This window comes from Pseudomonas sp. NA-150 (assembly GCF_044336365.1).
GTDB lineage: Bacteria > Pseudomonadota > Gammaproteobacteria > Pseudomonadales > Pseudomonadaceae > Aquipseudomonas.
The window spans coordinates 4508923-4739608 of record NZ_CP172305.1 but is presented as its reverse complement, the minus strand read 5'-3'; the positions used below and the strand labels follow the sequence as shown (position 1 = coordinate 4739608).

Below are 230686 nucleotides of genomic sequence, written 5' to 3'. Positions count from 1 at the left end.
TCGACCAGCAACTCACTGGCATCGGCATTAATGATGCCGCCACCGGCGACCAGCAGCGGACGTTCAGCTTGATCGAGCAACGCCAGCGCTTTTTCGATCTGAATACGGTTGGCAGCAGGTTTGTTGACCGCTAAAGGTTGGTAGGCCTCGATGTCGAATTCGATTTCCGCCATCTGTACGTCGAACGGCAGGTCGATCAGCACCGGACCTGGACGGCCGGAGCGCATTTCATAGAAAGCTTTCTGGAACGCGTAAGGCACCTGACCGGGTTCGAGCACAGTGGTCGCCCATTTGGTCACCGGCTTGACGATGCTGGTGATGTCCACCGCCTGGAAGTCTTCCTTGTGCATCCGTGCCCGAGGTGCCTGGCCGGTGATGCACAGGATCGGGATCGAGTCGGCCGAGGCGCTGTACAGGCCGGTGACCATGTCGGTGCCAGCTGGGCCCGAGGTGCCGATGCACACGCCGATGTTGCCCGGGTTGGTGCGGGTGTAGCCCTCGGCCATGTGCGAGGCGCCTTCAACGTGACGGGCGAGGACGTGGTCGATGCCGCCGACTTTGTTCAGGGCAGCGTAGAGCGGGTTGATCGCCGCCCCCGGAATGCCGAATGCGGTTTCCACACCTTCGCGGCGCATCACCAGAACGGCGGCTTCGATTGCTCTCATTTTGCTCATGGTTTTGTGCCTCTTTGTTTTTGTAATTGTATACAAGTTGCTTTTTGCCGAGTGTATTCACGACGGTGGGGGTCGGTCAATGCCTTTCTTTTGCAGGATTTATTCGGCTGAAAGCGCCAAATGATAGGAGGGTAATGGCAATTTGATCGAAAATGACAATTTTATTGTATACAAAAATATTTTGTATTGTGTTCTATTGTTGTCATTCTTCATCACCTCAGGACGTCACACATGAACGCTTTGACCTTGAAAGTCGCCGTCAATCTAGTGAACCGCGCCATTGCCGCAGGGCGCGAAATAGCGGCCGCACCGCTGACCATCGCAGTGCTTGATAGCGGCGGGCACTTGATCACCTTGCAGCGCGAAGATGGCGCCAGCTTGCTGCGGCCACAGATTGCCATCGGCAAAGCCTGGGGCGCGGTGGCGCTGGGCAAGGGCTCACGCTTGCTGGCGCTGGATGCGCAAAACCGGCCGAGCTTTATTGCGTCGTTGAATGAACTGGGGCAGGGCGCGTTAGTGCCGGTGCCGGGCGGGGTGTTGATTCGTGATCAGAAAGGCGCGGTGATTGGCGCGATGGGGATCAGTGGCGATACGTCGGATGTCGACGAACAGTGCGCGATCAGTGCGATTGAAGCATTGGGGTTGGCGGCGGATGCGGGGGTGAGTGCTTAAAAGCCTGCGCAAATCAATTGTAGGAGCGAACTTGTTCGCGAGGCGGTGTGTCAGAAAAACCGCGTTAAGCTGCTCGCCAACAAGTTGGCTCCTACAGGGCGGGCGGCATCACACGGTGTTATTGATCCAGCTCACAGCCCTTGAGCACCAACCGAATAATCGTCTGCGCCGCCGCTTCGTAATCGCTGTCTTCCAGCTTGGCCTTACCGGTGACGGTTGAGATCTGCCAATCAAAATCGGCATAAGTCTGGGTCGCCGCCCAGATGGTGAACATCAGGTGGTGCGGGTCCAGCGGGGCGATTTTGCCGTCGTCGATCCAGCCCTGGACGCACTCGATGTTGTGCTTGGCCTGCACATTGAGCTGTTGCACTTGTTCTGCGGTCAGGTGCGGTGCGCCGTGCATGATTTCGCTGGCGAACACTTTCGACGCAAATGGCAGCTCCTGGGAAATGCGGATTTTCGAGCGAATGTAGCCGCTCAGCACTTCACTGGGCACGCCTTCGCGGTTGAAGGGCGTCGACGCCTGCAGGATCGGCTCGATGATGCTTTCGAGCACCTCGCGGTAGAGGTTTTCCTTGGACTTGAAGTAGTAGTAGACGTTGGGTTTCGGCAGCCCGGCCTTGGCCGCGATGTCGCTGGTCTTGCTGGCGGCGAAACCCTTGTCGGCGAACTCTTCACTGGCTGCGCGCAGGATCAATTCTTTATTGCGCTCGCGGATGCTGCTCATAGACCCAGGAATTCCTTGCCGATACTGGCGGTCGCGCATGGTAGCACCGGCCCTGCGACAGGCTCAAGAATGCCCGCAGACCGTGGGATGCCGGGTGAGCTGTCTCGTCCCTGAACAAAATCCTCCATTCATCCTTATCGGTGGTCGGCACTGCTAAAGTCTCAGACAGCATTCAGGCCATTGGCCATTCCTTTGTTCGCGCAGTTTGGATGGGCACGCATTAATGGAAAACAGGCGCAGAAAATCCGGGCTGGTGGTCGGTGTTGTAGTGGCGCTGTTGTTGGTGTGTGGCCTCGGTTATTACCTGTTCAGCGCCAAGCCCAAACCCAGGCCGCCGGTGACGGGTGAGCCGGTGGCCGTGGTGGCGGTGGCGTTACAGGACGTGCCGGTGTACATCGATGCCCTCGGCACCGTGACCCCGACCCGCAGCGTGACGGTGATTTCCCAGGTCAATGGCATCCTCAGCTCGGTGGAATTCAAGGAGGGCCAGCACCTCACCAAGGGGCAGGTCATTGCCCGCATCGACGACCGCACGCTCAAGGCGCAGTTGGCACAGGCGAGGGGTGTGTTGCTCCACGACCAGGCGCTATTGAGCAACGCCCAGCGCGACCTGGCGCGTTTCCGTGAGTTGATCAAAATCGGCTCCACCAGCCAGCAAACCCTCGACACTCAGGCCTCATTGGTCCAGCAGCAACAGGGCACCGTCGACGCCGATCAGGGCGCGGTGCAAAACCTGGAGGTGCAGGTCGGCTATTGCACCATCACTTCACCGATCAACGGCGTGGTCGGATTGCGCCTGGTGGACCCCGGCAACTACGTCACCAGCGGCAGCACTACTGGCATCGCGGTGATCACCCAGATGGTCCCGGCCACCGTGGTGTTCTCGGTGCCGGAAGACGACCTCGGCATTATCAACCAGTCGCTGACCCGTGGCGCGGTGCCGGTGCTGGTTTACGACCGCAACAAAAGCCAACTGCTCGCCACCGGCGCGTTGCTGGCGCTGGACAATCAGGTGGACGTCAGCACCGGCACGATCAAGATCAAGGCGCAGTTCGACGACGCCGGCGACAAGTTGTTCCCCAATCAATTCGTCAACGCGCGGCTTAAATCCGACACCCTGAACCAGACCCCGGTGGTGCCGACCCTGGCGATCCAACACGGTAGCAAGGGCGACTTCGTGTTTGTGGTCAACGGCGGCAAGGCCAGCCTGCGCATGGTCAAGGTCGGCCCGACCCATGGCGACGTCACGGCGATTGTCGATAACAGCCTCAAGGCCGGCGAGCAGGTGATCACCGAGGGCGCCGACAAGCTGGACGATGGTTCGCCGGTTAAGGTAGCGGCTCAGTGAGGCGTAGCCGATGAACATTTCCCGGCCCTTTATCCAACGCCCCGTCGCAACCAGCCTGATCATGATTGCGATCTTGCTGATGGGCTTGCTCGGCTATCACTTTCTCTCGGTATCGGCCTTGCCCGAGGTCGATTACCCGACGATTCAGGTGTTCACCCAATACCCCGGTGCCAGCCCGGAGGTGATCAGCTCCTCGATCACCGCGCCGCTGGAGCGTCAGCTCGGTGAGATGCCAGGCCTCAAATCGATGAACTCCACCAGCTCCGACGGCGCCTCGGTGGTGACCCTGCAATTCGATCTGTCGCTGTCACTGGACATCGCCGAGCAAGAAGTACAGGCCGCGATCAACGCCGCCGGGACTTTCCTTCCGGCCAACTTGCCGTACCCGCCGGTGTACAGCAAGGTCAACCCGGCCGATGCGCCGGTGCTGACCCTGTCGCTGACCTCCGACGTACTGCCACTGACCAAAATCGAAGACCTGGCCGACACCCGGCTGGCGCAGAAAATCTCGCAAATCACCGGGGTCGGGCTGGTGACCATCAGCGGCGGCCAGCGCCCGGCGGTGCGGATCGAAGCCAACACCTCGGCGCTGAACAACCTCGGCCTGTCGCTGGACGACCTGCGCACCTCGCTGGGCAATGCCAACGTCAATCAGGCCAAGGGCAACATTGATGGCAAGTATCAGGCGTACTCGATTGGCGCCAACGACCAGTTGCAGTCGGCCGAGGCTTACCGTGATCTGGTGATCGGCTACAAGAACGGCGCGCCGATCCGCCTGACGCAGATCGCCAGTTCGATTCAGGGGCCGGAGAACCCGAGGCAGGCGGCATGGACCAACAAAACCCCGTCGATCCTGTTGAACATCCAGCGCCAACCCGGTGCCAACGTGATCGAAGTGGTGGACCGGGTGCAGCAGTTGCTGCCGAAACTGCGCGCCAGCTTGCCGGGCACGCTGAAAGTGGCGGTGCTCACCGACCGCACCCAGACCATCCGCGCCTCGGTCACCGACGTGCAGTACGAGCTGGGCGTGGCGGTGTTGCTGGTGGTGATCGTGATTTTCCTGTTCCTGCGCAACGTTGCCGCGACCATCATTCCGGCGGTCACCGTGCCGCTGACTCTGGTCGGCACCTTGGCCGTGGCCTATGTGCTGGGCTTTTCCCTGAACAACCTGACGTTGATGGCGCTGACCATCGCCATCGGCTTTGTGGTCGATGACGCCATCGTCATGATCGAAAACATCACCCGCTATATCGAGGCCGGCGACACGCCGCTTGAGGCTGCGCTCAAGGGTTCCGAGCAGATCGGTTTCACCATCATCTCGCTGTCCATTGCCCTGATCGCGGTGATGATTCCGCTGTTGTTCATGGGCGATGTGGTGGGGCGCTTGTTCCGCGAATTCGCGATGACCGTGGCGGTTACCATCGTCATTTCGGCACTGATTTCCCTGACGCTGACGCCGATGATGTGCGCGCGGATGCTCAAGTCCAAACATGAAGAGCGCCGCGTCGACTTCTTCGACCGGATCAACGGCTACTACGTGCGCGGCCTGGACTGGGTGCTGGCGCATCGCACCCTGACCCTGATCTCGGTGGTGCTCACCGCCTTGCTGACCCTGCTGACCATCACGCTGATGCCCAAGGGCTTCTTCCCCGAGCAGGACACTGGGTTGATCCAGGGTATTTCCCAGACCTCACCGAGCATTTCCTTTCAACAGATGGTGGTCCAACAACAACGGCTGGCCGAGCGGATCTTGAAGGACCCGGCGGTGGCCAGCCTGTCGTCGTTCGTCGGTATCGACCAGACCAACCCGACCATTAATCAGGGCAACCTGCTGATCAACCTCAAGGAGCACGGGCAGCGTGACAGCAGCGCGGCGGTGATCCGGCGCCTTTCCGACGCCAATGCCGACGACTCCGGCATTCGTCTGTACCTGCACGCGGTGCAGGATTTGACGCTCGACGCCACCGTCTCTACCACCAGCTACCGTCTCGGCTTGCAGGCCACCGACCCCGAACTGTTGGAGCTGTGGACCGGCAAGTTGCTGGCAGCGATCAAGCAAGACCCGATGTTCACCGACGCTCAAAGCCAGGCCTTGCAGTTCGGCAATCAGATCCAGCTGACCTTCGACCGCGCCACTGCGTCGCGGCTCGGGGTCACGCCGCAGGCCATCGACGATGTGCTGTACGACGCCTTTGGCCAGCGTCAGGTTTCAACCATTTACACCCAACTCAACCAGTATCACGTGGTGATGGCCACCGACCATCCGCCGCGCAATTTGGCCGACTTACTCACCGGGTTGTATGTCACCACCGGCAACGGCGGCGTGGCGCCGTTGTCGAGCATGGCCACGCAGCAGGTGGTGCGCACGCCGATTACCATCAATCGCCTGGGTCAGTTTCCCTACGCCGACGTGTCATTCAACCTGGCGCCGGGGCAGACATTGGGCGCGGCGCTGACTCGACTCAAAGACATCGAAACCCAGGTCGGCCTGCCGATCAGTGTGCAAGCGTCGCTGGAAGGCGCGGCGGCGACCTTTGAATCGTCGCTGTCGAATCAGGTGTTTCTGGTGGCAGCGGCGATTATCGTGGTGTACCTGATGCTCGGCATTCTTTACGAAAGCTTCGTGCACCCGGTGACGATTCTGTCGACCCTGCTCTCAGCCGCCCTCGGCGCCTTGCTGGCGCTGCTGATCACCGGCACCCAGTTCGACATCATCGGCTTGATCGGCATCGTGCTGCTGATTGGTATCGTGATGAAAAACGGCATCATGATGGTCGACTTCGCCCTGGAACTGGAGCGCGAGGGCGGTGTGGGGCCGATGGAGGCGATCAAGCAGGCGGCCAAGCTGCGTTTCCGGCCGATCCTGATGACCAGCATGGCTTCGCTGTTCGGCGCCGTGCCACTGGCGCTGGGTACCGGCATCGGCTCCGAGCTGCGTCATCCGCTGGGTATCGCGATCATCGGTGGTTTGCTGTTGAGCCAGTTGCTGACGCTGTTTTCCACCCCGGTGATTTTCCTCGCGATGCATGATCTGGAACGGCGCTTCAGCGGGCGCAACACCGATCCAGCGGCCAGCGTAAAATGAACCTCAGCGCGCCGTTCATCCACCGCCCGATCGCCACGATTTTACTGGCGATTGGGTTGGCGTTGTTCGGCATTCTGGCGTTCCGCTTACTGCCGGTGGCGCCGTTGCCCGAGGTGGATTTCCCCTCGATCAGCGTCCGCGCCTCATTGCCCGGCGCCGACCCCAGCACCGTGGCGTCCTCGGTAGCCACGCCCTTGGAACGGCAGTTCGGGCAGATCGCCGGTGTCACCCAGATGACCTCGGTCAGCACCCTGGGCTCGACCCGCATCACCCTGCAATTCGACCTCAATCGCGACATCGATGGTGCGGCGCGAGACGTCCAGGCGGCGATCAACGCCGCGCGGGTCAACCTGCCCAGTGACCTCTCGGGCAACCCGACCTACCGCAAGGTCAACCCGGCCGACGCGCCGATCATGATCATCAGCCTGACCTCGGACACCGCCACGCCGGGGCAGATGTACGACGTGGCCTCGACCCTGCTCGAACAAAAACTCCTGCAAACCACCGGCATCGGCGACGTTACGGTGGGTGGCGGTGCGCTGCCGGCGGTGCGCATCGAACTGAACCCGGATCGGCTCAATCACTATGGCGTCAGCCTGGAGCAGGTGCGCGGGGTAATCGCGGCCTCCAACGCCAACGCCCCCAAAGGTGCAGTGGCGGTGGGCACGCAGTCGTTCGGCATCAATGCCAATGACATGCTCTACAACATGCAGGATTACGCGCCGCTGGTGGTCAAGCAGAGCAACGGCGATCTGGTGCATATTTCCGACCTCGGCTACGTGCGCGAAGACGTCGAAGACTTGCGCAACTTCGGTCTGGCCAACGGCAAGCCAGCGGTGTTGCTGGTGGTGTTCAAACAGCCCGGCGCCAACGTGCTGGATGCGGTCGACGCGGTAAAAGCCGAGCTGCCGTTCTTGCAGCAGTCGATCCCGGCGACCATCAAGCTCAACCTGCTGCTGGACCGCACCACCACCATTCGCTCCTCGCTGCACGACGTCGAAGTGTCGCTGCTGGTGTCGATCCTGCTGGTGACGCTGGTGACCTTCCTGTTCTTCCGTGACTGGCGCAGCACGCTGATTCCGGCGGTGGTGGTGCCGCTATCGTTGCTCGGCACCTTTGGCGCGATGTACTTCCTCGGTTATAGCCTGAACAACCTGTCGTTGATGGCGCTGACCATCTCCACCGGCTTTGTGGTCGACGATGCGATCGTGGTGGTCGAAAACATCATGCGTCACCTGGAACGCGGCGAGTCGCGGATTCAGGCGGCGTTGCTGGGCTCGAAAGAAGTCGGCTTTACCGTGTTGACCATCAGTGTGTCGCTGGTGGCGGTGTTCATTCCCCTGCTGCTGATGGGCGGGATCGTCGGCCGGTTGTTTCGTGAGTTTTCGATTTCATTGTCCGTGGCGATCATGATTTCGATGCTGGTCTCGCTAACGGTCACGCCGATGCTCGCCAGCCTGTTGCTGCGCAGACCGGACCAGGCCAAAGAGGGCGATGAGCACCCGGATTCACGCTTCCACCGTTTCTACGATCACACCCTGGGCTGGGTGATCGACCACTCGTTGCTGATGGGCTTGCTCACGGTGTTGGTGATCGTCCTTGCCGGGGTGCTCTACGTGTTGGTGCCCAAGGGCTTTTTTCCGCAGGAAGACACCGGGCGTTTACAGGGCAGCATCATTGCGCCGCAGAGCATTTCCTATGGCGCGATGCAGGACGCTTTTCGCCACATCAACGAGAAGGTCACCGGCAATCCCAACGTCGATACGGTGGGTGGGTTTGTCGGCGGTGGTGGCGGTGGCGGTGGCGCGATCAACAGCGCGCAGATGTTCGTCACCTTGAAACCGCTGGCGCAACGCAAGGACGGCGCCGATCAGGTCATTGCACAGATTCGCAAGGTGCTGGGGACGATGCCCGGTACTCGGCTGTACTTGCAATCCGCTCAGGATATTCAGGTCGGCGGTCGACAAAGCGGTGCGCAATACCAGTACACCCTGACTGCGGACGATCAAACCGAGCTGGATGAGTGGGTGCCAAAAGTGGTGGCCGCCCTGCACACCCTGCCGCAACTGACCGACCTCAACACCGACCAGCAGGACAACAGCCTGCTGGCGAATATCAAGGTCAATCGCGACACCGCTTCGCAGCTGGGCGTCAGTCTGTCAGCGATTGATCAGACCCTGTACGACGCCTTTGGTCAGCGTCAGGTGTCGACCATCTACCGCGCCGCCAACCAGTACCACGTGGTAATGGAAGTCGCGCCGCCGTACTGGACCGACCCGGAAGCCTTGAAGTTGATTTATGTGCCGGTTGGCACCCAAGCCACCACCAAGGGCAAAGGTACGAGCCCGACGCCAAGCCTCTCAGCAAACGCCAATCCGCAACTGGTGCAGCTGTCGGCGCTGGCCAGTTACGGTGTCGAACGCACAGCGATTTCCATCAGTCATCAGGGTACCTTTCCCGCAGTGACGGCCTCATTCAACCTCGCCCCTGGCACTTCCATCGGTCAGGCCACGGCGTTGGTGGACAACGCCGTGGCGCAACTGCGGATGCCGGCCAGCATCGTCGGCCAGTTCGCCGGCACGGCTCAGGTGTTCCAGAGTTCGGTGGCCAGCGAGCCGTTGCTGATCGTCGCCGCGTTGCTGTCGGTGTACATCGTGCTGGGCATGCTCTACGAGAATTTGATGCACCCGCTGACTATCCTCTCGGCCTTGCCCTCGGCCGGTGTCGGCGCGTTGATTGCGCTGTTGTTGACCGGTACCGAGCTGTCGATCATTGCCTTGGTCGGGGTGATTCTGTTGATTGGCATCGTGAAAAAGAACGCGATCATGATGATTGACTTCGCCATCACCGAGCGCCACGAACGCGGCATCAGTGCCAAGGAGGCGATTCGTCGCGCCTGCCTGATTCGCTTCCGGCCGATCATGATGACCACCCTGGCGGCGATTCTCGGTGCGTTGCCGTTGGTGCTGGGCAGCGGCTACGGTTCGGAGTTGCGCCGCCCACTGGGTATTTCGATCATTGGCGGGTTGCTGTTCAGCCAGGTGCTGACGCTGTACACCACGCCGGTGATTTACCTCTGGCTCGACCGCGCGTCCCAGCGCCTGGGTCGCCGCCGCCAGGAGACTTGAATGGCTGATTTCAAACGTTGTAGCGCGTTGGTCGTGGCCATCAGCCTGGTGTTGAGTGGCTGCATGGTTGGCCCCGATTACCAGAAACCGGCCATTGAATTGCCGACCTCGTTTAAGGAAGGCGCGCAATGGCAGCGCGCTGAGGCCAATCCACAGGGCGCGCTGGACAGCCAATGGTGGCTGCATTATCAAGACCCGATCCTGACTGATTTGATCCAGCGCTCGGCCAAGGCCAACCAATCGATCATTGCCGCCGAGGCCGCTTATCGCTTGGCGCAAGCACAGGTAGCGTCCAGTCGCGCCGGACTGTGGCCGACCTTAAGCGCCGGGTTGTCGGCATCGCGTGGCGTCAACGGCAGCAATGGCAGCGCTACCTCGTCCAGTACCACTTCGGGCCTGGTCAGTTCGTCAGGCAGTGTCGAGCAGAATGTCAGCGCGACCCTGACCGCGACTTGGGAACCGGACCTGTGGGGCGCCGTAAGACGCGGCATCGCAGCGAGCAGGGCGACGGCGCAATCCTCCGACGCGCTGTTGGCCGGGGTGCACCTGTCGATCAGCTCCAGCGTCGCCAGCAACTACTTCGGCCTGCGCCAACTGGACATCGACATTGGCTTGCTGCAACAGCAACAGCGGATCAATCAACAGTTGCTGGACATGATTCAGGCTGACTACACGCAGGGCACGGCGTCCAATGACCAACTGCTGGTGGCGCAGGATCAGTTGACCACCAGCGTTGCCGCGTTGCAGACCTCACAGCGGTCCCGGGAGCAGTTCGAACATGCGCTGGCGGTGTTGGTCGGCGTGGCGCCTGAGGATTTCGCGATTGCGCCGGTGGCCAATTTCAACTTTGCCCTGCCGCAGACGCCGCTGATTGTGCCGTCGGTGTTGCTGTTACGGCGCCCCGACGTGGTGTCTGCCGAACGGGTGGCAGCCTCGGCCAACGAGCGGATTGGTGTGGCCAAGGCGGCGTTCTTTCCCATTGTCGATCTGACGGCCGACGTCGGTTATCGCGGCAGCGCGTTTGGCAGCCTGTTCTCGGTGCCCAACCGTATCTGGACCCTCGGCCCGTCGCTGGCTGAAACCATTTTTGACGCCGGCGCGCGGGAGGCGGCGGTGAGTGAAGCGCAGGCAAGCTACGACCAGGACGTGGCCAACTATCGCGGCACCGTATTGAGCGCCTTGCAGAACGTCGAAGACAACCTGTCGGCGATCAACCACCTGCAACAACAGGCCAGCGCCTACCAGCAGATCTTTCAGCGCAACCAACAACTGTACGGCAGTACCCAGGCGCAACAAAAAGCCGGCACCGTCAGCCAACAGAGCGTGCTGACCCAGCAGTTGTTATTGCTGCAAGCCGAACAACTGCTGCGCGATACCCAGGCGCAATTGAGCCAGGGCAGCGTGGCGTTGGTGCAAAGCCTTGGCGGGGGCTGGCAGGAAAAAAATCTGTGATTCGACCGAAGCCTTGTAGGAGCTGCCGAAGGTTTGGGCCGCACTCGGACGATAAGGCCGGAACGGTCTTCGCGATGTTGATTGATCGCAGCCTTCGGCAGCTCCTACAGTGGATTTTGGCCAATCACAGGCTCCTATAACATTCATAAAATCAATTACAAAAAATTAATAAATAACGATTTGTTATATTAGTTTATAACCAATCGGAATTTCATTTTATCTTTTGATTCCTTTAAGTTTGTCTGCGACAGCCTACCCCCACGCCAGGATGGTACTAATCATGATGATGCTTCTACGTCGCATGTTGGAGAAGACCACCGGTTGAACGCCACCGTCTTCCCACATGTCCGGGTCGGAACCCAGATGTGGAAGAGCTGGACGGGAGTTCGATGGTCATGCAACAAACCCTCGCTAAACGTTTCAAACTCAGCCACCCCTTGACGCAAATGGCCCTGGCCTTGAATTGCGTGTTGTTGGCCTCCACGGTGCAGGCACAAGACACTGACTCGGCACTTTCCACCGTAGTTGTCACTGGTAATCGCGGCGCCGAGCAACGCACGGTGACCAGCAGCCCGGTGCCGATTGACGTGGTCAGCGCCAAACAACTGCAGCGCACCGGTAAGCCGGGTTTGATGGAAGCCCTGAGTGCAGTTATTCCTTCATTGACCCTTCCCGAGAAAACCGGTTGGGACGCCAGCGGCATCGCCCGTGCCCCTAACCTGCGCGGCCTGAATGCGGCAGAGGTGTTGGTGCTGGTCAATGGTAAACGCCGCCATACCAGTGCGACGTTAAACATCAGCGGCATCAACACCGGCGCGGCGCCGGCCGACCTCGATCTGATTCCCATCAGCGCCATTGATCACGTGGAAGTGCTGCGCGACGGTGCTGCTGCACAGTATGGTTCCGATGCGATTGCGGGGGTCATCAACGTGATCCTCAAGGCCGATGACAGCGGTACGTCGGTGACCAACGCCGGGCAGGGTTACGACGGCAAAAAGCAGACGGTGCAGCAAAGTCTGGACAAGGGTTTTGAAATCGGCAATGGCGGCATTGTTCACCTGTCGCTGGATGCCCGGAGCCAGAACGACGACAACAAGGCCAGCGCCAATGGCTACACCTACGCCCAGGCCTACAACCTGGCAGGCACTTCGACCTACGGTGGTTACGGCACGCCCAAGACCAATCTGCTGACCCTGGCCTATAACGCCGAGTTGCCGGTCAACGACGACTTCAGCCTTTATTCGTTTACCACCGTGTCCCATCGCAAGGGCGAGCAGGGCCAGAATTTCCGCCTGCCGACCATCACCAATACCATTACCACCGGACCCAACGGCTACCCCAGTGGCTACACGCCTACCTGGTACATAGCCGAAGACGATTTTCAGGCAGCGCTGGGGGGCAAGGGGCAGGTCGCTGGCTGGGACTGGGACTTATCCACCACCTACGGGCGCAACGATGCGGAGCAGGGCACGTACCACAACCAGAACCCGTCGCTGGGTGAGGCGACGCCCAATACCTTCAAGTCAGGGACCTGGATTTCCACAGAGCTGACCACCAACCTCGACTTCAAGCGCGGCTTCGACATCGGCCTGCAAAAACCTATGGACCTGTCCTACGGGTTCGAGCATCGGCGTGACGGTTACGAAGTGGAAGCCGGCGACTATGCGTCTTATGCCAACGGTGGCTACTGCGTGGCGCCGGGCAATTGCGCGTCGTCGGGGGCGCAGGTCACCAATGGTATTTCTCCGGATGAAGCCACCAGTGCCACGCGCAACAGCATGGCCACTTACGTCGACGTCGGCATCAACCCGGTGCCGCAGTGGTACCTGGGCACAGCATTGCGTTATGAGCACTACAACGAAGGCGTCGGCGCGACCCGCAGCGGCAAACTCACCACCCGCTACGATTTCAACCCGGTGTTCGCGGTGCGCGCCACGGTCAGCAATGGTTTCCGTGCGCCGTCACTCGCCAACAGCCTGTTCAGTGCGCGCTCCACCACCTATGGGGTGGTCGATGGCGTGTACCAATCGATCAACTACGGTGTACTGCCGGTCGACTCGGCGGCCGCCAAGGCATTGGGTGCCGAGGCACTCAAGCCGGAGCGTTCGACCAACTACAGCCTGGGGTTCACCTTTACCCCGACCGATCGCCTGAGCCTGACCACCGATGCCTATGTGGTCAACATTCGTGACCGCATCACCCTCACCGGGACGCTGCTGGGCGATCAAGTCACCCAAGTGCTGCAAAGCAACGGCATCACCTCGACCCTCGGCGGGCAGTACTTCATCAACGGCGCGGACACCCGAACCAAGGGTGTGGACGTGGTCGGCAACTACAGTCAGGACCTGGGTGGCTATGGTTCGCTGAAATGGACGGCGGCCTTTAATTGGAATGAGACCGAAATCCTTGGCTCCAAGGAATTCACCACCATTCTTGGCACGCCCTACGCGCTGATGGATCGTCAGGCGCGCAATTTGATCACCAGTATTCAGCCCAAGACCAAGTTGATTCTGGGGGGCGACTGGAGCATCGATCAGTTCAACGTCAACCTGGCACTGACCCGCTATGGCTCTTACAAAGAAGTTAACTCGCCCACCGATCGCTCATTGGATCGAATCTATAACGCACAATGGATCACCGACCTGGATGTTGGTTACAACCTGACGAAAAATTTGAATGTGGCCGTAGGTGCGAAAAACCTGTTTGACGAATATCCGAAGAAACAAGGTATCCCCAGCAGCACCATGGTCAGCAGCTACGGCGTGTATTCGCCCTATGGGTTTACCGGTGGTTATTACTACACCCGACTGACATATGCGTTTTGACCTGAGATGAGCCTGGAGCGCTGATCTCAGGCCCGGTTTCAGCGGTTTTTACGGTGCTTCAAACGTCTGATTTTCCCCGAATAAGGAGAAGGCATAAGTATGCGTATAAATAATCAAATGACTAATGACTATGTTTATTTTTAATTATAGATCTATTCCAAAATCGACTTTTTAAATCGGTATTTAACCGTATAGGGTGAGCTTCGTTAAGCAACTTCTTCACCTCGACTGCCCTGCAAATCATTCACGGACCCACCACGGATAGTGTGTAAAAGGAGTACTTCATGGCGATTGTTTCAGAAGCCTTTTCGGTCAGTCCACCTGTGCCGGATTATCGAGCACCGGTGGCCGGAGTCATACCCCACGTTCGCCCGTCCAATCATTTGCGCATTGTTGCCGCGCGTCATCCCGGACGTTGGCTGGGCTCGGCGTTCGCGCTGGTGGTGTTGCTGGGCATTGCCCATTCACTGGCGACCAATCCGCGTTGGGAGTGGGGGGTGTTTGCCCAATGGTTCTTCGCCCCATCGGTGCTCAGAGGCCTGGGGCAAACCCTGTTGCTGACTCTGTTTGGCACAGTGCTCAGTGTGGTATTGGGCACGGCCCTGGCGTTGGCGCGGCTGTCCCGATCACCGTTGCTGTCATCACTGGCCTGGGGCTATATCTGGTTTTTTCGCTCGATTCCGGCGTTGCTGGTGTTGATCATCCTCTACAACTTCGCCTACCTGTACGACCAGATTTCGCTGGGCATTCCCTTTACCGACGTGGTGTTCGGCCAATGGTCGACCGTGGATGTATTGAGCCAGTTCACCGTGGCGGTATTGGGCCTGAGCCTGATGCAGGCCGCGTACACCGCAGAGATCATTCGCGGCGGAATCATCGGCGTCGACCCTGGACAGCACGAGGCGGCCGCTGCGCTGGGATTGCCTGCCCGCCGCCGCATTTTTCGGATCATTCTGCCGCAGGCCTTGCGCTCGATTTTGCCCACCGGATTTAACGAAGTCATTGGTCTGGTCAAAGGCACCTCCATCGTTTACGTGTTGGCATTACCCGAGCTGTTCTACACGGTACAGGTGATCTACAACCGCACCCAGGCGGTGATCCCACTGCTGGTGGTGGCCACCGTCTGGTACTTGATCATCACTACGGTGCTGACCACGGTGCAGTACTACATCGAGCGCCATTTCGCCCGCGGCGCTCAGCGCTCGTTGCCGCCGACGCCCTTGCAACGTCTGCGCGGCTGGGTGAAGGAGAGGGCCCATGGCTGAAGCCGCTGTCGCACCCCGCGCCGGACGCATTCATATCGAAGGCGTGAGCAAACACTTCGGCAATCAGCAGGTGCTCAAGGACATTGACCTGACCATCGAGCCCGGCCAGGTGACGGTGATTCTCGGGCCCTCGGGTTCCGGTAAGTCGACCCTGCTCAGGACCATCAATCATCTGGAAAAAATCGACAGCGGCCACATCACCATCGATGGCGAATACGTCGGTTATCGGCGCAAGGGCGATCTGCTCTACGAGCTGAAAGAGAGCGAGGTGCTGAAGCGGCGGATCGAGGTCGGCTTCGTGTTCCAGAACTTCAACCTGTTCCCGCACCTCACCGCGCTGGAAAACATTGCCGAAGCACCGTTGGCCCACAAGCTCTGGAGCAAAACCGATACGCGGAGCAAGGCGTTGGGGTTGTTGGAGCGAGTAGGGCTGGCCGACAAGGCTGACGCCTACCCACGGCAATTGTCCGGTGGTCAGCAGCAGCGGGTGGCGATTGCCCGGGCCTTGGCCCTCAATCCCAAAGTGCTGTTGTTCGATGAGCCGACTTCGGCCCTGGACCCGGAGTTGGTCGGCGAAGTGCTGGAGGTGATCAAGCACCTGGCGCGCTCCGGCGTGACGCTGGTGGTGGTCACCCACGAGATCGGATTTGCACGTGAGTTGGCCGACCACGTGGTGTTTCTCTGCGAAGGACAACTCATCGAACAAGGCCCGCCGGCGCAAGTCTTCGGCCAGCCACGTCACCCCCGCACCATCGCCTTCCTCGGCAAGGTGCTGTGAATTCATTCATCGACAACGGAGTGCCCCTGCATGATTACACGTCAAGTTCACCTGTTCCGCACCGGCCTGGCCACGGCGTTGCTGACGGCCGTGAGCGCCGCCAGCTTTTCGGTATTTGCCACCGAGAGTGCCACGCCAACGGTTCACCCGTTCAACCTGAGCCCCGATCAACAGCGAGTCCACACCCCGCGCAACGAAGCAGCGATCGCGCAGATCCCGGCGGGCTTCAAATTTGCCCAGGCGGGCAAATTCACCGTGGCGGTTTCGGGGACGGCCAGCCCGCCGCTGGCGCTGTTGGCCACGGATGACAAGACCACCATCGGCAGCGAGGCCGACACCGCGCAGTTGATCGCCGACAGCCTGGGCTTGCAACTCAATGTGGTGCAGACCAGTTGGGAAGACTGGCCACTGGGCGTCAGCTCCGGCAAATACGACGCGGTGATCAGCAACGTGACGGTCACCGAGTCGAGGAAAAAACGCTTCGATTTTGCTACTTATCGGCAGGACGTGCTGGGTTTCTACGTCAAGTCCACCAGCACGATCAGCTCGATCAAAAGCGCGGATGACATTCCGGGGCTGCGGATCATCGTCGGTTCGGGCACCAATCAGGAAAAAGTCCTGCTGGCCTGGAACGCGTCCAACGAAGCCGCCGGGCGCAAGCCGGCAACCTTGCTCTACTACGACGATAACGCCGCCGCGCAGTTGGCGGTGAAGTCCGGACGTGTCGATGCCTACTTTGGTCCCAACTCGGTGTCGGCCTACACCGCGGCATTGAGCGGTGGCATTAAATTGGTGGGTATCGTCAATGGTGGCTGGCCACGACGGGCGGATATCGCGGTGACCACACGCAAGGACAACGGTCTGGTGACGCCGATCCATACCGCCCTCGAAGGTGCGATTGCCGGTGGCCAATATGCCGCGGTGTTGCAGCACTGGGGGCTGGACGTCGAGCGTATCGATCATTCGGAAATCAACCCGCCAGGTCTGCCGGATTGAAGCGGCCAAGGGAGGCATAAACATGGGATTGACGCTACGAGAAGCGCTGTCGAGCATTTCGGCAGTCGGCGGCGAAAAAGCCGCCAAGGCCGCCCTCGGTGCCTTGGGTTTTGGCCCTTCGGCGCACCGCCAGCCGCAGCCATTGAAGCTGGCCAAGGACTTGGGTCGGGGCGCGCGGGTGCTGGTGCTCGGCGCTGGTATTGCCGGGCTGGTGACCGCTCTGGAACTGAAGCGCGCCGGTTTTACCGTGCAAGTTCTGGAAGCACGCAATCGGGTGGGCGGGCGTAACTGGACCCTGCGCCAGGGGGATCAAGTCGACTATCTGGACGGTCGCCGGCAGACCGCCAATTTTGCCCAGGGTTTGTATTTCAACGCCGGTCCGGCACGCCTGCCGAGCCAGCATCGGACCATCCTCGACTATTGCAGCGAACTGGGGGTACCGCTTGAGGTATTGATCAACAGCAGCCATGGCGCGCAGGTGCGCCCTGATTTGCAACAACCTGCCTTCAGCGTGCGCCAGGCGCATAACGATACCCGTGGGCACCTTGCGGGGCTGCTGGCGACAGCGATCCAGCGTGACACGTTGGATGATGTGCTGAGCGCTGAAGAGCGCACCCGGTTGTTGGCGTTTCTGCAGGGTTATGGCGATCTGTCCCAAGCGCTGGTGTACGAAGGAAGTATTCGTTCCGGGCACTACGTTGCCGAGCCGCGTCCGGGCGCTTTACCCGCCAGCGTCGCGCCATTGGCCCTGGATCGCCTGCTGCATCCGGAGCTGTGGGGGGCGTTGCTGCACACCGAATACCCGGAGTTTTCCGCGACGATGTTTCAGCCGGTGGGGGGCATGGACCGGATCGTCGACGCCTTCTACAGTCGACTGACCGCGGAGGTTCAACTCGGCGCTCGGGTCCAGCGTATTCGCCAGCTCGACGATGGCGTTGCCGTGACCTATCACGATCAGCACAGTGGGCTGGAGCAGGTGGTGCGCGCCGATTACCTGGTGTCGACCTTGCCACTGCCGTTGCTGGCCAGACTCGATACTGATTTCAGCGATCCAGTGAAGGCCGCGCTGCGTACTACCCGCAACGATCAGGCGACCAAAGTGGCGTGGCAATCGGAGCGTTTCTGGGAGCGCAATGAGCGGATTTTCGGTGGGCTGTCTTGGCTCGATCATCCTGCCAAGGTTGTGTGGTACCCAAGCAACGACCTGAACCACAAGGAGGGTTTGCTGGTGGCCGGATACGTCACCGGCGAAGGCGCAGCAGCGTTTGGCGCGCGGCCCTTGGCGGAGCAATACGCTGCCTCACGCGAAGCCGTGGAATTATTGCATCCGGGACATTCCCAGGCGTTGCAGCAACCGCTCGCCGTGTCGTGGGAGCAGGTGCCGTTCAGCGAAGGCCCATGGCTGCAACGCGAACATTTCCCCGAGGATGCCCACGCACTGTTGGAGCAGCCTCAGGGTCGTGTCTACCTCGCCAGCGATGGCCTGGTGCAAAGCGGCGTCGGCATTTGGCAGGAGTCGGCAGCCAACTCGGCGCGGCATGTGGTCGCCCAGTTAGGCGAACGAGTGTTGCGCCAGCGTCAGGCCGAGGCCTCCCACGCTGTTTCCTGATTGATCAATCCCATTTTTCAAGGAGTGACACCATGAGTGAAGGCATCCAACGCACCAGCAATGGTAGTTTTCCGATTTCCCAGACCGTGACCGTTCCGGCGACCGCCAATCTGGTGTTCGTCAGCGGCGCCTTGCCCGATATCGCCGATCCGCAAGCCCCGCCGGGCACCGCGTCCGCCTATGGCAGCACCGCCGTGCAGACCGTTTCGGTGCTGCGCAAAATCCAGAAAACGCTACAGGCACAGGGACTGGACCTCGGCGATATCGTGCAGTTACGGGTGTTTTTAGTCGGCGTCCCAGAGCTGGACGGCAAGCTGGATTTTGCTGGCTTACAGGAGGGCTACACACCGTTTTTCGGCACCGATGAACAGCCCAACAAACCCGCACGAACCGCCGTGCAAGTGGCCGGGTTGCCGTTGCCGGGGGCGTTGGTGGAGATCGATGCCGTGGCGGCGTATCAGCGTTGAGTCCGTAACGACAACCCCTGTAGGAGCGGGCTTGCCCGCGATGGCGGTGTATCAGGCACACCGCGTTATGCCATTTGCCAACACGTTGGCTTATACAGAAATCGGGTTCGCCGCAGATTATGTGTCCGGCTCAACACCAGTGTGGGAGCCATCGTGTTGGCGAAGACGGCGGAACAGGCACTGCAGATTTACCTGCCCAACTGATCAAGCCCAGGCCGCGCCAGATGCAGCACCTCATACGCCACCCCGGCATGCACTGAACTCGGCTTTTCAGACGACACGCGCAGGCGAATCAAGCACCACGTCGCCAGATCAATCGCCGTCACCACTGCCACCGTGTCTTCTTGCCGGGCAATCATCTGATTACGCTCAACCTCAGCCTGCAACAACGCCTGGCGGTCAGCGTTTTCCGCAATCGGCAGTTCTTCGCGGTACAGCGTCAACGCCTGTTTTGCCTGGCCGGCGCGAGCATCCAGCGGCAGCCAACTTTCGATGGCGGGGCGGCCGAAGCTGTCGATCACCCCTTGAAACCGTTCACCCATGATCAGCTCGACGGCAGCCTGACTGTCGTGCCACAGGTAGACCGACGCATAGAGATTGCCCACTGCGCCATGCTCGCCCTTGGTTTGCACCACGAATGCCTTGAACGCCAGGCCTTGAATGTCGTCCCACAGCGGGCCGCGGGCGATGGCGCGTTGGCGAATGATGTTCATGTCGTAATCGGCCGGGAGGCGGTGTGAATACTGTTTGGCAAGCATCAGAGTTCTCCGGTTTTGCTGAAGGAGACCTGAGCCTGCGCTTGCGCTATGATTTCAACAATGTAGGGATAAATATATCTGAGATAAAAAATTGATATGACTGATGCCCGCAAACCCCTGGATATCGACGCCGTGCGTTGCTTCATCCTGATCGCCGACCTGTGCAGCTTTACCCGCGCCGCTGAAGTGCTGGATACCTCACAGGCCGCCATCAGCCTCAAGCTCAAACGACTGGAAACCCGCCTCGGTTATCGCTTGCTGGAGCGTACCCCGCGTTATGTGCAACTGACGGAAAAGGGCGCCGGGTTTATTGAGCGGGCGCGGGAGTTGTTGTTGGCGTATGAGCGGGCGGTGTCCGAGCCGACAGCCGTGCTGCCGCGACGTTTGACGCTGGGCATCAGCGATCACGTCGCCGGCGCCGATTTGCCAGTATTGCTGGGACGGCTGGGCTCCTTTGATCCACTGTTGCAAATCGAAGTGCGCATCGCCTCATCGCGAGATCTGGTGACGGCGTTTGATGCCGGCGAACTGGAGGCCGTGGTGGTGCGGCGCGAAGGGGCGCGCACCGATGGCGAGGTGTTGGTGACGGAGTACTTCGGCTGGTTCGCATCGCCGAGCTGGCAGCAACGACCGGGCGAGCCGCTGCGTCTGGCAACCCTGGCGGCGCCCTGTGGTGTGCGAGGTGTCGCCATTAAAGCGCTTGATGCCGCCGGAGTGCCATGGGTCGAGGTGTTTATTGGCGGTGGGGTGCTGGCCGTGGCGGCGGCGGTGACGGCGGGGTTGGGAGTTGCCGCGTTGGCCCAACGGGTGGCGCCACCGGGGGCGGTGGATGTCGGCGAGCGGTTGGGCCTGCCGCCGATGCCCGCGTCGGACATCGTCCTCTACTCCCGCGCCACCGAGCCGCGCACGCGGGAAATGCTGCGGGCGCTGGGTGCGGCGTTTCGTAGTCATCTGTAGAAGCTGCTGAAGGCTGCGATCGATCGCGAAGCGGTCGCCGCGTTTGACGGCCAATCACAGCCTGTGGCAGCGCCTACAGGGAATTGCTTACACTTCGCTGGCCTTGGCCAACATCGCCAACAACAACACATTGGCCCCGGCCTCGGCCCAATGCGGATGGATGTGTTCGGCTTCGTTGTGGCTCAAGCCATCGACGCACGGCACAAAAATCATCGAGGTGGGTGCCACGCGGTTGAGGTAGCAGGCGTCATGGCCGGCACCGGAGATGATCGGGCGCTGGCTGTAGCCCAGCGCACTCGCGGCCTCGCTGACGCGCTGTATGCAGTCGCTGTCGAAAGCTATCGGCGCATATTGGAAGATCTGCTCCACGCGCCAGGTCAAGCCGATCTCGTCGGCGATCATCGCCACTTGTTCGCGCAGCTCCATGTCCAGCCCAACCAGCACGGCTTCGTCCGGGTGACGGAATTCGACACTGAAGAACACCCGACCCGGCACCACATTGCGTGAGTTGGGGAAGACGTTGGCCATGCCCACCGTAGCGCGCCCTTCAGCGCCTTGCTCAAGACCCAAGGAGTGCACGGCTTCGACGACGCGGGCAAAACCGAGCAGGGCGTCGAGGCGGTGGTTCATTGGCGTGGTACCGGCGTGGGCCGTGCGCCCGGTCAGTTCCACTTCGTACCAGCGCTGCCCCTGAGCACCGCTGACCACGCCGATGGTGATGTTTTCCGCTTCGAGAATCGGGCCTTGTTCGATGTGCAGTTCGAACGCCGCATGAAGCTCGCGGCCGCCCATCGGCTCGCTGCCGGCATAGCCAATCTGCTCCAGCGCCTGACCAATGGTGATGCCCTTGGCATCGGTACGCGACAGTCCGTATTCCAGATCAAACACGCCGGCATACACGCCGGAGGCAATCATCGCCGGGGCAAAGCGCGAGCCTTCTTCGTTGGTCCAGTTGACCACTTCGAGCGGGCGTTCGGTCTGGATGTCGTGATCGTTCAATGCCCGCATCACTTCGATCCCGGCCAGCACGCCATAGATACCGTCGAACTTGCCGCCCGTGGGTTGTGAGTCACCATGGGAGCCGGTGATGACCGGCGCCAGATCGTTATTTCGTCCGGCGCGGCGGGCGAAGATATTGCCCATAGCGTCCACCCGAATGCTGCAGCCGGCGTCTGTCGCCCACTGCACGAACAGGTCGCGACCGATGCGGTCTTCTTCGCTCAAGGCCAGGCGACACACGCCACCTTTAGGGATCGCGCCGATCTGCGCCATCTCCATCAATGAATCCCACAAACGCCCGCCGTTGACCCTTGGCTGCTGGCTCATAGCGGGTGCTCCTGATCCTTGACCTTGTAGCGGAAGTCGCAATGCGAAGCGCCGCCCATGATGGTCTGGGTGCGCTGCAGTTCGACTCGAGGGTCGTAGCCGACGATGAACAATTCGTCACGGTTGCACGACAGTAAATGGCCAATCTCGCCGAGGCCCATCTCGTGGTACATCTCGGCGTAGCGACAGCGTTTGACGTCGTAGTCGTAATGGGTGGCGTCGCTGGCGATGATGTTCACCTTCAGCGCGTCGTCCTTTTCCCAGAGGACTTGCAGGGCGACGAAGCCTTCCAGGTCGGGACCGTTGGGCTCGCGGGCGGCGAAACTTTTCCCGGCTTCGATCGCAGCCTGGGACACCGCTTCGCCGATCACGGCGGCGGCTTTTTCCTGCCCATAATCGCGGACCAGGATTTGATAAATCGGTTTGATGATTTCGGCTTCGATCCGCCGTCTGGCGAGAATGCCCAGTTCACCGTCGTGAGTGCTCATGGTTAAGTCCCGCTCGATAAAACAGTAAGAAATGCACAGTAAGTATTTATTCTGTTTTTATCAAATATCGGATTGGCATAGCGTAAGAAAAAACCAGTGTCTCCGTAAATAAAGGCGTTGATGAACATAAAACAGACTATGAAAGTTGTTTTGAGCGGGTTTAAACTCAATACATGAATAATATAGAACAGTTAGATAATGATCCTCCGTTGCGCGCCGTGCGCACCTTCGAAGCTTTCGCCCGACACGGCGGGGTGAATGCGGCTGCGCGCGAGATGGATGTTTCGCCGTCGGCGGTGAGCCATCAGTTGCGCCTGCTGGAGACGTTTCTCCGGCAACCGCTGACAGCCCGGCAAGGGCGCAACCTGGTGCTTACCGATGAGGGTCGCGAGTATTACCGGGCGATTCGTTCGGCCTTCGCCGTGCTGCGCAGCGCCACCGATCATGTGCGGGAAAAGTCGGCGATGCGCCAGGTCACCGTCAGCCTGATCCCGTTGTTCGGGATCAATGTGTTCATCCCGCGCTTGCCAGGGTTTCTGGCGGAAAATCCGGGGCTGGAAATCAACGTGACCTACGCCAACCACCGCAGTTATCCCAGCGACGCGGCGGATATTTCGATTCGCTTCGGCACCGGGCATTGGCCGGGCTATCACAGCGAGCCGCTGATCTCTGGCGCCATGGGGGTGTATTGCGGTCGGGCGTTGCTTCAACAGCATGGCCTGATCAACAGCCCCGAGGCGTTGGTCGATCTGCCGTTATTGCACGACGAAGAGCGCGGCAGTTGGGCGCAATGGTTTCAGGCGGCCGGGGTCAAGCACCCGGCGGCGCTGAATGGATTGCTGTTTGAGGATGGTCAGTTGGCATTGACCGCGACCTTGACCGGATTGGGCTGCGCGTTGTTGCGCGAGCCGCTGGTATTGCCGTACCTGGCCAGTGGCGAGTTGGTGAAATTGTTTGATCAGACGGTGGACGACGGACGCCAGTATTACCTGTGCCGCCGGGCAGACAGTGAGTTGTCGCGGGAGGGAATGAGTTTGTACAGTTGGCTCAAGGACGGCCTGAGTCTGTCGTAGGAGCGGGCTGGATTAACCCTGACGGAAAATCGGTGCCCCCGACGGCGCGCCGGTGGTCCCACCGTCGACCACAATCTCCGCCGCCGTCACGCCAATCGACATGTCCGACGCGAAATACAACACGGCATTCGCCAGTTCTTCAGGTTCGGCGATCCGGCCAATTGGCACGCGCGGGCCGAACGCTGCTTCGACTGCATCAATGCTCGCACCCTGGCGCGCACCACGGGTCCAGATAGGCGTGCGGGTTGCACCCGGAATCACCGTATTGACCCGAATCCCGCGCGGCGCCAACTCGGCAGCCATGACCTTGGCCATCCCGGTAATCCCGGCCTTGGTCGCTGAATAAGCCGACGAGCCTGGCGAACCGAGTTCACGCATCACCGAACCGTTGAGGATCACCGAGCTGCCTTCTTTCAGCAGCGGCAACACACCCTGCACGGTGAAGAACACCGACGTCAGGTTGGTGCGCAGAATGGTGTCGAATGCCTGCAGGGTGGTGGTGCCCAGCGGTGTAGGCCCCGATACACCTGCGTTGGCGAACACTACGTCGAGGCTGCCGAAGGCTTCGGTCAATTGTCTAACCATCGATTCAACGTCAGCAATTTCATTCAGATCAGCCTGAATCCCCAGAACATCGCCACCCAATTCGGCCACGGCTGCGTCCAGCTTGGCCTGATCACGGCCGGTAATCGCCACGCGTGCGCCCTGAGTTTTCAGCAATGCGGCGGTGGCCAGGCCGATGCCGCTGTTGCCGCCAGTGATCAGCACGGTTTTATTGTTCATCAACATGTCGGATTCCTCGAGGATGGTTTTCGGCTTCAAAATATGATGCCAATAATGCTCGTCGTCAAGAATGCTTCAAGAAAAGAAGTTGCTGTGCGATGGCAATCGAGCGTCGACCGGCCGCTCCTACAGTTGAATGCGATATTTTGTAGGAGCGGGTCGACGCTCGATTGCCCGCGATCAGCTGGACACGGTGTGTCAGAACATCACTTTAACCAGCAAACTCGCGGTGTTCTGGTCGGTGTCGAAACCCGAGCTGCTCTCGATCCCGTATTTGTTTCTCCAGTAGTCGTACTCGACACCCACATATAGCTGCTTCTCGCCGATGTGCATCGCCTTGCCCAGGTCGTATTTGATCTGCGGGTTGAAGTGCAGGTTGGCGTGGTAGGTGCCGTGGGCGTTCTTGTCGTTGTCGACCACCCAGTCCATGAAGCCGTCGATCAGGATGTCTGAACCGGGGACGGGGATGGTGTAGGACCAGACCGGTGTGATCTGCCAGATATGGTTACCGGGGCGTGAACCGTCGGCGGTGCGCTGGTAGAAGTTCAGCTGGAAGTAGTCGAAGCCGGGGATCGCCAGGTCGAAGCCGGGGCCGATCAGGTAAGACTCGACGTCGCCTTTACCGAACTCGTAGGTGAACGCCAACAACACGTCTTTGATCGGGCCCAACTCGAACTTGCGATCGAAGATCTTGCCCGCCGACAGGCGTGGGGAGAACTCGCCGTAGACGCCGTACCTGCCGAGTTGAGGGTCACCCTTGCCGCTGTAACGGGTGTTGTCGACAAACAGGAAGTTGTCACCGTATTTCCAGCCATCGGCATGTTCGAAGGTAATGGTCTGTTGGGTTTCCGGGTTGACGGTGTAGTTCTGGCCCCACAAATAGGTAAGGCTGTTGCTTTGCCATTGTACAAGATCACCGGCAAGGGTCTGTCCGGCTGCCAGCAGGCTGCCGGCAAGTATCAGGCTGGAAAAAAGTCGGGTCATGCGGGTTGCTCCCAGGGTTGAGTTGCTCGGTTTTTATCGGGGTGACGCTCTGTCGTGGCGTCTTGTTTTTACAGGGTGAAAACGGCGCGTTTAGTGTGTTTGTTACTTACTCCAAGCCATTGAAAAAAAACGAAAAACATCCGTTACGACTGATAGGGGAACAGTCGGTTTCGGCAATCGTCAGGCATGACTCGAGCGTCGACGGTTGAACAAACTAACGGTTCAGCCGGTCAGGTGTTTTTAAACGAGTGAAGTGACCCCGGATTCGAGCGGCGGCGGAGAATACTGACTCATGCCGCGCGACTCAAGTAGCGAATGGGGTTTAATGATTAGTGGAGATGTGCAGGCTTGGTCATGGCCTCACGCTCGATACCGCCGAGCACGTTGAACATCAGGTTCAACAGCACCGCGCTGATCGTCGCCAGGGCAATCCCGCTGTGGGTAATCGGCCCCATCCACAACGGCAAGTGGGCGAAGAACTCAGGGCGCACCACCGGAATCAGGCCCATGCCGATGCTCACCGCCACCAGCAACTGGTTGCGACGGTCGGCAATGTCGGCTTCTTGCAGAATCTTGATCCCGGTGGCCGCCACCATGCCGAACATGGCGATGGCCGCGCCGCCGAGTACTGCGGGTGGAATCGACGCCACCAGAAACGCCGCTTTCGGCAGCAGGCTCAAACTAATCAGAAAACCACCGGCGACCACCGTGACATAACGGCAGCGCACGCCGGTCATCTGCACCAGGCCGATGTTCTGCGCGAAAGACGAGTGGGTAAAGGTATTGAGAAAGCCGGCGAGGAACGACGCCGCCGCATCGCACAGCAGGCCGCGACGCAACATGCCGGGAGTGACTTCACGGTCGGTGATTTTGCCCAGGGCTAGGAACATGCCGGTGGACTCGACGAAGATGATCACCACCACCAGACACATGGAAAGGATCGGTGCGAGGTGAAACTCGGGCATACCGAAGTGCAGTGGCGTGACCACCCGCAACCACGGTGCCTGGGCCAGACCGCTGAGGTCGACCATGCCGATCAGCCCGGCAATCAGGTAACCCAGGCCCATGCCGATCAACACCGAGATATTGACCCAGAAGCCGCGCATGAAGCGGTTGATCAGGAGAATGCTTGCCAGCACCAACGCTGCAACGGCGAGGTAGACCGGCTCACCGAAATTTGCCGCTTTACTGCCGCCGCCCGCCCAGTTCACCGCGACCGGGAACAACGATAATCCGATGGAGGTGATGACCGTGCCGGTGACCAGTGGCGGAAAGAAGCGCACGATTTTCGACATGAACGGCGCGATCAACATGCCGAAGAAACCGGCGGCGATGGTCGCACCGAAGATCCCGGTCAACCCCACGCCTGGCGTACCGGCCATCGCTACCATGCTGCCGACTGCCGCGAAGCTGGCGCCCATCATGATCGGCATGCGAATCCCCAACGGACCGACGCCCAGCGATTGCACCACAGTGGCGATCCCGGCGACCAGCAAGTCGGCGTTGATCAGAAAGGCGATTTCTTCACGGGACAGCCCGGCCGCCTGGCCGATGATCAACGGCACCGCGACGGCACCGCCGTACATCAACAGGACGTGTTGCAGGCCCACCAGAATCATTTGCAACAGTGGCAGGGGCTGTCGTGCTGGCGCAGCAGGGATTGACTCGGACATGCAACACCTCGAATTTTGTTTTTATTTTCGTAGAGCGGTGTGTGTATTGCCTGTAGGAGCGGGCTTGCCCGCGATCGATCGCGGAGCGGTCGGGACATCAGAAGGCCGTTCCGGCCTTATCGCGGGCAAGCCCGCTCCTACAAAGGTTATTCGTCAGTTGGTTTGGGCTCCCTTATCAATCCACGCGCCCAGCAGGTCACGTTCCTGTTGGGTCATCTGGGTGATATTGCCCAGCGGCATGACCTGCGACACCACGGCCTGAGCCTGGATACGCGGCGCCAGTTGCTGGATCTGTTGCGGGGTGTCGAACATCACGCCGGCCGGTGCCGCACTGAACAACGGGCTGGTCGGGTTGGCCGAATGGCACACGGCGCAGCGTTCCTTGATCACGCTGTGTACCTGGTTGAAGTCCACGCCGCTGGCTTGTGTCACTGCCGGTGCGGCCGGTGCAGGAGCGGGTGCTGCGACAGGATCATCAGCCCGATGACCACCCACCGCCGTTGGCGGCAGCGGCTGGTATTCGATCTTCGCCGGGCCGGCCACTTCAGGGCCTTTCGACACTTGCGCAGGGCCAGTGACATACGCCAGGCAGATCATGCCCAGCGCGGCGACCGGCAAGGTCCAGGCGAATTTATGGCTGTTGTGACGGGTGTTGAAGTAGTGACGCACCAACACCGCCATCACCGCGATCCCGGCCAGGATCAGCCAGTTGTAATGGCTGCCGTAGGTGCTCGGGAAGTGGTTGCTGATCATGATGAACAGCACCGGCAGGGTGAAGTAGTTGTTGTGCCGCGAACGCAGCAAGCCTTTGGCTGGCAGGCTCGGGTCCGGCGTGCGGTTGGCGGCGATGGCGGCGACCAGTGCGCGCTGCGCCGGCATGATGATGCGGAACACGTTGCCGACCATGATGGTGCCGATGATCGCGCCGACATGCAGGTAAGCACCACGACCGCTGAACACTTGGCTGAAGCCGAACGCGGCGGCAATCAGCAGCACAAACAGGATCAGGCCGAGCAGGGCAGGGCGTTTGCCCAGCGGCGAATCACACAGCAGGTCGTAGATGAACCAGCCAGCGACCAGCGAACCAATACCAATGGCCACGCCTTCCGCGCCAGACAGGCCGCTGCCGGGTGCCAACAGGTACAAGGTCGGGTTGGAGTAGAACACCACGCACAGCAGCGCGATGCCGGACATCCAGGTGAAATACGCTTCCCATTTGAACCAGTGCAGGTTGTCCGGCATGGTCGGTGGCGCGAGTTTGTATTTTTCCAGGTGGTAGATACCGCCACCATGGATGGCCCACAAATCGCCGGCCAGCCCGTCACGCGGGTTGACCCGATTCAGGTTGTTTTCCAGCCAGACGAAATAGAACGACGCCCCGATCCAGGCGACACCGGTAATCATGTGAACCCAGCGTACGCTCAGGTTCAGCCATTCCATCAAATGTGCTTCCACAGTCTGTACCTCTCGCCTGATATGCGCGGATGCATGGTCAGGCCCTCTCTTATTGGTGGGCGAGGATCAGCATCTGATCCTCCTCGAAAAAATGCTCGTCGCAGTTATTGCCAGTTCCACTGCGATCAACCACCAGGAAGTCATCCCGCTTTTCGATCGTCAGCACCGGGTGGTGCCACACGCCGCGATGGTAATTAACGCCCTGCTTGCCATTGGTGATGAAAGCGCGGGCCAACTCTGATTCAGGTGCATCGCCAAGTGGCGCGACCACGATCAGAAAAGGGTTGCCGAGCAGCGGAATGAAAGCCTGGCTGCCCAGCGGGTGTCGTTCCAGCATGCGCACGGTCAACGGCATCTCCAGCGCTTCGGCGCGGAAGATGCTGATGATTGCCTTGTCGTCCGGCGTGGCGGTTTGCACCTCGGCCAGACGATGAAAACGCATGGTCGAACCGTTGTTGATCATGAAGTGATCGCTGCCGTCGGTTTCGATCACGTCACCGAAGGGGGCGAAGGCTTCTTTGCTCAGGGGTTCGATCTTCAATGTGCGCATGCTGGTTTCTTCGTTCTCAAATGAATGAATAATCTGTAGGAGCGAACTTGTTCGCGAGGCTTTTGATGCATTCGATACAGCTTCGTCGACTGGACAATTGCTCTCGCGAACAAGTTCGCTCCTACAGAGTTTTGCAGTTACTTAGCGACCTTGCCCAGTACGCGCAAGCGACTCACGCCACCATCCGGGAATACGTTCAAGCGGATGTGGGTGATCGGGCCGAGGGCTTTGATTTGTTCGGCGAAGCTGTGCTCGGCGTGCATCTCCAGTTTCTGCGCCGGCAGCAGTTCGCGCCAGAACAAGCTTTGGGTTTCGATCTGGCTGTCAGTGCCGCCTTTGACGAACGCGCCCTGGATCGAGCAGCTGTCCGGGTAGTTGCCCTTGAAGTGCAGGGTGTCGACCACCACTTTTTCAACTTCACCGGCATGGCCCAGGGCGACGATCACCCAGTCATTGCCTGGCGTACGGCGACGCGCGGTTTCCCAGCCGTCGCCCATGTTCACTCCACGGCCCGGGTTGAGGATGTTACTCATGCGCCCGAAGTGCTCATCGGAGCAGGCCAGGGCACGACCGCCATTCAACGCGGCAGCCAGGTCGATCTGTTCGTTGTCGCCCACCGACGACCAATCGCGGAACGGCACACCATAAACCCGCAAACGTGCAACGCCGCCGTCCGGGTAGATGTTGAAACGCAGGTGGCTGAACGCCTGTTCGTTTTTGATTTCGTGGTAGTGGTGGCTGTTGCCTTGCAACTCGACGGCGGACAGCACTTCAGTCCACTGGGTGCCGTCGTCCGGCTCGCCTTCACTGAGGAAGCAGGCTTCCAGCGAGGCTGATGGCGGGTAGTTGCCGGTGAAGAACGAGGTGTCGATGTCCACGCCTTTGATCGAGCCTGCAACGCCCAAACGAATCACCGCCGTGTCGTAACCTTCGAAGCGTTTACGGCGCGATTCCCAACCGTCCATCCACTTGCCGTTGTCGTCGAACACGCCTTCCTTCCACACCGCCGGGGTGGGCTGGAACAGGCGGTTGGCGTCGGCGAACCAGTCGTCGGTGACGGAGATGATTTTGGTGCCCAGGCGCGCGTCGGCCAGGTTGACGAACTTCTCGAAGGGTGCGGCGTAAGCTTTCATTGTTCTGGTCTGCCTTTCAAAAATTGGCTTGGGAGTGGGCGGTTACAGGGTCTGCAAACGGAACAGGGCAATCTTGTTGATCTCGGCCAGCGCGCAGTCGAACTCGGTGTCGATCGGGTTGTGAATGCGCGTTTCGAAGGCGGCGAGAATCTGATGCCGGTTGCTGCCTTTCACCGCCATGATGAAGGGGAACGCGAACTTGGCTTTATAAGCGTCGTTCAGCTCGGTGAAGCGCTGGAACTCTTCAGCCGTGCATTGGTGGATACCGGCGCCAGCCTGTTCGTGGGTGCTGGCTTCGGTCAGTTGGCCTTGCACGGCGGCTTTGCCGGCAAGGTCCGGGTGAGCGTTGATCAACGCCAGTTGCCGGGCATGATCAGCGCTCAACAGGATATCGCTCATCCGGGCGTGCAGGGTTTCGACCTGATCCAGATCGGCGTCCTGCCCCAGGTCGTAGGCCATTTCGGCGACCCACGGCGAGTGTTCGTAGATGTCGGCGAAGGCAGCGACGAAGGCTTCGCGGCTCAGGGTCGAGGGCGTCAGCGTTTGAAAGCGGCTCATTGCGCCTCCTTGTTGTATGGGTGTTCGGCGTGCCAGTGGCGAGCGATGTCGACGCGACGGCTGAACCACACGTGATCGTGACCTTTGACATACTCGATGAAGCGCTTCAGCGCAGCGAGGCGTGCCGGACGCCCGATCAGGCGGCAGTGCAGGCCGATAGAAAGCATCTTCGGTGCCTCGGCACCTTCGGCATACAGCACATCGAAGGCGTCCTTGAGGTACTGGAAAAACTGTTCGCCGTTGTTGAAGCCCTGGACCTGGGTAAAGCGCATGTCGTTGGTGTCGAGGGTGTACGGAATCACCAGGTGCGGCTTGCCGGTCGGGTTGTTCGGTTCCCAGTAGGGCAGGTCGTCGTCGTAGGTGTCGGAGTCATACAGAAAGCCGCCTTCCTCCATCACCAGCCGGCGGGTGTTCGGCCCGGTGCGCCCGGTGTACCAGCCCAGCGGACGTTGGCCGCTGATCTCGGTGAGGATGCGGATCGCTTCGAGCATGTGCTCGCGTTCCTGGGTTTCGTCCATGTACTGGTAGTCGATCCAGCGATAGCCATGGCTGCAGATCTCATGCCCGGCCTCGACCATGGCGCGGATTACGTCCGGATGACGCTGCGCGGCCATAGCCACGGCAAAGATCGTCAGCGGGATATCGAATTCCTTGAACAGCTTGAGAATGCGCCACACGCCGGCCCGGCTGCCGTATTCATAGAGCGATTCCATGGTCATGTTGCGCTCGCCCTGCAAGGGCTGGGCAGAGACCATTTCGGAGAGGAAGGCTTCGGACTCTTTGTCACCGTGCAAGATATTACGCTCGCCGCCTTCCTCGTAGTTGAGCACGAAGGACAGCGCGATGCGGGCATTGCCCGGCCAGTGAGGGTGGGGCGGGGTGTTGCCGTAACCGATCAGGTCGCGTGGATAGTCAGCACTCACTGTGGTGTTCCTTCTGTGCTTGTCTTTGTGTGATGGCTGGCGCCACCGCGATGGATCGATTGTATACAACTTTGATAGTGATTTGTAAGCCTGTTTTTTCGCCTTTTTCACAAGCATGTGCGTGCAAGAAACTTGCCTGAGTGATCAACTTATTGCTGAAAGAGGGCTTTAAAGCCTTATTTATAGACACAATGGCTGCGTTCACGGGGCCAGCATCGGATGATCGGAAAATGCGATTTTTATTGTGTACAATTTTTTTGAAAAGTGTCTTAATTGATTATCGCCGCGCTCATGCCTTGCACTGCAAGGGTGCAGCGCGACTTCTTCACTGGATTGCGCGAGGCACTGACGAGCAATGGGACGATTGACCACGCATGTTCTGGACGCTGCCCACGGCTGCCCTGGGAGCTCCATCAAGATCGAGTTGTACCGGGTCGAGGGCGAACACCTGCAACGTATCGCCACGGCCGTGACCAATCACGATGGCCGCTGCGATGCGCCGATCTTGCAGGGTGAGGATTACCGCTCGGGTGTCTATCAACTGCAATTTCATGCCGGTGATTACTACCGCGCTCGCGGTGTGGCACTGCCCGATCAGGCATTTCTCGACGTTGTGGTGCTGCGCTTTGGCATCGATGCCGGGCAAGAGCACTACCACGTGCCACTGCTGATTTCGCCGTACAGCTATTCGACGTATCGCGGCAGCTAAGATTCGCAGGCGACACAAACCAGGGGGCGCCAACCTCTTTACTCTCGTAACCTCTTGCCCGCCCACACTGCGGGCTTTTTTATGCCGATATCTATGTAGTCATTTTCGTTGCACGGCCTTCAGCACACTCCCGGTTCTCATCAACCATGGAGTGACCGATGGACCTTTCAACTGTTTCCGCCGATGACCTGGCCTACAGCAGCCTGCGCTACTACATCGCGCAAAGTGTCACCCCGACGCAATCCCTCAACCAACTGCACGCGGCCTGCACGGGCGCAGCCGAGAGCGCTGAGCGTCTGCGTGCACTGACGGGATCTGCACCGATATCAGGACAACACCAATGGGACGCCTGGTGGCAGGGCCTGGCGCCCGGTTTTACTGGCAGCCGTCAGGTGGTAGCCGCTCAACAACGACGCCAGAACCTCGCGCACAAGGCGGTGTTGGCGCGGCTCTCGTTGATGCTTGGCGATGACGGACTGGCGCTGGTGCAGCGTGTGTATAGCGCAACGCAACCGAGGGTCTTTATGCTAAAGGCCAACGCTGCGGGACAGGCACTGGCGGGGGCTTTTGTGATTGAAAGCGCCGATCGGAATGACCTGCCACTGGTGTTGGTCATGCCGGGAAATGAGGTCGAGTTCTGCGAGTTTGAATCGCGGGAGGATTTACGAGAAGGGCTCGAACACCTGTTGCAGCACGCCGTGGAGATGGAGTATCTGCCGTTGGCGCCGGGCCAGGACGTGTTCCAGAAAAGCATTGATGACAGCCTCCGCCAACGCACTGCACCTCTGGCCCAACTGGTGGCTGCGCAATGGCTCAAAGTAATCAACGATGGCCTCGATCAGGACGCCGAGCTGTTCGCTTCGATGGTGTCGTTCGGCAGCCTGTCGCCAGCACTTCCGGCGCGACTGACGGAACGCAAGCCCACGGTTTACGAACAACGGATCGAGGCGTGGTGCGGGGCGGGCGAAGGCGAGACTGAGGCGCGTGTCGAATACCGTCGTTGCCATGATCAGCTCAAGGCCACTGAAGCTACGACCCGAACCCTGAGTGACTCATTCAGGGGCAGCGCAGAAAATCCGCTCAGCGATTTCTCGACCCGCTACCACAGTGCACTGGTCGAACAGCGTCGCCAGGGCTTGTTGGCCGAAGCCCGTTTGCAGCACTACGAAGCAACGCTGACCGCGGTTGAGCTGACGGCACTTGAACAGTTGCTCGCCCCACAGAACGCCTCACCCAGTCCATTGATCGCCCGTGAACTGGCGCTGATGGCGGGCGATGCGCAGTCGCCCATCAACGGTGCGTTGGTGTTTGTTTTCAGTGCGTCGGCGTTGCTCTACCTGCCGGGTGAAGGCGGCGGCTTGCAGAAGTTCTCCTCGTTGCAGGCGCTCAAGGACGACGTCGAGTTCAGCTTGCAATCGGGCCTTGAGACGCCCTTATGGCGTCAGGTTTCACCGCACCTGCGGGCGATGGCGATGAGGGGTTCGGCGCGGTTGATAGACCGAGCTGTCACTGCTTCGCCCATCGCTCACAGCGTGCAAACGCAACTCGACGGCGCCGCCAATGCGCTGCAGGCCGCTCGCTCGGGTCAGCGCTTGTATGACGATGAGCAGACGCTCGAAGCGACGCAGGCTCGTCTGCATCTCGAGTGGGTTGGCAACCTGCAAATGCCGGCGAATGAGGCGCGTGATCGGGCCATCGATCAGCTGGCCGAACAACGACGTACGGGCGCGTTACCGGCGCAATTGCCCCGCTGGTTGCTCGACGCCAAGGCCGAGGTGCGCCACCAGTACGCCCGGCAATTGGCGGATTTCCATGCGGCCGCAGCGGTGCTGGAGCGGCGACTGGACGGGGAGTTGCCGCCGTTCGAGGTGTTCGTTCGTCAGCGCCTGGCGGTGCAGATCCAGGCGGACCTGGGCCGCGCCCTGGATGCCGATCAGGTGATCCTCGATCTGCCGAAAACCGTGAGCCGCCAGTGGCAGATCGATCAACAGGTGGGGACGACGCTGCACAGTAAAGTGTGGCAAGCCGGCGCCGAGCGTGAGCAGATCAGTTTGTCGGACCTGGCCCGTTACAACATTGATCCGGGCGACGAAGAGCAGGTGGCCAGGTTGTCGTTTGCCCGTATCAGTTATGCGCTGCCCCACGAAAGCGGGTTCCTTGAGGGTTTGACTGACCGGTATCTGGTGCGCGTTATTCCGCAGATGGACGTCGCCCAACACTACCGCACGCTGCTCAAACGGGTGTTTAGCCTTCGCGCCGGCATAACCTCGCAAGACCGGCTCGACAATGAAGTGCTACTCACACCGTATGAGTTCGAAATTCTTCTGGAAGGCTTTGTTGCCAGGCAACGCAGTCAATTGACCGATGACGGGTATCGTGTGCTCGACGCCGCAGCCCGGGCGCGTTCACGCAACGATCTGAACGCTGCTCATCTGCAAATGAACTGGATCGTCTTCAAACCGGGCACCGCGATCAGTGGCGAGAACAACAGCCAGACCTTTAGCGGCTTGTGTGTCATTCACCAACGCATGACCGGGAAAACCCTGGTCTATCTGCCGCAAGCGCCTGGGGGCGTTTCATTGAGCGAGGCCAACAGCCTGGCTGAAGCCCGGGAGCGGCTGATCCAGCGCTTGATCAAAGAGCCCAGGATGGTGAGCTGGCTGGTGTCGCGCCTTGAAGAAAGTCGCGCCCCGGCAGCCGATGTGCGCTATATCGAGCAGGCGTTGATCCGCAAGTTCGACGGGTTTATCACCTTCGTCCCAGCGCTGGATCTGCAGATGACGCTGCAGCAATTCCACGTGCGGGAGTGGTTGCTCTATCAACAGACTCAGGTCGCTACGCGCAGTGGTCATGACATCCGTCGCGCGCGCACGGAGCGCACTCAGCAACACTACATGATGTACCTCAAGGCGCTGCTGTCGTTCGTTCCCGGCCTGGGCACCCTGATCAGTGTGAACGATGGCTGGCACGATGGGCATTTGGCCGCCGAGGCCTTTCGTCAAGGGCGCAACGAGGAGGGTGGGGCGCTGACCTTCAGCACCACAATGTGCGTGATGGACGTGCTGTTATCGGTAGTGCCGGGTGCCGTCACCGTTACCGCGCTGGCCAAGGTCGCACGCCGTGCTACCAAGCTGCGTCAGCTCGCACGTATCAGGCAAGCATTGCCGGCCGTGTCGCGCAAACGCTACGTGACCCTGTCATTTGAAGGTTACGACGCCGATATTTCGTTGCAGGCTGCGCGACCGCAAACCGGCAAGGATGTTGGCACCTGGTTGCTGGACGGACAGCTATGGATCAAACACGAGGGCAAGTCTTATCGGGTTTACCGCCGTTCAGGCGAGCAAACCCTGCGCTTGAAAAAAACCGCGACACACACCTATGAGCCGCCGGTGCGTTTTGTCGAAGGGCGTTGGCTGTACCACACCGACGTCGGCCTCAAAGGCGGGGTCGGCTCGAACATTGCTGAAGTGATGATGTGTCGGAATCATCCAGATCCGGACTTCACCCGTGTCCAGGCGCGTCAGCTGCTCGATCAGTTTGCGTTCCCGCCTGACCGGCAACGTCGACTGGAGTTGAGCCTGGCGTTCTATTACCGGACACACAAACGTGTACCTGACTGGGCGCAAGCCTATCGGCGCTCAGCTATTGCGGGGAGCTCGGGTCAATTACCTTCGGCGCCCCGGCACGTAGCGGCGACCAGTGTCCCGTCGGCAGATGTCGATGTGTGGAAGCGTTGGGGGCGGCGGGTGGATGATCCGAGCACCCTCGATCAAGTGGCGATTACCCCGCCGACCTTTCGCGTGGTTGGCACGCCTGAGCGCGAGATGGTGCTCATCGGCACCCAGTATCACGAAGTCCTGCCGCCGGGTGCGATTCGCCACACCAACATCGTATTCCTGACCAATCCTGACGCCCCTATCGTCGGTTTCGTCGGGTTGGACGACATCATTCAAAACAATCGCTATCAGCAGCCGGCGATGGCGTCTTACACGGCGGGTCGTTGGACCTTTCATCGACCGGTGTTTCGCAAGAACCTGCATCAGATGGTTGCCGAAGCGCGTCCCGGCTTCACGCCGGCATCGCAGCAGGCGCTCGCAGAAAAGTTGTTCAACCTGGCGGATAACAGTGGCTCGACCCTGACTTCAAGTCGCTTGATCGCCATGCGGGCAACGCTCAACGCCTGGAGAAGGGGCGAGAATGCACCCTTTTCCAGGCTTAACGATCCGCTGCGGATGCTTGAGGGCATACGTCCAGAAGGCGAAATTGCAAATGCGCTTCACCTAAAGGTCAGTTATGGCAGCTCGATAGAGACCTTTAGTCGTCTGGATTTTTTGATCGAAAGTCCGTTGGAGGTGGAGTTGCTGACCCGGGCTATTCATGGTGTGGGCAGCGTATCCGACCTCAGGGTATTGATGCTGCATGTGCTGAATCGCGGCGGGTATGAAGTGGTGGAGCGGGGGATTTATGCGGCAGGTCGGCCGATAATGCTGTTTCGTCGGCCGGGACAGCCGGAGTTGTATTTGCTCTACTTGCGGCACTCGCGCGGCTCGTCTTTGAAGCTTTACAAAAGCACCGAGACCCTCAATTTCCCAATGTCGAACGCCTGGATCGACTCTGTGTTGGCCGACCCGATCAACGCGTTGGCAGTGCCTGCCGTTCAGCAGGCCCGGCAGGAGGGCAAACTGATCAAGCTGTTGGGCGGCACCAATAGTGTCAGCCCTCTTGAGTCTGGCAAGCAGGTTCTTGTGTTGCGCATCGCTGACGATTTTTAATCGTCAGACTAGCGGCTCAACAGCGACACCGCACCTGCTGTGCCGAACAGACCGGCGCTAACGCGATTGAACCAGCTCTGGCCCTTGCCGCTGCGCAGATAACGCGCGGCGCCATGGGCGCTCAGGCCATAGGCGACTTTGCAGAGTAGGTCGAGCACGGTCCAGCTGGCGATCATGATTGCCAGTTGGCCGAACAGCGGTTCTCCGGCGCGGAGAAACTGCGGCAGGAAGGCAGCGAAAAACAGGATGTCTTTCGGGTTGCTGGCACCCAGCACAAAGGCGCGCCAGAACAGCGCGCTGAAACGTGGATTGCTTGCCGCCACCGGCACTTCGGTGACGGTGGCCGCTTGTCTCGATTGTTGCCAGCTCTGCCAGGCGAGGTAAAACAGGTACAGCGCGCCGATCAGTTTCAGTGCGCTGAATACCTGTTCCGAGGCCATCAACAATGCCCCCAGGCCGAGTGCCGAGGCGCTCAGCAAACACACCGACGCCAACACCCCACCGAGAAACGCCGGGTACGAACGCAGCAGCCCGTAATTCAAACTGTTGCTGATCATCAACAGGGACAATGGTCCCGGAATCAGTATCACCACCAGCGCCGCGCTGCTGAACAGCAGCCAGGTTTCCAGGGTCATGGGTGTTCTCCTTAAATAGAAAATGCCCCATTGCTGGGGCGCTGTGTTTTTTGCCTGACTCAAACCGCTGTAGGAGCCAACTTGTTGGCGAGGGGTTCAACGCGGTGTGCCTGATACACCGCCTCGCGAACAAGTTCGCTCCTACAACGATTGGGTTTCTCCATTGTGGTTTTACAGGAAGATAAATTTCGCAATGAAAATCGCGCACAGCACATACACGCTGATCGAGATTTCCTTGAACTTGCCAGTACCTGCTTTCAACACCACGTAGGTGATGAAGCCCAAGGCAATCCCGTCGGCGACCGAGAAGGTCAGCGGCATCATGATCGCGGTCACGATCGCTGGAATGCAGTCGGTGGCTTCGTCCCAGTTGATGTGAGCCATGCTGCCCATCATCAGCATCGCCACGTAAATCAGTGCACCCGCCGTTGCGTAAGCCGGAATCATCCCGGCCAGCGGTGCGAAAAACATCGCGACAATGAACAGCACGCCCACGGTGACGGCGGTCAGGCCAGTACGGCCACCCGCGGCCACGCCTGCGGCGCTTTCAACGTAGCTGGTCACTGGAGGCACACCGACCATCGCCCCGAACACGCTGGAGGCGCTGTCGGCCTTCAGTGCCTTGGACAGGTTTTCAATCTTGCCGTCGGCCTTCACCAGACCGGCGCGCTGAGCGACGCCCATCAAGGTGCCGGCGGTGTCGAACATGTGCACGAAGAGGAACGCCAGCACTACGCTGATCATGCTGACGTTGAATACGCCCTTGATGTCCATCGCCAACCAGGTCGGTGCCAGGCTTGGCGGCGCGGAGAACACGCCGTGGTATTCCACCAGGCCCAACCCCCAACCGGCGAGGGTCACGGTGATGATGCTGATCAGAATCGCGCCGAACACCCGGTGGTAGCTGAGCACCGCAATCATCAAAAAGCAGATGGCCGACAGCAGCGGGCCGGGTTCACGCAGTGAGCCGAGCTTGATCAACGTCGCCGGGCTGGCGACCACGATACCGGCAGTCTTGAGGCCGATGATCCCGAGAAACAGGCCAACCCCCGCACCCATCGCAAAACGCAAGCTCATGGGGATGCTGTTGAGCAGCCATTCACGGATGCGTGACAGGGTCAGCACCATGAAGATCACGCCGGAGATGAACACCGCACCCAGCGCGGTCTGCCAGCTGTAGCCCATGGTGCCGACCACGGTGTAGGTGAAGAACGCGTTCAAGCCCATGCCTGGCGCAAGACCTACCGGCCAGTTGGCGTACAAGCCCATCAACAGGCAGCCCAGCGCGGCAGCGATACAGGTGGCGACGAACGCCGCACCGTGATCGATACCGGCGTCGGCCATGATGTTCGGGTTGACGAAAATGATGTACGCCATGGTGATGAACGTAGTCAGACCTGCCAACACTTCGGTTCTGACGGTCGTGCCATGCAGGCTCAGCTTGAACACACGTTCAAGCAAACCGGTACGTGGCGGCGTGAGATCCAGCGTCGTAGCTTCGGATTTGCGACTTTCCACAGCGGGTACTCCTCATACTTTTATTGTTATCCAGCACCTGTGGAGCTTCCCCTGTTTGCAGCCTTACCCGGTTTGTTGACCGTTAAGTCAGGAACTCGCACGCAACGGATTATGCTTTTGTATACAAAAAATGCAAATAATGTTTTCTATTTTGTTTTGAGAATAATCAAGATTGTGTGCATAACGCGGTTGTAGAGGTTCTGGCTATTCACAACCCATGCACTGTGTACAATGTGACTGTACTTTTCCGTGACTTCCCCACGAGCGCCCATGAACGAACAGTTGCAGCCCCTCAAGAAACAGCCGCGTACCGTCAAGGCGGGCCGCGTCGGCACCCAGGACGACATCGTCTATGCGCATATTTTCGAGGCAATTCTCGAACAGCGTCTGGCGCCCGGGACCAAACTGAGTGAGGAAGCGTTGGGGGAAATTTTCGGTGTCAGCCGTACGATCATTCGTCGCGCGCTGTCCCGTCTGGCCCACGAAGGCGTGGTATTGCTGCGGCCGAACCGTGGCGCGGTGGTCGCCAGCCCGAGCGTCGAGGAAGCGCGTCAGGTATTTTTCGCACGGCGCATGGTGGAAAAGGCAATTACCCAGTTGGCGGTTGAACACGCCACGGCCGAGCAATTGGCTGAGCTGCGGCAGATGGTCAACGACGAGCGCGACAGCTTTTCCCGTGGCGATCGGGGCGCCGGGATTCGTTTGTCGGGTGAGTTTCATCTGAAGCTGGCAGTCGCGGCGAAGAACGCGCCGTTGATCAGTTTCCAGCGCAGCCTGGTGTCGCAGACCTCATTGATCATCGCCCAGTACGAAAGCGGCAACCGCTCGCACTGTTCCTATGACGAGCACACCCAACTGATCGACGCCATCGAAGCCCGCGATGCCGAGCTGGCGGTCCACCTGATGATGCACCACATGGACCACATCGACAGCAAACTCAACCTCGACGAAGACAGCGCCTCGGACGACTTGCACGCAGTGTTCTCACACTTGTTGCAGACCAAGAAAAAGCCGGGTCGTAGCCCGGCTGTTTGATCGTCACATATCCCTTGTAAGAGCGGGCTTGCCCGCGATGGCGGTATATCTGACAAACCGCTATCGCGGGCAAGCCCGCTCCTACAGGGATTGATCTTAATCGCGGCGATGCACCAACTGCCCCGCCGAATACGTCTCCAGCACCGTCCGGTCATCGCCCAGCGTGGTCAGCACAAACAACGTCTCTTCGATGTTCTGCGCCTGTTTCAGGCGGTAGGCGAGCAGCGGTGTGGCGTTGTAGTCGAGGACCAGAAAGTCCGCTTCGTTGCCTACCTGCAAACTGCCGATCTTGTCTTCCAGACGCAGCGCCCGCGCGCCGCCCAACGTCGCCAAATACAGCGACTTGAACGGGCTCAGCTTGGCTCCCTGCAACTGCATCACCTTGTACGCCTCGTTCAGCGTGTGCAGCAGTGAAAAGCTGGTGCCGGCACCGACGTCGGTGCCCAAACCGATATTCAGTTTGTGCTTCTCCGCCATCGGCAAATTGAACAAACCACTGCCGAGGAACAGGTTCGAGGTCGGGCAAAAGGCGACCGCCGAGCCGGTCTCCGCCAGGCGTGCGCATTCGTCGTCACACAGGTGCACACCGTGAGCAAATACCGAGCGCTCGCCAAGCAGTTTGTAATGGTCGTAGACGTCCAGGTAATTGCTGCGCTCCGGGAACAGCGCTTTGACCCATTCCACTTCCTTCACGTTTTCGCTGATGTGGGTTTGCATGTAGACGTCGGGGTATTCGCTGAGCAGTTGTCCGGCGAGGGTTAACTGCTCAGGGGTGCTGGTCGGGGCGAAGCGCGGGGTAACGGCGTAATGCAGACGACCCTTGCCATGCCAGCGCTCTATCAGCGCCTTGCTGTCGACGTAGCTGGATTCCGGCGTGTCGGTCAGGTAGTCCGGTGCGTGGCGGTCCATCATCACTTTGCCGGCGATCATCCGCAGGTTGAGCTTCTCGGCAGCGCTGAAGAACGCCTCCACCGATTCCTTGTGCACGCTGCCGAATACCAGCGCGGTGGTGGTGCCGTTACGCAGCAATTCCTTGAGGAAAATATCCGCGACTTCGGCGGAATGCTTAGGGTCGGCGAATTGCTTTTCGCAGGGGAAAACGTAGGTGTTCAGCCAGTCCAGCAACTGCTCGCCGTAGGAACCGACCATTCCGGTTTGCGGCAAGTGGATGTGAGTGTCGATGAAGCCGGGGGTGATCAAGGCGTCCGGATATTCGGTAACCTCGACGTCGCTGCCGAGCTTGCCAAGCAAGTCGCGGGCGTGGCCAAGGGCAACGATTTTGCCGTCTTCGACCACCATCAAACCGTCCGGGAAATACTCGTAGGACGCTTCGATGACGACTTCGGCGGGGTCGGCGATGCTGTGCAGAATCGCCGCGCGGTAGGCTCTTTTGTGGGTACTGGCAGAAGCAAACGTCATAACGATCTCATTGTGCTTGGCTGCGGCGTGAAGCCGTCAGCAGTTGAGCGATAGGTTCGGCGTTGGAGCTGTGTAAACCGAAATTGGCGTTGTAGGTGGCGATCACTTCGGCGGCGATGGACACGGCGATTTCAATCGGCAATTTGCCTTTGACCTCGCTCAAGCCCATCGGGCAGCGCATGCGTTGCAGCAGCGCCGCATCGAAGCCGCGATCACGCAGACGGTGTTCGAACTTGACCCGTTTGGTCTTCGAGCCGATCAGGCCGAAATAGGTGAAGTCATTGCGCTTGAGAATCGCCGCCGTCAGCTCCAGATCCAACTGATGATCATGGGTCATGACGATGCAGTAACTGCCTGAAGGCAAGTCATCGACTTCGTCCACCGGCTCGTCGTTGATAATGCGCAACACGCCGTCGGGGATCTGCTCCGGGAACTCTTGCTCCCGGGAATCGATCCAGCGCACGCGGCAGGGCAGGCTGGCCAGCAACGGCACCAGCGCACGACCCACATGCCCGGCACCGAACACAGCGATCTGCGCTTGCGGTTGGCCCATAGGTTCGAACAGCAACACATTTACGCCGCCGCAGCACTGGCCGAGACTGGCGCCGAGGCTAAAGCGTTCGAGGCGGGTTTCCTGTTGACCGCTGGCAAGCATCTCGCGGGCGATTTCCATGGCCTTGAACTCCAGATGGCCGCCGCCGATGGTGTCGAAAATACGCTCGGCACACACCACCATCTTCGACCCGGCATTGCGCGGGGTCGAACCGCGCTCGTCGATGATGGTTACCAGCACACAGGGTTGGCCCTGGGTTTGCAGCTCGGCGAGCGCGCTGATCCAATTGTTCATGTTTGTCTCCTGTGTAACTGACAAAACGCAATTTCCTGTAGGAGCTGCCGAAGGCTGCGAGGCGTCGGTACATCCGAGATTAATTCGGCGCTTCTCACACCGCTTCGCAGCCTGCGGCAGCTCCTACAGAATTTCATCGGATCAAGCTCCCAACACTTCGGGAATGGCTGCAGTTTCCAATTGCTCAGCCTTCAATTTGCGCATCTGTTCACAACCCCACAGCACCCGCTCCGGCGTCGCCGGCGCATCAACCTTCGGCTGATAGCGATAGTCGCCAACACTCGCCACCGCATCCTTGATCGCGCACCAGGCAGCGATACCCAGCATGAACGGCGGCTCGCCCACGGCTTTGGAGTGAAATACCGTGTCTTCCGGGTTCTTGCGGTTTTCCACCAGTTTCACTCGCAGATCCAGCGGCATGTCGGCGACGGCCGGAATCTTGTAGCTGGCCGGGCCGTTGGTCATTAGTTTGCCCTTGGCGTTCCACACCAGTTCTTCCATGGTCAACCAACCCATGCCCTGAATAAAGCCGCCTTCCACCTGGCCGATGTCGATGGCCGGGTTCAGCGAGGCGCCGACGTCGTGCAGGATGTCGGTGCGCAGCATCTTGTACTCGCCGGTCAGCGTGTCGACGATCACCTCGACACAGGCCGCGCCGTAGGCGAAGTAGTAGAACGGATGACCACGCGCCTGGCTGCGGTCGTAGTAGATCTTCGGCGTCTTGTAATACCCGGTGCTGGACAACGACACCTGGCCAAACCACGCCTGCTGCGCCAGGGATTCGAACGACAGGATCAGCTCACCAACCCGCACATGACCGTTGCGGAATTCCACCTGGTCCTCGCTGACTTCGTACTTTTTCGCAGCGAATTCCACCAGACGCTGTTTGAGAATTTCCGCTGCGTTTTGCGCCGCCTTACCGTTCAAGTCTGCGCCGCTGGAAGCTGCGGTCGGCGAGGTGTTCGGCACTTTATCGGTGTTGGTCGCGGTGATCTGAATCCGGTCGATATCGACCTGGAACACCTCGGCCACCACCTGCGCCACTTTGATGTTCAGACCCTGGCCCATCTCGGTGCCGCCGTGGTTCAGGTGAATGCTGCCATCGGTGTAGATATGGATCAGCGCGCCGGCCTGGTTGAGGAAGCTGGCGGTGAAGGAAATGCCGAACTTGACCGGAGTCAGCGCCAGGCCTTTTTTCAGCACCGGGCTGTGGGCGTTGTAGGCACGAATCGACTTGCGACGCTCGGCGTACTGGCTGCTTTCTTCCAGCTCGGCGGTCATCTCTTCGAGCATGTTGTGCTCGACCGGCTGGTAGTAATGGGTGACGTTGCGCTCGGTCTTGCCGTAGTAGTTGGCCTTGCGCACGTCCAGCGGGTCTTTGCCCAGGTGGCGGGCGATGGCGTCCATTACTTCTTCGATGGCGACCATGCCTTGCGGGCCACCGAAGCCGCGATACGCAGTGTTCGAGGCGGTGTTGGTTTTGCAACGATGGCCATTGATCGTGGCTTCGCCGAGGTAATACGAGTTGTCGGCGTGGAACATCGCGCGGTCGACAATCGAGTTCGACAAGTCCGGCGAGCAGCCGCAGTTGCCAGCCAGTTCCAGCTGAATGCCGTGCAGGCGTCCGGTGCTGTCGAAGCCGACGTCGTACTCGACGTAGAACGGGTGACGCTTGCCGGTCATCAGCATGTCTTCGACCCGTGGCAGGCGCATCTTGGTCGGCTGCCCGGTCAGCAGCGCGATCACCGCACACAGGCACGCCGGGCTGGCGGCCTGGGTTTCCTTGCCGCCGAAACCACCGCCCATGCGGCGCATGTCGACGACGATTTTATTCATCGACACGCCCAACACTTCCGCCACCAGCTTCTGCACTTCGGTGGGGTTCTGGGTCGAGCAGTACACGATCATCCCGCCGTCTTCGGTGGGCATGACCGAGGAGATTTGCGTCTCCAGGTAAAAGTGTTCCTGACCGCCGATGTGCAGGGTGCCTTGAATCCGATTCTCGGCGCTGGCCAAGGCGGTGGCTGAGTCGCCGCGCTTGTGGGTGTGGCTTTCCAGCACGAAGTGCTTGTTGCGGTACGCCTCGACCACGTCCAGCACCGGTTCCAGGTCTTCGTATTCGATGATCGCCGCCATCGCCGCTTTGCGCGCGGTTTCCAGATCCCGTGCTGCAACCGCAACCACAGGCTGACCGACGAACTCCACGGTGTCGATGGCCAGCAGTGGATCGCCGGGCATCAGCGGGCCAATGTCTTTCAGGCCGGGAATGTCTTTATGAGTGATCGCAATGCGCACGCCGTCGAAGGCGTAGCACGGGGTGGTGTCGATACTGATGACACGGGCGTGGGCACGGTCGGACAGGCGTGCGTACACGTGCAATTGATTGGGGAATTCCAGGCGGTCATCGATATACACCGCCTCGCCCGACACATGTTTGTCGGCGCTGTCGTGCTTGACGCTGCGGCCGACGCCGGTGGTCAGGTCCTGTTGAAACAGCGCGATCATCTCGGCCTGGGTTTTTTCCGGAGCATGATTAGACATAAGAAGTCACCCGCGTTTCGATGTGAGGCGTTTGCAGCTCGATGAAGTATTTGCGCAGCAGGTTTTGCGCGCTGAGCAGGCGGTACTCCTTGCTGGCGCGGAAGTCGGAGAGCGGGGTGAAGTCGTTGGCCAGTGCCGCACAGGCACGCTCCACCGTGGCGGAGCTCCAGGGCGCGCCGATCAACGATTGTTCGCACGCCGTCGCGCGTTTCGGAATCGCCGCCATGCCGCCGAACGCCACGCGGGCTTCGACGATGGAACCGTTTTCCACCTGCAGGCGAAATGCCGCGCAGACGGCAGAGATATCGTCGTCCAGCCGCTTCGAGACCTTGTATGCGCGGAACACCTGCCGAGCATTGGCCTTGGGCACGATGATCGTTTCGATGAATTCGCTTTCCTGCCGCGCGGTCACCCGGTAGTCGATGAAGTAGTCCTCCAGCGCCAGGGTGCGGCGGATCTCGCCTTTGCGCAGCACGATCTGCGCGCCGAGGGCGATCAACAGCGGCGGGGAGTCACCGATGGGCGAGGCGTTGCCAATGTTGCCGCCGAGAGTGCCCTGATTGCGGATTTGCAACGAAGCAAAGCGGTGCAGCAGTTCGCCGAAATCCGGGTACTCAGCGGTCAGCGCGTCGTAGCAGTCGGTGAGCGAGGTCGCCGCGCCGATTTCGATGCGGTCGTCAAAGTGTTCGATGCGTTTCATCTCGGCGACGTTGCCGACGTAGATCATCACCGGCAACGGGCGATGGAACTGCGTCACTTCCAGCGCCAGATCGGTGCCACCGGCCAGCAAACGCGCCTGTGGATAAGAATCGTAAAGCTGGGCCAGGTCGCTGACGGTCAACGGCACCAGGCAGCGTTTGTCGCCGCTGTTGAGCTCGCCGGTGTCTGTCGGTGCGATGGCCTTCAGGCGGGCGATGGTTTCGCTTTGGCGTTGATCGAATTGATCCGGCTGGCGTTGCGTGCCGCACGCTTGCTCGGCAGCGGCCAGGATCGGCCGGTAGCCGGTGCAGCGGCACAGGTTGCCGGCCAGTGCCTCGTGGGCTTGCTGGTGGTCTGGCGCGGTACTGTTTTTCTGCAGGGCAAACAGCGACATCACAAAACCGGGGGTGCAGAAGCCGCATTGCGAACCGTGGCACTCGACCATGGCTTTTTGCACGCTGTGCAATTGGCCTTGGTGTTTGAGGTCTTCGACGCTGATCAGTTGCTTGCCGTGCAGCGAGGCAACGAAGGTCAGGCACGAGTTGAGGCTGCGATAACGTAGCTGCTCGCGGCCTTCGCCATCGATCTCCAACTCGCCGACCACCACGGTGCAGGCACCGCAATCGCCGCTGGCGCAGCCTTCTTTGGTGCCGGGTTTGGCCACATGCTCGCGGAGGTAATTGAGCACCGTTAGATTCGGGTCCAGGGCGTGCTCGGTACGCAGCTCCTGATTGAGTAAGAATTGGATCACGGAAGGCCTCTCTGCACTTATTTTTGTAATCGACGCATGGGAGTAAATCTATCAGTTCTGACTTTCCGGTCAATTAAAATCTGACCTTAAAGTCAGGAAAATCAGATTTTCCCGGATTCGCCGATTAACGGTGTGCCCAGCCAGCAACAAAAACGCCGACCCTTACTCAAAGAATTGCTTAATTCGTGCCACATTCCACACCGACGGCGCGGCGCCATGCGATACACTGCGCCGCTTGTAAGGCAGAAACCGATTTCGAAGGAAAACCATGACGTTCAAGGCGCCGGATAGCCTCGCCGAGCAAATCGCTCAGCACCTCGCAGGACGGATCATCCGCGGCGAGCTCACGCCAGGGGAGCGCATTCAAGAGCAAAAGGTCACCACCTTACTTAACGTTAGTCGAGGTTCGGTGCGTGAAGCCTTGCTCATTCTCGAGCGCCGCCATCTGGTGGTGATCCTGCCGCGCCGGGGCGCCCAGGTGACCGAGCTCAACGCCGATAACATCGAAAGCCTGTGCTCGCTGATGAGCGAGCTGTACATCATGCTGGGCAACGCCGTGGCCACCCACTGGCAGACGCAGACCGATCTCGCGCCCTTTGTGCAGATACAGCAGCGCCTGCTCGCCAGTTATGAACGCCAGGACGTGAAGGCCTTCGTCGAAGACAGTTTCAACGTGATGCGCGCGACCTATTCGTTTGCCAACAACCTGTACCTGCAAGAAACCGTGGAAAACCTGCAGCCGTCCATGAGTCGTACCTATTACCTGGCGCTGGACCAGCGTAAAGCGGAGATGGGCGAGTACCTGAACCTGTTCACTCAATTGCTCGAGGCCGTCATCGCCCGTGATCTAGCGATTATTCGCCTGGTATTGACCCAATATTGCGAGCGCAGTTGCCAGCAGGTCCTGTCCGCGCTGGCGGCAGACTGACCCATGCGTCTGAAGTGCATCAGGCTGGCCGGGTTCAAGTCGTTCGTCGACCCGACCACCGTCAACTTCCCGAGCAACATGGCAGCGGTCGTCGGCCCGAACGGCTGCGGCAAGTCCAATATCATCGACGCCGTGCGTTGGGTGATGGGCGAAAGCTCGGCGAAGAACCTGCGCGGCGAATCGATGACCGACGTCATCTTCAACGGCTCCACCAGCCGTAAGCCGGTCAGTCAGGCGAGTATCGAACTGGTGTTCGATAACTCCGATGGCACCCTGGTCGGCGAATACGCCAGCTATGCGGAAATTTCCATTCGCCGCAAAGTGACCCGCGACAGCCAGAACAGCTACTTCCTGAACGGCACCAAATGCCGTCGTCGTGACATTACCGACATCTTCCTCGGCACTGGCCTGGGGCCGCGCAGCTATTCGATCATCGAGCAGGGGATGATCTCCAAGCTGATCGAAGCCAAGCCGGAAGACCTGCGCAACTTCATCGAAGAAGCCGCTGGCATCTCCAAATACAAAGAGCGTCGGCGCGAGACTGAAAACCGTATCCGCCGCACCCACGAAAACCTCGCCCGTCTAACGGACTTGCGCGACGAGCTGGAACGTCAACTCGATCGCCTGCACCGCCAGGCCCAGGCCGCCGAGAAGTATCAGGAATACAAGGGCGAAGAGCGCCAGCTCAAGGCGCAACTGTCGGCCCTGCGCTGGCAGGCGTTGAACGAGCAGGTCGGCCAACGCGAAGCGATCATCGGCAATCAGGAGGTCGGTTTCGAAGCGCTGGTCGCCGAACAGCGCAATGCCGATGCTGGAATCGAGCGCCTGCGTGACGGTCATCACGACCTGTCTGAACGCTTCAATCTGGTGCAGGGGCGCTTCTATTCGGTGGGCGGCGACATCGCGCGCATCGAACAAAGCATCCAGCACGGCCAGCAGCGCCTGCGCCAATTGCAGGACGACCTGCGCGAAGCCGAGCGCTCGCGGCAGGAAACCGAATCTCACTTGGGCCACGACCGCACCTTGCTCGCGACTCTCGGCGAAGAGCTGGAAATGCTCGACCCGGAACTGGAAATGACCAATGCCGCCGCCGAAGAATCGGCTGCCGCACTGGAAGACTCCGAAACCACCATGCACGGCTGGCAGGAGCAGTGGGATGCGTTCAACCTGACTTCCGCCGAGCCGCGCCGCCAGTCCGAAGTGCAGCAGTCGCGCATCCAGCAACTGGAAACCAGCATGGAGCGTCTGGGCGAACGGCAACGGCGTCTGGGCGAAGAGCTGCAACTGCTCGCCGCCGACCCGGAAGACGCAGCGATTCTGGAACTCAGCGAAGACCTCGCCACCCGCGAGATAACCCTCGAAGAACTGCACGCCAGCGAAGAACAACTGGTCGAGCGTCTGGAGCAACTGCGCGGCGAACTGCAGCAGGCCAATCAGGCGCAGCAGCAGGCCCAGGGCGAATTGCAGCGCATGAACGGTCGTCTGGCCTCGCTGGAAGCCCTGCAACAGGCCGCACTCGATCCCGACACCGGCACCGCCGAATGGCTGCGTGAGCATCAGCTCAGCCATCGCCCGCGTCTGGCGGAAGGTTTGCAAGTAGATGCTGGTTGGGAACTCGCGGTAGAAACCGTGCTCGGCGCCGACCTGCAAGCGGTGTTGGTCGACGACTTCGCCGGGCTCGATCTGGCTGGATTTGAGCAGGGCGATCTGCGCCTGGTCAATCCTTCGTCTGACGCGTTGCGCATCCCTGGCAGCTTGCTGGACAAGGTACAGTCTTCGGTGGATTTGTCGGCCTGGCTGGGGCAGGTCAAACCAGTGGAAAGCCTTGATGAGGCGCTGGCGATTCGCAGTCAGCTCGGGGCAGGGCAGAGCCTGATCAGTCGTGATGGCTATTGGGTCGGCCGGCATTTCCTGCGCGTGCGTCGCGCCAGTGAAGCACAGAGCGGTGTGCTGGCCCGTGGTCAGGAAATACAGCGCCTGGGCCTGGAGCGCGACGAGCGCGAAGCGATGTTGGCGACCCTCGAAGAGCAACTGGTCAACCTGCGTGAACAGCAACTGCAACAGGAAGATGCTCGCGAACAGTTGCGTCGCCGCTTGCAGGACGAAACGCGTCAGCAAAGCGAACTCAAGGCGCAATTGTCGGCGGCCAAGGCCAAGGTCGAACAACTGACCTTGCGCCGCAAACGCCTCGACGAAGAGCTAGGCGAACTGGGCGAACAACGCGCCATCGAACACGAACAACTCGGCGAGTCCCGTCTGCAACTGCAGGACGCGCTGGACAGCATGGCCCTCGACACCGAACAGCGCGAACTGCTGCTGGCCCAACGCGACAGCCTGCGCGAACGCCTTGATCGGGTGCGTCAGGAAGCCCGACAGCACAAAGACCACGCCCATCAATTGGCCGTGCGTCTGGGCTCGCTGCGGGCGCAGCACGATTCAACCCGGCAAGCCCTTGAGCGCCTGGAGTTGCAGTCCGAGCGCCTGACCGAAAAGCGCGAGCAACTGAACCTCAATCTGGAGGAGGGCGAAGCGCCACTCGAAGAGCTACGCCTCAAGCTCGAAGAGCTGCTGGAAAAGCGCATGGCGGTCGACGAAGAAATGCGTCAGGCAAAAAATGCCCTGGAAGACGCTGACCTTGAGTTGCGCGAGGTCGAGAAACGCCGCAGTCAGGCCGAACAGCAATCACAACTGCTGCGTGGCCAGCTCGAACAACAACGCATGGAATGGCAATCGCTGACCGTGCGCCGCACCACCTTGCAGGACCAGTTGCTGGCTGATGGCTATGACCTGCACGGGGTGCTCGCCACGCTGACCAGCGAAGCCAACGAAAAGGACGCCGAAGAGGAACTGGAACGCATTGCCGGGCGCATTCAGCGTCTCGGTGCGATCAACCTCGCGGCCATCGACGAATATCAGCAACAATCTGAGCGTAAACGTTATCTGGATGCGCAGAACGCCGATCTGGTGGAAGCGCTGGATACCCTGGAGAACGTGATTCGCAAGATCGACAAGGAAACCCGCAATCGCTTCAAGGAGACCTTCGATCAGATAAACAACGGAATTCAGGCTCTTTTCCCAAAAGTTTTCGGTGGCGGCAGCGCTTATTTGGAACTGACGGGCGAAGATCTACTCGATACTGGTGTGACCATCATGGCGCGCCCGCCGGGCAAGAAGAACAGCACTATCCATTTGCTGTCCGGCGGCGAAAAAGCCCTGACCGCACTGGCGCTGGTATTTGCCATCTTCAAACTCAACCCGGCGCCGTTTTGCATGCTCGATGAAGTAGACGCGCCACTGGACGATGCCAACGTCGGGCGTTACGCCAGACTAGTGAAGGAAATGTCGCAAACTGTGCAGTTCATCTACATCACCCACAACAAGATCGCCATGGAAATGGCCGATCAACTGATGGGCGTGACCATGCACGAGCCCGGCTGCTCGCGGCTGGTGGCGGTAGACGTGGAGGAGGCGATGGCGTTGGTAGACGCGTAGTGCACAAGCCTTGCACGACTTGGGAAATGGCTATTTGATAGCTACTGTTACGCTTTGATTCCGTTACAACGGTCAACCGAATGCAATGGACGGTGTAAAGTTATCTTTGGTCGTGCTAGCTTAATGACCACTTTTTCTTTTGCGTGGGGAAAACGCCAGTCAGAACATAGAGTTGGCGCCACGTTTTAAAGGGGTTTCGGCCCTTATTAATCAGCATTTTTATTAGAGGCACTGGATTACATGGAAATCGGTCTGCGCGAGTGGCTGATCGTCATCGGCATTATTGTCATTGCCGGTATTCTTTTCGATGGCTGGCGCCGGATGCGCGGCGGCAAGGGAAAATTGAAATTCAGGCTGGATCGAAGTTTCGCCGGTGCGGGCGATGATGAGGAAGTGAGCTCGGCCGAAGTGCTGGGCCCGCCGCGTGTGCTGGATAACCACAAAGAACCCCAATTGGACGAGCAGGACCTGCCGTCGGTGAACGTTGCACCCCGTGATACCAAGCGCAGCAAGCGCAAGGACGAGCCGAGCCAGGGTGACCTGAACTTGAACCTCGACCTGGACGGCCCGAGTCTGTTCACTGGTCGCGGCGGCGACGACGATTTCCCGGACGACAACAAGCGCCGTGCCGACGACACTGCACGCCGCGCCGAAGACCTGCCACCGGTGGAAGAAGTGCTGGTGATCAGCGTGATCTCCCGCGACGAAAGCGGCTTCAAGGGCCCGGCGTTGCTGCAGAACATTCTGGAAAGCGGTCTGCGTTTTGGTGAGATGGACATTTTCCATCGTCACGAAAGCATGGCTGGTAACGGCGAAGTACTGTTTTCCATGGCCAACGCGGTCAAGCCGGGCATCTTTGATCTGGATGACATCGACCACTTCAGCACCCGCGCGGTGAGCTTCTTCCTCGGCTTGCCAGGTCCGCGTCATCCGAAACAGGCGTTTGATGTGATGGTGGCGGCAGCGCGCAAGCTGGCGCATGAACTGAACGGCGAATTGAAAGATGACCAGCGCAGTGTCATGACCGCGCAGACCATCGAACATTATCGCCAGCGCATCGTCGAGTTCGAGCGTCGCGCACTGACTCAGCGCCGCTGATTGGGCTTGATACGGAACCTGTAGGAGCGAACTTGTTCGCGAGGCGATATGTCTGACAGACCGCGTTCAGGCACTCGCCAACAAGTTGGCTCCTACAGGGGCGTTGCCAAATTCAAAACCGCATCATGAATTGAGCAGCTTCGGCTGCTCTTTTGCTTTTCGAGAGAACACCGTATGACCGCCGAAACTCGCATCCTGGAACTGCGTGCCGAGCTGGACCAGCACAACTACCGCTACCACGTCCTCGACGAACCGAGCATTCCGGACGTCGAGTACGACCGCCTGTTCCACGAGCTCAAGGCGCTGGAAGCCGAACATCCGCACCTGATCACCCCCGACTCACCGACCCAGCGTGTCGGCAGCGCAGCGTTGTCGGCGTTCACCCAGGTGCGTCACGAAGTGCCGATGCTCAGCCTCGGTAACGCCTTCGAAGAAAACGACATGCGCGAGTTCGACCGTCGCGTGGTGGAAGGTCTCGACCTGCCCACGGGCGACCTGTTCGGCGACGGCGCCCACGTGCAGTACAGTTGCGAACCGAAGCTTGATGGCCTCGCCGTCAGCTTGCTGTATCAGGACGGCGCGTTGGTACGCGGTGCCACCCGGGGTGATGGCACTACCGGTGAAGACATCAGCGTCAACGTGCGTACTGTGCGCAACATCCCGCTCAAACTGCACGGCAGTGGCTGGCCAGCGACCCTCGAAGTGCGCGGCGAAGTGTTCATGTCCAAGGCCGGTTTCGAACGCCTCAACGCCAGCCAGCTGGAAGTCGGTGGCAAGACCTTCGCCAACCCGCGTAACGCAGCCGCCGGCAGCCTGCGTCAGCTGGATTCGAAGATCACCGCCAACCGCCCGCTGGAGTTTTGCTGCTATGGCCTGGGCCAGGTCTCCGAAGAATTTTCCGACACCCACATCGGCAATCTGCAACAGCTCAAAGCCTGGGGCATGCCGGTCAGTCGCGAACTGAAACTGGCTGACGGCATCGCCGAGTGCCTGGATTATTACCGCGACATCGGTGAGCGGCGTCTGTCGCTGCCGTACGAGATCGACGGCGTGGTGTTCAAGGTCAACAACATCGCCTCCCAGCGCGAACTGGGCTTCCGCGCCCGTGAACCGCGTTGGGCCATTGCCCATAAGTTCCCGGCGATGGAAGAGCTCACCGAGTTGCTCGACGTGGAGTTCCAGGTCGGCCGTACTGGCGCGGTGACTCCGGTCGCACGCTTGAAACCGGTCAAAGTTGCCGGCGTGACGGTGGCCAACGCCACCCTGCACAACATGGACGAAGTCGCGCGTTTGGGCCTGATGATCGGCGACACGGTGATCATCCGCCGCGCTGGCGACGTGATTCCGCAGGTGGTGCAAGTGGTGCTGGAGCGTCGCCCGGAAAACGCGAGAGCGGTGCAGATCCCCGAAACCTGCCCGGTGTGCGGCTCCCACGTCGAGCGCACGCAGTTGATCAAGCGCAGTAAAGGCAAGGAGACCGTCAGCGAAGGCGCGGTCTATCGCTGCGTCGGACGCCTGGCCTGTGGCGCGCAACTCAAGCAGGCGATCATCCACTTCGTTTCCCGCCGCGCGCTGGATATCGAAGGCCTTGGCGACAAGACCATCGAGCAGTTGGTGGATGAGAAACTGATAGGCTCGCCTGCTGATTTGTACAAGCTCAAGTACGAACAGATCATCGATCTGGAAGGCTTTGCCGAAGTCTCCAGCAACAAGCTGTTGAAGGCTATCGCCGAGAGCAAAAAGCCGGCCCTGGCGCGCTTTATCTACGCGCTGGGGATTCCCGATGTGGGCGAAGAGACGGCCAAGGTGTTGGCGCGGTCGCTGGCGTCACTGGAACGGGTAAAACAGGCGTTGCCGGAGGTGCTGACGTATTTGCCTGACGTCGGTCTGGAAGTGGCCCACGAGATCCACAGCTTTTTCGTCGATGACCACAACCAGCAGGTCATCAGCGCGCTGCTGGGCGAGTGCCAGTTTGAACTGCAGGACACCGGTGACCTCGGCGCCGAATTCGCCGCCAGCGCGACGCTGGGCGGCATGCTCGACAAACTCAACATCCCTGCGGTCGGCCCCGGCGCGGCACAGAAGCTGGCAGACAAATTCGGCACCCTTGAAGGCGTGGTCAAGGCCGATTGGCTAGACATGCGTCAGGCCCTTCCGGAGAAACAGGCCAAGGCCGTGCGCGATTTCTTCGACGTGCCCGAAAACGCTGCGCGAGCGCTGAACATCGAACAGCAACTGAAAGACTTCGGCATGCACTGGCAGAGCGAGAAAAAAGTCGTCGAAGGCTTGCCACTGGCGGGGCAGACTTGGGTGTTGACCGGTTCGCTGGAACTGATGAGCCGCGATATCGCCAAGGAAAAACTCGAAAGCCTCGGCGCCAAGGTGTCAGGGTCGGTGTCGGCAAAAACCCACACCGTGGTGGCCGGGCCGGGGGCGGGGTCGAAACTGACCAAGGCCAATGAACTGGGGCTGAAAGTGCTGGATGAAGAGGCGTTTGTGGCATTCCTGGGTAAACACGGGATAACCGCTGCCTGATCTATCGCCATCGCGGGCAAGCCCGCCCCTACATCGGTTTGCATTCCCCTGTAGGAGCGGGCTTGCCCGCGATCCGTTTCACACGGAACCCTCACCGCCCCAGATGATCTAGTGCAAGCAGGCCACAAGGAGATCGTCATGTTCCAGTTCTTCGAACAACTCACCTCGCGCATCGCCGCGCCGTTCGTGGGCGAGGGCAAGCGCAACAGCAAGGTCTGGCAGTGTCACTGCGGGCAATCGATCTTCTTCCGCAACAGCCAATGCCTGGCTTGTTCTGCGGCGCTGGGCTATCTGCCCCGGGATGGCAAAATGGTTGCCCTCGAACCCGCCCCGGAACTCAATACCTGGCGTGTGACTGACGGTCCTGAGGCTGGCCTCTACCGCCGCTGCGCCAACCTCGACACCCCGGCTGCCTGCAATTGGCTGTTTCCGGCACTCGATGTCGGAGATTTCTGTATCGCCTGTCGCCTGAACAACACCATCCCCGACCTGACAATCGCGGAAAATGGCCCTCGCTGGCGCAGGGTCGAAACCGCCAAGCGGCGTTTGATCGCGCAACTGATCTCGTTAGGGCTGGACGTGATCCCTAAAACCCAGGATGAAGCCACTGGCCTGGCCTTCGACTTCATCGGTGTCGACCAGGAAGGCAAGCGACCGACCACCGGCCACGCCAACGGCCTGATCACCCTCGACATCAAAGAAGCGGATGACGACCACCGCGAACTGATTCGGGTGCAGATGCGCGAACCGTACCGCACCTTGCTCGGCCATTTCCGACATGAAGTCGGGCATTACTATTGGGATCGGCTGGTCGCGCGCACCCACTGGGAAGAAGGATTTCGCACCCTGTTCGGCGACGAACGCGCCAGTTATTCCGAAGCGCTGGAAAACCACTACCAGAACGGTGCGCCGTTGAACTGGGAACAACGCTTCGTCAGTGCCTACGCCACCATGCACCCGTGGGAAGACTGGGCGGAAACCTGGGCCCACTACCTGCACATGATGGACGCGGTCGACACCGCCCTCGGCTTCGGCATGAGCGCTCGGGAGATGGACATTCAGTACCCGCCATTCTTGCTGGAGAGCCTCTACGACCCGCAACACCCCGGCGGCCCGGCGTTTTTGTCGTTCGTCAACGCCTGGATCGAACTGGCCGGCATGCTCAACGAATTGTCCCGCAGCATGGGCCAGCCCGACTTCTACCCGTTCGTCCTGCCACCGGCCGTGATCGGCAAACTGCACTTCATCCACCTGGTCATCCAGGGCGCCGGCGGCAAGGCCGATGAGGTTCTACAGGCCAACATATAACCCCTATAAGAGCTGCCGAAGGCTGCGAACGGTTTTCATGACCCGCCGCTATCGCAACCTTCGGCAGTTCCTACAGTTCATTCGCCTCTGTCCGCAAATCCAACACCAAGCGCCGCTCATACCCCACCCGCCCGCGATAGCCATTGCCGGTATCGACCCAGCCCAATCCCAGATACAACCCCCGCGCCGCCTCATTATCCGCATCCACCGACAGCATCAACTGCGTCACATCCGGCCAAATCCGCCGCACCACCTCTGGCAACGCGTGCAAGCACAACTTGCCCAGCCCACGGCCCTGCATCCGGAAATCAATCTGCAACGCATGCAACGTGGCGGAATCCTTATCCGCCCACGGCGGCAACAACGCCCCGCGCTTGAGCAGCAGAAACCCCGCAGGCCGTCGCTCGACCAGCAAGGCAAACCCGCGAACAGCCGGAGTAGGGCGGTCCAGCAGCGAACTCAGCGCACTCTGAATATCCCCGGAATACAGCTGCTGCTCAGGCAACACCTCGATGCGCTCCAATTGCTGGCGCTGAACATCAGTCAGGTCGTCATAACAGAACAACTCGGTCCGCATGCTTGAATCCCCTTCTGTCCGCCGTACGGTCTGCGGCGTCTATTCTCCCACAGATATCCACGATCAAAACGTGTAGGCGCGGTTGCAGTTGATCCAGTTATTGGGGGGATTTCATGCGCAAAGTCCTGAATCCAGGCGCCGCTCGACCTCAGGCCTGCCCCCACCACACAAGTGCTTGAACCCCCTCAAATTTTTAATCTGCAACCAACGGTTGTAACTTGGCGTGAGACCGGTACAATGGCGCCGTTCGCCGTCAGGTGAGCGTCGTTATGGTGACCCTATCGGTCCCCTCGCATTGATTAGCCGTGAACCTGGTCAGACCCGGAAGGGAGCAGCCACAGCGGTGACATTGAGTGCCGAGGTGTGGCTGGTGGGGTTGCCTCCATAACGCTTCTGCAATACCTAATCCCCTTATTTCACATTCAAGCGCCCGATTCAGATCAGCGTTGCGTTTTCTCGTGCCTGATATTCGAGACCTACTGCTCTGTCCCACGTCGCCAGGAGGCACCCTGAAACTCCGCCATCTGATTCCCTGCCTGTTGGCCGCCTCGACACTCGCAGCCTGCGCCACAGCTCCCCTGAGCCCCTCCGAGCGAGAAGCCCAACAAGCCGAAACCGCCAAGGCCCGCGACTACTTCGCCCGCAAAATCCAACTCACCGACGACGGTGGCGACCGGGCTGGCTACACCACAATAGAACTGAAAAACACCCCGACCGGTTACATCGTCGCTTACTACGGCGAGCGCAAATCGTCGCCTGTGTTCACGGATGAAGTGACGGAGTGCATCGGCAAACTAAGCCCGTCGCCAACGCTGGATTGCACGTTGTTCGACGGCTATCACCGCTGGGTGGGGGTGACGTTTACAGTGGTCTCCGAAGATACCGTTGTGAGCGATCCAAGGCTGATACCGCTGCAGAGCCATATCAAGATTGCCAAGGGTGGATTGTTGGTCGAGACACGACACTCGCCGCAGAGCTGGCGGTTTGCCGGAAAATTTGTGGGGGATTGAGCAAAACGGGACGAGCAAAACGGGACGGATTTATTTCAGCGAGAACGTCCCGTTCTATTACTGAACTGACAGTTCGCTACCCATGTGCAGGCAATGTCGCTGGCAAGGGCTGACCGGCCCAGTGCCATCGTGCCGATAGCGTGTAGAAGCTATGCTTAAAGTCTGAGATTCGCTGTGGAGAACAGCATGCGCCAGCCATTCGTTCTACTGATTCTGGGCGCGCTCGGAGCTTGCAGCAGTACGCCAATACCTCCAGCCGATCCGCAACACGCCTGGGTCGATATGTACACCACCTCTGGCAGGCTGATGATGGCCGACCGCCTGGATGGAAAACATCTTGCTGACGGGCGTTATTTCCAGGTGACGCCGGGGCAGCATGAGCTGGTAGTGCGCCTCGATTTCGAAGTCTTTACTGGCTTCAACAGCGGCTCCTTCGATCGCATTTGTTACCTGACCGTACCCTACAACGACTTCGCCGCTGGCCAGCGCTATCGACTGGAAGCACGCGTGGTCGTCCAACGCCCCGAAGTTCGTTTATACGATGCTGAACGCAAGATCGTGGCCACAGACCGTGAATTGCGTTGCCTGAATTGATGGAAAGCGGGACGGGTTAGCGAACGGTGGAATCGAGCGTTGCCCAACTCTGTAGGAGCTGCCGAAGGCTGCGAAGACGCCAGAACAGTCGCCGCGTTTTAATGCCAATCGTCCGAGTGCGGGACAAACCTTCGGCAGCTCCTACAGTCATCTAACCGGCTTTCTTTCTAATCCCCCAGCCCATCCAAAAAATCCGCCGAAGGCACAAAAAACAACCCGCCCGTCACCGCCGTACTGAAATCCAGCAACCGGTCATAATTGCCCGCCGGCCGTCCGACAAACATATTTTCCAGCATCTGTTCAATAGGCTGTGGCGAGCGTGCGTACCCAATAAAGTAAGTACCAAACTCCCCAACACCCGGTCGACCAAACGGCATGTTTTCACGGAGGATTTTTACTTCTTCGCCATCTTTGGTAATCGTCGTCAATGCACTGTGCGAAGAGATCGGTTTAACCGATTTATCCAGTTCTATATCGGACAACTTGGTGCGCCCGATAACCCGTTCCTGGGCTTCGACGGACAGGTCGTTCCAGGCGTTCATGTTGTGCAGGTATTTCTGCACCAGCACGTAGCTGCCGCCGGTAAACGACGGGTCTTCGTCGCCAATGATGGTGAAACCGACTTTTTCGTTATCTTCCGGGTTTTCGGTGCCGTCGACGAAGCCGATGATGCTGCGCATGTCGAAGTAACGGAAACCCTGGACTTCATCGACAACCGAGACCGCGTCGCCCAGCGCTGACATGAGTTGTGTAGCCAGTTCAAAGCACAGGTCCATTTGCTCGGCGCGGATGTGCAGCAAGATGTCTCCGGGGGTGGCGAGCGCGCGGCGCTCTGCCGGGCCGAACTCACGGAACGGGTGCAATTCGGCAGGGCGTGGGGTGCCGAACAGGGTGTCCCAGGCGTTGACGCCGAAGCCGCAGACGCAGGACAAATCACCTTCCGGCACACGTTGGCCGACCGCGCGGGTAAGGGCGGCAATGTCACCGCACCAACTGCGCACTTTCGCGGCGGCTTCGCTGCCGGGGGCGAGGGTGGCGACGATGAAAATCGCGCTGCGGGTGAGGGGGCGGCAGATGGTTTGAGGCGCGGGCGTTTTGTTGGCTATTGGCATCGTTGTCATCAGTAGTTGTGCGGGCTGCGGGACAAAATCCGAAAGGCAGGAGATTAACAGATGGCCTTCAATAGTGAACGCGATCGACAACAATCTCACCTAGACTCAACTCATCACGTCTTGGGATCATGACCATGATCACCACCCCACGTTTTTTCTGGTTAATCTGCGCCAGTGTCGCTCTGCTGGGCGGATGCGCAAGCCAAGCCCGTCAAGAATCGCAATTGGTCCGTGTCGACTTGACTGCCGTAGGGCAAAACATCGGGAACATTGGCTATGTAACGCTGATATCCCGCCAAGAAACCACCGATTTCAGCTTCTTTGTGAGTGGTACCTCCGGCTACTTGAGGCCGGTTCGTTTGTATGCCTTTGTCTACCCAGGCCCCTGCTCAAACCGCGGACCAAAACCGCTGTATGGGATGAACGATAACGTGGTCACCAGGCGTGTTGCGACAGGCTGGAGCTTCAACCGGGAAGCCAAGGTGCCGCTGAACACGTTGCGTGCTGCGCATTACTCGGTAGTCGTCGCCAACGGTGCAACAGAGGGTAATGCAGAGCAGTTCTGCGGAGATATTCCTTGAGGTAGTGAAAGATCAGGGCCGGGTTATATCCCCGGCCCGTTTGGCTTAATCCCTAAACCCCATCAACTGTTGCCCCAACGATCCCGCCTGCTCCCGTAGCTGTTTCGACTGATCCAGCAAGCTGCGAATCGCCACATCGTTCTGTTCGGAAATCCGGCTTACGCCCTGAATCGCCACCGACAGCTGTTCGCCGGTCGCTGCCTGGCTTTGCGTCTGGCGGGCCACTTCGCTGATGCGCGTCAGAATTTGCTGCGCATGTTCGCGAATCTGTTCGACGCCCTCGGCAGAGGTGGTCAGTTGCACCACGCCCTGGCGCATGGCTTGCCCGACGTGTTGCACGTTTTCCACGGTGTTGCGCACGTCGGAGCCGATGGCGTCGATCATGCCGCCGATTTCGCCGGTGGAGCGGCTGGTGCGTTCGGCCAGTTGCCGCACTTCATCGGCGACCACCGCGAAGCCTCGGCCTTGTTCGCCGGCGCGGGCGGCTTCGATGGCGGCGTTGAGGGCCAGCAGGTTGGTCTGGTCGGCGATGCTGCGGATCACCGCGAGGATGCCGGCGATTTGTTGCGAGCGTTTTTCCAGGTCGCCGACGGTGCCGGCGACGCTGTCCATGGTCTGGTCGATACGGGTAATTTCGCCCAGGGTCAGGTTCATTTCCTCGGCGATGTTCGAGGTCAGCACTTCGGTGTTGCGCGCCAGTTGCTCCACGTCCTCGGCCTGTTGCGCCATTTCGGTCACAGAGTGGGCGAGGGCAGTGACGCCGCTGGCCATTTCCTCGGTGGCGGTGTGTTGCGCGGTGGCGCGCTCGGCCACCGCGTGGGCGGTGGCGCCGAGGTGATCGGAGATGTGCATCAACGTTGCGGTGCTCTGGCGGATCGAACCCACCAGCCCGCTGAGGCGCTGGATGAATTGGTTGAAGGCCGCCGCCAGTTTGCCGGTTTCGTCACCGCTGGCGTTGTTCGAAGCGCAGTGCCAGTTCGCCCTGCCAGGCTTCGATGCCCGAGGTCAGCCCGGACAGCGGACGGATATGCCAGCCCAGCAGGTACCAGAGCACGATGGCCAGCAACAGCAAGGTCGCGAGGCCAATAGCGACGGCGGTGTAGAGGAAGTGGTTGATGTTGGCCATGGCTTCGGCCACCGGGTAGCTGACCATCAGCGACCAAGGGTTGGGGGCCTTGCCGATGTGGACCGGGTGCAGCACGAAGTTCCAGCCATCGCGCTGGAAATGATACGACTGGCCGGCCTTGATCGCGGCTTTGGCTTCGGCGGGCAGGTCGTCGGCGGTTTGAGCTAGACGTTTGGTATCGGGGTGACTGGCGTACCGGCCGTCGGTCGACAGCAGGGCGGCGTAACCCTTGTAGATGTTGATCTTCGACAGCGCGGCGGTGATGCCGTCCAGCGGGATGTCGACCCCCGCGACGCCCACAGCCTGGCCGTCTTTGATCAGCGGCAACATGATCGAGGTCAGCATCAGGCGCTGTCCGCTGCCGGTGGTGTAGGCGTAGGGTTCGGTCGCCCAGGGTTGACGACTGTGCAGCGGACGGTAGTAGTACTGGTTGTCAGCGTTTTCCGGGGCATAGCCCGAGAGTGGCTCGGAGGCGGTGCTGCCTTTGGCGCGATTCCAGTACAGCAAGTAGCGGCCACTGGCGTCGGTCTCGGGTTGCCCCGCGTACTGGGCATCCTTACCGTCAAAGGCGTTGGCCTCCCAATACTGGCCCAGGCCCAACAGTTGCGGATTGACCTCGAACAACTGGCGGGTGACCGCGTCGGAGGTCTTGCGGTCGACATGGTTCTGGCTCATGGCCAGCGCGGCGGCATTTAAGGATTCAGCAGCGGACCAGCCTTTGCCCAACTCGACTTCGACGTCTTTGGCGTTGGCCTTGACCGTGGTATCGACCAGATTGGCTGTTTCTTCGAGCGAGGAGCCGTACGAGATGTAAGCAATCGACCCAAGCAGTAGCGTCAGGACGATGAACGCGCCGATCAGCGAGGTCCAGAACAGTTTGAAATGTAGCGAGCGGTTTGACATGAAACGTTTCCAGAGGGAGTGGACACGTAGATCAGCGGGAGAGAGAGGATTCGTCCGTGAGATCTGAGAGGAAATTATGAAAAAACGCACTATTCTGTGGCGTTTTGCCACTATATAACGCGTTGATTGATGAAGCAATTGCCGAATGACCAGGAAGTCATGGCCGGGTCGAAGGCTCTGGGTCGGGCTCGGGCCGCCATTTCAAGAAGGTGGGCAAGGGTGAACAAGACCGGTCAAACGCTGTTTGCGTGCTGCAGTGTGAGTCCATGATCTAGACTTTTCGGTGAGTTGCACCCTCCCTACCTAGTGTTCTGCCGTTGGGCACGTTCGATCTCTTCCCTCTGGAGAGCTTCGTATGCCGGATGACGTCATTCCTGCCTTCGAACGCCCGCAATATATCGGCGATATTTTCTTTGCGTCGTATGCGGTCTGGTCACGAGAGTTTGCTATTCAGAATGTGAGGCTTCATTCAGCGCTGACGTGCTGTGAAACAACGCCATAGGGACTTATTTTTTCAAGGAGAAAGAACATGACAATAACTCAACAGCAATTACTGCAAATACTGCCCAATGCCAAACCGGTGGCGAGTGTGTTTGTGCCGGCGCTGAACGCGACGATGGACACGTTTCAGATCAACAACCGATTGCGCAGGGCGGCGTTTATCGCGCAAGTCGGTCATGAGAGTGGTCAGTTGTTGCACGTGAGCGAGAACCTCAACTACAGCGCTCAGGCGTTGCAGGCCACGTGGCCCAAACGGTTCGATGCGGCAACGGCGGCCAGGGTCGCCCGCCAGCCTGAGGCGATCGCCAATATTGCCTACGCCTCGCGTCTGGGCAACGGACCGACAGCGTCAGGTGACGGTTGGAAATTCCGTGGGCGCGGGCTGATTCAGGTCACCGGTCGAGACAACTATGCCGACTGTGGCAACACCCTTGAACTGGAACTGGGCAATCATCCGGAACTGCTGGAAGAGCCAGACAACGCGGCCTTGTCGGCGGGATGGTTCTGGGAAAAGCACGGCTTGAACAGCCTGGCCGATGCCGGGCGGTTTTCCGATATCACTCAAGTGATCAATGGCGGGCAGAACGGTGCCGACGAACGCCTGGCTTTTTACACCCTTGCGTTGAAAGTGTTCACCTGACCAGCGCTAGTTTAAGGCCCAAGCCGTCAGTGGTAGTCGCAATGAGTTTTCCAGTGGCTCGAATCCGACGGGCCACACGCTTCGAACTCCGATAAAACACTAGCCCCTGCCTGCAATTGTTCGCAGTGTGACTTGGTGCTCAGGTCGCCAAAGGCTTGTAGCGCCACCCCCAACAGCCCCTCATGTTCGTCGTCGCGCAACAGGTGCGAGGCGATGTACCAGCGTTGGTAAAGCTGCTCTTCCAGCGACAAGGCGCCCACCTCACTGGCATTCATCACCGCCCAGAACGCCAGGGCTTCGGTGTCCTCGGGGTCCACTTCGAACAGGGCATTGGCATCGGCGGGGCGCGGGCTGAACAGGTTCTGCGCCTTGTGCATCAGGCGAAAGTACTCGGGCGGCGCCAGCGTGTTGTCCTCCTGAGCGGAGGTGTTCTTGAGAATCGCCGCGGCGGCCCCGACCAATGTCTGCACCGCCACCGGATCGGCGCTGGCGAACAGCAGGCGGATAGCCAGGTTGAGTTGCCGGTGGGCGGCATCGAGGGTCGAAATGCGTAGCGAATCGGTCATGGCAACCAGAACTCCTCGTGGGCTAGCGGGCCGTGCTGCGGCGCTTGATCACATGAGTTTAGGTGAGCGCCGGTCAGACGCAGGTGTTTCTGTCATCCGGGCTTTTTCAGCGATGGCCGGGCAAAGGTGTTGACATATTGGATTATGAGCATCATCCTAATTTTAATTGGATTACGAATGTAATCCAATTTTATCCCTCATTCTGAAGAACGCCATCGCGGTATTCCTCTCGAACGACACTGCCAATCATCGAGGCTTAAATGAACGACTCAACCAAAGCAAATAACAAGGGTACGGCTGTGGTAACCGGCGCATCCGCCGGTCTGGGCAAGGTCTATGCGGACCGCCTGGCGCAGCGTGGTTTCGACCTGGTGCTGGTCGCACGTAGCCAGGACAAGCTGGAAAGCCTGGCGGCGGGGTTGCGCAGCGACTATGGCGTGGCGGTGCGAACCCTGGTGGCTGACCTGTCGGCCGAGACTGATCTGGAGAAGGTTGCTGCAGACATCAGCGCAGATGCGAGCATCACCCTGCTGGTCAACAACGCCGGCGCGTCGACCCTGGGTTCGGTGTTCGACCTCAGCGACGCCAAGCGTGACGAGATGAATAAGGTCAACGTCACCGCACTGGTGCGCTTGAGCCACGCCATTGTGCCGCAATTCAAGGCACGCGATCGGGGTACGCTGATCAACATCGGTTCGGTGCTGGGTTTCTTCAACTTGCCGATCAGTACTGTGTACAGCGGCACCAAGGGCTACGTGGCGAGCTTTACCCACGGCTTGCAACAGGAAGTGGCGGAAACCAAGGTGGTGGTGCAGCTGGTGTTGCCAGCAGCGACGGCGACCGATATTTGGGAGAAGTCGGGCGTGCCAATCACGGTGCTGGACCCGGCCAGTGTCATGACCCCGGAAGATTGCGTTGACGCGGCGCTTGCCGGTCTCGATCTGGGTGAGGCGGTGACCTTGCCAGCAGTTGAAAATGCTGAACTGTATGCGGCATATCAGGCGGCTGCGGCAGCCTTGTTCGGCGCTTCGCAGAATGGCAAACCTGCTTCGCGTTACGGGATCAAGCACTGATCTTCAGGCGCCTGTACTGACGCCTTCGCCAACACATTGGCTCCCACAGGGATTTGTGGTTGGACAAAAATCTACGGTTGCGCCCCATTTTGTAGGAGCTGCCGAAGGCTGCGATAAGGTCGGAACGACCTTCGCGATGGCGATTGTTCGCAGCCTGCGGCAGCTCCTACAGGGATTGTGTGTTGCCTGGGAACATAGAATCTCCCACACTAAATCCGGGGATAGCACCAATAGGTGCACATCCTCGCCAACAAGTTGGTTCCTACAGGCTTTGCGCTACTTGTTGGCGCGGCTCTTCACGCCAAAACGTTCGGCTGGGGCATTGCGCGACAGGTTCGGCATCAGCTTCTGGCGTGCGGCTTCATACGCATTCCAGTCAGCGGCTTCCGGCAGCGACGGGATGGTCACCAATTCGCCCTGGTCCAGGCCCGCCAGCGCGGCGTCGACCATGTCTTCGGCGTTCATGACGATTTCTTTCGGCAGGTATTCCTCCGGCGTACCGGCGATCTCCCAGAATTCAGTGCTGGTGGCACCCGGCAATACCACTTGCACACGGATGCCTTTAGCGCCGACTTCGTGGTGCAGCGATTGCGACAGGGCCAGCACGTAAGCCTTGCTGCCACCGTAAACACCGTTGAGGATTTCCGGGCCCACCGCGACAATCGAAGCGATGTTGATGATGGTGCCGGCGCCACGGGCGAGGAAGCCTGGGACAACAGCTTTGGTCAGGTGGGTCAGGGCGATCACGTTGAGGGTGATCATATCGTCCATCTTGTCGATGTCCGAATCCACCAGCGGTGCGGTAGCGCCGACGCCGGCGTTGTTGACCAGCAGGGTGATGCTGGAGTCGGTGCGCAGGATGTTTTCGACGTGACGCACGCCTTCTTTGCTGCCCAGATCAGCTTCAACCACTTCGAAGCTGCGACCGGTTTCGTTGGTCAGTCGGGTGGCCAGTGCGTTGAGGCGGTCGCGGTTGCGGGCAACCAGGATCACGTCATAGCCGCGTTCGGCCAGACGCTGGGCGTAGATGGCGCCAATGCCCGACGAGGCGCCAGTGACCAGGGCCGTGCCTTTGCTCGATACAGTGCTCATTGCTGTTCTCCAGTGGGGCCGGCGATGCGCCGGAATGAGCAGCAGAGTAGAGCGCCAGGGTCGCGGCCTCAATGACGTAGATGCCACCTTTTCGGCCATCGGAAGCAAGGGTTTTTAATGCATGGGATGCTCTATTTACGGTTAAACAGCTTGCGAAAGAACCCCGCCACCACCAACAAGCCCACTACCAGAAACTTCTTCGCCGCCAACAGCAGTATCCCCAGCTTGGCGAACAGCCCGACCTTGCTCGCGATGCCGCCGGCGACCAACGCCGCGAGTCCGAATTTGGCCAGTTTGTCGGTGCTGGAGTTGTAATCGGCGTAGCGGTTGCCGTCGGTAAAGTTGGCGAATTCGAGGACCTTCGGCAATTCTCGCTGAATGGTCGGCAGGTCGTTCATCGAGGCCACGGCGTTCAGCTCAAGGACGCCCTCACGGCCGAGCACGCGAATGCTGTAGTTGAGGGTGTTGTCGTTGGCGTCGTCGGCTTTCAGTTCTTTGGCCCAGAACATTTTGTGGGTTTGATCGTCATAGCGTGGCGGCTCTGCCCAGCCCAGCAGCCTCAAGCCGGCGTAGCCTTTTTTGCGGCGTTCCTTGTTGATGTCCTCGTCTTCTTCCTGCATTTGCTTGAGCAGTTCGCTGTAGTCGATCTTCGCCGCGTCTTCGTCGGAGATGTGCCCGTCGTCGTTGTAACTGATCAGCACGCCCCAGCCGCCACGGGACATCGGGTTAGTCGCCGTGGGAATGATCATGCCCAGGGTTTTATGGCCCGGCGGATTGCCCCAGCCATCGACGATCAGGCGTTCGGTGTCGTCGGGTGTCAGGTAATAGAAGTCATCGTTGAGGTTAAGCGTGGCGATGTCGCCTGGCAGGTCGACGGTGCCGTGCTGCGGTTTCAGGCTCGCCAGAAACTGTTCGATGGTCTGTTTAGGCTGGCCTGCATCGTGGGCCGCCGGGGTTGCTGCGTAGACAGGGCCAGTGGCCGCACACAGCAGCAAGGCTGCCAGCAACACGCGTAAACCTTTCATCGTAGTCCCTTACATCTTGGATTAAATAAGCGGGTAGCTTATCTGAATAGGCTGGCTAATCGCCAGCGCATGCCGGGTTCGACGAGCGGTTAGCTCATTCTCGACTATGCCCGGCCACCGATAGCCGTAACTGTTACAGCCAGCAGCCGCCGCTCCGCCGAGTGCTGCCTAAACTCAGTGGAGTGTGAAGGCGGCTGTTGTGCCGCCTTGTACCAGGCGAGGAGGTGCATCATGCGTATGGCAAGAGCAGTAAACGAGCGGTTGGTCAGATCGGGGTGTGAGTACGACATCGTCGCTCATCCGCATTCCGCGACCAGTCTGGAGTCCGCTCGGGTGGCCAGTATTCCCGCGGAGCGGTTGGCCAAATCGGTCATTCTGGATGACCAGCACGGGCACTATCTAATGGCGGTGATACCCGCCAACCGTCACCTGGACCTGAGTAAAGTGCAGGTCACCGGTGATTGGCAAATTGCCCAGGAAAGCCGCTTACCGCATTTGTTTGGCGATTGTGAGCGTGGCGCGATCCCGGCTCTGGGCGACGCCTATGGCATGGATATGTGGCTGGATCCGGCGCTGACACGCCAGAGTGAGGTTTATCTGGAGGCGGGTAATCACAACTACCTGATCCACATGAACATGGATCAGTACCTGAAGTTGGTGCCGCACGCGCAAGTGCGCGAGCTGAGCAAGTCCTGAAAAATCTCCATTCCGCCAGGTCGTGGCTGATCGCGCCCGACCTGGCGCCATCCCCGCAAGCCACCGTTCGAACTTGGGAGAATCCCGTGGAATCACCTGTGCACAGCTTGCCGTCGTTATTTGAACAATTGGGGCTCGAAGCCGATCCGGTCGGCATCGACGCCTTTATCACCAGCCATTCGCCGCTCAAGCCCAACCTGGTGTTATCCGATGCGTTTTTCTGGTCACCGGCCCAGGCCGCGTTTTTGCGGGAGGAGACGTTGGGGGACGCGGATTGGGTAGAGGTGATTGATCAGTTGAATTTGATGTTGCGCAAGAAGGGGTGAGGTTGGGTGCAGACAGGCCGCTTTCGCCTGAAGGCGCTAACTTGCGAGCGATTTGTTTGAAGCGATATTCCTGATACTCCGCCTCTCGAACAAGTTCACTCCTACAGGTCAATGCAATCCCCTGTAGGAGCGAATTTGTTCGCGAGGCGGTTTTTCAGCTAAAAAACTCCAACGCATTGGTCAAATCACCCATGGCGTTTTGGCCGCGAGTCAGCATTGCTTCATCCCGCTCCTTGATCCCGTCCAGTTTCTCCAGCCCATGAATCCGCGTAATCAGGCGCAGGATCGAGGCGGTGTCGTATACCGTGTGGTCCACCGTGCCTTTCTTGGCGAACGGCGACACCACGATGGCCGGAATCCGCGTACCTGGGCCCCAACGGTCGCCCTTGGGCGGGGCCACGTGGTCCCACCAGCCGCCGTTTTCATCGACGCAGATGACGATCACCATGTTTTCCCATTGCGGGCTGTTGCGCAGCACTTTGATCGCACGGGTGATGTGCCGATCCCCGGACGCCACGTCGGCGTAGCCAGCGTGCATGTTCAGGTTGCCCTGGGGTTTGTAGAAACTCACCGCTGGCAGCTTGCCGGCCTGGGCATCGGCGAAGAATTTGTTGGTGCTCGACTCATCGCCCAGCCCGCCGTCACGCAGACGTCTGGCGCGTTCGTCCGGGTTTTCCGGGCCTTGTTTCTTGAAGTAGTTGAACGGCTGGTGGTGGTACTGGAAGTTCGGGATCTTCGGAATACCGGCCGAATCCTTGAACTGATCGACCGTGGCCTGCCAGGCACCGGCGTACCACGCCCAGTCGATGTTCTTCTTCGACAGCTTGTCGCCGATGTGGTCGTGAACCTGCGGCACCAGCGTGTTGGCCACGTCCGGCTTGGCATACTCGGGCCGCGCCGGGTCGCGCAGCCAGGTCGGCCAGTAGGGCGGGGCCATGGTGTTGACCGCATAACCGTCCGGCGTCAGCAGGCTCGGGCCGAATTGCGGTGGGCCGGTCATGGCGCTGGCCGGGGACTTGTCCAGTGGCTTGAGGCGAATTTCGTGGGGATTGTCGCTCATCAGCGTAGCGATTTGCGGTTTAGCCGGCGAGTTGGCCACATCCGGATAAAACGGCACCGCCGCCGAGATCAGGTATTGGTGATTGAGGAACGAACCACCGAAAGCACCCTGAAAGAAGTTGTCGCAGAGCACAAACTCGGTGGCCACGTCCCACAGTCGCAGCGAGTATTCGGTTTGCGCATAGTGACCCATGGTCAGGCCGCCGGAGTCTGCCCAGGCCACGAACTGGTCATTTTTGCCGCCGTTGATTTGCATCTGGTTCTGATAAAACACGTGCCACAGGTCGCGGGTCACCAGGCTCAGCGGCAAATCTTCGCCATTCGGACCTTTGAGTGCATAGGGTTCGTTGAGCAGGCTTTCCTGGAACTGGGTTTCAATCGGATAGGTCACGCCGTCGACGGTTTGCGGCCCGATCTGCAACACGCCACCCCAGGTTGGCGGCAGGGTTTCCAGCAGGGTGCCGTCGCGATCACGCTGTTTATAGACACTCGGGTCGACCGCCGCGAGGGGTTTCTCCACGCCGGGGAAGTTGCCGAACAGGTTGTTGAAGCTACGGTTTTCGGCGTAGATCACCACCACGGTTTTCAGGTTGTCGCGCAGGGCCTGGTCCAGCGCGGCGCCGGTCAGCGGTTTGTCGCCAGGCAGGGCGGGAGCTTCGTCAGCCGACACATAAGCGCTCAGGGTGGCGCCTGCACCCAGCGCGGCAACACCGCCGAGAAATCGCCGTCGGCCGGCGTCGGGCGGGGCATCGCCGGCCGTGGTTTTGCTTGCGTCGTCTTCTTTGTTATCGCTCATAGCGGTTACCTGCCTGCTTGGCTGAAGTCGGGATTGCGGAATTCGAGGAGCGTATCGGGGCAATGTGACGCTAATGCTACAGGGACGAGCGGCAAGATTTAAGTACCTGAAACGCTCTGCATTAGCGTTCTGCGGGGCTGAACTGCTCCGCTGGCAAAGAGGGTGCATCGGCGCCATAACGTTGAATGATTTGATCGATCTCCCCGGACATTTTCATTTTCAGCAGCGTGCGCAGAATCCACTGTGCCGGCACGCCCGGATCGTTGCGCACCACACAGCCGACAGGCTGCTCTTCGATGACCGATACCGCACGCAAGCGCCGCTCGGGGGGCAGGTTGCGATTGAACCAGTTCAACGACCACTCATTGCCCACCGCGTAGTGATATCGCCCAGCCACCAGCTTTCGCAGCACCAGTTCCTGGCTGCGGGCGTCTTCGCGTTTCAGTTGGTTGTTATCGAACAGGTGTTGCAGGTGAGGGTAGGTGTAGCCCAGCACGGTGCCGATGCTGTTGCCGTGCAATTGCTCGACACGCACGGGCCGGGCATTGTCTGCGGTGCTGATCAGCACGTCGCGCTGGGTCATCAGCGGCAGGCTCCAGATGTAATCACCGGACATGTTCGGCATCCAGGACTGCGCGGCGTAACAGCGCACGTCAATTTCGCCGCGTTCCAGTGCGCTCTGCACCCGCGTGCGCGCCAACACGTGGTATTCGGCCTTGCGCCCGACCTGACGTGTCAGGCTCTGGATGATGTCGAACAGAAACCCGTCCCGTGGGCCGTTGAGATCGACCTGCACCAAGGGCATCGACCAACTGTCGGCGATAGAAAAGCGCAACGGCGCCTCGGCGGCGACGCTGGAGAAACTCAGCACTAGCAACAAAACGCTCAGCAGCAGCCGCATGCGGTCCCTCGGCGTGAGCAATACGATGCCATACAGGCTGGATTTGATTTCAATACAGATCCAAATGATGAGCGTAGACACATTAAAGAAGGCACCGGATGCAATTTTGCCCTTGCTCCGCTAGCATTAGCGGTCTTCTGCTTCCAGTCGCGACGGTTTTCGATGAGTTATCAGGTTCTTGCACGTAAATGGCGTCCGCGCTCGTTCCGCGAAATGGTCGGCCAAACCCATGTGCTCAAGGCCTTGATCAATGCGCTGGACAGCCAACGACTGCACCATGCCTATTTGTTCACGGGCACTCGTGGTGTGGGTAAAACTACCATCGCGCGCATCATTGCAAAATGCCTTAATTGCGAAACAGGCATAACTTCGACGCCGTGCGGTACGTGTTCGGTCTGCCGCGAGATCGACGAAGGTCGTTTTGTCGACCTGATCGAGATCGACGCCGCGAGCCGGACCAAGGTCGAAGACACTCGCGAATTGCTCGATAACGTGCAGTACGCACCGAGCCGTGGGCGCTTCAAGGTCTATCTGATCGACGAAGTGCACATGCTCTCCAGTCACTCATTCAACGCGCTGTTGAAGACTCTGGAAGAGCCGCCGCCCTACGTCAAATTTATTCTGGCGACCACCGACCCGCAGAAACTGCCGGCGACGATTCTGTCCCGTTGCCTGCAGTTTTCCCTGAAAAACATGACACCTGAACGTGTGGTCGAGCATTTGACCCACGTACTGGGCGCTGAAAATATTCCGTTCGAAGACGATGCGCTGTGGCTGTTGGGCCGTGCTGCCGACGGTTCGATGCGCGACGCCATGAGCCTCACCGATCAGGCGATTGCCTTCGGCGAGGGCAAAGTGCTGGCTACGGATGTGCGGGCGATGCTCGGCACGCTGGACCACGGCCAGGTGTATGACGTGCTGCACGCGTTGCTCGACGGCGATGCCCGCGGGTTGCTGGAGGCGGTACGTCATCTGGCGGAGCAAGGCCCGGACTGGAACGGGGTGCTCTCGGAAATCCTCAACGTGCTGCACCGTGTGGCGATTGCCCAGGCGTTGCCTGAAGGCGTCGACAACGGTCATGGCGACCGCGACCGCGTGTTGGCCCTGGCCCAGGCGTTGCCGGCCGAAGACGTGCAGTTCTATTACCAGATGGGCCTGATCGGTCGCCGCGATTTGCCATTGGCGCCTGATCCGCGTGGTGGCTTCGAGATGGTCCTGCTGCGGATGCTGGCGTTCCGTCCGGCAGACAGCAGCGATGCCCCGAGGCAGCCGCTAAAGACAGTGGGGATCAACCCGGCCACAGTTGATTCCCGACCGTCAGTGGCCGGCGCGGCGATTGCTGCGCCGGTGGTTGCAGCCCCTGTGGTGGCTGCCGTTGCGCCTGTTGTTCCAGCTCCAGTTCCAGCACCTGCGGCTGCGGTCGTGCCTGAGCCGGCGCCGGTTGCGGAAGTCGATTTGCCGTGGAACGAGCCCAAGGTAGTGGCGCCGGTTGCCGAGCCGGAGCCGGTGGTTGAAGCGCAGATCGAGCCTGAACCTGAGCCAGAGCCATTGCTCGATACCGTGGCCGAGCAGCCAGACCTGCCGCCGATGCCGACGCCAGCACCGGCCAGCCCGGTTCCGGATGCGCCGCAAGTCGAGTCGCCAGTGGCAGCGGAGGTCGCGATACCGGCCATGCCGGAAGCGATCCAGGACGCCGTGGGTTTTGTCCCGGCACCGATGGAGCGCGACGACGAACCGCCGCCGGACGATGATTATGTCGAAGGCGAGTTGGATATCGATCCGGCGTCTTACAGTTATATGGATGAACTGGCCCACGACAGCGTGCCGGACGTGGTCGAGGCCGAGCCGTTGCCGGCGTCGATGCCCGCGACCGGTCTGGCGCTGGAGTGGCTGAACCTGTTCCCGAAACTGCCGATCTCGGGCATGACCGGCAGCATCGCCGCCAACTGTTCGTTAATCGCAGTGGACGGCGATCACTGGCTGCTGCACCTGGACCCGGCCCATAGCGCGCTGTTCAACTCGACGCAACAACGTCGCCTGAACGATGCGCTGAACCAGTTCCACGGCCGCCCGTTGACCCTGACCATCGAGCTGATCAAGCCCGAACAGGAAACCCCGGCCCAGGCCTTGTCCCGCCGTCGTCATGAGCGCCAGGGTGAAGCAGTGGCGTCGATCCATGCCGATCCGTTCATCCAACAAATGCTGCAACAGTTTGGCGCGGTGATCCGAGAGGATACGATTGAACCTGTGGACGCTCCCGTGGCTCAGACGCTTTAACTTATTTGGGTGCTGCAGTTGATGCAGCGCCCGACAAAGCCCCATCAATGTTCGAGGTGAATTCCCATGATGAAAGGTGGCATGGCTGGCCTGATGAAGCAGGCCCAGCAAATGCAGGAAAAAATGGCCAAGGCCCAGGAAGAACTGGCCAACGCTGAAGTCACTGGCCAATCGGGCGCGGGCCTGGTCAGCGTGGTGATGACCGGTCGTCATGACGTCAAGCGCATCAGCCTGGACGACAGCCTGATGCAAGAAGACAAAGAAGTCCTCGAAGACCTGATCGCCGCAGCGGTCAACGATGCCGTGCGCAAGATCGAGCAGTCCAGCCAGGAAAAGATGTCTGGCATGACCGCTGGCATGCAACTGCCGCCGGGCATGAAACTCCCGTTCTAATCGCGGTTGCGGTATACAAGAAGCCAGGCCCAGTGCCTGGCTTTTTTGTACACATTTTTTGTCAGCACCGCATACCGTGGACTCGATTCCAACCGAACGCCCACCTTCCAGCACGGTCTGCTCTATACCTGATATTCACCGATCAAGGAGCTGTTCCCGATGTCTCAAACATTGACTCTCAACCAACGCATCGTGCTGGCCTCGCGTCCGACAGGCGCACCGACGCCGGAGAATTTTCGCCTCGAGCGCGAAGCCTTGCCGGAGCTGGAAGACGGCCAGGTGCTGCTGAAAACCCTGTACCTGTCCCTCGACCCGTATATGCGCGGGCGCATGAGCGACGCGCCTTCCTATGCTGAGCCGGTGCAGGTCAACGGCGTGATGACCGGCGGTGCGGTGAGCGTGGTCGAGCAATCGCGCAATGCCCGGTTTACGGTCGGTGACCGGGTGGTTGGCATGACCGGCTGGCAGACCCACAGCATCAGCGACGGTACGCAATTGGTCTCGCTGCCCAAGGAAGTCACCCACCCGTCCATGGCCGTCGGTGTACTCGGCATGCCGGGGATGACGGCGTACATGGGCCTGATGGACATCGGCAAGCCCAAGGCGGGCGAGACCCTGGTGGTCGCGGCGGCGTCGGGGGCGGTGGGTGCGGTCGTCGGGCAAGTGGCCAAGCTCAAAGGCTTGCGTGTCGTCGGCATCGCCGGTGGTGCGGAGAAATGTCGCTACGTGGTGGATGAGCTCGGTTTCGACGCTTGCATCGATCACAAGAGCCCGAACTTTGCTGAAGAACTGGCCAAGGCCTGTGGTAACGGCATCGACATCTACTTCGAACTGGTGGGTGGCAAGATCTTTGAGGCGGTGTTGCCCTTGATCAACCCCCGGGCACGGATTCCGCTGTGTGGTTTGATCGCGCAGTACAACGCCCCGGCGCTGCCGGAAGGCATCAACTACCTGCCGCTGCTGATGCGCACCATGCTGACCAAGCGCGCGCGGGTTCAGGGTTTTATCGTGTTTGAGGAATACGGTGATCGCCATGAAGAATTTTTGGCGGCGATGGTGCCGCTGGTCAACAGCGGCAAAATCAAGTTCCTCGAGGACGTGGTCGAGGGCCTGGAAAATGCGCCCGAGGCCTTTATCGGCCTGCTGGAAGGGCGCAACTTCGGCAAGTTGGTGGTGAAGGTCGCCGACGCTTGAATTGACGCTAACCGGAGGCGCGGGTATAAACCGCGTCTCGTTGTTTTGTCGGACCTTTCTCATGAGCTTCAGCCCCCTGATTCGCCAATTGATCGATGCCTTGCGCACGTTGCCCGGTGTTGGTCAGAAAACCGCCCAGCGCATGGCGCTGCAATTGCTGGAGCGCGATCGCAGTGGTGGCTCGCGCCTGGCGCTGGCCTTGAGTCAGGCGATGGAAGGCGTCGGCCATTGCCGGCAATGCCGCACCTTGACCGAAGACGACCTGTGCCCACAGTGCTCGGACACCCGTCGCGACGACACGTTGTTGTGTGTGGTCGAAGGTCCGATGGATGTGTACGCAGTCGAGCAGACCGGCTTCCGCGGCCGTTATTTCGTGCTCAAGGGCCACCTGTCGCCACTGGACGGTCTCGGCCCGGAAGCCATCGGCATTCCGCAGTTGTTAACGCGCATCGAAGCGCAGGGCACTTTCACCGAAATCATCCTCGCCACCAACCCGACGGTGGAGGGCGAAGCCACCGCGCACTACATCGCCCAGTTGCTCAGCGATAAAGGCCTGATCACCTCACGCATCGCCCACGGCGTGCCATTGGGTGGCGAGCTGGAACTGGTCGACGGCGGCACCCTGGCGCATTCGTTCGCCGGGCGTAAGCCGATGGTGTTGTAGTCATACAACGCTCGTCCTGTAGGAGCTGCCGCAGGCTGCGATAAGGCCGGAACGACCGTCCGGCCGTCGGTTCGCAGCCTGCGGCAGCTCCTACAAGGGATCGTGAGTCACCCCCCCCTTGCAAACCAAGCAAGCGCTCGGTAAGTTCGCTGGACCCTTCAGTGGAGCGCGCCGATGTCTGACTGTCAGGAATATTTCGACCCTCACCACCAACTGATCCGCGATGCCGTGCGGCGTTTCGTCGAGCGCGAGATTTTGCCCTTTGTCGATGAGTGGGAAGAGGCCGAAGGCTTTCCCCGCGAGTTGTACCTGAAGGCCGGCGCTGCCGGGATTCTCGGCATCGGCTACCCCGAAGCGTTCGGTGGCAGTCATGAAGGTGACGTGTTCGCCAAGGTTGCCGCGAGTGAAGAGCTGATGCGCTGCGGCTCCGGCGGGCTGGTGGCGGGGTTGGGCTCGCTCGATATCGGTTTGCCGCCGGTCGTGAAGTGGGCGCAGCCGGTGGTGCGCGAGCGGGTGGTGCCGCAAGTGCTGAGTGGCGAAAAGATCATGGCGCTGGCGATCACTGAACCTGGCGGCGGCTCCGACGTGGCCAATCTGCAGACCCGCGCGGTGCGCGACGGCGATTATTATCGGGTCAACGGCAGCAAAACCTTCATCACCAGCGGCGTCCGCGCCGATTACTACACCGTCGCCGTGCGCACCGGCGAGCCGGGGTTCGCCGGCATCAGTCTGTTACTGATGGAGAAAGGCACGCCGGGTTTCACCGTCGGTCGACAGCTGAAGAAAATGGGCTGGTGGGCGTCAGACACCGCCGAGTTGTTTTTCGAAGACTGTCGGGTGCCGGTGGGTCACTTGATCGGTGCCGAAAACATGGGGTTTGCCTGCATCATGGGCAATTTCCAGAGCGAACGCCTGGCCTTGGCGCTGATGGCCAACATGACCTCGCAACTGGCGCTGGAGCAAAGCCTGGACTGGGCGCGGCAACGTGAAGCGTTCGGCAAGCCGATCAGTAAATTCCAGGTGCTCAAGCATCGACTGGCGGAAATGGCCACGCAACTGGAAGTGTCCCGCGAATTCACCTATCGCCAGGCGGCGAAGATGGCGGCGGGGAAAAGCGTGATCAAGGAAATTTCCATGGCCAAGAACGTCGCGGCTGACACGGCGGACCGGATCACCTACGACGCGGTGCAGATCCTCGGTGGCGCGGGTTACATGCGCGAAAGCCTGGTGGAGCGCCTGTACCGGGACAATCGCATCCTCTCCATTGGTGGCGGCACCCGTGAAGTGATGAATGAGATTATTGCCAGGCAGATGGGGCTTTGAATCAGGGCTGACATGCACATCATCTGTAGGAGCTGCCGCAGGCTGCGATTGGCCTCAAAACGCGGCGACCGCTTCGCGCTCTATCGCAGCCTTCGGCAGCTCCTACAGGGAATGGCTATTACATATCAGTCAACGCAAAGTTGGTCAGGCAGAAGGTCGGAATCGACATGTCTTCCAGACGCTGCGAGCCGCCCAGTTCCGGCAGGTCGATGATCGCTGCGGCTTCGTAGACGCGGGCGCCCATGCGGCGGATCAGGTTGGCAGCGGCGATCAGCGTGCCACCGGTGGCGATCAGGTCATCGAACATGATCACCGAGTCGCCGTCGCACAGGCTGTCAGCGTGGACTTCCAGGTAGGCCTTTCCGTATTCAGTCTCGTAAGCCTCGGACAGCACGTCAGCCGGCAGCTTGCCTTGCTTGCGGAACAGGATCAGCGGCTTGTTCAGCTCATAGGCAATGATCGAACCGATCAGGAAACCCCGCGCATCCATGGCACCGATATGGGTGAATTCGGCCTCGATGTAGCGCTGCACGAAGCTGTCGATCACCAGACGCAAGGCCTTGGGCGATTGGAACAGCGGGGTGATGTCGCGAAAGATCACGCCCGGCTTGGGGAAGTCCACGACCGGACGGATAAGGGATTTGAAGCTGAATTCGTCGAAAATCATCAAGGACATCCTGAGGCTTGTTAGCGGTGGCTAGTCTACCGCGCCGCCGCGCAGTCAGCCATCCAGCGAACCACCGGCCAGCGCGCAAAGCTGGATCGGGTCGAGAATATGAATCTCTTTGCCCTCGGCGGCGATCAGTTCGCTGCTCTGGAAACGAGTGAACACCCGCGACACGGTTTCCACCGCCAGGCCGAGGAAGTTGCCGATCTCATTGCGCGACATGCTCAGGCGGAACTGATTGGCCGAGAACCCCCGCGCGCGGAACCGCGCCGACAAGTTGACCAGAAAGGTAGCGATGCGCTCGTCGGCGGTCTTTTTCGACAGCAACAACATCATTTGCTGGTCATCGCGGATTTCGCGGCTCATCACCCGCATCAACTGCCGGCGAAGTTGCGGCAATTGCGCCGAGAGATCATCCAGGCGTTCGAAGGGGATTTCGCACACGGAGGTGGTTTCCAGCACTTGCGCCGATACCGGGTAGGATTCGGTGTCCATGCCTGACAGCCCAACCAGCTCGCTCGGCAAGTGAAAGCCGGTGATCTGCTCTTCACCACCGTCACTCAGGCTAAAGGTCTTCAATGCCCCGGAGCGCACCGCGTAGACCGAACCAAATGCATCGCCCTGGCGGAACAGAAACTCGCCTTTCTTCAATGGACGGCCGCGCTTGACGATGTCATCGAGGGCGTCCATGTCTTCCAGGTTCAGGGACAGTGGCAAGCACAGCGGCGCCAAGCTGCAATCCTTGCAATGAGCCTGGTTGGGCGCGCGCACTTTGACGGGCTCGGACATCATTCAGATCCTTGTGATAAGAACACACATAAAGTGTAAGGGTAACCCGACCTATGCGTTGTCGACCAGCGCGAAAACGTTGCTTTTAGCCATCAAGTTTTGTGTATCGCCGCCGATACAAAAAACATTGCATACCCTGCCAGGAGCGCTCTGCATGCTATCGGTCAATCTCACTACAAATACCGGCGTTGGTTTTCAAGCAGCTACTGCGCAAACGAAGGCTGCTGCGGCCGCTGAAACCAACCCACTGGGTGATGCGCCGGCGGCAGGGGTGAAGGTCGACCTGTCCACTGCGGGGATTGCCAAGTCCAAGGCCGCCCAGCCAAGCGATGACGACACTGCCAACCCGGTCAAAGTTCTGGAAAAGCGCATCAAAGAAATCCAGAAACAGATGGCTGAGCTCCAGGCCCGGTTGCAAGCGATCGAAGCCAACAAGCATCTCACTGTGGACCAAAAACAAGCTGAGGCCGGTGCTGTCCAGTCTCAACTGGCTCAATTGAGTTCGGCCCTGGGCGCCGCCACCACAGCCTTGGCCAAACTGATCGAGCAACAGGCACAGAACGCCGCGAACAAAGGATCTGCAGCGGCTGTCTCGACACCGACCTAAGGGGTTCAGGTCCATTGCCCTTGGTGATCAAGGGCGCAGGGTTCAAATCACCCGCGAAAAAAGCTGGCGATTGTGTGGGTTCAAGTACACATCGAACACCATACACACCGATCGCACCAGCAGGCGTCCCGCCGGCAATACCCGAATCTCTCGCGCGTCGATTTCGATCAGGCCATCGCTGGCCATGGTCTCGAGCTGCGGCCATAGCTCATGGAAGTATCCTCTGAAGTCGATGTTGAACGCGTACTCGATGCCGGCCATGTTCAGGCTGAAATGGCAGATCAACTGCTGAATCACCGCACGGCGCAGGCGATCATCGGCGCTGCAGTGCAGGCCGCGTTTGGTCGCCAGTTGATCGCTGGCCAGTAGCGTCTGGTAGTCGTTCAGATCGTTGCTGTTCTGGCTGTACAGATCACCCACCTGACTGATCGCCGACACCCCAAGACCGATCAAATCGCAATGACCATGAGTGGTGTAGCCCTGGAAATTGCGCTGCAGCGTCGACTCTTCCTGGGCGATGGCCAGTTCATCGTCGGGCAGGGCGAAATGGTCCATGCCGATGTAGCGATAACCAGCGGCGGTCAGTTGCTCAATCGTGCGTTGCAACATTTCCAGTTTCTGCCCGGGGCCGGGCAACTCCGCACTGTTGATTCGCCGTTGCGGCATAAAGCGTTCTGGCAGGTGCGCGTAGTTGAACACCGACAGGCGATCCGGTTGCAGCGCGATCATTTCATCCACGGTGTGGGCAAACGAGGTCGGCGTCTGTTTCGGCAAGCCGTAGATCAGGTCGATGTTCAGTGAGCGGAATTGCAGGGTGCGCGCGGCCTCGATGATCGCTCGGGTTTCGTCCAGGCTTTGCAGGCGATTGACCGCCCGCTGGACCTGCGGATCAAGGTCTTGCACGCCGACACTGATCCGATTGAAACCCAACTCACGCAACAGGCCCATGGTCGACCAATCGGCTTCCCGGGGGTCGATCTCGATGCCGTAATCGCCGGAATCGTCGTCGAGCAGGTTGAACTGTTTGCGCAACTGGGCCATGAGCTGGCGCAATTCGTCGTGGCTGAGAAAGGTCGGCGTGCCACCGCCCAGGTGCAGTTGCTCGACGATCTGCCGAGGATCGAGGTGGCAGGCGATCATCTGGAATTCCTGTTCCAGGCGCTGCAAATACGGCTGAGAGCGCCCGCGATCCTTGGTGATGACTTTGTTGCAGCCGCAGTAGTAGCAAATGTTGGCGCAGAACGGCACGTGCACGTACAGCGACAGCGGGCGCAGCGCCTTGCGGCTGTCGCGCAACGCGTGCAGCAGGTCGAAAGCGCCGACCCGGGTATTGAATTGCACGGCAGTGGGATAGGAGGTGTAGCGCGGCCCCGCCAGGTCGTAGCGGCGGATCAGATCGGAATCCCAACGAATGGTGTCGAGCATGGGCAGATGTTCCCGAAGCGTCTGGCGATGCTTGCGAGTCTAAAGTGCCGTCGTTCAAAGCATCTTGACCTGCATCAACAGGTGCGCAGTCAGTGGCCCATCAACCAATGCTGATGCGGCCCCGGCATCGTCCACAGACCAAACAGTATCACCAACACGCCACCGGCCATGCGCACGCCGCGCTTGCGCAGCAGGGCAGTGGTGCGTTCGGCGGCGAGCCCGGTTGCCAGCAACACCGGCCAGGTGCCGAGACCGAAGGCGAGCATCAGCAGCGCGCTGTCGAGCGCATTGCCCTGGCTGGCCGACCAAAGCAAGGTGCTGTACACCAGCCCGCACGGCAACCAGCCCCACAACGCGCCGAGCAGCAAGGCACGCGGCACGCTGGACACCGGCAACATGCGGCTGGCCACCGGCTGGATATACCGCCACAGGCCGCGTCCGAGGCTTTCGATGCGCGTCAGGCCGCTCCACCAGCCGGCCAGGTACAAGCCCATGGCGATCAACAGCAGTGCGGCGATCACCCGCATGATCATCGCCCCAGGGCTGTTGGCCACCGCCCAGCCCGCCAGGCCGATCAGCAAACCGGCAGTGGTATAGCTGAGGATTCGCCCCAGGTTGTAAGCCAGCAGCAGACGAAAGCGGCGGCTGCGCTGCTCCTTGGGGATGGCCAGAGTCAGCGCGCCCATCAGCCCGCCGCACATGCCCAGGCAATGACCACCGCCCAACAGACCGAGAATGACTGCTGACACCAGCAGCGGTGCCAGTTCAAGCATGGGGAGGGGCCTCGTCCGGTTTTTCGTTTTTGGCGTGCTGGACTTCTTCCACGGCCGCCTTGTGCTGTGGGTCTTGATCGTCGAACAGAATGCTGTGGGCCGGGCCGTCGAGGTCGTCGTATTGGCCGCTGTCCACCGCCCAGAAGAAGATGTAAACGGCGATCGCGACGATCAGCAGCGCCGCTGGAATCATCACATACAAAGCCGGCATGGAGCCTCCAAAGCCCGGTGCCGAATCACGTCGGCAGCAGGCGGGTGTGCAGGGCGGTGGGCGCGGCTTGCAAGCCTTTCATGCGAGTCAGGCGCAGGGCATTGAGGACCACCGTCAACGAACTGATGGACATGCCGACCGCCGCCCAGATCGGAGTGATCCAGCCCAGGGCCACGAACGGCAACATGAGGCCATTGTACAGCGCCGCCCACAACAGGTTCTCGATGATCACGCGCCGCGTGCGCCGCGCCAGACTGAACGCGTGCACCAGCGCCTGCAAGCGGTTGGACAACAGCACCGCGTCGGCGCTGGTCTTGGCCAGGTCGGTGGCCGAGCCCATGGCCACACTGATGTCGGCTGCCGCCAGCACCGGTACGTCATTGACCCCGTCGCCGAGCATCAACACCTTGCGACCCTGAGCGTGCAGGGCGCGGAGCATTTCCAGTTTGTCGTCGGGACGCAGGCCGCCGTGGGCCTCGTCGATACCGAGTTCGGCGGCGACGCTGGCGACCATCGGCGAGCTGTCGCCGGACAGCAACAGCGTCCTCCAGCCACGGGCCTTGCAGGCTTGCAGCAAGTCGAAGGCATCGGCGCGCAGACGGTCGTCGAGGACGATCCACGCCAGTGCGCCCTGATGGTCGCCGAGTAACAGCCATTGACCCGCTTCGTCAGGCGTTGGCGGCAACGCGCAGGCGCTGAGTTCGCAGACGAACGCCGGCTGGCCGATGCGCAAGCGTTGCTCACCGACCACGCCTTCCAGGCCCAGCCCCGGTGTGCTGTGTACGTCTTCGGCGGCCACCGGGGCACGACCGAAGGCGCGGGCGATGGGGTGTTCGGAGCGGTTTTCCAGCGCAGCGGCGAGGCTCAGGCAGGCATCGGCGTTCAACTCGCGCAACGGCCGGATCGCACGCAAGGCCAGACGGCCTTCGGTGAGGGTGCCGGTCTTGTCGAAGATCACCGTGTCGATCTGGTTCAAACCCTCCAGCACATGCCCGCGGGTCAGCAGCAACCCGAGTTTGTGCAGGGTGCCGGTGGCCGCAGTCAGCGCCGTGGGGGTCGCCAGTGACAAGGCGCAGGGGCAGGTCGCAACCAGCATTGCCAGCACAATCCAGAACGCGCGCGCAGGATCGATCTGCCACCAGATCAGGCCGATCACGGCGGCGAAGATCAACGACAGAATCAGGAACCATTGCGCGGCACGGTCGGCGATTTCCGCCAGGCGGGGTTTTTCGGCCTGAGCGCGTTCCAGCAGGCGCACGATGGCTGACAGGCGGGTGTCATGACCCAGCGCCAGCACCTGCACGGTTAGCGCACCTTCGACATTCAGCGTGCCCGCGGTCACGTGGTCGCCGACGGTGCGCGGTTGCGGCAGGTATTCGCCGGTCAGCACTGATTCGTCGACGCTGGAATGGCCTTCGACAATCTTGCCGTCAGCCGGCAGCACCGCGCCGGGATGCACTAGCACCCGATCAGCCAGTTTCAATTCACTGAGCAGGATACGTTCGCTTTGGCCATCGGCACTGAGTCGCAGGCAGGAGGCGGGTAACAGGTTGACCAGTTGTGCGGTGGCGGCCGCCGTGCGTTCGCGGGCACGCCGTTCCAGATAACGGCCCGCCAGCAGGAACAGCGCAAACATGCCGACCGCGTCGAAATACAGTTCGCCGACTCCGGTGACGGCGGTCCAGATCCCGGCCAGATAAGCGCTGCCGATGGCCAGCGACACCGAGACGTCCATGGTCAGGTGCCGAGTGCGCAGGTCGCGCAGGGCACCGCGAAAGAATGGCGCGCAGCTGTAGAACACGATGGGTGTAGTCAGAAACATCGCCACCCAGCGCAGGATAACGTGCAGCTCGGGGCTGAGGTCAATGTTGAATTCCGGCCAGGTGGCCATAGTCGCCATCATCGCCTGGAACCACAGCAGGCCGGCCAGCCCCAGTTGGCGCAGGGCTGTGCGGTTCTCGCTGGCCAGTTGCTCGGCGGCGCGATCGGCCTGATAGGGGTGGGCGGCGTAGCCGATATGGCGCAACTCGCTGAGCACCTGGCTCAGCGCCAGATCGCTGTCGGCCCAGCGCACGTGCAGGCGATGGTTGGACAGGTTGAGGTGAGCCTCGGCCACGGCCGGCAAGCTGCGCAGGTGACGCTCGATGAGCCAGCCACAGGCGGCGCAGCTGATGCCCTCCATCATCAGGGTGGCTTCGGCCAACCCGCCATCGTGGCGCACGTAAGGCGCCTGCACGTCGGGGCGGTCATACAGTGCCAGTTCGTCGAGCAGTTGCACCGGCAGCGCTTCGGGGTTGGCCGAGGCTTCGCTGCGATGGCGGTAATAACTGTCCAATCCACCCGCGACTATCGCCTCCGCCACCGCCTGACACCCCGGGCAGCACAGCTCGCGGGTTTCCCCGAGCACGACGGCGGTGAAGCGGCTACCGGCCGGAACCGGGAGCGCGCAGTGGTAGCAGGGGATGGGTGAGGTCATGGGGATTCAGTCGAGGATTGACATTGCCTTGTAGGAGCGGGCCTTTACAGTTTAGTTTTTCGGGTCTTCCTGGCCTTGCAACGGCTCATCGCCGAGGGTCAGGTCCTGATCATGGTTGATCTGTTCTTCTTCGAACAAACGCCAGGTCTGGCCTTGTTCTTCGCCAAGGATTTCAACGAAACGCCGGCCTTCGACCTTGTCCGCCATCTGGCCGACGTAACGTCCCGGCTCACTGGCGCTGCGGGCCAGGATTATCTTGCGATCCTTCTCTGGCTGGGTCGGCGAAATCAGGTTCAGCTCCAGGGTTTGCGGCTGGCTTTCCCCGGTCAGGCGCAGGCTGGCTTCATTGGTCTGTTCGTTGAGCTGAACGGTGGCGTGCATTTTCATGCCTTGCGCCAGCAGTTCACGGTCCAGCGAGCGGTTGATGCCTTTGCCGGCCTCGTAGTAGTTGTCGTTGACCAGGTTGTCCGGGTGGCTCACCGCAATGGTGACCATCGACAGGGTCAAGGTCACCGAACAGGCCAGAATTCCGATGATGATCCATGGCCAAAGGTGCTTGTACCAAGGGCTGGTGGCGGTTGCTGCTGGCATGAATAACGTCTCTTAACGAATTTGTGGGCCGATGAAGCGGCTCTTGGCCTGAACCTGGGAGCCAGTGTTATCGGCGTCCTTGAGGCTGAAAATCACCTCGTTGGTGCTCGACGGCAGCTTGTCCGGTGCGCTGGATAACTCGATCGGCGAGCTGAAGATCTCACCGGCCGGCACCTTGAACTCGCGACGACCCTGAAGCTTCAGGTCCGGCAGGCCGGTGGCGTCGAGTACATAGGTGTGGTCGACCTGATCCTTGTTCATGATCTTCAGGCTGTATACGTTCTCGATTCGCCCTTCGGCGTTTTCCCGGTACAGCACGCGGTCCTTGCTGATGTCGAAGCCTACCAGCGAGCGCATGAAGAAGGCACCGATCAGCACGCCGATCATTACCATCAACACCAGCGCATAACCAATCAGGCGCGGACGCAGCTTGTTGGTCTTCTGCCCCGACAGGTTGTGCTCGGTGGTGTAGCTGATCAGGCCGCGCGGGTAGTTCATCTTGTCCATGATGTTATCGCAGGCATCGATACAGGCCGCGCAGCCGATGCACTCGATTTGCAGGCCGTCGCGGATGTCGATGCCGGTTGGACAGACTTGTACGCACATCGTGCAGTCGATGCAATCGCCCAGGCCCTGGGCCTTGTAGTCGACTTCCTTCTTGCGCGTGCCACGTTTCTCACCGCGCCGCGGGTCGTAGGACACGATCAAGGTGTCCTTGTCGAACATCACGCTCTGGAAGCGCGCGTACGGGCACATGTAGATACACACTTGCTCGCGCAACCAGCCGGCATTGCCGTAGGTGGCGAGGGTGAAGAAACCGACCCAGAAATAGGCCCAGCCGTCGGCCTGCCCGGTGAAGAATTCGATCGTCAGTTCGCGGATGGGTGCGAAGTAGCCGACGAAGGTCAAGCCGGTGACGAAACCGATAATCAACCACAGGCTGTGCTTGCTCAGCTTGCGCAGCAGCTTGTTGGCGGACATCGTCGCCTTGTCCAGCTTCATGCGTTGGTTGCGGTCACCCTCGGTGACTTTCTCGCACCACATGTAGATCCAGGTCCAGACGCTTTGTGGGCAGGTGTAGCCGCACCAGACTCGCCCGGCGTACACGGTGATGAAGAACAGGCCGAAGGCGCTGATGATCAGAATGCCGGACAGCAGGATGAAGTCCTGCGGCCAGAAGGTGGCGCCGAAAATGTAGAACTTGCGCTCCGGCAGGTTCCACCAGACAGCCTGGTGGCCGCCCCAATTAAGCCACACCGTGCCGAAGTACATCAGGAACAGAAAGGCGCCACCGGCCATGCGCAGGTTACGAAACAGCCCGGTGAAAGCACGGGTGTAGATTTTTTCGCGCGACGCGTAGAGATCGACCGTGTTGCTGTCGTTTTTTGGGGGCGGCGTGATGTTGTGTACCGGAATCTGGTTGCTCATTAGTGCGTCCCACGGCAGGGGGAAAATGCCTCAGTCAGTACATGCCGACTGGGGTCAAAAAGTAATGTTGCCCAGACCTCAATGATACGCCTGTCGCTCTAGCCCAAGGGTGTGACCGTTGGTCGCGTTGGGTCCGGGTTAACGTGTTTCGACAGATGAATTATGGCCGGTTTTGGCAGGCAAGCCCGTCCTTACGGAAGATTGCAGCACTCTGTAGGAGCGAACTTGTTCGCGAGGCGGCTTTCCTGATACACCGCGTACCGTTGCTCGCCAACAAGTTGGCTCCTACAGCGAATCGAATTTCATCCTTTTAGAACCAAAACGGCCCTGCCAATCGTCGCTGGCAGGGCCGTTGTTTGTTGCATCAAGTGTCGGCCTTACTCCGCAGCTTTCTCGCCATGCGACAGGCTGTAGACGTAAGCGGCCAGCAGGTGAACCTTGTCGTTGCCTTGCAGCAGTTCCTGGGCAGGCATCTGGCCCTGACGGCCGTAACGGATGGTCTGCTGCAGTTGGGCAAAGCTCGAACCGTAGATGAACGCCGCCGGGTGGGTCAGGTTAGGCGCGCCCATCGCGGGGGTGCCTTTACCTTCCGGACCGTGGCAGGCCACGCAGTTGGTGGCGAAGATCTTCTGCCCGGCAACCGGATCGGCGTTGGCGTCTTCCGGCAGCTTGCGACCATCCAGTTGCGTGGTGACGAACGCCGCGACATCACGTACGCCCTGATCGCCAATCACCGGACCCCAGGCAGGCATGACCGCGTGGCGGCCACCCATGATGGTGGTCTTGATGGTTTGTGGATCACCGCCCCAACGCCAGTCTTCGTCAGTCAGGTTAGGGAAGCCGTAAGCACCCTTGGCGTCGGAACCGTGGCAGACCGAACAGTTGGAGGCGAACAGACGGCCCCCCATTTTCAGCGCCTGTGGATCCTTGGCCACTTCTTCAATCGGCATCGACGCGAACTTGGCGAAGATCGGACCGAAGCGAGCGTCCGAACGGGCCATTTCCTTTTCCCATTCGTGCACGCCAGTCCAACCGGTCTGGCCATTGGCAAACGCGGTCTTCTTGTCGTTGTCCAGGTAACCGTAGCCCGGCAGCAGGCCTTTCCAGTTGCCCAGGCCCGGGTACAACACCAGGTAGCCCAAGGCGAAGATGATGGTGCCGACGAACAGCATGAACCACCATTTCGGCAACGGGTTGTCGTACTCCTCGATCCCGTCGAAGGAGTGGCCCACGGTTTCTTCCGTTGATTCGCTGCGCTGGCCCTTGCGGGTCGACAACAGCAGCCAGGTCAGGCAGAAGATGGTACCCAAACTGAGGACTGTGACGTACAGACTCCAGAAAGTAGTCATTCGTTGTTACTCCTAGAAGCTTGCGCTTGCTCGACGTGCTTGATGGCTTCGGGATCATCCGCGAAGGGCAGCATGGTCGCCTCGTCGAACTCAGACTTGCGTCGCCCGCTGAATACCCACAGCGCCAGACCGATAAAGGCCACCATCACAACGACGGTGCCCAGGCCTCGAATCATCCCGATATCCATCAAAATCACCGTTTGCTTTTGATGATGGTGCCCAGACCTTGCAGGTAGGCAACCAACGCGTCCATTTCAGTTTTGCCCTTCACGGCAGCGCTTGCACCGGCAATATCTTCGTCGGTGTAAGGGACGCCGAGGGTGCGCAAGACTTCCATTTTTTTCCCGGTGTCCTTGCCGTCGAGCTTGTTTTCCACCAGGAACGGGTACGCCGGCATTTTCGACTCAGGCACCACGTTGCGCGGGTTGTACAGGTGCGCGCGGTGCCAGTCATCGGAGTAACGACCGCCGACACGGGCAAGGTCCGGGCCGGTGCGTTTGGAACCCCACAGGAACGGGTGGTCCCAAACGCTCTCACCAGCGACCGAGTAGTGGCCATAGCGTTCGGTTTCAGCACGGAACGGACGAATCATCTGCGAGTGGCAGCCGACACAACCGTTGGCGATGAAGATGTCGCGGCCTTCCAGTTCCAGGGCCGGGCGTGGCTTCATGCCTTCGACCGGCTTGTTGGTCACGTCCTGGAAGAACAGGGGGACGATCTGGGTCAGGCCGCCAACGCTGACGGCGATGACCATGAAGAAGGCCAGCAGGCCAATATTCTTCTCGACGACTTCGTGTCTCATCAGTGAGCTCCCACTACAGCGATCTGAGCGGCGGCTTCAGCTTCAGCCGGGTTCGAGGCGCGGACCGTACGGAACACGTTGTACGCCATGAACAGCATGCCGCTGGCGAAGAATGCACCGCCCAGGGCACGGACGATGTAGCCAGGATGGCTGGCCTGCAAGGCTTCCACGAAGGAGTAGGTGAGGGTGCCGTCATCGTTGATCGCACGCCACATCAGGCCCTGAGTGATGCCATTGACCCACATCGACGCGATGTAGAGCACGGTACCGATGGTTGCCAGCCAGAAGTGCGCGTTGATCAGGCCGACGCTGTGCATCTGCGGACGACCGAAGACTTTCGGGATCATGTGGTACAGCGCGCCGATGGAAATCATCGCCACCCAACCCAAAGCACCGGCGTGTACGTGGCCGATGGTCCAGTCCGTGTAGTGCGACAGCGAGTTGACGGTCTTGATCGCCATCATCGGCCCTTCGAAGGTCGACATGCCGTAGAACGCCAGCGAGACCACGAGGAAGCGCAGGATCGGGTCGGTGCGCAATTTATGCCAGGCGCCCGAGAGGGTCATCATGCCGTTGATCATCCCGCCCCAGCTTGGCGCCAGCAGAATAATCGACATCGCCATGCCCAGCGACTGCGCCCAGTCCGGCAGCGCGGTGTAGTGCAGGTGGTGCGGACCGGCCCAGATGTACAGGGTGATCAGCGCCCAGAAGTGCACGATGGACAAGCGATACGAGTAGATCGGACGCTCGGCCTGCTTCGGCACGAAGTAGTACATCATCCCCAGGAAGCCGGTGGTCAGGAAGAAACCTACCGCGTTATGGCCGTACCACCACTGGATCATGGCGTCGGTCGCGCCCGAGTAGGCGGAGTAGGACTTGAAGAACGACACCGGCAGCGAGGCGTGGTTGACGATGTGCAGCATCGCCGTCACGACGATGAACGCGCCGTAGAACCAGTTACCCACATAGATGTGCTTGGTCTTGCGCTTGACGATGGTGCCGAAAAACACCGCACCGTAAGTGACCCAGACAATGGCCAGCAAAATGGCGAGAGGCCATTCCAGTTCGGCATATTCCTTGGTCGTGGTGTAGCCCAGCGGCAACGTGACGATCGCGCCGACGATCACTGCCTGCCATCCCCAGAAGTGGAAGGCTGCCATGCTGTCGGAGATCAGTCGCGTCTGGCAGGTGCGCTGCACGACATAGTAGGAAGTGGCAAAAAGTGCACAGCCACCAAAGGCGAAAATCACCAGGTTTGTGTGCAAGGGTCGCAGGCGTCCAAATGTCGTCCATGGCAGGCCAAGGTTCAGTTCTGGCCAGACAAGCTGTGACGCGATAAAGACACCGAGGCCCATGCCAAGGATCCCCCAGACCACCGTCATGATGGCGAACTGGCGGACTACCTTATAGTTATAAGCAGTCGGACTGATTGCTGTGCTCATTCTAAGGTTCCACGGTTGGAGTGTTTTTTTGGAATAAAAAGCGGTCGCAAGTATGGAGAAAGCAGGTATCCATTGCAACGCGGCCAACCCCTTGCAAATGCTTCCTAAAGCTGATTCTGCGGACCTTCCAGCGTGCTCAGGTGGCCATTTGGTACCCTGAAAAAACGCTGTAGTGGACTAAAAAGTCGCGGGTTGCAGGCAGGTGAAATGTAGCGGGCAAAACGCGAGACTACACGCAGAAACCAAAGGCGGCGGACGCAAGCCGTTGTAAATGAGCCTTTGACGCTGGTTGTCGGGCCAATTGCACAGCGCATTCGAATCACATGACCTGTGGTCCACGGTTGGCAGTCCACTCTGCGAGGAAGCTTAGTCCCGAATGTCTGTAACGGGAAGTCAGAGCGCAGAAGGGTGCGACACTTGGTCGCGAAAAAAATTGTAAGCGGCGCTTCTGTCACAGGCACCGGCGTTGAGCACCCGGCAGCCGCCCGCGACCCCTCGTGCAGCGGGGGTAAACCGCTGACCGATGCGTCCGACAAACCCGCTGCGAATACAGGCCGAGGCCAGGCGCAGGCGATAAAATCACCGCGTCCGAGCCCGACAATTTTTCGCGCCCTCGGCATAATGTGCCCTCGACGGATCGCCTGAGCGCCGGCGGCGCTGTTCGCAGTGTTCATTCAAGCGTGTTCCTGTCTCGCGAGTTCCGGGTGAGAGGCATGCAGATCAACATCGAGGTAAGCATGAGCAAAGGGCAAACAGCCGGTATTGACGAGGATCAATGTGCGCGACTGGCGCAGGAAAAAGGTTGGTTATGGAATGCCGCGCAGAAACCGGCCACGGCCAGCGCACCGACCCTGATCCTCGCACATGGCGCCGGCGCACCGATGGACAGCGATTTCATGAATGACATGGTCGAGCGCCTGAGCGTGCGGGGCATCAACCTGCTGCGATTCGAGTTTCCTTATATGGCGCAGCGCCGCAGCGGCGGCGGCAAACGCCCACCCAATCCCCAAGTGCAATTGCTCGATAGCTGGCGGCAGGTGTATGCGCAGGTGCGGCCTCTGCTCAGTGGCCGCCTGGCCATCGGTGGCAAATCCATGGGCGGGCGCATGGCCAGCCTGCTGGCAGACGAGTTGGGCGCCGACGCCCTGGTATGCCTGGGCTACCCGTTTTATGCCATCGGCAAGCCGGAGAAACCACGCACCGAGCACTTGGCCAGCCTGAAAACCCCAACCCTGATCGTGCAGGGTGAGTCGGACGCGTTGGGCAATCGGCAGACCGTGGACGGCTACACACTGTCCGAGCACATCGAAGTGCTGTGGTTGCCCTCGGGTAATCACGACCTCAAGCCGCTGAAAGTGTCTGGCTTCACCCTGGAGCAGCACCTGAATACCTGCGCCGATAACGTGGCTGCGTTTCTCTCCTGACGCACAAAAGGCATTACTCATGATGAGTAATGCCTCGATAAAACCTGAGGATGCGTTATTTCCTGATGCCCAGGCTGAAACCGCCCGCCCCTTTGTTAAAAATCGCGTTTGTTGCATTGTTCATGTTGAAGACGTAAGCATTACCAATGATGTCGTTATTACCGGGTTTGACTTCGCGGTTGCTCCAATGCGGAACGCCCCAGCCAAGCAACGAGCTGACCTCGGAACTTTCACTCGAATAGGTACGGTAGATCAGCCCCATGTCGTCCAGGCTGAGCGAGTGAAGGTTTTGCGCGTTGCAGAAATTGATGTAATTCCGGTAACTACGCAGGTGTTTGTCCAGCTGCACGAACACCCGCGCACCCGAGGTGACCAAGTGATAACTGGCCATCGCACCACGCGCATCGGTGACGCCAATCACCGTGCTGCCGTTACCCGCCATGGTCACCGTACCGTTGTCGGCATTCACCACGGCGGAGGCCGTATTGCTTGAGGTGTAACGATACGGGGGCAACCCACCCGTGGCTTCACGACTATAAATAGCAGCGGCCGGCGGCGTTTTTGGCGGCCGGCCTTCGGCGACCACATAGCCGGGAACAGACAGCGCGTGATCGACACCGAACTCCAGTGGCGGCGCCAGCGACTGCACGGTGAACTGGGTCGGCAGCGATTCAACCACCAAGCCACCTCGGGTGACCGAATAGGTGACGGTTGTCGCTGAGCCGGCACTGCCCAACGCGACGGATCTTGGGACGTTGAACGGCAGTTCGACGGGATCGATCACCACCTGCGGCGTTGTGTCGTGTGCTTGCCCGCCGCTCCATTTGACGATAATGCTGTCGCCGCCGGCCATGCCGGTGTAGCGCGGTACGGTGACCGCAACGCCAGCGTCGGGCACGGTTTCCGGGACCAGCACGTTGTCGATCACGCCCATGACGCCTGGTTTTTCCAGCTTGGACAAGCCGCTGGTGACCAGCAATTCAAGGGCTGAGGAGGCTTGGTCGGGGCCACTGGCGCGGGTCACGATGTAGGAAATGTGTACCTTGTAGCCCAGGTTGGTCGTGACCAGATGACCGGGAAAAATCAACAACAGTGGTTTGTTGGCCTGGCCACTGGTGATGGTCCGCTCCCTGGCATCACTGCTGCGCGGACCTTGCCAACTCACCAGCACCACATCGCCTTCCTTGAAATTGGCGCTGGCGGCGATCATCACCGAGGCTCCGGAAATGGTGTCGATGGGGTTCAGCGTACCGTCGGGTCGAGCTTCTTTGACCACTGGCTCGGGAAGTGGCGCAATGATCGTCGAGCCTATCCGCAGCGACAGGCGCTCAGACTGGGAAATCACCGAGCCGCGTTGCACTTCATACCAGGCCTCGACGCGGCCATGCAGGTTGGCGTCCACGTACGCCTTGGGCACGCGGAAGATCACCTCGCGGCCAATATTTCCGTTGTTCAGTGTCGTCTGCGCGCGGTAATCACCATTGGCAGCGCTGCCGTCCCAATGCAGCATCACTTTATCCAACTGTGCCATGCCGGCGTATGGCCGAATGCGCAGCGTCGCTTCCAGCACGAGGTCGGCAGGATCGAGCACGCCATCGGGGCTGGTCTTGTCGACTCGCGGCGCAGGCAACACTAAACCACCATCGGCACTCACCGGTACCATCAGCGATGGCGATTTAAAGAACGCCCGATTGTAGGTGGTGACGGTGTAATACAACTCCAGCGAACCGCCGGCCAACGGGCGGACCTTATCGTCAGGGATCAGAAACTCCAGCGTGCGCCCGACGTCGTCACTGTTGAGGTTCTTCAACTCTTCATGAATCACATTGGCGCCACCGGCGGTTTTGCCCATCCACACCAGCGTCACGTCATTACCATCGGCCATGAAGTGATACGGCGGCACCTGGGCAATCACATTGCGCGAAGCCGGATCGAGGATGCCGCCATTATCATCAATGACCGGCAACTTCGGCGGCGCCAGCACCAGGGTTTCACCGACCACCGTCACCGGCAGGCTCTTGGAACGCTGCACTTCGCCCGAGGCTTTCTTCACCACATATTTGAACCGCGTCCGGCCTTGAGATACCGGCTCGAACTGCTCGTTGGGAATGATGAAAGCGACAAAACCAACAGAACCGCCCACCGGTTTCGTGATCACGTAGGGCTCCAACACCATGCCTTCGGCGGTATTGCGCTCCACCGTAAAAGTGATTTCATCCGCACGGACCATACCAGGGTACGACAGGACCAACGCCTGAACGTCTGCACCGGCGAGCCTTTCCAGATCAAGCTCCATACTGGGCGCTTGCGGCACGACCGGGGCGGGCAGGGTGGAATTGCCGGCTTCTACTTCGACGTAGGTGGGGAGTGACCAGCGAGACCAGTTATTGACCACGTCGCGGATTTCGTAGCGAACTTCCACCATTTCGGAATCGCCGGCTTCGTCAATGACCTCTTTAGGAACGGGAATGACGACGGGTTTTCCAATTTCATCTTGTGTTTTCAATTGGTACTTAACAAATAGTCCATGCCATGAAAGGGTGATTCTGTCCCCGACTTCCATATTTTTGTAGGCCTGGACGGTAGCATTGACACCTTCCGGCGAGACGATAACTCCTGGGGGTGAGACGATGGCTTTGATCAATGCTTCGTTTTCCCACGGTGTTGCCGGGTTAATATCTACACCTCCAGGTAGAGTGACTTTCACCCTTACAATTGTGGATAGCGACTCATTTTTCACTCCGCCGATAGGTTCAGTGACGGTATACATTAACGTAATGCTGTCAGGTGTTATGAACTGCTGATATAAGTCAAGTACAACATGCGAAGGTGTTTCAGGAGTGATATCGCCTCTTTTGATGGTGTAGTTAAAAATAAGCACATCATTGCAATACAAGTCAATGACGTCGCCCACTGCCATGGTCACATAGGGGCCAACTCTAACAACCAGTGGCACATGGGGGTCTAGTGTGTCCGCATATCCAATACCGCTTGGATCATGCAGGTTTTGCATTGTGGGTGCGGGCAGTAATGCTTTTGTGAGATTGTTCATTATTGTATTCACTCATTTTTTATAGTGGGGCGAACCATCAAGGTTCGCCCGTTTGATTGCGTTAGCAACCGACTCCAGGAATTGCCATGCGAATCAGTACTGGCGCAGTTCGAGAATTAACCGGTCCGCTGGGACCTTCAACCCGGTAGTAAGCTTCCGCTCGCCCGGTACAGATGAGGCGTAATTTATTGTCGGGGATTCGGAAGCTATACCCATTAATGATTTCGCCCTCGTCCAAGGTGTGAGTTTCCTCCACGCTGGCACCGGGAACAGGTGTATTACCATTAGCTGCGTTGTAACCATGGAACACCAAGGTGACGCGAGGGTACTTCTCAATGTTTTCATAGGGGGTGATAAATATCGGTGTGCCGTCCGGACTAAGGATAGGGCTAATAGCGTTATTGTCGTTTGCTCGAGTGAAAACAGGTGCTAAAAGTCCGTCAACTCCACCCGGCAAATCTCCTTCCGAACTAACCGAAACAGACTGCGGAAACGACCTGGATGTATTGGGATTACCAGCATGAGTAACGGTGTAGTACACCTTGATATCTTCACCCGTTCCTTCGTCTGCCATCAATGTGTTTGGAATTGTCAGCGTCAGATCTCTGTTCAGATCAGTCGCTTTTATCGGGAAGTCAACAGGCGTTGCTTGAGAACCCCAGAACAAGTGGATTACATCGCTGATCACAAACTCATCTTTCCACCCAATAATAGCCTTGGCTTCAAGCAGGAAGTCGTCCTCATCAATGACATTGTCTTCATTATTTGGATTGCTGCTGGTGCCGCGGATAATCGGCCGGTCCAGGTTTTCATTCTCTGGAGTTTCAGGATTCGGGTCAGGAGGGCCCGGCAGCTCCAAGTTGACATTGACTGCCAGTTCCAGCGAACTACCGATCAGGATGCCGTTGCGTTTCACTTCATATCGCAATGCCACGATTCCGTCTCCGGATCGCGCAATAGTGGAGTACCTGACATTGATACTGAACATCGGGTCTTCAGTGTCGTCGTCGGGTAATACGTCTGCTTCTGGCAACGGGGTGGTCCCCCAATATAGCGTAACTTTGTCGCCTGCCAGCGAGTCAGGGTATTGTGGAATATCAACGGCAACGACTGCACGCGCATCCGCGTCGTCGATCATGCCATCATCCGCCTGAGCACACATGGGTGCAGGAAAGTCCTCAGGGATTGGGCGCAAGAACAGACGGAATCTGTTTTCCAAAGAGTCAATTGATTTGTTGCCAGCACGATCGGTTACGGTGTAGTAAACGGGCTCGGTGACGTCGCCGATTCCCTCCAGAAAAGCGCGGGTAAATTCGATCATTACCCGATCCTGACCAACTTCAAGTTCATCGACGTTGTGGTCTGGGCCAGGCTTCCCGCCCCAGAACGTCTGAATGTGATCGCCCCATGCAATGCCGGTGTATCCCGGCACTTCTGCAGTCAGTACATCCCCCATGGCGGTCAATTCTGCTGAGGTCAACACCCCATCATTGATCGCTGCCGGGAATTTCATGGCCGCGAGTAGGCTGCCGCCGGGGGCGGTTCTGTCGACAATGACTGGGGTGGAGTTGGAGGTATTTTCCTGACCTCCGTCTGTACTCGCCGCGCGATAAGCGACTTGATAAGTGCCGTCAAAACGCAATAAAGCTTCGGGAATGTCAAGGGTCAAAGAATCGCCAGGCCCTTCATTTTCGCCGACAGTTTTGATAAGGCCTACGGAGATACCATTCCAGACTAATTGATAGGTATCGCCGGGCAAAGCTTCATCCCAGACCGTTAACGTCACCACAATTGTTTGTTCAAGGTCTTCAAGTGTCAATAATCCATCAATAGGATCGGCCAAAGGAATCGCCGGTGCGTTTAGCTCCTTGGGCTTCCGTGATTTATAGCGGTTTACTGATGCAAGTGTATGTTTGTTACACATTGTAAATCTCCAGAAAAATAATTTATTAAATCGGTTATCAGATGCGGCAGAAAGCCTGCGGCACAGTCGATGTGTCGTGTTGAGGGTTACTGTCGCCGTGCATTAACACAGCAATTGCCAGATAGAAGTGTATGTCAGTCTCTACTCAACTAATCGCAATGGCTGTTGCATGTCAAGGGGTGTTGAATAATTATTTTATTCACTCCATTGGCTGGTAATAGCTTGTTGCATATCTTCGCGCATGATCAATCCATCTATCGGATCGGTCAAAGGGATGACGGGGGCGGCCAGCCCTGAGCCAGTGATTGGATTAAAACGTTCCATTGAATTGTTCATGATAAATCTCCTGATAAAAACTGGGCTGAAATTCGTATCCGATCATCAGCCATTTTGCCATGAGTATTGAGATATCGACTGCTCGCTGTAGGGCGAGGCGAGTTGATCCGATATACAGATTACCGATAGAGGTTTTTCTCTATCTGAAGGCGACATAATCGTGAAGTTGACTTGGTGTCAAGCGGGGTGGTGAATAAATATTGTTTTTGTGCTTTGTAATATTTGCTGACAAGTAGTGCTTGGGTGAGTCCTTCGGACGCGTCTTACAAATATTCAGATGATTCCTACAGGTAAAATGGTACTAGGGTCTGAGTTTGTCGTTCACTACCCATCAGAATAACTACTCTGGTTCATTTGAGTGGAGTCTGAGTATTGGGACAGTTAAAACGTATGCGGCGCCTGGGGTTGGGGGTGGCCGGAGTAACGCTTGGGGCCTCTTTAAATGGTGGGGCGATGGCGGAAATTATCGATATCCATGGTGGTATAACGGAGATTAACGAGTCGACAGGGAGTAATTATCTGATAGATCAGTCGGCGGTGGTTAATTTTACCGGCGCTGACGTGGGGTGGATTGGTTCAACGAACTCAACAATCAATATCAAGGGTGGTTCTGTCAGTACAAATGACGCGAGTACTCAAGCCTTAAAGGCTATTGGAAGCAGGCTTCGGGCCGACAGCGTGCTTATCACCCATGAGCTTGGGACAGCTTTATCTGTCACAGCTAACCGCAACGGCGCTGTTCTAGCAGGGTCTGTCGCAGATATCAGCAACAGCCAAGTCTATGGGTTGGGAATCGGTTCAATTGTTTCAAATTCCAGCATCTTGAATTTGAGCAATTCTGAGGTTGTGGGGGCATCCAGTAATGTAGCTCGCACGGGTACAGGGGTATCAGTATTGTCTGCCACACTTACGGCCGGTGAGGGCACCGTGATTCGCGGCGACAACATTGGTGTGTTGGTTAGCCCTTCTGAACCCGTCCCCGGCGTGGGGGAATTTCCCAATCTCCCCAGCCTGATTGTTATCGATGATTCCACGGTTTGGGGTGTTGAAGGGCCGGCAATCAAGGTTGATACACGCAGGACCACGGGCGCTATCGCAAACATCAGCGTGCAGAATGGCTCGTCCCTCTTGTCCGGCAACGGCAACCTTCTGGAAGTTGCTCGCGCCAGTATTGCCAACCTTACGGTCGACAACAGCACGCTAACCGGCAATCTGGTCGCCGACGACACCAGCACCCTCAACGTCATCCTACAAAACAACGCGCAACTCACAGGTGATGTGTTCAACGGAAACAATCTGTCGATCACCTCCGGCGCCCAATGGCAGATGGTGGGCGATAACGCGGTCAAGGCGCTGAACCTCAACGGCGGTTCGGTTGGGTTTGCCCGCGACGGGTTTCATACCCTGACATTGGGTGAGTTGTCCGGTAGCGGCACATTTGCCATGCGCATCGATATGGACCAGGGCGTGGGGGACATGCTGGCGGTCAACGGTTCGGCCAATGGCAACTTCGGCCTGAAGATTGAAAATACCGGGCTGGAAGTGGTTTCACCGGACGCGCAGCCGTTGCAGGTGGTGCATACCGAAGGCGGTGATGCGCAGTTTGGTTTGCTCGGCGGCCGGGTGGATCTGGGCGCCTATTCTTATGAGCTGGAGCAGCAGGGTAACGACTGGTTCATCGTCGGCTCTGGCAAAACCATCAGCCCCTCGACGGAAAGTGCCCTGGCGCTTTTCAACGCTGCGCCAACGATCTGGATGAGCGAGCTTTCCACCTTGCGCAGTCGCATGGGTGAAGTTCGTGGCAGCGAGCAGGGGGGCGGCTGGATTCGGGCCTATGGCAATCGCTTCAATGCCTCGACAGATGCCGGTTTGGGTTACCGACAGCGGCAGAGTGGTTTTTCGTTGGGTGCGGATGCGCCGGTTGCAGTCAGCAACGGGCAGTTACTGGTGGGGGTGCTGGCGGGTTACAGCAAGTCCGATCTGGACGTGAGCCGTGGCACCTCGGGCAAGGTCGACAGCTATTACCTCGGTGCCTACGGCACCTGGTTGCTGGACGACGGTTACTACCTGGATGGCGTGCTCAAGGTCAACCGCTTCCACAACGAGTCCAAGGTAGCGATGAGCGACCAGACGCGGGCCAAGGGCGATTACCGCAATACGGCCGTGGGTGGCTCGCTGGAGTTGGGCAAGCACATCAAGCTGGCCGATGACTACTTTGTGGAGCCGTACACGCAGTTGGCTGCGGTGGTGGTGCAGGGCGACGAATATCGCCTCGACAACGGCCTGACCGCGAAGAACGACCGGACAACATCGGTCCTGGGCAAGGTCGGTAGCTCGGTGGGTCGCAACATCGCACTCGAAGATGGCGGAGTCGTGCAACCTTACCTGCGCGCGGCCGTGACACACGAGTTTGCTCGCAACAATCAGGTGAAGGTCAACGGTACCCGCTTCGATAACGACTTGTTCGGCTCCCGTGGTGAGCTGGGGGCTGGGGTCGCGGTGTCGTTGTCGAAACGCCTGCAGGTGCATGCTGACCTGGATTACATGAAGGGTGAGCACGTCGAGCAGCCGTGGGGCGCTAATGTGGGGGTGCGTTGGGCGTTTTAATCAAGGGACGTTGATATTCCACCCTAAAAACCCCCGGTGATCACTCACCGGGGGTTTTTCCTTTTTGGGTTAACGGCCGACCTTAACGTCGGTTGTGTCTGCGCTTGATCAGGCGTTTGCGCACCAGTTGGTTTTCACCGGGGGTGTAGCTGTCATGCACGTTGACGTAGAGGATTGCCGAGGTGCCAATCCGTTGCTGGTTGCGGTAGATGTCGTAACAGACCTTGACCTTGCCTTGTTGCAGGAAGCTCGTCGGGCTGTGGATCACCAGTTGGCGACCGATCACGGGCTGGTTGAAGGTGTCTTCGTCCAGCGTCTGCGAGGGAAAACCCACGCCGCCCCACAGCAGGTTAAAGCTGTCGCCGGGTTGCAAGGGCGGCGAGCCAGGAATCAGCACCATGATGCCTTCGCTGGCCTGGTTGAGTGACACCGATTCGGGATCGAGGCCATCGAGTGACGGCGCCGGCAGGTGCTCGGAAATCATCGACAGGAGTTGATGATCCTCGACCTCTTCGCCGGCGAGGTACTCGATGTACTTGACGGTCACTTCTTCGGCTGAGCCGTGATCACTGTCCAGCGGTGGGCCCGGCAACTGAGGGCCGAGAGAGGCGCCCGGTTTGCTGAGGCTATCGCGCCGGGCAGGGCGGTGGCCGTTGCTCGTCAGGGTTTTCGGGTTGAGGGGCGGAGAGCCTGGTGGTCGTTTTTCCATTTGATTTACTCCGTGTAAGTGCCGAGGGTTGGTTGCTCTGGAGCAACAAATATATAGGCGTTAATGGTGATTGGTTCCTGATGAATTACATTACGTCGTGTGACCAATGCCGGGGGTTGATTGGAAATAGTACGGTGCTCATTAGGTGTTCAGCCTAACGATCATCGACTGGATTGTGATGCAGTGTGTGTATGGAGGTTTGATTGGGGCGGGCATAAATAATAGTTAATCGATCAAGTTGTCAAGTATGGAAATGTCGGCTGAGGGGGCGTGTGGGAAGCTGCTTACAACTTTCGGTTATTTCCTACAAGCTTTAGAGAATTCGCCTATTTGGACAATAATAAAAAACCTCGGCGAAAATTCGCCGAGGTTTATTTGTTTCTGGTGTTAGTGGCGGATTTATACTTGCAATGTCAGGGTGACAGGCTCTGAAGTACGGGAAACATTACCGGCGCGGTCGGTGACCTGGTAGCTGAGCGTGACTTCTTCACTGTCGAGGGTTTGCAGAAACCTCCGTTCGAACTGAATTGTTACAGGAGTATTCGTCAGGTGCTCGGCCTGAACGGTGAAGGTTGGGCCTTGGGTGTCGTTGCATAGGGTTTGAACAATGTCTTCAGGGGCCATGCCAGCGTAACCTGCCAGAGTTGCGGTCAGGGTTTCGCTCAGGGTGACGTCTGGCACCAGCATCGGTGCGAGCAGGGCGGCGCCGGGTGGGGTTCGATCGATCTTGATGTAGGTGGATTCAGAGTCGGCTCGCGTGTTGCCAGGATACGTAGTCATGCTGTATCCCACTGCATAAACCCCATCTTCAATGAGATGGTTGGCTACAGAGATGAACAGACTCAACTCTGTCCCCTCTGGCACTGGTGCAGGCATTTTTACCGGATCTCCTACGAGCTCACCGTTAAGCAGCACCTGAAAGCTGTCTAACTCCACCACTATTGGTCCAGCGAGAAAATTAATAACGACATCACTCTCAAGGTCGACCAGTTTGATAAGGCCGTCGGTGTCCGCAACCGGAACGGTAGGTGCGGGCATTATGTGTTTGCATGTTCTGCTCATTTTCAAATTCCTTCTGTTGTGGGTGCGTAATACAAACCCACGGTTACATTGATTGATTTTTTTAAAGGTGGAGGCCTCTAGCCACCCGGATGGTGGTAGATATATATCCCCTACCTGAAATTCAACTAATAGCCAGTCAGTCGCCATGTCAACCAAAAATATCAATAATTCACCATGCCAACTTTCACCAAAAAACCAACTTTCAGAAAAGTCCCACAACACTTAAGGAACCCCTAAAACCCCACCCAATAAAAAACCCCAACAAACAATGTCTGTTGGGGTTTTTGTACAACCAATACAACTTACCGATTAAACCGCTCCACCAACGAGTACTGACTGTTCGCCGTACTGGTCAATTCGCCGCTTAACTGCGCCGAGCGACGGGCCTCGTCGGAGGTTTTGTCGGCCAGTTGCGCGATGGTGCTGATGTTGCGGCTGATTTCCTCGGCGACGGCGCTTTGTTCTTCGGTGGCGGCGGCGATCTGGGTGGTCATGTCGGTGATGTTGGCCACCGCCTCGCTGATGCCGACCAGCGCCTGGTCCGCTTCCAGTACCCGCGCCACGCCTTCTTCGGCCTGGCGATGGCCGGCATCCATGGTTTGCACGGCGGCGGTGGCGGTTTGTTGCAGTTTGGCGATCAGGCCGTGGATCAGCCCGGTGGATTCGGTGGTGCGTTGCGCCAGTTGGCGAACTTCGTCGGCGACCACCGCGAAACCACGGCCCATTTCCCCGGCGCGCGCCGCTTCGATGGCGGCGTTGAGCGCCAGCAGGTTGGTCTGGTCGGCGATGCCTTTGATCACGTCGACCACGCTGCCGATTTCGTTGCTGTCCTTGGCCAGTTGGGTGACGGTGAGCCCGGTTTCACCCACGGAGGTGGACAGGCGCTGAATCGCCTGACGGGTTTCGTCGGCAACGTCGCGACCACGACGGGTCAGTTGGTTGGCTTGCTGTGTGGCATCTGCGGTGCGTTGCACATGGCTGGCGACTTCCTGGGTGGTGGCGGCCATTTGATTGACGGCGGTGGCCACTTGCTCGGTTTCGACCCGCTGACGCTCCAGCCCGGATGAACTGGCGTGGGCCAGGGTGTCGGACTGACGCGCCTGGTCGGTCAGTTGCTCGGCGGTGTCCTGCAGACGGGTCAGGCAGGTTTTCAGGCGCGCCTCCTGGCTGAGGATCGACATTTCCAGACGTGCCTGTGGCCCGCGACTGTCGGTGTACATCTGCGCGATCAGCGGGTCGGAGGTGGTTTGTTCGGCCAGTTGCAACAAACGCTTGATGCCGCGCTGCTGCCAGCTCAAGCCCATAAGGCCCAACGGCACCGACAGGGCCGCAGCCAGCGCGAAGCCCCAGTTGGAGTTGAGCCAGGCGCCAATCATGAAGCTCAGTTGGCTGACCAGGATGAACGGCAGCCAGTCCTGCAGCACCGGCAGCCACTTGTCACGGCTTGGCACGGCAGATTTGCCCTGGTTCAAGCGCAGGTACAGGGTTTCGGCGCGGCGGATCTGTTCGGCCGTGGGTTTGACGCGGACCGACTCGTAACCCACCACCTGCTTCTTGTCGAACATCGGCGTGACGTAGGCGTTGACCCAATAGTGATCGCCGTTTTTGCTGCGGTTCTTGACGATCCCCATCCATGGCAACCCCTGCTTGAGGGTGCTCCACATGTGCTCGAACACGGCAGCCGGCACGTCCGGGTGACGAACCGTGTTGTGCGGGGCTTTAACCAGTTCCTCGCGGGTAAAACCGCTGATTTCAACGAAGGCATCGTTGCAATAGGTGATCACGCCTTTGGCATCGGTGGTTGAAATCAACCGCTGTTGCGCGGGAAATGTCCGTTCGCGTTGAGTGATGGGCTGGTTATTACGCATGGGCTGTCGATCCGCTGGGCTTTCGCGTGTTATCGGCTAAAAGGCCGACAAATTGAGGGGCTTTTACAAATGACCGACGAGTCGCATCGGCAGGGCGCATTATTGATCAGGCATTGGGTGGGTAAACAAGCGGAAATGCATCGGTAGGTGACGTTATTTCGTGGTGGATTTACGGCCGCTTTCGCAGCGGTGCGGCGATCCTGCTCCCACAGTGATTTGTGGTTGGACAAAAATCTATGGCTGGCCCCCATTTTGTAGGCGCTGCCGAAGGCTGCGATAAGGTCGGAACGACCTTCGCGATGGCGATTGTTCGCAGCCTGCGGCAGCTCCTACTGCCTGGGAGTTTCAGCCGTTATGATGCAATCAACTGCCGTAACACATAATGCAGAATCCCCCCCGCCTTGAAGTATTCAACTTCGTTCAAGGTATCGATCCGGCACAGCACGTCGAGGTTTTCCTGTTTGCCGTCCTGGCGGGTGATGGTCAGGGTCAGGCTCATGCCGGGTTGCAACTCGGCGTGGGTCAGGCCGCTGATGTCGATGATTTCGTTGCCGGTCAGGTTCAATGTCTTACGGCTCTGGCCGCCCTTGAACTGCAATGGCAACACGCCCATGCCCACCAGGTTGGAGCGGTGAATCCGTTCGAAACTCTCGGCGATCACGGCCTTGACGCCCAATAGGTTGGTGCCCTTGGCCGCCCAGTCGCGGCTGGAGCCGGTGCCGTATTCCTGACCGGCAACCACCACCAACGGTGTGCCTTCCTGCTGGTAACGCATGGCCGCGTCGTAGATCGCCAGCTTGGCCCCACTGGGGATGTGGATGGTGTTGCCACCTTCTTCGCCGCCGAGCATTTCGTTGCGGATTCGGATGTTGGCAAAGGTGCCGCGCATCATCACTTCATGGTTACCGCGACGTGAGCCATAGGAGTTGAAGTCGCGGGATTCCACGCCTTTCTCTTTCAGGTAATGCCCTGCCGGGCTGTCAGCCTTGATGTTGCCGGCCGGAGAGATGTGGTCGGTGGTTACCGAGTCGCCGAGCAAGGCGAGGATGTGCGCGCCGACGACGTTTTCCACGACCGGAGGCGGGCCGCCGATGCCATCGAAGAACGGCGGGTGCTTGATGTAGGTCGAGTCTTCCTGCCAGACGTAAGTCGCCGCCTGTGGCACTTCGATCGCCTGCCATTGCGCGTCGCCGGCGAACACTTCGGTGTATTCCTTGTGGAACATGCTGGTGTTGACGCTCTGCACCGCCTCGGCGATTTCCTTCTGGCTTGGCCAGATATCCCGCAGGTACACCGGCTTGCCGTCGGACCCTTCGCCCAGTGGTTCGCTGCTGAGGTCGGTGCGCACGGTGCCGGCCAGCGCATAGGCCACCACCAGCGGTGGCGAGGCCAGCCAGTTGGTTTTCACCAGCGGATGCACGCGGCCTTCGAAGTTGCGGTTGCCGGACAGCACCGAGGCCACGGTCAGGTCCGACTGTTGAATGGCCTGTTCAATCGGCGCCTGCAACGGGCCGGAGTTGCCGATGCAGGTGGTGCAGCCATAGCCCACCAGGTCGAAACCCAGCGCATCGAGGTACTGGGTCAGGCCGGCGGCCTTGTAGTAGTCGGTGACCACTTTCGAGCCCGGTGCCAGCGAGGTTTTGACCCAGGGCTTGCGTTTCAGGCCTTTTTCCACGGCCTTTTTCGCCACCAGCCCGGCGGCCATCATCACGCTGGGGTTGGAGGTGTTGGTGCAAGAGGTGATGGCGGCGATCACCACCGCGCCGTTTTTCAGTCGATAGGTCTGGCCTTCGTATTCATAGTCGGCTTCGCCCGCGAGATCGGCGTTGCCCACCGCGACACCGCCACCGCCTTCGCTTTCCAGGCGGCCGACTTCCTTGCTGGTGGGCTTGAATTGCAATTTGAGGAAGTCACTGAACGCACTGGCGACATTCGGCAGCGCAACGCGGTCTTGCGGGCGTTTCGGTCCGGCGAGGCTGGCTTCGACGCTGCCCATGTCCAGTTCCAGTGAATCAGTGAACACCGGTTCCTGACCGGGCAGGCGCCATAAACCCTGGGCTTTGCAGTAGGCCTCGACCAGTTTCACCCGGTCCGCCGGGCGCCCGGACAAGCGCAGGTAGTCCAGGGTCACGTCGTCCACCGGGAAGAAACCACAGGTGGCGCCGTATTCCGGGGCCATGTTGGCGATGGTGGCGCGGTCGGCCAACGGCAGGTCAGCCAGACCATCGCCATAAAACTCGACAAACTTACCGACCACGCCTTTTTTGCGCAGCATTTGGGTGACGGTCAGCACCAGATCGGTGGCGGTAATGCCTTCCTTAAGCTTGCCGGTTAGTTTGAAGCCGATCACTTCAGGAATCAGCATCGACACCGGTTGCCCAAGCATCGCCGCTTCCGCCTCGATCCCGCCGACGCCCCAGCCCAATACGCCGAGCCCGTTGATCATAGTGGTGTGGGAATCGGTACCGACCAGTGTGTCCGGGAAGGCATAGGTGCGGCCATCCTCGTCCTTGGTCCACACCGTGCGCCCAAGGTATTCCAGGTTGACCTGATGACAAATACCGGTACCCGGCGGCACCACGCTGAAGTTATCGAAGGCGCTTTGGCCCCAGCGAAGGAAGGCATAACGCTCGCCATTGCGCTCCATTTCGATATCGACATTCTGGCTGAAGGCGTTGGCATCGCCGAATTTGTCGACCATCACCGAGTGGTCGATCACCAGGTCCACCGGCGACAACGGGTTGATCCGCTGCGGATCGCCACCGGCCTTGGCCACGGCGGCGCGCATGGCGGCCAGGTCGACTACAGCGGGCACGCCGGTGAAGTCTTGCATCAGCACCCGGGCCGGTCGGTACTGGATTTCCCGGTCGGAGCGGCGCTCGCCGAGCCAGGCGGCCAGGGCCTTGAGGTCGGCGCCGGTGACGGTCTTGTTGTCTTCCCAGCGCAGCAGGTTTTCCAGCAGGACTTTCAGCGACATCGGCAGTTTGCTCAGGTCACCGAGGGTTTTGGCGGCTTCCGGCAAGCTGAAGTAGTGGTAGGTGGTGTGGTCGATGTCTAATGTTTTGAGGCTTTTCAGGCTATCGAGCGAGGGCATGAACATAACTCCTTGTAAGGTCCGCACGGCACGGACCTTGGGGAATCGGAAGACTCTAAAACTAGCCCTGATTAGGGCGCCTTGCGAATGACAGGTGTATGACTGGACCGCCGAGCAGCCCCAGTGGTTCCTGATTCAGCTATCATGCGCCGGTTTTGCGCTATCGGGCTGACCCCTATCAGTCAGATCGAGCGCCGCGCGCTGGCTGAATATCTCGCCGCCGCCCAGGAGAATTGAATGAACACCCTGTTTATGCACTGCCGACCGGGCTTCGAAGGTGAAGTCTGCTCGGAAATTGCCGAGCACGCGGCGCGTCTGAACGTAGCCGGTTACGCCAAGGCCAAGCCGAGTGCCGCCTGTGCCGAGTTTGTCTGCACCGAAGAAGACGGTGCCGAGCGCCTGATGAAAGGCCAGCGTTTTGCCGAGCTGATTTTTCCTCGGCAATGGGCGCGAGGGGTTTTCCTCGATCTGCCGGAAACCGACCGCATCAGCGTGATCCTCGCGCAATTGGCGAATTTCCCGACGTGCGGCAGCCTGTGGCTGGAAGTGGTCGATACCAATGATGGCAAAGAACTGTCGAATTTCTGCCGCAAGTTCGAAGCCCCGCTGCGCAAGGCGCTGACCCAGGCCGGCAAGCTGGTGGAGGATGCGAGCAAGCCGCGTCTGTTGCTGACCTTTAAAAGTGGCCGCGAAGTGTTTCTCGGCATGGCCGACGCTGATAATTCGGCGATGTGGCCGATGGGTATCCCGCGTTTGAAATTTCCCCGTGAAGCGCCGAGCCGTTCGACCTTGAAGCTGGAAGAAGCCTGGCACCACTTCATCCCGCGTGATCAGTGGGAGGAGCGCTTGTCGGGCGACATGACTGGCGTCGACCTCGGTGCGGCGCCGGGCGGCTGGACCTATCAACTGGTGCGCCGCGGCATGCTGGTCACCGCCATCGACAACGGCCCGATGGCCGAAAGCCTGATGGAAACCGGCCTGGTACAGCACTTGATGGCCGACGGTTTTACCTTCAAGCCGCGTCAGCCGGTGGACTGGATGGTCTGCGACATCGTCGAAAAGCCAGCGCGCAATGCCGCCTTGCTGGAAACCTGGCTGGGCGAGGGCTTGTGCCGCGAGGCGGTGGTTAACCTGAAGCTGCCGATGAAACAGCGCTATGCTGAAGTGCGACGCCTGCTGTTGCGTATCGAAGAAGGGTTTATCGCGCGCGGGATCAAGGTCAGCATCGGCTGCAAGCAGCTGTATCACGATCGCGAAGAAGTTACGTGTCACTTGCGCCGTCTCGATGGCAAGCGCCGTTGAGCGCTTTAGACCCAAGTAGGCTTCAACCCCGTGCTGCTTTACGCGACAATGCTCGCCAGTTTTTGGAGTGCTTTATGCCTGAGTCCATCGATACCTTAGCTGTTGACGCCGTCCTCGACGCCAGCGGGCTGAACTGCCCGGAACCGGTGATGATGTTGCACCAAAAGGTTCGCGACCTGCACGCCGGCGGCCTGCTCAAAGTCATCGCCACCGACCCGTCGACCCAACGCGATATCCCCAAGTTCTGCGTGTTCCTGGGCCACGAACTGGTCGAGAAACAGGCCGATGGCGGGACGTATCTATATTGGATTCGCAAGAAGCAGGATTGAGACCGCGCACAGGTTTTGATCTTGATCTCGGATCGTTCCCACGCGTGGGAACAATCAGTCAACCAACGGCTTTTGCATTAATACGAATCCGCCGACGCGCACTGCTGGTCAACCGTGCCGAGAGCATCAGCGCTGCGCAGGTCAGGCCGACGATCAGCCCTTGCCATAACCCCGCCGGCCCACTGGCCGGGCCGAACAGGTTGGTAAGTCCCAGCACGTAGCCCACCGGCAGCCCAATCCCCCAATAGGCAAACAACGTCAGCAGCATCGTCACCCGCGTATCCTGATACCCGCGCAATGCGCCGGCCGCTGTCACTTGCAGCGCATCGGAAAACTGAAACAGCGCGGCAAACACGATCAGCGACGCCGCCAGTTGGATCACCACCGGGTCGGCGGTGTAGATCGCGGCCACGTGTTCGCGCATCAGCAGCATCAAACTCGCCGACACACAGGCATAGACCAGCGCCGTGGCCATGCCGACCCCCGCACAGAAGCGCGCGTCCCGTGGCGCATTGCGGCCCAGGGCCTGGCCGACACGGACGGTCACCGCCATGCCCAGCGACAGCGGGATCACAAACACCAGCGAGCTGAAATTCAATGCGATCTGGTGCCCGGCGACCACGTTGGAGCCGAGGCTGCCGATCAACAGCGCAATCACCGCGAAGATGCTCGATTCAGCGAAAATCGCGATGCCAATCGGCAGGCCGACGCTGAGCAGGCGCTTGATCACCGCCCACTGCGGCCAGTCGAAATGGTCGAACACCTGACTGGCTTTATAGATGTTCGCGCGCCGCACCCAGAGGCCCATGCCCAGCAAAATGCTCCACATCACGCAGGCCGTGGCCCAGCCGCAACCGACGCCGCCCATGGCCGGCACGCCGAAATGACCGTAGATAAAGATGGTGTTCAGCGGGATGTTCAAGGCCAGGCCACTCAGACCCAGCAGCATGCTCGGGCGGGTGCGGCCGAGGCCGTCGCTGAAACAGCGCAGCACATAGAACAACGCCGTGGCCGGCAGCCCGCAGGCGATCCCGCGCAGGTACTGCATGCACGGCTCGATCAGCAGCGGATCGACCTTCATCAGGTGCAGGATCGGCTCGGCGTTCAGCAGCAAGGTCGAAGCGATCAAACCCACCGCCAGCGCCAGCCACAGGGCCTGACGCACCAGAGCACCGATTTCCGTGGATTGCCCGGCGCCGAAGCGTTGCGCGACTTTGGGCGTGGTCGCCAGCAGGGTGCCGGTCATGAACAGGTAAATCGGCACCCAGATCGAGTTGCCCAACGCCACCGCCGCCAGGTCGCGCGGGCCGACACTGCCTGCCATCACCGCATCGACGAAGCCCATCGCGGTGTAAGCAAGCTGGCCGATCATCAGCGGCACTGCCAACGCCAACAACGTGCGCAGCTCCAGACGTACGCGAGCGGGGCGGGACAGGGCGGATGAGTGTGGCGACGCAGAATTCACGATAAATCCGAAGGCGGCTGCAAAGGGCCGGGTATTCTACGCGTTTGACGCCAGGGTCAGAAATCAGAGTTGTGTAACCGTCAGATCCCGCGCGTGATGGCTGGCTCGACACCGCTCCAGCGCCTACACTGGCGCCCACCTCAGGGAGCCCATCATGCTTATTGTTGCCGACGAAAATATTCCGCTGCTCGACGCGTTCTTTGCTTCATTCGGCGAAATCCGCCGCTTGCCGGGCCGCGCCATCGACCGTCAAGCCGTGGCCGAGGCGGACGTGTTGCTGGTGCGCTCCGTGACGCAGGTCAACCAGGCGCTGCTGGAAGGCAGCAAGGTGCAATTCGTCGGCACTTGCACCATTGGCACCGACCACCTGGACCTGGAGTATTTCCACCGGGCCGGCATTCAATGGTCCAGCGCCCCCGGCTGCAATGCGCGTGGCGTGGTGGATTACGTGCTGGGTAGCCTGCTGACCCTGGCGGAAATCGAAGGTGCGCAGCTGAGCCAGCGTACTTACGGCGTGGTCGGGGCCGGGCAGGTCGGTGGTCGGCTGGTCAAGGTGCTGCAAGGGCTTGGCTGGAAGGTGCTGGTGTGCGACCCGCCACGTCAGGCAACCGAAGACGAGGGCTTCGTCAGCCTAGAGCAGATCATCGAGCAGTGCGACGTGATCAGCCTGCACACGCCGCTGACCAAAACCGGTAGCGCGCCGACCTGGCACCTGTTCGCCGAGGCGCAGCTGCGCGCGCTCAAACCGGGTACCTGGCTGATCAACGCCGCCCGTGGCCCGGTGGTGGATAACGCTGCGCTGCGCAAAGTGTTACTGCAACGTGAAGACCTGCAAGCGGTGCTCGACGTCTGGGAAGAAGAACCCACGGTGGATGTCGCGCTGGCCGACCTGTGCGTAATCGGTACTCCACACATTGCCGGTTATAGCCTCGACGGCAAGCAACGTGGCACGTCGCAGATTTATGAAGCGTTCTGCGCGCACTTCGAACGCACCCCCAGCGTCAACCTGGAAGAACTGCTGCCACGGCCGTGGCTGACTCAACTGACGCTCAATGCCAGCACCGACCCGGCCTGGGCGCTGGCCATGCTCTGCCGTGGCGTGTACGACCCACGTCGCGACGACGCGGATTTCCGTCGCAGCCTGGGCGGCAGCGTCGCCGAACAACGGCTGGCGTTCGACGGCCTGCGCAAGCATTACCCGGAGCGCCGCGAAATCGAAGGGCTGGTGGTGCGTATCGAAGGTGAGTCCGAAGCCTTGCGACAGATCGCCACGGCATTGGGTGCGGTGGTGATCTGACGCGCACCGTCCAGACATCGCAGGCAGAAAAAACCCGGCTGCAAGGCCGGGCTCTAAAGGAATTCAGTGCAGCATCAATCTTGTTTTTCGGGTTTGACCCAGAGTTTGTCGCATTCCTGACACGCCGCTTGAACCATCTCTTCAGTGATCAGGATCTCGCGTCCGTCCTTGTCGAGAATGGCGCCGCCGACAGGCAGGGTGGGGGTGGTCCGAACGACCGGCACGTGATTGGTGCTGTTCTGTAAGCTCATGGCCTGTCTCCTCATCAGGTTGTGCGCTCAAGGTAACTCCGCGAGATGACCACGCTGTGACATCTCCTCGTGTGGACTCGCGGCCAATTCAGTCCAACAGAAATGCCCGCAAATCGCTACCGGCGCTTTAGATCAATCCTGTCTAAAAGCCCTTACAGCCAGGCATATCAACCGCGCGCAACGTGAGTATCCCACGGTCATTTCAGCTGCCATGGCGTTAGTCCGCGATTGCGCGACCCCACAGGTGTAGGCTCTCTTACTCATCTCTCTTCCGGCAGGCAGGTCCCATTCATGGTCTCAATGTTTTCCAGTCGCCAGCGCCACGCCGTTCGTCTGGCGATGCGTTTCGTTGCGCCGTACCGCTGGCAGGCAATGGGGGCCTTGCTAGCGCTTATCATTACCGCCGGGATTACCCTGTCCATGGGCCAAGGCATCAAATTGATGGTCGATCAGGGTTTTTTGACCCAGTCGCCAGCCTTGCTCAACCGCTCCATTGGCTTTTTTCTGTTGCTGGTGATCGGACTGGCGATCGGCACCTTTGCGCGTTTTTACCTGGTGTCGTGGATCGGTGAGCGGGTGGTGGCCGACATTCGCAAGCGGGTGTTCGATCACTTGATCAACCTGCACCCCGGCTTTTATGAGAACAACCGCAGCTCGGAAATCCAGTCGCGACTGACTACCGACACCACGCTGTTGCAGTCGGTGATCGGTTCGTCGCTGTCGTTGTTCCTGCGCAATCTGTTGATGGTGATCGGCGGCATCGTCTTGCTGTTCTTCACCAACCCCAAGCTCACCAGCATCGTGGTGGTGGCCTTGCCGTTGGTGGTGGCGCCAATTCTGATTTTTGGTCGGCGGGTACGCACGTTGTCGCGGGAAAGCCAGGACCGGATTGCCGACGTCGGCAGCTACGTCGCCGAAGCGCTGGGCCAGATCAAGACCGTGCAGGCCTACAACCACCAGCAACAGGACAAACAGCGCTTCGGCGCCACCGCGGAACAGGCGTTCGACACTGCGCGCAAACGCATTTTGCAGCGCTCGTGGCTGATTACCCTGGTGATCGTACTGGTGCTCGGCGCGGTCGGCGTGATGCTGTGGGTCGGCGGCATGGATGTGATTGCCGGACGGATCTCCGGTGGCGAACTGGCGGCGTTCGTGTTCTACAGCCTGATCGTTGGCAGCGCGTTCGGCACGCTCAGCGAAGTGATTGGCGAGTTGCAGCGCGCGGCGGGGGCGGCGGAGCGGATTGGCGAGTTGTTGCAGGCGACCAGCGAAATCACCCCGCCGAGCAGCGATCTGCTGCGCTTGCCACAGCGGGTCAGTGGGCGTTTGGCGCTGGAAGACGTGAGCTTTTCCTATCCGTCGCGACCTGAACGCAATGCCATCGAAGCCTTCAGCCTGAGCATCGAAGCGGGCGAAACCCTGGCATTAGTCGGGCCTTCCGGGGCGGGCAAGTCGACCTTGTTCGATCTGTTGCTGCGCTTTTACGATCCACAACAAGGGCGGGTGTTGGTGGAAGGGCTGCCGATCAGTCGTCTTGATCCGCTGGACCTGCGCCGTTGTTTTGCCCTGGTGTCGCAGACGCCGGCGCTGTTTTTCGGCAGCATCGAGGAGAATATTCGCTACGGCAACCCTGATGCCACGCTCGAGCAGGTTCAGGCGGCGGCGCGGATTGCGCATGCCCATGAGTTCATCCTGCAGTTGCCCCAGGGTTATCAAACTCACCTGGGTGACAGCGGCCTGGGGCTGTCGGGCGGTCAGCGCCAGCGGCTGGCGATTGCCCGGGCATTACTGGTGGACGCGCCGATCCTGCTGCTGGACGAGGCCACCAGCGCGCTGGATGCGCAGAGTGAACACCTGATTCAACAAGCCTTGCCGAGCCTGATGAAAGGCCGTACCACGCTGGTGATCGCCCACCGCCTGGCCACGGTGCAGAACGCCGACCGGATTGCGGTGATCGATCAGGGGCATTTGGTGGCGGTCGGTACCCATCAACAGCTGATCGCGACCAATCCGCTGTATGCACGGCTGGCGGCGCTGCAATTCAATGTGCATCGGGGGGAAGAGGTGGTGTAGCGCCGCATCATATTTCCTGTAGGAGCTGCCGCCGGCTGCGATAAGGCCGGAACGGCCTTCCGGCCGTTGGATCGCAGCCTGCGACAGCTCCTACAGGGTTATGTATGAATCAGATCAGCCGCGGTATTCACACAGGTAAGCGGTATCAACGGCTACTTTCAGCTGAAACTTGCTGTTGGCCGGTACTTTGAACTGGCTGCCGGCTTCGAAGGTTTCCCAATCAGTGCTGTCCGGCAGTTTGACGCTGAGGGCGCCGGAAATCACGTGCATGATTTCGCGCTGGGCGGTCCCGAATTCGTAGTCGCCAGGGGCCATGACACCAACGGTGGCTTCACCCTCCGTTTGCTTGAAAGCGATGGATTTAACGGTGCCGTCGAAATACTCATTAACTTTAAACATGGGCGATTCCTTGAGAAAAGGGTCGGAAAAGGTCGTCCAGTATGCCGAACGTATAGAAAGCCGTCATCCGCTTTGCGAAAGGCGTCACGCCGGCAGTATCAATGGCAACAATCGAGCGGTGTTGCGCGCATCCACCAGGGCCCGGTGTTGTTGCCCGTTGAATTGCATGCCGGCCAGTTGCAGTGCGCCGTTCAGGCCCAGCGGGCGTTGCAGTTGGCGGGCCTCGATGAAGCGTTGCTTGAGGTTGACGTGGGGCAGGGTGCTCAAGTCGCTGGTCAGTTGCTGTTGTTGCCATTCCTGTTCCAGTTGCCGACGATCGTATTCGCCCCAACTGGCCCAACCCACCAGGCGCGGGCGATGGTGAGCCAGCCAGCGCTCGAACTGCGGCCAGATCACCGACAGGGTCTGGGCGTTGTCGATATTGACCTGACTGATGTGGGTCAGCTCCTTGCAGAAACTGGTCAATTGCGGGCGGCGCACGGGGCGCACGAAGCGTTCGAAATGGTCCAGTTCCCGACCGTCCTGATTAACCAGGGTCACACCGATCTCAATGATCTCCATTTCCGCCAGTGGCCAGCCGCCTTCCTCTGTGGTGGCCTCCAGATCAATCACCAACCAGTGCGGCATATCAAACTCCGATCAAGCAGCAGTAAGGTGGTTTGAGCGTAGTCACTATCAGGCGGATACGTCCAATGGCGCAACCTCCAGCAACACCTGACGACTTTTCACCTGGTCGCCCTGAATCACTTGCAGGCGCTGGATGACCCCGTCGATGCCGGCCTTGAGCGGGTGTTCCATCTTCATCGCTTCCAGCACCAGCAGCAGTTGGCCCTTGCTCACGGTGGCGCCTTCGCTGACCAGCACCTCGACGATGGCCCCGTCCATTGGCGCCTTGACGGTGCCGGAGCGCAGGTCCTGCCGGGCATTGACCGGCGCGTGGGTCAGGTCCAGCAGGTGCAGGTTGCCCGAGGCTCCGCGCAACCACAGGCTGTCGCTGTGCTGACGATAGGCATAGCGACGTCGTACGCCATCGATCTCGACCAAGGCCCAGCGCCCATCGTGCTGCAACACCTGCAGGCTGACAGTGGCGTTAGCGGCGCGAATGTCGAGGCATTCACCGTGCTGACGCAGTTCCAGCGCAAAGCGTTGCTCGCCATGCCCCAACACATAACAGCAGGGCGTGGTCGGGTTGTTGCGCCAGCCCGCTCGCGGCGCCGGGTGGGCAGCGGCTGAGGCGTGGTAGAACAACGCCGCCGCCAATGCCAGTTCGGTCGGGGTGGGCGTTTGCGGGTGCAGCGACGGATCGTCGCTGAAGTGTTCGCCGATAAACCCGGTAGTGGCGTTGCCAGCGATGAATTCCGGGTGGTTGAGCAGGTTGGCCAATAACTGCTGGTTGCTGTTGAGGCCCAGCAGCACGCTGTCTTCCACCGCGCGCAACAGCTTGCGCCGCGCCTCTTCGCGGGTGCGGCCGTGGGCGATCAGCTTGCCCAGCATCGGGTCGTAGAACGGGCTGATGTGCTGGCCTTCGAGGATACCGTGATCGATGCGCACGCCGTCCGACAAGGCCGGTTGCCAGCCGACGATCTGCCCGGTTTGCGGCATGAAGCCATTGGCCGGGTCTTCGGCATACAGCCGCACTTCGATGGCGTGGCCGTTGAGCGGGATCTGATCCTGACGCAGCGGCAAGGGCTCGCCGGCGGCCACCTGTAGTTGCCAGGCCACCAAGTCCAGGCCGGTCGTCATTTCTGTCACCGGGTGTTCGACCTGCAAGCGGGTGTTCATTTCCAGAAAGTAAAACTGCCCGCGTTGATCGAGCATGAACTCCACGGTGCCCGCGCCGACATAGTTCACCGCCCGCGCCGCCTTGAGCGCGGCGGCGCCCATGGCCGCACGCAGCTCTGCGGTCATCACTGGGCAGGGCGCTTCTTCGATGACCTTCTGATGGCGCCGCTGCACCGAACAATCGCGCTCGCCGAGGTACAGCTGATGGCCGTGGTGATCACCGAATATCTGCACCTCCACATGGCGCGGACCGATCAACGCCTGCTCCAGAATCAGTTCACTGGAGCCAAAGGCATTCAGCGCCTCAGACCGCGCGGTGCGTAATTGTTCCAGCAGCTGTTCAGGGTCGTGCACCAAGCGCATGCCACGCCCACCGCCGCCGGCGCTGGCCTTGATCATCAGCGGATAGCCGATGCGTCGGGCCTCTTCACTGAGGCGCGCGTCGTCCTGCTCGGCGCCTTGATAACCGGCGATGCACGGCACACCGGCTTCGATCATTGCCAGTTTCGACAGGCGTTTGCTGCCCATCAGTTCGATGGCTTTGGCGCTGGGGCCGATGAACACTAGACCGGCCTGCGCACAGGCCAGGGCGAACGCGGCGTTCTCCGACAAGAACCCATAACCGGGATGAATCGCATCGGCGCCGGTACGGCGGGCGGCGTCCAGGATCGCCTCGATGTTCAGGTACGACTGCTGCACCTGCGCCGGGCCGATGCACACGGCTTCGTCGGCCAGTTGCACATGGCGCGCGTCGGCGTCGGCCTCACTGAACACGGCAACGCTGCGATAACCGAGGCGGTGCGCGGTGTCGATCACCCGACAGGCAATTTCGCCACGGTTGGCAATCAGGATTTTGCTGAAGGCTGGCATCGGCTGCTTCCTATTAATAAGTGCGCTTGGCCCAGGCCGGCTCGCGTTTTTGCACGAACGCCAGGGTGCCTTCCACGCCTTCATGGCCGACCACGGCCTGGCTGAAGGCCTCGGCCGCCTGATCCAGAACGGTGCCCAGCGGCCATTCACCGGTATTCAGCAATAGGGCCTTGGTCGCGGCGTTGGCGCCGGGAGCGCAGCGCAGGACCTGGTCCAACGCCTCGCTTAAACGTTCGGCCATCGCTTGCGCGTCACGCTCGACAAAATGCACCAGCCCCAGGCGCCCAGCTTCTTCGCCATCGAAACGCGCGGCGGTCAGCGCCAGACGTCGGGTTTGGGTCAGGCCGATGCGCTTGACCACGAACGGCGCGATTTGCGCGGGGATCAGGCCAAGGCTGGTTTCCGGCAGGCCGAACTGCGCCTGATAGTGGGCAATCGCGATATCGCTGACGCACGCCAAACCAAAACCACCGCCGAGCACCGCGCCGTCGAGCACGGTAATCAGCACCTGCGGCGTGCGCTCGGCCTCTTCCAGCAGCGCCCCAAAAGCCCGGTTCAGCTCGCGATAAGCCTCGGCGCCATCACTGCGCGCGTGGGCCATGTCCTTGATGTCGCCCCCGGCGCAGAAATGTCCGCCGGAACCGGACAGCACCAGCGCGCGAAGCTGTGGCTCGTCACGCACCACCGCCAGCACCGCGCGCAGTTCGCCGACCATTTCCAGGCTCATGGCATTGCGGCTTTGCGGGCGGTTGAGGCTGATGTGCAGCACGCCGCCGTGGCTGTGCAGCAGCAGGGTCTGGCAAGCGGGTAGCGGGCTCATGATTTTTTACCGGGCAGGATGCTCATCAGTTTGCAGATGATGCCGAGCATGATTTCGTCCGCGCCGCCGCCAATCGACACCAGGCGCACGTCGCGGTAGGCGCGGGACACCGGGTTGTCCCACATGAAGCCCATGCCACCCCAATATTGCAGGCAACTGTCGCTGACTTCACGGCCCAGTCGGCCGGCCTTGAGCTTGGCCATCGACGCCAATTTGGTCACGTCGCGGCCTTTGATGTACTGCTCGGTGGCCTGGTAGACCAGCGCGCGCAGGCATTCGATTTCGGTTTGCAGTTCGGCCAGGCGGAAGTGAATGACCTGGTTGTCGATCAGCGCATTGCCGAAGGTTTTGCGTTCGCGGCAGTACTCGATGGTGCTGTCGATGCAGTATTCCAGGCCCTTGATCATGTTCGCCGCGCCGAACAGCCGTTCTTCCTGGAATTGCAGCATCTGCATCATGAAGCCCGCGCCTTCGTGGCCGATGCGGTTGCGTTGCGGCACGCGCACGTTGTCGAAGAACACTTGGGCGGTTTCGGAACTGCGCATGCCGAGTTTATCGAGGTGCGGGCTGAGGCTGATGCCGGGGGTGTTCATTGGCACCATGATCAGCGATTTGTTGATGTGGGCCTTGTCGTCCGAGGTGTTGGCCAGCAGGCAGATGAAGTCGGCGCTGGGCGAGTTGGTGATCCACATTTTGCTGCCGTTGATCACGTAGTCGGCGCCATCTTTTTTTGCGTGGGTCTTGAGCCCGGCGACGTCCGAGCCGGCACCGACTTCGGAGACGCCGATGCAGCCGACCATTTCACCGCTGATGGCGGGACGCAGGAATTCTTCGCGCAGTTCGTCGGAGCCAAAGCGGGCGAGGGCGGGGGTACACATGTCGGTCTGCACGCCGAGGGACATGGGCACGCCGCCGCAGTGAATGGTGCCGAGTTCTTCGGCGGCGACGATGGAGTAGCTGTAGTCCAGACCCATGCCGCCGAATTGTTCGGGCTTGGAGATGCCCAGCAGGCCCAGGTCGCCGGCTTTGCGGAACAGTTCGTGGATCGGGAAGCGCCCGGCTTTTTCCCACTCGTCGACGTGCGGGTTGATTTCCCGGTCGACAAAATGGCGCACCGTGCGGCGTAGTTCTTCGTGTTCCTGGGTAAAGATCATTTTTTGTTGTTCTCCCTTTTTCTAAGGTTCACTGAACTCCTGTAGGAGCTGCCGAAGGCTGCGAACGACCGAAAACCGGTCGCCGCGTTTGAATGCCAATCGCAGCCTTCGGCAGCTCCTACTGGGTTGGTCAAAACCGCGCCACACCAAAACTATTGCCCTGCAACGGCCGGGCCGCAGCCTCCTGGCAAATATCCAGCAAATAGCCCAGCAAAGTCCGTGTATCGCGAGGGTCGATCAGCCCGTCGTCCCACAGGCTGGCAGTGCCGTACAGCGCAGTGGATTGGCTGTCGAGCTTCTGTGCGGTGACCTGTTCCAGCATGTCCAGCACCTTGGGGTCGGGGGTCAGGCCTGATTTGATTTGTTTGGCTTCGGTGACGATGCGCAAGACCTTGCCTGCCTGCGCGCCGCCCATCACCGCCGTGCGGCTGTTGGGCCAGGCGAAGATGAAGCGTGGGTCGAGGCCTCGGCCGCACATGGCGTAGTTGCCGGCGCCGTAGGAACCGCCGACCACGATGGTCAGTTTTGGGACTCGGGCATTGGCCACGGCCTGGATCATTTTCGCGCCGTGTTTGATCACGCCCTGTTGCTCGGATTCGCTGCCGACCATAAAGCCCGTGGTGTTGTGCAAGAACAGTAGCGGGGTCTGGCTCTGGTCGCATAACTGGATGAACTGTGCGGCCTTGCTCGCGCCTTTGGGGGTGATCGGGCCGTTGTTGCCGATCACGCCGCAGGGTTGGCCTTCGATCTGCAGATGGCCGCAAATCGTCTGTGAGTCGAACTCGCCCTTGAACTCCAGGAACTGCGAAGCGTCGGCCAGTCGGGCGATGATTTCCCGCACGTCATAGGGTTTTTTCGGGTCGCTGGGGATGAGCCCGAGCAAGTCGTCGATCGGGTACAACGGCGGCTGAAATGTCTTGTCCGGGCGTACCGGCAGTTGCGCATTCCACGGCAGCATCGCGACGATTTCACGCACGATGCGCACACCGTCGGCGTCGTTTTCCGCCAAGTATTCCGCAGTGCCGGCGACTTGTGCGTGCATCTCGGCGCCGCCCAGCTCCTCGTCGGTGGCGATTTCTCCCGTCGCAGCCTTGAGCAACGGCGGGCCTGCGAGGAACAGTTTGGCTTTGCCACGCACCACCACCACGTAGTCCGACAGCCCCGGCTGGTAAGCGCCGCCGGCGGTGGATGAGCCATGCACCACGGTGATTTGCGGCAAGCCCATGGCCGACATCCGCGCTTGATTGGCAAAGCCCCGCGCGCCTTCGACGAAGATTTCCGCCGCATAGTTGAGGTTGGCGCCGCCGCTTTCGGCCAGGGTCAGCACCGGCAGTTTGTTTTCCATGGCGATCTGTTGCAGGCGCAGGGATTTTTTCAGGCCGCTGGGGGAGATGGTGCCGCCCTTGATCGCGCTGTTATTGGCCACCACCAACACCCGCACGCCGCTGACGTAGCCGATGCCAGCGATCAGACCACCGCCGGCCTGGGTGCCGTCCTTGTCGTCATGCAGTTTATAGCCGGCCAGCGACGCCAGTTCGAGGAACGGCGCGCCAGGGTCGAGCAATAGGTTCAGGCGTTCGCGGGGCAACAACTGGCCACGCTGGGTGAATTTGTCCTTGGCCTCCTGAGCCTTGTCCAGCAGCGCGTTTTCCAATTGCCGCACTTGGTCGATGCCCGCCAGCATCGCCTCGCGATTGCGCGTGAAGTCGGCGCTGTGGCGGTCGAGCTGCGATTCGATCACCGGCATGGGTTACTCCTTGTCCTTCGACGCGGCGTCTTGCAGCACATCCGGCAAGGTAGCGCGGTGAAAGCCGTTATAGGCATGGCTGTTATGCGCCTTATGCAACGGCCAGGCGCGAGTGCCCTGGCTGGCCGCGCCGTCGATGCGCAGGGTGCTGCCACTGATAAAGGCGGCGCCGGGGCTGAGCAGGAAGACGATGGCCGCGCTGACCTCTGATTCGGTGCCGATGCGTTTCAGCGGCACGTGTTCACGGAGGGTCGGAATCACCGCCTTGAACGCGCCCTGGTAGGTGTCCATGCCGCTGGAGGCTATCCAGCCTGGCGCCACGGCGTTGACCCGCACGCCGGCATAGCCCCACTCGAAGGCGGCGGTTTTGGTGAAGTTTTCCATGCCCGATCGCGCCGCGCCGGAATGCCCCATGCCGGGCATGCCGCCCCACATGTCGGCGAGCATGTTGACGATGGCGCCGCCGTCTTTGCTCATCGACTGGTTAAACACCTCGCGCGCCATGAGGAAACCGCCGACCAGGTTGGTGCGCATCACCGTTTCGAAGCCTTTTTGATTGATCGACGCCAACGGGCCGGGGTATTGGCCGCCAGCGTTGTTGACCAGCCCGTGGATCGCGCCGCGCTGGGCGATGATCTGCGCAACCGTGGCCTGCACGCGCTCTTCTTCACGAATATCGCAGGCATGCCAACTGACGCTGCCACCGTCTTCAATGATTTCGGCGCTGACCTGTTCGAGCTTTTCCGGCTTGCGCCCGACCAGCACCACGTGCGCTCCAAGGGCTGCCAGTTCATGGGCGGTGCAACGCCCGATACCACTGCCGCCACCGGTCACCACGTGGGTCTGACCGCGAAACAGGTCGGGGCGGAAGATCGAGTCGTAGGGCATGCGGCACCTCTTATGAATGGGCGTGAGTGTGGCCGTTGACCTGATCGGCAATGCTCTGCGGCACCGGGATCTGGATTTCAAGCAACTGTTGGGCGAAGGCCTTGCCCTGCGGATCGATGCGCAGGCTGGCAACACCGCCGCCGCCGAGGGCGTTTTCCAGCAGGAAGTTCAAACTGTGGCTGCCCGGCAGGTACCAACGCTCGACGCGGCCGTGCAGCGGGTCGAGCACATGGCTCATCCAGTCCACCACCACCGCATTGGTCAGAGTCTCGGCGATCCACGGCAGGTACTCGGGGCGGCGCGCCATGACCCCGATATTGCTGTGGTTACCCTTGTCCCCGGAACGCGCCACTGCCAGTTTCACCAGCGGCACACTGGCGTCGGCCTGGGCATGCGGTTGCGGCGGTTGCAAGGGCGGGGCGAGGGCGCTGGGGTCGAAGTGATCCTGTGTCGGCAAGGCAATCGGCCGGCGCTGCCCCCCAAGCTCGACCTGCAACTGACAGGCCGATTTATCGATCAGAAACGAAAACAGGCGAATCACCGGGTACACCGTTGGGCGACCGCCGACGATGCCGGTGAGGCCCGGCGCCATGCCGGTGGCGGCCTGGGCGATCTCTCGGGAGAACAGCACTAATGCCTGTTTCTCCGGATGGCGCACCGCCAGTTTGACCACCACTTCGCGGCAATCCTGACGCTGGCCGTGGGGGCCGTAGGTTGCTTCGCTGCCGAGCAGTTCGATGTTCACTTCGCTGTAGGACGGCCAGCCACGTTGGGCGAAGAGTTCGTTGGTCTTGTTGATGATGGCTTCAGCAACCCGTCGGGCTTTTTTTACGGCATCGATGCCGGCTATCAGACAACTGGCAGTGCAGCGGAAACCGTCGGGGTAAGTGGCCGAGACTTTGTAGTGAGGGCCTGGCGCGAGGCCGCGTGCGCCTTCGACACTGACTCGGTTTTCGCCCACTTGCTTGAGCCGCACCTGGGTGAAATCGCACACCACGTCCGGCAACAAATACGCCCGTGGATCGCCGATTTCATACAGCAGTTGTTCGCCGACACTTAGCGGCGAAATCAGCCCGCCCGAACCCTCGGTCTTGCTGACGATAAATCCACCATCGGCGCTGACGTCGATGATCGGAAAGCCGATGTGTTCGTAGTCGGGCACGTCCTGCCAGTCGGTGAAATTACCGCCGGTGCATTGCGCGCCGCATTCGATGATGTGCCCGGCCAGCGCGGCCTGGGCCAGTTTGTCGTAGTCCTGCCACGACCAGCCGAATTCATGCACCAGCGCCGCACTGACCACCGCGCTGTCCACCACACGGCCGGTGATGACGATATCGGCGCCCAGACGCAGCGCCTCGACGATGCCGGGTGCGCCGAGGTAGGCGTTGACCGACACGCACAGCGGCGGCAGCGGGGCACCGGTGAACATCTCATGGAGGCCGGCATTGCGCAGGGTGTTGAAATCAGGTTGCAGGTTGTCGCCGTGCAGCACGGCGATTTTCAGCGCGACACCGGCCTGATCACAGGCGGCTTGCAGCGCCGCCGCGCAGGCCTGGGGATTGACCCCGCCGGCGTTGCTGATCACCCGGATGTTGCGGCTGGCGATCTTTTCCAGCAGCGGCGCGAGGACTTCGACGAAATCGGTGGCGTAACCGGCGCCCGGGTTTTTCATCCGCGCGCCCGCCAGCAACGACATAGTGATCTCGGCCAGGTAATCGAATACCAGATAATCCAGCTCGCCGCCGTCGACCAACTGCGCGGCGGCGGTGCAGGTATCGCCCCAGAACGCGCTGGCGCAACCGATACGCACGTGTTTCGACATGACAGACCTCGAGACCGATTGACTGTGTGTGAATGAGACTACCAAGCAAGCGCTTGGTTTTGGAAGGCCTTGGAATTAATTTATTTGGCGGCCTACCAGCCGAGCGCTTGCTTGGTAGACTTTGGAGGCATAAATTGCCCGCGCAATCCGCTTTATTTGCCAAAGGATACTTACCGTGGACGAACAAAAAGCCCTGGAAGTGATGCGTGGGCTGGTGGACGCCGGTCAGATCACCGATCCCGACAGCGCTCGCGGCAAGCTGCTGCAAGTGGCGGCGCACCTGTTTCGCAACAAAGGCTACGAGCGCACCACGGTGCGTGATCTGGCCGGGGCGGTGGGTATTCAGTCCGGCAGTATTTTTCATCACTTCAAGAGCAAGGACGAAATCCTGCGTTCGGTGATGGAAGAAACCGTGCGCTACAACACTGCGTTGATGCATGCGTCGCTGGCAGAGGCGGTCGGAGTGCGCGAGCGGGTGCTGGCGCTGATTCGTTGCGAGCTGCAATCGATCATGGGTGGCAGCGGCGAAGCCATGGCGGTGCTGGTTTACGAGTGGCGTTCGCTATCGGCGCAAGGGCAACAACAGGTACTGGCCCTGCGCGATATCTACGAACAGCTGTGGTTGCAGGTGTTGGGCGAGGCGAAAGAAGCGGGCCTTATCCGCGGTGATGTGTTCATTACCCGGCGTTTCCTGACCGGCGCCTTGTCTTGGACCACTACCTGGTTCCGTGCCCAAGGCAGCATGACCTTGAACCAGTTGGCGGATGAAGCCCTGCTGATGGTTCTGAAACAAGCTTGAAGCCGGTAAATTGTCCCATCTGCCATCGTTTTAACATTGTTTAACACTGTGAAAACGCATAGCTTAGCGTATCCATTTTCCAGAGGTGAGCAGTCTTGATGCTTTGGCCATTGCGGACGGCTTCCCAGGCTCTGCTGCTGGCGGTTTTCGCGTTATCCGCGTGGCAAACCGAGGCAGCACAAGTCATTCGGATTGGCGCTGCACATTTTCCGCCGTACACCATTCGCCCTGAAAAGGGTGAGGATACCGGCTTGTTACCTCAGTTGGCCGAAGCGCTGAATGCGGTGCAAAGCGACTTTGAATTTGTCCTGGTGCCCACCTCGATCCCGCGACGTTTCCGTGATTTCGAGCAAGGCCGCGTCGACATGGCGATCTTTGAAAACCCGGACTGGGGTTGGAAGGACATCCCCCATGTGAACGTCGACATGGGCCTTGAAGACGCGGAGATTTTCGTCGCCAAGCGCATGACCGGTCGCGATGAGACCTACTTTGCCGACCTGCAAGGCAAGCGTCTGGCGCTGTTCAGCGGCTATCACTACGAATTCGCCAGCTTTAACGCCGACCCCAAATACCTGGCCGAACACTACAGCGCCACGCTGACCTATTCCCACGACGCCAATTTGCTGATGGTGCTGCGCGACCGTGCCGATATCGCTCTGGTGACGCGTTCGTACCTGAGCGATTACTTGGCGCGTAATCGGGAGGAGGCGAGTCAGTTGCTGGTGTCGGAGAGGGTCGATCAGGTCTACCGTCATTTCGCCCTGGTCAGCCCCAAGGCCAACATCACCGGCGAGCAGTTCAGCAACCTGCTGCAAAAACTGCGGGATAACGGTGCACTGTTCAAAATCTTCCAGCCGTTCCGGATTGCCGTGACGCCATTGCAGAGTCATCGGACGGTGGTGCAGGACAGCAGAGATTGATTGAGCAAAATGCAGGCAATGCTCTGTAGGAGCTGCCGAAGGCTGCGATCGATCAAATACTGATCGCAGCGACATAGGGCCTATCGCAGCCTTCGGCAGCTCCTACAGAAACCGTTTCAACGAAACTCAACGATTCTGCGCATCCTGTGAATCCGCTTCAGCATTGCGCTCCGCGACGCGTCTGCGTTGTTCGTCAGTCAATTCAACCTTGTTCGCGGTGTCGCGCAACATCATCAGGCCGCCGACCACCGAGCCGATTGCAACCACCAGAATTAACCAGGCATACCAGGGCATAGGGCTCTCCTTGTAATGGATATTTCTTAGAACATCCGACGTGGTCAGTCGTTCCATACAGCCTCCATAGTAGGCGCCCAATGCCCTGTGACGTTAGCTATTCCCCGGTCAACATCGCATCCGCCGGCGCATCGGCACGCGATTGGCCGGTGAGCAGGAAGTAGATGAAGCCAACGGCCATGAACCCGAGGAAAATCGCACCGATCAGCGCGTTGAACCAGGCCATGGCAATCAGGCAGACAATCGCCAGCACCAAGGCAATTCCTGGCACGATCGGGTAGCCGGGGGCGCGGAAACTGCGCTCCAACAGCGGTTCGCTTTTGCGCAGTTTGAACAGGCTGAGCATGCTGATGATGTACATCACAATGGCGCCGAACACCGACATGGTGATCATCGCCGCGGTCAGGCTCATGCCCTGCAAATTGATAAGGCCGTCACTGTAGATCGCCGCGATGCCAATTACGCCGCCCAGCAGAATCGCCCGGTGCGGCGTCTGGAAGCGCGACAGTTTGGCCAGGCTTTTCGGCAGATAACCGGCGCGCGCCAGGGCGAAGAACTGCCGCGAGTAGCCAAGGATGATGCCGTGGAAGCTCGCCACCAGCCCGAACAAACCGATCCACACCAGCATGTGCATCCAGGTGGAGTTACTGCCAACCACCGCTTTCATCGCCTGGGGAAGCGGGTCGTTGATGTTCGACAACAGCTTCCAGTCACCCACGCCGCCGGCCATGATCATCACGCCGAGCGCGAGGAATACCAGGGTCAGAATGCCGCTGACGTAGGCCTTGGGAATCGTGCGTTTCGGGTCCTTGGCTTCTTCGGCGGCCATGGCCGCGCCTTCGATGGCGAGGAAGAACCAGATAGCAAACGGAATCGCCGCGAAGATCCCCGGCACTGCCGCCATGCTGAAGGTGTCGGCACCCGACCAGCCGTTCAGGGCAAAGTTACTGAAGCTGAAACCCGGCGCGACCACGCCCATGAACACCAGCAACTCGATCACCGCGAGCACGGTCACCACCAGTTCGAAGGTGGCGGCGATGCTGACCCCGACAATGTTCAAGCCCATGAACACCACATAGGCGCCAAACGCTGCGTGGCGTGGGTCGAGTTCCGGGAACTGCACGTTCAGGTAAGCACCGATGGCCATGGCAATGGCGGGCGGGGCGAACACGAACTCGATCAGTGTCGCGATGCCAGCGATCAAGCCGGCTTTCTCACCGAATGCTCGACGGCTGTAGGCAAATGGTCCTCCGGCGTGGGGAATCGCGGTGGTCAGTTCGGTAAAACTGAAGATGAAGCAGGTGTACATGGTCGCCACCAGCAAGGTGGTGATCAGGAAGCCCAGCGTTCCCGCCGTGCCCCAGCCATAACTCCAACCGAAATACTCGCCGGAGATCACCAGTCCAACAGCGATCCCCCACAAGTGCAGCGTGCCCAAGGTGGGCTTGAGTTGCGTAGTCATTTGCTTTCTCCCTGAGTTCAAAAGAACAACGGGAGAGTTAATTGCATCGCCCATGCCAGCGGCGGGTGGGGCGTCGTAATGGTCGGATAGTTGTCGTGGAGAGAATGGTTCTCGATAAATAATCAGGTTAATGGTGAAGTTTGGTGCGTTGCGCGCTCGCCACAGGGGCGGACTAGAATCAATTACCGATCACCGGGTCCCGATATCTGCCCGGTTCGGCTACAATGCGCGCCGATTTCGCCCTGCACTTTTGAGAACCCAGCCATGTCCGTCTGCCAGACTCCTATCATCGTCGCCCTGGATTTCCCTACCCGTGACGCCGCGTTGAAGCTGGCCGATCAGTTGAACCCGAAACTGTGCCGGGTCAAAGTCGGTAAAGAATTGTTCACCAGCTCCGCCTCGGGCATCGTCGAGACCCTGCAGAACAAGGGCTTCGAGGTGTTTCTCGACCTGAAATTCCACGACATCCCCAACACCACGGCGATGGCGGTCAAGGCCGCTGCGGAAATGGGTGTGTGGATGGTCAACGTGCACTGCTCCGGCGGATTGCGCATGATGGCGGCCTGCCGTGAAGTGTTGGATCAGCGCACCGGTTTTAAACCGCTGTTGATTGGCGTGACCGTGCTGACCAGCATGGAGCGTGAAGACCTGGCGGGGATTGGCCTGGACGTCGACCCACAGGTGCAGGTACTGCGTCTGGCCGCGTTGGCGGAAAAAGCCGGGATGGACGGTCTGGTGTGTTCCGCGCTGGAAGCCCAGGCGTTGAAGGCGGCGCACCCGTCGCTGCAACTGGTGACCCCCGGCATTCGCCCGGCGGGCAGTGCGGTGGACGATCAGCGCCGGATCCTGACGCCACGTCAGGCGCTGGACGCGGGTTCTGATTACCTGGTGATTGGCCGTCCGATCAGCCAGGCGGCAGACCCGGCGAAAGCCCTGGCCGCTGTCGTAGCTGAGCTGGCGTAACGCCAACGTTGATGGCGGTGTGCCAGACACGCCGCCGATCGCGGGCAAGCCCGCTCCTACAGTGGATTTATGCAGGACCGGTTATCTTCAGTCGCCAATAATCCTGTAGGAGCGGGCTTGCCCGCGATCCGTTTGACGCAGTGTGTTGGACGTTCGCTTAAACCTTCAACACCAACTTCCCAAAGTTCTCGCCCTTGAACAACTTCATCAGGGTTTCCGGGAAGGTCTCCAGTCCTTCGACCACGTGTTCCTTGCTGGTGAGTTGGCCAGAAGCCAGCCAGCCGGCCATTTCCTTGCCTGCTTCGGCGAAATGCGCGGCGTGGTCCATCACCACGAAGCCTTCCATGCGAGCGCGGTTGACCAGCAGCGACAGGTAGTTGGCCGGGCCTTTGATCGCTTCTTTGTTGTTGTACTGGCTGATCGCGCCGCAGATCACTACGCGGGCTTTCGGTGCCAGACGGGTCAGGACCGCGTCGAGGATATCGCCGCCAACGTTGTCGAAGAACACATCGACGCCTTGTGGGCATTCGCGTTTCAGCGCGGCATGGATGTCTTCGCTTTTGTAGTCGATAGCGCCGTCGAAATGCAGCTCATCGATCAGCGACTGGCATTTTTCCTTGCCACCGGCGATGCCGATTACGCGACAGCCTTTGATTTTGGCGATCTGTCCAGCAACGCTGCCCACGGCGCCCGCAGCACCGGAGATCACTACGGTTTCGCCGCTTTTCGGTGCGCCAACGCTCAGCAGCGCGAAATAAGCGCTCATGCCAGTCATGCCCAGTGCTGACAGGTAACGCGGCAGCGGCGCGAATTCGGGGTTGATCTTGTTGAAGCCGACCGGCTTGCCGATGAAGTAATCCTGGACACCGGTGGCGCCTTGCACAAAGTCGCCGACGGCGAATTTCGGGTCCTTGGACTCGAGCACTTTACCCACGCCCAACGCGCGCATGACGTCGCCGATATTCACCGGCGCGATGTAGGACTTGCCCTCATTCATCCAGCCACGCATGGCCGGGTCGAGGGACAGGTATTCGTTTTTCACCAGAATCTGACCTTCGGCCACCTCACCGACAGGGATTTCCTGGTAGGTAAAGTCTTCACGACTCGCGGCACCGACCGGGCGGCGGGCGAGCAAGAATTGGCGATTGGTCTGGGCAGTCATGGCAAGTACTCATTGTTAGAGGAAGCGTAGGTGATAGCCCTTCAACGGCGTTGCGGCAAGTTTTGTCGGTGTGGCGAATGCTGGCCGATACGCTTGGGTGATGAACACCGCCCTGGCTTAATCACTCTAATGCATAAGTCCATAACCGGAGGTTTGATAGTGCTGACCAACGCCAGTGGGCACTGGCTAGACTGCGCTCACTGGGTCACCAACACCCTCCGAATTTCATTCACCGTTATGAGGACAATGACATGAGCATGACTTTTTCCGGCCAGGTAGCCATGGTTACTGGCGCTGCCGCAGGCATCGGGCGCGCCACCGCCCTGGCGTTCGCCGCCGAAGGTTTGAAAGTGGTGGTCGCGGACCTCGACAGCGAGGGCGGTGAAGGCACCGTGGCATTGATTCATGCAGCCGGTGGCGAGGCGATTTTCGTGCGTTGCAACGTGACCAAGGATGCTGAGGTGCAGCACCTGATGGCCGAGGCGATCACTGCGTTTGGCCGGGTCGACTACGCGTTCAACAACGCCGGGATCGAGATCGAGAAAGGGCGTCTGTCCGAAGGCACCGAAGACGAGTTCGACGCGATCATGGGCGTCAACGTCAAAGGTGTGTGGTTGTGCATGAAGTACCAGTTGCCGTTGATGCTGGCCCAGGGCGGCGGTGCCATCGTCAACACCGCGTCGGTCGCAGGTTTGGGCGCGGCGCCGAAGATGAGCATCTACGCGGCATCGAAACACGCGGTGATCGGCCTGACCAAATCCGCGGCGATCGAATACGCGAAGAAGAAAATCCGCGTCAACGCCGTGTGCCCGGCGGTGATCGACACCGACATGTACCGCCGCGCCCACGAAGCCGACCCGAAAAAGGCCGAGTTCGTGGCAGTGATGCACCCGGTCGGGCGCATCGGCACCGTCAACGAAATCGCCAGCGCCGTGCTTTACCTGTGCAGCGATGGCGCCAGCTTCACCACCGGTCATGCTTTGGCCGTCGATGGCGGCGTCACCGCAATCTGATTTTTCCCTCAAGCCACCCTGGCTGAATCTCGCGTCTTCGGGCGCGAGATGTCTGTTGAATCGTCAAATCCCAAACGCTTTGTTCTGAATTCGCGAACACTGTAATCGCCGAGATTGGAATTGTTGGTGCAGGGGCACGCTTGTAGCCTCCACTCACCGAACATTAGGTCGCAAATCGCACCAATGGGGTCTCAGCCAGACCCGACAAGTCATCCCTTGCTTTCGGACTTTTCCCCCTCGGGGGTACGGCTCGCTAATAAAAATAAGGAAGCAGAGATGAACCTTCGCGCTTGGGCAGTTGCAGCAACCCTGTTCGCCCCCATTCTGGGTGCCAGCATCGTATTCCCTTCGACGGCTGCGGCCGAGGAAGACCCGTTCGGCTCATTGGCGCGCAGCGTGTTCGGCGACAGCCTGGAGCACGACTACGGGATCAAACTCTATGGCTGGGCCCAGGCGGGTCTGATCTATAACAACAACAGCTCCCACGACGTCAGCAAACAGTCTTTCTTCAACACCAAAGAAGGCTTCAACCTCAATCAATTCGCCCTGGGGATCAAGAAAGAACCGGTGAGCAACGTGCTCGGCCGTGTCGGACCTTTCCCTGGCCCGATGCCGGAAAAAGCTGACTGGGGCTTCAACGTCACCACGATCTATGGCAAAGACGCGCGTTTCTTCAAGACCTATGGCTGGGATGAAGACCTGCACGTCAACCACCGCAAGAACCCGGAAGCAGAAGATTTCACCATCGCTCAGGCGTTCCTCGATTTCTACTTTCCGGTATTGGGCGGCTCGGAGTTGATGGTGGGGTTGTTCCACTCGCCGCTGGAAAATGAAATTGGCTTTCCGCTGCCGACCCCCGCACCAGCCGACTTCTACTCGCACACCTATTCGTTCATGAGCGGCCCGGCGAAGCACGCTGGTGTGCTGTATTCGTTCAAGCTGCCCTCGGCGCCGGGGGAGAGCATGCTCGGCTTCGAGGTCGGGCTGGTACAGGGCTGGAACAACCTGCAAAGCAACAACCACGAACCGCACCTGATCGCCAACGTGCGCTGGCGCTCGCCGGACTTTGGCACTTGGGTCGATTGGGAAAACATCTACGGCAACGGCGCGGATGACAGCATCGCTGACTGTCACTGTGGTTCGCCGTTTCCTGCGGGGACCAAGGAAGACCACGACAAGCGCTATGCCTCTTACCTGACCATTTCCCACGTGCTGGACCCGAATAATCGGGTGGCGCTGGAGATGAACTACGGCAAGCAGGACAACGGCGCCTTCGCCGCTTTCGCCAACAAGACCGATGCCACCTGGTACGGCGCCGACCTCAACCTGTACCACCGTCTGACTGAAAAGCTGATGTGGAACAGCCGCGCCGAATGGTTCTACACCGACGCGCCGGCCAACGTGCTGCTGGCCAACATCGACCCGACCACCGGCGTGCCGGACCCGACCTGGGGTGCGTTCTACGCGGTGACCACCAACGTCGCCTGGTCGCCGACCCCGAACGTCCGCCTGCGGCCTGAATTGCGTTACGACATCCACAGCGGCTCGGGTCGCGATGCGTATGCCGACGGCACCAAGGACAAGCAGGTCGTCGCCTCATTCGACGTCAGTTTTTTCTTCTGACCCGTAGGAGCGGGCTTGCCCGCGATCGGCTGTGAAACAGTCGTAAAAATAAGGCATTCAACATTGCAGGAAGGTCTTGCCGACCCTATCGCGGGCAAGCCCGCTCCTACAGGGTTACAGCGCTTTTTCCGGAGCAACACCCCATGACAGATAACAAAGACAATACCCTGTTCAGTACTGCCTTTTCCCGCCGCGACTTCCTGCGCACCACCGGGGTCGCCGCCGGCGGTGCGATGCTCGCCAGCCTGCCGTTCGCCCCGGCGTTTGGTAAGGAACGCGTGATCAAAATCGGTTACGTCAGCCCGCAAACCGGGCCGTTGGCGCTGTTCGCCGCTGCCGACAACTACATCATTGAATCGCTGCAAACGGTGCTCAAGCACTCGCTGACCGTCGGCGGCACCGCGTACAAACTGGAAGTCATCGTCAAGGACAGCCAGTCCAACCCCAACCGCGCCGCCGAAGTCGCCAGCGAGTTGATCCTCTCCGACAACGTCGACCTGATGCTGGTGTCCTCGACCCCGGAAACCACCAATCCGGTCTCCGACCAGTGCGAGATCAACGAGATCCCGTGCATCTCCACCGTCGCGCCGTGGCAACCGTGGTTCTTCACCCGTGGCGGTAAACCGGATCAGGGTTTCGAGTGGACCTACCACTTCTTCTGGGGTCTGGAAGACGTGATCGGCACCTACACCTCGATGTGGGGCGCGATGCAGACCAACAAAGTGGTCGGCGGCCTGTTCCCCAACGATGGCGACGGCAATGCCTGGGGCGATCAGAAACTGGGCTTTCCGCCGGTACTGGCGCAGAAGGGTTTCAAACTGGTCGATCCCGGCCGCTTCCAAAGCCTGACCGATGACTTCTCGGCGCAAATCGCTGCCTTCAAAAAGGCTGAAGCCGAGATCGTCACCGGCGTAGTGATTCCGCCAGACCTCACGACTTTCTGGACCCAGGCACGGCAGCAAGGCTTCAAACCGAAAGCGGTGTCGGTGGGCAAGGCGTTGTTGTTCCCGACCGCCGTCGAAGCGCTGGGCAAGGCCGGTAACAACCTGTCGACCGAAATCTGGTGGAGCCCGACGCACCCGTTCAGCTCCTCCCTGACGGGTGACAGCGCCGGGCAACTGGCTAAAGGTTTTACCCAGGCCACCGGCAAGCAGTGGACTCAACCATTGGGCTTCGTGCATGCCTTGTTCGAACTGGCGGTGGACATCCTCAAGCGCACCGAAGAAATCGGCAACGCGCACTCGGTCCGCGACGCGCTGCTGAAAACCAACCTCAACACGGTGGTCGGCCCGATCAACTGGAACAACAGCCCGGTGAAGAACGTCGCCAAAACCCCGCTGGTCAGTGGTCAATGGCGCCTCGGCAACGACAGCAAATATGACCTGGTGATCACCAGCAACGCGACGGCGCCGGCGATTCCGCTGGGCGGCGAGATGCAGGCCATTACTTACTGAGCAGGTGCACCATGCAACAACCACTGCTAGTCATGAACGATGTGCACAAGAGCTACGGCTCGGTGAAGGTCACGGACGCCATGAGCCTGACCCTGCAACCGGGTGAGGCGCTGGGCATCATCGGCCCCAACGGCGCTGGCAAAAGCACGCTGTTCAACCTGATTGCCGGGGGCGTGGCGGCAGACAGCGGCAGCATCCATTTCGAAGGCCGCGACGTCACCCGCGAACCGGTGTTCAAACGCTGCCAGCAAGGCATTGGTCGCTCGCATCAGATCCCGCACCCGTTCGTCAAAATGACCGTGTTCGAGAACCTGCTGGTCGGCGCCACCTTCGGTGCGCGCCTGGGCGACAAGGCCGCTAACGAGTGGTGCGCGCAGACCCTGGAACTCACCGGCCTGATGCGCAAAGCCAACGCGCTGGCCGGTTCCCTGACCTTACTTGATCGCAAACGTCTGGAAATGGCCCGCGCTTTATCCACTCAACCACGCCTGTTACTGCTCGACGAAATCGCCGGCGGCCTGACCGAACCGGAATGCCTGGAGCTGGTGCAAACCATTCAGGGCATCCACAAGGCCGGCACCGCGATCATCTGGATCGAACACATCGTGCACGCCTTACTGGCGGTGGTCAGTCGCCTTACGGTGATCAACTTCGGCGCCAAATTGGCCGAGGGCGAACCGCGCAGCGTGATGGCCGACCCTCGGGTGCAGGACATTTATATGGGCATCGGGAGCTGAATATGTCGACCACTGAAACCCTGTTGTCGATCGACAAACTCTGCGCCGGTTACGGCGATTTTCAGGCGTTGTTCGACATCAGCCTGAGCCTGGATAAAGGCGAAACCGTAGCCATCATCGGCTCCAACGGCGCCGGCAAATCGACCTTCCTCCGTTCGCTGGCCGGACTGATCAACAACCAGCCCAACGCCATCCGCTTCAACGGCCAGGCCATCGGTGATCTGGCGGCTAACCAGGTGCTGGAACGCGGCATCGCGCTGGTGCCGGAAGGGCGGCGTTTGTTTCCGTCGCTGAGCGTCGAGGAAAACCTGCTGATCGGTGCTTATAGCAAGCGTCCCGGCCCGTGGAATTTGCAGCGGATCTACCAGCTGTTCCCCGTGCTGGAAAAACTGCGCAAGCGCCCCGGCACTGCACTGTCCGGCGGGCAGCAGCAAATGGTCGCAATTGGTCGCGGGCTGATGGCCAACCCGCAGTTGCTGCTGTGCGACGAAATCAGCCTCGGCCTGGCGCCGACCACGATCAAGGATATCTACGCTGCGCTGCCCTCGATCAAGGCGGACGGGACCACGGTGATTCTCGTCGAGCAGGACATCAATCAGGCGCTGAGTGTGTGCGACCGTTTCTACTGCTTTCAGGAAGGGCGCGTGTCCCTGACTGGCAAGCCGGGCGAAGCGGACAAAGCGCAAATCAAAGCCGCGTACTTCGGGATCTAGTTATGGAATGGGTCAATACTCTGCTGCAGGGCGTGCTGCTCGGCGGCCTTTACGCGATGTTCGCGGTGGGGCTGTCGTTGATGTTCGGCATCATGCGCCTGGTCAACATCGCCCACGGCGACTTCATCGTGCTGGCGTCGTACCTGGCGCTGATGGTGGTCAATCACTTGGGCTTCAGCCCGCTGGCCAGCCTCGCATTAGTGGTGCCGGTGATGTTCTGTTTCGGCTACCTGCTGCAACGTCATCTGCTGAACAAAACCCTGGGCAGCGACATCCTGCCGCCTTTGCTGGTGACCTTCGGCCTGTCGATCATCGTGCAGAACGTGCTGCTGGAATTCTTCAGCGCCGACAGCCAGAAACTGTCGCAAGGTGATCTGGAAGTGGCCAGCGTCGGCTTCGGCAGTTTGAGCGTGGGCATCATGCCGCTGATGGTGTTCGGCAGCGCGCTGCTGATCATCGGCGGCTTGCAGCTGCTGTTCTACAAAACCGCACTGGGCAGGGCGTTTCGCGCTACTTCGGATGATCAACAGACTGCGCGGCTGATGGGCATCAACAACGCGCACATTTTCGGTCTGGCGATGGCGTTGGCGATGGCCGTAGTGTCGATTGCCGGGGTGTTCCTGGCGATTCGTACCAGCTTCGACCCGACGGTGGGACCCGCACGGCTGTTGTACGGTTTCGAGGCGGTGATCATCGGTGGCCTGGGCAGCCTGTGGGGCACATTGGCCGGCGGGGTGATACTTGGCGTTGCCCAGGCGCTGGGCGCGAAGATCGATCCGGGCTGGCAGATTCTCGCTGGCCATTTGGTGTTTCTGTTGATTTTGGTCGTGCGCCCGCGTGGCCTGTTCCCTCGGAGTGTCGATTGATGAACTCGATGAATAATCCCGCGCCGACGTATCGGGTACAGCGCAGCACCACCAGCAGCGTGGTGGGCCTGTCGGTGCTGGGGCTGTGTGTGCTGGTGTTGGTTAGCGCGCCGTTGTGGGCCGATCGCTCCAGCCTGCGCTTGGTGGTGGAATTTGCCTATTACCTGGCGCTGGCGCAGATGTGGAATTTGCTCGCCGGTTACGCCGGCATGGTCTCGGTGGGGCAGCAGGCATTTGTCGGGCTCGGCGGGTATTTGATGTTCATGCTGGCCACCCGTTTTGGCGTGCCGCCGTTGCTCGCGGTGCTGGTTTCGGGCGTGCTGGTGGCGCTGTTGGCGATTCCCACGGCGCTGATCGTGTTCCGCCTGCGCGGCGCCTATTTCGCGATTGGCACCTGGGTGGTGGCCGAGGTGTTTCGTCTCGGCTTGGCGCAAGTCAGCAGCCTCGGGGGTGGTTCCGGGCAGAGCTTGCCGGCGACGGTGGTGCGGCAAATCGGCAGCAATCGAGAGACGCTCATCTACTACACCGCGCTGGCGATAGCCGTGGCCGCGATGGCGGTGGTGTTCTTCCTGTTGCGTTCGCGACAAGGGCTGGCACTGGCCTCGATTCGTGATTCGGAACCGGCGTCGGGCAGCCTGGGGGTCAACACCTTTCGCACTAAATTGATGGTGTATGTACTGGCGGCGGGTTGTACGGGCGTGGTCGGTGCGCTGATCTTTTTGCAGAAACTACGGATCTCGCCGGACGCCGCGTTCAACCTGCAGGACTGGACGGCAGTGGTGATTTTATCGTGATCATTGGTGGCATCGGCACGCTGGAAGGGCCGCTGATTGGCACCTTGATCTACTTCGTGCTGCGCGGCTGCCTGGCGCAATATGGCGCGGTGTACATGATCATCCTTGGTGTGGTCGCAGTAGTGATGATGCTCAAGGCGCCGCAGGGCGTGTGGGGCTTGATCAGCGAGCGGTTGGGCTGGCAGGTGTTTCCGATGCAGCGGCGGTTGTCCACAGGCGCTGCATAAACCCTGTAGGAGCGGGCTTGCCCGCGAGAACGATTTGCCTGATACACCGCATCAAGCCAATCGCGGGCAAGCCCGCTCCTACAGTGATTTGTATATGGCATGGCATCTCGGGCAAGCAACAGGCTAACCTCTGGCTATCCAGAACAATAAGAATATCCAGAGAACCTGCCCATGGATCGTTTACTCAGTGTCGAAGCCTTTGTCCGGGTCGCCGAAACCGGCAACTTCGCCAAGGCCGCGCTGCAACTGGGCGTCACCCGCTCGGTGATCACCCATCGCATTCAACAGCTGGAGCAGTTCATCAATGCGCCGCTGTTCCATCGCAGCACCCGGCATGTGCGCTTGTCGGAAGTGGGCGAGACCTACTACAAAGAATGCTCGGACATGGTGGCGAGTTTCAATTCGCTGACCGAGCACATGCGCGAGCTGCGCGCCAAACCTACTGGCAAGCTGCGCATCCAGATGCTGCCCGGTTTTGCCATCGGCCACTTCGGGCGGATCCTCGCCGAGTTCAATCGCCTTTACCCGGATATCGAGATCGATGTGGTGGTCAATGACCGGGTGGTCGACCCGATTGAGGAAGGCTTCGATGTGGCGTTCCAGATGTTCCCGCCGATGGCCGAAACCTTGATCGAGCGCAAACTGTTCAGCGTGCGCCGCTTGTTCTGCATGTCGCCGGAGTACGCTGCCGAATTCGGTGTGCCGCAACATCCCGAAGAGCTGCTGCAACACAAGATCGCGCTCTACGCGGGCTACCCGTCGCGCAATCGCTGGGTCTTTAGCCGGGGTGATGAGCACGTGGAGTTGAGCCTGCCAGGCCAGGTGCGGTCGAACTCGGTGCATTTGCTGCGTGATTACGCGGCGACGGGGGTGTGCATTGTTTGCCTGCCGACGCTGGTGGCCAGTGATGACCTGCTGGCGGGGCGGCTGGTGCCGGTGTTGCCGGAGTACCGGCTGTCGTCGTTCAATTTTTCGGCGGTGTTTCCAGCGACCCAACGCCGGGCATTGAAAGTGCGGACGTTGATCGAGTTTTTGGTGGAGAAATTTGGCGATGAGCCGTGTTGGGACAGTGAATTGTTGGCGCGCGGTTGGGTGGTTTGAGTAAAAAACCACATTCCCCTGCTGATCGTTCCCACGCTCCGCGTGGTAATGCAGACCAAGACGCTCAGCGTCTCCGCTTACAATTACAGGGTGCTAGGTGACGCAGAGCGTCTCAGGATGCGCTCCCACGCAGAGCGTGGGAGCGATCAGCACCAAGTCGTATCAGCTGTTGTTGGCCAGACGTCGTGCGACGCTTGCCACGTGCTTGCCTTGAGCTCGGGCGATTTGCAGTTCGTTTTCACTTGGCTGACGCGAGCCATCCGGGCCGGCCAGAGTCGACGCGCCGTAAGGTGAACCGCCGGAGATTTCGCTCATGTTAGTTAGGCCCGGCTCGGAGTAAGGCACGCCGACAATCACCATCCCGTGGTGCAGCAACGTGGTGTGGAAGCTGGTGATGGTGGTCTCTTGACCGCCGTGCTGCGAGGCGGTGCTGGTGAACACGCTACCGACCTTGCCGATCAGTTTGCCATTGGCCCACAGACCACCGGTCTGATCGAGGAAGTTGCGCATCTGCGAGCACATGTTGCCGAAGCGGGTCGGCGTGCCAAAAATGATCGCGTCGGCCTCGGCCAAGCCTTCTGGCGTCGCATACGGAACGCTGCCGAACGCGGCACGGTAGCCCTTGATGCCACTCTTGACCAACACGTCTTCAGGCATCAGCTCCGGAACCTGCAACAGCGTGACTTCAGTGCCCTCGACTTCGCGTGCACCGGCGGCCATGGCTTCGGCCATCTTGTAGATGTGCCCGTAAGAGCTGTAGAAAACGATCTGAATTTTAGTTGGCATGTCGGTTCTCTTGTTTGATTTGTCTGAACAACTTACGGCTTAGGTCATTAAGCGTGCTTCAGCATGTGCAGGTAGGGAAAACAAAACAACCTCGCCAAGGTTCAGGATTTGCAAACGATCCGATTGCCAAATCCAAACGGTTTAAAACGCAATCGGATAGTTCGCCATTGGCAAACTTTCACGCATTGCCTGGATAAATCCGGCTGAGTACGCTGAGTTCCAGTCGCCTGATCACTCATGGTTCATTTCCCAGTGACAGGCCTTCCCTGTAAGCGGATTTCGATAGGAAAAATAAAATGGAAACGCTAGATGGAGTAGTTGTTGTCGGTGGCGGTCCAGTGGGACTGCTCACCGCATTGAAACTCGGCAAAGCCGGTATCCGGGTGGTTGTGCTCGAAGCTGAATCAGGTGTTTCACCGTCGCCGCGAGCCGTCGCCTATATGCCACCAACCGCCGCCGCGCTGGATCGCTTCGGCCTGCTCGAAGACATTCGCAAGCGTGCCGTCATGTGCCCGGACTTCGCCTACCGTCAGGGTGACGGTTCGCTGATCGCGAAGATGGAATGGAGCGTTCTGTCCGAGGACACGCAATACCCCTACATGCTGCTGCTGGGGCAAAACCACGTGGCCAGCGTCATCGCCGAGCACCTGCGCGCGCTGCCCAACGTTGAAATTCGCTGGAACCACAAGGTCGAAGAAGTGGACCAGGACGATAACTGGGTAACCCTTCAAACCAGCTCACCGGGCGGTACCTCGCGCTTGCGCGCCAAATGGGTCGCCGCCACCGATGGGGCGCGCAGCACCGTGCGTTCAAAAGTCGGCCTGACTTTTGACGGCAACACCTGGGGTGAGCGCCTGGTCGCGACCAACGTGTTCTATGACTTCACGCTGCACGGTTATTCACGGGCCAATTTCGTCCACGACCCGGTGGACTGGGCTGTCGTCGTGCAGCTCGACAAAACCGGCCTGTGGCGCGTGTGCTACGGCGAAGACGCGTCGCTGTCGGATGCCGAAGTCCGCCAACGCCTGCCCGAGCGCTTCAAGCGTTTGCTGCCGGGCGCGCCGACGCCCGACCAGTATCGCGTCGATCACCTCAACCCGTATCGCGTTCACCAACGTTGCGCCGCAGAGTTCCGTCGTGGCCGGGTGATTTTGGGCGGCGATGCGGCTCACGCGACTAATCCCATGGGCGGCCTCGGTTTGTCCGGTGGGGTATTGGATGCAGAGCACTTGGCCGAAGCCTTGATCGCGGTGGTCAAAGAGGGCGCTTCGACCAAGGTGCTGGACGAGTACTCGATCGACCGTCGCAAAGTGTTCCTCGAATTCACCTCGCCAACGGCCACCGCCAACTTCACCTGGATGAAAGAAAGCGACCCGGCGCAGCGCGCGCGTGACAACGCCATGTTTGAACACGCGGGCACTGATCGCGAAGTGATGCGCCAGTTCCTGCTCGACTTTGAAAAGCTCAATGGTCGTCGGGTAATAACGCCCAAAAGAATGTTAGAGGCAGCGTGATACATCGATAAGTACCGGCCTGAGCGCGCGGAGGCGCTGAGGTATTAACAACCCCCTGTAGGAGCTGCCGCAGGCTGCGATCACTCGACATCGCGAAGGCCGTTCCGGCCTTATCGCAGCCTTCGGCAGCTCCTACAGGGATATATGTTTGCACTTTTATAGTTTGCTCGAATATTTGAATTTGCTGTTTGCACGTTTTTTACAAGACGTAGTACTGCCCACGACGGTTACTTAAGTAATCACGTGTCCAGGTGTCCCGAAATAATAAAAACAAATCAGGGTTCATAACATGAAAGCGAAAGCGAGCTTCAGCCTTGCCCCGGTAAAACCGTCGGTGCTTCATTTGCAGTTTGCTATGGCGGCTGCATTGTTGGGAACCCAGGGTATTCCCGACGTCGAGGCGTTTCCGATCGATACGGGTAATCCCGACTACAACATCGCCTGGGACAATACGGTCAAATACAGCGCCGCCTGGCGTGTGGAAAATCAGGACAACGCGGTTCGGCCCGCCTATAACCCCAACCTGGATGACGGCGACAACAACTTCAACCGAGGTTTGATTTCCGACCGCCTGGACATCCTGTCCGAACTCGACATGAACTATCAGCACCACTACGGGCTGCGCGTCAGTGGTGCTGGCTGGTATGACGATGTCTATAACCACAGCAATGACAACACCAGCGATACGGTCAATAGCGCCTCGGTGGCCAGCGATCACTTCACCCATGCCACGCGACGCTTGCAAGGTCGTGATGCCGAGTTTCTCGATGCTTTCGGTTACGGCAAATTCGATTTGGGCGATATGTCGCTGTCACTGAGGGGCGGCAGTTACAGCCAACTCTATGGTGAAAGCCTGTTCTTCGGCGGCAATGGCATTGCGGTCGCGCAATCACCCGTCGATATCAACAAGTTGCTCGCGGTACCGAACTCCACGTTCAAGGAAATCATCCGCCCGGTCGGCCAGGTTGGCGGCACGCTGCTGGTTAACCAACACCTGACCCTTGGCGCTTACTACCAGTACAAATGGCAAGCGGCACGGCTTCCGGCCGCGGGCAGTTACTTCAGTTTTGCCGACTTTGTGGGCGATGGCGGTCAACAGTTTTTCATTGGCCCCGGACAGGCGTTGCAGCGCGGCCGGGATGTGGACCCATCCAACTCCGGGCAGTACGGTTTTCAGGTCAAGCTGAAGTTTGGCGAGTTCGAGTACGGACTGTATGCCGCGCGCTATCACGACAAATTCCCGCAGTTCTATCTGCGGCCAACGCTGGGTGAATACGACCAGGTGTACGCCGAGGGCATCAGGACGTTTGGCGCCAGTGTCAGCACCTTGATCGGCGAAACCAACGTCGCTGCCGAAACCTCGATCCGCCGCAACACGCCGCTGGCCGCCATTGGCAACGTGGTGCTGGATCTCAGCGGCACCGGCGACGGCGACCACAATCCGCTGTACCCGGTGGGCAATACCTTCCACGCACAAGTGTCGGCGATCTCGGTGTTGGCCGGCAGTTCGCTGTGGGACGGCGCGACCTTGCTCGGTGAAGTGGCTTACAACCGCGTCACCAGTGTCGACAAGAACCGCGATCAACTGGACCCCAACGTCACCACCAACGCCAGCTCGCTGCGCATGCTGTTCACCCCGGAATACTTCCAGGTGTTCCCCGGCGTCGACATGACCGTGCCGGTGGGCATCGGTTACGGCATCAATGGCAACACGGCGGTGCTCGGCACCGGTTTCTCGCCGGAGGGCGGGGGCGATGTGAGCCTGGGTCTGCAATTCGACTACCGCAAGACCTGGCGTGGCGGCCTGAGCTTTACCCACTACTACGGCAGCGCCGGTGGCATCGTCGATGCGACCCAGGCGCTCTCGGGTGATCAGGTTTACGCCGACCGCGATTTTGTTGCCATTTCCCTGCAGCGCACTTTCTAAGCCCGGAAGGAATATAAAAATGATTAACAAAACACTCCTCGGTTTTACCTTCCTCACCGGCCTGGTCGGTGCGCTTCAAGTCTGCGCGGCGGTCAGCCCGCAGGAGGCGGCGACCTTGGGCACCAGCCTGACGCCGCTGGGTGGCGAGAAAGCCGGCAATGCCGACGGCAGCATTCCAGCCTGGGACGGTGGCACCAAACAGGCCGCCGCCACTGGCAGCAGTAACATCCCCGGCGACCTGTTTGCCGCGGACAAACCGGTGCTGAAAATCACCGCTGCCAACATGGCCAAGTACGCCGACAAACTGTCGGAAGGCACCCGCGCACTGCTGCAAAAATACCCCGACAGCTTTCGCCTCGACGTGTACCCGACGCGGCGCACCGCCTCTGCGCCGGATTACGTGTACAAGAACACCGCGCTCAACGCGGTGAACTGCAAGCTGACGCAAAACGGCCAATCAGTGGACGGCTGCTTTGGCGGCATCCCATTCCCGGTACCGAAAAGCGGGCAGGAAGTGATCTGGAATTTCCTGTTGCGGGTCGAGCCCGAGTCGGTCGAGTTCGGCTTCAAGAACGTGGTGCTGACCAGCGACGGCGGCCAGACCCTGGCGACCCGCAATGACAACAATTTCCAGTACCCGTACTACTACCAGAAGGGCTCGGCACTGAACTGGTCCAAGGAGTATTTCCTGCAGCGTTTCAGCACCACCGCGCCGCCGTTCAAAGCCGGTGAAACGCTGGTGATTCGTGACAGCGTCGACCCGCAGCAATCGCGCCAGGCCTGGCAATACCTGGTCGGCCAGCGTCGTGTGCGCCGAGCGCCGACCGTGGCTTACGACACCCCGGACTTCGTCGCATCTGGCGCCAATTACTTCGATGAGGTGCAAGGCTTCTTCGGCATGCCGGATCGTTACGACTGGAAGATCGTCGGCAAGAAGGAAACCTATGTGCCCTACAACACCAACGGTCAGGTCACCGCACCGCTGGACAAAGCCTTTGCGCCGCATCACTTGAACCCCGACACCCTGCGCTGGGAACTGCACCGCACCTGGGTGGTGGAGGCCACGGTGTCCAGCGGCAAGCGGCACGCGGTGCCCAAGCGCACCTTCTATTTCGATGAAGACACCTGGCTGCTGACCTTGCTCGACGGCTATGACGCCGAAGGCAAATTGTGGCGGACCTCGCAGGTGCTGCCGTTCGTGGTGCCGTCGGTGCCGGCGGTGCTAATCAAGCCGGTGGCGGTGTTCAACCTGCAAGCCGGCACCGTGAGTAACGTGCAGGCCTTCAACGGCGAAAACTTCCGCGTGGTACCGGCCAAGCCTGAGTCCTATTTCACCGGCGATGCCGTGGCGGCCGAAGGCGTGCGCTGAGCAACGCACTGTCGGCCCGGCAACCGGGCCGATCACTATCTGAGCGGTGGGATCTTGCGATGAGCAATCTGAATTTTCATGGCGTGCGCCAAGGGCTGCGTGTGCTTTTGCTGGGTGTCGCGCTGGCTGCGGCCGGTGTGGCGCACAGTGCATCGGTGGACCTGCTGGACACACCCGCGACAGTCGATCAACACGCCGATCGCGCGGTACTGCTGGCCGTGGTCCGCGCTGGGCAGCGTCTGGTGGCGGTGGGCGAGCGGGGCATCGTGTTGCTGTCCGATGACAGTGGCGTGAGCTGGGTGCAGTCACGCTCGGTGCCCAGCAGCGTGGCGCTGACGGCAGTGAGCTTCGTCGACGCCGATCACGGCTGGGCAGTGGGGCATGGTGGGGTAATCCTGCACAGCGAAGACGGCGGGCAAACCTGGGGCAAACAACTGGATGGCAAGCTGGCCGCACAGTTGGAGTGGCAGGGTGCGCAAGCGCAGTCGGCTGTCGATCCCCAGGGCGCGCAACGACGTTTCGGCGCCGCTCAACAGTTAGTCGCAGAGGGCGCGGACAAACCCTTCTTGGCGGTGTACTTCGCCGACTCGCAACACGGTCTGGTGGTGGGCGCGTATGGCCTGGCGATGCTGACCGACGACGCCGGCGTGCATTGGCGCTCGGTGGGCAGCGAACTGGACAACCCTGGCGGCATGCACCTGTACGCGATCCTCGGCGATGCGCAAGGCGTGGTAATCGTCGGTGAACAGGGCACGCTGCTGCGCGGAACAGCGTTGGGGCAGCCGTTCTCCCGGGTGCAAAGCCCTTACCACGGCACCTGGTTCGGCGCCGTGCGCGTGGCCCGCGGACAAGACCTGATATTCGGCCTCAAAGGCAACGCGTATCGACTGGAGGAGGGCGGTCAGTGGCAGCCGGTCGAGACCGGTGAGCGCAGTAGCCTGACCGCCGGCAAACAACTCGCCGATGGCAGCCTGGTGGTCGCCAGCGAAGGCGGACGGTTGCTGCGCAGTAACGATCACGGCCAACATTTTCAGCCGTTGGCTGCCAGCGTACTGGACGGCTCGACGATTACCGATCTGACCCAAAGCGCCGATGGCGCACTGGTGTTGACCGGCCCGCGCGGGGTCAAGCGCGTGACTATCCTGGCCGCCAATAGAGAGACCGCGCAATGAACGCTCAGCATGGATTTACCACCGACGACAGCCAATTGCTGACCCAGCGCGGGTCATGGGTAGAACGGTTGCTGTTCGGCCAACGCGCGCTGTTCGTGCTGCTGTGCCTGTTGACCACCTGCTGGTTCGGTTACAAGGCGACCGGTCTGGAACTCAATGCAGCCTTCGAAAAAATGCTCCCCAGCGGGCACCCGTATATCGTCAATTACCTGCAAAACCGTTCGCAGTTGGCCGGTGCCGGCAACACCTTACGCATCGCCGTGGAAGCGAAGCAGGGCACCATCTTTGACGCCGAATACCTCGAGGCAGTGAAAAAACTGACCGACGAGCTGTTCCTGTTGCCGGCGGTGGACCGGCCGTACATGAAGTCACTGTGGACCCCGGCCATGCGCTGGACCGCCGTGACCGAAGACGGGCTCGACGGTGGACCGGTGATCCCGGACGACTACGACGGGTCGGCGCGCAGCCTGACTCAGGTGCGGCAGAACATCGAACGTTCCGGCGAAATCGGTCAGCTGGTCGCCGATGATTTCAAATCCAGCATCATCCTCGTGCCCTTGCAGGAACAACGCGCCAGCGGCGCGGCGCCGATTGATTATCAGGCCTTGTCGAAGCGTCTTGAGGCGTTGCGCAGTACTTACAGTTCGGCGCGCATCGACATTCACATCACCGGTTTTGCCAAGCTGGTCGGCGACCTGATCGAAGGCATGCACCAGGTCATGCTGTTTTTCCTGGTGGCGGCGGCGATTTGTCTGGCGATTCTGTTCTGGTACACCCGCTGCATTCGCAGTGCGTTGGTGGTGTTGAGTTGCTCGTTGATCGCTGTGGTGTGGTTGCTCGGCGCGCTGGCCAGTCTGGGTTTTGTGCTCGATCCTTATCTGGTGCTGGTGCCGTTTCTGGTGTTCGCCGTTGGCTTGAGCCACGGCGCGCAGAAAATGAATGGCATCACCCAAGACATCGGTCGCGGGGTTGATCGGCTGATGGCGGCGCGCCTGACCTTCCGCCGGCTGTTCCTGGTTGGGCTGTCGGCGCTGGTCTGCGACGTGGTCGGGTTTGCCGTGTTGATGGTGATCGACATCCCGGTGATCAAGGACCTGGCGATTTGCGCCAGCATCGGGGTGAGCATCTTGATCCTGACCAACCTGATGCTGCTGCCGGTGCTGTTGTCGTTCATCGGCGTCAGCGAAAGTGCTGCGCGTAGAGCGGCCATGAGCGGCGCGGCGGAGATCGCCGATGCGCGTCACGTCAAGCATCCGGCCTGGGCTTTCCTCGATCACTTTACCCATCGACGCTGGGCCGGTTGCGCGCTGTTGGCGGGCATCGTGTTGGCAGTGATCGGCGTGGGTTACGGCACGCAACTGAAGATCGGTGATACCAATTCTGGTGCGCCGGAATTGCGTGCCGACTCCCGTTACAACCTCGATAACGGGTTTATGGTCGGCCACTATTCGGCGAGCAGTGATGTGTACGTGGTGATGGTCAAGACCCCACAGTTTGCCTGCGCGTTATATGACACCGTGCGCACCGTCGATCGCCTGGAATTCGAGCTGTCCCAGGTGCCCGGCGTGGAGGGCACCAAGTCCCTGGCCGGACTGGCGAAAACCGCCGCCACCGGCATGAGCGAGGGCAGTCTCAAGTGGTACGAGATTCCGCGTAATCAGGACATGCTCAACGCCATCATCACCCGCGCGCCGCGTGAAATGTTCAACCAGAACTGCGACCTGCTGAGCGTGTACGTGTACCTGCGCGACCATAAGGCCGATACCTTGACCGGCGTGGTCAATGCCGTCGAAGACTTCGCCCCGCGCAACAATTCGGCGGACTATCGCTTCCTCAACGCTGCGGGTAACGCTGGCATCGAAGCGGCCACCAACATCGTGGTCAAGGAAGCCAACCGCAAGATGCTGTTCCTGGTGTATGCGGCGGTGATTATCATCAGCCTGGTGACTTTCCGTTCCTGGCGCGCAGTGGTGTGCGCGGTGCTACCGCTGATGCTGACCTCGGTGCTGTGTGAGGCGCTGATGGTCTGGCTGAACATCGGGGTCAAAGTCGCGACGTTGCCGGTGATTGCGTTGGGGGTGGGCATCGGCGTGGACTATGCGCTGTACATCATGACCGTGATGCTGCGCTACCTGCGCGAGGGCGTGAGCTTGTCCGAGGCGTACTACCGGGCGTTGGTATTTACCGGCAAGATCGTGGTGCTGACGGGGGCGACGCTGGGTATCGCGGTGGCCACCTGGTACTTCTCACCAATCAAATTCCAGGCCGACATGGGCGTGCTGCTGGCATTCATGTTCGTGTGGAACATGCTCGGCGCGCTGATACTGCTGCCGGCGCTGGCGTATTTTTTGTTCCGGCCGGGGAAGGTGTGACGCGGTCTTTGTAGGAGCCAACGTGTTGGCGAGCGGCTTGATGCGGTGTATCTGTTCGACCGCCTCGCGAACGAGTTCGCTCCTACGGGGGATTGTGCTGATCGTTTCCACGCGTGGGAACGATCAGAGGTTGCTTCTTAGCTGACGATTATTGCAGGCGGGGCACACTCGGTTTCCTTCGCCAACCCAAGACGTACATCCCACTCCGGTTCCATGGAGAACATCGATGACAGCAAATCCAGGAACAACTTCACCTTCGCCGTGCCGCGATGTGAGGTCGGGTACACAGCGGAAAAATACGGGGTGTCGGTTTCGTAGTCAGACAGCACACGCACCAGTTTGCCCTCCAGCAGATCGTCGCAAGCAACCATGGTCGGCAAGTAAGCGACGCCCATGCCTCGGCGGGCGAATTCCTGGACCAGGTGTACGCTGTTCGAGCGCAGGGCAGGCACCAGCGTCACCTCGTTGTGCTGCGACTCATTGTTCAGCGACCAGCGGCGCCACGGGTAATAGCGGTAGCAGGAGAAATCGTGCTGGCAAAGGTCGTCGGGGTGCAGGATCGGTGGCCGGTCTTCCAGGTATCCGGGCGTGGCCACGAACACCCCGCGCATGCGGAACAGGCGGCGTTCGATCAGTGACTCGGAGGCCGGCGGAAAGATCTGCAGCACGATGTCATAGCCTTCCTGCACGGGGTCCACGACCTGGTCGTTGGCAAAAATATCCAGATCGACATGGGGGTGGCTCTTCCTGAACTTCTCGATGACTGCAGGCAGATGCTGCAAGGCAAAGCCATTCAACGCCGCCACGCGCAACACCCCGGTCACCGACGTTGAAGTGTCCCGTGAGCGTTGCGAGAGGGCTTGCATGTGATCGATCAGGTCGTGGCAATCGGAGTAATAGGAAACGCCGATTTCGGACAGTTTCACCGCCCGGCTGGAACGGTGGAAGAGCGAGACGCCCAGGTGCTCTTCAAGCTGTTGCACCCGTGTGGTAATCACCGATTTGGCGACACCGATTTGCCGTGCGGCGTTCGCAAAGTTACCTGCCTCGGCGGCACGTACGAATGCTTCTATGCTCAGATAAATATCCATCCAGCGCCTCTGTCTTTCTTGTTGTTGTAAACGGCTTGGCCTTAGGGCGTTTGCTCGTGGTCGATCCGGGCTGCGCTAACGCTAGTATCGTCTGCCCGCTCCAGCATGAGCAGGGCCTGGCAATAAAACAACATCGCTGGGTTCCAAATTCGCGAACGGTACGATTGGCAAATGCAAACCTTCCTTCATCTGAAAATTCCTCGGTCTAAAACGCAATCGGGCGGTTTGCGATTGGCAAACGGGGTGCTCATTGTCTCCACCGGTCGGGCTGGTTACGCTTGATTCCGTCGTCCTGACGCCGTGCAATTTCGTCGCGTCTGTACCTTCAACGATTGATGAGAGGCATGCATGGAAACGCTGGATGGAGTGGTGGTGGTCGGAGGTGGCGCGGTGGGGCTGCTCACGGCATTGAAGCTCGGCAAGGCCGGGATTCGGGTCGTGGTGTTCGAAGCCGAATCTGGCGTTTCGCCGTCGCCACGAGCGGTCACCTACACGCCACCGACCGTCGCCGTCCTTGATCGCCTCGGCCTGCTCGACGACATTCGCAAGCGCGCGGTGCAATGCCCGGATGTCGCCTATCGTCATGCCGACGGCAGGCTGATCGCGAAGATGGACTGGGACGTGCTGGCGCAGGACACCCCATACCCTTACATGTTGCTGCTGAGTCAACATCACGTCTCCAACATTATTGTTGAGCACTTGCGCACGCTGCCCAACGTCGAGATCCGCTGGAATCACCGGGTCGAAGAGCTGGAGCAGGACGACGCCTACGTGACCCTGCACACCCGTGGTCCCGGCGGGCCGACACAGCTGCGTGCGCGCTGGGTGGCCGCGACCGATGGCGAACACAGCAGCGTGCGCGAAAAACTCGGCCTGACATTCGATGGCAGTACCTGGCCAGAGCGTCTGGTCGCGGCCAACGTGTTTTATGACTTCTCGCTGCACGGCTACTCCCGGGCCAATTTTGTTCACGATCCCATCGATTGGGCGGTCGTGGTGCAACTCGATCACAGCGGTCTGTGGCGCCTCTGTTACGAAGAGGATCCGTGGTTGTCCGATGCCGAGGTCAGTCAGCGCCTGCATCAACGCCTTGAGCGGTTGCTCCCTGGGGCACCGACGCCTGACCAGTATCGCGTCGATTGTCTCGACCCGTATCGCGTTCAACAACGCTGCGCGGCAGCCTTGCGCCGTGGGCGTGTGATCCTCGCGGGTGATGCCGCGTACGTCAGCAACCCCATGGGTGGCCTTGGCTTGTCGGGTGGCGTGCTGGATGCGGAACATCTGGCCCAGGCCTTGATTGCGGTGATCAATGACCACGCGCCACTGACGGTGCTTAACGACTACGCAGATGACCGCAAGAACGCCTTCCTCGAATTCATTTCGCCTTCGGCAACCCGTTATTTCACCTGGATGAAAGAACGTGGCCCCGTGCAACGCGCCCGCGACCTGGCGATGTTCGAACAAGCGGGCAGCGAGCGCTCGGTAATGCGCCAGTTCCTCCTGGATTTTGAAAAGCTCAACGGTCGACGTTCCCGCTCCGTCACGGCATCGCTCGGTTTGCTCACTGGTGCGGTCAAGCGGGTACTACGCCAGGGTGCTCAAGCGGTATCGCGTTTCTGGTTTCAGCGTTCCACTTCCGTTTCGTAAACGGGAAGTGACATTCCTTGGCATCACCAGGCATACACGAAACGCCTCGGCCACCCGCTGATGGACGCGGTAGGTGGACATCCAGTGGGCTTTTCCCACGGTGACGCCCAGCATCTGCTCGGCTGATGCGCGCATGTCGTCAAAGGTCAGGCCGTGATGCTGTTCGAGTTCAGGCGCTACGATGCCCACCAGACGCCGCATGCCGCTGCGCACGGGGGCGGTCAATATCAGGTTGTGCGGGGCGGCGCGCACGTAGACGTTCGGTGGTTGCGGTCCATCGACCGTGACATCGGCGACGTAAAACAACTGGTCGTCGATGCCGGCGCTACTGAGCTTCAGGTCAGAAGCGCTGCGCACCAGGCCGCGAGCGCCTTCGCACCCGCACACATAACTCACCTCACACACCTCATGGACCCCGTTTTTCAACAGCGTGGCGGTAAGGTAATCCTGGCGCTGCTCAACGTGTTGCAGGGCCACATTCCATTCGACCTCGACCCCTAGCGCGCGAAGTTGCTCAAGCAGACAGTCATCATGGTCGTCCTGAGGAAATGACAATACAAAGGGCGAGGGCACGACGACTCTTCCGAGATTGCCCCAACGCGTCGGCTCCAGGCAGATGCCGTCCTCGATCAGTTGCTCCGCCAGCACAATCTGTTGATAAAACTCAATCGCCAGGGCTTGCGCGACCATCGTGGGCGGCGTTCGGCCCGGCTCGCGGTTGCGTTCGATGATGCGAAAGGGCACGCCTGCACGCGCCAGGCGCAGGGCCAGCATCAAGCCTGTGGTGCCAGCCCCTGCAATGAGAATGTCGAGAGTGCTCATGATGCGCCTATAGAGTCTTCGGCCAACCGCCGCCCAAGGCACGGTACAGACGCACACGATCGACCGCGGCCAGGGTCGCGCTGTCCACCAAATCACTTTGCGTGGCGAGCAACGCGCGCTGCACACCCAGCACGTTGATGAAGTCGATGGCGCCTTGGTTGTAGCGATCACGCGCGGTGCTCAGGGCAATGGTGTTTTGCCGAACGGCCTCTTCCAGCGCTGCGTGGTGCTGCTTTTCCGCCGCGTAATCGGACATCGCGTTGTCGACCTCATGCCAGGCGCTGAGGACCACTCGCTGATAATTCAGCGCCGCTTCCTGCTGCTGCCGCTCGCGCAGCTCCAGGGTGCCGGTCAGTCGACCGCCCTGGAAGATCGGCAGGTACAGGCTCGGGCCGTAGGACCACTGCCGGGAATTCCAGCCACCCAGGTCCGAGCCGTCCAGCGCCTGGAAACCCATGCTCGCGCCGAGGCTGACCCGAGGATAAAAGTCGGCCTTGGCCACACCGATGGCCGCCGTTGCGCGATGCAACGCGGCTTCGCTTTGCTGGATGTCCGGACGCCGTTGCGCCAGTTCGGAAGGCAGCCCCAGCGGTACATCCGGCGCCGGGTGTGGGATCGCTTTGGCTTGGCTCAGTTCGCCGTTCAATGCCCGTGGCGGCTCGCCCAGCAGGTAGCTGAGGGCGTTGATCAGGCTGTCTTGTTGCGCTTGCAGTACGGGCAGAATGGCTTCGATGGTTGCCACTTGCGCCGCCGAGTTGGCGGTGTCGAGGTTGGTGGTCACGCCATTGTCGAAGCGGTTCTGCGTCAGCTTGCTGCTCTGCCGGGCGATTTCCAGATTCTGCCGGGCCACGTCGAGCCGCGCCTGCACACCGCGCAGGCGAATGTAATCGGTGGCGGTTTCTGCCGCGATGCTCAACACCACACCGTCGTGCTGGGCCTGGGTCAGCTGAATATCGGCCTCGGCGGCTTCGACATTGCGCCGTACATGGCCCCACAAATCCACTTCCCAACTGGCATCGACGGTGGCGGTCCACACTTCATACGGCGCCTTGCCATTGAGGTTGGAAGGGTCGAGCAAACCGTCCGAGCTGCTGCGATCACGCTGATAGCTGGCGCCGGTGCTGATCCCCGGATACTGCTGGCTGCCGGTGACCTGACGCATCACCCGACTTTGATCCAGGCGATTGCTCGCAGTGCGCACGTCGAGGTTGGCCTTGGCCGCGCGCTCCACCAGCGAGGACAGTTGAGCATCGCCCAACTGTTGCCACCATTGAGTGTCGGCGGCGGTGCTCGCTGAGGTGCCGGGGCGCGATGACGCTTGCCAACTGTCAGGCAACTGCGCCTGGGGTTTTTCGAAGTCCGGCCCAACGGTACAGGCGCCGATGCTGGCCAGTGCCAATAACAACAGTGCGCGTTTCATCTCAGATCTCCTGGGCGGTGTCGATGCTGACCACCACCGACATGCCGACCCGCAAGCGTTCCAGGTCAGGTTGATCGGTGTCGAACACGATCTTCACTGGCAGGCGCTGGGTGACTTTGGTGAAGTTGCCGGTGGCGTTGTCCGGTGCCACTTCGGAGAACGACACGCCGGTGGCCGGCGCGACGCTGTCGATGTGACCTTTGAAGCTGTGGCCGTTGACGCCATCGACCTTGAGGTCGACGCGCTGGTTTTCGTACATGTGGGCCACTTGCGTCTCACGGAAATTGGCCACCACAAATGCCTCATGCAGCGGCACCACCGCCAGCAATGGATGCCCTTGCGACACATAGGCACCCACACGCACGGAGCGTTGGCCGACCATGCCATCCTGCTGGGCGGTGATTTTGGTGTACGACAGGTTCAAATCCGCCTGCTGCAACGCCGCTTCGGCTTTGGCCAACGACGCCTTGGCCATGTCGAGTTGGGCTCGCAGTACATCCAGGGTCTTCACCGCAGCGACGCGCGAGGCTTCGTCACGATCACGACTGGCCTGGAAACCTTGCAGGTCCGACTCGGCCTTCTGCCGCTCTTGCTGAGTGCCGGCACCGGAGGCCGACAGGTTCAGGTAGCGCTGGGCGTTGGCCTGGGCGAACTTCAACGAGGCGGCGGTAGAGCGGGTGGTGGCCGACGCCTGGTCGATCACCGCTGCCTGACGGTCGATGCCGGCGCCGAGGTTTTTCAGTTCGGCTTGCGCGGCTTGAACACTGGCCGCAGCCGATGCGCGGGCCGCGACAAAATCACGGTCATCCAGTTCGACCAACAATTGCCCGGCCTTGACCGGTTGGTTGTCTTCCACCAACACCTTGGTCACTTGACCGGACACGCGTGGTGCGACGAACACTGAATCGGCGCGGATGTAGGCATCGTCGGTACGCTGAACCGATCCGTTGCTCAACAAGCGATAACCGCCATAAGCGGCGCACAGCAGGACTGCTGCGCTGATAAGAGAAACTGCAGTTCTATGGTTCATGGCGATACCGGAGGTTGCGGTGGATAGGCTCGGATGGGGAGGGTCAGGAGAATCAGGAACAACACGGCGATGACGGCCAGCAAGGCCAGAAACGCATCGCTAAAACTCAGGACAAAAGCTTGGCCGCGCACGCGCTCGGCCAACTCGGCGACCGAGCTGTCAGCGAACCCGGCCAAGGTGTGCAACCTGGCGCCGAGGCTGTCGAGCAAGGTATTGGAGTGCAGGTGTTCACGCTGGGTGATGAAGTTTTCCACCAGCGAGCCAGCGACTACCGCGGCCATGCCGCGCAGCGCGTTGACCATCGCCGAGGCAAACGGCCCTTCCATCGGCGCAATCACCCCGGTGGCGTTCATCAGCAGCGGCACCACCACCATCGGCTGGCCAAAGGTATGCAAGGCCTGCAACCAGTAGAAATCATCACGTATCCATTCGCTGGTGATCAGCGAGCCGCCGAGGCAGGCGAGGGTCAGCAGCACCAGCCCGATGGCCAACACATAGCGCGAATCGACCCAGCGGCGGTTGATCACAAACGCCACCAGTGGCGCCAGCAGCAGTTGTGGTACGGCGATCAGCAAGGCGATGGGCATCACTTGCTGCGGTCGGTAACCCTGGATTTCCATCAGGTAAGCCGCCGGGATCGCACTGCCGGCAGAGGCCACCACCACGAACAGGCACAAGGTCATCAGGCCGTAGGCAAAGTTGCGGCGCTTGAGCAACTGCAGTTTGAACAGCGGCATCGGGTGGAACCATTCGTTGAGCAGGAACAACGGCAGGCACACTGCGGCGCCCAGCAGCAAGGCGCCGATCAGCGGCGAGTTCAGCCAATCCAGGCGCTCGCCTTGAGTCAGAGCAATCACCGACATGGAAATCCAGCCAACCCCCAAGAGTGCGCCGCGCCAATCCGCCTGCTTGAAGCGTTCCAGACGCACCGGGTCCTGTGGCAGGCCGTAGGCAATCAACGACGCACCGATCAACCCGGCCGGCACGATCTGCCAGAACACCAAGTGCCAGTCACTGTGTTCGCCCCATAGCGCGGCCAATGGCATCGCCAGATTGGGACCGAAAGTAGCGGTCAAGGCATAGGCCGAGAGCCCGTAAAGCTTGATGTTCCACGGCACAAAGCGCAGCGCCACGGTCATCAGCAAAGGCGGCAGGGCACCACCGGCCAGACCTTGCAGTACCCGCAGGGTAAGCAAGGTTTCCAGGTTCGGCGCGAAGGGAATGATGATCCCGAACAGGGTAAAAGCGGCCGTGACGACGATGGCGAAGCGGCGTATCGAAAAAGTGATTGCCAGCCACGGCGACAGCAACATGGCCGACACCTCGGCGGCCGCATAGGCGGTACTGACCCAGGTGCCTTCGTCATGGCCGAGGCCAAACACGCCCAGCGTATCGATGAGGGTAATTTCGGTAACCCGGTCGTTGATACCTGAGGTCAAGGCTGCAATCAGCACGCCCACCAAGCCGATAGCGAGGCGCCAACTGAAGGGAGCAGGACCAGGAGGGGCGGCAGGTGCTGACACGTCAAGTCTCCAAAAAAACAGGGGTGGCAAAAAAGTGAGCCAGCGTTACACTGGGTGCTGGATTTCGGTACACTGTATCGAGACACGGTACGAGAGGCAAGAAAAATGACGATCCCTTCATCAGCTCGTAGTGCCATGCAAGTCGTTTCGCGGGCTGCAGCGGTGCTGCGCTGTCTGGAAAGTGAACCCGCCGGGCTGAGCCTGGGCGCTATTGCCAAGCGCATAGACCTGCCGCGCTCGACGGTCCAGCGGCTGGTTGATGCGTTGGCGCTTGAGGAATTACTGGAATTGCATGGCGCCGGCGGTGTGTGCCTAGGGCCTGCGTTGATGCGCCTGGCGTCGCACAGTCATGTGGACATCTGTCAGCGCGCCCGGCCCTTTCTTGATGAATTGGCCCGCCAGACTGGCGAGACCGCCGTGCTGGAAACCGCCAATGGCGACAACCTGATGATCCTGCACTCGGTGGTGTCGCATCAGGCCCTGCGCGTGTCTCCGGTGGCCGGCAACATGTTCAGCATGTACGCGACATCGGGCGGCAAGATCCTGTTGGCGAGGATGAACGACGACACCGTGATCAAACTGCTGGGCACCACGCTCACACCGCTCACGCCCTTTACCCCGAGCCTGGACAAACTGCTGGTGCAGTTGCAAGACATACGCGAGGACGGATTCGCCTATGACTTCGATGAACACACCATCGGCGTGGGGGCGATAGCGGTCGGTTTGCAGACGCCACAGGGCAGCTACGCCATTGATGTGGTGGGGCCAATCTGGCGAATGCGTACTGCCATCCCCTGCATCAAGAATGCGTTGCTAACGTGCCAGGAAGGCCTGAACAAGGCGCTGCGCAGCATGGGTTAGGCCTCGCATGACTCCTACAAAAGCGTGGCCCACCGAATAAAATTCACAGAGAACCTGCCCCATGGATCGTTTACTCAGTGTCGAAGCCTTCGTCCGGGTGGCTGAAACCGGCAACTTCGCCAAGTCCGCTCTGCAACTGGGGGTCACCCGTTCGGTGATCACCCACCGCATTCAACAGCTGGAGCAGTTCATCAACGCGCCGCTGTTTCACCGCAGCACGCGGCATGTCCGGTTATCGGAGGTCGGTGAGACCTATTACAAAGAATGTTCGGAGATGGTGGCGGGTTTCAACTCGCTGACCGAACACATGCGTGAATTGCGCGCCAAACCCGCTGGCAAGCTGCGGATCCAGATGCTGCCCGGCTTCGCCATTGGCCATTTCGGGCAAATCCTCGCCGAGTTCAATCGCTTGTACCCGGACATCGAAATCGACGTGGTGGTCAACGACCGGGTGGTCGATCTGATCGAAGAGGGCTTCGATGTCGCGTTCCAGATGTTCCCGCCGATGGCCGAGACCATGATCGAACGCAAACTGTTTGCCGTGCGTCGGGTGTTCTGCCTGTCGCCAGAGTACGCCGCCGAATACGGCGTGCCGCAACACCCGACCGAACTGCTGCAGCACAAGATCGCCCTGTATGCCGGTTACCCCTCGCGCAACCGCTGGACCTTCAGCCTGGGCGACGAGCAAGTAGAGTTGAGCCTGCCGGGGCAGGTGCGCTCGAACTCGGTGCATTTACTGCGCGATTACGCGGCGACGGGGGTGTGCATTGTCTGCCTGCCGACGCTAGTGGCCAGCGATGACCTGTTGGCCGGGCGGCTGATTCCGGTGCTCTCGGACTACACCTTATCGTCGTTCAACTTCTCGGCGGTGTTTCCGGCCACTCAGCGCCGGGCCTTGAAAGTCAGGACCTTGATCGAATTTCTTATCGAGAAACTTGGCGATGAACCGAGCTGGGACAAACCGTTGCTGAAGCGTGGCTGGGTGTCCTGATAAACCGAGGCACCGGGTGCAGTGTTTGCATTTCGCAAACACTGTTGTCGGTGGTTGTGGAATTGTCCGCAGCCCACTCTCGCCGTACCGTAGCCTCACCTCAATACAACAACAATGGCGGTGAAAGTGATGAGTACTGCTGCAATTAAAACGGTCTTCGGCTCGCTGGAAAACTTCAGCAAAGGGGTCGTTGAAATCGTCAGTGGCGAAGCTCGCCACTATGCCTTTTCGAACATCTTCGAAGTGGCCAGTAAGTCCCTTCCTTATGAAAAAGTCGTGGTTGGCCTGAACCTGGGCTACGTGATCGAGACCCTGCGCGCCGAAGGTCAATCGCCTTGGTACACCGCTGCCCACGATGAGTTCGCCATCGTGATGGACGGCGAAGTACGGGTCGACTTCCTCAAGCTCGACGCGCCGTTGAAGGACGGCGAGGGCACTCAGTTGGCCGGTGAAGTGCCTGCGGGCAAGCCCATGGGCTACGTGCTGCTCAAGCGCGGCCATCAATGCCTGCTGCCAGCCGGCACTGCGTATCGCTTTGAATCCAGCCGTCCGGGTGTGCTGTTGCAGCAGACCATCAAAGGACCGCTGTCGATCGAGAAGTGGGCAGATATCTGCCTCAAGTGATGCGGGTGTCTTGCGCCCAACTTTTTCAAGAATAAGAGGAATTCTGTCATGGCCATGCTCGAAACTGCTGCCGACACCGCATCATTCGCCGACGAAGACGTCACCGCCAGCGCGCCACACCCGACCACCGGCTATCGCTCGTACACACTCGGTGCGTTCGAACTGTCGCGCGATGAATATTTCGCCCGTATCACCTGGCCTGCCAAAGGCGAAACCCGCTCGCACCTGATTCCGGCCGACATTTTTCTGCGCGCCCTGATGCGCGATGTGGCTTGGGGCTTCTTCTACGGCTGGGTCAACTTCGACCACGTCATCGGCACGCGCAACTACTACGGCAAGGTCGACCTGTACGCCGGCACCTTCAACGGCGTGTTGAAAGAAGCCGGGGTCAACTACACCGAAAACTTCGAAACGCCGCTGATCATGGCCACTTTCAAAGCCATTCTGCGCGACTGGGTCAACTGCACCTTCGACCCATTTGCTGCACCGCAAGAAACCGGCAGCGCCTTCGGTCGCAAGAACGGCGAGAACATCGAAGCCATCGAGCGTTTCCGCATTGCCACCAAGCGCATGCCTGGCCTGCTGGACGACTCACCGCTGCGCAACGATTTGCCGATCAATCGTCACTTCGCCGACGTCAGCCAGGACGAGCCGGAAGTTCACGCCGCCGAAGGTTTTGAAGGCCAGTTGCACGCCTTCAGCCTGTTCAAGTACCTGTCGCGCTCCGACGTGACCTGGAACCCGTCGGTGACTTCGGTGTGCAGGGCCAGCCTGTTCTGCCCGACCACCGAGGAATACATGCTGCCGGTATTCCACGGCAACGACCGCGTCGAGTGGTTCTTGCAAATGTCCGACGACATCGTCTGGGACGTGGGCGACAAGGACGACGGCAACCCGCGTGCGCGGATCACCATGCGTCCGGGCGACATCTGCGCCATGCCGGCCGACATCCGTCACCAGGGCTACTCAACCAAGCGCTCGATGCTGATGGTCTGGGAAAACGCCACGCCGAACCTGCCGCAGCGCTATGAAAGCGGCGAGCTGAAGCCGTATCCGATCGAGTTCTAAGCCTTTTTGCCAGGCCCGGCCATGCGCCGGGCCCGCTCTTCAGTCAGTCGTCAGACGCCGCGCCTTTCGTGCGGCGCGAGGAAAATATCATGCACAACCAGCTTTATATCGATGGCCGCTTCGTGGACGCAGTGGCCGGCGGCACCATCGATGTGGTCTCGCCCCACGACGGTTCGCTGATCACTAAAATCGCCGCCGCCGAAGCAGAAGACGTTGATCTCGCCGTCGCCGCCGCCAAGCGTGCGTTCCCGGCCTGGGCTGCGCTGGGCGCTGCCGAACGCGGGCGTTTGCTGTTGAAACTGGCAGACAAGATCGAAGAGTGCGGCGAAGAACTGGCGCAACTCGAATCGCTCAACACCGGTCACCCGATTCGCGATTCACGCGGCCTCGACGTGCCACGCACCGCCGCCTGCTTCCGTTATTTCGGTGGCATGGCGGACAAGGTCGAAGGCTCGGTGATTCCGGTCGATGCCGGCTTCCTCAACTACGTGCAACGCAAGCCGATTGGCGTGGTCGGGCAGATCGTGCCGTGGAACTTCCCGCTGATGTTCACCAGCTGGAAAATGGGCCCAGCGCTGGCAGCAGGCAACACCGTGGTGCTCAAGCCGTCGGAAATCACCCCGTTGTCGACCCTGCGCATCGTCGAGTTGATGACCGAAGTCGGCTTCCCGGCGGGCGTGGTCAACATCGTGCCGGGTTATGGGCACACTGCGGGTCAGCGTCTGGCCGAACATTTGGACGTGGGCAAGATCGCCTTCACCGGCTCTACTGCCACCGGTCGTCGAATCGTTGAAGCGTCCCAGGGCAACCTCAAGCGCATTCAACTTGAGTTGGGTGGCAAGGGCGCCAACATCGTGTTCGCCGATGCCAATATCGAAGCGGCGGTCAACGGCGCGGCGTGGGCGATTTTCCACAACCAGGGCCAGGCGTGCATCGCCGGTTCGCGGTTGATTCTGCACAAGGACATCGCCGACGAGTTCCTCGAGCGTTTCATCACCCTGGCCAAGTCGATTCGCCTTGGCGATCCGATGAATCCACAGACTGAAATGGGCCCGCTGACCTCCGCGCTGCACCGTGATCGCGTGCTGGCTTACGTCGATATTTGCCGCGAGCAGGGCGGTCGCGTACTGACCGGTGGCAAGGCGCCGACGGATCCGGCATTGGCCAACGGCTTTTATGTCGAGCCAACCGTGGTCGAAGCAGCGCCGGGTGATCGGGTCTCGCAAGAAGAAGTGTTTGGTCCGTTCGTCACCGTGCTGCGTTTCGACACCGACGAAGAAGCCTTGGCCATCGCCAACGGCACTGAGTACGGCCTGGGCAGTGGCCTGTGGACGCAGAACCTGGCCCGTGCACACAAAATGGCCGACCAGATTCACGCTGGCATGTGCTGGATCAACTGCTACAAGCGCGTCAGCCCGGGCAGCCCGTTTGGTGGTATTGGGCAGTCGGGTTATGGCCGTGAAATGGGTTTCGAAGCGATGCATGACTACACCGAAGCACGTTCGGTGTGGGTCAACGTCGACGCCAAAATCCCCCCGCATTTCAAACGTTGAGTGCAGCCATGAATCCCTTTGTGTATCAGAGCCTGCCGACCCGTGTGGTGTTCGGCTGGGGAAAATTGTCGGCCCTGGCGGACGAGATCGACCGCCTCGGCGCCAAGCGCGCCTTGATCCTGACCACCCCAGAGCAACAGGAACTGGGCGAGGAAGTGTCGCGCTTGTTGGGTAAACGCTCGGCCGGGGTGTATCCCTATGCCGTGATGCACGTTCCGCTGGAAGTGGCGCAGGCCGCGCGGGTCGAAGCCGCACGCTTGGGCGCCGATTGCTGCGTGGCGGTGGGCGGTGGTTCGACCATCGGCCTGGGCAAGGCGATTGCCATGGATTCGGGGCTGCCAATCGTGGCGGTGCCGACCACCTACGCCGGCTCGGAAATGACCCCGATTTACGGCCTGACCGAAAACCGCCTGAAGAAAACCGGGCGCGACATCAACGTTTTGCCGAAAACCGTGATCTACGATGCACAGCTGACATTGAGCCTGCCGGCGCAGATTTCCGCCTGTTCGGGGATGAACGCCATGGCGCACGCGGTCGAGGCGCTGTACGCCCAGGACGCCAATCCGATCATCGGCTTCATGGCTGAAGAGTCGATTCGAGCACTGGCGCAATCGCTGCCGCTGATCGTCAACGACCCCGAGTACCCGGAAGCCCGCAGTCAGGCGCAATATGGCGCGTGGCTGGCGGGAATCTGCCTCGGTTCGGTGGGCATGGCCTTGCACCACAAGCTGTGCCATACGCTGGGCGGCACCTTCAACCTGCCGCATGCACAGGCCCACGCCATCGTTCTGCCCCACGCCGCGCATTACAACCGCGAAGCGGCCGCAGGACCCTTGCAACGGGCTGCGCGGGCCTTGGGTGGCAGCGAAGCCAGTGAGGTCGGCGCATTGCTCTACGCGCTGAACGAAAAACTCGGCATCCCGTTGTCGCTGGCCGAGTTGGGCATGCCTGAAGGCGGCCCGGCCGAAGCCGCGCAGATCGCCTGTGCAAGCCCGTACCACAACCCTCGGCCGTTTGAACAAGGGCCGATCGAGGACTTGTTGACCCGTGCCTGGAAAGGCTTGGCGCCAGCCTGACCGTGTAACGCCGGGGTGTCCTGTACCCCGGCGTTTTACTTGATTAACTGATCGGAATAAAAACAATGACCGATAACGAAAAAACCGCAGAAGCGCTGATTTCGCAACAGGCGGTGGACAGCTTCGACGCCAGCGCCAGCCCGCGCTACAAACAGATCATGCAAAGCCTGGTGCGCCACCTGCACGCATTCGTCAGCGAAGTCGAGCTGACCGAAGCCGAATGGTTCGAGGGCATTCGCTTCCTCACCGACACCGGGCATAAGTGCGACGGCCTGGTGCGTCAGGAATTCATCTTGCTCTCCGACACCCTCGGTGTGTCGATGCTGGTGGACGCGATCAACCATCGACACAGCACCAGTGCCACGGAAACCACCGTCTTCGGCCCGTTCTACATCGACGGCATGCCGGATCGCAGTTATGGCGAGAACATGGCGCTTACCGATGGCATCCCGGCGCTGGTCCGTGGCCGGGTGCTGGACACCCAGGGCCAGCCGCTGGTCGACGCGGTGCTGGACGTCTGGCAAACCGCCGAGAACGGCATGTATTCCGGGCAGGACACTGAGCAACCGTTCGGCAACCTGCGCGGGCGTTACCGTACCGACAGTGATGGTTACTTCGCGATTCGCACCATCGTCCCGGTGTGCTACCCGATCCCCACCGATGGCCCGGTCGGGCGCATGCTGGACGCCGCCAATCGCCATGCGTGGCGCCCGGCGCACCTGCATTTCATGATCGACGTGCCGGGCTATCGCAAGCTGGTAACCCACCTGTTCAACAGCGATGACCCGTACCTGGAGTCGGACGCGGTGTTCGGCGTAAAAGGTTCGCTGCAAGTGACCTACGAAGATCGCCCGGCCCACGACAAGGACGCCGGTGGCGTGAACATGCCGCAGCCGTTCAAGAGCGCCTACTACGAATTTGTCATGGAAACCGAGTGAAGCATGGGACAGTTTTTTGCAGTGTTCGCCACCGACAATCCCGGTACCCAGGCCTTGCGCCAGCGCCTGCGTCCCTTGCACCGGGCGCATTTGCGCGCGCCGGATGCGCACCATGTGGTGGTGCGCCTCGGCGGTCCGACCCTCGATGAAGAGGGCTCGGCGATGAACGGCACGTTGCTGGTGATCGAAGCCGCCAGCCTGCCGGAAGTCGAAGCCTTCATGCAGGACGATCCTTACGTCCAGGCCGGTTTGTTCTCGCACATTGAAATCCGTCCGTGGAACTGGAGCCTGGGCAACCCGGCCCTGCGCGGTTGAGCATGAGCAGCATCAGCCTGTGCCAGCTGGACGACATCGCCGACGGCGGCGCCTTGGGGTTGCCGGAGCAACAACGGTTGCATCCCGCCGGCCTGATCGCGGTGCGCCGGGGCGACGAGGCGTGGGTCTACGTCAACCGTTGCCCACACTTCTCCGTGCCGCTGAACTTCCAGCCGCAAACATTCTGCACCTACCGCAGCAAAATCCTTATGTGCGCGCACCACAGTGCGATGTTTCGTTTTGAAGACGGGCAGTGCGTGGATGGCCCGTGCAAGGGCGCGCAGTTGGAGCAAGTGGCGGTGCGGGTGGTGGAGGGGACGGTGTTGATGGATGCATGACTGGATAAAAAATTCAGAATTGCCCCAATCCTGTAGGCGCTGCCGAAGGCTGCGATAAGGCCCGCAGGGTCTTCAAATTCAAAAGCAATCGCAGCCTTCGGCAGCTCCTACACGGGTAATGTTTTGGCGAAGTCGGCGTACCTGACACCGCGCGCCAGACCATTCTCAAAGCAACAGGCGCCGACTGGCGGCGCCCGCGAAGTCCTGGTGATTGGTGACTTAGCGACCAGCGCTCTGACCGCCGTCGATGTGCAGGATTTCCCCTGTGACGAACTGTGCCGAGTCGAGGTACAGGATGGCGTCGGTCATGTCGCTCATCTCGCCGATGCGGCCCAGCGGATGGAAGCTGCCCAGCATTTCGTGGTATTCCGGCGCGTGCATCGGCGTGTTGATGACCCCCGGTGCGACGGCATTCACGCGAATACCTTTCTTGGCGTATTCGATCGCCAGCGATTTGGTCGCGGAGTTCAGGCCACCTTTGGTCATGGCCGCCAATACCGAATAGATCCCGCTGATTGCAACATCACCGATGCTGGCCGTCACGCTGACCACGTGGCCGCTGCCGTGCTTTTCCATTTCGGCGATGGCCAGTTGGGTGATGTAAAAGAAGCCCGCCATGTTGACGTTCATCACTGCGGCGTAGTCGTCGGCGGTGTTTTCGGTAAACGGCTTGCCGATGTAAATGCCGGCGTTGTTCACCAGCGTGTCGATCCGGCCAAAGCGTGCGACACCTTCAGCGATGACACGTCGGGCGGTTTCCGGATCGCCGATATCACCCGCGACAGTCAGGATGTACGGGTCGTCCGACGGCGTGATCGTGCGCGAGGTCGCGACCACGCGGTAGTCGAGCTTGCGAAACGCCTGCACGACAGCAGCGCCTATGCCTTGCGATGCACCGGTAACGACCACAACTTTTTGCGAGGAACTCATGCTTTACTCCGAAATTCAGGTAGTTGGATTAATGAAAAACACAGAGAAAAATTAAACAACCTAGCGATCAGGACGGCAGTACGAGGCCGTTGCCAGGCTCGCCGCCAGCCACGTCAGGCTTTGGCCAGATAACGTCGAGGCGGGTGCGGCTGATCAGCCATTGACCGTCAACCCGAACGTATTCGTCGGCATACACGCCCATCAGGATCAACGGATTTTCCTCGACGGCGCGTTCGGTCAAGAGGAACTGCATGTGGCAGCGTCCCTCGGCGCGGTTCTCGTCCAGCAGTTCAACCCACGGGTTGGACACCAGGTGCACGAACGGGTAAGCGCCGCGCTGTTGCGGGTCGTATTCGGCGAAAGCATCAGACAGGCCGGCCTTGATCTCCGCACGACCTCTCCAGCAACCGCGATCTACTTGCAGAATGGCGTCTTCGGTAAACAGCTGGGTGAGCGAGTCTATGCGGCCACTGTCCAGGTGATGGCAGTAGAGCACTCGCAGGTTTCTGATCGCTTCCAGCGACAGCAGTTGGTTCAGTTCGGTGTTGGGTGTGTCGATAACTGGCATGGTCATGTACCTCTGTAGGGCTATGAGCTAGCCCGGTCTAAAGAAGTACAGTTTCATGGGTTTCCGGGGCGGCGATAAGCCAGTGAACGGCGAGATGACTTCTCGTGATTTGCGAGAAGCGTCACCCTCGCGGGTAACGACGCAGCACAGGCCAATCAGCTAAGCTCGCCTCTTGTGGCGACTGATGTGTCTGGAGTGTGTCGATGGAGTCCCCGTTGTTTGCTTTTCCGCTGGCCAGTGCCGTGCTGTTTGTGATCATCGACCTGACGCTGTGGCAGTGGGTCGATGCTCGGCATCTGCGCTGGAAGATGCTGGTGCGGCTGGTACTGTTCGCGCTGTTCAGCGCGTCGTTGATGGACGGTGGCTTGAGTCCGTTGTTTCCGGTGCCGGAGGGTTTTACCCCGGCGCGGCATACCTTGGCGACGCTGTTGGCGATTGTCTGGTGGCTGTTCGGCGCGCGGACGTTGACGGCGTTGGCGGTGGTGATCCTCGAACCACGAATCGGTGGCAAGGGCCATCTGCTGCAAGACTTGATGGGCGCGCTGTTTTTTCTGATCGCGGTGGTCGGCGCGGCGGCGTATATCCTCGACATCCCGGTCAAGGGCTTGCTGGCGACTTCCGGCGCGGTGGCGATCATCCTCGGTCTGGCGGTGCAGAGCACCTTGGGCGACGTGTTTTCCGGGATCGTGCTCAACGCCACCAAACCCTTCCGCGTGGATGACGTGATTTGCGTCGATGACATCGAAGGCAAAGTCATCGAAATCGACTGGCGCTCGACTTACCTGCTGACCTCGGCCGGGAGCATGGTGGTAATTCCCAACGCCATGGCGGCCAAGACCCGAATCGTCAACCTCACGCGTCCCGGGCACTTTTACGCAGTGACGCTGACCATCGAATTACCGGTGCGCTTGCGCCCCAGCCTGGTGCTTGATTCGCTGGAAAAAGCCTTGCAGGGCTGTCGCGAGTTGCTGGCCAAGCCCAAGGGTGGGGCAGTGGTCAAGAACTCGGGGTTGCGCAGCGTGGAGTACGAAGTCACCGGCTACGTGAAGTCCCGGGATCGGCGCGGCGCGGTGCGCAATCAACTGTATGACCTGATCTATCGGCAACTGGCGGCGTCCGAGCCGTTGCGTCAGGAGCAACTGTTGTCCAAGCCGTCGAGTCGTCAGTCGGCGGTGCTCAACAGCGTTGGCGCGTTGCGCATGCTCAACGATGAGGCGCGCGGTGGGCTGGAAAACTTCATGCACTTGAAGTCGTTTGCAGTCGGCACGGTGGTGCTGCACCAAGGTGTGGTGCCCGATGCGTTGATGATCGTCGAATCCGGCGTGATGACTGTGGCGGTCGAGCGTCCGGAAGGCTGGTGCGAGGTAGGGCGCATGGGGCCGGGCGAAGTCATGGGCGAGACCGGGTTCATCGATCACACGCCGACCCTGGCGCGTTTCACCGCGATGAGTGAATGCATGGTGTATTGCATCGCCCGCGCTGACCTCGACCCCTGGCTGGACGAGCACAGCGAGATCCGCGGCGCACTGGCCGGTCTGGCCCGCTATCGCGCCCAGGCGCGGGCGACGATGTTGCAGCAGTACAAACCGGCCGACCAAGTGCAGAGTGGTTTCCTGCACTGGTTACGCCGTCGGGTCAGCCGGGTTGAACCGCCGCAGTAAACCTCGGCGGATTGACCCCAATCCTGTAGGCGCTGCCGAAGGCTGCGATCCAGTGCGAAGCGCTGGCAGTGACACGAAAGTCGTGCCGACTTTATCGCAACCTTCGGCGGCCCCTACAGCGAATGAGTTAGCCAAGCGCCTTGTTCAGCACCTTGGCAAAGATCGCCACGATCTGTTCGATCTCGCTCTCGCTGACGATAAACGGCGGGGCAAACAGCACGTGGTCGCCGTGTTTGCCGTCGATGGTGCCGCCCAGCGGGTAGCTCATCATGCCGGCTTCCATCGCCAGTGGCCGAATTCGCGCGGCGAGGTTTTGGCTCGGCGGCAAGGGTTGTTTGCTCAGCCGATCCGCCACCAGTTCCACGCCGACGAACAGTCCACGCCCGCGCACATCGCCGACATTCGGGTGTTCGGCGAAGGTCTCGCGCAACAGGCCGCGCAGTTGTTCGCCACGCCGTTGCACGTTGGCCAGCAGGTTTTCCTCCTCGATGATGTGCTGCACCGCCAGCGCGGTGGCGCAGGCGGTGGCGTGGAAGGCGAAGGTCTGACCGTTGCGCAGCATGCCTGAGCCGGACGCGATGGCCTCGTGGATGTGCGCGCCGACCAGCATCGCCGAAATCGGTTGATAACCCGCCGCCAGGCCTTTGCCGATGGTCAGGATGTCCGGTACCACCTCATCCTCGGCGCAGGCGAACAGGTGCCCGGTACGACCCATGCCGCACATCACTTCGTCGAGGATCAGTAGCACGCCATATTGGTCGCAAACCTTGCGCATGGCCTGGAAGTAACCCTTGACCGGCGGCACCGCGCCCGAGGTCGAGCCGACCACGGTTTCAGCGACAAACGCCGCCACGTTGTCCGCGCCCAATTCAAGAATCTTTGCTTCCAGCTCGTTGGCCAGCCGCTGCACGTAATCGGCTTCGGTCTCGTTGGCGGCCTGATTGCGATAGGCGTAGCACGGCGATACGTAGTGCGGCGCCGCCAACACCGGGTCGAAGATGTCGCGCCGCTGGACATTGCCCGAGACGGTCAGCACACCGAGGGTGCTGCCATGGTAGTTCTGTCGGCGCGAGATGACCAAGCGCCGCTGCGGCTTGCCCAATTCGACGAAATACTGGAACGCCGTTTTCAGCGCTATTTCCATGATCTCCGAGCCGCTGGACAGAAAGTACGCGTGGCTCATGTTCGGCGAGCGAGCGATCAGAAAATCGGCCAGATCTTCCGCCGCCTGATTGCGAAAAACCCCGCCGTAGGCGTAGGCCAACGTCGAGGCTTGTTGTTGCAGGGCCGCAATCGCCCCGGGGTGGTTGTAGCCGAGGCTGGACACGGCGACCCCGCTGCAGGAGTCCAGATAACGCCGGCCGCTGTCGTCGATCACATAGATCCCTTCACCGCCCACCGCCAACGGCATGGTGACGTTTGGCGCACGATAGAAAACATGAGTCATGACTGTGTTCCTCTCAATTGGCGACCTTGGTTTCCACCGATTTGACTGCCCAGGATTTGTGCAGGATCAGATACGCCACCCCGCCGATCACCAGACTCCAGAACGCTGCGCCCAGCCCGAGGAAACTCAGGCCCGAAGCGGCCACCAGGAAGGTCACAACGCTGGCATCGCGATGGCCGTCGTTGGTCACCAGACCCACCAGACCGTTGGTGATCGAACCGATCAACGCCAGACCGGCCAGGGCCACGATCAATTCTTTTGGCCACGCGCCCAACAGTTGCGCCAGCGCGCCGCCGAACAGACCGACGACGATGTAGATGATCCCCGCAGCGATCCCGGCGACGTAGCGTTTGCTCGGGTCTTCGTTGGATTCACTGCCGGTGCAAATCGACGCCGCCACCACCGACGGGTTGATCGCGTGAGCACCGAACGGGGCAAAGATCAGTGAGATCAGGCCGTTCAGCGAGACGATGGGGTTGGCCGACGGGTTGAAACCGGAGGTCTTCAGTACCGCGAGGCCCGGTACGTGTTGCCCGGTCAGGGTCACCAGTGCCAGCGGGAAGCCCAGGCTCAGCACCGAGTACCAGCTCCACTCGGGCATGATGAACACCGGTTTGGCCAGGGTCAGTGACACGGTGTCCAGGTGCGAATCACCAGTGACCAACACATAGACCATGCCGACCACCATGGCGATGGCGGTGGAGTAGCGCGGGGCCAGGCGCTTGGCGACGAAGAAGGCGAGGATCATGCCCAGCACCAGTACCGGACTGCCATGGATCGAGGCGAAGGCTTCGATGCCGAAGTTGAACAGGACCCCGGCCAGCATCGCCGCGATGATGCCCTTGGGAATGCGCCCGATCAGCGAATTGAAGGCGCCGGACAGACCCAGGCCCAGCACCAGCAAGCCGGAGACCAGGTAGGCACCGACCGCTTGATGGATGCCCACCACCGGCAGCGATACCACCAGCAGCGCCGCGCCCGGCGTCGACCAGGCGGAAATGATCGGCATTTTCAGGCGGTAGCTGAGCACCAGCCCGGAAATCCCGCTGCCGAATGAAATCGCCCAAATCCACGACGAAGTCATTTCACTGGACAGCCCGGCCAGGTTGGCGGCCTGGAACACGATGGCCAACGGGCCGGCAAAGCCGACGAACACCGCGAGGAACCCGGCGATGACAGCGGAGAGGGAAAAATCCTTGGTTTTCATGGGGTATTCCTTTGCATGATTAAGCAATACGGGACGCGACTGCATGCTGCGTCCCTTGGGTGGTGCCGGTTCAGCAATCAGGCGGCCTCGGTGGTCACGGCGAAAAAGTCGTCGTAATCCACCGCGATCACTGAGCGAAACAGTCGCTCATCGTCGGTCTGTACGAAGGCGATGCCGAACAACGGCGAGGTGGTGTGGTCCAGCGCCTCGTAGTTCAGCAGCGCCGGGGCCAGAAACGCCTGGAATTTCAGGTGGTCCGGTTCGGCGCGCTGCACATCCACGGTTTGCCCGTTGTAGCCGACGATGCAGCCGTAATGATCGGTTTTGCCTTCCCATATGGCCGTCCAGTCCGGCCGCTCATTGTTGAAGTACGCGCGATACGGGTTGATCCCGCCGACGTAATGCATCAGGTCGGCCAGGCCATAACCGCCGAAGCGGTACGGGTTGATTTCAATCGGGATCAGCGCGCCGTTGTGCACCTTGAATTCTGCATGCACCGGGAACGAACGCAGGTTCATGCCCAGGGTTTGCAGGGCGTTGAAGAACGCCAACACTCGCGCGGAGAACAACTCGAAGATCTTCGCGTTGGTGTAGTACAACGTGTGGAAGTAGTTGTCATGGGTCGGGTGCGGGTGGTGGTACAGGCCGACGATCACCGGTACACCGGCATTGTCGTAAAACAGATCAACCGCCAGCTCGGCGTTGTCCAGCGACAGCGAGTTCTTGATCTCGGTGCCAATGAACGCTTCAACGATCACTTCGTGTTCCGAGAGCATGCCGCCGGTGTAGAACTTCGAGCGCGCCGCCAGTTCTGCCTTGATCTCGCGCTGCACGGCGGCCAGGTCACTGTGTGCGTCAACCGTTTTCACCGCCGTGGCGTAGTAGCCGCGCTGGGGTTTGATCACGTACTTCTTGCCGTGGGAAAAATCCAGCTGCAGGGCGCTGATCGCCTCGGTCTTGCAGGTTCTGAAGTAGAAGTCCGGGAACAATGGCGCGATCTTCTCGCGGAAGGCGAACTTGTCCTTGAACAGGTGAATCGCCTGGGCGATGTGCGGGTTGTGGGTGCGTTGGGCGACCAGGTTCAGGCCGTCCTCGGACGGCACATACAGCACGTCGTCTTCAGCAAATTCCAGGCCGCTGTCGATCACCTGTTCGATGGGCAGGTGGCTGGCGATATCGGCCACGGAGCGCAGCAGGGCGCTGGCGTAGCCGTTACTCAGAATGGCGTATTTTTTCATCATCAATGCTTCGCTGTGAGCGGGAAAAATAACGGCGGTTACCGCAGCGGGTAGATGGTGCTGGCCTTCTTTTTCTTCTTGCTGAACAGCCGTTTAACCAGCAGGACGAACAGGCTGGTCTGTTTGACGGCGGGAGGGGTGGCAGGGTGATGAGCGCTGGTGTGCTGGTTCATTGGTCGATCCCTTGTTCAATGTGGTGGTGTGGGTGTTACAGCGTCAGGCAAGTATCTTTTTGTGGATGATCCGGGCGATTTCGGCGTAGCCGACGTCGTTGCAATGCACCCGGTCGACGAACAGGTCCTGCGTCTGCAACGGTGATTCGCGCAGCAGGACGTTCATGTCCTGGAACAGCACGCCGTACTTGTCGCAGCCTTGCTTGATGGCGCGGGCGAAGGGCACGTGGACCTCTTTGTCGAGAATTTTGGCGAACAGGCGCCAGAAGTTATTCGGGCAACTGTCGATGGCGTGGAAGATTTCCTGCTCGGCTGCCGTCAACGTCGGTTTGGCCCAGTAGGACAGGGGTTGCAGGACGAAGGTCAGGCGCGCGTTGAACGGCCGCAGTAATTGCTGCCAGAGGCGCAGGGCATTGACGATTTCATCGGCCGCGCGGCCGATGCGGTCTTCGTTGCTGACGCTGTCATCGGTGATGATCTTCGCGGTCGGGTTTTCTTGCTCTTCGTCGTGGTCGGTCAGCAGTTCGCGCAGGCGGTTGAGGGTCCCGGTCTTTTTCGCCTTGGCCTCGCCGGAGCGCGCCCGCAGGTCCTCGGAATACTTGCTCATGTAGTGATCGTATTCGTAGGAGTAGTAATAGCGGCCGTGGTCGGTGGCCATGCTGTCCGGCAAGCCTTCCAGAGTCAGGGTGTTCATGCCGCTGAGCACCACCACGTTATTGATGCGGTGCAGCTTGTCCTGGTGCATCAGGAACAGCAGGGCTTCCTGCATCGAGTTGTAGCCGCGGCTGCCGAAATTCAGCCATGGCTCGCCAGTGATGCCCGACAGGTAAGAGGAGGTGGTACGCGCGTCGCTGCTGGCCCCGGTGCCCACCACGTTCGACCCGCCCACCAGCAGGTTGACCGGCGCGTCGTTGGGCAGGTCGGCGACGCTGGCGTTAACCCCGTTGCGCGGGCTTTTACGAAACCCGTACTGATCGGTGTTGACCACCTCGGAGCGGTAGTTCTTCGGGTGGAAGAACATGGTGTACGGCAACCAGCGAAGTTCAGAGATGAACTTGTCGTACTCGGCCATTTGCGGGGTCAGGCGATACACTTCCTGCAAGGCTTCATCGGCAGTGAATTGTTTCATGTTGTTCGTCCTCGTTATTGTTCTATGCGTTGGCATTGTCAGACGTATGGGTGTCACGAAGGGATCGTGACACTCCAGAAGTTGATCGCCGATTGAAATAACTGGCCGCGGTCTTATGTCGTTTAAGACAATGCGGGTCTGTCAGCTTCCTTAACACATAGCCAAACGGCAACACCACACTGAAAAACAGCACGGTAAATAGAATCCCTTCAACAAACTTGCTGATGAATTTCATGTGGTTCTCCGGTGTCGATTAAATACGGCGGTTAGGGTGGGCGCGTTTATTCAGTCGAGGGCAAACTCTGCGCGCCAGTTGTTATCCTTCAACAGGGCCGGTTGATCTGCTTTGCGCAATACATAAGTGCCCAGCACCAGGTAATCCATTTCTGTGCGCATGAAACACAAGTACGCGTTATGGGGACTTTCGACGATGGGTTCGCCACGGACGTTGAACGAGGTGTTCACCAGCACCGGGCAGCCGGTTTTTGTGTGGAAGGCCTCCAGCAACTGGCGAAAGCGCGGGTTGGCGTCGCGGCCAACGGTCTGCACCCGGGCCGAGAAGTCGACATGGGTCACCGCCGGGATCGAAGAGCGAATGCTCTTGAGCAGGTCGATGCCTTCCAGTGCGGTCTCGGTGATCGGTGTCGGTGTGCGCTTGTCGTCCTGTACGCCGACCACGAACAGCATGTAGGGGCTGGGCTTGTCGAGCTTGAACCAATCCCGCGCGTGTTCCTCCAGCACTGCCGGGGCGAAGGGCCGGAACGACTCGCGATTCTTGATCTTCAGGTTCATCACGCTCTGCATGGTTTCGTTGCGCGCGTCGCCGAGGATCGAGCGTGCACCCAGCGAGCGCGGGCCGAACTCCATGCGACCCTGGAACCAGCCAATGACATTGCCCTGTGCCAACAGGTCGGCCACCTGTTCGCTCAGCGCGGCGTCTTCAACACGGGTGAACACCGCGCCGAGGCTGTGCAGCGCGGCTTCGATCTCGTCGTCGTTATAGGAAGAGCCCAGCAGGGTCGAGCGCATGTCGTCGCGTTCGTGCAGCGGACGGCTGGCCTGCTGGCGAATGTGCCAGCCGGCCAGCGCCGCGCCCAACGCCGCACCGCTGTCGCCGGCGGCGGGCTGCACCCAGATGTTGTCGAAGATCCCGGCGTCCATCAGCTTGCCGTTGGCCACGCAGTTGAGGGCCACTCCGCCGGCCAGGCACAGGTTTTTCTGTCCGGTTTCCTGCCGAAGGCTTTTGCCCAGGCGCAACAGGGTTTCTTCCAGGACCTTCTGGATCGAGGCGGCGAGGTCGAACTCGCGCTGGGTGATCAGGCTTTCCGGCTCGCGGCGCGGGCCGCCGAACAACTGCTCGAAGCGCTCATTGATCATGCTGTCGCCGACGGCGTAATCGAAGTACGCCATGTTCAGCCAGAAGCTGCCGTCGTCCTTGATGTCGATCAGGTGGTCGACGATGGTCTGGTAGTAGACCGGCTGGCCATAGGGCGCCAGGCCCATGACTTTGTATTCGCCGGAATCGACCTTGAAGCCACAGAACCAGGTAATCGCCGAGTACAGCAGGCCCAGCGAATGCGGAAAGCGGATATCCCACACGGGCGTCAGGCAATTGCCGTCACCGACCCAGGCGGTGGTGGTGGCCCATTCGCCAACGCCGTCGAGGCACAGCACCGCGCTTTGGGCAAACGGGCTGGGGAAAAACGCCGATGCCGCGTGGGATTCGTGATGGTCAATGTATTCAATCGGCGGTAAGTGCACCTGTTTGCCGAAGTGCCGATGAAGTTCCTGATTGATGGTTCTTTTGACGTGCACTTTGTGCGTCAGCCAATCCGGCATGTCGCTGATGAATGATTTGAAACCGCGCACGCCAAAGTTAAGGTAGGTGGACGCGATACGGTGCAGTTTTTTGCGCGGGTTTTCGTAATAATAAAGCGCGTCGACTTCATCAATGGTAATACCGGCTTTATTCAGGCAGAACATTAAGGCGTGCACCGGGAAGCGTTTGTCTTGTTTGACTCGACTAAAGCGCTCTTCTTGTACGGCAGCAACAATTTCGCCATCTTTGAGCAAGGCGACAGCGCTGTCGTGATAATACGCGGATAGACCCACAATATAGGATGTCATGGACGCTCAACTAACGATAATGGGTGGAGGTTGTGGTGTTATTAATAAACGGCTCTGGGGTTAATAGGGGTACGTCAGGCGCTTGAAGCGCTCGCGCCAATATTTCGGGCGCGGCGACAAGGCACGGAAGCCGGTCCAGATACGCTGCCAACGTTCGGCAATGCGTGCGCTGTCACCGCTGTGCAGCACCTCGTCCATGTACTGTTCAATGGCATCGAGGGCGAGGGCGCTGTGCCCGGTCGAGGCGTTATCGATGGTGTTGTGCAGGTCGACGAACAGCGTGCTGAAGCCGTAATGGCGCAGCTCGTCATGGGCCGTGCGATAACCGCCACCGACGCCGGAAAGCTCCATGGCCAGATTCAAGCCCAGGGTCTCCGGCAAGAAACGCCGTGGAAACTGCGACAGGCTGAGCCAGAACGCAGGCACCTCAAAGGCTTCGTCCGTGAAGCCACTCCACTGAGCAAACTCGCGGGAGCGGAACTCAGGGAGTTCCACCTCCATTTGCGCCATCAATTGGCGATAGATATTCGGGTGATTGAGCCGCGGATCGCCATTGCCCAACTCGTCGGAGAAAATCTTGAACAGCAGCGTGCCGAGCCGGGTGTCGACCAGCCCGGCATTGCCCCATTTTTGCAGCCAGGCGCCGTCTATCAAAATCATCGGGCACAGCTGTATTGCTTCGTCGATGACGTCTTCTCGGGTTTTTTCGATCACGCCTGCAGGGCCGACATAGGTGCTGGCCTGATGGCGCGCGCGCTCCTCAAACCAACTGCGCAACTGCAGGTGCGAATAGTCGGTGAAGGCGATGGCCTGCTCGTCCCGGTGCAAACCGACGACGCTGCGGGCCAGCCAGGTGGCGGCAAATTCGCCGGCGTCGTTGCGTGCGTCGGGGTAGCGCTCGCTATTGAGCAACTTGAAATACAGGGTGCGCGCAGACACCGGCTCCCGGCGTTTACGCACGATGTGGTTGGCCGGTCTTCTACTGACCCACGGGCGTTCCGGCAGCACTGGCGCTGTCGGCGCGCGGCTCTCCGGCGTTGCGTCGGGGCGCGTGCTTTTCGCTGCATTGATGGCCGGCAGGGCGGTGATCCAGTTGCGGATGATCGTCACTTCGGAATCGGAAAAAATCCGGAACATCGGGCCGCCAAAGGCAATCAGCTTCGACAGCAACAGGCTGGCTTCCGGGTCGCCCGGGGAGATCCAGCGGGTTTTGGCCAACTCTTCGACGAAGGTCAGCGCATCGCCGACGATCGCTTCGTCGAACGGCCGTTGCGCCAGGTTGAGCCGCGGGTGGTAGCCGACCGCATACGGGCCTTTGCGCTGCACCAGGCGCACCATCTCGTTCAACGGATCGAGGTAACCCTGTTGGATCAATGCGCCGAGTTCGGCCGTCCATTGCAAATGCAGGCGGGCCGAGGTCATGAAGCCGTCGAGTATCCGCGAATAGGCGATGGAAATGTCGGCGCGATTAATGAACGGGCTGGTCATGCCGGCTTCGTGCAAATAGGTTTCGATGGCCAGGCTGGCTTGGGCAATCAGCGTTTGTTGGTGCGCCGCCTGGACCTGAAAGAAACGACTCGAGCCGCCGCAGATCGCAATCGGGGCCTGAGTGGCGCGGACGATGGCCGGCAGGCCGTTGGACACTTCAAACAACAGCGCGCCGAGAATCTCGGCATCGAACTCCTGGGCGAACAGCGACAGGCTCAGGCGATAGGCGCTCAGGTTGGATGACGAAGGCAGCAGGTCCAGGTGACGCGAGAACTGTTCGGAGCAAATCGCAGGCAACTGTACGCCAATGCTTTCGGCCATTTGCCGGAAGAGCAGGGCATGGTTCTGTTCCAGATCACCCATGCCGACCTGGGTGGCGTGGATGCCGTGGACAATCGCGGCTATCTTTTCGTGGGCGTTGCCCGGGTTGCAGAAGTTTTGCAGCAGCGAACCGAGCAGCAAGCCTTGCGGGGCGTACTGGGTCAGCACCCATTTGGCGACCGAACTATTGTCGATCGGCATAGGATTGAGGTTGCCGTAGTCATAAGTCTCGATCTGCCCCAGCAGACTGGCGACAAAACCTTCGGGGCGGAATATAAAGAAATCAAAGTCGCTGATCTGATAAAAAGAGCGCGCGCGGGTTTCGCTGTGCTGTTGCAAGGCGTGGTGTTTGGCCCGCTCCAGGCTGGCGAAAAAATCGTGTTCGATATCGAGCAGTTGTCGGCACAGGTCATGTGATGAGGTCGCCGGGTTGGCCAGGTCTGAGCCGGTTGCCGGTGACGATGAAAACGGGTTGGTTGTTGCCTGATGACTGGTCATAAAGTCCGACTGCACTAGCTATGGTTCAGGAGGTCTGCATTGCGACATTTTTCTGTCGGTCCGGTGTTCTGTGCCTGTTGTCAGCCAAGTAAGGGTGCAGTTCGACTATCTATTGGCGGACATCGAGTCACAAGGAACAGCTGTTCGATTTTGTGGTTAACTGTTTCATCGAAATCAGCGAACAGTGGGTAATGGTCGTGAGGGACTTGAGAATTGATCGTCAGGTGCCGGAGCCAGTGGCGCAGCAGATCGTCACCGGTGTTCTTGACTGGATCCGGCAAAGCCGCGTCCGACCGGGCACGCGGCTGCCATCTATCCGGCAACTCGCACGTGATAACCAGGTCAGTCATTCACGCGTCATCGAGGCCTACGACCGGCTGGTGGCGGAAGGCATCCTGGAGTCGCGGCCCGGCTCGGGATTCTTCGTCGCCGAACAGTCGTCGGATGCGTCCGCAGCGGATAAGGAATTGTCCGACGGCACGCAGCGCGGTTGGGAACAGTTCACCGATAAAAGCGCCAGTGAACTGAACCTGGGCTGTGGCTGGGTGCCCGAGAGCTGGCGCGAAGCGGAAGACATCGGCTTCGCGATTCGCCAGGTGACCCGTACCGAAATGAACAGCCTGTTCAGCTACAGTACGCCGCTGGGCCTGCCTTTATTGCGGCATCACGTGCAGAAGCGCCTGGAGTTGATCAATATCCAGGCCGATCAGGCACAGATCCTCACTACGCAGGGCGCCAGCCATGCCATTGATCTGCTGGTGCGGACCCTGCTCAAGCCCGGTGACTCGGTGGTGGTCGAGTCGCCGGGTTACTACAACCTGTTCAACCTGCTGCGCCTGCACGGGGTGAAAATGCTGCCCGTGCCGAGGACCCGTAGCGGCCCGGACATCGAGGCCTTGGAACGCCTGCTGCTCGAACACAAGCCGGTGTGCCTGTTTATCAACAGCATGTACCACAACCCCACCGGCACCAGCCTCAAGCCGACGGTTGCCCACCGTTTATTACAGTTGGCCGAGATTCACGATTTCAAGATCGTCGAAGACGACACCTACGCCGATTTGCAAAACGACCCGAGTACGCGCCTGGCCACCCTCGATTCGTGGCATCGGGTGATCTACATTGCCAGCTTTTCAAAGACCCTCAGTTGTTCGATAAGGATCGGCTATATCGTCGCCAGTGCCAAACTCATCAATCAATTGGCCGAAGTGAAGATGATCACCAGCATGGGCGCTTCGCGTTTCGGCGAAAGCGTGGTCGCGACTCTGTTGGCCAACGGGGCCTATCGCAAGTTGATTCAGCGCTTGCGCGAACGCTTGAGCAAACACATGGCCAGTACCTTGCGTTTGCTGGAACAGGTGGGCTGGGAAGTGTACGCCGAGCCGTCGGGCGGCATGTTCATCTGGGCCCGCAGTGGCCGACACACCTTCGAACAAATGCAGGAAGTGGCGGTGAAAGCCGGCGTATTGCTGTCACCTGGCCGCGGGTACAACCCTGATAAGGAAGAGAGTGACTGGCTGCGGATCAATGTCGCCTACGCGGGCGATCAACGGGCATCGGTATTTTTCAATGCGCTGGCGCTCAAACCCCAGGTAAACCATCTAGAGTCAGCCGAGGTTATCAATCTGCAACCCACGGCCGCCTCGCGCATCTGAAAGGATTCGTTGTCTCGTGTTGAGCTTAAATTGCTGCAGCGCTTGGCCCAGGTCCAACAACGCAATCTTCATGAGGTCATGATGGATTTTTTCCACTCCCAGGAACACGGCGATTTGCCAACCCTCTACCCCAAGCAGCTGCAAGTTGGCGATGCGGTGGCGCTGGTATCGCCCGCCGGCCCCGTGGCGCAACAGCGGGTGGAAGCCGCAGTCAGGGTCTTGAGCGATTGGGGCTTGCGTCCGCGCGTCTATCCCCATGCGCTGGGCAGGTATTCGTTTTATGCCGGCACCGACGAACAACGCGCCTCGGACCTGAACGACGCCTTGGCCGACCCGGAGATTCGCGCGGTGATCTGCAACCGTGGCGGCTATGGCGTGCAACGCATCATCCCGCACCTGGATTTCGCCGCAGTACGGCGTGATCCCAAACTGGTGCTGGGCTTTTCCGACATCACCGCCTTGCACGCAGCGTTGTGGCGCCATACACGTCTGGCCACGATTCACGGCCCGGTGGGTGCCCAGCTGGAGCGCGGCGGCCTGACCAACAGCAGCGTCAAGCATGTGCTGATGACCAGCAAGCCTGTGCTTATCGCGGCCAATCCCGCCGAAATCACGCTGGGCGTGCGCACCAGCGGCGTGGCGAAGGGAATTTTGTTGGGTGGCAACCTGAGCATGCTCAGCACCTGCATAGGAACGTCCTTCATGCCGGACATGGGCGGGGCGATTCTGTTGATCGAAGACGTCAACGAGTCAGCCTATCGGATCGACCGTTTACTCACGCATCTGCTCAACTGTGGCATTTTGCAGCGCGTGGCCGGGGTCGCCGTTGGCCAGTTCAGTGAACCGGCCGGGGCAGCGGGGCAGGTCAGCCTGGCGGATGTGCTCAATGAACGCTTGCGCGGTTTGGGCGTTCCGGTGCTGGGTGGGTTGTCCATCGGCCATGGCGATCCGAATATTGCGGTACCTTTGGGCACCGAGGCGATACTGGACGCCGATGCCGGGACATTAACGGTCGCGGCCGTCTGTCGCTGATTCGGCGCTGCGCGGCCGACCTTTATCATTCTAAAAACGACTTCGACCTAGCTTTTTGCCATTATTCCGGCGTCAGAGGCTTGTGCTGGGTCGGCCTCGTTGCGAATCTCCCTCCCTATAGAATGGCTTTTATCAATAGCCTGATTATCTTTGGGATTCGCACGGGGATTGAGCGCTATGATTTCGGCCATACAAGCACGCTTCGCCAACCTCGGAATGGCGAAGAAGTTGGGGGTGGGGTTTCTTCTGGTGTTGCTGTTGACCGCGTTGGTGGCGGCCATCGGGGTCTGGTCGTTGCAGACCATCAGCCTGCGCTTCAACGATCTCAAGCAGATGTCAGCGCTCAATAGCGGTTTGCTCAAGGTGCGTTTGCAGGAGCAGGATTACGCGCTGCACAGTGATCCCAAAGTGGTCGAAAGCCTGCACGCCAGCGTCGATGCCTTGCAAGCTCTGGCGGAGCAACTCAAGGGTAAGTCAGCGGCCAATCAGAACATGATGACTCAGGTGCAAACCGCGCTGACGGCCTATCGCAAGTCCTTCGATCAATTCGTCGAAATCAGCCAGAGCAAGGACCTTGCCCTGGACATGGCCAGTTGGTCGGTGTCCAGCGTGGCCAATAACCTCGACGTGCTGCAAGCCGGCCTGTCCGATGACGGCGCTTATGCGCTGAAGGACTCCCAGGGACAGCAGGGTGCGGAATTCCTTGAGCAATCGAATCAGGTAGCCCAGGTGTCGCGGCTGATGCTGCAGGCCATGGACGAGGCGCGGGTGCGTCTGGACCAGAGCCGCAAGCGCGGTTCGGGCGATGCGCCGAAGGAAGGCAAAATCGAACAGGCCGACCAGGCGGTGGGGTTGGTCAAGCAACTGCAGAGTGCGGTCAAGGATGCCGGTTATCTGACCGTCTTGGCGGAAGTCGGGACCCATATCAGTAACTTCACCGACAAACTCACTGAATACACTGGCCTGCTGGCCAGTGAAGCGCAGGTCAACCAACAACTGGCGGACAACGCCAAACAAGTGGTGCAGAAGGTCAACGAAGCGTACGACGCGCAAGATCAGGCGATGCAGGCAGAGCTGAAGGCTAACTCGCTGCAAATCATTGGTTCGTCGATTTTGGCGTTGCTGGTGGGTTTGATCGCGGCCTTGGTGATCACCCGTCTGATCGTGGCCCCGCTGCGCAGCGTGATTCTAGTGGCGCAGAAAATTGCCGCTGGCGACTTGACCGCCACCGTCGAAGTCAAACGCCGGGATGAAATTGGTCAGCTGATGCTGGCGATGCAGCAAATGGGCGCGGGACTCAGCGGCATCGTCAGTGGATTGCAGGCCGGGATCGAGCAACTGGCGACGTCGGCCCATTCGTTGTCGGCCGTCACCGAACAGACCAACATGGAAGTGAACAGCCAGCGCGAAGAAACCGAGCAGGTGGCGACCGCCATGAACCAGATGACCGCCACCGTGCACGACGTCGCGCGCAACGCCGAAGAAGCGGCACAAGCGGCGCAGACTGCCGATGACAAGGTCGAAAGCGGGCAGAAAGTGGTGCGCCAGAGCATGCAGCGGATTGAGGCGCTGGCGGCCTCGGCGACGTCTGCCAGCCACAGCATCGAAAACCTCAGTGCCGAGATCCAGAACATCGGTCAGGTGTTGGGGGTGATAAAGAGCGTTGCCGAGCAAACCAACCTGTTGGCGCTCAACGCGGCGATCGAAGCGGCCCGGGCGGGTGAACAGGGGCGTGGGTTTGCCGTGGTGGCCGATGAGGTGCGGGCGCTGGCCAAGCGTACGCAGACCTCTACCGAGGAAATCGAGCGTTTGGTGGTCAGCCTGCGCAACGGCGCCCAGGCATCTGTGTTGCAGATTCAGAGCAGTGGCGAATTGGTGAAGATGGCGGTCAGCGATGCGCTGCAGACTGAGAGTGCGCTGGGTAGTATTGCGTCGGCGGTGTCGATGATTCAGCAGATGAATCAGCAGATTGCGGCGGCGGCTGAAGAGCAGAGTTCAGTGGCGGAAGAGATTAACCGGAGTGTTACCAGCATCCGGGCCAGTGCTGATCAGTCGGCGGTGGCGATGCAGGGGAATGCGGCGTCGAGTATTGAGCTGGCGCAGTTGGGGACTGAGTTGAAAGGGATGGTGGGGCATTTTCGGTTGTGATGTTGGTTGGGTGTACATATCCGTTTTTTGCGTTTAGCTGTTAGTACGGTTCCGCTCTTACAGCGGGTCACTTTTTCAGACGCCAAAAAGTAACCAAAACGCCCTTCCCCGCCATCCGGGTCCTCGCTGTGGCTCGGACTGCCCTCACTCCGGTCCTGTTCCGGGGGCACGCCGCGACCCGCCATCCCTGGCGGGGGTCGCGGCTTGCTCGACATCCATGTCGAGCATCCCCCGGAACAGGACCTGCGTTCGGCCTGCTGGGAACGGGGCGATAGTGGGTTTCGTCAGGGATATCGCCAAGATCAAAAGCAAACGCTCATCCCTGTAGGAGCTGCCGAAGGCTGCGATCGACCGGGCACCGGTCGCCGCGATTCAATGGCATTCGCAGCCTGCGGCAGCTCCTACAACGACTGTGTTCACAAATAAACCTGAGTGTATTGAATCCCGAGGTCGGGAGAGGCCCCGTTGTCAGGAGGCTGAACGCAGGCGATGTTCCGGGGGACGCGAGGCATGGATGCCGAGCGAGCCACGACCCCCGCCAGGGATGGCGGGTCGTGGCGTGCCCCCGGAACAGCGCCGGAGTGAAGGAACGCCGAGCCTAAGCGAGGGGCCGTATGATGGGGCAAGCGTTTTGGTTCCTTTTTGGCGTTTGAAAAAGTGACACGCTGTAAGAGCGTAACCGTACTACGGGTTAAACGCGCAAACGGATATGTACTCTGAGCCCCCAGTAATCAGCCAAGAAACCCAGACCTACCCCTTACGCCCATTCAAAATCATCAAGGTCACCACCCCCGCCACAATCCCCCAAAACGCCGAACCAATCGAGAACAGGGTCAAGCCCGATGCAGTCACCATAAAGGTGATCAACGCCGCCTCACGCTCTTTGGGCTCGGTCATGGCCACGGTCAGACCGTTGACGATCGATCCGAACAACGCCAGTGCAGCGATCGACAGCACCAGTTCCTTCGGCAGCGCCGTGAACAGAGCCGCCAGCGTGGCGCCGAACACCCCGGCGATGGCGTAGAAAATCCCGCACCAGACCGCTGCCGTATAGCGCTTGTTGCGGTCCTCATGAGCATGCGGCCCGGTGCAGATCGCCGCGCTGATCGCCGCCAGGGTGATGCCGTGTGAACCGAACGGCGCCAGCAGCAACGACGCAATGCCGGTGACCGAGACCAGCGGCGAAGCGGGGACCGTGTAACCATCGGCGCGCAGGACCGCAATGCCGGGCATGTTCTGCGAGGTCATGGCCACCACAAACAGTGGAATGCCAATGCTGATGGTCGCGCCCAGGCTGAACGACGGCGTGGTCCAGACCGGTGTCGCCAGCTCCAGGGTGAAGCCGCCGAAATTCAGTAACCCGAGCAGGCCCGAGATCACCGTGCCGACGATCAACGCTGCGAGCACCGCATAACGCGGCGAGACACGTTTGATCAGCAAATAACTGAAGAACATCGCCAGCACCAGGCCGGTCCGGTGTTGCGCGGCGACGAAGATTTCGCTGCCGATCTTGAACAGGATCCCCGCCAGCAAGGCCGCCGCCAGTGACGCTGGAATTTGTTTGACCAGGCGTTCGAAACTGCCGGTCAGGCCACACACTGCCACCAGCAACGCACTGGTGATGAAGGCACCAATCGCCTCGCTGTAGCTGACACCCGGCAGGCTGGTGATCAACAGCGCCGCACCGGGGGTCGACCAGGCGATGCTGACCGGCGTGCGGTAGCGCAGGGACAGGCCGATGCTGCAAATCGCCATGCCGATGAACAGCGCCCAGATCCACGACGAAATTTGCATGTTGGTCAGGTGAGCGGCCTGGCCGGCCTGGAAAATCAGCACCAGTGAGCTGGTGCAACCGGTCATCATCGCAATGAACCCGGCGACCACGGCAGACGGTGAGCTGTCGGCGAGGGGGCGCAGGCGGGCGGGGGTGGTGGCGTCGGTCATGTGGGAGTCCTTAACAACATCCGGTCGTGGTTCAAGCCTAAACCCTGTGGTTACCGAATGTTGCGATACAGCGACTCACGTAATCAGCCGTACAGTCGTTTAATCGCCATCCGACTGCTCGGGGGCGATCAACAGGCCGGGCTGGCGCGTCTGCCCCAAGGCCTGATTGACCGCCAGCCAGCCATTCACCGCGGTTTCGCCAGCGTCGGCAAAGACTCGTTGCAGCAGTTTTACCTGTTCGCGACGCAGTGATTGTTCAAAGGCAGTGCCGTCAACGGTCAGCCCCAACAGGCGTTTACGCTTGTCCTCAGCCGGGGCGACGCTCTGCACCAGGTCCATTTCAATCAGCTGTCGCAGCGGCGTGTTCAGCGCTTGTTTGCTGACGTCGAGCACGCTCAGTAACTCTTTGACACTCAATTCCGGATAGCGCGCGATGAAAAACACAATGCGCTGATGCACGCGACTGAGGCCGCGCCGCTCTAGCATTTCGTCGGCTTTGGCGGTAAACGCCTGATAACCGAAGAAGAACGCTTCCATCGCCGCTTGCTGCGTCGCTTTGTTTTTAAGGTCAAGCATGTTGACGTATCGGCTCGTGATGTCGTAGTTTCGGTCAAGCAGTTTGACCTATTTCCAGTTATGTTCGCTACGGGTGATCAGCATGGCTTTCTCCGAACGTGTGTCGCGCCTCAAAAGCTCCCTGATTCGTGAAATCCTGGCCGCGGCCCAGCGTCCGGAGGTGATGTCCTTCGCCGGTGGCCTGCCAGCGGAAGCGATGTTGCCCGAGGTGGAGTGGGCGCAGATGCCGCGCACCCTCGGCCAGTACGGGATGAGCGAAGGCGAGCCGGCCTTGCGTGAGGCGCTGGCCGCCGAGGCCCGTACGTTGGGCATTGCCTGCGAGGCCAGTCAGGTGCTGATCGTCAGCGGCTCGCAACAGACCCTCGATTTCGCCGCCAAGCTGTACATCGATAACGGCACCGAGGTGCTGCTGGAAGCGCCGACTTACCTGGCGGCGTTACAGACTTTTCAACTGTTCGGTGCCGAGTGCATTACGGTGCCACTAGCGTCGGAGGGGCCGGACCTGATCGCCCTGCGTCAGCGATTGGAGCAGCATCAACCGGCGTTCGCCTACTTGATTCCAACCTTTCAGAACCCGTCGGGTGTGCGCTACAGCGAAGCCCGCCGCGATGCGGTTGCGGCGTTGCTCGATGAGTTCGGTGTGACCCTGATCGAAGATGAACCCTACCGTGAACTGAATTTCGATGGCGGTGCCGCTACGCCTATCGTGAGTCGTTTGAAAAAAGCCAGTTGGATCTATACTGGCACCGTCTCGAAAACCCTGATGCCGGGGTTGCGGGTGGGTTACTTGATCGCGACACCGGATCTGTTTCCACACTTGCTGCGTCTTAAGCAAGCCGCCGACCTGCACACCAATCGCATCGGCCAGTGGCAGGCGCTGCAATGGATCGGTACCGAGCGTTATCGCCAGCATTTACTGGAGCTGCGCGTGTTTTACCGCGATCGTCGCGATGCGTTCGAAGCCGGGTTGCAGCAACATTTCAGCGACCTTGCCGAGTGGAATTGCCCGCAGGGTGGTCTGTTCTTCTGGCTGACGTTGAAGCAGCCGCTGGATACCCGCACGTTGCTCAAGCAAGCGCTGGATCAGGACGTTGCGTTTATGCCCGGAGAGCCGTTTTTCGCCGATCCTGAGGCCAACCTCGGTTATCTGCGGTTGAACTTCAGTCATATCGACCCGCTGCGTCTGGGCGAGGGTTTGCAACGATTGGCGGCCGTGATTCGCCAGGCAACGATTGCCGAAGCGGCGTGATGACATCGAAGAATTCGGAGAGGGGAGAAGGGCGATGTACAAGGTTTACGGCGATTACAACTCAGGCAACTGCTACAAGGTCAAATTGATGCTCAACCTGTTGGGCGTGGAGTATCAGTGGGTGCCGGTGGACATCCTCGGCGGCGAAACCGAGACCCCTGAGTTTCTGGAGAAAAATCCCAACGGCAAGATCCCGGTGCTGGAGCTGGAAGACGGCACCTGCCTCTGGGAATCCAATGCGATTCTCAACTTCCTGGCCGACGGCAGCCGTTACCTGCCCGGCGAACCGCGCTTGCGTACGCAAGTGTTGCAGTGGCAGTTCTTCGAGCAGTACAGCCACGAGCCTTACATTGCGGTCGCGCGGTTTATCCAGTTTTACCTTGGCCTGCCGGAAGAGCGCATGGCCGAGTACCGCAAGATGCAGAAAGTCGGCTATCGCGCGCTGAAAGTCATGGAGCAGCAACTGACCCGCACCCCCTTCCTGGTGGGCGACAGTTTCTCCATTGCCGACATCGCGCTGTTCGCTTACACCCATGTCGCCCATCAGGGCGGCTTCGACCTCGAACCCTATCCGGGGATTCGTCAATGGCTGACGCGGGTCACGCAACAGCCCGGTTATGTCGGCATGCTCGACTGAGCCGTTATAGATAACAGGAGTATCTGCTGTGCGTCATTGGATGATGGTATTTGTGGCAATGGGCCTCGGCTGGGCGTCGATGCAGACGGCCAGTGCCGAGGACTGCGATGCCAATCAGGCGGCAATGAATGCCTGTGCCGGCAATCAGTTGAAGGCGCTGGATGCTGATTTGAACAAGCAGTATCAGGCGCAGATGGCCTACTTGAAGAACCCGGTACAGAAACAGGCGCTGAAAAACGCGCAACTGAAGTGGATCGCGTTCCGTGATGCCGATTGTTTGTATCAGGTAGGCAAGCCCGAGGACTCAGGCTCGATCTGGCCGTTGTTGCAGGCGCAATGCCAGGCGGCGTTGACCAAACAACGGGTGGAGCAGTTAAAAACGTATGTGGCGTGCCGGGCGGACGGTTGCCCGAACTGAGCAAGTCGTCATTGTAGGAGCTGCCGCAGGCTGCGAATTGCCGCGCTGAAGGTCGTTCCGACCTTATCCCAGCCTTCGGCAGCGCCTACAAGACGTCGGTATTTCAGGCCGCTGCAAAGCGCTGTTGCAGGTAGTCGATAATGACCTTGGATTCATACATCCATACGGTCTTGCCATCTTCTTCAATCCGCAGACAAGGTACTTTGACTCTGCCGCCTTCGCTGAGCAGGGTCTGGCGATCCTGTGCGTTGTTCTTCGCGTCGCGCAACGCCACCGGAACATTCAGACGACGCAAGGTACGGCGGGTTTTCACGCAGAACGGGCAGGCGTGGAACTGATACAGGGTCAGGCCCTGGGCGGATTGTTCAACCGCGGCCTGAGCGGCTGAGGTGCGCTTTTTCTTGCTCGGGCGGGTAATGAAATCGATAAGGAGGACGAGCTGGCCCAGGCCAACTCTTAAAGCCTTCATGAACACAGTAAAGCCTCGTAATAGGGGATAAGTCAGGCGCCGGTCATGGCGCCCGAACAGCCGATCACTTGATCAGGCTGAGGAACTCGCTGCGGGTGGCGGCGTTTTCGCGGAACTCACCCAGCATCACCGAGGTGATCATGGCCGAATTCTGCTTTTCGACACCGCGCATCATCATGCACATGTGCTTCGCTTCGATCACCACGGCCACACCCAGAGCACCGGTCACCTGCTGGATCGCTTCGGCGATCTGGCGGCTGAGGTTTTCCTGGATTTGCAGGCGGCGGGCGTACATATCGACGATCCGCGCGACTTTCGACAAGCCGAGCACTTTACCGCTTGGAATGTAGGCGACGTGAGCCTTACCGATAAATGGCAGCAAATGGTGTTCGCACAGCGAGTAAAGCTCGATGTCTTTGACCAATACCATTTCGCTGTTGTCAGAACTGAAGAGGGCACCGTTGGTGACTTCTTCCAGGGTTTGCTCATAGCCGCGGCAGAGGTATTGCATGGCCTTGGCCGCACGTTTTGGCGTGTCGATCAAACCTTCGCGAGAAACGTCCTCGCCGAGCTGACCCAATATCTCGGTGTAATTCTGTTCCAGTGTCACAGGGCTGTGTTCCGTGTGGGGGCAATAATGGGGCACATAGTAGCCTACGCGTGGAGTCAGGTGTATGGCTTAGGGCCGGGAATACGTCCGGCACCCATCCGTGCGTGACATTTTGTGCAGTGAAATCAAGTCTTTACAAAACATTTACAGTCTTCGTTCAGCTATTCATTGGTGTTCGCGGTCTGAAGTATTAGGTAACAAATACCTGCCGTGAAGAGAGTGAATGTATGAGTCGAATAGTGAAAGTGGCGATCGTGGTTGCAATTTTGTCGTCTATGTCGGGCTGTTTCTTCGGGCCTTGGCACGACGGTCGGGGACATGACCATCGTTACTATGACGGCCGGCACTACTGATCACAGGTGATTCAGGCGGGCCGTCAAGCGCCCGAATCTGACTGACTGCAACACTGGAGGCCGCGGCGAGAGTAACTACTCGTCGCGGCCTTCCATCATGGTCCTTTTGAGCATGACGTACACCGCCCCGGCGCCGCCATGCTTGGCCAGGCACGAGGTAAAGCCCAGCACATGCGTGTGCTGACGCAGCCAGGTATTGACGTGGCTTTTGATCAGCGGACGCTTGCCATCCAGGCGCACGGCCTTGCCGTGGGTCACCCGCACGCAACGGATTTCCAGTTTGGTGGCTTCGGCGAGAAATTCCCAGAGGACTTCCCGCGCCTTCTCCACGCTCATGCCGTGCAGGTCCAGACTGCCCTCGAAGCTGATTTGTCCCAGCTTGAGTTTGCGCATCTGACCTTCTTGAACCCCATCCCGCGCCCACTGCAGTTCGTCTTCCGGACCTACGTCGATGACGAATTGGTCGGACAGGCCGTCGACGGTCACTGAATCTGTGCGCACGGTGGCCGCCTGGCGCAGTTTGGCCAGGTGCTTGCGGTCGGCCTTGGGTTTGCCCACGTCGGCGTGCACTTGTTTAAGTGGCTTTACGCCGCGAATCTCGTTCTTGAACAGGGAAAAATCGTCGTCTTGCATCTAAGCCTCCGCGCAGGAGGGCTAGTTTACCCAAGTCACGCCGTACCCGGCGCGACTAAAACGTAATTGACAGGCCTGGCAGCGGCTTGAAAGAGGGTGAGGGGCGTCAATCGTGCTTTTTCATCAGGTGCGGTGCCATGTTCAGCTCATTGCGCCGACGCAGCCCGCGACGGCAGAGGCGCCACAACCAGACCCCGAGGTAGGCGATCACCACGCCGAGCACGATCACCACAGCGGCGCCGCCCGCGCTGGCATTCAAATCCCCCAGCGCGGGTGGATGGCCGATCAGGCTGGCAATGCCGGCCATTGCCAGCAAAATCCCGCCGGCCGCCAACAGGGCCGCAATCATTGCGCCAAAGCGCATCCGCCAGTTGCGTGGGCCTTTGGGGCGCAAGCGACGAGCATCGAAACCATCGGATATCTTCATTCCGATTTCCTCTAAGAGTACCGGCGCTCTGACCAGTATATGACCCTGTGGTTCCCATACCGCGGATTTCAAAAGCAAATGCGAGTGATTAATGGATGGGCGGTTACAGAGGCGTTGCTTGAGGCGGGTGGTGCTGGTGCGTTGCAGGAGCTGCCGGGGTGGTGAGGGCGTTACGCGTCTGCGTCACGCGGCCACTTACGGTGGGTCAGCTGCTGATCAAGTCCTTGGTCAGGGCCAGGGTGGCGAAGTTGTCGGCCATGATCGCCATTTCAGTCTGTTGTACCACTTCGGCGCTGATCACTCCGTGTTTGCTCGGCAGGTCGCGGGTGGCGCAGGCGTCTTCGACCAGGGTACAGCGATAGCCGTAATCCTTGGCGGCGCGCACGGTGGTGCTGATACTCGAATGGCTCATGAAGCCGCAGACGATCAGGTCCAGATGGCCGAGGGTCTGCAGCAGACTGTCGAGGCCGGTGCCGTTGAAGGCGTTGGGCAGGCGCTTTTCCAGCAGGTGTTCTTCACCCTGGGGCAGCAGTTGCGGGAGCAGTTCACCGCGCTCGCCTTGTGGGTCGAACAGACCGCCGACAGCGCCAAGGTGACGAATATGGACAATCGGCCGATTCGCCGCGCGGGCCGCTTCGACCAGTTTGCAGATATTGGCGACCGCTTCGTGAACACCGGTCAGCGCCAAGGGGCCGCTGAGGTATTCTTTTTGCGCGTCGATGATAATCAGGGTGGCATGGCTAAAAGTCGCCTTGGCATAGCCACGGCCACTGAGTTGAAACATCGTTTTTGGATCAGACATCTGGGGCTCCTTTGAGTGGGGCTTTTGCGGCATTGTCCACTGCCTGAGCGGTTCTGTGAATGGCCATGCGTGCACGCGGCGTGGTTGTTGGTCTGCAAGCCAGACGACCCGGCGCGGCGAGGTGCATTGTGCCGGAAATCGTCGCCTCGTCGGCTAAAATGTTCGGCGGTTTCAAGCATCGTTTGTTTGCGTCATGGCTGTTAGAATCGCCCGTCGTTTTTTAAGGAGCCGAACCTGTGATCACTTCCCGCCTGCGCACCCTGCGCGACCATATCCGTTGGGCCGTCAGTCGTTTCCACGGGGAGGATCTGTTTTTCGGGCATGGCACCGACAACGCCTGGGACGAAGCCCGGCAATTAGTGCTCGGCGCCGTGCACCTGCCATGGGAAATTGCCGACAGCTACCTGGACTGCCGTCTGGAAGATGACGAGCTGGCGCACTTGCAAAATCTGCTCAAGCGTCGCATCGACGAACGCGTGCCGACCGCTTACCTGTTGGGTGAGGCGTGGTTTTGTCAGCTGTCGTTTATCGTCGATGAGCGGGTGCTGATCCCGCGCTCGCCGATTGGCGAACTGATCGAAAACCGTTTTGAACCCTGGCTGGCAAATGCCCCGGCGCGGATTCTCGACCTGTGCACCGGCTCCGGTTGTATCGGTATCGCCTGTGCCTTCGAATTTCCTGAAGCCGAAGTGGTGCTGGCTGATTTGTCCTTCGAAGCACTGGAAGTGGCGAACCAGAACATCGAGCGGCATGAGTGCGAGGACCGGGTCTACACCGTGCAGGGCGATGGTTTCGACGGTCTGCCAGGGCAGCGCTTCGACCTGATCGTGTCCAATCCGCCGTATGTCGATGCCGAAGACTTCGCCGACATGCCGGACGAGTACCAGCATGAGCCTGAGCTGGCGCTGGCCTGTGGCGATGATGGTCTGAATCTGGTGCGACGCATGCTCAGCCAGGCTGCCGGGCATTTGACCGAGAAGGGTTTGTTGATCGTAGAAGTCGGCAACAGCCAGATTCACGTCCAGGCGTTGTACCCGGAAGTTGATTTTGCCTGGCTGGAATTCGCCCGTGGCGGGCATGGCGTGTTCATGTTGACCGCGGAGCAATGCCGCCAGCATCAGGCGTTGTTTGCTTCTCGGGTGTGATCAGGTGCTGACTCACACTCTGTAGGAGCGAACTTGTTCGCGAGGCGGCATGTCTGTCGCACCGCGCTGGATTGCTCGCCAACGAGTTGGCTCCTACAGGGGAATTCGACCAGCCTCGCCTAGCGGTGCGTCGCAATCCAGATCAACAACCCGGCCTGAAACACCGCAAAGGCCACCAGGCAGGAGATGGTGAAGCGCAAGCCGCTGTCTTCGCGTTTGAACTTGGTCACCACTTCCTGCTGCTGACGCGCCTTGACTTCATGTTCCAGCAGGTTCTGCTCCGCCTGTTGCAGCATGTTGGCGGTGTCGAGAACTTCGAGGATCTGCACTTTTTCGGCGTTCCAGCTGCTTTTCAGCTCGGCCACTTGCACGCCTTTGACGGTGCCCTTCATGTGCTGGGCATCGGCGTAGACCACTTCAAAGCCCTGGGTGCGCAGGAAGTGATCGCGGCGCAGGCGGGTGTCTTCGTTCAGCGCATCTTTGCTGGCCAGGGCGAATTCATCGATGAAATAGCCGGCCCACTTTTTCTGCACCCAATGCACGCCTTGGGCAATCAGGAAGCGGCCGATGCCACGGTTCCATGGCTCGATCAGCAGTCCCGCTTCGGCACCGATCTTCACCCGACGGGTTTTGTGGTCGACCCAGACATCGAGAATGTTCTGTTCCCTGCGTACCTTTTGTCCGGGCAACTGAATGTTCATGCGTAGCAGGCTTTGCTCTTTGCCGTTGCGCTCGGCGCGGCCGAACTGGACGAAGCGCAACGGACGACCGCCGGTCGCCCGGTCGGTCTGCAAGGGCGCCAGGCGCAGCATCTGGAAGTATTCCGGCTGTACATCCGCCCACGGCAGAGCAGCGGCCTCCGAAGCAGCTTTTTCGGGGGCCTCTGTGGTGGTGTCGGTGTCAACGTCGGTCAATGCGTGTGATTCGGTCATAGCGGCAGTCCTGTGGCCAGGCATTAGTCAGCAAGCGAGCAAACTCGGTGCCAGTAATGTGGTATCGGCCGTTTTGATCAGGACTGAAGGGGGCCGTCTGTAGGCCCGTTCCGGTTATGCCGCAGGCAAGGTCTCAATAAAGTGCAGGATTCGAGTGGAAAGCTCGCTGGCCAGCGGTAATTGAGGGTCCTTGTATGACGCTAACTGACGTTTTAGGTCATTCGGGACAATGCGCAGTACGTGGTTCATGCCATCGATCAGCGCCAGTTCCGCGTCCGGTTTTGCCGTGTGCAGCAATTCTGCGTCGCCGACCCCGACCTGCATGTCATGCCGACCCTGGATAATCAGCGCGGGCACCTGGAGTTTGCCGAAGGCGGCCGCCGGGTCCTGGCGAAACAGCGAAATCAGGTACGGCTGCACGCTGGGGCGGAACACCACCTGAAGCGGTGCGGGGACGTTGTCGTCGGTATGCCCGGCTTTCAAGCTATCGATCAACTGATCGCTGCGTTGCAGCAGGGCAGGTGGCAGGCGGTATTGCAGTTGTTCGCGGATGACCTGATCCACCGGGCGCCCGGTGCCGGCAATCGAGATGACCGCCGCAGCCCCGGCCTGTTCGGCGCTGAGCGAGGCGACCAGCGCACCTTCGCTGTGGCCCAGCACAATCAGCGGCCCGAAGCGTGGGTCTGCCTTGAGTTGCTGGCCCCAGGCGGCGGCGTCGGCTACGTAGCGGTCGAGCGTCAGATTGCGTTCGTCAGGGGTCGCCGCCGTGCTGGCCGCCACGCCGCGCTTGTCGTAGCGCAGGCTGGCGATGTTGTGCTTGGCGAGAATTTTCGCCAGACGTTTCATGCTGTCGTTTTGTCCGCCGTCCGGGTTGTTGCCGTCGCGGTCGGTGGGCCCGGAGCCAGCGATAATCAACACCACAGGCACCGGCGTGTCGGACTTGGGCAGCACCAGCGTGCCGAACAGCTCGCCGGTCCCGGTGTCCAGCGTGACAGGGCGTTGCAGGATGACTGTCGGTGGGACGGCGCCGGAAGGCTCAATTGAAGCCGCCTGAACGAAGCCGGTAAGCAGCGGAACGATCACGATAAACGCTCGAAGTAGGACGGTGACTCGAAACATCAGAAGGCCATTTTCAACAAGAGTGCGGGTTGGACGCATCCTTACGCATAAGGTTCGTTATACGCTTGATGGATGAACTACACGAGCAGCCTGCGTATACTGGCGCACTGTAATTTGACTGAATATTTCCAGCGTTTGTTTTGGCTGATTTTTCGCGGAGCGTCCTGATGTCCGGCAATACCTACGGCAAGCTGTTCACTGTTACCACGGCTGGCGAAAGCCACGGCCCAGCGCTGGTGGCGATCGTCGACGGCTGCCCGCCGGGCCTTGAAATTTCGGTTGAAGACCTGCAACGCGACCTCGATCGGCGCAAGCCTGGCACCAGCCGCCACACCACTCAGCGTCAGGAAGCCGACGAAGTCGAAATCCTCACCGGCGTGTTCGAGGGCAAGACCACCGGCACCCCGATTGGCCTGCTGATCCGCAACACCGATCAGAAATCCAAGGATTACTCGGCGATTCAGGACCTGTTCCGCCCGGCCCACGCCGATTACACCTACCACCACAAATACGGTGCCCGCGATTACCGCGGCGGCGGCCGTAGCTCGGCCCGTGAAACCGCCATGCGCGTGGCTGCCGGCGCCATCGCCAAGAAATACCTGGCGACCCTGGGCATTCAGATTCGTGGCTACATGAGCCAGTTGGGCCCAATCGAAATCCCGTTCAAGACCTGGGAGTCGGTGGAGCAGAACGCGTTTTTCTGCCCGGATCCGGACAAAGTGCCGGAACTGGAAGCCTATATGGACCAGTTGCGCCGTGACCAGGATTCGGTCGGCGCCAAGATCACCGTGGTCGCCGAGGGCGTCATGCCAGGCCTGGGCGAGCCGATTTTCGACCGACTGGACGCTGAACTGGCCCATGCGCTGATGAGCATCAACGCGGTCAAGGGCGTGGAAATCGGCGCCGGTTTCGCCAGCATCGCCCAGCGCGGCACCGAGCACCGCGACGAAATGACCCCGGAAGGTTTCCTCACCAACAACGCCGGCGGCATTTTGGGTGGTATCTCGTCGGGGCAACCGATCATTGCGCATCTGGCGCTGAAGCCGACCTCGAGCATCACCACGCCGGGGCGTTCCATCGACGTGCATGGCAACCCGGTAGAGGTGGTGACCAAGGGTCGTCACGACCCGTGCGTTGGCATCCGTGCGACACCGATTGCCGAAGCGATGATGGCGATCGTGCTGATGGACCATCTGTTGCGCCATCGTGGCCAGAATGCCGATGTGCGGGTGTCGACGCCTGTCCTGGGCCAGTTGTAATGCCCGATGGCGGTGACGCGGCCACGGCGCTTTAGCCATGGCACCGATTCCTTACTGGCGGCTGTCCAGCTTCTACCTGTTTTACTTCGCGCTGCTCGGCTCGACGGCGCCGTTTCTGGCGCTGTACTTCGACCATCTGGGATTTTCCAGTGCGCGTATCGGTGAGCTGGTAGCGATCCCGATGCTGATGCGCTGCATCGCGCCCAATCTCTGGGGCTGGCTCGGCGACTACACCGGCCGGCGGCTGGCGATCGTGCGCTTCGGCGCGGTCTGCGCGGTATTGACGTTTTCCCTGATCCTGTTCGACAAGAGCTACGCCTGGCTGGCGATGGTCATGGCCCTGCATGCGTTTTTCTGGCACGCGGTGCTGCCGCAGTTCGAGGTCATCACCCTGGCGCACTTGCAGGGGCAAACCTCGCGCTACAGTCAGATTCGGCTGTGGGGCTCGGTGGGTTTTATCCTGACCGTGGTAGGACTGGGGCGGCTGTTCGAGTGGTTCAGCCTCGACGTTTATCCCTATGCGCTGCTGTTTATCCTCGGCGGAATCGTGGTCAGCAGCGGGTGGGTACCCAATGCGCAACCGGCGCCGACCAGCAAACAGTCGGCCGTCGAAGGCTTTCTCAAACAACTCACCCAACCCGGCGTGCTGGCGTTTTATGCCTGCGTGGCGCTGATGCAATTGAGTCACGGGCCGTATTACACCTTCCTGACGCTGCACCTCGAGCATTTGGGCTACAGTTGCGGCACCATCGGCGTGCTCTGGGCGGTGGGGGTGGTGGCGGAAGTCGTGATGTTCATGTTGATGAGCCGGATCCTGCAGCGCTTTTCGGTGCGCCGGGTGTTGCTGGCGAGCTTCCTGCTGGCGGCGTTGCGTTGGTTGCTGTTGGGCAGTTTTGCCGAACACCTGCCGGTATTGATCTTCGCCCAACTGTTGCACGCCGCCACCTTTGGCAGCTTTCACGCGTCTGCCATCCATTTCGTGCAGCGTAGCTTCGGCCCTCGGCAACAAGGCCAGGGTCAGGCGCTGTACGCGGCCTTGTCGGGGACCGGCGGTGCGCTGGGGGCGTTGTATTCTGGTTACAGCTGGAATGTACTGGGACCAAACTGGACCTTCAGCATTGCCAGCGTGGCGGCATTGGCCGCAGCCGTGATGATTGCGACACGAATGAAAGAGGACAGGGCATGACCCGCGAACAACTCGCTCAGCAGATTATCGACGCCGGGCACTTTCTATATAGCCGTGGCTGGTCGCCGGCCACCAGCAGCAATTATTCCATGCGGTTTTCCCAGACCCGGGCGTTGTTGACCGTCTCCGGTAAACATAAAGGCCAACTGAGCCTGGATGATGTACTGGTCACTGACCTGGTCGGCAACAGCCAGGAGCCAGGCAAGAAACCCTCTGCCGAAACCCTGCTGCACACTCAGGTGTACAGCTGTCGGCCGAACATCGGCGCGGTGCTGCACACCCATTCGGTGAATGCGACGGTGCTGTCGCGCCTGACGCCGGAAGACCATCTGGTGTTCGAGGACTACGAACTGCAGAAAGCCTTCGCCGGAATCGTCACCCACGAATCCCGGGTGATGGTGCCGATTTTCGACAACGACCAGGACATCGCCCGTCTGGCGGCCAAGGTCCAGCCGTGGCTCGACGCCCATCCCGATTGCCCCGGCTACCTGATTCGCGGCCACGGCCTGTACACCTGGGGCGCGCAGATGAGCGACGCCTTACGCCAGATCGAAGCTTTTGAGTTTTTATTCGAATGCGAGCTCAAGACTCGCTCGTTACTGAACCGTTGAGGAGTTGCCCGCATGAGCAGCCTGTCCGTGTACCACGTTTCCAACCCGGGTCTGCCGAACAAGGTCTTGACCCACCTCGAAGACATCGCCTCGACCCTGGCTGAACATGGCGTCGGTTTTGACCGTTGGCAGGCCGCCGCGCCGATCAGTCCTGGTGCGGCCCAGGATGAAGTGATCGCCGCCTACCGGGTGCAGATCGACAAATTAATGACCGAGCGTGGTTATGTCACGGTCGACGTGGTCAGCCTCGACCGTGATCACCCGCAGAAAGCCGAGCTGCGCGCCAAGTTCCTCGACGAACACCAGCACGGCGAAGACGAAGTGCGTTTCTTCGTTGCCGGGCGTGGTCTGTTTACCCTGCACATCGACGATTACGTCTACGCCGTGCTCTGCGAGAAAAACGACCTGATTTCAGTGCCGGCCGGGACCCGTCACTGGTTCGACATGGGCGAGCATCCGCATTTCGTCGCAATCCGCCTGTTCAACAATCCAGAGGGCTGGGTGGCGAAGTTCACCGGTGAACAGATCGCCAGCCACTTTCCGCGTCTGGAAGATTAAGGAGTCCCAATGTCTATCAAAGCGGTTGTGACCGACATTGAAGGCACCACCAGCGCGGTCAGTTTCGTGTTCGAGGTGTTGTTTCCTTACGCCGCCAGCCACCTGCCGGATTTTGTCCGCCAGCAGGCGACCGAGCCGGCCGTGGCCATTCAGTTACAAGCGGTGCGCGACGACAGCCAGGAACCCCGCGCCGATGTCGAGCGGGTGATCGAGATTTTGTTGGGCTGGATCGCCGAGGATCGCAAGGCCACGCCACTCAAGGCGTTGCAGGGCATGGTCTGGGAGCAGGGTTATCACGCTGGTCAGTTGAAAGGCCATGTCTACCCGGACGCGGTTGAGGCGCTGAAACGCTGGCACCTGGAAGGTTACGACTTGTACGTGTACTCGTCAGGTTCGATTCAGGCGCAGCAGTTGATTTTCGGCTGTTCCGAAGCCGGTGACCTGTCGCCATTGTTCAGCGGGTATTTCGATACCACGTCCGGGCCCAAGCGCGAAGCCGAATCCTATCGCACCATCACCGCGGCGATTGGTCTGCCGGCGGAGGATATTCTGTTCCTGTCCGACATCGTCGAAGAGCTCGACGCGGCCCAGCAGGCCGGCATGGCCACCTGTGGCCTGGTGCGCAACGGCGGCGAGTTGGCCGGGCACGCGAATGTCGCCAGCTTCGCGGTCATCGATCTGTCGGCGTTCTAACGGTCAATGCCCTCCGTCCTGGAGGGCATTACTGTCGATACTGACGTAGGCAATTCTTTATTGTTTTGTAGGAAGCGTCTTGTTGCTGAGTAGGTAGCGGCTGTTAGTTATTTCCCTTGTTGGTTAACCCCTTTTCCTGTGCAACGCTCTGTTCGTCGACTCTCTGCGGGTAATGTAGTGGGGGCGACAACTGTCGGGGGTGAACAGGGGGGCAAGTATGGGGCGTATCGAAACAGCAAATAGCGAACTCGAGCAATTGGTCGAACAAATAGTCGCCAGTGTCACTGAACACAGTGGCGATAAAGCCATCGGTGACACACTGCGTTGGTTGCGCCGTCACTGTCGTTGTAAGCGCGCTTTGTTTTACCAGTTCAAGGGTCCGATACTGGTGACGTGTACGTCGTCGAATGTCGACCCGCTGTGGTGTGATTTCTATCGACAGGGGCGCATGCTGATGGATGATCCGATCATCCGCAGCTATCGCGACAAGCTGGGGTTTCTCGATTGGAACGAAGCCTTTGCGCGACATCCGCCGACCCCGACCTTTAAACACATGGTTGAAGAGTTTGATTTGTTGCCGGGCGCTTCCTATGCCTATTCCCACTATGTCGGACCACAGCAAGGGGTTATATCCGTATGTTCGCTGGGGGGCATGAACCGTCGATTAAACAGTAAGGATCGTTATTTATTAAGTCATCTGGTGCCGGTGTTACATATGGCGGGTAAAGGCCGTAAGTTTACCAATCCGACATTGACCGACAAGGAGCTGGAAATACTCAAATGGGCCTGTGCTGGCAAGACTGCCTGGGAGATCGGCATTATTCGCGAGATATCGGAGGCCACGGTGAAGTTTCACCTTAAAAGTATCTACGCCAAGTTAGGTGTCGCCAACCGTGCTCAGGCAGTTGGCGAGGCGTTGTTACAGGGGTTGATTGGCTGAGCCGTCAAGCGTGCGCCGGTGGTGCGTTGAGTTGGGTACTGCCCGGTTCGCCCAGCAGGCACGGGGTGCCACCGGGGGTGTAGGTCATGCCACTCACGGCAACGGCGCAGGGCTCACGCCGGGGATCAACAGGTCGATGTGATAACCGCATCGACCGTCACCGACCGCGACGTGCAGACCCTCGATGCCCTCATTGAGCTGAGAGTTGACGCGGTAGTCGATGCGCTCGGCGATACTGGCATTGACCCCGAAGGCACACTCGGTCAACGCCAGGCCACGGGAGCCGGTGGCTTCGTTGAGCAGGGTGCGGTAGTCGAGGTTGCCAACCCGGAACGCCCGCACCTGACTGTCCTCGATCAGCAGCGTCGCACCGTGGACCGCGACGTTGTAGGCCAGGCCTTTTAATGAGCGGATCAGGCTTGGTGCAATCGAGGGGTCGTGATAACCCCTGGCCGAGAGCATGCCCGCCACCTTGAACTCGCCGTTCAGGGTAAAAGCGCGCGGTGCGGCCGGATCCATGTGGGTGTAATGAACCTCCAGCAATTCTGCCAACGGAAAAATGAAGTACTCCTCCGCGGCCAAGACGTCCTCTTCGATCATGGCGTAGGGCGACACGTTCTGAGCGATCTCCAGCACACCGTGGCTGTCGGCGCCGCTAAGTACCAAATGATGATGATCGTCCAGCAGCGTCAGGAGCTGTTCCTGGTTGCGCATGGCCAGGCGATAGTCGGTGGCACAGATCAGGTCAAGGCAATAGATCGCGCTGTCCAGTGTGGGATCAAAGGCGTGGGCCTGGGTGTAGATGGCGCGCCCCGAGCGATTGCGCGCCGCCAGGCGCAGCAGTGATTCGGTGCCTTCGCGGGTCAGGGTGATGCAGGCGCTGTTGGTCGGCATGGCGTTCAATTCGTCAATCAACAGGGCATTGATTGCCAGGCCGCGAGCGTGTGCGGCCAGTGCTTTGGAGTCGGTCAGCAAGCTGACATCGCTGGAGCCGAAAAAGCGTTCGAGGTGTTTTAGCGCAGTCATGGTGATGTCCTCGTCGTGTAGAGAACATGCCGAAGCCTTGTGCTTCGGCATGCCTTGATCGTTACGGCTTGGCGAGGATCACCATTGGGTCAGTGGGTAAAATCCGAAGCTGTGTTGTTGGCTGGGTTTGACCCGCTTGAGGGTTGGCTTATCCATGGTTCGTTCTCCTTTTTAAGATCAGGCGAAATGCCTGACGGAGAAAACGGTATGACGATCGCGAGCCGATTAAAACTATCCGCTCGGACAGGTGCGAAGAGGGGCTGAAGGGTATTAACTAGGCGCCGGGCGGGGGGCCAGGCAGGAGATCTTCTGTGGTCCAGATTCCACACGGGGCAACGGTGTGAGGGTGTGTTCTCGACGCAAAAAAGCCGCAGACACGATGAAGTGACTGCGGCTTTGGTCTTGAAGCTGCGCGCTAGCGCGAATGATAGGTCGGCAGGTCAAACCGATGCTGGCTTTGCAGCATGGAGATCGCGGGCAACTCGCTCGGTTGCACGGCAAGGTCGCGACGAATGGCGCTGATGACCCATTCCAGTTGCACCGGCGTATGCAATTGCGCGTAAGTAATTGAGCGACGAGTCTGTTGGCCTTCGCTGTTGCGCAGACTCAGCACCACGCCACCGTCCGGGCGAAGTTGGGTAGTCACGTCAAATTCGGAAAACACGGAGGCAAATTTTTCTTGAATGAATGTCATGTCAGGCGGCTCCATTGCTCAAGGGATAACACAAGCATGGAGAGGAGGGTGCAGTGATTGTGCCAGTATCGGAGATGACTAAATATTCAATAAAATCAAACGGTTATAAATCAGGTCCGTTTTTGCATTCGTGCAAAATGCATGAATGGCAGTCGTGCATCCTGCATTTTGCGGTGTAAACGAGGAGGGCGTGCGAAGGATTTTGGCGCGTACATCCCATTTGACAACCAATCGCTCAATTTATTCCGCCGTTGGTCAGTCGCCGAATGGGGTGTTGTGAACGGGCCGCCTGAGAGATACAAAACTTTTCAAATACCTCATGTACAGCTTTCAAATGGCTGACGTACTTTCGTGGCAACGGCGGCATGGACTTGCGCCGTGACGTAGAGCCTAAAAACAAGAATCAGAACCAATGGCCACGAAGGAGCAAGCATGAGTCCTACCGATATGATCACCTGGGCCGGGATGGCCCGCAGGTTCCCTTCTATTGTCCGGGCGCTGCCTCGGGTGCTCAAAGGCCTGAAGATTTCCAACGTCACCCAGGACGATCAAGCCTGTGGCCTGGGTTGGACGTTTGAGCAAGCCGTCGCCCGCAATCCGCAGGGTCCTTCGCTGTTGTACAAGGACAGTGTGTTCAGCTACGAACAGGTTAACCACTGGGCAAACCGCATTGCTCACTACCTGGTCGGTCGCGGGATCAACAAGGGTGATGTCGTCGGCATTTTCGTCGAGAACCGTCCGGAGTTGCTGGTACATGTGCTGGCCGTGGCGAAGGTCGGTGGTGTGTGCGCCATGCTTAATACCTCGCAAACCCATGGCGTGCTGGTCCATAGCCTGAATCTGGTGAAACCGGTGGCGATCATCGTCGGTGAAGAGTTGGTGGAGGCCTTCGACGCAGTGCGCGCCGAAGTGGCGATCGACGCCGATAACACATTTTTTGTCGCCGACCAGGACACCACCCAGGATCCGGGGCAGGCGCCCGAGGGCTATATCAATCTGGCGCGGGTCAGCGCCGGGAGTTCCACGCAAAACCCTGACACCACCCAGCGTATCTACCGCGACGACGCGTGCTTCTATATCTACACCTCCGGCACCACGGGATTACCCAAGGCCGGCATTTTCAAACACGGCCGCTGGATGAAAACCTACGCCGGCTTCGGCATGATCACCCTGGACATGCAGCCGCACGACGTCATGTATTGCACCCTGCCGCTGTACCACGGCACGGGGCTCAACGTCTGCTGGGGCGCAGCCTTATGCGGCGCTTCGGGCTTTGCCATACGGCGCAAGTTCAGCGCCAGCCAGTTCTGGAGCGACACCCGCAAGTACAAGGCGACGGCCATCGGTTACGTCGGCGAACTGTGCCGCTACCTGATGGATCAACCGGTGCAGGACAACGACACCGACAACCCGGTGCGCAAAATGATCGGTAATGGTCTGCGCCCCGGGGTGTGGATGGCGTTCAAGAAACGCTTCGCGATCCGTCAGGTGTGTGAGCTGTATGCCGCCACCGACGGCAATATCGGCTTCACCAATATTCTCAATTTCGACAACACGGTCGGTTTTTCCCTGCAAGCCTGGTCGCTGGTGGAATACGCGCTCGACACGGGTGCGCCGGTGCGCAATGCCGATGGCTTCATGAACAAGGTGCAGAAGGGCGGGCAGGGGTTGCTGCTGGCGAAAATCGATGACAAGGCGCCGCTCGATGGCTACACCGAACCGGAAAAGAACCTGAAGGTGATTGTCAGCGACGTGTTCGAAAAGGGTGACCGTTATTTCAACACCGGGGATCTGTTGCGCGACATTGGCTTTGGTCATGTGCAATTCGTCGATCGGCTGGGGGATACCTATCGCTGGAAAGGCGAGAACGTCTCGACCACCGAAGTCGAGAACATCATGTTGCAGCATCCGAAAATCGCCGAGGCAGTGGCCTATGGCGTCGAGATCAAAAACACCAACGGCCGTGCCGGCATGGCGGCGATAACCCCGGCTGAATCCCTGGCCACGCTGGACTTCAAGGAGCTGCTGCAATTCGCCAAGGCGCAAATGCCGGCGTATGCAATTCCGATGTTCCTGCGGGTCAAGGTCAAGATGGAAACTACCGGCACGTTCAAATATCAGAAGTCGCGGTTGAAGGACGAAGCCTTTGATCCGGGCAAGACAGGCGATGATCCGGTGTACGCCTGGTTACCCGGTACTGACACCTATGTTCAGGTGACGGACGAGGTGTTATCGGATATTCATGCAGGAAAATTCCGTTATTGAGCGTTCGCTCATTGGCTTTTTCTATCGTCGGCATACCTTGACCCTGGGCGGGCAGCTCTGGAAACTGCCAGACATCCCGACCACTCCCACGGCGTCAAGGAGTTACACCATGGCTGAAGATTCCAAACCCACCGATCCCCAGCGCATGACGGATGATGAGGCCGCAGAGTTTGCCGAGCAGGTCTTCGAGCTGGCCCGCAAGGGCGATGCGCGGCTGCTTGGGCTTCTGCTGGAAAAAGACCTGACCCCTAACCTGCGCAACCACAAGGGCGACACCTTGTTGATGCTGGCCAGCTACTACGGGCATCTGGATGCGGTGCGGGTACTGCTGGACTACAAGGCCGATCCAGAAATCCGCAACGATAATGGCCAGAGTCCGATTGCCGGTGCGGCGTTCAAGGGCGATCTCGAAGTGGTGCAGCTGCTGGTCGAGCGGGGTGCCGATGTCGAAGGTGCGTCGGCGGATGGTCGTACGGCACTGATGATGGCGGCGATGTTCAACCGCAGCGAAATTGTCGAGTACCTGATTGCCAAAGGCGCCGACCCCCATGTCCGCGATGCCAAGGGCGTCACGCCACTGGCGGCTGCGCAAACCATGGGAGCCACTGATACGGCCGAGTTGTTGAGTCGACTCGGCGCCTGATCAGGGGCGGCCAGACCAGCGGTTTTCCATCAGAAAGTCGACAAAGCTGCGCACCCGCAACGGCACGTGGCGGGCATGCTGATACAGCAGGCTGAACGGCCGTGAGCGACCGGCGAAGGGCGAGAGGACTTCACGCAGGCGACCGTCGAACACGTCCTGCTCGACGATGAAACGGTAGGTCTGGAACAGACCGCCGCCATTGCGCGCCAGTGTGACGCAGCCCAGATAGTCATCGGAGCAGCTGTAGCTGCCCGTGGTGGCCCGTTCGGACTCTTTGCCCTGGTGGTTGAACAGCCAGGGAATCCGCCGTCCGGTGCTGTCCAGTTCGAACTGGATGCAATCGTGTTGTTCCAGATCGTCAAGGCTGTTCGGCGTACCGGCGCGCTTCAAGTAGTCCGGGCTGGCCACGACCACCAGTTCGGCGTCTTCCAGACGCCGGGAAATCAGGCTGGAGTCATGTTGCGAGCGTCCGCGAATGGCCAGGTCATAGCCGTCGGCGATGAAGTCAATGTTGCGATTACTCAAGTGAACCTCGACCTTCACGTCGGGGTAGCGCATACGAAACGCGGGCAACAGCGGCAAAATTCGATAGTGGCCGTAGGTGGTCGGCATGCTGATGCGCAGGATGCCGGACGGTGCCAGTTGCTGGCCGGTGACCTTGCGTTCGGCTTCGATCAGCTGACTTAGCGCATGCCGACACTCTTCGTAGTACTCGCGCCCCCCGGGGGTCAGTTGAATGTGTCGCGTGGTGCGCACGAACAACCGCACGCCCAGACGTTCTTCAAGGCGTGAGATCGAGCGACTGACCGCCGCAGGGGTAACCCCGGCGCTGTTGGCGGCGGCGGTGAAGCTGCTGTGTTCGGCAGCCATACAGAACAGCTCGATGCTGCCAAGCAGCACATCGTCAAATTGACGCTTCATGAAGAGTTACACCGTGTATTGATTTTGTTATTTTGCTCATCTTCTGTATTCATTACCAGCATGAATCATCGCTTGGCAATAGAGCCGGCGCGCAATTCCGGCTATCCTGCGCGCCTTATTTTTACGCCGCTATCCAGGACTGCCCATGAAAAGCCAACTCATAGAATTAATCAGCAAAATCAGTTCGGGTTGCATGGGCGAGGAAGAGATCGCGCGCGTTGCCGACGAAGCAGCGCAAGCCTACGCCGATCCGCAGGCCTTTCTGGCTGCCAACCCGGACATCAACTACGACGACAGCTTCCCGATTGCCTTGGGTGAGTGGGTGGTGATCGGCAGCTTGCCAGACACCGTGCTGTTTCAGGGCGATAGCTGGATGGATGTGTTCGCGCAGATCGTCGAGTCGTTCGGCGAGGATGTGCCGTTCAACATCAAGCCGAAACAACTGGCCAAGGTCGAAGCGCTGACCGCACTGAACCGGATTCAAATCCAGATGGGCAGCATGAACAAAGACATGGGTGGCTATGTGTTGATGAACTTCAGTCAGCCGCTGGATGACGAGTTGCAAGTGGTACTGGTCTACGGCAACGACCAGGCGCGGGTGCTGGAGTTGTGTGCGGCGGTGGGGATTGCGGCGGCGCCGTCGTTGGAGGCGCTGCGCCTCGCATTGTACGAATAAACTTTCTGTAGGAGCTGCCGAAGGCTGCGATCAACCGGGTACCGGTTGTGGCTTTAGGGGTGAAGACCCTGCGGGCCTTATCGCAGCCTTTGGCAGCTACAAAAGCCAACGGCAGCAAATTAGATACTGGCGAAATGGAACCCTGCCGCCAGCTGACTATCCTAACCAGTAGGCAACCACTCAAGGAGCATCACCATGGGTTCCAGCTTCAATGGTTTGGTCGGGCTGATTATTCTCGCCTTGGACATCTGGGCAATCATCAATGTGTTGAAAAGCGGCGCTGAGGTCGGGATGAAGATCATCTGGACCTTGCTGATCCTGCTGTTGCCCGTTCTTGGGCTGGTGATCTGGGCCATTGCCGGGCCGCGTGGCAACGTGCGTATTTAACCTCCACAGGCCCTTGTACCCAGGCGCCTGGCTGCTGATCGCAGTCAGGCGCCTTTTGTTTTTCCGATGTGGGTCATGAATAGAGGTTCGACCTGTCATGGTCGGCAACGTAGAATGCCCGCCTTCCTTTTTCAGGGGCGACGCTTTGCACAAAGCGGTTCGCTGTCCGTTGCCACCAGCATTCACCGGGGACTTACCCATGAGCGATTATCAAGAAACGTTGTACGAAGGCTATGGCCAGCGCTTTCGTATGGAAAAGCTGCTGCACGAAGTACGCACCGAGCATCAACATCTGGTGATCTTCGAAAACCCGCGCATGGGCCGCGTCATGGCTCTCGACGGCGTGATCCAGACCACCGAAGCCGATGAGTTCATCTACCACGAGATGCTGACTCACGTGCCGATTTTCGCCCATGGCAGCGCCAAGCGCGTGCTGATCATCGGTGGCGGTGACGGCGGCATGCTGCGCGAAGTGGCCAAGCACCGCAGCATCGAACACATCACCATGGTCGAAATCGACGGCACCGTGGTCGAGATGTGCAAGGAGTTTCTGCCGAACCACTCCAAGGGCGCTTTCGATGATTCGCGTCTGAACCTGGTGATCGACGATGGCATGCGTTTCGTCGCCACCACTACGGAAAAATTCGACGTTATCATTTCCGACTCCACCGACCCGATCGGTCCTGGAGAGGTGTTGTTTTCCGAGAATTTCTATCAGGCTTGCCACCGCTGCTTGAACGAAGGCGGCATTCTGGTGACGCAAAACGGTACGCCGTTCATGCAGCTGACCGAGGTGCAGACCACGGCCGGTCGTTTGCGCAGTCTGTTTCCGGATTGGCATTTTTATCAGGCGGCGATTCCGACGTATATCGGCGGTGCGATGACCTTTGCTTGGGGTGCGACCAATACGGATTACCGCAAACTGCCGCTGGATATTTTGCGTCAGCGTTTCGCGGGGAGTGGGATTATCACGCGCTATTACAATCCTGAGATTCATATTGGTGCGTTTGCGTTGCCGCAATATGTGTTGCAGGCGGTGAATAAGCCAAGCAACGACTGATTCTCCGCATCACTCTGTAGGAGCGGGCTTGTCGGATCGCCGCACCGCCGCGCTGGCGGTGTGTCTGACAGGCCGCATCAATCTGATCGCTGGCAAGCCAGCTCCTACAAAAAATTTAACGACCCTGACTGCGGCGGAACACCAGCAGTTTCGATGTGCTGAGTTGCACTACTTCGTCGCGTTGGTTGAGGGTGCGGGTTCTGCAGGTCACCAGGCCGCGATCGGGTTTTGTTCGCGACGGGCTGATGTCGATGATTTCGCTTTCTACGCGCAGTTCGTCTCCTGGGCGAGTGGGAAGCGGCCAGTTGATTTCGCTGCCGGCGCCGATCATTCCGCAGTCCAGCGGCACGCATTGCACCAGCAGGCGCATGGTGATGGCTGCCGTGTGCCAGCCGCTGGCCGCCAGGCCATGGAAGAATGTGTGTTGGGCGGTTTCTTCATCGAGGTGGAAGGGTTGAGGGTCGAATTGTTCGGCAAAGGCTTTGATCTGCTCGGCCTCCACGCGCAGGCTGGTGCTGCGGAACACCTCGCCGACGGCCAAGTCTTCAAGGAACAGGTACACCGGAGGAACGATGACGCTCATGGTTCGAGACTCCTGCTGGTAAGTATTATCAGTATAATATAACTGGCCCTATCTTAATGCTGCAACGAGCGATCGCGCGTGTCTATACCCTATGCTGTGGGTGGCTCCGACGGGGAGTGGTTCGCCCATTGGCCGCGTATGCGTACATTCGCCCTCAGCTGTGATATTCGCCGCCCGCAAGTCCGCATCCGTCAATTGATTGCGTCGGTGCAGGCGTCACTGGAAGAGAACTCAACACTTGCAAGCGATGCACCAACCGTTTTCAATGCCATCCTTTGTGCAACCGAGCTTTATGCCAAGACGTTTCGGTAGGCGAGTCTACGAAATAACGTCTTACACTTCAGCATGATCGGCCTACACAATTTTCACCTCGTGTCGCAGAATATCGCCCGCTTATTTTGCCGCAGAATCGGGCGCACACGCAGTCAACCTTCAACCTGAATCCAACGGATCCTAGAACATCATGGCCACAACGGACGCCCTGAGTCATCAGCACGCCTCGTCGCGCGCGCTGCAACCCACCGTCAAATCACATCTGGCTTACACGCTGTTGAGTGGTGTGATCCTGATGGTGATGTACAGCCTGCTGCGTGTTGCGCTGCTGGTCTACAACCGCGAAATGATCGGCAGTACAGCGGCTTCGAATTTTTTCGAAGCCATGGGCAACGGCATGCGTTTCGACTTGCGCCTGACCGTTTACTTGCTCGTTCCGCTGTTGCTGGCGCTGGTCAGTGCCCGTCTCATGGCGAGCCGCTGGCTGTTTCGCACCTGGTTGACCCTGGGGGCCAGTATCACGCTGTTCCTTGGCATCATGGAGCTGGACTTCTATCACGAGTTTCACCAACGCCTGAACGGCCTGGTGTTCCAGTACGTGAAGGAAGACCCCAAAACTGTGATGAGCATGCTCTGGTACGGTTTCCCGGTCGCGCGTTATCTGCTGGCCTGGGCCGTGGTGACCTGGCTGCTGAGCCTGCTGTTCAAGGGCGCGGACCGCTTGACCCGTACGCGTCGTGGCCTGAATGTCAGTTCCAGCAGCAATCGCGCCGTGGCGCCGTGGTACCTGCGCCTGGGTGTGCTGGTGCTGTGCGCGGGGGTGGCGGTGATCGCTTCCCGTGGCACGTTGCGCCAAGGCCCGCCGTTGCGCTGGGGTGATGCTTACACCACGGAATCGAATTTCGCCAACCAGTTGGGCCTCAATGGCACGTTGACCCTGATCGATGCGGCGAAGAGCCTGAGCTCGAATCAGCGCGCCAACATCTGGAAGTCGACCATGACCGACGCGCAGGCGCTGCAAACCACGCGTGACATGCTGTTGACCCCGAATGACAAGCTGGTCGATGCCGACCTTGCGGCCGTGCGCCGCGACTCCACGCCGCCGGTGGACAACACGTTGCCGATTCGCAACGTGGTGGTGATCCTGATGGAAAGCTTCGCCGGCCACTCAGTCGGTGCCTTGGGCAGCCCGGCCAAGATCACGCCTTACTTCGACAAGCTGGCCCAGGAAGGCCTGCTGTTTGACCGTTTCTTCTCCAACGGCACGCACACCCACCAGGGGATGTTCGCGACCATGGCCTGTTTCCCGAACCTGCCAGGGTTTGAATACCTGATGCAGACGCCGGAAGGCAGCAACAAGCTGTCGGGTCTGCCGCAATTGCTCGGCTCTCGCGGCTACGACAACGTGTATGTCTATAACGGCGATTTCGCCTGGGACAACCAGTCGGGCTTTTTCGGCAACCAGGGCATGACCAACTTCGTCGGCCGTCACGACTTCGTCAACCCGATATTCTCTGATCCGACGTGGGGCGTGTCCGACCAGGACATGTTCGACCGTGGCAACGAGGAGCTGAAAGCCCGCCAAGGCAAGAAGCCGTTCTATGCACTGTTGCAAACCCTGTCCAACCACACGCCGTATGCCTTGCCGGCCAACCTGCCGGTCGAGCGTGTTACCGATCAGGGCTCGCTGAACGATCACCTGACCGCCATGCGTTACGCCGACTGGGCGCTGGGGCAGTTCTTCGAAAAAGCTAAAAAAGAACCGTATTACAAGGAAACTTTGTTCGTGCTCGTGGGTGATCACGGTTTTGGTAATGACAAGCAAATCACCGAAATGGACCTGGGTCGCTTCAACGTGCCGATGCTGATGATCGCGCCGGGCCTGCAGGAAAAGTTCGGCAAGCGCAGCAGCATCGTGGGTACTCAGATCGATATCGTGCCAACCATCATGGGTCGTCTGGGTGGCGAATCGCGTAACCAGTGCTGGGGCCGTGACCTGCTGAACCTGCCGGAAGGCGACAAGGGCTTCGGTGTGATCAAGCCGTCCGGCGGCGAATTGACCGTGGCATTGGTGACCGGAGACCGGATCTACGTCGAGCCCAAGGAAATGGCGCCGTTGGTGTATCAATACCAGCTCGGCGCCACGCCCCACGCCGAGTTGCTGCAAAACGAGTCTGATCAGGCACAGTTGAAGCAGAAGCTGGAAGGCTTTATCCAGACAGCGACCAAAAGTCTGATGGATAACACGGCGGGTGTTTCGGCCGGGACCAAGCGGTAAGTCATGCTGTAATGAAGAAGAGGCCTTTTGAGGCCTCTTTTTTTTGCCTGCAAAACGGAGGGAGAGTCTATCTGTCCAGCAAGCGCCGCGTATTTGGCGGGCAAAATTGAATCTTTGAAACTGCGGTGGCCACAGTGGAACGATTGACCATGGTCAAAGGTCCAGATTGAGTAAGCCGCATTTCGGCTGCACTGAGGAGACATCGATGAAACTGTGGATCATTACTTATTCCGATAAAGAAGGTGTGCAGCAACAGCTTGAGCTGGGTGGCGAACAGCGTCCCACCGAGGAAGAGGTGGCTGATTATCTGCGTGAGTTATTGTTTCCGATTGCCGACGAAGTCACGGTGCCCGATCTTGACGGTCGTGTGCCCGAACCCATGGTCAAGTCCCTCAAGGAACAGCACGGCGTGCAAATCCTCTCCATCACCCCGGCCCCCTGAACACTCATTCAAAAAGGTCCCTTTTGCCAATTGGCACACGCGTTCGATAGGACTACTCTGCAAGTGAGGCCGGCGCAGCATTGCTCTGGCCTTTCCATGTCGATGCCCGGTCCGGCTGCATGGACTTGGCCTTGTCAGCTACATGCTTGACTCCCTGGCGGTAGATTAGCTGTCGCCGAGCGACCACTGTGCAGTGGGGCGCGTTGGGAGTGTTGAAACTCTATCTATCGTTGAATAGGAGGACGTTTCATGAGCACAGCCTATCAAGAGGACATCAGCAGTAATGTACTGCGCCGCATGAAAGAGGGCGGTTTTGATTTTGCGTCCATCCATCCCATTGAGTTCTATGCCGTCTTCCCCGACGAGGAACGGGCGCGGCAGGCTGCAGGGCAGTTTCGTGGAGAGTCCTTGAATGCACAGGTCAGTGCCCGCGACGACGGGGCCTGGGACTTGCTGTTGAGCAAGGTGATGTACGCAACTTACGACGGTATCGATGACTTCGAGCAAAATCTGCAGAGCGCGATCACACCGCTGGATGGTGAGGTCGAGGGCTGGGGTGTCACCCAAGAGATCAAACGCTTTCACGCCTGACTCCATGGCACCTCTGAGCGGCGCCGTTTATCGCTGACTCAATGTTTTAAACCCCGTGCCGGTTGACCTTGTGTCAGCCGGTTTTAGTTTGTGTGTTCTAACCCGTGACGCGACTATCGGCCCGCGCACGATTGTCGGGCACAACAACAGGGGCAAAAAAAGAGCCACTCCTGGGAGCAGCTCAAATGGGAAGTCGGTAAACCATTGCGGGGAAGCCATAACGACGAAAGGTCAGACGGCTTCGGATGCTGGTCATTATCCGGAAACAAATTCCCCCCGTGAAATCAACTCTGACTATGCTGGTGATAGCTATTGTTGCTGAAGGACGCTTCCGAATGAGGCGTAGGAGATTCAGTTGGGACGGTTACTGCACAGGAATGGTGCGGCAGGTGTCGCGGGATTATCCAACTGATTGATTGTTAAGCGTTTATGCCGATGGCACGGGCCTTGCGAAGGCCCTTGGTGTCCGTGGTGACAAGGAGTACGGCATGATCCGCACCTTTTATGATGAGATGTACGATGCCGGCGGAGTGGTCCGTCCGCATTATCGGGAATTCGCCCGTTGGCTGGGTGAAACGCCGCCTGAGCTTTTGGCCCAGCGTCGGCGAGAAGCGGATCTTTTGTTTCATCGCGCCGGGATCACGTTCACGTTGTACGGGGACGAGCAGGGCACTGAGCGGTTGATTCCTTTCGATACCATTCCGCGCAGCATTCCGGCCAGTGAATGGCGGGTGGTCGAGAAGGGCTGTATTCAACGGGTCAAGGCGCTGAACATGTTTCTCGCCGACCTGTATCACGACCAGCGGATTATCAAGGCCGGGATTATTCCTGCCGAGCAGGTGCTGGCCAACGAGCAATACCAGTTGGCGATGCAAGGCCTGAATCTGCACCGCGACCTGTATTCGCATATCTCCGGGGTCGACCTGGTGCGCGATGGCGACGGCACCTACTACGTGCTCGAAGACAACCTGCGCACGCCCAGCGGCGTCAGTTACATGCTCGAAGACCGCAAAATGATGATGCGGCTGTTCCCTGAACTGTTCGCCGCTCAACGGATTGCGCCCATCGATCATTACCCGAACCTGCTGCTCGACACCCTGAAAAGCTCCAGCCCCCTCGATAACCCCAGTGTGGTGGTGCTGACCCCCGGCCGATTCAACAGTGCGTTTTTCGAGCACGCCTTTCTGGCGCGTGAGATGGGCGTCGAGCTGGTGGAAGGCGCGGACCTGTTCGTGCGTGACGATCATGTGTTCATGCGCACCACCGATGGCCCGAAAGCTGTCGACGTAATTTACCGCCGGCTGGACGATGCGTTCCTCGATCCGTTGGCGTTCAATCCGGATTCGATGCTGGGTGTGCCGGGGCTGTTGGCGGCTTATCGCTCGGGCAATGTGGTGCTGGCCAACGCCGTCGGTACTGGTGTGGCCGATGACAAGTCGATTTACCCTTATGTGACGGACATGATCCGTTTCTATCTGGACGAAGAGCCGATCCTGCAGAACGTACCGACCTGGCAGTGTCGCAAGCCGGAAGAGTTGTCCCATGTGCTGGCGCATCTGCCAGAACTGGTGGTCAAGGAAACCCAGGGCTCGGGCGGTTACGGCATGTTGGTCGGGCCAGCGGCCACGGCAGCGGAAATCGAATTGTTTCGCGCACGGCTCAAGGCCAAGCCTCACGCTTATATCGCGCAACCCACTTTGTGCCTGTCGACCTGTCCGACCTTTGTCGAGAACGGCATCGCCCCGCGCCACATCGATTTGCGCCCGTTTGTTCTTTCCGGCCGTGAAACCCGGGTTGTTCCCGGTGGCCTTACCCGAGTGGCGCTGCGTGAAGGCTCCCTCGTGGTGAACTCGTCCCAGGGCGGTGGAACCAAAGACACCTGGGTGGTTGAGGATTAAGGAAGCCTGCCAATGTTAAGTAGAACTGCCTCGGATTTGTACTGGATGTCGCGTTACCTGGAGCGGGCGGAAAACCTCGCGCGGATGCTCGACGTCAGCTATTCCCTGTCATTGATGCCCCAGGATGGGCGCGGTGACGGGCTGGACGAAATGGCCTTGCCGCTGTTGATCACCGGCACTCTGGACGATTACCTGGAGCGTCACGGTGAACTGCACGCCGAGCGCTTGCTGCACTTTTTCGCCCTGGATGCGACCAACCCGGCCAGCATCTACAGCTGCCTGGGTGCCGCGCGGGCCAGTGCCCATGCGGTGCGTGGGCGCATTACGGCGGACATGTGGGAAAACATCAACGCCACCTGGCTGGAGATTCGCGGTATCGCCGAGCAAGGTTTGACTCGCTATGGCATGAGCCGTTTTTGCGAGTGGATCAAAGAGCGCTCGCACCTGTTTCGTGGCGCCACCTACGGCACCATCATGCGCCACGACGCCTTTCGGTTTATTCGCCTGGGGACCTTCATCGAGCGCGCGGACAACACCATGCGCATGGTCGATGCGCGCTACGAGATGCTTGAACTGCGCGGCAAAAATACCGACGTGGTCTCCGACAACTCGGCCCATGGTTATTATCAGTGGAGCGCGTTGCTGCGGGCATTGTCGTCGTTCGAGGCGTACACCGAGCTGTACCGCGACGCCCCGGCCGCACGTCACGTCGCCGAGCTGCTGCTGTTGCGCGCCGACGTGCCACGTTCGTTGCGCGCGTGCCTGGAGGAGCTGGATCAGATTCTGGCCAGCCTGCCCGGTGCCAACGGTCGCCCGGCACAGCGCCTGGCGGCCGAACTGGACGCGCGGCTGCGTTACACCGGCATCGACGAAATCCTCGCCGAAGGCCTGCACGAATGGTTGAACGAATTCATCCCGTTGGTAGCTCAATTGGGTGACGCTATTCACACGTCGTACCTGGAGGCTGCATGAGACTCTCAATTAGCCACGAAACCACTTATCACTACGAAGACCAGGTTCGCGCCAGCATTCAGTATCTGCGCTTGACGCCCCATGACAGCGAGCGCCAGCATGTCCTCAGCTGGCAACTGGCTCTGCCGCGCCCGGTGCGGGCGCAGGTCGATCCGTTCGGCAATATCCTGCACGTACTGACCCTTGATGAGCCGCATGAGGCGGTGATCATCGGTGCGCGCGGGCAGGTCGAGATCGATGAGAAGGCCGAGTCCGAACATGAGCAGCAGTCGGCGTTGCCCTTCTTGCGGTTCACGCGATTGACCGAACCCGACGAGGCGATTCGTGCCTTCGCCGCGCAACAGTGCCAGCAGCGTAAGGACCGCACGGCGTTGATCGACTTGATGCACGGGCTGAATCAGTACATGACCTACACACCGGGGGCGACTGAAGTCGACACCAGTGCTGCGCAGGCGTTTGCCGGGCGAGCCGGCGTGTGTCAGGACCACACCCATGCCTTCCTGGCCTGCGCCCGCAGCCTGGGCGTTCCGGCGCGTTATGTGTCGGGGTATTTGTACAGCGAAGACAGCGAACATCTTGCCAGCCATGCGTGGGCCGAGGCGTGGATTGATGGCGCCTGGTACAGCTTTGACGTGACCAACCAACTGGCACGGCCAGAGCGTCACCTCAAGTTGGCGGTGGGTCTGGACTACCTCGATGCCTGCCCGGTGCGCGGCATGCGTAGGGGAGGCGGTTGCGAACAGATGCACGCCAAGGTGTCGGTCTCGCCGATTCGGGCGGTGCAGACGCAGTCGCAGGTACAGTAACGCAGCAGAGATAGGGTCATGTAGGAGCGGGCTTGCCCGCGATAGCGGTGGGTCTGATGCCACCGCATCAAGCTGATCGCGGGCAAGCCCGCTCCTACAGTATTTCAGTGTTCATCCAGTTTGAGCCAAATCCCCTGCTACTTGGCCACATCCCGACGCTGCGCCATGTGCTTCAAATACCCGATCACCAGATCCAGATCGCCGTCCGACAACACCGACGCCGGGATCGCCGGCATTTTTGCCTGTGGCCATTGACGCAGGCTTTGCGGGTCTCGGATGTAGGTTCTCAGGTAATCGCCGGCGAAATATTCGGTCGGGCTGTGTGGCTGATTCAGGTCAGGCCCCAGTTGCGAGTCACCCGCGCCGTTGAGTCGATGGCATGCCATGCAACTTTTCTGAAAGATCGCAAAGCCCTGGTTGACTGGATCGTTGGCGCCCAGTGCCGGGTCCGGGCGCATCACTGGGAAGCGTTCGGCGACGGACGCCAGCAACCGAACTTTCACCATCGCGTAGGGCCATTGTTCCGGGCTGATATTGCCGGCCTTGGGGTGGGTCCACACCAGGTAGAAAGGCCCGGCGGTATTTTGGTCCTTGCCCAGCGACGGCCAGGGTTTGTTCGGTTGTTCAATCGCCAGCCAGGCGCGGGAACCGTTCTTTTCATTGGCCAAGAGTGGGCCCGCTGGCATTTCTGCCGCGAAGCCGTCGGTGGCCACGGCCTGCAGGTGCTCTTCGGGATTGACGCCGTTGAGCAGCACAGCCATCGGTATGGCGCGATAGGTCATGGCGCGTTTGTAGGAAACGTCTTCAGGAATCTGAATGTTTTGCGCCTGCGGCAAAGCAAGAAGTTGCGCGGTCGTCCAGGTGTGGACACCGTCGGCTAACTCCAGTGTCAATTGCGCAGAGGGTTTGGCCCCTTCTGCGGCGCTGACAGTTAAACAGCAGATGAGAGGAACGAACGCTATCCAGGCACGCATAAGCCAATCTCCGTCAATAAAGACGGGAAGATTGGCATAACCGCGTTTGGCTCGATAGTGTCCAGGGCACTGGGTGGTTGTGCGTGAAAAACAAGGTCAACCAAATAGCCGAGTCATATTCGGCAAAATCAAGATGAGGGTGGTAACGAACACAATAAGTCCGGCCTGACGGATTTTCGAATGTTTAAACATGACGATTGCCTTTTGTTGTTATGCCTGAGCGACTAAAGCTCACCGATTTTGATGTTCTTCACTCTCATCGGGCAGCTGGCAAAGGGGGGTGCAATCGAACAGGTGTCCCGGAAAAAACCGGCAACTCAGACGTCCCACTGTGTTTTTTATCGTCTGCCTGTTACAGAGTTAACCTTAGAGGCCGCGTCACACTTGGCTTAGATCTATTTTATATGGAGTAATTAGGAAAACCTTTAAAAAAGGCATGAGGCGTAACGCCATCTGCTGACAACTGCCTTTGCTAGACGCGTTGAATGCGTTCAACACTCATTTGTTTAGTTGCTTACCGTTCGTCTGAGCGGGGCAGTCAAGGCTATTGAGCACTGCGGTCATTGAATCAAGTCGTCTGAAGTTTAAGGTGAAGGTGAAGGTAGAGGGAATCCACTGTTCATCTTGCTCTGAGGATGCCATGACTGAAGCTTTGATTTTTGATGCGCTGCGCACGCCCCGTGGCAAAGGAAAACCAGATGGCGCGCTGCACAGCGTTAAGCCGGTGAATCTGATGGCAGGCCTGTTGAATGCCTTGCAGCAGCGCAATCAGCTGGACACCCGCCAGGTCGACGACATTGTGTTGGGCTGCGTCACCCCGGTGGGTGATCAGGGCGCCGACATCGCCAAGACCGCCGCCCTGATGGCTGATTGGGACGTCAGCGTGGCCGGGGTGCAGGTCAATCGGTTCTGCGCGTCCGGGCTGGAGGCGGTCAACCTCGGGGCGATGAAGGTTCGCTCCGGTTTCGAGGACCTGGTGGTGGTCGGTGGGGTCGAGTCGATGTCCAGGGTGCCGATGGGCAGTGATGGTGGCGCCTGGGCTCTGGACCCGCAAAGCAACTTGCACACTCACTTCACCCCGCAAGGCATTGGCGCCGACTTGATCGCCACGCTGGAGGGCTTCAGTCGCCACGATGTCGATTCCTTTGCCCTGCATTCGCAGCAAAAGGCCGCGCGTGCGCGCGCCGATGGTTCGTTCAGCAAGTCACTGGTGCCGGTCAAGGATCAGAACGGCATTGTGCTGCTGGATCACGATGAGTTCATTCGCGGCGATTCAACTCTGGAGGGGCTGGGCAAGCTCAAGCCGAGTTTCGAAATGATCGGGAAGATGGGTTTCGACGCCACGGCGCTGCGGGTCTACAGCCATGTCGAACGCATCCATCATGTCCACACTCCCGGCAATAGCTCGGGCATCGTCGACGGCGCGGCGGTCATGCTTATTGGCTCCGAGGCCAAAGGCCTGGAACTGGGCTTGCGGCCACGGGCGCGGATCGTCGCCACGGCGGTCACCAGCACCGACCCCACGATCATGCTTACCGGTCCGGCACCCGCCACCCGCAAGGCCTTGAGCCGCGCCGGGTTGAAAGTCGAAGACATCGACCTGTTTGAAGTCAATGAAGCCTTCGCCTCGGTGGTGCTCAAGTTCATCAAGGACATGGGCGTCGATGCGGAAAAGGTCAACGTCAACGGCGGCTCGATCGCCATGGGTCACCCGCTGGGCGCCACCGGTTGCATGATCCTCGGCAGCCTGCTCGATGAGCTGGAGGCCCGTCAGCTACGCTACGGCCTGGCGACGTTGTGCGTCGGCGGCGGCATGGGCATCGCCACCATCATCGAACGTTATTAATCAGGGAAGTCGCCATGACTGACGCCATCCGTTATGAAAAAGGCCAGGACCAGATCGTCGTTCTGACCATCGACCTGCCGGGCCAGACCGCCAATACCATGAACGGGGTTTATCGCGATGCCATGGCCGAGGCCGTTGCAAGACTGAAAACCGAGATCGACAGCATCGCTGGGGTGATTATTACCTCGGCGAAAAACACCTTCTTTGCGGGCGGCGACCTCAATGAGCTGATCAAGGTCGACAAACCTCAGGCGCTGGACTTCTACCAAGGGGTATTGCAGCTAAAAGGGCAGTTGCGCACCCTGGAAACCCTGGGCAAACCAGTGGTGGCTGCGATCAACGGCGCGGCGCTGGGCGGCGGCTGGGAAATCTGCCTGGCTTGTCATCATCGCGTTGCCCTCGACAGCCATAACGTGCAGATCGGCCTGCCGGAGGTGACCCTGGGTTTGTTGCCGGGTGGCGGCGGAGTGGTGCGCATGGTGCGCATGCTGGGCCTGGAAAAAGCCCTGCCGTACTTGCTCGAAGGCAAAAAGGTCAATCCACAGCAGGCGTTGCAAGCCGGTTTGATCGAGCAGATTGCCAGCGACCGCGACGACATGTTGGCCAAGGCCCGCGCCTGGATCCTCGCTAACCCCAGCGTTAAACAGCGATGGGACGTGGTCGGGTATCAGATTCCCGGTGGCACGCCGTCACATCCCAAGGTCGCGCAAATGCTGGCGATTGCGCCCTCGGTTCTGCGGGCCCGCACTCAGGGCTGTTTCCCGGCACCCGAGAAAATCCTCTGCGCAGCGGTGGAAGGCGCGCAAGTGGATTTCGACACGGCGCAGTTGATCGAAACCCGTTACTTCACCGAACTCACCACCGGCCAGGTGGCGAAGAATATGATTGGCACCTTCTGGTTCCAGCTCAACGAGATCAATGCCGGTGGCTCGCGGCCGCAAGGCGTGCCGGTGTATCGAACGCGCAAGGTGGGGATTCTCGGCGCCGGCATGATGGGTGCGGGGATTGCCTACGCCAGTGCGTCGGCGGGCATTGAAGTGGTGCTCAAGGACGTCACGCAGGCAGCGGCAGACAAAGGCAAGGCGCACTCGGCTGCATTGCTGGAGAAAAAGCTCAGCAAAGGACGGATCAGCGCAGAACAACGCGACGCGGTGCTCGCGCGGATTACCGCCACTGTGCGCGATGAAGACTTGCACGGTTGCGACTTGATCATCGAGGCAGTGTTCGAAGACCGTGAACTCAAAGGCAAGGTGACTGCCGTGGCGGAGAAGTGTGCTTTGGCAGACGCGGTGATCGCGTCCAACACCTCGACGTTGCCGATCAGCGGCCTGGCCTCGGCCATTGCTCAGCCGGAGCGTTTTATCGGTCTGCACTTTTTCAGTCCGGTGGACAAAATGCCATTGGTGGAAATCATCAAGGGCGCGAGCACCAGCGATGAAACCCTGGCCCGTGGCTTCGACTTTGTTCTGCAAATCAAGAAAACCCCGATTGTGGTCAACGACAGCCGCGGCTTCTTTACCTCGCGGGTGTTTGGCACCTTCACCAACGAAGGGATTGCCATGCTCGGCGAGGGCGTGTCGGCGGCGATGATTGAAACCGAAGCGCGCAAGGCCGGGATGCCGGTCGGGCCGCTGGCGGTGTCGGATGAAGTGTCGCTGAGTTTGATGAGCCACATTCGTCAGCAGACGCGCAAAGACCTGGAGGCCGAGGGCAAGCCAGCACCGCAGCATCCGTCGTTTGCGGTGATCGACCTGTTGCTCAACGAATACAAACGCTCCGGCAAGGCCGCCGGTGGTGGTTTCTACGATTATCCGGCCGGCGCCGCCAAGCACCTGTGGCCCGAACTGAAGCTGCGTTTCGAAAAGGCCGACGGGCAGATTTCCGCGCAGGACGTGCGCGACCGGCTGTTGTTCATTCAGGCGATAGAAACCGTGCGCTGTGTGGAGGAGGGGGTGCTGATGTCTACCGCCGAGGCCAACGTCGGTTCGATCTTCGGCATCGGTTTTGCCGCCTGGAGTGGCGGGGCGTTGCAATTCATCAACCAATACGGACTCAAGGATTTTATCGCCCGTGCCCAGTACCTGACCGAGCAGTACGGCGAGCGCTTTGAGCCGCCGGCATTGTTGTTGATGAAAGCCTCTCAGGGCCTATTGTTCTAAGCGAATTGGCTCAATAGCGTGTAGGGTCTTGCCTTGAAGTGGTTTTTCAAGGCAGGCTTCGTCCCGTGCGCTATTGCCTAGAACGTTTCAGGACCTTTTTTTATGTCGTTACGCATCTGCATTTTGGAAACCGATGTCCTGCGCCCTGAGTTGGTCGATCAATTTCAAGGCTATGGGCAGATGTTCGAGCGCTTGTTTTCGCGTCAGCCAATCCCTGCAGAGTTCAGCGTCTACAACGTGATGCAAGGTGTTTACCCGGCGGATGATGAGCGGTTCGATGCGTATCTGGTCACTGGCAGCAAGGCGGATTCATTCGGACTGGAGCCCTGGATTCAAACCCTGAAGACCTTCCTGTTGCAGCGTTACCAGCGTGGCGACAAGCTGCTCGGTATCTGCTTCGGCCATCAGTTGCTGGCCTTGTTGCTGGGCGGCCAAAGCGAGCGCGCCACTCAAGGTTGGGGTGTCGGCATTCATCGCTACACGCTGGCCTCGGCGAAACCGTGGATGACCCCGGCCATCGACGATCTGACCTTGTTGATCAGCCATCAGGATCAAGTCACCCGACTTCCGGAAAACGCCACTGTCATCGCCTCCAGCGAGTTCTGCCCGATCGCCGCGTTCCACATCAACGATCAGGTGCTGTGCTTCCAGGGCCATCCGGAGTTCGTTCACGACTACTCTCGGGCCTTGATGGATATCCGCCAGCAGACCCTCGGCGAGCGGGTCTACAGCAGCGGTATCGCCAGCCTGGAGAGCGATCATCAGGGGTCGACCGTGGCCGAGTGGATGATGCGCTTTGTGGCGCACAAATCTGCGTCGGAAACTGCCTGAATCCTTCGGCCGATATACCGTCTTCGCCAACGTGTTGGCGAAGACGGTCGTGCAGGTTACAGCCAGCCCGAACGCTTGAAACTCATATACAAGGCACTACAGCCGAGGACAATGCCGCCGATCACGGTGTAATAACCGTACTGCCAGGTCAGCTCCGGCATGTTCTGGAAGTTCATCCCGTAGATCCCGGCAATCGCCGTTGGCAGTGCGAGGATCGCCGCCCAGGCTGCGAATTTGCGTTGCACGATGCTTTGTCGCGAGGATTCCAGCAGCAGGCCGATTTCGATGGTCTGGCTGGCGATATCCCGCAAATTGGCCAGGTCTTCCATCTGCCGGGTGACGTGGATCTCTACATCGCGGAAGTAGGGGCGCATGTTTTTGTCGATGAAGGGGAAGCTGAGTTTTTGTAGCTCCTCGCCAATCTCTACCATCGGTGCCACGTAACGGCGCAAGCGCAGCAGGTCCCGGCGCAGGCCGTGGATGCACATGATATCGGACTCATCCAACACCCCGCCGAGGACGCGTGCTTCCAGTTCGTCGAGTTCAGCGTGAATCGTTTCGGTGACTGGCTGATAGCACTCAGTGACGAAATCCAACAGCGCATACAGCACGAAGTCTTCGCCATGCTCCAGCAACAGCGGCCGTGCCTCACAGCGGGCGCGCACCAGGCCATAAGACTTCGAATGTCCGTTGCGTGAGGTGATGATATAGCCCTTGCCGGCAAAAATATGCGTTTCGATAAACTCGATTTTGCCGTTTTCGCGAATCGGTGAGTAGGTGACGATGAACAGCGCGTCACCGAAGGTTTCCAGTTTTGGTCGGCTGTGTTTTTCGAGGGCGTCTTCGATGGCTAATTCATGCAGATGAAACTGACGCTGCAGGTTGGCCAGTTCCTGAGCATCGGGTTGCTCCAGGCCAATCCAGACAAAGTGCCCCGGCTTTGCGGCCCATTCAGCGCCTTCGTCGAGGGTAATGTTGGAGACTTTCTTTCCGGCGCTGTAAACCGCGGCAGCAACGACTCGGCCCATAGTGGTTCGCTTCTTCTTGTTGGGTGGCGGTGGCTAATGACGCACAGCTTAACGCGCTCTACCGGGTTAGAGTCAGCAAAATTGCGGTGGTTCAGCGGGCATGAAAAAGCCCGGGTCAACGGGCTTGGGGACGCTATGGCGCGCAGGGCTCAGGCGGCTTGCAGTTGCTGGTCCATGCTGTCGATGCACGCTTGCATTTGTGCGTGGCACTGGCTCATCAGCAAGGGTATATCGTCGAGACTCAAGCCGTCGGTGGGAATGGCCGGCAGCGAGCGAATCATGATCTTGCCACCGCGCCAGCGATTGAGCTGCATGTGTTTAATGTAGCTGCTGACACACACCGGCACGATCGGTACGCCAGCGGCAATCGCCATCTGGAACGCGCCTTTTTTGAACGGCAGCAGGTCTTCGCCCAGATTGCGGGTACCTTCGGGAAAGACCCAAATCGAGGTGTCCCGATGTTGCAGGGTGTCGGTAGTGGTCAGCATGGACTGCCGGGCCTTTTGAGCATTGCCGCGATCAATCAGTACATTGCCGGCCAGCCAGAACAATTGGCCAAACAACGGGACCCATTTCAGGCTTTTCTTGCCGATACACACGGTGCGCGGCGGCACCACGTTGCCAAAGATGAACAGGTCATAGTTGGACTGGTGATTGGCGACGATGACGCAGGGCTGCGATTGCTTCAGCAGGGGCCCCATTTCGGCCTTCAGACGCAGGCGCAAAATACACATCGCCGGCCACGCGTAGAGGCGTGCGCATAGGCGGCTGTTATCCGGGTTGAAGGGGCGGCACAGGCCAAGTAGCACACCCAGCACGCCTGCAACAAAAAAATGCAGGCCCATCAATAACATACGGAACACGAAAAGCATCAAGCCGACCCGGGAGGATAAAGGGGGGCGCAGTGTACGGATGTGCACCGACGACAGCAATTACCGTTGGGGGCTGTTTAAGGGTGATTATTTAAGAGGATATTTCTTACGGCCGGAAGGGCCTGAGTTAGAGCGGTCAATAAAAAAGCCCGGTAGGTGGCCGGGCTCTTTGTTGCAGCTTGAAAGTCAGATCACCGAGTGATTCTGGTCCAGCACGATGGCTTGATCGAGGGTGTCGAGTAAACTTTTGCGTACTTTCAACTTGGTATTGCGGTGGGCGATCATGTTGATCTTTTTCAGCTGTAAAGCGACTGCCTGGGCTGCACTTTGCAGCTCTTCGGCGCTGACCAGTTTGTCGAGGAAACCGGCTTCCACGGCACCTTTGGGGTCGAACATTTCGCCGTTGATCACTGAACGATGCAGCGCGACGTTGCTCAGGCGATCACGGGCCAGTTCGATGCCCGCGTGGTGCATGGTCATGCCGATCTGCACTTCGTTCAAGCCGATGCTGAACGGGCCGTCGACACCGATCCGGTAGTCCACCGACAGCAGCAGGAACGCGCCTTTGGCCACGGCGTGACCCGGGCAGGCCACCACCACTGGATAAGGATGAGACAGCAGACGGCGGGCCAGCTTCGAACCGGACGTCACCAGGCTGATGGCGTGTTGAGGACCCGAGGTCATTACCTTGAGATCATAACCACCCGACAATATCCCCGGCTGACCGGTGATGATCACTACGGCGCGATCCTGCTCGGCCTGATCCAGAGCGGCATTGAACGCCGTGATCACGTCCGGCGAAATGGCATTGACCTTGCCGTTACTCAAGGTCAGGGTGGCGATACCGTCTTCGAGGTGGTAAGCGATCAACTCACTCATGACGCGATTCCTTGTGTTTATAGTGGGGCAGACGTTACCCACCCGCGACGCCAAGGTAAAGCGCTAAGGCTGACTGATGAGTCAGGGTTTTCTCGCGGCTGGCAGCGACACGCTTGCCGCCGTTATTTTTCGATGCCGTTCAACTCACAGTATTCGGCCCAGTCCATTCCCAGCGCTTCGGCGACCTGGGCATGGGCTTCCAGGCGCATGGCCTTCAGTTGCTCCGGCGATTCCGCGATCAACTCCAGCGCCAACTCCCAAGGCTCGATGCCCTGGTCTTCCGCTTCGTCCTCGAAGGACCATTGAATCTGCTGCTTCTGTTCCTCGGGGCTGAGATTCTGGATTTCAGCCTGCAGACCGGGGTTGCTGACGATGTACTTCGCTAAGGCGGCTTCATTCCACTCTGATGCGTTCATTGTTCCCTTCTCCTGAATAATCACGTCGAGCCACGCGGCAATGGGCGTTAGGTTACACCCGAAACGAGGCAGCAGAAATGCGCAGGTGAAACAGGACCGCACACCTGTCGTCGGAAGGTTAAAACAGCGACTTCAGATTCTCGGTGCGCTGACGAAAGTATTAATGACATCTAAAGGTGTTAGTTGGATCCAATCGGACTAGAGTTAAGTGACTAGAGGAGCGCATGCCATGACAAACAATGAATATGTGGCTTTGTTTTCCGGTTTGGCAGTGATTTGGCTCACCACGGCCTGGGTGGTCACAGGAATGGTTCACGCCATTTGAGGCAATCGTCCAGTATCGGTCCCCTGAAAGGTAAAAAGCCTGACGTCCGTGCGGATACCAGGCTTTTTGCTGTAAGTCATTGCATCAGGCGCGCGGCGGCGAAGGCAGTGCCGGCCAGTACCACGACAGTTCCTATGAACCATTTGGTCTGATGGTTAAAGGCTTCAAGCATTGTGACCCTCAGATCGGCAATATCAGATTTGGTGACCATCCTCAAGTCAGCCATCTCAGCTTTGGTACCCATTTTCAAATCAGCAATATCAGCTGTGGTAGCCATTTTCAAATCAGCAATATCAGCTTTGGTAGCCATTTTCAGATCAGCAATATCAGCTTGGGTAGCCATTTTCAAATCAGCCAATTCCACTTTGCTTGCCGTATTACCTTCGATACGGTCAAGCGTGGTCTCCACCCTGACCAGGCGCTCCCTGATGTCTGGAAGTGCTTTCTCAAGTGCCTCTACTCTGTTTCTCATTTCATCGCCTCCATTCGGGGTGTGGGCTGGGGAGTTGCCATTGCTGCTGCTGTTACTTTTTCGGCGGCTTGAGCGCCTCCCGGCATCCTTCGATTTCAAGCGGTAAGGCTGGGTAGAGTCAGTCAAATTCGTCCTCCTTCGGGATCTGGCGCCCAGGCCGGCGGGTGGGGATCCTTCGAGTGCGTTTATGGCGTTGGCAGGGGCAGGGCACTGTTTATATCGCTACAGAATCAGTGCGCAGGCCCGAGCCAAAGCGGTAGGAGAACGATACAGCCGATTGCTCTCGGACGTGTCTGGGGGTGCTGTAAGGCGATTCTGATAGTGCGCGAAGGGTTGTAAACGTTGCTGTTCACGGTGCAGGCGAGAGGAGGGCGTGGGATTCAATTCATGGCCCGGAGTCTTGTAGATGCATATGGAAATCCGTATATTCGGATTTCCATATGTCATCAGATATCCAAGATGCTCTTCACCTTGACCCCTCCTGCCGTCTTCAAATGTCTGGCTGATGAAACCCGTGCCCGTGCCGCGCTGCTCGTCGCTCGTGAAGGCGAGCTGTGCGTGTGCGAACTGGTCTGTGCGCTTGATGACAGCCAGCCAAAGGTATCCCGTCACCTTGCCCAACTTCGCGCTTGCGGACTGCTGACCGACAGGCGCCAAGGCCAGTGGGTTTACTACAGGCTCAATCCCGACCTTCCAAGCTGGGTTCACGCTGTCCTGCAGGCCACATTGGAAGCCAATGCTGACTGGCTCCAGCAAGACAGCGCGCGCCTTCAATTAATGGGCAACCGTCCTGTCCGCGCTGCGGCCTGCTGCTAACCCGAAGTCCAGTCGAGAGCCACCATGCTTGTTGCGTCCGTCATCTTCCTTGTCACTATCACGTTGGTCATCTGGCAGCCCAAGGGCCTCGGTGTGGGATGGAGCGCGACCTTCGGCGCGATCCTGGCATTGGTCTCGGGTGTCGTGAGCATCAACGACATCCCGATTGTGTGGGGCATTGTCTGGAATGCCACAGCCACCTTCATCGCGGTCATTATCATCAGCCTCCTGCTGGATGAGGCCGGCTTCTTTCAATGGGCCGCGCTACACGTTGCTCGCGGGGCCAAGGGAAGCGGTCGCCGGCTGTTTGCCTTCATCGTGCTGCTGGGCGCCGCAGTATCAGCCTTGTTTGCCAACGACGGGGCCGCGCTGATTTTGACGCCCATCGTGATCTCCATGCTGGTGGCGCTACGCTTTTCAGCGGCTTCCACCCTGGCCTTTGTCATGGCAGCGGGCTTCATCGCAGACACCGCCAGCCTGCCCTTAGTGGTGTCGAACCTGGTGAACATTGTTTCAGCAGACTACTTCAAGCTTGGTTTCGGCGAATACGCATCGGTCATGGTTCCGGTCAACCTGGTCAGCGTTGCCACCACACTGGCCGTTTTGTACCTGTTCTTCCGTCGAGACATCCCCGCCCGTTATGACCTGAACGAGGTGACCGACCCACGGCTTGCCATCCGTGACCGGGCGACCTTTCGTGTAGGTGGGTACGTGCTTCTGGCCCTGTTGCTGGGACTGTTCGTTTTGGAACCGTTCGGCATCCCTATCAGTGTTATTGCTTTTGCAGGTGCAGCGGTGCTGTTTGGCGTGGCTGCGCGCGGGCATGTCATCTCCACGCGGCGAGTGCTGCGCGAGGCGCCGTGGCAGGTGGTGGTGTTTTCCCTGGGCATGTACCTGGTCGTGTACGGCCTAAAAAATGCCGGGCTGACCGGATACCTGACGGGTGTCCTGAACCACGTTGCCGGCTACGGCATATGGGGGGCGACGCTAGGCACTGGCTTGCTGACAGCGGCGCTGTCATCGGTGATGAACAACATGCCGACCATTCTGGTAGGGGCGCTCTCGATCCAGGCTTCCGAAGCTTCTGGCGTGGTGCGTGAGGCAATGGTCTACGCCAACGTCATTGGCTGCGACCTCGGCCCCAAGCTGACCCCTATAGGCAGTCTGGCCACCTTGCTTTGGCTGCATGTCCTGGCGGGCAAAGGCATCCGCATCACCTGGGGCTACTACTTCAAGGTCGGTGTCGTCCTGACCTTGCCTGTGCTGCTTACCACACTAACCGCCCTTGCATTGCGCCTGGGTGCCTGATGGAGACGTTCATGAAAGTCCTGTTCATGTGTACCGCTAACAGCTGCCGGAGCATCTTGTCGGAAGCGATGTTCAATCATATCGCCCCGGCTGGGTTTCTGGCAGTCAGTGCCGGGAGCTTCCCCAAGGGACACGTGCTGCCGCGTAGCCTGACCACGCTGCAGGAGGCGGGGATTTCGACCGAGGGATTGAGCAGCAAGGGCAATGATGCATTCGAGGGCAACCCGCCTGACGTAGTGATCACGGTTTGCGACAAGGCTGCCGGGGAAGCTTGCCCGGTCTACTTCGGCCCGGCCCTCAAAGGGCACTGGGGGTTGGACGACCCATCCGACGTGGCGGGTTCCGAGGCGGAAATCACGGCGGCTTTCCACGCCACCCTGGCGCGCATTGAGGTCCGCTGCCGCGCCTTCCTTGCGTTGCCGTTCAGCGACCTTGGACGTGATGAGCTCAAATGTGAAATCGACCGCATCAGTGGCCTGTAACTGGAGTCTTTATGACTGATCAACTTCCCAATCTGGACACCTCGTTAGCTGTACCTGGAAACAGTGGCGTCGACGGACACAAGCCGCGCATCCTGCTGCTTTATGGTTCGACCCGGCAGCGTTCATTCAGTCGGCTCCTGGTTGAGGAGGCTGCACGACTACTGGAACATTTCGGAGCGCAGACGCGCATCTACAATCCGTCCGGTTTGCCATTGCCCGATGACGCGCCCGTGGAGCATCCGAAGGTCCAGGAGTTGCTTGACCTGATGCAGTGGTCCGAAGGGCAGGTCTGGTGTTCTCCCGAGCGACACGGGTCAATGTCTGCGGTGTTCAAGGCCCAGATTGACTGGGTTCCGCTGTCGATTGGTGCGGTCCGTCCAACGCAAGGCAAGACACTGGCTGTGATGCAGGTCTCTGGAGGCTCTCAGTCCTTCAATGCAGTGAATCAGCTGCGCGTGCTGGGCCGATGGATGAGGATGTTCACCATCCCGAATCAGTCATCCGTGCCGAAGGCGTTCGCTGAGTTCGACGACCAGGACCGGATGAGGCCCTCGGCTCTCTATGACCGCGTGGTGGATGTCATGGAGGAGTTGGTGAAGTTCACTCTGCTGCTGCGGGATCGTCCTGACCTGGTCGACAGGTATTCAGAGCGAAAGGAGTCGGCTGATGAGTTGTCGCACCGGGTGAACCAACGGTCCATCTGATTTGGATGCGGCTGTTTGGGCGGCTGAGTGGTCTAGTTGTAAAGACTGTGTTGTGAAGGCCCCCGTGGGGTGAGTTGCGGAACCCAGACAGCAAAAAGCCCCGGAGCTGTTAACTGCCGGGGCTTCTCTAATGTGGCGGTGAAGGAGAGATTCGAACTCTCGATACAATTTCTTGTATACACACTTTCCAGGCGTGCTCCTTAAGCCACTCGGACACTTCACCGTATCTCGTCAAACGTATTCAGTCTGTCGAGGCGCGCTAATGTAGTCGAAAGCTTCGGCGAAGGCAAAACTTTTTTTCAGAATTTTCATGTGGTTAAGCAAATAACCGGCAAAGCGACTCGGCCCCGTCTTCGGTTAGAAGTCCGGGGCCGAGTCCATTAACGCTTGGGGGCAGCGATCAGGCGCCGAAGCCACCGTCGATGGTCAGGCTGGCACCAGTGATGTAGCCGGTTTCCGGGCCGGCCAGGTAGGCGACGAAGCTGGCGATTTCTTCGGCTTTGCCATAACGGCCGACGGCCATCAGCGGAATCAGCGAGTCGGCGAAGTCACCCTCGGCCGGGTTCATGTCGGTGTCGACCGGGCCGGGCTGCACGTTATTGACCGTGATCCCGCGTGGTCCGAGGTCACGAGACAGGCCTTTGGTCAGGCCGACCAGTGCGGCCTTGCTCATGGCGTATGGGCCACCGCCGGCGAAGGGCATGCGGTCGGCGTTGGTGCTGCCGATGTTGATCACGCGGCCGCCTTCGGTCATGTGCGCGGCGGCTGCCTGAGTGGCGATGAACACGCTACGGACGTTGATGGTCAGGGTGCGGTCGAAATCTTCGAGGCTGAAGTCTTCCAGCGGCGCGACGGCAAGGACACCCGCGTTGTTGACCAGGATGTCGAGGCGGCCGAAGGTTTCAACGGTGGTGGCGACTGCACTGCGAATCGCTTCAGCGTCGGCGCTGTCGGCCTTGATGGCCAAGGCCTTGCCGCCTTTGGCGGTGATGCTGTCTTGTAACTCTTCGGCTTTGGCCTGTGAACTGACGTAGGTAAACGCCACGGCTGCGCCTTCCTCGGCAAGGCGTTTGACGATGGCCGCGCCAATACCGCGGGATCCGCCTTGAACAAAGGCTACTTTGTTGCTGAGGTTCGCTTGAGTCGTCATGCAGTTCTCCAAAGTTAAGGGGGCGTTGTTTGCTGGGTATCAGTATCGGCGGTTGATTGCATCCTGATTAGCGGGTAATTGGGATAGTCTGTGTAAACCAAGAGTTTCGAGTGCGGCAAAGATGGACAACTTCAGCAGCATCGAATGCTTCGTTCGCAGCGCGGAAGGAGGGAGTTTCGCCGAGGCCGCGCGGCGCCTGAGTCTGACCCCGGCAGCGGTGGGCAAGAGTGTGGCCAAGTTGGAGACTCGTTTGGGTGTGAGGTTGTTCCAGCGTAGCACTCGACGTCTGAACCTGACGGAGGCGGGGCAAGTGTTTCTGAGTGAGGTCAGCAGCAGCTTCAATACCATTCAGAATGCGGTCGCCAACCTGGCCAGTGCCGAGGGGCAACCGGCCGGGACGCTCAAAGTCAGCATGGGTACCGCCTTCGGTCGCCGCTACATCGTGCCGTTGTTGGGTGAATTCCTGCGCCGTTTTCCAGCCATCACGCCGGACTGGCACTTCGATAACCGGCAGGTGGACCTGATTGCTCAGGGTTTCGACGCGGCCATCGGTGGTGGCTTTGATTTGCCGCTGGGCGTAGTGGCGCGCAAACTTGCGCCAGCGCATCGGGTGTTGGTGGCAGCACCTTTATATATGGCTGGGTGTCCAACCCCGCTTAACCCCGAGGATGTGCAGGATTGCCCGGGGATTCTGATCCGCTCGCCGCAGACCGGCCGCGTGCGTTCCTGGCCGCTGACCAATCGCGCCCATGAGCAACGCCCGTTGAATCTGAAACTGCGCATGACCATGAGCGACTCCGAAGCCGCCTGCGTGGCCGCCGCCCAGGGGCTGGGTATCGCACTGGTGAGCATGCCCTTTGCCTCCGCTTATCTAGCGGACGGTAGCCTGGTGCGGGTGTTGCCGGACTGGTACGTGGACGATGGCACTATCTCGCTGTACTACAGCGAACATAAATTACTGCCCGGCAAAACCCGGGCGTTCGTCGATTTCGTGATCGAGCAGTTTGCTGAACAACAACTCGCGCAGCGTTTTAGTGCGCTTTAAAGGCAGGGAACAGATGGACCTACATGACAATGCAGCGCTGGTGCTGATCGACATGCAACAAGGCATCAACCATCCGAAGTTGGGGCGGCGCAACAATCCTCAGGCCGAAGAGCACATGTTGAGCTTGTTGGCCGCATGGCGCGAGACCGGGCGGCCGGTGATCCATGTCCGGCATTTTTCCCGGTCTTCCGAATCAGTGTTCTGGCCGCAGCAGTCCGGGGTGGATTACCAGTCAGCGTTTTTGCCGATTGAAGGCGAGCGACAGCTCCAAAAGCAGGTGCCGGATGCATTCTGCGGCAGTGAGTTGGAGACCTGGTTGCGCAGTGACGCGATCACTCAGGTGGTCATCGTTGGCGTAATCACCAATAACTCGGTGGAGTCCACGGCGCGGAGCGGCGGCAACCTCGGCTTTGAGGTGCTGGTGCCGCACGATGCCTGCTTTACCTTTGATCAGGCCGACTTTTTCGGGCATGCGCATTCGGCCGAGGAGGTGCATGCCATGTCGTTGGGGAATTTGCACGGTGAGTATGCGACGGTGCTCGCCACGGCGGAGATCGTGGCGGCTATTCGTTGATGGGCAATGCTTGGCCAAACATCTTCGTCAACAAGTTGGCACAGGGATTTGTGGTTGGACAAAAACTTTCGGTCGCCCCCATTTTGTAGGAGCTGCCGAAGGCTGCGATAAAGGCCGGAACGACCTTCGCGATTTAGAGTGATCGCAGCCTGCGGCAGCTCCTACAGTGAATTTGTTCCAGGTGCAGGCCTTGTTTGAGCCTGCAGCAGAGTACCTTCGTTACAACTTGAACCGCGCCATCTGCGATGCCAGGTGTTCGGCCTTTTGCGACAGTTTCAGGCAGTCCTCGCGGCAACTCTGCACATCCCTGGCCGTCGATTGGGCGAGGTCGGCGATGCCCTGGACGTTACGGTTTATCTCTTCGGTGACCGAGCTTTGCTCCTCCGTCGCGGCCGCGACTTGCTGGTTGCGGTCGGTGAGCTGTTCGACGTGGCCGGCGATGGCATCCAGCGAATCACCGGTGCGTCGGCTGGCTTCGACGCCGGTGCCGGTGGCCGCCTGTCCGGCGCGCATCGAGGCCACGGCTTGATCGGCGCCGCCCTTGAGCTCACCGACCATCTGTTGGATTTCGGTCGTCGCGCTTTGCGTGCGGCCGGCGAGGGTGCGAACTTCATCGGCCACCACGGCAAAGCCGCGGCCCATTTCGCCGGCGCGCGCCGCTTCGATGGCGGCATTCAGGGCCAACAAATTGGTCTGTTCCGAGATGCTGCGAATCACCGTCAACACTTGATCGATGGTCGCGATTTTTCCCGCCAGCACTTCCACCGAGCTAGCGGCACTGCCGACGTCCTCGGACATGCTGCGGATATGCGCAATCGACTCACCGACGATGCGCCTGGCGGATTGCGCCTCGTCCTGCGTGGTACGCGACACTTCGGCGGCCGCTCCCGCATTGCGGGCAATTTCTTGCACGGTAAGGCCCATTTCATGAACCGCCGTCGCCACCATGTCGGTCATCTGTTGTTGCTGCAGCGCCCGTGCCGAGGTGCTGTCGACCACGCGCGCCACGTCGCCGACGCTATGGCGCAGTTGTTCGCTGGTGTGCAGGGCGTCAGCGATCAGTTGGCGCAGGCTGGCGATGAAACGGTTGAAGCCCCGCGCCAGATCGCCCAATTCGTCGGCCCGATGATCATCCAGACGCCGGGTCAGGTCGCCGTCTCCGCCGCCGATATCGATCAGCGCCGTGGTGACCTGACGAATCGGCCGCACAATGCCACGGGCGATCCGGATCACGAAGCCAAGGAAGCACAGCACCACCGCCAGGCTGATCGCCGAAATAATCGTCAGCGCCTGTTTGGCCGGTCCATAGACTTCCGCCAGTGGAACTTCGCTGACCAGCGTCCAGCCCAGTGAGCTGACCGACTCGGCCACTGCGACGTAGGCTTCGCCATTGCGCTCGAACTGCACTGGAGTCTTGTTGGCTGCGGGGTTTAACAACGCGCGGGCCGGCTCTGCACCGACCAATCGATCCAGGGTTTGCCGGTCGTTGAGTTCGGCGTCGGGATGCACTTTGACCTTGCCGTCGGGGCTGACCAGGTACACCTGGCCATGCTCGCCGAAATGGAAGTCGCGGACCATGTCTGACAGGGCGCTCAGGCTGAAGCCCAGCCCCGCGACACCGACCACCTTGCCATTGCTTTCGATGCGCTGATTGATGAACAGCGTCGGCACCCGGGTGCTGTTGTCGATATCGATTTCCAGGTCCCGGCGTTTACCGCTGTCGAGAAAGGTGTAGAACCAGGCGTTGTCCGGGGCACCGCGTTGCAAGGTGCGGTCGATACCTTTGTTGGTGAAGTAATGACCGCTGTCCTTGGCAATGATGAAAGTGGTCAGGGCTTTTTGTTGCTGTTGGATATTGGCCAGATAGCGAACGAAAGACGCTTGTTGCGTCGGATCTTCGCCAGCGCTCAACCAGTCGCCGACCAAGGTGTTGTCACCGATATCACTGGCGGCGGTCAGCGGCGAGGCAAGCAAGCGTTCCAGATCGTTGCGAATGGCTTCGACGCTGGCGGGCATCGCCTGTTGCAGCAGATATCGATCGGTCAGCCGGTTCAGGGCGAAGGCGTAAATGGCGATCACGATCAGGCTGCTAATCAGCAGTGCGGCACCCATGCTCAACGTCAGTTGCCACAAAATACTTTTTCGCCAGACAGGCATAGAACACTCCAGACAAAGCAAACAGGCGCACCGCCGTCGTGGCAGGCTTGAAGGGACCTGTGCAGAAGGCAATAACCGCGCCATTTGCTGATCGACTGGTCAGCTTTAAGGGTGCCATGCAGAGGTAACGGTTTGTCTAGAGCGGTTAGTCGGCGAAAGGGGGTGTTCTCGTGGCGGCCGAAGGCAACTGATACCGCGCCAACTTTGTGTCGTTTTGCAGCACTTCTCCAGGGCCGTGAGTGTTTTTGTGGCAGTCGGTTGAGGTGCGTTTCGCTGCAGTTTCTATATGCTGGCGCCCTAATATCGAGCCAAGCCGTGGAAACGCCGACTGATGAATGCCGTCTCTCCCCTGGAAGCCTACCAACAAGCCCTCGACCAGCAAGGATTCAGCCCCGATGCCGCGCAATTGAACGCCGCGCAGTCATTGCAGGCGTGCTACCTGGCGTTGCAGGGCGGCAAGCGCCAGCAACCGATCAAGGGCGTTTACCTGTGGGGGCCGGTGGGGCGCGGCAAAACCTGGTTGATGGATCGCTTTTTTGACAGCTTGAGTGTTCCGGCGCGCCGTCAGCATTTTCATCACTTCATGCGTTGGGTGCACAAGCGCCTGTTTCAACTGGTCGGCACCGCGAATCCGCTGCGCGCCCTGGCGCGAGAATTGGCGACGGAAGTCCGGGTGCTGTGCTTCGACGAATTGTTCGTTACCGACATTGGCGATGCGATCATTCTCGGCGGTCTGCTGCAGGTGATGTTCGAGGAGGGCGTGGTGCTGGTCTCGACCTCCAATCAGCCACCCGAACAGCTGTATGCCGACGGCTACAATCGCCAGCGCTTCGTGCCGGCGATTGCTGCGATCAATCGTTACATGGAGGTGGTGACGGTGGACGGTGGCGAGGATCATCGTTTGCATCCGGGGCAACTGCACCAGCGCTACTGGATCGCTCAGGTGGATCAGCCCAGCGCGCTGGCCGCCGTGTTCGCCCGGTTGAGCGAAGGTCAGGTCACTTCCAGTGCGCCGGTCAGTTTTAATCGTCGCAGCGTAAATGTGCTACAGCAAAGCGCAACGATACTCTGGTGCCGCTACGCCGATGTCTGTGAACAGCCGCTGGCGGCGATGGATTTCATCGACCTGTGCGACCGGTTCTCGGTGATCCTGATCAGCGAGGTGCCGGTGCTGAGTGCCCGACAGCGTGAAGGGCGGATCGCGCGCGGTACCGAAGACGCCGCCGAGCAAGTGGCGGCCGGCGATCGTGAGCTGCCACAACTGTCGATCCACGACGATGGTGTGCGCCGCTTCATCGCGTTGGTGGATGAGTGTTACGACCGCCGGGTGCCGCTGTACATCGAAGCGCAAGTGCCCCTCGACGCACTGTACACCGAGGGTTATCTGGCCTTCGCCTTCCGCCGCACCTTGAGCCGTCTGCAAGAGATGCAGCTGGAGCGGTTTGCGCCGCTGTAACGACGATTACGCAGCGTTGCGGCGACGCTGGGCCAGCAGGTGTTGGCCGCCTTCGAACATCAGCACCAGCACGGCGGCCCAGATCGGCAGGTAGGTCCACCATTCTGCCGGGCTGATGCTTTCACCCAGCAGCAGGGCGACGCCCACCAGCAGCACCGGTTCGACGTAACTCAGCAAGCCGAACAGGCTGAAGGGCAGCAGGCGACTGGCGACGATGTAGCTGCACAACGCCGAGGCACTGATCACCCCCAGCAGCGGAATCAATGCGTACAGGCGTGGGAATTGGCTGAGTGCACCTGGGTTGCCATGCACGATGAACCACAGGGCGGCGGGCAGCAGCAGCGCCATGTCGCACCAGAGACCGCCGAGATTGTCGTTGCCCAGCTTGCGTCGCAGCACGAAATACACGGGATAACCGAGGCACACCAGTAAAGTTTCCCAGGAAAAGCTGCCGATCCGGTACAGCTCATGGGCAACCCCGATCAGCGCGCAGCAGGCGGCAACCTTTTGCAGGTAGGACAGGTGTTCGCCATAGACGATGCGCCCGGTGATGACCATGGTCAGCGGCAGCAGAAAATAACCCAGCGATACCTGCATGCTGCTGCCGTGCAAAGGCGCCCACATGAACAGCCACAACTGTAGGCCGAGCAAGGCCGACGACAGCAGCATGCCAAGCAGCAGGACCGGGGTATGCCGCAGGCGTTGGGCAATCTTGCGCACTAATTGCCAGTCACCGGAGGACAGCAGGAATACTGTCGCGCAGGGTACGGTCAGCAGCATGCGCCAGCCAAAAATTTCTTCACCGCTCAGCGGCTTCAGCAGGGACGTGTAGAAATACATCACCCCGAACAGGAACGAGGCCAGAACCGACAGCACAACACCTTTTGCCACAACACCCTCGCGATTTTCAGTTTTTATAGGGAGGTTTTCAGGCTCGGCAGTCTATCTGATAGCCACTGGCTGGATATGGTCGATCTTTGGCCGTAAACGCAACATCGTGCCGATTGTAGCCAAACCCTCTCGGGCAGAGACTAATCCCAGCCGCGCCACACAGGTGCGATGACCTGAGGAACAGCACAATGACTACCACCATCGCCGGTATCAAAATCCCCGACAGTGCCTTGGCCAAAGCCACTACTGAATACATTCGTGATAACGAACCTGATCTGCTGTATCACCACTCCCGTCGGGTGTTTCTGTTTGGTGCGTTGAGTGGCGAGCGCAAGGGCCTGAAATACGACGCAGAGCAACTGTACGTCGGCGCCATGTTCCATGACCTGGGTCTGGTCGAAGGCCATCGCAGCGCCACCGAGCGTTTTGAAGTCGACAGCGCCAACGCGGCGCGCGCATTCATGAAGCCGTTCGGCTTGTCCGATGGCGACATGGAACAAGTCTGGTTGTCGATTGCCCTGCACACCACGCCGAACGTGGTGCATCACCTGCGGCCGAACGTTGCGCTGGTCACGGCAGGCGTCGAAATGGATGTGCTGGGTATCGAATACGCGGCGTTCCCGACGGTGCAGCGTGAAGCAGTCGTGCATGCGCATCCACGGGGTGACGGCTTCAAGGAATGCATCCTCTGCGCCTTTGCCAATGGCTTCAAAGACAAGCCGGACTCCACGTTTGGCACGGTCAACGCCGACGTGCTGGTGGACATCGATCCAACGTTCAAGCCGATGAACTTCGTCGAGATC

The 230686-nt window shown here is 59.7% G+C and carries 197 protein-coding genes, 1 tRNA gene, 1 other RNA gene and 5 pseudogenes (2 of these 204 running past the window's edge); 104 read left to right on the top strand and 100 right to left on the bottom strand.

The genetic code is table 11. The features are described from left to right. Positions 1-674 carry the 5' portion of a glyoxylate carboligase gene (gene gcl, locus ACF0H7_RS22370; RefSeq protein ID WP_397449037.1) on the bottom strand. It extends 1102 nt beyond the left edge of the window, so the window shows 674 of its 1776 coding nt (coding positions 1-674); the start codon lies at positions 672-674; its stop codon lies off the left edge, out of view. Between the two features lie 231 nt (positions 675-905). Here gcl and ACF0H7_RS22365 point away from each other — a divergent pair, with 231 nt between their 5' ends. Then, complete coding sequence (locus ACF0H7_RS22365; RefSeq protein WP_397449036.1) at positions 906-1346, top strand: heme-binding protein; 441 nt, start codon at positions 906-908, stop codon at positions 1344-1346. Positions 1347-1464: 118 nt separating this feature from the next. Here ACF0H7_RS22365 and ACF0H7_RS22360 read toward each other — a convergent pair whose 3' ends face one another. Continuing rightward, on the bottom strand, positions 1465-2073 hold the full coding sequence (locus ACF0H7_RS22360) for a TetR/AcrR family transcriptional regulator (RefSeq protein WP_397449035.1): 609 nt from the start codon (positions 2071-2073) through the stop codon (positions 1465-1467). Between the two features lie 223 nt (positions 2074-2296). On the opposite strand from ACF0H7_RS22360, the gene ACF0H7_RS22355 reads away from it, so the two are divergent. From ACF0H7_RS22355 to ACF0H7_RS22310, 10 genes are all read left to right on the top strand, one after another. After that, a complete protein-coding gene (locus tag ACF0H7_RS22355) occupies positions 2297-3421 on the top strand; it encodes an efflux RND transporter periplasmic adaptor subunit (protein ID WP_397449034.1) in 1125 nt (374 codons plus the stop codon). A 10-nt stretch (positions 3422-3431) separates the two neighbouring features. Continuing rightward, positions 3432-6506 (top strand): efflux RND transporter permease subunit, encoded by a 3075-nt coding sequence (locus ACF0H7_RS22350; RefSeq protein WP_397449033.1) that lies wholly within the window; start codon positions 3432-3434, stop codon positions 6504-6506. Beyond that, positions 6503-9634, top strand: a complete 3132-nt coding sequence (locus ACF0H7_RS22345; protein ID WP_397449032.1) for an efflux RND transporter permease subunit — start codon at positions 6503-6505, stop codon at positions 9632-9634. The genes ACF0H7_RS22350 and ACF0H7_RS22345 overlap by 4 nt, the downstream gene beginning before the upstream one ends. Continuing rightward, positions 9635-11086 carry an efflux transporter outer membrane subunit gene (locus tag ACF0H7_RS22340; protein WP_397449031.1) on the top strand — a complete coding sequence of 484 codons (1452 nt, stop codon included), beginning with the start codon at positions 9635-9637 and terminating at the stop codon, positions 11084-11086. A gap of 446 nt (positions 11087-11532) precedes the next feature. Further along, positions 11533-13911: a TonB-dependent receptor plug domain-containing protein gene (locus ACF0H7_RS22335; RefSeq protein WP_397453984.1), complete on the top strand. Its 2379-nt coding sequence runs from the start codon at positions 11533-11535 to the stop codon at positions 13909-13911. 284 nt (positions 13912-14195) lie between these two features. Next, complete coding sequence (locus tag ACF0H7_RS22330; RefSeq protein ID WP_397449030.1) at positions 14196-15176, top strand: amino acid ABC transporter permease; 981 nt, start codon at positions 14196-14198, stop codon at positions 15174-15176. Beyond that, complete coding sequence (locus ACF0H7_RS22325) at positions 15169-15954, top strand: amino acid ABC transporter ATP-binding protein (RefSeq protein ID WP_397449029.1); 786 nt, start codon at positions 15169-15171, stop codon at positions 15952-15954. Before ACF0H7_RS22330 ends, ACF0H7_RS22325 begins: the two co-directional genes overlap by 8 nt. A 30-nt stretch (positions 15955-15984) precedes the next feature. Beyond that, positions 15985-16950, top strand: coding sequence for an ABC transporter substrate-binding protein (locus ACF0H7_RS22320; protein WP_397449028.1), 966 nt, complete (start codon positions 15985-15987; stop codon positions 16948-16950). 22 nt (positions 16951-16972) lie between these two features. Beyond that, positions 16973-18559 carry a flavin monoamine oxidase family protein gene (locus ACF0H7_RS22315; protein WP_397449027.1) on the top strand — a complete coding sequence of 529 codons (1587 nt, stop codon included), beginning with the start codon at positions 16973-16975 and terminating at the stop codon, positions 18557-18559. Positions 18560-18591: 32 nt separating this feature from the next. Further along, positions 18592-19026, top strand: a complete 435-nt coding sequence (locus ACF0H7_RS22310; RefSeq protein WP_397449026.1) for a RidA family protein — start codon at positions 18592-18594, stop codon at positions 19024-19026. A gap of 188 nt (positions 19027-19214) precedes the next feature. Here the strand turns inward: ACF0H7_RS22310 and ACF0H7_RS22305 are convergent, their stop codons facing one another. Next, positions 19215-19784 (bottom strand): DUF4865 family protein, encoded by a 570-nt coding sequence (locus tag ACF0H7_RS22305; protein ID WP_397449025.1) that lies wholly within the window; start codon positions 19782-19784, stop codon positions 19215-19217. A 96-nt stretch (positions 19785-19880) separates the two neighbouring features. On the opposite strand from ACF0H7_RS22305, the gene ACF0H7_RS22300 reads away from it, so the two are divergent. Then, positions 19881-20741, top strand: coding sequence for a LysR family transcriptional regulator (locus tag ACF0H7_RS22300; RefSeq protein WP_397449024.1), 861 nt, complete (start codon positions 19881-19883; stop codon positions 20739-20741). 87 nt (positions 20742-20828) lie between these two features. Here ACF0H7_RS22300 and ACF0H7_RS22295 read toward each other — a convergent pair whose 3' ends face one another. Together ACF0H7_RS22295 and ACF0H7_RS22290 are read right to left on the bottom strand one after the other, a co-directional pair. Continuing rightward, positions 20829-22067 carry a Zn-dependent hydrolase gene (locus tag ACF0H7_RS22295; RefSeq protein ID WP_397449023.1) on the bottom strand — a complete coding sequence of 413 codons (1239 nt, stop codon included), beginning with the start codon at positions 22065-22067 and terminating at the stop codon, positions 20829-20831. After that, positions 22064-22555 (bottom strand): L-2-amino-thiazoline-4-carboxylic acid hydrolase, encoded by a 492-nt coding sequence (locus tag ACF0H7_RS22290; protein ID WP_397449022.1) that lies wholly within the window; start codon positions 22553-22555, stop codon positions 22064-22066. The genes ACF0H7_RS22295 and ACF0H7_RS22290 overlap by 4 nt, the downstream gene beginning before the upstream one ends. A gap of 173 nt (positions 22556-22728) precedes the next feature. On the opposite strand from ACF0H7_RS22290, the gene ACF0H7_RS22285 reads away from it, so the two are divergent. Further along, on the top strand, positions 22729-23628 hold the full coding sequence (locus ACF0H7_RS22285) for a LysR substrate-binding domain-containing protein (protein ID WP_397449021.1): 900 nt from the start codon (positions 22729-22731) through the stop codon (positions 23626-23628). 12 nt (positions 23629-23640) lie between these two features. On the opposite strand, the gene ACF0H7_RS22280 is transcribed toward ACF0H7_RS22285, so the two are convergent. The 8 genes from ACF0H7_RS22280 to puuE form a co-directional block, all read right to left on the bottom strand. Continuing rightward, on the bottom strand, positions 23641-24417 hold the full coding sequence (locus tag ACF0H7_RS22280) for an SDR family NAD(P)-dependent oxidoreductase (protein ID WP_397449020.1): 777 nt from the start codon (positions 24415-24417) through the stop codon (positions 23641-23643). 192 nt (positions 24418-24609) lie between these two features. Further along, positions 24610-25395 carry a hypothetical protein gene (locus ACF0H7_RS22275; protein ID WP_397449019.1) on the bottom strand — a complete coding sequence of 262 codons (786 nt, stop codon included), beginning with the start codon at positions 25393-25395 and terminating at the stop codon, positions 24610-24612. A 329-nt stretch (positions 25396-25724) separates the two neighbouring features. Continuing rightward, the gene (locus tag ACF0H7_RS22270; RefSeq protein WP_397449018.1) at positions 25725-27068 is read right to left on the bottom strand and encodes a nucleobase:cation symporter-2 family protein; all 1344 of its coding nucleotides are present in this window, start codon (positions 27066-27068) and stop codon (positions 25725-25727) included. Between the two features lie 153 nt (positions 27069-27221). After that, positions 27222-28523, bottom strand: a complete 1302-nt coding sequence (locus ACF0H7_RS22265; protein ID WP_397449017.1) for a urate hydroxylase PuuD — start codon at positions 28521-28523, stop codon at positions 27222-27224. A gap of 49 nt (positions 28524-28572) precedes the next feature. Further along, positions 28573-29073 (bottom strand): ureidoglycolate lyase, encoded by a 501-nt coding sequence (locus ACF0H7_RS22260; RefSeq protein WP_397449016.1) that lies wholly within the window; start codon positions 29071-29073, stop codon positions 28573-28575. Positions 29074-29210: 137 nt separating this feature from the next. Continuing rightward, complete coding sequence (gene alc / locus ACF0H7_RS22255; RefSeq protein WP_397449015.1) at positions 29211-30206, bottom strand: allantoicase; 996 nt, start codon at positions 30204-30206, stop codon at positions 29211-29213. Positions 30207-30248: 42 nt separating this feature from the next. Then, positions 30249-30764, bottom strand: a complete 516-nt coding sequence (gene uraD / locus ACF0H7_RS22250) for a 2-oxo-4-hydroxy-4-carboxy-5-ureidoimidazoline decarboxylase (protein ID WP_397449014.1) — start codon at positions 30762-30764, stop codon at positions 30249-30251. Further along, positions 30761-31687: an allantoinase PuuE gene (gene puuE, locus ACF0H7_RS22245; protein WP_397449013.1), complete on the bottom strand. Its 927-nt coding sequence runs from the start codon at positions 31685-31687 to the stop codon at positions 30761-30763. The genes uraD and puuE overlap by 4 nt, the downstream gene beginning before the upstream one ends. Before the next feature lie 355 nt (positions 31688-32042). Here puuE and uraH point away from each other — a divergent pair, with 355 nt between their 5' ends. Both uraH and ACF0H7_RS22235 read left to right on the top strand, forming a co-directional pair. Beyond that, complete coding sequence (gene uraH, locus ACF0H7_RS22240) at positions 32043-32396, top strand: hydroxyisourate hydrolase (RefSeq protein WP_397449012.1); 354 nt, start codon at positions 32043-32045, stop codon at positions 32394-32396. 158 nt (positions 32397-32554) lie between these two features. Further along, entirely contained in the window at positions 32555-37168 is a 4614-nt protein-coding gene (locus ACF0H7_RS22235) for a dermonecrotic toxin domain-containing protein (protein WP_397449011.1), read from the top strand. Positions 37169-37176: 8 nt separating this feature from the next. Here the strand turns inward: ACF0H7_RS22235 and ACF0H7_RS22230 are convergent, their stop codons facing one another. Together ACF0H7_RS22230 and ACF0H7_RS22225 are read right to left on the bottom strand one after the other, a co-directional pair. Next, on the bottom strand, positions 37177-37803 hold the full coding sequence (locus ACF0H7_RS22230; RefSeq protein WP_397449010.1) for a LysE family translocator: 627 nt from the start codon (positions 37801-37803) through the stop codon (positions 37177-37179). A 171-nt stretch (positions 37804-37974) separates the two neighbouring features. Next, positions 37975-39321, bottom strand: coding sequence for an NCS2 family permease (locus ACF0H7_RS22225; RefSeq protein WP_397449009.1), 1347 nt, complete (start codon positions 39319-39321; stop codon positions 37975-37977). A gap of 270 nt (positions 39322-39591) precedes the next feature. On the opposite strand from ACF0H7_RS22225, the gene ACF0H7_RS22220 reads away from it, so the two are divergent. Then, a complete protein-coding gene (locus ACF0H7_RS22220) occupies positions 39592-40356 on the top strand; it encodes a GntR family transcriptional regulator (RefSeq protein ID WP_397449008.1) in 765 nt (254 codons plus the stop codon). 96 nt (positions 40357-40452) lie between these two features. Here the strand turns inward: ACF0H7_RS22220 and guaD are convergent, their stop codons facing one another. The 4 genes from guaD to xdhA all read right to left on the bottom strand — a co-directional run bounded on the left by guaD (position 40453) and on the right by xdhA (position 46613). Continuing rightward, positions 40453-41775: a guanine deaminase gene (gene guaD / locus ACF0H7_RS22215; RefSeq protein WP_397449007.1), complete on the bottom strand. Its 1323-nt coding sequence runs from the start codon at positions 41773-41775 to the stop codon at positions 40453-40455. 7 nt (positions 41776-41782) lie between these two features. Then, the gene (xdhC, locus tag ACF0H7_RS22210) at positions 41783-42622 is read right to left on the bottom strand and encodes a xanthine dehydrogenase accessory protein XdhC (RefSeq protein WP_397449006.1); all 840 of its coding nucleotides are present in this window, start codon (positions 42620-42622) and stop codon (positions 41783-41785) included. Between the two features lie 141 nt (positions 42623-42763). After that, positions 42764-45163, bottom strand: coding sequence for a xanthine dehydrogenase molybdopterin binding subunit (gene xdhB / locus ACF0H7_RS22205; RefSeq protein ID WP_397449005.1), 2400 nt, complete (start codon positions 45161-45163; stop codon positions 42764-42766). Beyond that, positions 45156-46613 (bottom strand): xanthine dehydrogenase small subunit, encoded by a 1458-nt coding sequence (xdhA, locus tag ACF0H7_RS22200; RefSeq protein ID WP_397449004.1) that lies wholly within the window; start codon positions 46611-46613, stop codon positions 45156-45158. The genes xdhB and xdhA overlap by 8 nt, the downstream gene beginning before the upstream one ends. A gap of 268 nt (positions 46614-46881) precedes the next feature. On the opposite strand from xdhA, the gene ACF0H7_RS22195 reads away from it, so the two are divergent. From ACF0H7_RS22195 to ACF0H7_RS22175, 5 genes are all read left to right on the top strand, one after another. Continuing rightward, positions 46882-47541, top strand: a complete 660-nt coding sequence (locus tag ACF0H7_RS22195; RefSeq protein ID WP_397449003.1) for a GntR family transcriptional regulator — start codon at positions 46882-46884, stop codon at positions 47539-47541. 3 nt (positions 47542-47544) lie between these two features. Beyond that, positions 47545-51033, top strand: a complete 3489-nt coding sequence (gene smc / locus ACF0H7_RS22190) for a chromosome segregation protein SMC (RefSeq protein ID WP_397449002.1) — start codon at positions 47545-47547, stop codon at positions 51031-51033. A 240-nt stretch (positions 51034-51273) separates the two neighbouring features. Then, positions 51274-52131: a cell division protein ZipA gene (zipA, locus tag ACF0H7_RS22185; protein WP_397449001.1), complete on the top strand. Its 858-nt coding sequence runs from the start codon at positions 51274-51276 to the stop codon at positions 52129-52131. Between the two features lie 174 nt (positions 52132-52305). Beyond that, positions 52306-54666 (top strand): NAD-dependent DNA ligase LigA, encoded by a 2361-nt coding sequence (gene ligA, locus ACF0H7_RS22180; protein ID WP_397449000.1) that lies wholly within the window; start codon positions 52306-52308, stop codon positions 54664-54666. Between the two features lie 138 nt (positions 54667-54804). After that, complete coding sequence (locus ACF0H7_RS22175) at positions 54805-55974, top strand: putative zinc-binding metallopeptidase (RefSeq protein WP_397448999.1); 1170 nt, start codon at positions 54805-54807, stop codon at positions 55972-55974. A 70-nt stretch (positions 55975-56044) separates the two neighbouring features. Here ACF0H7_RS22175 and ACF0H7_RS22170 read toward each other — a convergent pair whose 3' ends face one another. Continuing rightward, the gene (locus ACF0H7_RS22170; RefSeq protein ID WP_397448998.1) at positions 56045-56551 is read right to left on the bottom strand and encodes a GNAT family N-acetyltransferase; all 507 of its coding nucleotides are present in this window, start codon (positions 56549-56551) and stop codon (positions 56045-56047) included. Between the two features lie 279 nt (positions 56552-56830). Between ACF0H7_RS22170 and ffs the strand changes: the two genes are divergently transcribed. From ffs to ACF0H7_RS22155, 3 genes are all read left to right on the top strand, one after another. After that, positions 56831-56927: signal recognition particle sRNA small type (ffs, locus tag ACF0H7_RS22165), an RNA gene on the top strand. 82 nt (positions 56928-57009) lie between these two features. Next, positions 57010-57561: a hypothetical protein gene (locus ACF0H7_RS22160; protein WP_397448997.1), complete on the top strand. Its 552-nt coding sequence runs from the start codon at positions 57010-57012 to the stop codon at positions 57559-57561. Positions 57562-57747: 186 nt separating this feature from the next. Beyond that, positions 57748-58155, top strand: a complete 408-nt coding sequence (locus tag ACF0H7_RS22155) for a hypothetical protein (RefSeq protein ID WP_397448996.1) — start codon at positions 57748-57750, stop codon at positions 58153-58155. A 167-nt stretch (positions 58156-58322) separates the two neighbouring features. Here the strand turns inward: ACF0H7_RS22155 and ACF0H7_RS22150 are convergent, their stop codons facing one another. Continuing rightward, the gene (locus ACF0H7_RS22150) at positions 58323-59267 is read right to left on the bottom strand and encodes a Dyp-type peroxidase (protein WP_397448995.1); all 945 of its coding nucleotides are present in this window, start codon (positions 59265-59267) and stop codon (positions 58323-58325) included. Positions 59268-59401: 134 nt separating this feature from the next. Here ACF0H7_RS22150 and ACF0H7_RS22145 point away from each other — a divergent pair, with 134 nt between their 5' ends. Continuing rightward, positions 59402-59848 (top strand): hypothetical protein, encoded by a 447-nt coding sequence (locus ACF0H7_RS22145; RefSeq protein WP_397448994.1) that lies wholly within the window; start codon positions 59402-59404, stop codon positions 59846-59848. Between the two features lie 45 nt (positions 59849-59893). Here ACF0H7_RS22145 and ACF0H7_RS22140 read toward each other — a convergent pair. Continuing rightward, a pseudogene (locus tag ACF0H7_RS22140) lies at positions 59894-61877 on the bottom strand (methyl-accepting chemotaxis protein). Between the two features lie 529 nt (positions 61878-62406). Between ACF0H7_RS22140 and ACF0H7_RS22135 the strand changes: the two are divergent. Next, the gene (locus ACF0H7_RS22135) at positions 62407-63018 is read left to right on the top strand and encodes a glycoside hydrolase family 19 protein (protein ID WP_397448993.1); all 612 of its coding nucleotides are present in this window, start codon (positions 62407-62409) and stop codon (positions 63016-63018) included. A 26-nt stretch (positions 63019-63044) separates the two neighbouring features. Here the strand turns inward: ACF0H7_RS22135 and ACF0H7_RS22130 are convergent, their stop codons facing one another. Further along, the gene (locus ACF0H7_RS22130) at positions 63045-63584 is read right to left on the bottom strand and encodes a hypothetical protein (protein WP_397448992.1); all 540 of its coding nucleotides are present in this window, start codon (positions 63582-63584) and stop codon (positions 63045-63047) included. 260 nt (positions 63585-63844) lie between these two features. Here ACF0H7_RS22130 and ACF0H7_RS22125 point away from each other — a divergent pair, with 260 nt between their 5' ends. Then, positions 63845-64657, top strand: coding sequence for an SDR family NAD(P)-dependent oxidoreductase (locus ACF0H7_RS22125; protein WP_397448991.1), 813 nt, complete (start codon positions 63845-63847; stop codon positions 64655-64657). A 276-nt stretch (positions 64658-64933) separates the two neighbouring features. On the opposite strand, the gene ACF0H7_RS22120 is transcribed toward ACF0H7_RS22125, so the two are convergent. Next, entirely contained in the window at positions 64934-65749 is an 816-nt protein-coding gene (locus ACF0H7_RS22120; RefSeq protein ID WP_397448990.1) for an SDR family NAD(P)-dependent oxidoreductase, read from the bottom strand. Positions 65750-65880: 131 nt separating this feature from the next. Next, positions 65881-66774 carry a DUF2167 domain-containing protein gene (locus ACF0H7_RS22115; protein ID WP_397448989.1) on the bottom strand — a complete coding sequence of 298 codons (894 nt, stop codon included), beginning with the start codon at positions 66772-66774 and terminating at the stop codon, positions 65881-65883. A 231-nt stretch (positions 66775-67005) separates the two neighbouring features. On the opposite strand from ACF0H7_RS22115, the gene ACF0H7_RS22110 reads away from it, so the two are divergent. Both ACF0H7_RS22110 and ACF0H7_RS22105 read left to right on the top strand, forming a co-directional pair. Next, entirely contained in the window at positions 67006-67470 is a 465-nt protein-coding gene (locus ACF0H7_RS22110) for an aminoacyl-tRNA deacylase (RefSeq protein ID WP_397448988.1), read from the top strand. Positions 67471-67556: 86 nt separating this feature from the next. After that, the gene (locus ACF0H7_RS22105) at positions 67557-67796 is read left to right on the top strand and encodes a DUF2789 domain-containing protein (RefSeq protein ID WP_397448987.1); all 240 of its coding nucleotides are present in this window, start codon (positions 67557-67559) and stop codon (positions 67794-67796) included. Positions 67797-67950: 154 nt separating this feature from the next. Here the strand turns inward: ACF0H7_RS22105 and ACF0H7_RS22100 are convergent, their stop codons facing one another. Further along, the gene (locus ACF0H7_RS22100) at positions 67951-69651 is read right to left on the bottom strand and encodes an acid phosphatase (RefSeq protein ID WP_397448986.1); all 1701 of its coding nucleotides are present in this window, start codon (positions 69649-69651) and stop codon (positions 67951-67953) included. A 121-nt stretch (positions 69652-69772) separates the two neighbouring features. Next, positions 69773-70552: a substrate-binding periplasmic protein gene (locus ACF0H7_RS22095; protein ID WP_397453982.1), complete on the bottom strand. Its 780-nt coding sequence runs from the start codon at positions 70550-70552 to the stop codon at positions 69773-69775. Positions 70553-70714: 162 nt separating this feature from the next. Between ACF0H7_RS22095 and dnaX the strand changes: the two genes are divergently transcribed. The 5 genes from dnaX (at position 70715) to ACF0H7_RS22070 (ending at position 76403) form a co-directional block, all read left to right on the top strand. Continuing rightward, positions 70715-72829, top strand: a complete 2115-nt coding sequence (dnaX, locus tag ACF0H7_RS22090) for a DNA polymerase III subunit gamma/tau (protein ID WP_397448985.1) — start codon at positions 70715-70717, stop codon at positions 72827-72829. Positions 72830-72895: 66 nt separating this feature from the next. Continuing rightward, complete coding sequence (locus ACF0H7_RS22085) at positions 72896-73222, top strand: YbaB/EbfC family nucleoid-associated protein (protein ID WP_397448984.1); 327 nt, start codon at positions 72896-72898, stop codon at positions 73220-73222. A 159-nt stretch (positions 73223-73381) separates the two neighbouring features. Further along, positions 73382-74416, top strand: coding sequence for an NADP-dependent oxidoreductase (locus ACF0H7_RS22080; protein ID WP_397448983.1), 1035 nt, complete (start codon positions 73382-73384; stop codon positions 74414-74416). 61 nt (positions 74417-74477) lie between these two features. Continuing rightward, entirely contained in the window at positions 74478-75080 is a 603-nt protein-coding gene (gene recR / locus ACF0H7_RS22075) for a recombination mediator RecR (protein ID WP_397448982.1), read from the top strand. 174 nt (positions 75081-75254) lie between these two features. After that, positions 75255-76403 (top strand): acyl-CoA dehydrogenase family protein, encoded by a 1149-nt coding sequence (locus ACF0H7_RS22070; RefSeq protein WP_397448981.1) that lies wholly within the window; start codon positions 75255-75257, stop codon positions 76401-76403. 118 nt (positions 76404-76521) lie between these two features. Here the strand turns inward: ACF0H7_RS22070 and ACF0H7_RS22065 are convergent, their stop codons facing one another. Both ACF0H7_RS22065 and fnr read right to left on the bottom strand, forming a co-directional pair. Then, positions 76522-77070 carry an adenine phosphoribosyltransferase gene (locus ACF0H7_RS22065; protein ID WP_397448980.1) on the bottom strand — a complete coding sequence of 183 codons (549 nt, stop codon included), beginning with the start codon at positions 77068-77070 and terminating at the stop codon, positions 76522-76524. 54 nt (positions 77071-77124) lie between these two features. Next, positions 77125-77859 carry a fumarate/nitrate reduction transcriptional regulator Fnr gene (gene fnr / locus ACF0H7_RS22060; protein ID WP_397448979.1) on the bottom strand — a complete coding sequence of 245 codons (735 nt, stop codon included), beginning with the start codon at positions 77857-77859 and terminating at the stop codon, positions 77125-77127. A gap of 58 nt (positions 77860-77917) precedes the next feature. Between fnr and ACF0H7_RS22055 the strand changes: the two genes are divergently transcribed. Next, positions 77918-78466, top strand: a complete 549-nt coding sequence (locus tag ACF0H7_RS22055; protein WP_397448978.1) for a hypothetical protein — start codon at positions 77918-77920, stop codon at positions 78464-78466. A 42-nt stretch (positions 78467-78508) separates the two neighbouring features. Here ACF0H7_RS22055 and hemN read toward each other — a convergent pair whose 3' ends face one another. The 10 genes from hemN to ccoN form a co-directional block, all read right to left on the bottom strand. After that, positions 78509-79891: an oxygen-independent coproporphyrinogen III oxidase gene (hemN, locus tag ACF0H7_RS22050; RefSeq protein ID WP_397448977.1), complete on the bottom strand. Its 1383-nt coding sequence runs from the start codon at positions 79889-79891 to the stop codon at positions 78509-78511. An 89-nt stretch (positions 79892-79980) separates the two neighbouring features. Next, on the bottom strand, positions 79981-80664 hold the full coding sequence (locus tag ACF0H7_RS22045) for a sulfite exporter TauE/SafE family protein (protein WP_397448976.1): 684 nt from the start codon (positions 80662-80664) through the stop codon (positions 79981-79983). Beyond that, positions 80657-80875: a cbb3-type cytochrome oxidase assembly protein CcoS gene (gene ccoS / locus ACF0H7_RS22040; RefSeq protein ID WP_397448975.1), complete on the bottom strand. Its 219-nt coding sequence runs from the start codon at positions 80873-80875 to the stop codon at positions 80657-80659. The genes ACF0H7_RS22045 and ccoS overlap by 8 nt, the downstream gene beginning before the upstream one ends. A 25-nt stretch (positions 80876-80900) precedes the next feature. After that, a complete protein-coding gene (locus ACF0H7_RS22035; protein WP_397448974.1) occupies positions 80901-83351 on the bottom strand; it encodes a heavy metal translocating P-type ATPase in 2451 nt (816 codons plus the stop codon). Positions 83352-83402: 51 nt separating this feature from the next. Next, the gene (locus ACF0H7_RS22030) at positions 83403-83942 is read right to left on the bottom strand and encodes a FixH family protein (RefSeq protein WP_397448973.1); all 540 of its coding nucleotides are present in this window, start codon (positions 83940-83942) and stop codon (positions 83403-83405) included. A gap of 12 nt (positions 83943-83954) precedes the next feature. After that, the gene (gene ccoG, locus ACF0H7_RS22025; RefSeq protein WP_397448972.1) at positions 83955-85370 is read right to left on the bottom strand and encodes a cytochrome c oxidase accessory protein CcoG; all 1416 of its coding nucleotides are present in this window, start codon (positions 85368-85370) and stop codon (positions 83955-83957) included. Positions 85371-85747: 377 nt separating this feature from the next. Further along, positions 85748-86719 (bottom strand): cytochrome-c oxidase, cbb3-type subunit III, encoded by a 972-nt coding sequence (gene ccoP, locus ACF0H7_RS22020; RefSeq protein WP_397448971.1) that lies wholly within the window; start codon positions 86717-86719, stop codon positions 85748-85750. Further along, positions 86716-86907, bottom strand: a complete 192-nt coding sequence (locus ACF0H7_RS22015; protein ID WP_397448970.1) for a cbb3-type cytochrome oxidase subunit 3 — start codon at positions 86905-86907, stop codon at positions 86716-86718. The genes ccoP and ACF0H7_RS22015 overlap by 4 nt, the downstream gene beginning before the upstream one ends. A 5-nt stretch (positions 86908-86912) precedes the next feature. Continuing rightward, the gene (gene ccoO / locus ACF0H7_RS22010; protein ID WP_397448969.1) at positions 86913-87521 is read right to left on the bottom strand and encodes a cytochrome-c oxidase, cbb3-type subunit II; all 609 of its coding nucleotides are present in this window, start codon (positions 87519-87521) and stop codon (positions 86913-86915) included. Next, positions 87521-88963 carry a cytochrome-c oxidase, cbb3-type subunit I gene (gene ccoN, locus ACF0H7_RS22005; RefSeq protein WP_397448968.1) on the bottom strand — a complete coding sequence of 481 codons (1443 nt, stop codon included), beginning with the start codon at positions 88961-88963 and terminating at the stop codon, positions 87521-87523. The genes ccoO and ccoN overlap by 1 nt, the downstream gene beginning before the upstream one ends. 737 nt (positions 88964-89700) lie before the next feature. Between ccoN and ACF0H7_RS22000 the strand changes: the two genes are divergently transcribed. After that, positions 89701-90387 (top strand): alpha/beta family hydrolase, encoded by a 687-nt coding sequence (locus tag ACF0H7_RS22000; protein ID WP_397453981.1) that lies wholly within the window; start codon positions 89701-89703, stop codon positions 90385-90387. A 55-nt stretch (positions 90388-90442) separates the two neighbouring features. On the opposite strand, the gene ACF0H7_RS21995 is transcribed toward ACF0H7_RS22000, so the two are convergent. From ACF0H7_RS21995 to ACF0H7_RS21985, 3 genes are all read right to left on the bottom strand, one after another. Next, the gene (locus ACF0H7_RS21995) at positions 90443-93439 is read right to left on the bottom strand and encodes a hypothetical protein (RefSeq protein ID WP_397448967.1); all 2997 of its coding nucleotides are present in this window, start codon (positions 93437-93439) and stop codon (positions 90443-90445) included. Positions 93440-93500: 61 nt separating this feature from the next. Then, positions 93501-95363 (bottom strand): hypothetical protein, encoded by a 1863-nt coding sequence (locus ACF0H7_RS21990; RefSeq protein ID WP_397448966.1) that lies wholly within the window; start codon positions 95361-95363, stop codon positions 93501-93503. A gap of 195 nt (positions 95364-95558) precedes the next feature. Next, on the bottom strand, positions 95559-95699 hold the full coding sequence (locus tag ACF0H7_RS21985; RefSeq protein WP_397448965.1) for a hypothetical protein: 141 nt from the start codon (positions 95697-95699) through the stop codon (positions 95559-95561). 453 nt (positions 95700-96152) lie between these two features. Here ACF0H7_RS21985 and ACF0H7_RS21980 point away from each other — a divergent pair, with 453 nt between their 5' ends. Further along, positions 96153-98306, top strand: a complete 2154-nt coding sequence (locus ACF0H7_RS21980; protein WP_397448964.1) for an autotransporter outer membrane beta-barrel domain-containing protein — start codon at positions 96153-96155, stop codon at positions 98304-98306. Positions 98307-98388: 82 nt separating this feature from the next. Here the strand turns inward: ACF0H7_RS21980 and ACF0H7_RS21975 are convergent, their stop codons facing one another. From ACF0H7_RS21975 to acnA, 4 genes are all read right to left on the bottom strand, one after another. After that, positions 98389-99015 (bottom strand): hypothetical protein, encoded by a 627-nt coding sequence (locus ACF0H7_RS21975; RefSeq protein ID WP_397448963.1) that lies wholly within the window; start codon positions 99013-99015, stop codon positions 98389-98391. Between the two features lie 399 nt (positions 99016-99414). After that, the gene (locus tag ACF0H7_RS21970; RefSeq protein ID WP_397448962.1) at positions 99415-100299 is read right to left on the bottom strand and encodes a hypothetical protein; all 885 of its coding nucleotides are present in this window, start codon (positions 100297-100299) and stop codon (positions 99415-99417) included. An 80-nt stretch (positions 100300-100379) separates the two neighbouring features. After that, complete coding sequence (locus ACF0H7_RS21965; protein WP_397448961.1) at positions 100380-101945, bottom strand: methyl-accepting chemotaxis protein; 1566 nt, start codon at positions 101943-101945, stop codon at positions 100380-100382. A gap of 352 nt (positions 101946-102297) precedes the next feature. Then, positions 102298-105039 carry an aconitate hydratase AcnA gene (gene acnA, locus ACF0H7_RS21960; RefSeq protein ID WP_397448960.1) on the bottom strand — a complete coding sequence of 914 codons (2742 nt, stop codon included), beginning with the start codon at positions 105037-105039 and terminating at the stop codon, positions 102298-102300. 237 nt (positions 105040-105276) lie between these two features. On the opposite strand from acnA, the gene rlmM reads away from it, so the two are divergent. Then, positions 105277-106341 (top strand): 23S rRNA (cytidine(2498)-2'-O)-methyltransferase RlmM, encoded by a 1065-nt coding sequence (rlmM, locus tag ACF0H7_RS21955; protein WP_397448959.1) that lies wholly within the window; start codon positions 105277-105279, stop codon positions 106339-106341. Between the two features lie 74 nt (positions 106342-106415). Continuing rightward, positions 106416-106670 carry a sulfurtransferase TusA gene (gene tusA, locus ACF0H7_RS21950; RefSeq protein ID WP_397448958.1) on the top strand — a complete coding sequence of 85 codons (255 nt, stop codon included), beginning with the start codon at positions 106416-106418 and terminating at the stop codon, positions 106668-106670. A 58-nt stretch (positions 106671-106728) separates the two neighbouring features. Here the strand turns inward: tusA and ACF0H7_RS21945 are convergent, their stop codons facing one another. Next, entirely contained in the window at positions 106729-108135 is a 1407-nt protein-coding gene (locus tag ACF0H7_RS21945; protein ID WP_397448957.1) for an MATE family efflux transporter, read from the bottom strand. 154 nt (positions 108136-108289) lie between these two features. Here ACF0H7_RS21945 and pdxB point away from each other — a divergent pair, with 154 nt between their 5' ends. Then, the gene (gene pdxB, locus ACF0H7_RS21940; protein WP_397448956.1) at positions 108290-109432 is read left to right on the top strand and encodes a 4-phosphoerythronate dehydrogenase PdxB; all 1143 of its coding nucleotides are present in this window, start codon (positions 108290-108292) and stop codon (positions 109430-109432) included. 74 nt (positions 109433-109506) lie between these two features. Here the strand turns inward: pdxB and ACF0H7_RS21935 are convergent, their stop codons facing one another. Continuing rightward, positions 109507-109683: a PA1571 family protein gene (locus tag ACF0H7_RS21935; RefSeq protein WP_397448955.1), complete on the bottom strand. Its 177-nt coding sequence runs from the start codon at positions 109681-109683 to the stop codon at positions 109507-109509. A 291-nt stretch (positions 109684-109974) separates the two neighbouring features. Here ACF0H7_RS21935 and ACF0H7_RS21930 point away from each other — a divergent pair, with 291 nt between their 5' ends. Further along, on the top strand, positions 109975-111756 hold the full coding sequence (locus tag ACF0H7_RS21930; protein ID WP_397448954.1) for an ABC transporter transmembrane domain-containing protein: 1782 nt from the start codon (positions 109975-109977) through the stop codon (positions 111754-111756). A gap of 114 nt (positions 111757-111870) precedes the next feature. Here the strand turns inward: ACF0H7_RS21930 and ACF0H7_RS21925 are convergent, their stop codons facing one another. From ACF0H7_RS21925 to ACF0H7_RS21885, 9 genes and pseudogenes are all read right to left on the bottom strand, one after another. After that, the gene (locus ACF0H7_RS21925) at positions 111871-112155 is read right to left on the bottom strand and encodes a pyrimidine/purine nucleoside phosphorylase (RefSeq protein WP_397448953.1); all 285 of its coding nucleotides are present in this window, start codon (positions 112153-112155) and stop codon (positions 111871-111873) included. Positions 112156-112239: 84 nt separating this feature from the next. After that, positions 112240-112782 carry an exonuclease domain-containing protein gene (locus ACF0H7_RS21920; RefSeq protein WP_397448952.1) on the bottom strand — a complete coding sequence of 181 codons (543 nt, stop codon included), beginning with the start codon at positions 112780-112782 and terminating at the stop codon, positions 112240-112242. Between the two features lie 48 nt (positions 112783-112830). Next, positions 112831-113226, bottom strand: a complete 396-nt coding sequence (locus ACF0H7_RS21915; RefSeq protein ID WP_397453980.1) for an acetyl-CoA carboxylase biotin carboxyl carrier protein subunit — start codon at positions 113224-113226, stop codon at positions 112831-112833. A 57-nt stretch (positions 113227-113283) separates the two neighbouring features. Then, positions 113284-114807 (bottom strand): annotated as a pseudogene (locus ACF0H7_RS21910) (acetyl/propionyl/methylcrotonyl-CoA carboxylase subunit alpha); the annotation flags it as partial. Between the two features lie 13 nt (positions 114808-114820). Beyond that, on the bottom strand, positions 114821-115627 hold the full coding sequence (locus ACF0H7_RS21905) for an enoyl-CoA hydratase/isomerase family protein (RefSeq protein WP_397448951.1): 807 nt from the start codon (positions 115625-115627) through the stop codon (positions 114821-114823). Next, the gene (gene atuD, locus ACF0H7_RS21900; protein WP_397448950.1) at positions 115624-116781 is read right to left on the bottom strand and encodes a citronellyl-CoA dehydrogenase; all 1158 of its coding nucleotides are present in this window, start codon (positions 116779-116781) and stop codon (positions 115624-115626) included. The genes ACF0H7_RS21905 and atuD overlap by 4 nt, the downstream gene beginning before the upstream one ends. Positions 116782-116911: 130 nt before the next feature. Beyond that, positions 116912-118528, bottom strand: coding sequence for a geranyl-CoA carboxylase subunit beta (gene atuC, locus ACF0H7_RS21895; protein ID WP_397448949.1), 1617 nt, complete (start codon positions 118526-118528; stop codon positions 116912-116914). A 3-nt stretch (positions 118529-118531) separates the two neighbouring features. Beyond that, positions 118532-119416: an SDR family oxidoreductase gene (locus tag ACF0H7_RS21890; protein ID WP_397448948.1), complete on the bottom strand. Its 885-nt coding sequence runs from the start codon at positions 119414-119416 to the stop codon at positions 118532-118534. A gap of 10 nt (positions 119417-119426) precedes the next feature. Then, positions 119427-121238: an acyclic terpene utilization AtuA family protein gene (locus tag ACF0H7_RS21885; RefSeq protein ID WP_397448947.1), complete on the bottom strand. Its 1812-nt coding sequence runs from the start codon at positions 121236-121238 to the stop codon at positions 119427-119429. A gap of 175 nt (positions 121239-121413) precedes the next feature. Between ACF0H7_RS21885 and ACF0H7_RS21880 the strand changes: the two genes are divergently transcribed. Next, entirely contained in the window at positions 121414-122037 is a 624-nt protein-coding gene (locus ACF0H7_RS21880) for a TetR/AcrR family transcriptional regulator (protein ID WP_397448946.1), read from the top strand. A gap of 98 nt (positions 122038-122135) precedes the next feature. Continuing rightward, on the top strand, positions 122136-122957 hold the full coding sequence (locus tag ACF0H7_RS21875) for a substrate-binding periplasmic protein (protein ID WP_397448945.1): 822 nt from the start codon (positions 122136-122138) through the stop codon (positions 122955-122957). 126 nt (positions 122958-123083) lie between these two features. Here ACF0H7_RS21875 and ACF0H7_RS21870 read toward each other — a convergent pair whose 3' ends face one another. Together ACF0H7_RS21870 and eat are read right to left on the bottom strand one after the other, a co-directional pair. After that, positions 123084-123251, bottom strand: coding sequence for a DUF2897 family protein (locus ACF0H7_RS21870; RefSeq protein ID WP_397453979.1), 168 nt, complete (start codon positions 123249-123251; stop codon positions 123084-123086). Between the two features lie 97 nt (positions 123252-123348). Then, positions 123349-124713 carry an ethanolamine permease gene (gene eat / locus ACF0H7_RS21865; RefSeq protein ID WP_397448944.1) on the bottom strand — a complete coding sequence of 455 codons (1365 nt, stop codon included), beginning with the start codon at positions 124711-124713 and terminating at the stop codon, positions 123349-123351. A gap of 264 nt (positions 124714-124977) precedes the next feature. Between eat and pyrF the strand changes: the two genes are divergently transcribed. Further along, positions 124978-125676, top strand: coding sequence for an orotidine-5'-phosphate decarboxylase (pyrF, locus tag ACF0H7_RS21860; RefSeq protein ID WP_397448943.1), 699 nt, complete (start codon positions 124978-124980; stop codon positions 125674-125676). A gap of 157 nt (positions 125677-125833) precedes the next feature. Here the strand turns inward: pyrF and ACF0H7_RS21855 are convergent, their stop codons facing one another. Further along, on the bottom strand, positions 125834-126838 hold the full coding sequence (locus ACF0H7_RS21855) for an NADP-dependent oxidoreductase (protein WP_397448942.1): 1005 nt from the start codon (positions 126836-126838) through the stop codon (positions 125834-125836). Between the two features lie 251 nt (positions 126839-127089). Between ACF0H7_RS21855 and ACF0H7_RS21850 the strand changes: the two genes are divergently transcribed. The 8 genes and pseudogenes from ACF0H7_RS21850 to ACF0H7_RS21815 all read left to right on the top strand — a co-directional run bounded on the left by ACF0H7_RS21850 (position 127090) and on the right by ACF0H7_RS21815 (position 135366). Next, positions 127090-127851 (top strand): SDR family oxidoreductase, encoded by a 762-nt coding sequence (locus tag ACF0H7_RS21850; protein ID WP_397448941.1) that lies wholly within the window; start codon positions 127090-127092, stop codon positions 127849-127851. A 276-nt stretch (positions 127852-128127) separates the two neighbouring features. Then, the gene (locus ACF0H7_RS21845) at positions 128128-129474 is read left to right on the top strand and encodes an outer membrane beta-barrel protein (protein WP_397448940.1); all 1347 of its coding nucleotides are present in this window, start codon (positions 128128-128130) and stop codon (positions 129472-129474) included. A gap of 143 nt (positions 129475-129617) precedes the next feature. Further along, positions 129618-130928 carry an ABC transporter substrate-binding protein gene (locus ACF0H7_RS21840; protein ID WP_397448939.1) on the top strand — a complete coding sequence of 437 codons (1311 nt, stop codon included), beginning with the start codon at positions 129618-129620 and terminating at the stop codon, positions 130926-130928. 11 nt (positions 130929-130939) lie between these two features. Beyond that, positions 130940-131665 carry an ABC transporter ATP-binding protein gene (locus ACF0H7_RS21835; protein WP_397448938.1) on the top strand — a complete coding sequence of 242 codons (726 nt, stop codon included), beginning with the start codon at positions 130940-130942 and terminating at the stop codon, positions 131663-131665. A 20-nt stretch (positions 131666-131685) separates the two neighbouring features. Continuing rightward, positions 131686-132378 carry an ABC transporter ATP-binding protein gene (locus ACF0H7_RS21830; protein WP_397453978.1) on the top strand — a complete coding sequence of 231 codons (693 nt, stop codon included), beginning with the start codon at positions 131686-131688 and terminating at the stop codon, positions 132376-132378. Between the two features lie 2 nt (positions 132379-132380). Further along, complete coding sequence (locus tag ACF0H7_RS21825) at positions 132381-133244, top strand: branched-chain amino acid ABC transporter permease (protein ID WP_397448937.1); 864 nt, start codon at positions 132381-132383, stop codon at positions 133242-133244. Next, positions 133244-134265: pseudogene (locus ACF0H7_RS21820) on the top strand (branched-chain amino acid ABC transporter permease). The gene ACF0H7_RS21825 and the pseudogene ACF0H7_RS21820 overlap by 1 nt, the downstream one beginning before the upstream one ends. Before the next feature lie 171 nt (positions 134266-134436). Next, positions 134437-135366 (top strand): LysR substrate-binding domain-containing protein, encoded by a 930-nt coding sequence (locus ACF0H7_RS21815; RefSeq protein WP_397448936.1) that lies wholly within the window; start codon positions 134437-134439, stop codon positions 135364-135366. Between the two features lie 162 nt (positions 135367-135528). On the opposite strand, the gene wrbA is transcribed toward ACF0H7_RS21815, so the two are convergent. Next, a complete protein-coding gene (gene wrbA / locus ACF0H7_RS21810; RefSeq protein ID WP_397448935.1) occupies positions 135529-136152 on the bottom strand; it encodes an NAD(P)H:quinone oxidoreductase in 624 nt (207 codons plus the stop codon). A gap of 296 nt (positions 136153-136448) precedes the next feature. Here wrbA and ACF0H7_RS21805 point away from each other — a divergent pair, with 296 nt between their 5' ends. From ACF0H7_RS21805 to ACF0H7_RS21785, 5 genes are all read left to right on the top strand, one after another. Next, positions 136449-137666, top strand: a complete 1218-nt coding sequence (locus tag ACF0H7_RS21805; RefSeq protein WP_397448934.1) for an FAD-dependent oxidoreductase — start codon at positions 136449-136451, stop codon at positions 137664-137666. A gap of 289 nt (positions 137667-137955) precedes the next feature. Beyond that, on the top strand, positions 137956-139593 hold the full coding sequence (locus ACF0H7_RS21800; protein WP_397448933.1) for a DUF1302 domain-containing protein: 1638 nt from the start codon (positions 137956-137958) through the stop codon (positions 139591-139593). A gap of 19 nt (positions 139594-139612) precedes the next feature. Then, positions 139613-140962 (top strand): DUF1329 domain-containing protein, encoded by a 1350-nt coding sequence (locus ACF0H7_RS21795; protein ID WP_397448932.1) that lies wholly within the window; start codon positions 139613-139615, stop codon positions 140960-140962. A gap of 59 nt (positions 140963-141021) precedes the next feature. Beyond that, positions 141022-142134, top strand: a complete 1113-nt coding sequence (locus ACF0H7_RS21790) for a WD40/YVTN/BNR-like repeat-containing protein (RefSeq protein WP_397448931.1) — start codon at positions 141022-141024, stop codon at positions 142132-142134. Continuing rightward, positions 142131-144506 carry an RND family transporter gene (locus tag ACF0H7_RS21785; RefSeq protein ID WP_397448930.1) on the top strand — a complete coding sequence of 792 codons (2376 nt, stop codon included), beginning with the start codon at positions 142131-142133 and terminating at the stop codon, positions 144504-144506. The genes ACF0H7_RS21790 and ACF0H7_RS21785 overlap by 4 nt, the downstream gene beginning before the upstream one ends. 137 nt (positions 144507-144643) lie before the next feature. Here the strand turns inward: ACF0H7_RS21785 and ACF0H7_RS21780 are convergent, their stop codons facing one another. After that, positions 144644-145597 (bottom strand): LysR family transcriptional regulator, encoded by a 954-nt coding sequence (locus tag ACF0H7_RS21780; RefSeq protein ID WP_397448929.1) that lies wholly within the window; start codon positions 145595-145597, stop codon positions 144644-144646. Positions 145598-145945: 348 nt separating this feature from the next. Between ACF0H7_RS21780 and ACF0H7_RS21775 the strand changes: the two genes are divergently transcribed. After that, positions 145946-147244: an FAD-dependent oxidoreductase gene (locus tag ACF0H7_RS21775; protein WP_397448928.1), complete on the top strand. Its 1299-nt coding sequence runs from the start codon at positions 145946-145948 to the stop codon at positions 147242-147244. Here ACF0H7_RS21775 and ACF0H7_RS21770 read toward each other — a convergent pair. From ACF0H7_RS21770 to ACF0H7_RS21755, 4 genes are read right to left on the bottom strand one after another with little or no spacing between them, the layout of a single operon-like run. After that, on the bottom strand, positions 147182-148066 hold the full coding sequence (locus tag ACF0H7_RS21770) for an FAD-dependent monooxygenase (protein WP_397448927.1): 885 nt from the start codon (positions 148064-148066) through the stop codon (positions 147182-147184). The two genes, ACF0H7_RS21775 and ACF0H7_RS21770, sit on opposite strands and share 63 nt — an antisense overlap. Positions 148067-148073: 7 nt before the next feature. Continuing rightward, positions 148074-149486, bottom strand: coding sequence for an efflux transporter outer membrane subunit (locus ACF0H7_RS21765; RefSeq protein WP_397448926.1), 1413 nt, complete (start codon positions 149484-149486; stop codon positions 148074-148076). A 1-nt stretch (position 149487) separates the two neighbouring features. Then, positions 149488-150516 (bottom strand): HlyD family secretion protein, encoded by a 1029-nt coding sequence (locus ACF0H7_RS21760; RefSeq protein ID WP_397448925.1) that lies wholly within the window; start codon positions 150514-150516, stop codon positions 149488-149490. Then, positions 150513-152039 (bottom strand): MFS transporter, encoded by a 1527-nt coding sequence (locus tag ACF0H7_RS21755; RefSeq protein WP_397448924.1) that lies wholly within the window; start codon positions 152037-152039, stop codon positions 150513-150515. The genes ACF0H7_RS21760 and ACF0H7_RS21755 overlap by 4 nt, the downstream gene beginning before the upstream one ends. Positions 152040-152144: 105 nt before the next feature. On the opposite strand from ACF0H7_RS21755, the gene ACF0H7_RS21750 reads away from it, so the two are divergent. The 9 genes from ACF0H7_RS21750 (at position 152145) to ACF0H7_RS21710 (ending at position 159803) form a co-directional block, all read left to right on the top strand. Continuing rightward, positions 152145-152900: an IclR family transcriptional regulator gene (locus ACF0H7_RS21750; protein WP_397448923.1), complete on the top strand. Its 756-nt coding sequence runs from the start codon at positions 152145-152147 to the stop codon at positions 152898-152900. Positions 152901-152961: 61 nt separating this feature from the next. Next, positions 152962-153891: a LysR family transcriptional regulator gene (locus tag ACF0H7_RS21745; protein ID WP_397448922.1), complete on the top strand. Its 930-nt coding sequence runs from the start codon at positions 152962-152964 to the stop codon at positions 153889-153891. Between the two features lie 129 nt (positions 153892-154020). After that, positions 154021-154515, top strand: coding sequence for a hydroxyquinol 1,2-dioxygenase (locus tag ACF0H7_RS21740; RefSeq protein ID WP_397448921.1), 495 nt, complete (start codon positions 154021-154023; stop codon positions 154513-154515). Between the two features lie 48 nt (positions 154516-154563). Further along, on the top strand, positions 154564-155583 hold the full coding sequence (locus ACF0H7_RS21735; protein WP_397448920.1) for a hydroxyquinol 1,2-dioxygenase: 1020 nt from the start codon (positions 154564-154566) through the stop codon (positions 155581-155583). Positions 155584-155672: 89 nt separating this feature from the next. Next, positions 155673-157136: an aldehyde dehydrogenase family protein gene (locus tag ACF0H7_RS21730; protein ID WP_397448919.1), complete on the top strand. Its 1464-nt coding sequence runs from the start codon at positions 155673-155675 to the stop codon at positions 157134-157136. A gap of 8 nt (positions 157137-157144) precedes the next feature. Next, a complete protein-coding gene (locus tag ACF0H7_RS21725; protein WP_397448918.1) occupies positions 157145-158212 on the top strand; it encodes a maleylacetate reductase in 1068 nt (355 codons plus the stop codon). Between the two features lie 65 nt (positions 158213-158277). Beyond that, a complete protein-coding gene (locus tag ACF0H7_RS21720; protein ID WP_397448917.1) occupies positions 158278-159150 on the top strand; it encodes a dioxygenase in 873 nt (290 codons plus the stop codon). Positions 159151-159153: 3 nt separating this feature from the next. Next, the gene (locus tag ACF0H7_RS21715; protein WP_397448916.1) at positions 159154-159465 is read left to right on the top strand and encodes a YciI family protein; all 312 of its coding nucleotides are present in this window, start codon (positions 159154-159156) and stop codon (positions 159463-159465) included. A gap of 2 nt (positions 159466-159467) precedes the next feature. Then, positions 159468-159803, top strand: coding sequence for a Rieske (2Fe-2S) protein (locus tag ACF0H7_RS21710; protein ID WP_397448915.1), 336 nt, complete (start codon positions 159468-159470; stop codon positions 159801-159803). Between the two features lie 219 nt (positions 159804-160022). Here the strand turns inward: ACF0H7_RS21710 and ACF0H7_RS21705 are convergent, their stop codons facing one another. Together ACF0H7_RS21705 and ACF0H7_RS21700 are read right to left on the bottom strand one after the other, a co-directional pair. Continuing rightward, on the bottom strand, positions 160023-160733 hold the full coding sequence (locus tag ACF0H7_RS21705; RefSeq protein WP_397448914.1) for an SDR family NAD(P)-dependent oxidoreductase: 711 nt from the start codon (positions 160731-160733) through the stop codon (positions 160023-160025). 67 nt (positions 160734-160800) lie between these two features. Continuing rightward, positions 160801-161301 (bottom strand): nuclear transport factor 2 family protein, encoded by a 501-nt coding sequence (locus tag ACF0H7_RS21700; RefSeq protein WP_397448913.1) that lies wholly within the window; start codon positions 161299-161301, stop codon positions 160801-160803. Between the two features lie 203 nt (positions 161302-161504). Between ACF0H7_RS21700 and ACF0H7_RS21695 the strand changes: the two genes are divergently transcribed. Continuing rightward, entirely contained in the window at positions 161505-162962 is a 1458-nt protein-coding gene (locus ACF0H7_RS21695) for a mechanosensitive ion channel domain-containing protein (protein WP_397448912.1), read from the top strand. A gap of 127 nt (positions 162963-163089) precedes the next feature. Here the strand turns inward: ACF0H7_RS21695 and ACF0H7_RS21690 are convergent, their stop codons facing one another. The 8 genes from ACF0H7_RS21690 to ACF0H7_RS21655 form a co-directional block, all read right to left on the bottom strand. Further along, positions 163090-164409, bottom strand: coding sequence for an aspartate aminotransferase family protein (locus ACF0H7_RS21690; RefSeq protein WP_397448911.1), 1320 nt, complete (start codon positions 164407-164409; stop codon positions 163090-163092). A 13-nt stretch (positions 164410-164422) separates the two neighbouring features. After that, positions 164423-165616: a benzoate/H(+) symporter BenE family transporter gene (locus ACF0H7_RS21685; protein WP_397448910.1), complete on the bottom strand. Its 1194-nt coding sequence runs from the start codon at positions 165614-165616 to the stop codon at positions 164423-164425. Between the two features lie 77 nt (positions 165617-165693). Beyond that, positions 165694-166857 carry an ATP-grasp domain-containing protein gene (locus ACF0H7_RS21680; RefSeq protein WP_397448909.1) on the bottom strand — a complete coding sequence of 388 codons (1164 nt, stop codon included), beginning with the start codon at positions 166855-166857 and terminating at the stop codon, positions 165694-165696. A gap of 35 nt (positions 166858-166892) precedes the next feature. Further along, positions 166893-167027: a hypothetical protein gene (locus tag ACF0H7_RS21675; protein ID WP_397448908.1), complete on the bottom strand. Its 135-nt coding sequence runs from the start codon at positions 167025-167027 to the stop codon at positions 166893-166895. Positions 167028-167070: 43 nt separating this feature from the next. Further along, entirely contained in the window at positions 167071-168156 is a 1086-nt protein-coding gene (locus ACF0H7_RS21670; protein WP_397448907.1) for an SGNH/GDSL hydrolase family protein, read from the bottom strand. 22 nt (positions 168157-168178) lie between these two features. Further along, on the bottom strand, positions 168179-168391 hold the full coding sequence (locus ACF0H7_RS21665) for a hypothetical protein (protein WP_397448906.1): 213 nt from the start codon (positions 168389-168391) through the stop codon (positions 168179-168181). A gap of 50 nt (positions 168392-168441) precedes the next feature. Then, positions 168442-170283, bottom strand: coding sequence for a carbamoyltransferase (locus ACF0H7_RS21660; protein WP_397448905.1), 1842 nt, complete (start codon positions 170281-170283; stop codon positions 168442-168444). A gap of 60 nt (positions 170284-170343) precedes the next feature. After that, a complete protein-coding gene (locus ACF0H7_RS21655; protein ID WP_397448904.1) occupies positions 170344-172590 on the bottom strand; it encodes an iron-containing redox enzyme family protein in 2247 nt (748 codons plus the stop codon). Positions 172591-172781: 191 nt separating this feature from the next. On the opposite strand from ACF0H7_RS21655, the gene ACF0H7_RS21650 reads away from it, so the two are divergent. The 4 genes and pseudogenes from ACF0H7_RS21650 (at position 172782) to ACF0H7_RS21635 (ending at position 177422) form a co-directional block, all read left to right on the top strand. After that, the gene (locus tag ACF0H7_RS21650; protein WP_397448903.1) at positions 172782-174242 is read left to right on the top strand and encodes a PLP-dependent aminotransferase family protein; all 1461 of its coding nucleotides are present in this window, start codon (positions 172782-172784) and stop codon (positions 174240-174242) included. 81 nt (positions 174243-174323) lie between these two features. Further along, a complete protein-coding gene (locus ACF0H7_RS21645) occupies positions 174324-175274 on the top strand; it encodes an LD-carboxypeptidase (protein WP_397448902.1) in 951 nt (316 codons plus the stop codon). Positions 175275-175451: 177 nt separating this feature from the next. After that, positions 175452-176561: pseudogene (locus tag ACF0H7_RS21640) on the top strand (HAMP domain-containing protein); the annotation flags it as partial. Beyond that, the gene (locus tag ACF0H7_RS21635; protein ID WP_397453977.1) at positions 176541-177422 is read left to right on the top strand and encodes a methyl-accepting chemotaxis protein; all 882 of its coding nucleotides are present in this window, start codon (positions 176541-176543) and stop codon (positions 177420-177422) included. The pseudogene ACF0H7_RS21640 and the gene ACF0H7_RS21635, both read left to right, overlap by 21 nt. Before the next feature lie 750 nt (positions 177423-178172). Here the strand turns inward: ACF0H7_RS21635 and ACF0H7_RS21630 are convergent. Together ACF0H7_RS21630 and ACF0H7_RS21625 are read right to left on the bottom strand one after the other, a co-directional pair. Next, positions 178173-179366 (bottom strand): benzoate/H(+) symporter BenE family transporter, encoded by a 1194-nt coding sequence (locus ACF0H7_RS21630; RefSeq protein ID WP_397448901.1) that lies wholly within the window; start codon positions 179364-179366, stop codon positions 178173-178175. Between the two features lie 99 nt (positions 179367-179465). Continuing rightward, on the bottom strand, positions 179466-179942 hold the full coding sequence (locus tag ACF0H7_RS21625; RefSeq protein WP_397448900.1) for a MarR family transcriptional regulator: 477 nt from the start codon (positions 179940-179942) through the stop codon (positions 179466-179468). 82 nt (positions 179943-180024) lie between these two features. Here ACF0H7_RS21625 and ACF0H7_RS21620 point away from each other — a divergent pair, with 82 nt between their 5' ends. From ACF0H7_RS21620 to ACF0H7_RS21610, 3 genes are read left to right on the top strand one after another with little or no spacing between them, the layout of a single operon-like run. Next, positions 180025-181191 (top strand): PLP-dependent aminotransferase family protein, encoded by a 1167-nt coding sequence (locus ACF0H7_RS21620; RefSeq protein WP_397448899.1) that lies wholly within the window; start codon positions 180025-180027, stop codon positions 181189-181191. Between the two features lie 34 nt (positions 181192-181225). Continuing rightward, positions 181226-181828 (top strand): glutathione S-transferase family protein, encoded by a 603-nt coding sequence (locus tag ACF0H7_RS21615; protein ID WP_397448898.1) that lies wholly within the window; start codon positions 181226-181228, stop codon positions 181826-181828. Positions 181829-181868: 40 nt separating this feature from the next. Further along, a complete protein-coding gene (locus tag ACF0H7_RS21610) occupies positions 181869-182246 on the top strand; it encodes a lysozyme inhibitor LprI family protein (protein ID WP_397453975.1) in 378 nt (125 codons plus the stop codon). Between the two features lie 103 nt (positions 182247-182349). On the opposite strand, the gene ACF0H7_RS21605 is transcribed toward ACF0H7_RS21610, so the two are convergent. The 5 genes from ACF0H7_RS21605 to ACF0H7_RS21585 form a co-directional block, all read right to left on the bottom strand. Next, positions 182350-182715, bottom strand: coding sequence for a glutathione S-transferase N-terminal domain-containing protein (locus ACF0H7_RS21605; protein WP_397448897.1), 366 nt, complete (start codon positions 182713-182715; stop codon positions 182350-182352). 64 nt (positions 182716-182779) lie between these two features. Continuing rightward, entirely contained in the window at positions 182780-183325 is a 546-nt protein-coding gene (folE, locus tag ACF0H7_RS21600) for a GTP cyclohydrolase I FolE (RefSeq protein ID WP_397448896.1), read from the bottom strand. A gap of 428 nt (positions 183326-183753) precedes the next feature. Beyond that, positions 183754-184311 (bottom strand): Smr/MutS family protein, encoded by a 558-nt coding sequence (locus tag ACF0H7_RS21595; RefSeq protein ID WP_397448895.1) that lies wholly within the window; start codon positions 184309-184311, stop codon positions 183754-183756. A 106-nt stretch (positions 184312-184417) separates the two neighbouring features. Next, positions 184418-184738 carry a hypothetical protein gene (locus ACF0H7_RS21590; RefSeq protein ID WP_397448894.1) on the bottom strand — a complete coding sequence of 107 codons (321 nt, stop codon included), beginning with the start codon at positions 184736-184738 and terminating at the stop codon, positions 184418-184420. 205 nt (positions 184739-184943) lie between these two features. Next, positions 184944-185540 carry a cysteine hydrolase family protein gene (locus ACF0H7_RS21585; RefSeq protein WP_397448893.1) on the bottom strand — a complete coding sequence of 199 codons (597 nt, stop codon included), beginning with the start codon at positions 185538-185540 and terminating at the stop codon, positions 184944-184946. Between the two features lie 236 nt (positions 185541-185776). Between ACF0H7_RS21585 and prmB the strand changes: the two genes are divergently transcribed. After that, complete coding sequence (gene prmB, locus ACF0H7_RS21580) at positions 185777-186685, top strand: 50S ribosomal protein L3 N(5)-glutamine methyltransferase (RefSeq protein ID WP_397448892.1); 909 nt, start codon at positions 185777-185779, stop codon at positions 186683-186685. A 119-nt stretch (positions 186686-186804) separates the two neighbouring features. Here the strand turns inward: prmB and ACF0H7_RS21575 are convergent, their stop codons facing one another. Both ACF0H7_RS21575 and ACF0H7_RS21570 read right to left on the bottom strand, forming a co-directional pair. Next, positions 186805-187617: a hypothetical protein gene (locus ACF0H7_RS21575; RefSeq protein WP_397448891.1), complete on the bottom strand. Its 813-nt coding sequence runs from the start codon at positions 187615-187617 to the stop codon at positions 186805-186807. Positions 187618-187731: 114 nt separating this feature from the next. Continuing rightward, the gene (locus tag ACF0H7_RS21570; protein WP_397448890.1) at positions 187732-188736 is read right to left on the bottom strand and encodes an alpha/beta hydrolase; all 1005 of its coding nucleotides are present in this window, start codon (positions 188734-188736) and stop codon (positions 187732-187734) included. Between the two features lie 167 nt (positions 188737-188903). Between ACF0H7_RS21570 and aroC the strand changes: the two genes are divergently transcribed. The 6 genes from aroC (at position 188904) to ACF0H7_RS21540 (ending at position 193983) form a co-directional block, all read left to right on the top strand. Beyond that, positions 188904-189995: a chorismate synthase gene (gene aroC / locus ACF0H7_RS21565; protein WP_397448889.1), complete on the top strand. Its 1092-nt coding sequence runs from the start codon at positions 188904-188906 to the stop codon at positions 189993-189995. Positions 189996-190032: 37 nt separating this feature from the next. Beyond that, complete coding sequence (locus tag ACF0H7_RS21560) at positions 190033-191181, top strand: MFS transporter (RefSeq protein ID WP_397448888.1); 1149 nt, start codon at positions 190033-190035, stop codon at positions 191179-191181. Further along, the gene (locus ACF0H7_RS21555; protein ID WP_397448887.1) at positions 191178-191792 is read left to right on the top strand and encodes a methylthioribulose 1-phosphate dehydratase; all 615 of its coding nucleotides are present in this window, start codon (positions 191178-191180) and stop codon (positions 191790-191792) included. The genes ACF0H7_RS21560 and ACF0H7_RS21555 overlap by 4 nt, the downstream gene beginning before the upstream one ends. Before the next feature lie 12 nt (positions 191793-191804). Continuing rightward, complete coding sequence (locus ACF0H7_RS21550; RefSeq protein WP_397448886.1) at positions 191805-192350, top strand: 1,2-dihydroxy-3-keto-5-methylthiopentene dioxygenase; 546 nt, start codon at positions 191805-191807, stop codon at positions 192348-192350. A 9-nt stretch (positions 192351-192359) separates the two neighbouring features. After that, positions 192360-193043: an acireductone synthase gene (gene mtnC / locus ACF0H7_RS21545; protein ID WP_397448885.1), complete on the top strand. Its 684-nt coding sequence runs from the start codon at positions 192360-192362 to the stop codon at positions 193041-193043. Between the two features lie 217 nt (positions 193044-193260). Beyond that, entirely contained in the window at positions 193261-193983 is a 723-nt protein-coding gene (locus tag ACF0H7_RS21540; protein WP_397448884.1) for a helix-turn-helix transcriptional regulator, read from the top strand. 93 nt (positions 193984-194076) lie between these two features. Here ACF0H7_RS21540 and ACF0H7_RS21535 read toward each other — a convergent pair whose 3' ends face one another. Together ACF0H7_RS21535 and ACF0H7_RS21530 are read right to left on the bottom strand one after the other, a co-directional pair. After that, a complete protein-coding gene (locus tag ACF0H7_RS21535) occupies positions 194077-195009 on the bottom strand; it encodes a hypothetical protein (protein WP_397448883.1) in 933 nt (310 codons plus the stop codon). A 415-nt stretch (positions 195010-195424) separates the two neighbouring features. Then, positions 195425-195703, bottom strand: a complete 279-nt coding sequence (locus tag ACF0H7_RS21530; protein ID WP_397448882.1) for a DUF3509 domain-containing protein — start codon at positions 195701-195703, stop codon at positions 195425-195427. Positions 195704-196135: 432 nt separating this feature from the next. On the opposite strand from ACF0H7_RS21530, the gene ACF0H7_RS21525 reads away from it, so the two are divergent. Beyond that, positions 196136-197968, top strand: coding sequence for a long-chain-acyl-CoA synthetase (locus tag ACF0H7_RS21525; RefSeq protein ID WP_397448881.1), 1833 nt, complete (start codon positions 196136-196138; stop codon positions 197966-197968). Between the two features lie 109 nt (positions 197969-198077). Further along, complete coding sequence (locus ACF0H7_RS21520; RefSeq protein WP_397448880.1) at positions 198078-198611, top strand: ankyrin repeat domain-containing protein; 534 nt, start codon at positions 198078-198080, stop codon at positions 198609-198611. Here ACF0H7_RS21520 and ACF0H7_RS21515 read toward each other — a convergent pair whose 3' ends face one another. Beyond that, positions 198612-199532 carry a LysR family transcriptional regulator gene (locus tag ACF0H7_RS21515; protein WP_397448879.1) on the bottom strand — a complete coding sequence of 307 codons (921 nt, stop codon included), beginning with the start codon at positions 199530-199532 and terminating at the stop codon, positions 198612-198614. Between the two features lie 145 nt (positions 199533-199677). Here ACF0H7_RS21515 and ACF0H7_RS21510 point away from each other — a divergent pair, with 145 nt between their 5' ends. From ACF0H7_RS21510 to speE, 3 genes are all read left to right on the top strand, one after another. Then, a complete protein-coding gene (locus ACF0H7_RS21510) occupies positions 199678-200208 on the top strand; it encodes a hypothetical protein (RefSeq protein WP_397448878.1) in 531 nt (176 codons plus the stop codon). A gap of 195 nt (positions 200209-200403) precedes the next feature. Further along, entirely contained in the window at positions 200404-200595 is a 192-nt protein-coding gene (locus tag ACF0H7_RS21505; RefSeq protein WP_397448877.1) for a PLDc N-terminal domain-containing protein, read from the top strand. 199 nt (positions 200596-200794) lie between these two features. Next, positions 200795-201655, top strand: a complete 861-nt coding sequence (gene speE / locus ACF0H7_RS21500) for a polyamine aminopropyltransferase (RefSeq protein ID WP_397448876.1) — start codon at positions 200795-200797, stop codon at positions 201653-201655. A gap of 115 nt (positions 201656-201770) precedes the next feature. On the opposite strand, the gene ACF0H7_RS21495 is transcribed toward speE, so the two are convergent. Further along, positions 201771-202238: a MaoC family dehydratase gene (locus tag ACF0H7_RS21495; protein ID WP_397448875.1), complete on the bottom strand. Its 468-nt coding sequence runs from the start codon at positions 202236-202238 to the stop codon at positions 201771-201773. A 463-nt stretch (positions 202239-202701) separates the two neighbouring features. Here ACF0H7_RS21495 and ACF0H7_RS21490 point away from each other — a divergent pair, with 463 nt between their 5' ends. From ACF0H7_RS21490 to ACF0H7_RS21465, 6 genes are all read left to right on the top strand, one after another. Then, positions 202702-204789: an LTA synthase family protein gene (locus ACF0H7_RS21490; protein WP_397448874.1), complete on the top strand. Its 2088-nt coding sequence runs from the start codon at positions 202702-202704 to the stop codon at positions 204787-204789. A 205-nt stretch (positions 204790-204994) separates the two neighbouring features. Then, the gene (locus tag ACF0H7_RS21485; RefSeq protein WP_397448873.1) at positions 204995-205231 is read left to right on the top strand and encodes a hypothetical protein; all 237 of its coding nucleotides are present in this window, start codon (positions 204995-204997) and stop codon (positions 205229-205231) included. Between the two features lie 249 nt (positions 205232-205480). Then, positions 205481-205822, top strand: a complete 342-nt coding sequence (locus ACF0H7_RS21480) for a ribonuclease E inhibitor RraB (protein WP_397448872.1) — start codon at positions 205481-205483, stop codon at positions 205820-205822. Between the two features lie 488 nt (positions 205823-206310). Beyond that, a complete protein-coding gene (locus ACF0H7_RS21475; RefSeq protein WP_397448871.1) occupies positions 206311-207720 on the top strand; it encodes a circularly permuted type 2 ATP-grasp protein in 1410 nt (469 codons plus the stop codon). A gap of 12 nt (positions 207721-207732) precedes the next feature. Continuing rightward, complete coding sequence (locus ACF0H7_RS21470; RefSeq protein ID WP_397448870.1) at positions 207733-208692, top strand: alpha-E domain-containing protein; 960 nt, start codon at positions 207733-207735, stop codon at positions 208690-208692. Further along, positions 208689-209498 carry a transglutaminase N-terminal domain-containing protein gene (locus ACF0H7_RS21465; protein ID WP_397448869.1) on the top strand — a complete coding sequence of 270 codons (810 nt, stop codon included), beginning with the start codon at positions 208689-208691 and terminating at the stop codon, positions 209496-209498. Before ACF0H7_RS21470 ends, ACF0H7_RS21465 begins: the two co-directional genes overlap by 4 nt. Before the next feature lie 137 nt (positions 209499-209635). Here the strand turns inward: ACF0H7_RS21465 and ACF0H7_RS21460 are convergent, their stop codons facing one another. Then, a complete protein-coding gene (locus ACF0H7_RS21460) occupies positions 209636-210472 on the bottom strand; it encodes a c-type cytochrome (RefSeq protein WP_397448868.1) in 837 nt (278 codons plus the stop codon). 640 nt (positions 210473-211112) lie between these two features. Here ACF0H7_RS21460 and ACF0H7_RS21455 point away from each other — a divergent pair. From ACF0H7_RS21455 to ACF0H7_RS21445, 3 genes are all read left to right on the top strand, one after another. After that, a complete protein-coding gene (locus ACF0H7_RS21455; protein ID WP_397448867.1) occupies positions 211113-212318 on the top strand; it encodes an acetyl-CoA C-acetyltransferase in 1206 nt (401 codons plus the stop codon). Positions 212319-212332: 14 nt separating this feature from the next. After that, a complete protein-coding gene (locus ACF0H7_RS21450) occupies positions 212333-214477 on the top strand; it encodes a 3-hydroxyacyl-CoA dehydrogenase NAD-binding domain-containing protein (protein WP_397448866.1) in 2145 nt (714 codons plus the stop codon). Positions 214478-214579: 102 nt separating this feature from the next. Further along, a complete protein-coding gene (locus ACF0H7_RS21445; protein ID WP_397448865.1) occupies positions 214580-215308 on the top strand; it encodes an amidotransferase in 729 nt (242 codons plus the stop codon). A 56-nt stretch (positions 215309-215364) separates the two neighbouring features. On the opposite strand, the gene ACF0H7_RS21440 is transcribed toward ACF0H7_RS21445, so the two are convergent. The 5 genes from ACF0H7_RS21440 to ACF0H7_RS21420 form a co-directional block, all read right to left on the bottom strand. Further along, entirely contained in the window at positions 215365-216336 is a 972-nt protein-coding gene (locus ACF0H7_RS21440) for a magnesium and cobalt transport protein CorA (protein ID WP_397448864.1), read from the bottom strand. 149 nt (positions 216337-216485) lie between these two features. Continuing rightward, positions 216486-217208 carry a lysophospholipid acyltransferase family protein gene (locus ACF0H7_RS21435; protein ID WP_397448863.1) on the bottom strand — a complete coding sequence of 241 codons (723 nt, stop codon included), beginning with the start codon at positions 217206-217208 and terminating at the stop codon, positions 216486-216488. Between the two features lie 186 nt (positions 217209-217394). Further along, the gene (locus ACF0H7_RS21430; protein ID WP_397448862.1) at positions 217395-218087 is read right to left on the bottom strand and encodes a crotonase/enoyl-CoA hydratase family protein; all 693 of its coding nucleotides are present in this window, start codon (positions 218085-218087) and stop codon (positions 217395-217397) included. 122 nt (positions 218088-218209) lie between these two features. Next, entirely contained in the window at positions 218210-218503 is a 294-nt protein-coding gene (locus tag ACF0H7_RS21425; protein ID WP_397448861.1) for a DUF6388 family protein, read from the bottom strand. A 401-nt stretch (positions 218504-218904) separates the two neighbouring features. Next, positions 218905-219426 carry a hypothetical protein gene (locus tag ACF0H7_RS21420; protein WP_397448860.1) on the bottom strand — a complete coding sequence of 174 codons (522 nt, stop codon included), beginning with the start codon at positions 219424-219426 and terminating at the stop codon, positions 218905-218907. Positions 219427-219759: 333 nt separating this feature from the next. Between ACF0H7_RS21420 and ACF0H7_RS21415 the strand changes: the two genes are divergently transcribed. The 4 genes from ACF0H7_RS21415 to arsH are packed head-to-tail and all read left to right on the top strand — an operon-like array spanning position 219760 to position 222610. Continuing rightward, on the top strand, positions 219760-220116 hold the full coding sequence (locus ACF0H7_RS21415; RefSeq protein ID WP_397448859.1) for a metalloregulator ArsR/SmtB family transcription factor: 357 nt from the start codon (positions 219760-219762) through the stop codon (positions 220114-220116). A gap of 24 nt (positions 220117-220140) precedes the next feature. Then, a complete protein-coding gene (locus tag ACF0H7_RS21410) occupies positions 220141-221424 on the top strand; it encodes an arsenic transporter (RefSeq protein WP_397448858.1) in 1284 nt (427 codons plus the stop codon). An 11-nt stretch (positions 221425-221435) separates the two neighbouring features. Continuing rightward, on the top strand, positions 221436-221906 hold the full coding sequence (locus ACF0H7_RS21405) for an arsenate reductase ArsC (RefSeq protein ID WP_397448857.1): 471 nt from the start codon (positions 221436-221438) through the stop codon (positions 221904-221906). An 11-nt stretch (positions 221907-221917) separates the two neighbouring features. Then, entirely contained in the window at positions 221918-222610 is a 693-nt protein-coding gene (arsH, locus tag ACF0H7_RS21400) for an arsenical resistance protein ArsH (RefSeq protein ID WP_397448856.1), read from the top strand. Positions 222611-222743: 133 nt separating this feature from the next. On the opposite strand, the gene ACF0H7_RS21395 is transcribed toward arsH, so the two are convergent. Next, a tRNA-Ser gene (locus ACF0H7_RS21395) sits at positions 222744-222833 on the bottom strand. 177 nt (positions 222834-223010) lie between these two features. Beyond that, positions 223011-223760: a 3-oxoacyl-ACP reductase family protein gene (locus ACF0H7_RS21390; RefSeq protein WP_397448855.1), complete on the bottom strand. Its 750-nt coding sequence runs from the start codon at positions 223758-223760 to the stop codon at positions 223011-223013. A gap of 121 nt (positions 223761-223881) precedes the next feature. Between ACF0H7_RS21390 and ACF0H7_RS21385 the strand changes: the two genes are divergently transcribed. Both ACF0H7_RS21385 and ACF0H7_RS21380 read left to right on the top strand, forming a co-directional pair. Next, positions 223882-224805 carry a LysR family transcriptional regulator gene (locus ACF0H7_RS21385; protein ID WP_397448854.1) on the top strand — a complete coding sequence of 308 codons (924 nt, stop codon included), beginning with the start codon at positions 223882-223884 and terminating at the stop codon, positions 224803-224805. Positions 224806-224818: 13 nt separating this feature from the next. Then, on the top strand, positions 224819-225379 hold the full coding sequence (locus ACF0H7_RS21380; RefSeq protein ID WP_397448853.1) for a cysteine hydrolase family protein: 561 nt from the start codon (positions 224819-224821) through the stop codon (positions 225377-225379). Positions 225380-225598: 219 nt separating this feature from the next. On the opposite strand, the gene ACF0H7_RS21375 is transcribed toward ACF0H7_RS21380, so the two are convergent. Both ACF0H7_RS21375 and ACF0H7_RS21370 read right to left on the bottom strand, forming a co-directional pair. Continuing rightward, complete coding sequence (locus ACF0H7_RS21375) at positions 225599-226327, bottom strand: methyl-accepting chemotaxis protein (RefSeq protein ID WP_397453974.1); 729 nt, start codon at positions 226325-226327, stop codon at positions 225599-225601. A gap of 126 nt (positions 226328-226453) precedes the next feature. Then, positions 226454-227395, bottom strand: a pseudogene (locus ACF0H7_RS21370) (sensor histidine kinase); the annotation flags it as partial. Positions 227396-227867: 472 nt separating this feature from the next. Here ACF0H7_RS21370 and zapE point away from each other — a divergent pair. Beyond that, entirely contained in the window at positions 227868-228992 is a 1125-nt protein-coding gene (gene zapE, locus ACF0H7_RS21365; protein WP_397448852.1) for a cell division protein ZapE, read from the top strand. A 6-nt stretch (positions 228993-228998) separates the two neighbouring features. Here zapE and rarD read toward each other — a convergent pair whose 3' ends face one another. Then, on the bottom strand, positions 228999-229883 hold the full coding sequence (gene rarD / locus ACF0H7_RS21360) for an EamA family transporter RarD (protein ID WP_397448851.1): 885 nt from the start codon (positions 229881-229883) through the stop codon (positions 228999-229001). Between the two features lie 188 nt (positions 229884-230071). On the opposite strand from rarD, the gene ACF0H7_RS21355 reads away from it, so the two are divergent. Then, positions 230072-230686, top strand: the 5' portion of a protein-coding gene (locus tag ACF0H7_RS21355; protein WP_397448850.1) for an HD domain-containing protein. The gene runs 27 nt beyond the window's last position; 615 of the gene's 642 nt are visible here — the first part of the coding sequence; its start codon is at positions 230072-230074; its stop codon lies beyond the right edge, outside the window.

Coding starts and splice junctions, on each gene's coding strand:
- ACF0H7_RS22365 (WP_397449036.1), top strand. CDS start 906: ATGAACGCTTTGACCTTGAAAGTCGCCGTCAATCTAGTGAACCGCGCC.
- ACF0H7_RS22360 (WP_397449035.1), bottom strand. CDS start 2,073: ATGAGCAGCATCCGCGAGCGCAATAAAGAATTGATCCTGCGCGCAGCC.
- ACF0H7_RS22355 (WP_397449034.1), top strand. CDS start 2,297: ATGGAAAACAGGCGCAGAAAATCCGGGCTGGTGGTCGGTGTTGTAGTG.
- ACF0H7_RS22350 (WP_397449033.1), top strand. CDS start 3,432: ATGAACATTTCCCGGCCCTTTATCCAACGCCCCGTCGCAACCAGCCTG.
- ACF0H7_RS22345 (WP_397449032.1), top strand. CDS start 6,503: ATGAACCTCAGCGCGCCGTTCATCCACCGCCCGATCGCCACGATTTTA.
- ACF0H7_RS22340 (WP_397449031.1), top strand. CDS start 9,635: ATGGCTGATTTCAAACGTTGTAGCGCGTTGGTCGTGGCCATCAGCCTG.
- ACF0H7_RS22335 (WP_397453984.1), top strand. CDS start 11,533: ATGGCCCTGGCCTTGAATTGCGTGTTGTTGGCCTCCACGGTGCAGGCA.
- ACF0H7_RS22330 (WP_397449030.1), top strand. CDS start 14,196: ATGGCGATTGTTTCAGAAGCCTTTTCGGTCAGTCCACCTGTGCCGGAT.
- ACF0H7_RS22325 (WP_397449029.1), top strand. CDS start 15,169: ATGGCTGAAGCCGCTGTCGCACCCCGCGCCGGACGCATTCATATCGAA.
- ACF0H7_RS22320 (WP_397449028.1), top strand. CDS start 15,985: ATGATTACACGTCAAGTTCACCTGTTCCGCACCGGCCTGGCCACGGCG.
- ACF0H7_RS22315 (WP_397449027.1), top strand. CDS start 16,973: ATGGGATTGACGCTACGAGAAGCGCTGTCGAGCATTTCGGCAGTCGGC.
- ACF0H7_RS22310 (WP_397449026.1), top strand. CDS start 18,592: ATGAGTGAAGGCATCCAACGCACCAGCAATGGTAGTTTTCCGATTTCC.
- ACF0H7_RS22305 (WP_397449025.1), bottom strand. CDS start 19,784: ATGCTTGCCAAACAGTATTCACACCGCCTCCCGGCCGATTACGACATG.
- ACF0H7_RS22300 (WP_397449024.1), top strand. CDS start 19,881: ATGACTGATGCCCGCAAACCCCTGGATATCGACGCCGTGCGTTGCTTC.
- ACF0H7_RS22295 (WP_397449023.1), bottom strand. CDS start 22,067: ATGAGCCAGCAGCCAAGGGTCAACGGCGGGCGTTTGTGGGATTCATTG.
- ACF0H7_RS22290 (WP_397449022.1), bottom strand. CDS start 22,555: ATGAGCACTCACGACGGTGAACTGGGCATTCTCGCCAGACGGCGGATC.
- ACF0H7_RS22285 (WP_397449021.1), top strand. CDS start 22,729: ATGAATAATATAGAACAGTTAGATAATGATCCTCCGTTGCGCGCCGTG.
- ACF0H7_RS22280 (WP_397449020.1), bottom strand. CDS start 24,417: ATGTTGATGAACAATAAAACCGTGCTGATCACTGGCGGCAACAGCGGC.
- ACF0H7_RS22275 (WP_397449019.1), bottom strand. CDS start 25,395: ATGACCCGACTTTTTTCCAGCCTGATACTTGCCGGCAGCCTGCTGGCA.
- ACF0H7_RS22270 (WP_397449018.1), bottom strand. CDS start 27,068: ATGTCCGAGTCAATCCCTGCTGCGCCAGCACGACAGCCCCTGCCACTG.
- ACF0H7_RS22260 (WP_397449016.1), bottom strand. CDS start 29,073: ATGCGCACATTGAAGATCGAACCCCTGAGCAAAGAAGCCTTCGCCCCC.
- alc (WP_397449015.1), bottom strand. CDS start 30,206: ATGAAAGCTTACGCCGCACCCTTCGAGAAGTTCGTCAACCTGGCCGAC.
- uraD (WP_397449014.1), bottom strand. CDS start 30,764: ATGAGCCGCTTTCAAACGCTGACGCCCTCGACCCTGAGCCGCGAAGCC.
- uraH (WP_397449012.1), top strand. CDS start 32,043: ATGGGACGATTGACCACGCATGTTCTGGACGCTGCCCACGGCTGCCCT.
- ACF0H7_RS22235 (WP_397449011.1), top strand. CDS start 32,555: ATGGACCTTTCAACTGTTTCCGCCGATGACCTGGCCTACAGCAGCCTG.
- ACF0H7_RS22230 (WP_397449010.1), bottom strand. CDS start 37,803: ATGACCCTGGAAACCTGGCTGCTGTTCAGCAGCGCGGCGCTGGTGGTG.
- ACF0H7_RS22220 (WP_397449008.1), top strand. CDS start 39,592: ATGAACGAACAGTTGCAGCCCCTCAAGAAACAGCCGCGTACCGTCAAG.
- guaD (WP_397449007.1), bottom strand. CDS start 41,775: ATGACGTTTGCTTCTGCCAGTACCCACAAAAGAGCCTACCGCGCGGCG.
- xdhC (WP_397449006.1), bottom strand. CDS start 42,622: ATGAACAATTGGATCAGCGCGCTCGCCGAGCTGCAAACCCAGGGCCAA.
- xdhB (WP_397449005.1), bottom strand. CDS start 45,163: ATGTCTAATCATGCTCCGGAAAAAACCCAGGCCGAGATGATCGCGCTG.
- ACF0H7_RS22195 (WP_397449003.1), top strand. CDS start 46,882: ATGACGTTCAAGGCGCCGGATAGCCTCGCCGAGCAAATCGCTCAGCAC.
- smc (WP_397449002.1), top strand. CDS start 47,545: ATGCGTCTGAAGTGCATCAGGCTGGCCGGGTTCAAGTCGTTCGTCGAC.
- zipA (WP_397449001.1), top strand. CDS start 51,274: ATGGAAATCGGTCTGCGCGAGTGGCTGATCGTCATCGGCATTATTGTC.
- ligA (WP_397449000.1), top strand. CDS start 52,306: ATGACCGCCGAAACTCGCATCCTGGAACTGCGTGCCGAGCTGGACCAG.
- ACF0H7_RS22175 (WP_397448999.1), top strand. CDS start 54,805: ATGTTCCAGTTCTTCGAACAACTCACCTCGCGCATCGCCGCGCCGTTC.
- ACF0H7_RS22170 (WP_397448998.1), bottom strand. CDS start 56,551: ATGCGGACCGAGTTGTTCTGTTATGACGACCTGACTGATGTTCAGCGC.
- ACF0H7_RS22155 (WP_397448996.1), top strand. CDS start 57,748: ATGCGCCAGCCATTCGTTCTACTGATTCTGGGCGCGCTCGGAGCTTGC.
- ACF0H7_RS22150 (WP_397448995.1), bottom strand. CDS start 59,267: ATGCCAATAGCCAACAAAACGCCCGCGCCTCAAACCATCTGCCGCCCC.
- ACF0H7_RS22145 (WP_397448994.1), top strand. CDS start 59,402: ATGATCACCACCCCACGTTTTTTCTGGTTAATCTGCGCCAGTGTCGCT.
- ACF0H7_RS22135 (WP_397448993.1), top strand. CDS start 62,407: ATGACAATAACTCAACAGCAATTACTGCAAATACTGCCCAATGCCAAA.
- ACF0H7_RS22130 (WP_397448992.1), bottom strand. CDS start 63,584: ATGACCGATTCGCTACGCATTTCGACCCTCGATGCCGCCCACCGGCAA.
- ACF0H7_RS22125 (WP_397448991.1), top strand. CDS start 63,845: ATGAACGACTCAACCAAAGCAAATAACAAGGGTACGGCTGTGGTAACC.
- ACF0H7_RS22120 (WP_397448990.1), bottom strand. CDS start 65,749: ATGAGCACTGTATCGAGCAAAGGCACGGCCCTGGTCACTGGCGCCTCG.
- ACF0H7_RS22115 (WP_397448989.1), bottom strand. CDS start 66,774: ATGAAAGGTTTACGCGTGTTGCTGGCAGCCTTGCTGCTGTGTGCGGCC.
- ACF0H7_RS22110 (WP_397448988.1), top strand. CDS start 67,006: ATGCGTATGGCAAGAGCAGTAAACGAGCGGTTGGTCAGATCGGGGTGT.
- ACF0H7_RS22100 (WP_397448986.1), bottom strand. CDS start 69,651: ATGAGCGATAACAAAGAAGACGACGCAAGCAAAACCACGGCCGGCGAT.
- ACF0H7_RS22095 (WP_397453982.1), bottom strand. CDS start 70,552: ATGCGGCTGCTGCTGAGCGTTTTGTTGCTAGTGCTGAGTTTCTCCAGC.
- dnaX (WP_397448985.1), top strand. CDS start 70,715: ATGAGTTATCAGGTTCTTGCACGTAAATGGCGTCCGCGCTCGTTCCGC.
- ACF0H7_RS22085 (WP_397448984.1), top strand. CDS start 72,896: ATGATGAAAGGTGGCATGGCTGGCCTGATGAAGCAGGCCCAGCAAATG.
- ACF0H7_RS22080 (WP_397448983.1), top strand. CDS start 73,382: ATGTCTCAAACATTGACTCTCAACCAACGCATCGTGCTGGCCTCGCGT.
- recR (WP_397448982.1), top strand. CDS start 74,478: ATGAGCTTCAGCCCCCTGATTCGCCAATTGATCGATGCCTTGCGCACG.
- ACF0H7_RS22070 (WP_397448981.1), top strand. CDS start 75,255: ATGTCTGACTGTCAGGAATATTTCGACCCTCACCACCAACTGATCCGC.
- ACF0H7_RS22065 (WP_397448980.1), bottom strand. CDS start 77,070: ATGATTTTCGACGAATTCAGCTTCAAATCCCTTATCCGTCCGGTCGTG.
- fnr (WP_397448979.1), bottom strand. CDS start 77,859: ATGTCCGAGCCCGTCAAAGTGCGCGCGCCCAACCAGGCTCATTGCAAG.
- hemN (WP_397448977.1), bottom strand. CDS start 79,891: ATGCTCGACACCATTCGTTGGGATTCCGATCTGATCCGCCGCTACGAC.
- ACF0H7_RS22045 (WP_397448976.1), bottom strand. CDS start 80,664: ATGCTTGAACTGGCACCGCTGCTGGTGTCAGCAGTCATTCTCGGTCTG.
- ccoS (WP_397448975.1), bottom strand. CDS start 80,875: ATGCCGGCTTTGTATGTGATGATTCCAGCGGCGCTGCTGATCGTCGCG.
- ACF0H7_RS22035 (WP_397448974.1), bottom strand. CDS start 83,351: ATGACCTCACCCATCCCCTGCTACCACTGCGCGCTCCCGGTTCCGGCC.
- ACF0H7_RS22030 (WP_397448973.1), bottom strand. CDS start 83,942: ATGCCAGCAGCAACCGCCACCAGCCCTTGGTACAAGCACCTTTGGCCA.
- ccoG (WP_397448972.1), bottom strand. CDS start 85,370: ATGAGCAACCAGATTCCGGTACACAACATCACGCCGCCCCCAAAAAAC.
- ccoP (WP_397448971.1), bottom strand. CDS start 86,719: ATGACTACTTTCTGGAGTCTGTACGTCACAGTCCTCAGTTTGGGTACC.
- ACF0H7_RS22015 (WP_397448970.1), bottom strand. CDS start 86,907: ATGGATATCGGGATGATTCGAGGCCTGGGCACCGTCGTTGTGATGGTG.
- ccoO (WP_397448969.1), bottom strand. CDS start 87,521: ATGAGACACGAAGTCGTCGAGAAGAATATTGGCCTGCTGGCCTTCTTC.
- ccoN (WP_397448968.1), bottom strand. CDS start 88,963: ATGAGCACAGCAATCAGTCCGACTGCTTATAACTATAAGGTAGTCCGC.
- ACF0H7_RS22000 (WP_397453981.1), top strand. CDS start 89,701: ATGAGCAAAGGGCAAACAGCCGGTATTGACGAGGATCAATGTGCGCGA.
- ACF0H7_RS21995 (WP_397448967.1), bottom strand. CDS start 93,439: ATGAACAATCTCACAAAAGCATTACTGCCCGCACCCACAATGCAAAAC.
- ACF0H7_RS21990 (WP_397448966.1), bottom strand. CDS start 95,363: ATGTGTAACAAACATACACTTGCATCAGTAAACCGCTATAAATCACGG.
- ACF0H7_RS21985 (WP_397448965.1), bottom strand. CDS start 95,699: ATGAACAATTCAATGGAACGTTTTAATCCAATCACTGGCTCAGGGCTG.
- ACF0H7_RS21980 (WP_397448964.1), top strand. CDS start 96,153: ATGGCGGAAATTATCGATATCCATGGTGGTATAACGGAGATTAACGAG.
- ACF0H7_RS21975 (WP_397448963.1), bottom strand. CDS start 99,015: ATGGAAAAACGACCACCAGGCTCTCCGCCCCTCAACCCGAAAACCCTG.
- ACF0H7_RS21965 (WP_397448961.1), bottom strand. CDS start 101,945: ATGCGTAATAACCAGCCCATCACTCAACGCGAACGGACATTTCCCGCG.
- acnA (WP_397448960.1), bottom strand. CDS start 105,039: ATGCCCTCGCTCGATAGCCTGAAAAGCCTCAAAACATTAGACATCGAC.
- rlmM (WP_397448959.1), top strand. CDS start 105,277: ATGAACACCCTGTTTATGCACTGCCGACCGGGCTTCGAAGGTGAAGTC.
- tusA (WP_397448958.1), top strand. CDS start 106,416: ATGCCTGAGTCCATCGATACCTTAGCTGTTGACGCCGTCCTCGACGCC.
- pdxB (WP_397448956.1), top strand. CDS start 108,290: ATGCTTATTGTTGCCGACGAAAATATTCCGCTGCTCGACGCGTTCTTT.
- ACF0H7_RS21935 (WP_397448955.1), bottom strand. CDS start 109,683: ATGAGCTTACAGAACAGCACCAATCACGTGCCGGTCGTTCGGACCACC.
- ACF0H7_RS21930 (WP_397448954.1), top strand. CDS start 109,975: ATGGTCTCAATGTTTTCCAGTCGCCAGCGCCACGCCGTTCGTCTGGCG.
- ACF0H7_RS21925 (WP_397448953.1), bottom strand. CDS start 112,155: ATGTTTAAAGTTAATGAGTATTTCGACGGCACCGTTAAATCCATCGCT.
- ACF0H7_RS21920 (WP_397448952.1), bottom strand. CDS start 112,782: ATGCCGCACTGGTTGGTGATTGATCTGGAGGCCACCACAGAGGAAGGC.
- ACF0H7_RS21905 (WP_397448951.1), bottom strand. CDS start 115,627: ATGAGCCCGCTACCCGCTTGCCAGACCCTGCTGCTGCACAGCCACGGC.
- atuD (WP_397448950.1), bottom strand. CDS start 116,781: ATGATCTTTACCCAGGAACACGAAGAACTACGCCGCACGGTGCGCCAT.
- atuC (WP_397448949.1), bottom strand. CDS start 118,528: ATGCCGGTGATCGAATCGCAGCTCGACCGCCACAGCGCCGACTTCACG.
- ACF0H7_RS21890 (WP_397448948.1), bottom strand. CDS start 119,416: ATGCCCTACGACTCGATCTTCCGCCCCGACCTGTTTCGCGGTCAGACC.
- ACF0H7_RS21885 (WP_397448947.1), bottom strand. CDS start 121,238: ATGTCGAAACACGTGCGTATCGGTTGCGCCAGCGCGTTCTGGGGCGAT.
- ACF0H7_RS21875 (WP_397448945.1), top strand. CDS start 122,136: ATGCTTTGGCCATTGCGGACGGCTTCCCAGGCTCTGCTGCTGGCGGTT.
- ACF0H7_RS21870 (WP_397453979.1), bottom strand. CDS start 123,251: ATGCCCTGGTATGCCTGGTTAATTCTGGTGGTTGCAATCGGCTCGGTG.
- eat (WP_397448944.1), bottom strand. CDS start 124,713: ATGACTACGCAACTCAAGCCCACCTTGGGCACGCTGCACTTGTGGGGG.
- pyrF (WP_397448943.1), top strand. CDS start 124,978: ATGTCCGTCTGCCAGACTCCTATCATCGTCGCCCTGGATTTCCCTACC.
- ACF0H7_RS21855 (WP_397448942.1), bottom strand. CDS start 126,838: ATGACTGCCCAGACCAATCGCCAATTCTTGCTCGCCCGCCGCCCGGTC.
- ACF0H7_RS21850 (WP_397448941.1), top strand. CDS start 127,090: ATGAGCATGACTTTTTCCGGCCAGGTAGCCATGGTTACTGGCGCTGCC.
- ACF0H7_RS21845 (WP_397448940.1), top strand. CDS start 128,128: ATGAACCTTCGCGCTTGGGCAGTTGCAGCAACCCTGTTCGCCCCCATT.
- ACF0H7_RS21840 (WP_397448939.1), top strand. CDS start 129,618: ATGACAGATAACAAAGACAATACCCTGTTCAGTACTGCCTTTTCCCGC.
- ACF0H7_RS21835 (WP_397448938.1), top strand. CDS start 130,940: ATGCAACAACCACTGCTAGTCATGAACGATGTGCACAAGAGCTACGGC.
- ACF0H7_RS21825 (WP_397448937.1), top strand. CDS start 132,381: ATGGAATGGGTCAATACTCTGCTGCAGGGCGTGCTGCTCGGCGGCCTT.
- ACF0H7_RS21815 (WP_397448936.1), top strand. CDS start 134,437: ATGGATCGTTTACTCAGTGTCGAAGCCTTTGTCCGGGTCGCCGAAACC.
- wrbA (WP_397448935.1), bottom strand. CDS start 136,152: ATGCCAACTAAAATTCAGATCGTTTTCTACAGCTCTTACGGGCACATC.
- ACF0H7_RS21805 (WP_397448934.1), top strand. CDS start 136,449: ATGGAAACGCTAGATGGAGTAGTTGTTGTCGGTGGCGGTCCAGTGGGA.
- ACF0H7_RS21800 (WP_397448933.1), top strand. CDS start 137,956: ATGAAAGCGAAAGCGAGCTTCAGCCTTGCCCCGGTAAAACCGTCGGTG.
- ACF0H7_RS21795 (WP_397448932.1), top strand. CDS start 139,613: ATGATTAACAAAACACTCCTCGGTTTTACCTTCCTCACCGGCCTGGTC.
- ACF0H7_RS21790 (WP_397448931.1), top strand. CDS start 141,022: ATGAGCAATCTGAATTTTCATGGCGTGCGCCAAGGGCTGCGTGTGCTT.
- ACF0H7_RS21785 (WP_397448930.1), top strand. CDS start 142,131: ATGAACGCTCAGCATGGATTTACCACCGACGACAGCCAATTGCTGACC.
- ACF0H7_RS21780 (WP_397448929.1), bottom strand. CDS start 145,597: ATGGATATTTATCTGAGCATAGAAGCATTCGTACGTGCCGCCGAGGCA.
- ACF0H7_RS21775 (WP_397448928.1), top strand. CDS start 145,946: ATGGAAACGCTGGATGGAGTGGTGGTGGTCGGAGGTGGCGCGGTGGGG.
- ACF0H7_RS21770 (WP_397448927.1), bottom strand. CDS start 148,066: ATGAGCACTCTCGACATTCTCATTGCAGGGGCTGGCACCACAGGCTTG.
- ACF0H7_RS21765 (WP_397448926.1), bottom strand. CDS start 149,486: ATGAAACGCGCACTGTTGTTATTGGCACTGGCCAGCATCGGCGCCTGT.
- ACF0H7_RS21760 (WP_397448925.1), bottom strand. CDS start 150,516: ATGAACCATAGAACTGCAGTTTCTCTTATCAGCGCAGCAGTCCTGCTG.
- ACF0H7_RS21750 (WP_397448923.1), top strand. CDS start 152,145: ATGACGATCCCTTCATCAGCTCGTAGTGCCATGCAAGTCGTTTCGCGG.
- ACF0H7_RS21745 (WP_397448922.1), top strand. CDS start 152,962: ATGGATCGTTTACTCAGTGTCGAAGCCTTCGTCCGGGTGGCTGAAACC.
- ACF0H7_RS21740 (WP_397448921.1), top strand. CDS start 154,021: ATGAGTACTGCTGCAATTAAAACGGTCTTCGGCTCGCTGGAAAACTTC.
- ACF0H7_RS21735 (WP_397448920.1), top strand. CDS start 154,564: ATGGCCATGCTCGAAACTGCTGCCGACACCGCATCATTCGCCGACGAA.
- ACF0H7_RS21730 (WP_397448919.1), top strand. CDS start 155,673: ATGCACAACCAGCTTTATATCGATGGCCGCTTCGTGGACGCAGTGGCC.
- ACF0H7_RS21725 (WP_397448918.1), top strand. CDS start 157,145: ATGAATCCCTTTGTGTATCAGAGCCTGCCGACCCGTGTGGTGTTCGGC.
- ACF0H7_RS21720 (WP_397448917.1), top strand. CDS start 158,278: ATGACCGATAACGAAAAAACCGCAGAAGCGCTGATTTCGCAACAGGCG.
- ACF0H7_RS21715 (WP_397448916.1), top strand. CDS start 159,154: ATGGGACAGTTTTTTGCAGTGTTCGCCACCGACAATCCCGGTACCCAG.
- ACF0H7_RS21710 (WP_397448915.1), top strand. CDS start 159,468: ATGAGCAGCATCAGCCTGTGCCAGCTGGACGACATCGCCGACGGCGGC.
- ACF0H7_RS21705 (WP_397448914.1), bottom strand. CDS start 160,733: ATGAGTTCCTCGCAAAAAGTTGTGGTCGTTACCGGTGCATCGCAAGGC.
- ACF0H7_RS21700 (WP_397448913.1), bottom strand. CDS start 161,301: ATGCCAGTTATCGACACACCCAACACCGAACTGAACCAACTGCTGTCG.
- ACF0H7_RS21695 (WP_397448912.1), top strand. CDS start 161,505: ATGGAGTCCCCGTTGTTTGCTTTTCCGCTGGCCAGTGCCGTGCTGTTT.
- ACF0H7_RS21690 (WP_397448911.1), bottom strand. CDS start 164,409: ATGACTCATGTTTTCTATCGTGCGCCAAACGTCACCATGCCGTTGGCG.
- ACF0H7_RS21685 (WP_397448910.1), bottom strand. CDS start 165,616: ATGAAAACCAAGGATTTTTCCCTCTCCGCTGTCATCGCCGGGTTCCTC.
- ACF0H7_RS21680 (WP_397448909.1), bottom strand. CDS start 166,857: ATGATGAAAAAATACGCCATTCTGAGTAACGGCTACGCCAGCGCCCTG.
- ACF0H7_RS21675 (WP_397448908.1), bottom strand. CDS start 167,027: ATGAACCAGCACACCAGCGCTCATCACCCTGCCACCCCTCCCGCCGTC.
- ACF0H7_RS21670 (WP_397448907.1), bottom strand. CDS start 168,156: ATGAAACAATTCACTGCCGATGAAGCCTTGCAGGAAGTGTATCGCCTG.
- ACF0H7_RS21665 (WP_397448906.1), bottom strand. CDS start 168,391: ATGAAATTCATCAGCAAGTTTGTTGAAGGGATTCTATTTACCGTGCTG.
- ACF0H7_RS21660 (WP_397448905.1), bottom strand. CDS start 170,283: ATGACATCCTATATTGTGGGTCTATCCGCGTATTATCACGACAGCGCT.
- ACF0H7_RS21655 (WP_397448904.1), bottom strand. CDS start 172,590: ATGACCAGTCATCAGGCAACAACCAACCCGTTTTCATCGTCACCGGCA.
- ACF0H7_RS21650 (WP_397448903.1), top strand. CDS start 172,782: ATGGTCGTGAGGGACTTGAGAATTGATCGTCAGGTGCCGGAGCCAGTG.
- ACF0H7_RS21645 (WP_397448902.1), top strand. CDS start 174,324: ATGGATTTTTTCCACTCCCAGGAACACGGCGATTTGCCAACCCTCTAC.
- ACF0H7_RS21635 (WP_397453977.1), top strand. CDS start 176,541: ATGCTGGCGATGCAGCAAATGGGCGCGGGACTCAGCGGCATCGTCAGT.
- ACF0H7_RS21630 (WP_397448901.1), bottom strand. CDS start 179,366: ATGACCGACGCCACCACCCCCGCCCGCCTGCGCCCCCTCGCCGACAGC.
- ACF0H7_RS21625 (WP_397448900.1), bottom strand. CDS start 179,942: ATGCTTGACCTTAAAAACAAAGCGACGCAGCAAGCGGCGATGGAAGCG.
- ACF0H7_RS21620 (WP_397448899.1), top strand. CDS start 180,025: ATGGCTTTCTCCGAACGTGTGTCGCGCCTCAAAAGCTCCCTGATTCGT.
- ACF0H7_RS21615 (WP_397448898.1), top strand. CDS start 181,226: ATGTACAAGGTTTACGGCGATTACAACTCAGGCAACTGCTACAAGGTC.
- ACF0H7_RS21610 (WP_397453975.1), top strand. CDS start 181,869: ATGATGGTATTTGTGGCAATGGGCCTCGGCTGGGCGTCGATGCAGACG.
- ACF0H7_RS21605 (WP_397448897.1), bottom strand. CDS start 182,715: ATGAAGGCTTTAAGAGTTGGCCTGGGCCAGCTCGTCCTCCTTATCGAT.
- ACF0H7_RS21595 (WP_397448895.1), bottom strand. CDS start 184,311: ATGCAAGACGACGATTTTTCCCTGTTCAAGAACGAGATTCGCGGCGTA.
- ACF0H7_RS21590 (WP_397448894.1), bottom strand. CDS start 184,738: ATGAAGATATCCGATGGTTTCGATGCTCGTCGCTTGCGCCCCAAAGGC.
- ACF0H7_RS21585 (WP_397448893.1), bottom strand. CDS start 185,540: ATGTCTGATCCAAAAACGATGTTTCAACTCAGTGGCCGTGGCTATGCC.
- ACF0H7_RS21575 (WP_397448891.1), bottom strand. CDS start 187,617: ATGACCGAATCACACGCATTGACCGACGTTGACACCGACACCACCACA.
- ACF0H7_RS21570 (WP_397448890.1), bottom strand. CDS start 188,736: ATGTTTCGAGTCACCGTCCTACTTCGAGCGTTTATCGTGATCGTTCCG.
- aroC (WP_397448889.1), top strand. CDS start 188,904: ATGTCCGGCAATACCTACGGCAAGCTGTTCACTGTTACCACGGCTGGC.
- ACF0H7_RS21560 (WP_397448888.1), top strand. CDS start 190,033: ATGGCACCGATTCCTTACTGGCGGCTGTCCAGCTTCTACCTGTTTTAC.
- ACF0H7_RS21555 (WP_397448887.1), top strand. CDS start 191,178: ATGACCCGCGAACAACTCGCTCAGCAGATTATCGACGCCGGGCACTTT.
- ACF0H7_RS21550 (WP_397448886.1), top strand. CDS start 191,805: ATGAGCAGCCTGTCCGTGTACCACGTTTCCAACCCGGGTCTGCCGAAC.
- mtnC (WP_397448885.1), top strand. CDS start 192,360: ATGTCTATCAAAGCGGTTGTGACCGACATTGAAGGCACCACCAGCGCG.
- ACF0H7_RS21540 (WP_397448884.1), top strand. CDS start 193,261: ATGGGGCGTATCGAAACAGCAAATAGCGAACTCGAGCAATTGGTCGAA.
- ACF0H7_RS21535 (WP_397448883.1), bottom strand. CDS start 195,009: ATGACTGCGCTAAAACACCTCGAACGCTTTTTCGGCTCCAGCGATGTC.
- ACF0H7_RS21530 (WP_397448882.1), bottom strand. CDS start 195,703: ATGACATTCATTCAAGAAAAATTTGCCTCCGTGTTTTCCGAATTTGAC.
- ACF0H7_RS21525 (WP_397448881.1), top strand. CDS start 196,136: ATGAGTCCTACCGATATGATCACCTGGGCCGGGATGGCCCGCAGGTTC.
- ACF0H7_RS21520 (WP_397448880.1), top strand. CDS start 198,078: ATGGCTGAAGATTCCAAACCCACCGATCCCCAGCGCATGACGGATGAT.
- ACF0H7_RS21515 (WP_397448879.1), bottom strand. CDS start 199,532: ATGAAGCGTCAATTTGACGATGTGCTGCTTGGCAGCATCGAGCTGTTC.
- ACF0H7_RS21510 (WP_397448878.1), top strand. CDS start 199,678: ATGAAAAGCCAACTCATAGAATTAATCAGCAAAATCAGTTCGGGTTGC.
- ACF0H7_RS21505 (WP_397448877.1), top strand. CDS start 200,404: ATGGGTTCCAGCTTCAATGGTTTGGTCGGGCTGATTATTCTCGCCTTG.
- speE (WP_397448876.1), top strand. CDS start 200,795: ATGAGCGATTATCAAGAAACGTTGTACGAAGGCTATGGCCAGCGCTTT.
- ACF0H7_RS21495 (WP_397448875.1), bottom strand. CDS start 202,238: ATGAGCGTCATCGTTCCTCCGGTGTACCTGTTCCTTGAAGACTTGGCC.
- ACF0H7_RS21490 (WP_397448874.1), top strand. CDS start 202,702: ATGGCCACAACGGACGCCCTGAGTCATCAGCACGCCTCGTCGCGCGCG.
- ACF0H7_RS21485 (WP_397448873.1), top strand. CDS start 204,995: ATGAAACTGTGGATCATTACTTATTCCGATAAAGAAGGTGTGCAGCAA.
- ACF0H7_RS21480 (WP_397448872.1), top strand. CDS start 205,481: ATGAGCACAGCCTATCAAGAGGACATCAGCAGTAATGTACTGCGCCGC.
- ACF0H7_RS21475 (WP_397448871.1), top strand. CDS start 206,311: ATGATCCGCACCTTTTATGATGAGATGTACGATGCCGGCGGAGTGGTC.
- ACF0H7_RS21470 (WP_397448870.1), top strand. CDS start 207,733: ATGTTAAGTAGAACTGCCTCGGATTTGTACTGGATGTCGCGTTACCTG.
- ACF0H7_RS21465 (WP_397448869.1), top strand. CDS start 208,689: ATGAGACTCTCAATTAGCCACGAAACCACTTATCACTACGAAGACCAG.
- ACF0H7_RS21460 (WP_397448868.1), bottom strand. CDS start 210,472: ATGCGTGCCTGGATAGCGTTCGTTCCTCTCATCTGCTGTTTAACTGTC.
- ACF0H7_RS21455 (WP_397448867.1), top strand. CDS start 211,113: ATGACTGAAGCTTTGATTTTTGATGCGCTGCGCACGCCCCGTGGCAAA.
- ACF0H7_RS21450 (WP_397448866.1), top strand. CDS start 212,333: ATGACTGACGCCATCCGTTATGAAAAAGGCCAGGACCAGATCGTCGTT.
- ACF0H7_RS21445 (WP_397448865.1), top strand. CDS start 214,580: ATGTCGTTACGCATCTGCATTTTGGAAACCGATGTCCTGCGCCCTGAG.
- ACF0H7_RS21440 (WP_397448864.1), bottom strand. CDS start 216,336: ATGGGCCGAGTCGTTGCTGCCGCGGTTTACAGCGCCGGAAAGAAAGTC.
- ACF0H7_RS21435 (WP_397448863.1), bottom strand. CDS start 217,208: ATGCTTTTCGTGTTCCGTATGTTATTGATGGGCCTGCATTTTTTTGTT.
- ACF0H7_RS21430 (WP_397448862.1), bottom strand. CDS start 218,087: ATGAGTGAGTTGATCGCTTACCACCTCGAAGACGGTATCGCCACCCTG.
- ACF0H7_RS21425 (WP_397448861.1), bottom strand. CDS start 218,503: ATGAACGCATCAGAGTGGAATGAAGCCGCCTTAGCGAAGTACATCGTC.
- ACF0H7_RS21415 (WP_397448859.1), top strand. CDS start 219,760: ATGCTCTTCACCTTGACCCCTCCTGCCGTCTTCAAATGTCTGGCTGAT.
- ACF0H7_RS21410 (WP_397448858.1), top strand. CDS start 220,141: ATGCTTGTTGCGTCCGTCATCTTCCTTGTCACTATCACGTTGGTCATC.
- ACF0H7_RS21405 (WP_397448857.1), top strand. CDS start 221,436: ATGAAAGTCCTGTTCATGTGTACCGCTAACAGCTGCCGGAGCATCTTG.
- arsH (WP_397448856.1), top strand. CDS start 221,918: ATGACTGATCAACTTCCCAATCTGGACACCTCGTTAGCTGTACCTGGA.
- ACF0H7_RS21390 (WP_397448855.1), bottom strand. CDS start 223,760: ATGACGACTCAAGCGAACCTCAGCAACAAAGTAGCCTTTGTTCAAGGC.
- ACF0H7_RS21385 (WP_397448854.1), top strand. CDS start 223,882: ATGGACAACTTCAGCAGCATCGAATGCTTCGTTCGCAGCGCGGAAGGA.
- ACF0H7_RS21380 (WP_397448853.1), top strand. CDS start 224,819: ATGGACCTACATGACAATGCAGCGCTGGTGCTGATCGACATGCAACAA.
- ACF0H7_RS21375 (WP_397453974.1), bottom strand. CDS start 226,327: ATGGTGGCGACGGCGGTTCATGAAATGGGCCTTACCGTGCAAGAAATT.
- zapE (WP_397448852.1), top strand. CDS start 227,868: ATGAATGCCGTCTCTCCCCTGGAAGCCTACCAACAAGCCCTCGACCAG.